Origin of the sequence: Humitalea rosea, from assembly GCF_003253705.1 — a bacterium.
GTDB lineage: Bacteria > Pseudomonadota > Alphaproteobacteria > Acetobacterales > Acetobacteraceae > Humitalea > Humitalea rosea.
In genome coordinates, this window is the sequence record NZ_QKYU01000001.1 from 282,347 (window position 1) to 457,386 (window position 175,040).

The window sequence follows — 175,040 nt, forward strand, 5'->3', positions numbered from 1 at the left end:
ACCCGCTTCTTCGCGGTCGGCGCGGTCTGCCCGATGGTCCGGGCCGGGGTCGGCGTGGTGTGCAGCCAGGCGCTGGTCAATCCGCTCTGGCGGCAGGCGGGCCTGGATGCGCTGGCGGCGGGGCAGGGGCCCGAGGCCGCCGTCGCCGCCTTGGTCGCGGCCGATGCCGGATCGCACATGCGCCAGCTTCACCTCATGGCCGCCGATGGCCGCTCGGCCCGCCATACCGGCGCTGACTGCATCGCCTCGGCCGGCCATGGCGCGGAGCCGGATGTCTCGGTCGCCGGCAACATGCTGGCCGGGCCTGCGGTGCTGGCCGCCACGCTTGCCGCCTTCCTGGCCACTGCCGGGATGCCGCTGTCCGACCGCCTGCTGGCGGCGCTGGAGGCCGGGCAGGCCGCGGGCGGCGACAAGCGCGGGCGGCAATCCGCCGCACTTCTGATCGCCAGCCGCGATGCCACCCCCGATCTGGACCTGCGCGTGGACGACCATCCCGATCCGTTGGCCGAGCTGCGCCGGCTGCACAGCGTGGCGCAGCGGCGCTTCGTGCACTTCCGCCGCCACATGGCCAGCGCGGACGGACCCGGCACGCTGGACCGCATGGTGCTGGAGGCCGAGATCGCCGCCGCCGAGGCGCTGGCATGACCCCGGCGCTCGCGGTCACCGGCCTCACCGTCAGCTTCGCCACCGACCGCGGGGTGTTCCGCGCGGTGGATGGGCTGTCCTTCTCGGTGGCGCCCGGGGAAACGCTGGCGATCGTGGGGGAGAGCGGCTGCGGCAAATCGGTCTCCTCGCTCGCCATCATGGGGCTGCTCGAGGGCAATGCCCGGGTGGGGGGCGACCTCCGCCTCGCGGGGCAGGATCTGCTGGCGATGACGCCGGAGGCGCGGCGAAAACTGCGCGGCGCCGACATGGCGATGATCTTCCAGGAGCCGATGACCAGCCTGAACCCGGCTTTTTGCGCCGGGAACCAGATTGCCGAGGTCCTCGCGCTGCATCGCGGCCTCTCCCGCCATGCCGCGTATGAGGAGGCGATTCGCGCGCTCGACCAGGTCCGCATCCCCGATGCGCGTCGCCGCGCCGCGCAATATCCGCACCAGTTGTCGGGCGGCATGCGGCAGCGGGTGATGATCGCCATGGCGCTCGCCTGCCGGCCGAAGCTGCTCATCGCCGACGAGCCGACGACCGCACTGGACGTGACGGTGCAGGCGCAGATCCTGGAGCTGCTGGATGAGTTGAAGCGGGAGACCGGCACCGCCATCGTCCTCATCACCCATGACCTCGGCGTGGTCGCCGACCATGCCGAGCAGGTCGTGGTGATGTATGCCGGCCGCGCCGTGGAAACCGCGCCGGGCGAGGCGATCTTCACCCATCCCGAGCACCCCTACACCATCGGGCTGCTGGGTGCCGCGCCGCGGCTGGACGGGCCGCGCGGGCGGCTCGCCAGCATCGAGGGCACGGTGCCCGACCCGATGCACCGCCCGCCCGGCTGCGGCTTCGCGCCCCGCTGCCCGTTTGCCGTTGCCGAGTGCACCGTCACCGACCCGGCGCTGACCATGCTCGCCCCCGGCCATGCCGCCGCCTGCCTCCTGGCGCCGCTGGAGGCCGCATGACCGCGCTTCTCGAAGCCTATGATCTGGTCAAGCATTTCCCGGTGCGGGATGCGATCGGGCGCAAGCGAGGCGCGGTGCATGCGGTCGATGGCGTCTCGCTCTCGGTCGCGGCCGGGGAGACGCTGGCGATCGTGGGCGAGAGCGGCTGCGGCAAATCCACCCTCGGCCGGCTGCTGCTCGGGCTGATCCCGCCGGATGAGGGCCAGGTGCGCTTTGGCGGCGAGGAGCTGACCCAGCTTTCGCCCGCCGCCCTGCGTGCCCGCCGGCGCGACATGCAGATGATCTTCCAGGACCCCTACGCGAGCCTGGACCCGCGCCAGACGGTGCAGGATGCCGTGGCCGAGCCGCTGCGCCTGCATCGCATCGTGCCCCGCGCCGGGGAAATCGCACGGGTTGCCTCGCTGCTCACCCGCGTTGGCCTCTCGCCGGAACATGCCCGCCGCTGGCCACATGAGTTCAGCGGCGGGCAGCGGCAGCGCGTGGCCATCGCCCGCGCGCTGGCCTCCGGCCCGCGGCTGATCCTGGGGGATGAGCCGGTCTCGGCGCTGGATGTCTCGGTGCAGGCGCAGGTGATCGAATTGCTGCGCGGGCTGATCTCGGAGATGGGGCTCGCCTTCATCCTGATCAGCCACGACCTCGGCGTGGTGCGCCAGATCGCGGACCGGGTGGCGGTGATGTACCTCGGCCGCATCGTCGAGGAAGGCCCCTCCGAGGCGCTGCTGGCCGCCCCCCGCCACCCCTATACCCGCGCGCTGCGCGCGGCGGTGCCGGGCGGCGGGCGCCGTGCGGCCCCGGTCTCGGGCGATGTGCCGAGCCCGATCAACCCGCCCTCGGGTTGCCGCTTCCACACCCGTTGCCCCCATGTCGAGGACATCTGCCGCAGCGTCGTGCCGCCGCTGGCCGATGGCGTCGCCTGCCACCTCGCCGACCGGCTGCCCCCCTTCGCCGCCGTCGTGGACCGCCAGCCCAATGCGCGGCTCGTCCGCCTGCAATCCCGCTTTCGACCCCAAGGAGATGCCGCATGATCCGTCGCATGTTGCTGGCAGCCAGCCTCGCGCTCGCCGCCGCCGCACCGGCCCTGGCTCAGGCAACCCTGCCTCAGGCCCCGGCACCCACCGGAACCCTGCGCATCGCGCTCAAGGATGATCCGGACATCATGGATCCGACCCTGGCGCGGACCTACACCGGGCGCATCGTCTTCGCCGCACTCTGCGACAAGCTGTTCGACATTGACGAGAAGCTTGAGATCGTGCCGCAGCTCGCGACCTCCTACAAATGGGAGACGCCGACCAGCCTGCTGATCACGCTGCGCGACGGCGTCACCTTCCACGACGGCGAAAAATTCGACGCGGCCGCGGTCGTCTATTCGCTGAACCGGCACATGACGATGCAGGGCAGTTTCCGGCGCGGCGAGATCTCCGACATGGACACCGCGGTGGTGGTCGATCCGCTGACCGTGCGGATCACCTTGAAGACGCCTTCGGCTGCCTTCCTGTCGCAGCTGACCGATCGCGCCGGCATGATCGTCAGCCCCAAGGCCGCCGAGGCCGCCGGGCGTGACTTCGGCCTGCACCCGGTCTGCACCGGCCCCTTCAGCTTCGTCGAGCGCGTGGCGCAGGACCGCATCGTGCTGCAACGCTACCCCGGCTACTGGGACGCCGGGCGCATCCATTTCGCCCGGGTGATCTACCGCCCGATCCCCGACAACAATGCGCGCCTTGCGAATGTGCAGACGGGGACGGTGGAGTTCGCCGAACGCATGGAACCGGATGACGTCACCACCGCCCGCGCCAATCCGCGGCTCGCCGTCGCCCAGGTGCCGCAACTCGGCTACCAGAACATCACCATCAACATCACGAACGGGCCGCGCGCCAATACGCCCATGGGCCGCGACGCGCGGGTGCGTCACGCCTTCGAACTGGCGCTGGACCGCGCCACCATCAACCAGGTGGTCTACCAGGGCGCCTATACGCCGACCGCCCAGGCGGTGCCGCCGGCCAACCCGTACCACGTCGCCTCGCTGGTGCCGGAAGCGCGCAATGTCGAACGCGCCCGCGCGCTGCTGCGCGAGGCCGGCGTCACCACGCCGCTCGCCGTGGACATGATCGTCCCCAACAACCCCGACCTGCGTCAGGTCGCCGAGGTGATCCAGTCCATGGTCGCCGAGGCCGGCTTCAACCTGAAGCTCTCGACCATGGAATTCGCCTCCTCCTTGCAGGTGACGACCCGGGGCGAGTTCGAGACCTACCTCGCCGGCTGGTCCGGCCGCACCGATCCGGACGGCAATATCTGGTCCTTCCTGCATAGCCGCGGGCCGCAGAACGACGGCCGCTACAACAACCCCGAGGTCGATCGCCTCGCCGATGCGGCGCGGGCCGAGACGGATCACGACAAGCGCCTCGCCCTCTATACCCAGCTCTGGCAGATCGCGGTGGTGCAGGATCGCGCGCGCATCTACCTCTGGCACGCCACCAACATCGTCATCTATTCCGCGCGGCTGGCGGGCTATCGCCCGATCTCGGACGGCATGATCCGGGTGCAGGACCTGCGCCTGCAATGATCGGCTGGCTGCTGCGCCGCCTCGCGCAGATCATCCCGACCCTGCTGATCCTATCGGTGATGATCTTCGGGTTGCAGCAGCTCATGCCCGGCGATCCGGCGCTGATCCTGGCCGGCGAGGAACGCGGCGATCCGGTGGTGCTGGCGCAGATCCGCGCCGAGCTGCTGCTCGACCGCCCGATCGCCGAGCAGTATTTCGTCTGGGTCAGCAAGGTGGTGCAGGGCGACTTCGGTTTTTCGTGGCGCATCCGGATGCCGGTCAGCCAGTTGATCCTCGAAAAGCTGCCGGTGACCTTCCAGCTTGCGACCATGGCCTTCGTCATCGCCATCGTGATCGGGGTGCCCTTGGGCATCCTCTCGGCGGTGAGGCGTGATACGCCCACGGATTGGCTCGCCAATGCCGTGGCGCTGGCCGGGATTTCCACGCCCAACTTCTGGCTTGGGATCATGATGATCCTGTTCTTCAGCGTGAATCTCGGCTGGCTGCCGCCCTCGGGCTATGTGCCGCTGACCGAGGATTGGCGCGCCTCGCTCGCCACCACCATCATGCCGGCCTTTGTGCTGGGCTCGGGGATCGCCGGCGTGCTGATGCGGCACACCAGGGCCGCGATGATGACGGCGATGGCGCAGGATTACGTCCGCACCGCACGGGCCAAGGGGATGGCCGAGGGCGTCGTGGTGCTGAAGCACGCCTTCCGCAACGCGCTGATCCCGGTGGTCACCCTCGGCGCCATCGAATTCGGGCGGCTGCTGGCGGGCGCGGTGCTGACCGAGCAGATCTTCACCATCCCCGGCTTCGGCAAGCTGATCGTCGATGCCGTCTTCAACCGCGATTATCCGGTGGTGCAGGGGGTGGTGCTGGCGACGGCGTTGATCTTCGTGGTGCTGAGCCTGGTGGCCGACCTGCTCTACATGGCGATCAACCCACGGCTGAGGCAGGCATGAACGCCGACAGCCCGCGCCGCCGCGCGCTGCGCCGCTTCTTCCAGCACCGCCTCGCGGTGCTGGGGCTGGTGGTGGTGGTGGTCTTCATCCTGGCGGCGGTGCTGGCGCCATGGGTCGCGCCGTATGATCCGATCCAGACCTCCTGGACCCGGCTGCGCAAGCCGCCCTCGGCGGCCTTCCTGTTCGGCACGGATGAGAACGGGCGCGACGTCTTCTCCCGCGTGCTCTGGGGCGCGCGGGCCTCGCTGATGGCCGGTGTCGTCTCGGTGCTGGCGGCGATGCTGATGGGGGTGCCGCTCGGGCTGCTCGCCGGGCTCGCGGGCAAATGGACCGATGCGCTGATCTCGCGCATCGCGGACGCCATGCTCTCGGTGCCCTTCCTGATCCTGGCGATCGCGCTCGCCGCCTTCCTCGGCCCGGCGCTGGAGAATGCGATGCTGGCGATCGCGATCTCGGCGGCACCTGTGTTCGTGCGCCTCGCGCGCGGCATGGCGCTGGAGGCGCGCTCGGCCGATTGGTTCGAGGCCGCCCGCGCGCTGGGCAACCCGCCCTGGCGCACCGCCTTGCTGCATGTGCTGCCGAATATCGTGCCACCCTTGCTGGTGCAGGGGACGCTGGCGATCGCCGAGGCCATCATCGCCGAGGCCTCGCTCTCCTTCCTCGGCCTGGGCCAGCAGCCGCCGCAGCCCTCCTGGGGCTCGATGCTGAATTCGGCGCAGCGGTTCCTGACGCAGGCGCCCTGGATGGCGATCTACCCGGGCGTTGCGATCTTCGTGGTGGTGCTTGCCTTCAACGTCTTCGGCGATGGGCTGCGGGACGCGCTGGACCCGCGCAGCCAGCGGCGCTGACGCCTCAGCGGGCGGGCCTCGCCAAGCACAGCGCCGCCCCGACCAGCAGGAACAGCGCCGCGACGGTGCCGAGCACCACCGTCCCGATCCAGTCGCCCCAGGTGCCGGCCACCTCGGCACGGGGTGGCACGGTGGCGGGGTCGGTCATCAGCCGGACCTTGTCCCCGATCGCCCAATTGTCGAAGGCGGTGGCGGTGTTGCTCCGTGCCTCATGCGTCTGCCCCGCCGCATCCGTCCAGCGGAACACCGGGAAGGCGTTCCCGGAGCGGTTGCGCCGGGTGCGGAGCGTGTCCAGCCGCACCACCTCACCCTCGGCCGGCACCGCGCGGGTGAGGAAGTCGCGGGTATCCGCGCTGAGCGACCAGGCCGCGTAGCCCAGCCCCGCGCCGACGAGGGCGAAGAGCACCCCGATGGCAAGGACCAGGCGCCGCGCCGCCATGTCAGTTCACGAGCACGATCCGCCCGTTCACCTGGCCGGCCTTCAGCCGCTGCAAGGCGCTGTTGGCATGGTCCATCGGCTCGGCGCTGATCGGGATCGGCGGCAGCTTGCCGGATTTGGCGATGGCGACCAGCGCGCGCAGCTCCTTGGGGTTGCCGACGTAGGAGCCTTGCAGGGTCAGCGCCTTCATCGGCACCAGCGGCAGCGGCACGTCCAGCCCGCCGCCGAACAGCCCGACCATCACCAGCTTGCCGCCCTTCTGGAGCGAGTCGAAGGCCGCGCGCGCGGTCGCCGACCCATTCACCAGATCCACGATCGCCATGACCGGGCCACCGCAGGCGGCGATGATCTTGGCACTGGTGTCATCGCCGGAGGCCAGCACCGTGTCGGTCGCACCCGCCGCGCGGGCGCCGGCGAGCTTCTCCTCCGAGACATCGACGGAACAGATCCGCGTATGCCCCATGGCGCGCAGCACCGCGATCGCCTGCAGCCCAAGACCACCGGCGCCGATCAGCACGATCGCCTCCCCGGGCGGCATCGGCATCAGCTTGTTGATCGCGGAGAAGACGGTGACGCCGGAACAGGCATAGGTGCTGGCCAGCGCCGGATCGAGCCCCTCGATATCCACCAGGTGGCGCGGTTCGGGCACCAGGATATGGGTCGAATAGCCGCCGTTCTGGAACACGCCGAGCGCCTTGCCCTGGATGCAGAGGTTGTCGTCCTCGGCCTTGCAGCGTTCGCATTCGCCGCAGCCGACCCAGGGGAAGACGAGCTTGGTCTGCCCCTTCACCAGCCCCGCGCCCTCGGCCTCGGGGCCCCAGGAGAGGACCTTGCCGACCGTCTCATGGCCCATCGCCAGCGGCAGCTTCAGCCCGCGGTCCTTGAGGCTCATGGAGCCGCGGCTGCCGAGGTCGTAGCCGCCTTCCCAGATGTGCAGGTCGGAGTGGCAAACCCCGGCGTGGGTGACTTCGAGCAGCACCTGCTTGCCGACCGGCACCGGCGTCGGCATGTCGATGTGCTGCAGCGGTTTTCCGGTCTCGACGACGGCCCAGGCACGCATGGCGGCTTCCTTCCTGATTTCCCTGGGGGGATTCGAGACGCCTCCGGGCCGTTGGTCAACCCAGGCAGGGCCGGATCACCCCAGGCGCTGGAACACCGCGCCCACGTCCCGCCGCGCGCCGGTGCCGTAGCGGGCGTGGCGGGCGCTGCCGGGCATGGCGGCCCATTCGCGGGCCTGGCCGCGCAGGAAGCCCGGCAGGCTCTCGAACAGCACGGCATGGGCCATGGCATCGGCCTCGATCGCCAGCATCGCGCCCTGGGTGATGTCGGTCAGGCGCAGCAGCCGCAGCCCGGCCTTGGCGCCGGCCGCGCTCAGCATCCGGCGGTAGTCCTCGATCGACCATCCGGTTCCCGCCGAGATCGAAAGCAGCCCCCCCGGCACCAGCACCCGCGTCGCCTCGGCCAGGAAGGCGGCGGCGCCGACATTGGTCAGCGTGCCGACGCTGGCCACCATGTCGAAGCTGGCATCGGCCAGGGGCAACGCCTCGCCTCGCGCCCGCAGCAGGGTGATGTCCGGCCGATGGCCGAGCCTGCGCCGCGCCGCCGCGATGGCGCTGGCGGAGGCATCGACGCCCGTCAGCCGGCATTGCGGCCAGGCCGCCGCGGCATAGGCGAGCCCGCCGCCCGCGCCGCAGCCGATGTCCAGCAGCCGCGCCGGCCTGGTCTGATGCGCCCCGGGGTGATGGCGCAGCACGAGTTCATACAGGTTCGCCTGCGACGGCGAGGCCGCCAGCTGCGGCACGGCCAGCAGCCCCGGCAGCAGCGGCCGGTAGCCGCCGTTGAAGAAGCCGGTATCGGCCACCGCGGGCAGCCGGTAGGCGATCTCATACGTCGCGCGGTTCAACCCGGCCCGCAGCCCGGCAGGCAACAGCCGGCGCAGCCGGTCAAGGGCGGTGAAGGTCATTTCGCTAAGCGCAATCCAAATTTCGCGACGCACTCATGCCGCATGGGGCATGGGCAGGCAAGCGGCCGGCGGGGCGCGCAATACCCGGGTCGACGCGCCACCGCCGGGCAGAACGTCGTGGCGTAACCGCCGGGTACGCATTACGGAATAAGGGTGACTGACGCCCCCTTCCTCACCCCCTATCCGCCCCGCTCCAAGACTCGCCTTCCGATCCATGTGCTGCTGCGGGAGGGGCGCAAATCCTTCCTCAACATGTTCCCGGAGAGCGCCTTCCGCTCGCCCTTCCTGCGCCAGCGGGTGCTGTTGCGCGACGTCTTCATCACCAACTCGCCCGAGACGGTGCAGGAGGCCTTCATCACCAAGGCGGCGGTGATCGAGCGCAAGAGCCCGCAGCAGCGCCACGCGCTGATCCCGCTGCTGGGCGATGGGCTGTTCGTCTCCGATGGGGCCACCTGGCGGGAGCGGCGGCGGGCGGTGGCGCCGGTGACCCATGTCTCGCGCCTCGCCGAGCTGACGCCGCCGATCACCGAGACCGTCGCCGAACGCGCCGAGGCCTGGGCGGGGCGGCCCGAGGGCGCGCCGATCGATGCGCTGGAGGAGATGGCCCAGCTCACCGCCGAGATCATCTGCCGCACCATCTTCGGTGGCAGGCTCGGCGCCGCGGCGGCGCATACGGTGGTGGAGGCGTTTTCCGACTACCAGGCGGCGGTCGGGCAGATGGACATCCTCTCGATGCTGGCGCTGCCCGAATGGCTGCCCCGGCCGCAGAGCGCCCGCGTCCGCCGCGCCGCCGGCCGCATCCATGGCGTGGTGGATGGGCTGATCGCCGAGGCGCGCGGGCGCCGCGAGGCCTCGCTGATCCGCAGCCTCGCCGAGGGCAGCGGTGCCGCCCTGACCCCCGATGCGCTGCGCAACGAGGCATCGGTGCTGTTCATGGCGGGGCATGAGACCACCGCCAATACCCTGGCCTGGGCCTGGTTCCTGCTGTCCCAGTCCCCGGCCGAGGAAGCCGCCGTGCAGGCCGAGGCGGATGCCGTGCTCGGCGGCCGCCCCGCGGGCTTCGCCGATTTCCCGAAGCTGATCCGCGCCCGGGCGGTGGTGGAGGAGACCCTGCGCCTCTACCCGCCGGTCCCGCTGCTGGCGCGGCAGGCGACGCGGGAGACCGAGCTTGCCGGGCGGCGGGTGCGGAAGGGATCGCTGGTGATGGCGGTGCCCTGGCTGCTGCACCGGCACCAGAATTTATGGGACCGGCCGGACCATTTCATCCCGGACCGCTTCATGCCCGGCGCGCCGCCGCCGCCCCGGCACGGCTACATCCCCTTCGCCGTCGGCCCCCGGGTCTGCACCGGCATGGCCTTTGGCCTGACCGAGGCGGTGCTCTGCCTCGCGACGCTGGCCGGGCGCTTCCGCCTCCGCCTGGAGCCGGGCGCCCAGGTCATGCCCGTCTGCCGCCTGACCTTGCGCCCGGGGGACCGTCTGCCGATGCGGCTGCATCACCGGCATGGCTGACTGGAAGGGACGAGCCAACATCGCGCTGCACGAGACGCTGCGGCGCCTGCCGACGGGTGTCGTCTCGCTGATCGGGGCCGGGCTCGGTGACCTGTCCGGCCGTGGCCGGGGCGGCGCGCGGCGGGAGCGGACGGCGACGACCCTGGCCCGCTTCGGCACCGCCAGGCATCCGGCCGCGGCGAGCCGGCGCTGGTGCCGTCAGCTCGGCCGGACCCTGGCCGAACTCGCGACCTTGGACCGGCTCTGGGCCGAGGGGCGGATCGAGGTGCTGGGGGCCGAGCATCTGGACAGCGGCGACCGGCCGCTGCTGGTTGCCGCCGTCCACACCGGCAATTGGGAGGTGGTGGGGCTGACCCTGGCCGGGCTCGGCCGGGTGCCGGCCGCCATCTACGCGCCTCCCCACAATGCCGTGGCGCATGCGCTGGTCGTCACCGCCCGGCGCCGCTACGGCGTGCGGCTGATCGCGCCCACCCCCATGGCGGCGCGCGAGGCGCTGCGCACGCTGGAGGCCCGGCTGCAGCCGCTGCTGGTCTATGTCGATGAGTGGAAGCATGGCCGCGTGCATGCCCCGGCCCTCGGCCGGCCGCTGCGGGCCGAGGGCAATATCGCGACCGTGGTGCGGCTCGCGGCCCGGACCGGCGCGCTGGTGGTCCCGGCCATCCCCGAGCGCCTGTCGGGCGCCCGGTTCCGGCTGCGCTTCCTGCCCGGGCTGGCGATGCCGCCGGAGCAGCCGCTGATGGTGGGGATCGCGCGGCTGGATGCGGCCATCGAGCCGGAGGTGCGCCGGCTGATGACCCAGTGGCTGATGGCCTATGTCTGGCCGCTGCAGGACAGAAGCTAGGCCCGCGGCGCCGTCTGCTGCGGGGCACGGGCGGCGAGCAGCGCCCGCCTGATCTCGCCCTCCGCCTTGGCCAGCTCGGCCTGGGCCGCGATGCGCTGGTTGCGGCCTTGTTCGGCCAAACGCAGGCTGTCCTCCAAGGTGCCGACCAGCGCGGCATTGGCCTGTTTCACCCGGTCGAGGTCGAAGACGCCGCGCTCGATCTGGGTCCGCGCCTCGACATTGCCGGCGCGCAGGGTCTCGGCATTGGCGACCAGCAGTTCGTTGGTCAGGTCGGTCGCCTGCCGCACGGCATCGCCGGCCTGGCGCATGCGCTGGATCGCCAGCGCCTGGGCCAGCTGGGTGCGCCAAAGCGGCACGGTATTGGCCAGCACCGACTGGATGCGGGCGGAGAGCGCCTTGTCGTTTTCCTGGATCAGCCGGATCGAGGGCAGCGCCTGCATCGCGACCTGCCGGGTCAGGCGCAGATCATGCACGCGGCGGTCGAGCTCATCCCGCGCGGTCCGCAGGTCGCGCAGTTTCTGCGGTGCCAAGCCATCGGTCGCGGCGGCGGCGGCCTCGGCCTCGGCGGCGGGGATGGTCACGGTGTCGGTGCGGGCCAGCACCGTCTCGCCGGCGGCGATGTGGTCGGCAAGCGCATGGAACCAGTCCAGCGTCGCGCTGTAGAGCCGCTCCAGCCGCTCCACATCCTCCAGCAGCCGGGTGCGGTGATTGTCGAGCCGATCGCCGATGGTCTCGATCTGGCCCTTCACGCCTTCGTATTTCTGGAGGGTGCGGGCGGCCTGGGCGCCCGCCTTGGTGAAGATGCGGGCGAAAAAACCCGGCTTTTCGCCGAGCTTGGTGACGTCGAAGCCGCGCAGCGCGCCCAGCATGTCCGACAGCGCCGCACCGGCCTGGCCGGTCGCCTCGTTGCGCGCGCCCTCCAGCATGGCGTCGGCCGCGGCCTGGGCGCGGGTCTGTGCCTCGGCGCCGAAGCGCAGGATGGAGCCGGGGTCGGCGATGTCGAGCCGCTCGGCCAGGCGCGCGACCTCGGCCGCGCGTTCCGGGGCGGGGGTGGTGGGGGACAGCGGGGTCTCGCTCATGCGTAGCCTTCTTCGCGCAGCCGGGCCGACAGGACGCGGACCTGGATATCAAGCTCCTCATCCGCCGCCCGACGCATGTCCTGCCGCAGACGATCCGCCGCGTCACGCATGTCGTCGAGCAGGCGGGGCAGGCCGGATGGTGGGGTGGCGCCGGCCGAGAGGCCAGCGGTAACCCGCTCCAGCCCCTCGAGTTGCACGGTCAGGAAGCGGCGCGCCGCCGGAAGGCGCTCGGGCCGCAGCAGCAGTTCGGCCACGACCTCACCCATCGCCTGGCTCGCGGCCAGCAGACGGCTGTCGCGCAGCCCGGCGGCGGCGGCCTCGATGCGGGCGAGTCGGGCGGTGGCGTCGCGCAGCACGGCCGGCATGGCGGGTTCGGGCGGGGCGGCGGCGGCCCGGGCCGCGGCCTCCGCCCTGGTGGCCTCGGCCCGGGCGGCTTCCACCCTGGTGGCTTCGGCCTCGGCATTGGCTTCCGACTCGGCCGCATCGACCCCGTCCAGCAGCAGCCGCGTGCCGCCCCAGGCGAGCGCCGCCAGCACCGCCGCGCCGATGGTGCCGAGCTGGGCGCCCACCAGAGCGGCCACGCCGGCCGCGACCCCCATCAGGATCGCCGCGCGCCGGGCCCCGCCTGGCCGGCCCCGGCGCAGCACGCGCCCCGCCGCCCAGGCGATGAAGCCCGCGGCGACCAGCCCGCCCAGCGCGTGGCCGCGGCCAAAGAGCAGCGCCATGAAGGCGGCGGGCAGCAGCGGCAGCGCGAACAGCGGCAGCAGGCTTGCCCGCCTGTGCCCGGCGCGCCGCCCCGCGCGGGAGACCGCCGCGGCGATGCCGGGCGGCAGATGCAGCCCCGGGCGCCGTCTCACAGGAACAGCCCCAGGATGACGCGGAAGAAGGCGACCAGCCCGGTGATGCCGAAGGCGGCCACCAACAGAAACGCCCCCCCCGCAATGGCTGCGGGAGAGGCGGCATCTGGGCGCGGAGGTTGGAAGAGATCGTTCATCGTGGCCCGCACATCGCCCCGCTGGGCCGCGGGATCAAGCATCTTCAGGGACGGTTGGTGAGGCTTTCGAGCGAGAGCGCCTCATGCGCCGTGGCATGCGGGCTGCGGGGGGCCTCGGCGACCTCCTCCATCACATTGCCATTGGCGGCGCGCAGGATCCGGCCGCCCTCGGGGCGGTTGTAGATGAAGCCGGCCACCGGGTAGCTGCTGCCGTAGCTCTCGTTGGAATGGCCAACCTGGACCCGTACCACCGACCAGTCGTTGTTCTCCGAGGCGTCGATGACCGAGACGTTGCGCATCACCGTGCCGCGGCGGATGCCGGGGCCGCCCCAGTTGCTGTGGTGGACGCGGACTTCGCGGGCGCTGACGATCCGCTCGACGACGGCGACATGGCCGAGGCGCATGCTGCCCGTGGCACGGAGGACGATGACCGAGCCGGCCTCCGGGCGGCGGCCGCGGTCATAGGCGCCGGCGGCGTTGCGCCACCAGTCGCCGGCATTGCCGGACACTGCCATGCCGGTGACGAGGCGGGCATAGGGCACGCAGGAGAGGCCGCCGGCCCGCGTCGTGTAGCGGGGCGTGTTGGCGAGGGAGACCCGCGTGACGCGGCTGCCGCGAGAGGAGACGGTGCGGGAGGTGCTGGCGCGCGCGGCGGTTGGGCGTGCGGCGGTGGGGCGGGCGGCGGTGGGGCGGGCGCGGATGGCGCGGTTGGCGGTGCGTTCGGCGGGCTTGGCGGCGGGTGTGCCGCGGCCTGCGGCGCGGGCGATGTGGCTGGCGTTGCCGCCGGTGCGAACGCCGCTGGAGCGGGCTTCACCGGGCTTTGACCGCTCTGCCGCGGCCTCCCTGACCAGGGGCGGCAATGCAAGCAGGGTGCACACGAGGCTCATGACGAACCCGATCCGGCCAGCCTTCATGCAAGAAAATCCCCCAAGCGAATAACCTCGACCGAAGCGCGAGACCGCGCCCCGAAACCCCCACGCGCTGGGTTGCTCCCAATCGCGTGAGTTGTGGCTACCAATCGAGGGGGAGGGCGAACAACCACGAACTCTGTAACCCGGCGAAATCTGGCGTGATTATCAGGATCATGCGGCTCTCGCCGGGGCTGGTCAGGAAAATATCCCCGACATTCAAGCCAACGGAAATTTGCGACACAGTGTTGCGATAATGACGCAACACTGGTCGAAGCGGCGGCGGCGGGAGTCGCCCGCCGCCAGCCGGAGGTTACGCGCAGGCGGTCACTTGCAGGCGGTGACCATGATCTCGACCAGGTGGCGGGGGTCGGCCATGTTCGCCTCGACACAGGCACGGACGGGGGCGCCGCCCTCGGGCAGCCAGGCGGACCACAGCTTGTTCATCGCATCGCGGTCGCGGATGTCCTTCAGCCAGATCTGGGCCTGCAGCAGGCGGGTGTTGTCCGTGCCGTGCAGCTCGAGCTGCGCGTCGATCTTGGCCAGCACCTGGGTGGTCTGGCCCGCGATGTCCTGCGACAGATCATCGGCGGTCAGCCCCGCGAGATAGACAAAGCCGTGGTACTCGACCGAGGACGAGAGGATCTTGTTGCTACCGTTCCGGGAAATCTTGCTCATCGCGCATGGCTCCGCTGTGTGGCGCCCCGGCCAAAACCGGGGTCGGCCGGGTGTCTAAAGGGGTTTTGGATGCCCGAACACCTGTTGCCTCAGGCAACCCGCTGCGGGCCGCCGGCGGCGGCGCTCTGCACCATCGCCTCGAACACCGCGACCCCCTGGATCGCATCCTCGACCGGCAAGGGATAGGCGGGCCCGCCGGCGACGGCGGCGGCGAAGGCGGCAAGCTCGGCGCGCTCGATATCCATGGGCGCGAAATCCCGCGCCCAGCCCTGGCCCTCGCGGGGGGTGAAGGTCAGGCGTTCATGCCCGTTCAGCTCCAGAATGCCATCGGTGCCGAAGATGGCGACCCGCCAGCAGCGCGGGGCGAAGGCGAGGGTGGCAAATGTGCCGCTTACGCCCGATTCGAAGGCAAACAGCGCCGTGGTGGTGTCATCCAACCCGTTCGTGAGGAAGCGGGCATGGCTGCGGCAATCGACCTCGGTGATCGGCCCGAGCAGGTTGATGAGCATATCCACCATATGGATGCCCATGCCGCCCATGCCGCCGAGCGGGCTTTCCTTGCGCTCCGCCCGCCACATCCCCTGGGTATAGGCATTGGCGCCGGGGCCGGAGAAATTTCCCTCCGCATGCAGCAGGGTGCCGAGGCGGCCCGCGGCCAGCATCGACTTCATCTCGGCGACGGCGGGCAGGAACCGGCGGTTGTGGCCGAGCGCCAGCACCACGCCGGCCTCGCGGCAGGCGGCGACGGCGGCCACGGCCTCGGCGCGATGCAGGGCGAAGGGCTTTTCGACGAAGACATGCTTGCCGGCGCGGGCGGCGGCGATCACCTGCTCGGCATGCTGGCCATGCGGGGTGGCCAGCACGACCGCCTGCACCCGTGGGTCGGCGAGGACGGCGGTAAAATCGGGCAGCAGGTCGATGCCCTTCTCGGCGGCATAGGCGGCGGCACGCTCGGGACGGCCGGTGCAGCCGGCGACGAAGCGCAGCCCCGCCTCATTGCTGCCCTGCACGGAATTGACCAGCACCTGGCCCCAGCGGCCCATGCCGGCGATCGCGACGTTCAACATCATCCATGCTCCCGAAGGGGCGGTGCCGGACCTTCCAGCGCCGCTGCGATTTGTTTTTGCTTGCCCAGGCCCCAGACCATCAGCCCCAGGGCCAGCAGCGAGGCCGCCAGGGTCGGAAGCCGCAGCCCGAAGGCCTCGCCGGAGGCGCCGAGCGAGAGCGCGCCAAGGGCGGGGAAGGCGCGGGTGATCAGCCCCCAGAGCGAGAGGATCCGCCCGCGCATCTCCGGCGTCGAGGCGGATTGCGCCAGCACCTGCACCGAAATCCCCTGGGTGCTGGCGCTGGCCCCGATCAGTGCCGCGCAGAGCAGGCCGAAGGGAAACCAGGAGGTCGCGACGAAGCCGGCCGTCGCCACCGCCTGCACGCCCACCGACCAGATCGCGAGCCGCGTGGTGCCCTCCAGCCGCCCGCGCCCCGCCACCACCAGCCCCGCGAGCAGCGCGCCGATGCCGAAGCAGGCGGTGAGCATGGCCAGGCTCTGCGCGCCACGGCCGAAGACGCGATCGACGAAGGGCGGCAGGATCTCCTGCACCCCGCGCAGGAACAGGCAGGTCAGCGCGGCATAGAGCAGCAGTGGCCCGAGCCCGGGATGCCGCCAGGCATAGGTCAGCCCCTCCCGCACATCGGCGAAGAGGCTCGCGGTCGCGGGATGCCCGCGGCGGGCGGCGGGGGCGACGTTCAGCAGCGGCATGGTCGCCGCGGCGATGGTGAAGGCGATGGCATTGCAGGCGATCGCCGGCACCACCCCGGCCACGGCGATGATCGGCCCGGCCAGCGCCGGCCCGATGAAGCGGGCGAGGTTGAAGCAGAGCGAATTGGCCGCCACCGCCGCCGGCAGGTCCGACAGCGGGATCAGCCCGGGCAGCAGCGATTGCCGCGTCGGCTGGGTGAAGGAGGCGACGGTGCCGGCGCAGAATTCCAGCGCGATCAGCAGCTCGATCTGCATCACCCCGGCCCAGGTCAGCGTCGCGACGATGGTGGCCTGGAGCGCGGTCAGGCTCTGGGTCAGGGTCGCGAGCCGCACCCGGTCGGCGCGGTCGGCGACCGCGCCCGCGATGGGGGAGAAGATCACCGCCGGCGCCAGATCGGCGAAGGCGACGAGCCCGACCCAAAGGGCCGAGCCGGTCAGTTCCCAGGCGAGCCAGGCGACGGCGATGCGTTGCATCCACAGCCCGGTCCAGGCGGTGAAGCTGCCGCCGAAGAAGATCCGGCTATCGCGGTGCGACAGGGCGCGTGCCAGCGCCCCGCCGCCGGCCGACCGCCCCCAGAGGGCCAGCTCAGCGCGCCCTGGGCGGCTCGGCGCGCGGCTCGGGGGCCGGGTTCAGCGCGCCGCGCTCGCATTCGGCGGCCATCCGGTCGCGGTCCCAGGCCCGGCGCAGCTCTTCGGAGTTGGACGGCGGCGGCATGCCGCCGCCGACGCCGATGCGCGCGGAGCGCTCATCCTGGCGCAGCAGATCGCCGCGGTCGCGGCGCTCGATCACCCGGTCGGCCTCGGCCCGGCAGGCGTCGGAGACCTGGCGGCGGGCGCCACCGGGCTGCGTGGCCGGCTGCGCGCAGGCGCCGAGCACCAGGGCCGCGAGCAGGAACGGGGCCGAACAAGGGCGGGACATCAGGCGACTCCGGGGTGGGGCTGTGCGCGGCGGGGTGCCGGCGATTCGAGGCGGTCGGAGAATAGGCGCTTCCAGGCCGCCGCGTCGAACCGCCCCGCCGCATCGAGCGGCTGGCGCGCGGCGGCGTCCAACAGAGCGGGATGGAATTCGGTGCCGCCGGCCGAAACCGCGAACATCGGGTCGAGGAAACGCACCCGGGCCAGCAGATCGACCAGCGCCAGCAGCCGCATCAGCAGCGCGATCCCCGCGGTCGTATCCAGCCCCGCGAGGTGGTCCACCGCCATCGCCCAGCAGCGCGCATCGGAATCCGCGATCAGCAGGTCATGCGTCGCGCCATCGGTGCCGCGGAACAGCAGCGCGCGGGGCGGGCCCTCGGCCTCGGCGGTGGCGGCGATGCGGGCGGCGTCCCAGGCCTCGCGCAGCCGGGCGGGGGCCACGACGGGCAGGGCTTCGGCCGGGAAGGGCAGGGCGTGCAGCAGCGTGCCATCGGCCGCGGCCGCGAGGCCGACGGGGGTCGGGCTCATGCTGGGAAAAACCGGGTCATGTGGCGAAAGATGGCAGCAGCGGGTCCATAAAACAAAGGGGGCGCCCGTCGCCGGGCGCCCCCTTCAAAGCGTAACGTCAGGCGCGGATCAGCGCAGGACGATCTCGACGCGACGGTTCTGCGGCTCGCGCGCGCCATCGGCGGTGGCCACCAGCGGACGGCTTTCGCCGAAGGCCTGGACCACGATCTGCTCGCGAGACACGCCCTGGCGGGTGAGTTCCGCGGCAACCGCCTCGGCGCGGCGCTGCGACAGGCGCTGGTTGTACTGCGGGGTGCCCGAACGATCGGCGTGGCCCGAGACTTCAATGCGCGTGACCTGCACGCGGCGGCTGTTCTGGGCCGCATCCGTGATGATCTGGCGGGCACGATCCGTCAGGTCAGCGCGGTCAAAGTCGAAGAACACGAGGTAGGTGCGGGCCGGGGCCGGGGCCGCGGCAGGGGCCGGGGCGACGACGACCGGCGCCGGCGGCGCGGGCTGGTTGAAGGCGTAACGCAGGCCCACGAGGAAGGAGTGGTTCAGATTCTCCACCTCAGCCTTGCCGCGGGTCGTCACACCCGAGGGGAAGCTGGTCTGGCGCACATCGAGTTCCGGCGAGAGCGTGCCGAAGAAGCGATATTCCGCCGTCAGCGACAGGCCGGGGACCGAGGTGATCGGGAAGGCGGCGCCGGCGATGCCCTGATAGGCGAACTGCCCATCGGTATCGTCGATCACGGTGCGCGTCGTCGCGGTGGAGGCGCGGACGCCGTTCCAGTTGGTCCAGGCATAGCCCACGCCAGCACCGATATAGGGGGTGAAGGGGATGCCGGTGCCGAACACGTCGCCAACATCGAAGTCGTAGAAGGCGTTGGCCATCAGACCATAGGTGTTCTGGTGGCCACCGCTGCTGGTGACGCGACCGGCGCCGCGGAAGCCGCTGATGGTGTCGATGTTGTTCTGGCGGAAGTTGCCTTCGAGCTCGGTCCGGAACCCGTTGCCGAAGCCGTAGCCGAGCGAGAGGACGCCGACATAGCCGTTGTCGAATTCAGCCTGACCGCTGCGGCTGACGCCGCCGGCCTGGAGGCGGCTGCCGAGGGGCCCCGAAACGTCGATGTCGCTGTCCTGAGCGATGTTCAGACCGCCACCGCCGCCGATGTAGATGCCGGAAATGGGCTGCGCGGCGAGCGGGCTGCTCAGCAGCGCGGCGAGGGGAAGTGCGGCGTAGAGCGCGGCGCGGGTGGAACGGGATAGGGCCATGGTGAAAACTCTCTCCTTCCGACGGCGCGATATTGGCCGTGGGCTGTGCGGGAAACGTGCGGAGGTGATGGGCGTTGCGTGCAACTTTTCCGCCTGGGCGGCTCCGAACGGATTGATGCGATAGCACAGGGGGGGAGAATGCTTTGTTACCAAAGGTATGCGTCTGTATCTTGCGGGGCTTTATCAGAAGTTTTGGCCGTCCCCCGGTCATCATCCCGTCACCGCTGTGGCGCAAAAGGCACAATTTCGCCGCCCCGCGGGGCTTCCGCCGCCCGGGCCGAGGTCACATTCTGCCGGGCATGAGCCACAACGCCCCCAACGCCGTCTCCGCCACCGCCGCCCGCGCCGCCATGGCGGCGGGCCACCTCACCGCCGTCGCTTACCTCGAGGCGTGCCTTGAGCGCATCGCGGCCTCCGAGGGCGCGGTCCGCGCCTTCGCCGCGATCGACATCCCCGCCGCCCGCCGCGCGGCCGAGGCCGCCGACCGCGCCGGCCGCCCGGGGCTGCTCGGCGGCATTCCAGTGGGGGTGAAGGATGTGATCGAAACCTCCGGGCTGATGACCGGGCATGGCTCGCCGATCTGGGCGGGCTGGCGGCCACGGGCGGATGCCTCGGCGGTGGCGCTGACCCGGGCTGCCGGCGGCTATGTGATGGGCAAGACCGTCACCACCGAATTCGCGACCCGCCACCCGGGCGCCACCGCCAACCCCTGGAACATCGGCCATACGCCGGGCGGCTCGTCGCAGGGCTCGGCCGCCGGGGTCGCGGCGGGGTTCTTCCCCGTCGCCTTCGGCACCCAGACGGCGGGCAGCATCCTGCGCCCGGCGGCCTATTGCGGCGTCACCGGCTACAAGCCGAGCTACGGCACCATCCACCGCGCGGGCATGAAGGTGATGAGCGAGAACCTCGACACCATCGGGGCGATCGGGCGGGGCCTGGCCGATTGCGCGCTGTTGGTGACGGCGGCCTCAGGCCGGGCGGAACTGCCGCCGGGGGCCGCGACCTCCGCCCCGCGCATCCGCGTCACCCCCGGCCCGGCCGAGGCGATGCTGTGCGACGCGACGCGGGCGCTGCTGGCCGAGGTGGCCGCGCGGCTTTCCGCGGCGGGCGCCCAGGTCGCCGATGCCATTTTGCCGGCAGCGGTGCTGGCCGGGGCCGAGGCGCAGCCGACCGTGATGTATGGCGAGATCGCCCAGGCCCTGGCCTGGGAGGCGGCCAATGCCTCGGCGCAGATCTCGCCCGGGCTGCGCGCGAATATCGCGACCGGCGCGGCACTGCCGCCGGGCGGGCTGGATGCGGCCCGCGCCCGCATGGTCGCGGCGCAGGCGGCCTTCCTCGACTGGATGGGCGATGCCGATCTGGTGCTGACCGCCGCCGCCCCGGGCGAGGCGCCCGAGGGCCTCGGCTGGACCGGCGACCCCGCCTGCAACGCGCTCTGGACCGCGCTGCATGGGCCCTGCGTCAGCCTGCCGGCCGGTTTCGGGCCGAAGGGCCTGCCGCTCAGCATCCAACTGGTCGGCAAGCGCGGCGCCGAGATCGCCTTCCTGGAAGCGGCGCAATGGGTGGAGGCGCGGCTGGGCTGACGCCTCAGGCCCCGGGCAGCGCCTTCATCGACTCGGTGGTGTCGAAGTCGCGCAGCACCGCGTCATCGGCCATCTCGACCTCCACCACCGCATCGGCATGCTTGCCCGCGAGATGCCGGGCGCCGACATCGCCGGTGACCTGCATCATCTCGGGGATCAGGTCGCGGGACCACAGCATGGGATTGCCCTGCTTGCCGCGGCAGGTCGGCATCGCGATGCGCCGGCCTTCCTCGGGGTCGAAGGCGGCGATCAGCCGGTCCATCATCGCCCCCGTGACCAGCGGCATGTCGCCGAGGCAGACCATCACCCCTTCCGAATCCGGCGGCACGGCCGCGAGGCCCGCGCGCAGGCTGGCCGACAGCCCCTCGGAAAAATCCTCGGCATGGGCGAAAAGCACGCCGCGGCCGGACAGCGCCTCCTCGATCCGCTCATGCTCATGCCCGGTCACCACGATCACCGGGCGGGCGTGGCTGGCCAAGGCCTGCTCCACGACGCGGACGATCATCGGCACGCCCTTCGCATCCGGCACCAGCAGCTTGTTCAGCGGCGCCATGCGGCGGGAACGGCCCGCGGCCATGACCAGCGCCGCGACCTTGCGGCCACGCCGGGGCGTCTGCGCGGGGGCGGGGGATTTCGCCGCCTGTTCACGGGGCAAAGGGCGCAGCTCGATCTCCTTCAGCAGCCCGCCCACGCCCATGCCCATGACATCGCGCGCGGTGACCGGCAGCCCGGCGAAGATCCGCTGCAATACCCAGTCGAAGCCGTTGAGCTTGGGCGAGCGGGCGCAGCCGGGCAGCACCAGCGCCGGGGTCCCCGCGATCTGGCCAAGGCAGATCAGATTGCCCGGATCGACCGGCATGCCGAAATGCTCGATGCGACCACCGGCGCGGAGGATGGCGGCGGGGCCGACGTCGCGGCGGTCCACCACCGCGCTGGCGCCGGCGATCAGCAGCAGCTCGGCCCCGGCGCGGCGCAGGCGGGAGAGCGCCTCGGCAACCGCGCCTTCCTCATGCCGGCAGGTCTCGGGCGGCAACAGCGTGCCGTAGAGGCCCTTCACTCTTTCCTCGGTCGCCTCGACGGCGCCCTGCATCACGCTGTCCTTGATCCCCGGCAGTTCGGTCAGCACCAGCCCGACCTTCAGCGGCCGGAACGGATGCAGGCGCAGCGCGCGGCCGGATCGCAGCATCGCCTCGGCCACGGCCATCACCGGGCCGGGCACGGCGAAGGGGATCACCTTGATCGTCGCCAGCATGTCGCGCGCCGCGACCGGGGTGTGGTTCGGCAGGGTCGCGATGGTCAGGCTTTCGTCGATCGCATTGATGCGGTCGATCAGCGCCGGATCGACCACCATCAGCCCCGGCGTCTCCGCGAGCAGGTTCACCCGCCCGGTGACGGCGCGGCTGCGCGCGACCAGCGGCACGGTCATCGCCTCGGCGATGCGGTGCGCGGCCTCGTTCTCGGGGACGTCGCCCGGCTCCATCCGGGCGGTCGTGACCTCGGTCCTGCCGCCGGCGATCAGCGCCTCCAGCGCGCCCTCATCCAGCACGGTGCCCTTCTTGATGACGCGGCCGGGCAGGCGGACGGTATGGACCAGCACGGCGCCGCGCGCCTCGGCAACCGGGGTGGGGCCGAAGATCATGCCGCGGCCTTGGCGGCGCGGCGCGGGCCACGCCGCACCGCGACGATCTCGGCGATGATGGAGAGCGCGATCTCGGGGGCCGTCACCGCGCCGATGTCGAGCCCGATGGGCGCGTGGATGCGCCGCGTGGCCTCGGGCCCATGGCCGAGTTCGCCCAGGCGCTCCAGCCGCTTGGCATGGGTGCGGCGGCTGCCGAGGGCGCCGATGTAGAAGGCGGGGCTGGCCAGGGCGGTATCCAATGCGGGGTCGTCGAGTTTCGGATCATGGGTGAGCGTGACGATGGCCGTGCGCGCATCCGGCGCCAGGGCCTTCATCGCATCATCCGGCCAATCATGGTTCAGCGTCACGCCCGAGGGGAAGCGCTCCTCGGAGGCAAAGGCGCCGCGAGGATCGACGATGATGACGGCAAACCCCGCCGCCGCCGCCATGGGCGCCAGCGCCTGGGCCACATGCACGGCGCCGACGATGATCAGCCGCAGCGCCGGGGCCTGGGGGTGGATGAACCAGGCCTCGCCATCGAGAGTGAGATTGGCCGCGAGGTCGTCGCGCAGCGCCGCCTCAGCGGCTTCGGCCAGGGCCGGTGCCAGTTCCTCATCCGGCCAGAGCCGCTGCGCGCCATCGGTCAGCCGGGTCAGCAAGGTGACGCCGCGGCCCTCGACGCGCGCGGCCGCGATCCGGGCGAGCATGTCGGGCGTCATGCGAGCGGCTCGACGAAGACCTTGAGCTTGCCGCCGCAGGCCAGCCCGACCTCCCAGGCGCGTTCGTCGGAAATGCCGAAATCCATCAGCCTTGGCGTGCCCGAGGCCATCACGCCCTGGGCCGCCTCGGCCACGGCACCCTCGATGCAGCCGCCGGAGACGCTGCCGGCCATCCGGCCGCTGCCACTGACCGCGAGCCGCGAGCCGGCGGGGCGGGGCGAGGAGCCCCAGGTCTCCACCACCGTCGCCAGCGCCACGGTCTCGCCGGCCTCGCGCCATTGCGCGGCGGTGGCCAGGATGTCTTCCGAATCACTCATCGGCTGCTCCTCCGTGGCGGGGGGCTGGAGAGGGAAGCCACCAGGTCCCGCAACGCGTTCAGATTATGGACGGGGCGATGCTCATGCACATGCGGCAGCAACGCCCGCGCCCCTTGCGATTTGGGCTGGAACCCCTCCCATCGCAACAGGGGATTGAGCCAGATCAGCCTGCGGCAGGAGCGTTGCAGCCTTGCGGCGGCCTCGGCCAGCCCCGCGGCACCCTGGCGATCCAGCCCATCGGTGATCAGCAGCACCACCGCCCCCTGGCCCAGCACGCGCCGGCCCCAGTCGTGGTTGAAGGTGGCGATGGACTCGCCGATCCTTGTGCCGCCGGACCAGTCGGGCACCAGATGGGAGACCATCTCGAAGGCGACCTCGGGGTCGCGGTTCTTCAACGCGCGGGTGACGTTGGAGAGGCGGGTGCCGAAGAGGAAGGTGCTGACGCGGTCACGGTCATTCTCCACCGCATGGAGAAAATGCAGCAATATCTGTGCATAGCGCGCCATGCTTCCACTGATGTCGCAGAGAACCACCAAGGGCGGCGGCCGCTTCACCCGGCGTTTCCGCGACAGGCCAAGGATTTCCCCGCCGGTCCTCATGCTGTCCCTGAGGGTGGCGCGCAGATCGACCCGCGCCCCCGCCGCATGGGGGTGGAAGCGGCGGGTCGGGCGTTCATCCAGCGGCAGATGAAGCTTGCGGATCTCCTGCTTGGCGGCGGCGATCTCCTCCGCGCCCATCGCCTCGAAATCCATCTGCATCAACCGCTCGCGGTCCGACACCGTCATCGCGACATCAAGCATCGGCGGCGGTTCGTCGGATTTTTTCGGCGCAGGCGGGCGGTCGCCCTGCAAGGCCTCGGCGACGCGGCGGGAGGCCGGCGGCGGGCGCGACTTGTCCTTGATGCCATCCATCAGCGCCATGGCGGCGGCGTGCCTGGCCGCCTCCGGATCGCGCCAGAACAAGGCGAAGGCCTGGTCGAACACCTCCTGCTGATCGTGGCGACGCACCAGGATCGCGCGCAACCCAGCCTGCACCTGGCGGCGGCTGCCGATGTCGAGCAGGGTCAGCGCCCGGGTCGCCTCGATCGCATCGGCGGTGCCGAGCCGCAGCCCCGCCCGGCGCAACAGCCGCACGAAGGCCAGCAGGTTGGAGGCGAGGGCGCCGGCCGGGGGCGGGGCCTCCGCCTGCATCACAGCATCCGCGTGGCCGCGACCTTCGCCTCGGCCACGAGCTTGGCGGTTTCCTCGCCGCGCAGCCGGGCGATGTCGTCCTGGTACTTCATCAGCGCGCCCAGCGTGTCGTCCACAAGGCCGGGTTCCAGTTCCTTGGCCTCCAGGGCGGCCAGCGCCTGGGCCCAGTCGATGGTCTCGGCGACGCCGGGCAGCTTGAAGTAATCCCCCGCCCGCAGTTTTTGGACGAAGGCCACGACCTGGGCGGAGAGCACCTCGGGCACACCCGGGGCGCGCAAACGCAGAATGGCGCGTTCCCGCACCGCGTCAGGGTAATCGACCCAGTGGTAGAGGCAGCGGCGGCGGATCGCGTCATGCACCTCCCGCGTGCGGTTGGAGGTGATGATGACGATGGGCGGCGTCTCGGCGCGGATGGTGCCGAGTTCGGGGATGGTGATCTGGAAGTCCGCCAGGATTTCCAAAAGGAAGGCCTCGAAGGGCTCGTCCGCCCGGTCCAGCTCATCGATCAGCAGCACCGCGGGCGTGCCGGTCAGCGCCGAGAGCAGCGGTCGTTCGATCAGGAAGCGCCGGTCGTAGAGATCGGCCGACAGCCGGTCGCGATCGGTGACCCCGGCGGTTTCCGCCAGCCGGATCTCCATCAGCTGCCGCGCATGATCCCATTCATAGGCCGCGGCCGCGAGGTCGAGCCCATCATAGCATTGCAGCCGCACCAGGCGCCGGCCCAGGCGTTCGGCCAGGACCTTGGCGATCTCGGTCTTGCCGGTGCCGGGCTCGCCTTCGAGGAAAAGCGGCCGGCCCATGGCCAGCGCCAGATGCACGGAGGTCGCGAGCGAGGTATCGGCGACATAGCCGCCCTCGGCCAGCAACTGCCGCGTCGCCTCCACTGTGGTCGGAAGGCTCATCGATAGACGAACAGCAGGAACAGGATGACGAGCTCGACGAAGCCGCCGATCCAGAACAGCAGCGGCAGGCCGAGGAAGTCCTTGGGGATCAGGTCGAAGACCGAGATCGCGGCATTGGGCGCGGGCGGGGCGATGACGACCGGCGCGCCGGTCGGCGCGTTGGCGGCACCGACCTGGGCCTGGAAGCGGTCGAAGAACTGGTCGGCCATCTGCTTGGCGGTGCTGTCGATCAGCCGGCCGCCGAGCTGGGCGATCTTGCCGCCGACCTGGGCCTTCACCGCATAGGTGAGGGTGGTCGTGGTCGGGCTGGTCTCGACCAGCGCCACATCGGCACCGCCCTTGGCGAAGCCCATCGCACCACCATTGCCTTCGCCGGCGATGGTGTAGCCGGCCGGCGGGTTGATGTTCTCAAGCTTCACCTTGCCCGCGAATTTCGCGGCCATCGGCCCGATCTTCAGCGCCACCTTGGCCTCGAAGGCATCCGGCGCGGTGCGGGTCACGCTCTCGCAGCCGGGGATCGAGGCCTGCAGCACCGCAGGATCGTTCAACGCGTCCCAGACCTTGGCGCGCGGGGCGGCGATCAGCCGCTCACCAGTCATTTCCATCTTCTGCACTCCACTGATGCGGCCCGCGACCGCGCTCTGGCGCAAACTAGGTCCTGGGCGGCCCGGCGGCAAAGGGGGGGTGGCGCGGCGTGCGGCGCGCGGTTAGGGGAAAGCAAGGCTTGGGGGGCTATCTGATGGGGCATGCGGGACGGCTCGGGGTATTTGCGGCGCTGCTGCCGGCGCTCCTGCCCGGGAGCGCCTGGGCCTCCGGTGCCGATGGCGCGCATATGAGCCTGCTCTGGGGCCTGCCCTTCGCCGGGGTGCTGCTGTCCATCGCGCTGATGCCGCTGCTGGCGGGCCGGCTGTGGCATCATCATTACGGGAAGATCGCGGCGGGCTGGTCGGCGCTGTTCCTGCTGCCCTTCGCGCTGGTCTATGGCGTCGGCGAGGCCTGGGGCGAGTTCACCTATGTGCTGGTGACCGAATATTCGCCCTTCATCATCCTGCTGCTCGCGCTCTACACCGCCGGCGGCGGCGTGCTGCTGAAGGGGCGGCTGGTCGGCTCGCCGCTGACCAATGTGGCCTTGCTCGCGGTCGGCACGCTGGTCGCCAGCGTGATGGGCACCACCGGCGCCTCGATGCTGCTGATCCGGCCGGTGCTGCGGGCCAATGCCTTCCGCGCGCACAAGCTGCATACCTTCGTCTTCTTCATCTTCCTGGTCGGCAACATCGGCGGCAGCCTGACCCCGCTCGGCGACCCGCCGCTGTATCTCGGCTTCCTGAAGGGCGTCTCCTTCTTCTGGCCGACGGAGCATCTCTTCGCCGAATTCCTGACCTGCGCGGTGATCCTGCTCGCGATCTACTACGTGATCGACAGCCTCGCCTGGGCCAAGGAGACCGACATCCCGGTGCATGACGGCACCCACCAGCCGCTGCGTATCGAGGGCTGGGTGAATATCGCGCTGCTCGGCGTCGTCGTGCTCGGCGTGCTGCTGCAAGGCGTGTGGCACCCGGGCGAGGTGTCTCTGCTCGGCCAGCCGATCGGCATCGAGCGGCTGGTGGCCATGGCCATCTTCCTCTGCGTCACCTTCGCCTCGGTCGCGCTGACGCCGAATGCGCTGCGGGAGGCCAATGGCTTCGCCTGGGGCGCGATCCTGGAGGTCGCCAAGCTCTTCGCCGCGATCTTCCTCTGCATGGCGCCGGTGCTGGCGATCCTGAAGGCGGGCATGGCGGGGGCCGCGGCACCTTTGGTGGCGCTGACCTCCGATGCGGCTGGGGCGCCGGTGCCTTGGGTGTATTTCTGGATGAGCGGGGTGCTGTCCTCCTTCCTCGACAATGCGCCGACCTATCTCGTCTTCTTCAACCTGGCGGGCGGTGAGGCCGGGCGGCTGATGACCGATGGCGCGCTGACCCTGGCCGCGATCTCCTGCGGCGCGGTGTTCATGGGGGCGAACTCCTATATCGGGAACGCGCCGAACTTCATGGTCAAGGCGATCGTCGAGGAGCAGGGCGTGCGGATGCCGTCCTTCTTCGGCTATGTCGGCTGGGCGGTGGTCTTCCTGATCCCGGTGTTCGTGCTGCTGACCTTCCTGTTCTTCTGAACAGAGCTTTCGCCGCCCCGCCGGCTAAAGCGGGGCGGCCGGCTGGCCCAGAAGGGGCGGCTGGTGGCAAACTCCCGCGCAACGCCACGCCGGCCCGGAGCCAAGCCATGCCCTATGTGATCGCCAACGACCTGCCCGAAGCCCCGGCCGGGGACCGTTTCCGTGCCCTGCTGGCGCGGCCCGGCATCCTGCAACTGCCCGGCGCCCATCTCGGCATCGCCGCCCTGCTGGCCAAGGAGGCCGGGTTCGACGGGCTCTACATGTCCGGGGCGGCGATGTCGGCGACCATGGGCCTGCCCGACCTCGGCATGATCACCGTCGATGACGTGTGCTTCCACATCCGCCAGGTGGCCCGCGCCGCCGGGCTGCCCACCCTGGTCGATGGCGACACCGGCTATGGCGAGGCGCTGAACGTCATGCACATGGTCCGCGCCTTCGAGGAGGCCGGCGCCGGTGCGGTGCACCTGGAAGACCAGCTGCTGCCCAAGAAATGCGGCCATCTGAACGACAAGAAGCTCGCCTCGGCCGGGGATATGGCCGCCAAGGTCGCCGCCGCCCGCCGCGCCCGGCGCCACCTCTACATCATCGCCCGCACCGATGCCGTGGCGTCGGAGGGCATGGATGCCGCCGTGGACCGCGCCAAGCGCTACCTGGAAGCCGGGGCGGATGCGATCTTCCCCGAGGCGCTGGTCACCGCCGACATGTTCCGCGAATTCGCCGCCCGCATGCCGGGGGTGAAGCTGCTCGCCAACATGACCGAATTCGGCCGCACGCCCTTCTTCACGGCGCAGGAATTCGAGGAGATGGGCTATGCCATGGTGATCTGGCCGGTGAGCCACCTGCGCGTCGCCAACAAGGCAATGGCCGATCTCTACGCCGCGATCCGCACCGATGGCGGCACCATGAAGCGGCTTGATAAGATGCAGACCCGTGCCGAACTCTACGCCACCATCGGCTATCACGCCTATGAGGCGCTGGATGCCTCGCTGGTGAAGACCGTGGTGCCCGAGGGCATGCCGCAAGGCCATTGAGGATCGCCGCCATGACCGACGCCCCCTGCATTGTTGGCTGGGCCCATAGCCCCTTCGGCAAGCTGGAGGACCATCCGGATGTGGAATCCCTGATCGCCAGCGTCGGCCGCGCGGCGATCGAGGATGCCGGGGTGGCGCCCACCGACATCGGGGGCGTCTTCGTCGGGCTGTTCAACGGCGGCTTCCAGAAACAGGATTTTCCCTCCTCGCTGCCGCTGCAATCCATCCCGGAACTGCGCTGGGCGCGCTCCTCCCGCTATGAGAACGCCTGCGCCACCGGCTCGGCCGCCATCCATGGCGCGCTGGACTGGCTGGCGGCGGGCAGGGGGCGTCTGGCCCTGGTGATCGGCGCGGAGAAGATGACCGCGGTGCCGGGCTCGGCGGTGGGCGACATCCTGCTCGGCTGCGCCTATCGCCGCGAGGAGGGCGAGATCCCCAACGGCTTCGCCGGCGTCTTCGGCCGCATTGCCGAAAGCTACTTCCAAAAACATGGCGACCAGTCCGACGCGCTGGCGGCGATCGCGGCCAAGAACCACCGCAATGGCGTGGACAACCCTTTTGCGCAGATGCGTCGCGACCTCGGTTATGAGTTTTGTCGGACCGAAAGTGCCAAGAACCCCTTCGTGGCGGGGCCGCTGAAGCGCACGGATTGCTCGCTGGTGTCGGATGGGGCGGCGGCGCTGGTGCTGGCGGATGCGGAGACGGCGGCGAGCATGGCCAAGGCCGTGGCGGTCCGCGCGGCGGCGCAGGTGAACGACTTTCTGCCGATCTCCGCCCGCGACATCACCAAATTCGAGGGCTGCACCCAGGCCTGGGCCCGCGCCCATGCGGCGGCCGGCACGACGCTGGCCGACCTCGACTTCGTCGAGACCCATGACTGCTTCACCATCGCCGAGCTGATCGAATACGAGGCCATGGGGCTGGTGCCCGAGGGCCAGGGCGCGCGCGCGATCCTGGAAGGCTGGACCACGGCCGAGGGACGGCTGCCGGTGAACCGCTCCGGCGGGCTGAAATCCAAGGGGCACCCCATCGGCGCGACCGGCGTCTCCATGCATGTGGTGGCGGCGATGCAACTGGCGGGGCAGGCGGGGGCGATGCAACTGCCCCGCGCCAATCTCGCGGGCGTGTTCAACATGGGCGGAGCCGCCGTCGCGAATTACGCCTCGATCCTGGAAAGGGTTCGCTGACGCCTTTCCCACGCCGAGCGAAACTATTGCTTCATTGGATTCGTTGATCCTTCGGTTTCAACCGGAGACCGACCGATGCTGCTGCGCATGGATCAGACCTCGCCACGCGCGCGTCCACCGCAAGCCGCGCCGAGCTTCGCGCTCGGCCCCAGCCGTTTCCGCCTGGGCTCCGCCGGGCTGATCCGGCTGATGACGCCGCCGGCGACACCCGACCACGTCACCGGCCTGCCGGGCCGGTCTTCGCTATTGGACCGGGTGTCGCGCGCCTTGGCGGCGGGGCCGGCGGCGCTGGTGGTGGTGCGGCTCGACCGGCTGTCGGAGATCAATGACACGCTGGGCCATGCCATCGGCGATTCGATGCTGGCCCTGGCGGCGGCGCGGCTGCAGGAGACGGTGCGCCGGCCCGATCTGGTCGGCACCATGGGGGGCGCGGGCTTCGCGCTGCTGGTGCCCGGCATCGCCACCACCATGGCGGCCGAGGCGCTGGCGGACCGGCTGGTGGACCGGCTGTCGCGCCCCTATGCGATCGGCGATGTCGTGGCCGCCTCCGGTGCCGCCGCGGGCTTCGCCTTGGCCCCGCGCGACGGGCTGGTGCCGGCCGATCTGCTGCGCCGCGCGGGCCTGGCGCTGGAGGTCGCGCGCCAGGGCCAGGGCCTGCCCCGCGCCGCCGGCTTCCGCCCGGCGCAGGAGGAGGACGCGCGCCGCCGCCTCGCGACCGAGTCAGCCCTGCGCCGGGCGCTGCCGCGGGAGGAGTTCGAGCTCCACTACCAACCCCAGATCGGCATGGAGAGCGGCCGCATCCTGGGCTTCGAGGCGCTGATCCGCTGGCGCCGCGATGGCGTGCTGATCCCCCCCGACGGCTTCCTGCCGACGGCGGAGTCCTCCGGGCTGATCCTGCCGATCGGCGCCTGGGCTTTGCGCGCCGCCTGCCGCACCGCCGCCGGCTGGGCCCGGCCGGTGACCATCGCGGTGAATGTCGCCGTCCATCAATTCGCCGATGGCCGGCTGCTGGCCGAGGTCGCCGGCGCCTTGGCCGCCGCCGGGCTGCCGCCGCAGCGGCTGGAACTGGAGATCACCGAAAGCGCCCTGCTGCGCCACGGCGCCCATACGCTGGAGCAGCTTCGGGCCTTGCGGGCGATGGGGGTGCGGATCGCGATGGATGATTTCGGCACGGGCTATGCCTCGCTCTCCCAGCTGCACGCCTTCCCCTTCGACCGGCTGAAGATCGACCGCAGCTTCGTCGCGGAGGTCGAGCACGGCGGCAGTGGTGCGGCCATCGTCACCGCCATCGCCGAATTGGGCGCGCAGATGGGGCTGGAGACGGTGGCCGAAGGCGTCGAAACCCCGAGCCAGTTGGAGGCGCTGCGCCGCCGGGGCTGTGCGGTGGCGCAGGGCTATCTGCTCGGCCGACCGGGGCCGGCGGATCAGCTTGCGGCGTTGCTGGCGGCCTGAGGGGGTTCGGGCAGCAGCAGCATCACCGCCGCCTGGGCCGCGATGCCCTCGCCCCGCCCGGTGAAGCCGAGCCGTTCGGTGGTGGTGGCCTTCACCGAGATCGCCGCCATATCGACCCCGAGCAGGGCGGCCAGCCGCGCCCGCATCGCGCCGGCATGGGGGGTGATCTTCGGCCGCTCGCAGATCAGCGTGACATCGGCATTCACCAGCCGCCCGCCCCGCGCCGCGATCCGCCCCGCCGCATGGGTCAGGAAGCGGGCGCTGTCGGCATCCTTCCATTCCGCCTCGGAGGGCGGGAACCAGCGGCCGATGTCGCCCTCCGCCAGCGCGCCATAGATCGCATCGCAGAGCGCGTGGAGGCCCACATCCGCATCCGAATGCCCGTCGAGGCCCTTCTCATGCGGCACGGTGATGCCGCAGAGCACCAGAGGCCGGCCCGGCACCAGCCGGTGCACGTCAAAGCCGGTGCCGACATAGGGAAGCAGGGCAGGGGCCATCATGCGCTCCATCCGGGCCAGATCCTCGGGCCAGGTGATCTTGATGTTGTCGGGATGGCCAGGCACCAGGGCCACCGCCATCCCCGCGGCCTCCAGCACCGAGGCATCATCGGTCGCGGCGGCCGAGGCGAAGCCCTGCGCCGCGCGCAGCGCCGCGAAGCGGAAGGCCTGCGGCGTCTGCGCCCGGAACAGCTTGTCCCGGGGCACGGTCGCGGCGATCAGACCGGACTCGCCCCGCTTCAGTGTCTCGGCCACCGCCAGGGCCGGAATCGCGCCCGGATGTTCGGCCAGCGCCGCGACCAGGGCGGCGATGGTGCCGGGGGGGATCAGCGGCCGGGCGCCGTCATGCACCAGCACCAGATCCGGCGGGTCGGCGGCGAGCGCCGCGAGGCCCGCGGCCACGCTGTCCTGCCGGCTGGCGCCGCCGATCACGGGGGGGCGCACCGGCAGCCCGGCCAGCAGCGCCGCGACCTGGGCCTCGGCGCCCGGGGCGCAGACGGGCTGGATGGCCTCGACCAGGCCTTCGCGCAGCAAAGCCTCGGCGGCATGGCGCAGCACCGCTTTACCGGCCAGGGGAAGGAATTGTTTGGGGGTCGCCGCCCCGAAACGCGTGCCGCCTCCGGCGGCGAGCAACAGGGCCATGATCCGCATGGCGCCTGTGTCGCCTGGGCCCCTGTCCCTGTCCAGATGTGGGCCTTGAGGGGCCCCTGGCGCACAAGCCGTCACCACCCGCCCAAGCCGAGGGCAATCCGCGCATGGACGCGGCGGGTTCGGCGCGATAGTTTGCCGCGCAAATGAGCAATTCATCGCATTCCGTGGCCGGTCCGATCCGGTCGCTCTCGCTTATCGATCTGGGATCGGGGGTTACCATCCCCGTGCCGGTGATCGTGGCGCCCATGTCGGGCGTCACCGATCTGCCGTTCCGCCGGCTCGCCCGCGCCCAGGGGGCGCCGATGGTGGTCAGCGAGATGATCGCCTCGGATGCGATGGTGCGCGAAAACAAGGTGACCCGGCGCATGGCGGAGGTGGATGGCCTCGGCGGGCCCGCCAGCCTGCAGCTTGCCGGCTGCGACCCGGTGGTGATGGCCGAGGCCGCGCGCATCGCCGTCGATGGCGGGGCGGCGATCGTCGATATCAACTTCGGCTGCCCGGTGAAGAAGGTCGCGGTCGGCCAATCCGCCGGCAGCGCGCTGATGCGCGATGAGATCGGCGCCGCCCGGCTGCTGGAGGCGGTGGTCCGCGCCGTGCCGGTGCCGGTGACGCTGAAGATGCGGATGGGCTGGGACCACAACAGCCTGAACGCGCCGAAGCTCGCGCGGATCGCCGAGGATCTCGGCATCCGCATGATCACGGTGCATGGCCGCACCCGGCAGCAATTCTACACCGGCACCGCCGACTGGGCCTTCGTCCGCCAGGTGAAGGAGGCGGTCCGCATCCCCGTCATCGTCAATGGCGACATCCTCTCGGCCGCCGATGCCCGGGCGGCGCTGGCGGCCTCGGGCGCCGATGGGGTGATGATCGGGCGTGGCTGCTATGGCCGGCCCTGGCTGCCGCGGCTGATTGCCGCGGCGCTGACCGGGGGGGAGGTGGTGGAGCCCAGCCTCGCCGAGCAATACGCGATCCTGCTGGAACACCATGCGGCGCTGGTCGCGCATTTCGGCGACCCGGCGGGCCTGCGTATCGCGCGCAAGCATATGGCCTGGTATTCCAAGGGCTTGCACGGCTCGGCCGATTTCCGGGTGAAGATCAACCAGGCCGATACCGTGGCCGAGGCCCATGCCGCGCTGGAAGGCTATTTCCTGCCGCTGATCGAGCGCGGCGCCGCGCGCCAGGACGAGGCTCGCCTCGATGGCCAGGACGAGGCCCGCCTCGACGACCAGGACGAGGCCCGCCTCGACGATCAGGCGGCGCTGGCGGCATGACCATCGCCGCCGCGCATCGCCTCGCGACCCTGCCCGACAGCGTCGCCATCCTCGGCGCGCTGCCGCTGGCGATCGTGGTGCTGGACCCCGAGGACCGCTTCCGCTTCGCCAACCCGGCGGCGGAGCAGTTCTTCCAGCTCTCCTCGGTCAGCCTCGCGCAGTTGGCGCTCTCCGACCTGATCCGCCCCGACAGCCGGCTGTTCGGCCTGCTGACCCAGGTGCGGACCCTGGACGCACCTGTTTCCGACCACGATCTGACGTTGGAAAGCCCCCGGCTGCAGCGGCATGACGTCGCGGCCTATGCCGTGCCGCTGCCGGAAATGCCGGGCTGCATCGTGCTGACGCTGCAGGATGGCAGCACCGCGCATAAGCTCGACCGCCAGCTCAATTTCCGAGGCGCCGCGCGTGGCGCCTCGGCCATGGCGGCGATGCTGGCGCATGAGGTGAAGAACCCGCTCTCCGGCATCCGGGGTGCCGCGCAGTTGCTGGAAGCCGGCGTGGCCGAGAACGACCGCGAGCTTTGCACCCTGATCCAGGAGGAGGTGGACCGCATCCGCATCCTGGTCGAGCGGATGGACATGTTCTCCGAACGCCCGATCGAGCGGGTCGCGGTGAATATCCATGAGGTGCTGGACCATGTCCGCCGCGTCGCCCAGGCGGGCTTCGCGAGCCATCTGCGCATCGTCGAGGAATACGACCCCTCGCTGCCCATGGTCTGGGCGAATCGCGACCAGCTGGTGCAGATCCTGCTGAACCTCGTGAAGAACGCCGCCGAGGCCGCGCCCACCCATGGCGGCGAGATCGTGCTCTCCACCGCCTATCGCCATGGCGTGCGGATCGCCGTGCCGGGCTCGCGGGAGCGGATGCATCTGCCGCTGGAGGTCGCCGTCGGCGACAATGGCCCCGGCATCGACGAGACGGTGAAGGCGACCCTGTTCGAGCCCTTCGTCACCACCAAGCGCGGCGGGCAGGGCCTCGGCCTCGCGCTGGTCGCCAAGCTCGTGACCGACCAGGGCGGGCTGATCGAATGCGACAGCCGCCCGGGCAAGACCGTGTTCCGCCTCTCGCTTGCCAAGCCCCCCGCCCCCGAACGCCGTCCGAGGTTGCCGCCCCTTGCCTGACACTCACCCCGATGCCGACAGGATGATGGATTCCCCCATGAGCGAAGCTCGCACGATCCTGATCGCCGACGACGACCGGGCCATCCGGACGGTGCTGTCGCAGGCCCTGGGCCGGGCGGGCTACAATGTCCGCGCCACCTCCTCCGCCGCCACCTTGTGGCGCTGGGTCGAGGAAGGGGCAGGGGATCTGGTCGTCACCGATGTGGTGATGCCGGATGAGAACGGGCTCGACCTGCTGCCGCGGATCAAGCGCATCCGCCCGGATCTGCGCGTCGTGGTGATGTCGGCGCAATCGACCTTCACCACCGCGGTGAAGGCGGCCCAGCGCGGCGCCTTCGAATATCTGCCCAAGCCCTTCGACCTGAAGGAGCTGTTGCAGGTGGTCGGCCGCGCGCTCGCCGCCCCGGCGACGCCGGCGGCCGAGGAGGAGGCGCCCGAGGAGAAGCTGCCGCTGGTCGGCCGCAGCCCGGCGATGCAGGAGATCTACCGCACCGTCGCCCGGCTCACGACCACCGACCTCACGGTGATGATCACCGGCGAGTCGGGCACCGGCAAGGAGCTGGTCGCCCGCGCGCTGCATGACTACGGGCGCCGGCGGAACGGCGCCTTCGTTGCCATCAACATGGCCGCGATCCCGCGCGAGCTGATCGAGAGCGAGCTGTTCGGCCACGAACGCGGCGCCTTCACCGGGGCCCTGGCGCGCGGTGTCGGCCGCTTCGAGCAGGCCGCCGGCGGCACGCTGTTCCTGGACGAGATCGGCGACATGCCGGCCGAGGCCCAGACCCGCCTGCTGCGCGTGCTGCAGGAGGGCGAGTTCACCACCGTCGGCGGCCGCGCCCCGATCAAGGCCAATGTCCGCATCGTCGCCGCCACCCATCGCGACCTGCGCCTGGCCATCCGCAACGGCCAGTTCCGCGAGGATCTGTTCTACCGCCTGAACGTCGTCCCCCTGCGCCTGCCGCCGCTGCGGGAACGGGCCGAGGATGTGGCACTCCTGGCCCGCCACTTCCTGGACCGCGCCAAATCCGCGGGGCTGCCGTTCAAGCAGCTCGACCAATCGGCGATCGACCGGCTGCGCGCCCATTCCTGGCCCGGCAATGCGCGCGAGCTGGAAAACCTGATGCGGCGCCTCGCCGCACTCTATCCGCAGGAGGTGATCGGCGCCGAGGCGGTCGATGCCGAACTGGCGGATGCCGGCCCCGGCATGGCGGAGGAGCCCGGCCGTGGCCCCGAGACCTTGGAACAGGCGGTCGAACGCCACATCGGTGGCTTCATGTCGGCCCAGAAGGACGGGCTGCCGGTGCGCGACCTCTATGAGCGCGTGCTGGCCGAGGTCGAGCGCCCGCTGCTGCGCCTCGCCCTCTCGGCGACGCGGGGCAACCAGATCAAGGCCGCGGCGATGCTGGGGCTGAACCGCAACACGCTGCGCAAGAAAATCCGCGAGCTGGACCTGCCCGTGGTGCGCGGCCTGACCTGACGCTGATGTCGGCCATCCCGCCCGAACGCTGGCTGCGCCGTGCCGCCGATGCGTTGCTCGGGCGGGGGGTGACGCTTGCGCTGGCCGTCGCCGCACTGGCGGCGGGGCTCGCGACCTTCGTGCTGCTGTCGGGCGGCAGCCCGCTCGGGCCGACCTCGCCGGGCCAGGTCGTGGCCATGGTGCTGGCCAATGCGGCGCTGCTGCTGCTGCTCGGCGCCTCGCTCGCGGGGCGTCTGGTGCGGGTCTGGGCCGAGCGCCGCCGGGGGGGCGCGGGCTCGCGGCTGCATGTCCGGCTGGTGCTGCTGTTCGGGGGCGTCGCGGTGGTGCCGGCGCTGCTGGTCGCGGGCTTCGCCGCGGTCTTCTTCAACCTCGGCATCCAGGCCTGGTTCAGCGACCGGGTGCGGGAGACGCTGGAAGCCTCGCTGATCGCCTCGCGCGCCTATCTCGCCGAGCATGTGAACACCGTGCGCGGCGATGCCCAAGGGATGGCCAACGACCTCAACCGCGCCGCCCAGGTCTATCTGCCGGACCAGGAGATCAACTACGCCCGCGTGGTCGCGACCCAGGCGGCGCTGCGCGGGCTGACCGAGGCGGTGGTCTTCGACCCGGCGCTCGGCCGGGTGATCGCGACCGCGGGGCTTGGCACCAATTTGCTGCTCGACCCGCCGGACCAGGAGGCGCTGGACCTCGCCCGCAGCGGCGAGATCGCGGTGCTGCCGGATGAGGGCGCGGGGCGGGTCCGGGCGCTGGTTGCCCTGGAGCTTCCGGGGGGCGCGATGTTGCAGATCGGCCGCCCGGTCGATCCCGGCGTGCTGGAGCACATGCGCCGCACCGAACTCTCCTTCGCGCAATACGACCAGCTCGACCGGCGCCGGGGCCCGTTGCAGATCACCTTCGCGCTGATCTTCGCCGTCACCGCGCTGCTGGTGCTGTTCGGCGCCGTGCTGGTCGGGCTGGTCATTGCCAACCAGATCGCGCGGCCCATCGCCCGGCTGATCCTGGCCGCCGACCGGGTGCGCGGCGGCGACCTCTCGGTCCGCGTCGCGGAGGGCACCGCGGATGACGAGGTCGCGAGCCTCTCCCGCGCCTTCAACCGCATGACCGGGCAGCTCGCGGCCCAGCGCGGCGAGTTGATGGAGGCCTATAGCCAGCTCGACGGCCGTCGCCGTTTTACCGAGAGCGTGCTGGCGGGGGTTTCGGCGGGCGTCGTCGGGCTGGATGCCGAGGCGCGGATCAACCTGCCCAACCGCAGCGCCTCGGATCTGCTCGGGAGGGACCTGGACGATGCCTATGGCCGCCCGCTCGCGGATGTGGTGCCGGAATTCGGCCCGCTGCTGGCCCAGGCCGCCGCCGACCCCTTCCGCCCCCGCACCGCCGAAATCCCGATCGGGCCGGCGGCGCGGCGCCGCACCTTGCTGGTCCGCATCGGCGCCGAGATCCAGGGGCGCCGGGTCGCGGGCTATGTGCTGACCTTCGATGACATCACCGAATTGCAATCGGCCCAGCGCACCGCCGCCTGGGCCGATGTCGCCCGCCGCATCGCGCATGAGATCAAGAATCCGCTGACCCCGATCTCGCTTTCGGCCGAGCGGCTGCGGCGGCGCTACCTCAAGCAGATCCAGGATGACCCCGAGACCTTTCGCCAGCTCACCGACACCATCGTGCGCCAGGTCGAGGACATCGGCCGCATGGTCGATGAATTCTCCGCCTTCGCCCGGATGCCGCAGCCGCAGATCGGGCCCGAGGATTTCGCCGCCATCGCCCGCGACAGCCTGGTGCTGCAACGCGGCGCGCATCCCGGGATCCGCTACACGCTGACCCTGCCGGAGGCGCCCGCCATCGGGCGCTGCGACCGGCGCCTGATCGCCCAGGCCCTGACCAACCTGCTGCAAAACGCCGCCGATGCGGTCGCGATGCGGGAGGGGGCGGGAGAAATCGGGCTTCGCCTGGAAACATCCCCGGCCGCTTGGGCGTTCGTGATCGAGGATGATGGGATCGGACTGCCGGATGGCGAGAACAGCGACCGTCTCACGGAACCGTATGTCACGCACAAGGTCAAAGGGACGGGGCTCGGGCTTGCCATCGTGAAGAAGATCATGGAGGACCACGGAGGGCGGGTAACCCTGGAGGCCCGCGCCCCCGCCCCTGGCACGCGCGCCTCTCTCATTTTCCTGGCACCCCCGACATCGGGACCGGATTTGGCTGGGTTGGAGACGGAAACGGCACGCCATGGCGCATGAGATCCTGATCGTCGACGACGAACCGGACATCCGCGCGCTCATCGAGGGGATCCTCGGGGACGAAGGATACGAGGTTCGTACCGCGCATAATTCCGACAGCGCGCTGGCCGCCTTCCGCGCCCGGCGCCCGGCGCTGGTGGTGCTGGACATCTGGCTGCAGGGCTCGCGGCTGGATGGGCTCGGCATCCTCAAGGCGCTGCTGAGCGAGGAGCCGCATGTGCCCGTGGTCATGATCTCGGGCCATGGCACCATCGAGACCGCGGTGCAGGCGATCCAGGACGGTGCCTATGACTTCGTCGAGAAGCCCTTCAAGACCGACCGCCTGCTGCTGGTGATCTCCCGCGCGCTGGAATCCGCCCGGCTGCGGCGGGAGAACAGCGAGCTGCGCCTGCGCGTGGGGGCCGAGACCGAGCTGGTCGGGGTCTCCGCCTCCGTCGCGGCACTGCGTGCGGCCATCGAGAAGGTGGCGCCGACCGGCAGCCGCGTGCTGCTGAACGGCCCCGCCGGCTCGGGCAAGGAAGTCGCGGCGCGGATGATCCACGCCCGGTCCCGCCGCGCCGATGCGCCCTTCGTCTCGCTCAACTGCGCGACCCTGGCGCCCGCCCGCTTCGAGGAAGAGCTGTTCGGCGTCGAGGCGGGCGCCGATGCCCAAGGTGCGCCCCGCCGCGCCGGCGTGCTGGAACGCGCCCATGGCGGCACGCTGCTGCTGGATGAGGTGGCGGACATGCCGCTCGAGACCCAGGGCAAGATCGTGCGTGCCTTGCAGGAGGCGGGGTTCGAGCGCGTCGGTGGCGGCACACGGGTCAAGGTCGATCTACGGGTCATCGCCACCACCAGCCGCGACCTGCCCGCCGAGATCACCGCCGGACGCTTCCGCGAGGATCTGTTCTACCGCCTTGCGGTGGTGCCGCTGCGAATCGCGCCCTTGCGCGACCGGCGGGACGACATTCCCGCTCTGGTGCACCATTTCATGTCCCGCAGCGCCGAGACCACCGGCATGCCGCCGCGCGACGTGTCGGAAGACGCGCTGGCCGCCTTGCAGGCCTATGACTGGCCGGGGAATGTCCGCCAGCTGCGGAACCTGGTGGACTGGCTGCTGATCATGGCCCCCGGTGGTCCCTCCGAGCCGATTCGCCCGGAGATGCTGCCGCCCGAGGTGGGCTCGACGGCGCCCGCCGTGCTCAAGCTCGACCGCAGCAGCGAGATCATGACCCTGCCGCTGCGCGATGCGCGGGAGCTGTTCGAGCGCCAGTATCTGGAAGCGCAGCTGCTGCGCTTCGGCGGTAACATCAGCCGCACGGCGGGTTTCGTCGGGATGGAGCGCAGCGCGCTGCACCGCAAGCTGAAGTTCCTCGGCGTGCAGTCGGAAGACCGTGCGGCCAATCTGAGTTGACCGGAGCGTAAAATTCTTCGGTGAGTTGCATCATTCCGGGAGACGTCTAGCCTCCGCGCCGTCAGCGAGGGGCATCGGCGTGAGCATCCAGAGTTTCCGGCATTTCATGGCCGATCCGGCAGGATACGTCGGGTTCCACACCGTCACCGTGGGGTCCAACAACGCGGTGGCGCAGGCGATGACGGCAGCAGCGCCTGAGAATTGTCTCGGCGCGGATCTGCGTTCTCAACTTTGGACCACGCGCACGGTGGCGCCGCCGGCGGTGGTCTATCTCGACATGGTCCATATGATCGGGGTGGCGGACAATCCGCAGGAGACGAACTGGGGCCGCTTCAAGTCGCAACTCGCGCGGCTGCCCGGCGTCGCCAAGCCGGGCCGGCAATTCGCGCTGATGCCCCGGGCGGATGATATCGGCTTCCGCTGGCTGCAATTCGTCGAGAATACCTGCACCTACATGCAAATCGACCCGGCGGCGCAGTTCATCATCACCGGCCCGTTGAGCGGCTGCACCATTGCCGCCGGCATGTCGATGACAGGCCAGCGCTGGCTGCTGCATGCCAATTGCAACCGGGTTCAGGGGGAGGGGGCGCGCACCAACCAGGAGGCGATGCTGACCCAGGTCTGCCGCACCCGGACCAATATCGCCCCGGCGGCGCGGCGCGATGCGGTTTATGGCCGCGACTACAACGGGATGGGCTTTGTTTTCGGCAAGCGTCTGGCGGGCGGCACCTGGGCGTTCTACGCCTATGGCTCAGAATCCGGGGTGCGGAAGTTCGGGGAGTTCTGACCCCGGCGGTCACCCCTGTGTCCGGGGTCGCCGCATGTCTCGCATTGCCTATGTGAATGGTTTCTACCGCCCTCAGAGCCAGGCCGCGGTGAATATCGAGGACCGCGGCTACCAGTTCGGCGACGGCATCTATGAGGTGGTGCACCTCCATGCCGGGCGCTTCGTCGATACCGATCTGCATCTGGGGCGGCTCGAACGCTCCCTGCGCGAGATCAGCCTGCCGATGCCGATGCCCCGCGCGGCGCTGGAACTGGTGCTGGCCGAGGTGGTTCGCCGCAACCGGCTGACCGAGGGGCTGGTCTATATGCAGGTGACGCGGGGCGTCGCCCATCGCGACCATGCCTTCCCGAAAAAACCGGTGCCGGTCTCACTGGTCGTGACCGCCAAGCGCATCCCGCCCTATCCGCGCAATGTGGACAACTGGACCGGGGCCGCGATCACCGCGCCCGACCTGCGCTGGGCCCGGCGCGACATCAAATCCATCAATTTGCTGCCGAATGTGCTGGCCCGCCAGGCCGCGCGCGAACAGGGCGCGATCGAGGCGATCCTGTACGACGAGGCCACCGGGGAGGTGACGGAGGGGGCAGCGACCTCCTTCTGGATCGTCGATGAGCATGGCACCATCCGGGTGCGGCAGCTCGACCATGTGATCCTGCCCGGCTGCACCCGCGCCGCGCTGATCGCGGAGCTTGCGGAGGAGGGGCTCGCCTTCGAGACCCGCGCCTTCACCCTCGATGAGATGCGGCGCGCGCGGGAAGCCTTCCTGACCTCGGCCACCTCCTTCGTGAAGCCGATCGTCAGGATCGACGGCGCCCCGGTCGGCGATGGCACCGTCGGGCCGGTGGTGCGGCGGCTGTTCGACGTCTTCGCCCGGCATGTGCTGGGCCCGGCGCATAACGCGGCGGCCTGATGCGCCCGGCCGCGATCCTGTTCGACTGGGACAATACCCTGGTCGATGGCTGGGAGGCGATCCAGAGCGGCCTCAACGTCACCTTCGCCGCCTTCGGACGTCCGCCCTGGACGCGGGAGGATGTGCTGCGCGAGGTGCGGCACTCGCTGCGCGACAGTTTCCCCTTGTTGTTCGGTCACGAATGGGAGAGGGCCAGGGATATATTCTACGCCGAGGTGCGCCGCTGCCACCTTGAGGTGCTGCGCCCGCTGCCCGGAATCGCCGCCATGCTGACCGCGGCCGGGGCGGTCGCGCCGCTCGCGGTGGTGTCCAACAAGCAGGGGCCGCTGCTGCGGGCGGAGGCGGAGCACCTCGGCTGGGCACCGCGGTTCCAAACCCTGGTCGGGGCAGGGGATGCGGCCTCCGACAAGCCTTCGGCGGCACCGCTGCTGCTGGCGCTGGAGCGGATCGGCATCCCGGCCGGGCCCTCCGTCTGGTACATCGGCGATACCGCGCTGGACATGCAGGCCGCCCGGGCGGCGGGGTGCCACGCGGTATTGTTCGGCGATGCCGCGCATGATGGCGGGATGGCAGCCACGCGGCCCGATGTTGCTTTTCGTGACGCCGATGCGTTGCGCGCGGGTCTGCTTTTGCTGGACAAAGCGTAAATCGCACGCCAATGCTGCACTGCCGCATAGACGCCTCACAGAGGGTCGCGCGGCTGCCGCGCCCGGTCGGATGCCGGGGCAAAACAGAAGAAGAAGGACCGGCCCATGGCCACCGAGAAGTCCCAGAACGTGCAGGACGTGTTCCTGAACCACGTGCGAAAAAGCAAAACTCCCGTGACCATCTTCCTGGTCAACGGCGTGAAGCTCCAGGGCATCATCACCTGGTTCGACAATTTCAGCGTTCTGCTGCGCCGTGACGGCCACACGCAACTGGTGTACAAGCACGCGATCAGCACGGTGATGCCGGGCGCCCCGATCATGCTGTTCGATGGCGCTGCTGCTGCGGGCACCGCCGCGACGGCCGGAACGGCAATTCCGGCCCCGCGCGAAGGCACCATGACTTTGCGGCGTGAGGTTGATCCTGTCGGTTCCAACGAACTCTGAGCACGACGCCGGGGATACCGGCGACACTGACGGCGGTATCGGTGAGGCGCGGGTCGCCACCATCGCGACCTCGGCCGGGCCCACCCGTGCCGCCGTCATCCTTCCCTATGAAAAGCATCCGCGCGAGGTATCGCGCGAGGCCGGTTCCGTGCGTCTGGCCGATGCCCGGCTGGCCGAGGCCGTGGGCCTCGCCGCCTCCATCGGCGTCGCCATCGTCCACACCGCCATCTACCCGCTGCGTCTGCGCCGCCCCTCGACCCTGATGGGCGAGGGCCAGGTCGAGATGGTCCGCAAGGCGATCGAGGCTCAAGGCGTCACCATCGCCGTGGTCGATGCGGCCTTGAGCCCCGTCCAGCAGCGCAATCTGGAAAAGGCCTGGGGCTGCAAGGTCATCGACCGCACCGGGCTGATCCTGGAAATCTTTGGGGAACGCGCCCGGACGCGCGAAGGGGCCCTACAGGTCGAATTGGCGCATCTGGACTACCAGCGCACCCGGCTGGTGCGGTCCTGGACCCATCTGGAGCGGCAGCGCGGCGGCTTCGGCTTCCTCGGCGGCCCTGGTGAGAGCCAGATCGAGATCGACCGCCGCCTGATCGCGGACCGCATGGTCCGCATCAAGAAGGAGTTGGAGCAGGTCCGCCGTACGCGCGGCCTCCACCGCCGCAAGCGCGAAAAAGTGCCGCATCCGGTGGTGGCCCTGGTCGGCTATACCAATGCCGGCAAATCGACCCTGTTCAACGCTTTGACCGGCGCCGATGTCTTCGCCGAGGACCAGCTGTTCGCGACGCTCGACCCGACCATGCGGGCGATCCGCCTGCCCTCGGGCAAGACCATCATTTTGTCGGACACGGTCGGCTTCATCTCCGAACTGCCGACGCAGCTGGTCGAGGCGTTCCGCGCGACGCTTGAGGAAGTGGCGGCCGCCGATGTCATCCTGCATGTGCGCGACATCGCCCATCCCGACAGTGCCGCCCAGCGCGCCGATGTGATCGGGGTGCTGACCGATATGTCCGAGGGGCCCGATGGGGCGCTGGATGCCGATTGGCAGGGACGGGTGATCGAGGTGCTGAACAAGGCCGATCTGGTCGGCGGCACCGATGAGGTCGTCCCGCGCGACGCCGATGCGATCGCGGTGAGCGCGCTGACCGGGGAGGGGCTGGACCGGTTGCGCGAGCTGCTGGACGCGCGGCTGGCCGCGGGGGTGGAGACGGCGACCTACAAGCTCGCGCCGGCGGATGGGGCCTCGCTCGCCTGGCTCTACCAGAATGGCGATGTGATCGGCCGGGAGGATGGCGAGCAGACGATCGACATCACCGTGCGGCTCTCGGCGGCGGACCGGGCCAGGTTCGAAAGCACGCATTGAGACGGACATGGGCGGGCGCTTGCGCGCGCCGGCCCGACGTGCTGCCCATGCGGCATGACCCATCCCTTCGATCTCGCCGCCGCCCAGGACCTTGATGCCATCCTGCGGGAGGCGGCGCGGGCGGAAATCCTGCCCCGCTTCCGCCGCCTGGCCCAGGGCGCCGTCCGCACCAAATCCGGCCCGCAGGATCTGGTGACCGATGCCGATGAGGCCGCCGAGCGCCAGATCACCGCCGCCCTTGAGGCGCGCTTCCCCGGCTGCCTCGTGATCGGCGAGGAAGCGGCCGAGCGCGACCCTGCGCTGCTGGACCGGCTGGAGGCGGCCGAGCTCGCCTTCGTCGTCGATCCGGTGGATGGCACCTCCAACTTCGCCGCCGGGCTGCCGTTGTTCGGGGTGATGGCCGCCGCGATCCGCCATGGCGAGATCATCGGCGCCGCGATCCACGACCCCATGGGCGATGACACGGCCTTGGCGGTGCGCGGGCAGGGCGCCTGGATCGCCGATGCCACCGGGCAGCGGACCGCCGAGCTTCGGGTGGCGGAGGCCAAGCCGGTCGCGGAGATGGCCGCCGCCATCTCCTGGCGCTACCTCGCGCCTGCGATGAAGGCGAGTGTGGTGCCGCGGATGACCGCTTTCGCCTCCGTCGTCAGCTTCCGCTGCGCCGCGCATGAATATCGCGCGGCCGCTGCGGGACACCTGGATATGCTATTCTACAACCGCCTGATGCCATGGGATCATGCCCCGGGTTGGTTGCTGCATCAGGAGGCCGGTGGGTTCTCCGCGCAGTTCGATGCCAGCCCCTACCGCCCGGCGAGCCGCAGCGGTGGCTTGATCATGGCGCCGAACCGCGCGGCCTGGGAGGCCGCGCGCGAGGCCCTTCTGGGAGGCTACGAGCCATGACGGAGACGGTCGCGCCGCTGGTCATCATCCCGCGCGCGCATGACATCGGCGGCTTCGAGGTGCGGCGCGCACTGCCCTCGGCGCAGAAGCAGATGGTCGGCCCCTTCATCTTCTTCGACGAGATGGGCCCCGGCGAGTTTTTGGGGGGGCAGAAGGGTGTGGATGTGCGGCCGCATCCGCATATCGGCCTCTCGACCGTGACCTATCTGTTCGAGGGCGCGATCCGCCATCGGGATTCCCTGGGCACCTTGCAGGATATCAAGCCTGGCGCGGTGAACTGGATGACGGCCGGGCAGGGGATCGTGCACAGCGAGCGCACCGCGCCCGAGGTAATGGCCGTGCCGCGCCGCCTGGCGGGGATCCAGTCCTGGGTGGCGCTGCCGAAATCCGCCGAGGAAACCGCCCCCGGCTTCTTCCACCACCCGGCCATGGCGCAGCCGATGGCGGTCGATGCCGGGCTGACCCTGCGGCTGATCGCGGGCGAGGGCTGGGGCATGAAGGCGCCGGTCGTCACCTCCAGCCCGCTGTTCTATGCCGATGCGATCCTGGCCCCGGGGGCCTCGGTGCCGCTGCCGGCGCAGCATGAGGAACGCGCCGCCTATGTGGTGCAGGGCGAGGTGACCGTGGCCGGCGACAGCTTCGCCGCCGGGCGGATGCTGGTGTTCCGCGCCGGGGATGCCTTGGCGCTGACCGCCGGGCCCAAGGGCGCGCGGCTGCTGCTGCTGGGGGGCGCGGTGATGGATGGGCCGCGCTACATCTTCTGGAACTTCGTCTCCAGCAGCCGCGAGCGGATCGAGCAGGCGAAGTCGGATTGGGAAGCGCAGCGCTTTGCCCGGGTGCCGGGGGATGATGCGGAGTTCATCCCGCTGCCGGCGGCGCGGGCGTAGTTAGCGGGCCTCCGCCCTCTTGGCGGCGGCCCAACCGGCCTCCATCTCATCCAGCGTGCTGTCGGCAGGCGTTTTCCCTGTTATAGCAAGAGCTTGTTCGACGTAGTTGAAGCGATTCGTGAATTTTTGGTTCGCGCCCCGCAGGCAAGCCTCCGGGTCCAGCTTGAGCTTCCGGGCGAGGTTCGCGACCACGAAGAGGATGTCCCCGACCTCATCCGCCAGTCGGAGCGGATCGGCGCCCGGCAGTTCGGCGCGGAGTTCGGCCACTTCCTCGTCCAGCTTGTCCAGCACCGCCTCGGCATCCGGCCAGTCGAAGCCGACGCGGGCGGCGCGTTTGGTCAGCTTCTCGGCGCGGACCAGGGCGGGCAGGGCGAGGGGGATGCCGGCCAGGGTGCCGGTTTCGGCGCGGGCGCCGCGCTCGGCGGCCTTCTGGGCCTCCCAGAGCGCGGGATCGGCGGCCTCGGCCTCACCGAAGACGTGAGGATGCCGCCGTACCATCTTGTCGGATATGGCGGTGGCGACGTCGGCAAAATTGAACCAGCCGCGCTCCTCGGCCATGCGGGCGTGATAGACGGTCTGCAACAGCAGGTCGCCCAACTCATCCACCAGCGCCGCGCGATCGTCACGGGCGATGGCATCGGCGACCTCATGCGCCTCCTCGATGGTATAGGGCGCGATGGAGGCGAAATCCTGGACCTGGTCCCAGGGACAGCCGTCCGGGGCGCGCAGCCGGGCCATGATGGCGAGCAACCGGAGCAAAGCGGCATCGGGCGGGGTCGGCTCAGCCATATCGGGCTCCATCAAAAGACCGCATAATGTATATTATGGAAACGTCAGAGCGTGATCCGCAGGCCGTCATGGCCCGCTTCGATGCCGGGCGGCAGGTTGTCCCGCAGCCAGGCCCAGTCCATGTCGGGGCCCATATGGGTCAGGATGGTGCGCCGTGGGCGCAGCCGCTCCACCCAGGCGGTGACGGTCGCGATATCGGCATGGACCCAATGCGGCCCGCGTTGGAAGCAGCCGACCACCCAGCACTCCAGCCCTTCAAGCTGCGCCATGCTCGCTTCCGGCAGCCGTATGACATCGGTGCTATAGGCGAAGCCGCCGATCCGCAGGCCCAGCGTCTCCATCACCTGGTGGTCCTGGCGGAACAGCCGCACCGGCAGCCCGGCCAGGGTCACCACGGTCTCCGGGGCCACTTCCCGCGCCTCCAGCGCCGGGCGGAAGAAGCCGGGCGGTGCCGCCGGGCGGAAGGCGTAGTCGAAGCGCCGGGCCACATCCTGCAAGGTCGCGGCGGTGCCATAGGCCGGGATCGCGGTGCCGAGCACCCGGTTCACCGACCGCAGCTCATCCACCCCCATGACGTGGTCGGCATGGGCATGGGTGAAGAGCAGCTCATCGATGCGCCCGACCCCATGGGTCAGGAACTGCGCCCGCAGATCCGGCCCGGCGTCCACAAGCAGGCGCTTGCCCGAGGGTCCTTCGATGATGATGGAGCTTCGGCTGCGGCGGTTGCGCGGTTCGGCCGGATCGCAGGCGCCCCAGGCGCCGAACCCATCGGTGCCGCCCACCAAAGGCACGCCACCGGAGCCGCCACAGCCAAGAAGTGTAATATTTAACAAAACTCTAGGAGGCTTTCTTGAACAAACGCAGGAAGTTCCCCGTGGTCAATTCCGCGATCTCGGCAGCACCGATCCCGCGTGCCTTGGCCAGCACCGCGGCGGTATGGGCGACATAGCCGGGCTCGCAGCGCTTGCCCCGGTGCGGCACCGGCGCGAGATACGGCGAGTCCGTTTCCACAAGAAGCCGCTCCGCCGGAAGCCGCGCGGCCAGGACGCGGAAATTCTCCGATTTCGGGAAGGTCAGGATGCCGGAGAAGGAGATATAACCCCCGATCTCCACTGCCTTTTCAGCGAGTTCCTCGCCGCTGCTGAAGCAGTGCAACAGGAAATCGAACCAGCCCCCTTCCCGCTCCTCGACCAGGATCCGCAGGATATCCTCATCCGCCTGCCTTGCGTGGATGACCAGCGGCAGCCCTGTCTCGCGGGCGGCGCGGATGTGGCGGCGAAAGCCCTCCTGCTGCACCTCGCGCGGCGCGGTGTCGTAGAAATAGTCGAGCCCGCTCTCCCCGATCCCGATCACCTTGGGATGGTCGGCGAGCGCCACGATCTCGGCGACCGTCGGCATCGGCGCCTCGCCGGCATTCTGCGGGTGCACGCCGACGGTGGCCCAGACCTGGGGGTGCGCCTCGGCCAAGGCGCGGGTCACCTGCCCCTGCGCCATGCGGACGCCGATGGTCACCATCCGCTCCACCCCGGCGGCGGCGGCGCGGGAGAGGATGTCGGGCAGTTCCTCGGCGGTGAAATGGTCCAGATGGCAATGGCTATCGGTCAGCCCGGTCATGCCGCGGTCAACTCCACCTTGCGGAAGATCGGCGTCGGCGGTGCAAGCGGGGTGCCATCCGGCAAGGGGGTCGCCAGATCGGCCAGGCCCCGCGCCGCCTCGGGCACGCCGCACTGGTCCAGCATCATGCCCATGCTGCCCGGCATGAAGGGCAGCAGCACCGTCGCAAGCCCGCGCAGCGCGGTGTGCAGATGCCGCAGCACCGCCTCGCCGCGCACCGGATCGGTCTTCTTCAGGCTCCAGGGCTTTTGGGCATCGATCCAGGAATTGCCGAGGCGCACGACCTCCCAGACCCGCTCCAGCGCCTCGTGGAAGGCTTGGCGGTCGATCGCCTCGGCCACGCGCCCGGGCAGGGCCGCCACCGGGTCCAGCAACAGATGGTCGGCTTCGGTCAGCGCCACCAAAGCGGGCAGCTTGCCCTCGGCATTGCGCTGGATCAGCGAGAGGCTGCGCTGCGCCAGATTGCCCAGATCATTGGCAAGATCGCTGTTCAGCCGCCCGCCCAGCGCGCGGCGCGAGAAATCCCCGTCTTGCCCAAATGAGACCTCGCGCAGCAGGAAATACCGCACCGGGTCCAGCCCGTAGTCCTCGATCAGCGCCAGCGGGTCGATGACATTGCCCAGCGACTTGCTGATCTTCTGGCCCTCATTGGTCCACCAGCCATGGGCGAAGATCCGCTTGGGCAGCGGCAGCTCCGCCGCCATCAGGAAGGCCGGCCAGTAGATCGCGTGGAAGCGCAGGATATCCTTGCCGACGAAATGGATATCAGCCGGCCAGAACCGGTAGTCCTGAGCGTTTTCATCCGGATAGCCGACAGCCGTAAGGTAATTTGTGAGCGCGTCCAGCCAGACATACATCACATGCGCCGGATCATTCGGCACCGGCACGCCCCAGCTGAAGGACGTCCGCGAGATCGACAGATCCTGCAGCCCCGACTTGATGAAGGCGATCACCTCGTTGCGGCGGCTGGGGGGGGCGATGAATTCCGGGTTGGCGTCGAAATGCGCCAGCAGCCGCTCGCCCCAGGCCGAAAGCCGGAAGAACCAGGATGGCTCCCGCACCCATTCCACCGGGGCGCCGGAGGGGGCGAATTTCTGCCCGTCGCGCTCCACAAGCTCGTCGGGGCCGTAATAGGCCTCGTCGCGGACGGCGTACCAGCCTTCGTAATGGCCCTCATAGATCGCGCCGGCCTCCCGCAGCCGGGTCCAGAGCGCCTGGCAGGCGGCGTAATGCCGCGGTTCCGTGGTGCGGATGAAGCCGTCGTTGGAGAAGCCCATCGCCAGCGCCAGATCGCGGAAGGTCTGGCTGACGCGATCCACGAAAGCCTGGGGCTCCTCGCCCGCATCCTGCGCCGCCTTCTCGACCTTCTGGCCATGCTCATCGGTGCCGGTCAGGAAGAAGACGTCAAAGCCCTGCATCCGCTTCCACCGCGCCAGCACATCAGCCGCGAGGCTGGTGTAGGCATGGCCGATGTGCGGCTTGTCGTTGACGTAATAGATCGGGGTCGTGATGTAGAAAGGGCGCATACCGGGCTTCTACGCCGCAGGTCAGCGCCCCGCCAGCCAGCCCAGCATCGCAAGGCTCGACTGCTTGCGATCCAGTGCCAAAGCCTCGGTCCGTTTCGCCTGGGCGCCGACCCGGGACCAGGCTTCCGACCACTCCGCGAGCGGCCGCCCGGCGAGCCAGGGCTCGGCCTGCCCCTGCGCCGCCGCGGCCAAAGCGGCGGCCAGCCGCGCCCGCAGCAGCGCCCAGAACAGCACGAAGGCGCTGCCATCGCGCACCGCCGCCAGCCGGTCGGCCAGCGCGAACCAGGCGCGTTCATCCGGCCGCGACAAAGCGGCGAGGATGCGGCTCGCCTCGGCCGCGAGGGACAGCCCCTCCCCCTCGGCCAGCGACAGCGCCCGGCCCGGCGAGCCCGCCGCGACCTCGGCCAGCCGGGCGCGGTCGGCCTGCGGCATCTCCGGCAGCCAGCGGGCGAGCAGCCCCTGCATCGCGGGCTCGGGCAGCGGCGACAGCTCCAGCCGCCGCATCCGGCTGCGCAGGGTCGGCAGCAGCGAGGCCGCGACATGGGAGACGACGAGCAGCACCGTGCTTTTTGACGGCTCCTCGATGGTCTTCAGCAGCGCATTGGCCGCACCAGGATGCATCGTCTCCGCCTCGTCCAGCAGCACGATGCGAAACCCGCCCTCGGCCGGGGTCAGCGAGAGGAAGCGCGGCACCTTCCGCGCTTCATCCACCGGGATCTGGCGGCGGACCTTGCCGGCGCCGACCTCGGGCGCCAGCACCATCAGATCGGCATGGCCGCCGGCGATGATGCGGCGGAACACCGGGTCGCTCTCCGGCACATGCAGCGGCGGCTTGCCGGCCACATCCGGCGGCATCCCCGCCAGCAGCCAGCGGGCGAACCGGAAGGCGAGCGTCGCCTTGCCGATCCCGGCGGGGCCGGCGAGCAGCCAGGCGTGGTGCAGCTTGCCCGAGCGCGCCGCCTCGGCCAGCCGCGCGGCGGCGGCATCATGCCCGACCAGATCGGGGTTGGCCCGCGGTTCAGGCGGCAGGCTCATCCGAGGCGCCCGGCGATCGCGGCATCGATGGCGGCGGCGACAGCGGATTCGGCCTGGCTGGCATCGAGCACGGCGCAGCGGTCCGGCTCAGCGGCGGCAATCGCCAGGAAGGCGGCCCGGATCGCGGCGTGGAAGCCAGCCCCCAGCCGTTCGTAGCGGTTGAGCGGGCCCCGCGCGCCGGCGCGCGCCATGCCCGCCTCGGGCGGCACATCCAGCACCAGGGTCAGCTCCGGCACCACCGGCCCCAGGGCCAGCGCCGACAAGGCCAGGAAATCGGCGCGCGCAAGGCCCTGGCTGCCCTGATAGGCCCAGGTGCTATCGGCAAAGCGGTCGCAGACCACCCAGATCCCGGCGGCCAGGGCGGGGCCGATCAGCCGTGCGACATGCTCGCGCCGCGCGGCGAAATGCAGCATGGCCTCGGCCAGCGGGTCCCAGCCGTGGTCGCCGCCGAGCAGCAGCCCCCGGATCGCCTCGGCCCCCGGCGGACCACCAGGCTCGCGCGTGAGCAGCACCGGATGCCCGGCCTCGGCCAGACGCCGCGCCAGGGCACGCGCCTGGGTGGATTTGCCCGCGCCCTCGCCGCCCTCCAGCGTGATGAACCGCCCCCTCAAGCGCCCAGCCATCTCCCGATCACGGCCGGGATGCGCGGCAGCAGCCCGAGCCGCGCCACATCCGCGCCCGCGATCAGCGGCACCACCATGGGCGGCACGCCGGCACCGCCGACCTCCAGCCGCCCGATCTCCTGCCCGCGCAGCACCGGCGCGGGGATCGGGGCGTCGTAGCGCACCTTCACATCCAGCCGGTTGCGCCAGGCCCGCGGCAGGGTGATCACGAGGTCCCTGCCCCCCACCAGCGGCACCGTCGGCCGCTCGCCCAGATAGACCGGGGCTTCCTCCACCGTATCGGCGGCGCGGAACAGCACGACATTGTCGAACTCGCGGAAGCCCCATTCCATCAGCCGCTCGCTCTCATCCTGGCGCGCGCGCATGGAGAGCAGGCCGTTCAGCACCAGGATCAGCCGGCGTTCGCCGCGCTTGGCGGTGCCGGTCAGGCCATAGCCCGCATCCTCGGTATGTCCGGTCTTCATCCCATCCGCCCCGGCGACGCGGCCGAGCAGCGGGTTGCGGTTCTCCTGGGTGATGTCGCTCCAGCGGAAGGATCGCTCGCTGTACAGGCGGAAATGGTCGGGGAAGTCGTTGATGATCCGCCGGGTGAGGATGGCGAGGTCGCGGCAGGTCATGCGGTGCTCGGGGTCGGGCCAGCCGGTGACGTTGCGGAAGTGGCTGTTGCGCAGGCCGATGCGCCGCCCCGTCTCGTTCATCATATCGACGAACTGCTGCTCGCTGCCGGCGATGCCCTCGGCCAGCACGATGCAGGCGTCATTGCCCGATTGCACGATCACGCCGCGGGCGAGGTTCTCCAGGCTGATGTCCGAGCCCAGTTCGACGAACATCTTCGACCCGCCCATCCGCCAGGCGCGCTCGGAGACGGTGAAGGTCTGGTCGGGGCGCAGGCGGCCCTGCTTCAGCAGGTCGAAGACGACATACATCGTCATCAGCTTGGACATCGAGGACGGCGGCATCCGCTCATCCGCGTTCTTTTCCAGCAGCACCGCGCCGGTATCGGCATCCAGGATCAGCGCCTGGCGGGCGATGGTGTCGAAGGGGCCGAGCGGCGTGCTGCCGGGCGATCCCACCGGGGCCGGGGCGGCCCGGGGGGCGGCGCGGGCGGCGGGCTGGCGCGCCTGGGCCAGGGCGAGACCCGGGGCCAGGGCAACACCCAGGGCGACACTGGGCACCAGGGCCGCGCCAGCGAGGAGCAGGACCCGGCGCGAGGCCGGGCGCGAAAGGATGGGGGCGGGAGCTTCGGTCACGCCGCGTCTATAGCACCGGCCGAGGCGCCGGGGGATCAGTCCACGATAATTCGGGCACCGGAAATCCCGGTGCCGAGCACGCGCTCCAGCGCCGCATCGGCCTCCGCCGCCGAATGCAGCGGCCCGAGCCGGACCCGGTATTCCGCCGCCCGCCCGCTGCCGAAGCGCTCGACCCGGGCGCCGCCGATTCGCGCCGCCTGACGGGCCGCGGCGTCGCGGCCGGTGAAGCGTCCGGCCTCGACCAGGATCTGGCCGGGGTTGGCCGGAACGCTCCGGGCCTGCTGCGGCAAGGATATGTTCACCGGCGCCGCCGCGATCGGGGCGGCCACCACCGCGGCGGCGGGGCGGCCCTGGCGCAGCCGGTCGGATTGGCGGGCCCCCGGTGTCAGCGCGAGGGCCTCGCGCTCCACCGTGCCGGAGGGGGCGGCGGCGATGGCGAGCGGCACCGCCTCGGGCGCCGGCAGCCCGGTCGCGATGGCGCGGGAGGCCTCGGCCTCGACTGCGATCCTGAGGCGGGTGCCCTGCCCCGCCTGCAACAGGCTGGCGGCGCGGGGCGAGAGGCTGAGCACGCGGCCGGGGTTCACCGGGCCGCGGTCATTGACCCGCACCAGCAGTTCCAGCCCGGCGTCGAGGTTGGTGACGCGCAGGATCGCCGGCATCTGCAAGGTGCGGTGCGCGGCCATCAGGGCTGCGGGATCGTAGCGCTCGCCATTGGCGGTCAGCCGGCCGGCCCGGGGATCGGGGATGATGCTGGCGAGGCCGGTCTCGACGAGGGAGAAATTCTCGGCCGGGTAGGACCAGACCCCGCCCGCGCTATAGGGCGCGCCGATCAGGTAGCGCGCGGAGGGGGCCGGCGGCGCGGGGCGGCGGGCGCAGCCGGACAGCAGCACAACGGCGGCAAGCGCCGCCCCGATACCAAGCCTCACGCCACGCGGTCCGACAGCAGCCCGACGCCGAGCGCGTAGAAGGTGGAGGGGTTGTAGCGGCGGATGGCGCTGAAGTTCGGATAGACGATGAAAGCCTGCCCGCCGCCATCGGCCCCGCCCGGCACCAGGATGCTGCAGTCCACATCGACGTTCGGCAGCGGCGTGCCATCGCTTTGCACCACCCCGGCCGCGGCCCATTCGGGCAGCTTGCGGCGGTTGTCGAGCCGCGCCTCGGCGATGTCGAAGCCGCGGGGCAGCAGCACCTCCCGCCCCCAGCGGAACTCCTCCCGCCAGCCGCTGCGGGCCAGGTAATTGGCGATGGAGCCCAGCGCGTCGCCGCGATCATCCCAGATATCGCGGCGGCCATCGCCGTTGAAATCCACCGCCAGCCGCTCGAAGGAGGTCGGCATGAACTGCGGCTGGCCCATCGCCCCGGCCCAGGAGCCGCGCATCCGCTCCGGCGTCACATGCCCGGCCTCCAGGATGCGCAGGGCGGCCATCAACTCGCCGCGGAAGAAGCTGGCGCGGCGGCCCTCCCAGGCCAGGGTCGCGAGGGATTCCACCACGTTGAAATTGCCGGTGTAGGTGCCGTAATTGGTCTCCATCCCCCAGATGGCGACGACCACCCGCGGGTTGACGCTGTAGCGCGCGCCGATCGCTTCCAGCAACGCGCGGTTGTCCGCGAAGACCTGGCGGCCGCGGTCGATGCGCGAGGAGGTGATCTGGCGGTCGCGGTACTGCACCCAGGTCATGGTGAATTCGGGCTGGCGCCGGTCCAGCTCCAGCACCCGCGCATTCGGCCGCAGCCCGGACAGCGCCAGGGTCAGCATGGCCTGGGACAGGCCGGCGCGGCGGGCCTCGACCCGCACGCCTTCCAGGAATTGCGTGAAATTGGGCTGAGTCTGGGCCGAGCTTGAGGTGGCCACGAGCACCGGAAGCAAGCCCGCGACTCGGCGGAGAACGAGACGTCGCGCGATCATGGATCGATGCGTGCCACGGTCTGCCCCCCGGCTGCAACCGCCGCGTCGCAACCCGGGCGTGCAGTTGGCGCGCCTCCCGAGGGTGTGACAATCTGGCGGCCAAGATCGGATTGTTTTGGGAGAACGCCGCCATGGCCGCCGTTACCGCTGACCTCGCCGCCTTCAGTGCCGCCCTGCGTTGGGACGCCCTGCCCGCCGCCGTCCAGGAGCGCACGCGGCTGCTGGTGCTGGACCTCGTGGGCAATATGCTGCGCGGCCGGCGCGAGGCCGAAAGCACCCCGCCGCTGATCGCCGCGATGACCGCCCTCGGCCTGACCCAGGGCAATGCCACGGTGTTCGGGGACCGCGCGCGGATGGCCCCGGCGGGTGCCGCGCTGCTGAACGGCACCAACGCCCATAGCCTGGATTTCGACGACACCCATGCCGCCGGCAGCCTGCATCCGGGCGCGCCGGTGATCCCGGCCGCCCTTGCCGCCGCGGAGATGACCGGCGCCGATGGCGCGACCACCCTGGCCGCCATCGTCGCGGGCTATGAGGTGACGAACCGCCTGGCGGTCGCCCTGCCCGCCGGGGCGCATTACGACCGCGGCTACCATCCGACCGCGACCTGCGGCGTCTTCGGCGCGGCGGCGGCGGTGGGGCGGATCATGGGGCTGGATGCGGCCGGCATCGCCTCGGCCTTCGGCATCGCGCTGTCGCAATCGGCGGGTTCGCTGCAATTCCTCAACAATGGCGCCTGGACCAAGCGCTTCCAGGTCGGCTGGGCCTGCATGGGCGGGCTCGCCGCCGGCACCCTGGCGGCCCAGGGCTTTCGTGGCGCCGGCGAGGCGCTGGAAGGCAAGGCCGGTTTTTTGCGCGCCTATGCGCCCGATCCGGTGCCGGAACGCGCGCTGCGCGGGCTCGGCCAGGAATGGGAGCTGATGCAGACCGCCGTGAAGCCCTACCCCTCCTGCCGCTACGGCCATGCCGGGGTGGATGCGGCGCTGGCGCTGCGGGCCGAGCTTGGGCTGAAGGCGGAGGAGATCGAGGCGGTGACCCTCGGCCTGCCGGCGGCGGGGATGCTGCTGGTGGGCGCGCCGCTGGAGCGCAAGCAGGACCCGCGCAATGTGGTGGACGGGCAGTTCAGCGGCCCCTTCGTCATCGCCTGCGCCCTGGCGCGCGGCCATTTCGGCTGGGAGTCCTACGAGTGGTTACAGGCGCCCGATCTGCGCCGGCTGATGAGCAAGATCACCTGTGAGCAGGACCCCGAGATCCAGGCGCATTTCCCGCAGCAGATGTCGGGCAAGGTGACGCTGCGCGCCCGGGGCGAGGTCTTCTCCCGCACCGTGGTGATCCCCAAGGGCGAGCCGGACAATTTCCTCACCGAGGCGGAGATCGAAGCCAAGTTCCATGCCCTGGCCGATGCGGTGCTCGGGGCCTCGCAGGCCGGGCGGCTGGCCGAGGCGGTGCTGTGCCTGGACCGCGCCCCGGGGGTCGCCCCCCTGCTGGCGTTGGCCCAGCCCGCCGGTCAGCCGTTGACGCAGGCGGCGCCGGGGCGCGCCGCCTGATCCTGCGTCAGAAGCGGGCGGAGACGCTGAGGCTGCCGAATTGCTGCAGCCCCTGCTCCCGCCCGATGCCATTGCCGCGGCTGCCCTGGCCGTAGAACTCCTCGGTGCGGAAGACCTGGGTATAGGCGATGCGGACGCCATGCCAGATGAAGGCGACGCCCACCTGCATGTCGCCCACCAGGGGCCGCGCCGTCACACCGGGGCTGTCGCGCCAGGTATTGCCTTCGAGCAGCAGGTCGCGGGCGACGGCCCGGCCCTCGGCCCCGGCGAAGACGTACCAGCCGAACTCATCGGTCTTCGGCTGGAAGAAGGCCGAGCCCGCCAGGGAGGGACGCACGCGCGGCGGCCCGAAATCGGCATCCAGCCCCTGGCCGATGCGGAACATGCCGCCCGCGGCGGCGAAGGTGGTGAGGTTGCCGAGCGCCAGGGTCATCGAGGGGATGAGGTCCATCTCCATCCCCAGGACCCCCGGCAGCTCCCGCCGCCATTTGCGGTCGAGCACCAGATCGACCACCGGCTCGTCATGCAGCTGGTAGGCCCAGCCATTGGCCGGCGCGTCGTCGATCAGGCGATGGAAGTCGTTCTGCACCTGGCGCCCGAGGGCCGAGGGGCCGACCAGCCCCGCCTGCAGCTCCACCACCGACAGCGTATCGGCCGTGGCCCGGGTCAGCGAGACCGAGCCCAGCAGCAGCCCGGCATAGGGCCGGTCGCGCGGGTCGGCGGTGTAGGTGTTGGTATCCCCCGGCGTGTAGATCGAATGCGACACCGAGGCCCCCCAGCGCAGCGCGCCCGGGCCCTGGAGGAAGTCGAGCTGCCGGTCCAGCCAGGCCAAGGGCGAGGGCAGGTCCGCCGAGGGCGAACGGTACATCAGCTGCACGCCATTGGTGTAGTAGCGGTCGGTGCCGCCCAGGGTGTCGTTCTCGATCGAGACCGAGACGGTCCCATAGGGGTCGGGGGCCGGGGGCGTGGTCGGTGTGGTGATCAGGGGCGTCTGGGCCGCCGCGGCGCCCGCGCTGAAGATCCAGGCGGCGGCCGCGAGCCGTCGGATGGTCGGGGGGTTGATCATGGGCTCTCCAGGAGGGTATCGCGCGTTGCGGGGTCTCTTGCGCGGAACCGGCTTTTACGCAACGCATTCCGCGCAATGCGGGTTGCCCGCGGCGCGGCGTCAGGACGGGTGGCCGAGTGGTCTATGGCAGCGGTCTTGAAAACCGCCGGGGGGGCAACTCCTCCGTGGGTTCGAATCCCACCCCGTCCGCCATTGATCCCATAAATTTCAATATGTCAGACGGGTTTATTGTAACCGGGGCAAAAGTCCGCCCGGCTGAAGGGTTTGAAGGGCCGGCCGGACATCCGCCCGAGCGGGATGGAGCCGGGCGACAGTGCGCCGGCCGGCCCGTCATCCGGGCCTCGCCGCGGCGGCGGCAACAAGACGGCGCGGCGGACTATCCACGAGGATCGGGTGATCCAGGCCACGGTGCCGGCGGGTTCGCGCTTCAAGGGCTACCAGAGCTTCGTGGTGCAGGAGCTGGTGCTGCGGGCGCATGTGCTGCGGCTGCGGCGGGAACGCTGGCTGACGCCGGAGGGGCAGAGCATCACCGCGCCGCTGCCGGCGGGCGTGGTAGGCCATTTCGGGCCGGAACTGCGGCGCTTCGTGCTGGCGCAGTACCACCAGGGCCAGGTGACGGTGGCGCGGCTGCTGATCGCCGGCCAGGACGGCTTCATCACCGAGGCCCGCGACGTGCTATGGGCCGGGCTGGAGACGGCGCCCTGGATCTCGGTCGACGACACCGGGGCGCGCCACGCCGGGGCGAACGGGGTCTGCACCCAGATCGGCAATCAGGACTTTACCTGGTTCGGCACCACTACGAGCAAGAGCCGGCTGAACTTCCTCGGGCTGCTGCGCGCGGGGCATCCGGGCAGCCTGTCTGCGCCCCATCTTTGGCGATGCGTTTCTCTACCGCACGTCATGGACGCTGTCGGACACGCCGGCACACATTCCCGGGAATGCACCGCTCCTCGGCGCGGACCACGCCTATGTCTTCGGCAAGATCCTCGGCCTGGATAGCGCGGAGATCGGCAGGCTGGCGGCCGAGGGCGTGATCGCATGACGCCGCCCAGCCCCATGGCAACGGAAGGCATCACTCCGCCTGGATATGGGCGCGCTGGATGACGTCGCGCCACTCGGCGATGTCGCGCTGCAGCACGGCCTGGAACTCTGCCGGGGTGGAGCCATGCACGACCAGGCCGAGCTGCAGCAGACGCTCGCGCACCGTCGGTTCGGCCAGGGCCTCCCGCACCGCATCCGCCATGCGCGTGCGGATCGCCTCCGGCAGCCCCGCCGGCCCCAGCAGGCCCAGCCAGAATTCGGTGGCGAAATCGGGCAACCCGCTCTCCCCGATGGTGGGCACATCCGGCAGCAGCGGCGCGCGCTCCGCCCCGGTCACCGCCAGCGCCCGCAACCGGCCATCCTCGACCAGGCCGCGGGAGCCCGGGATGGTGTCGAAGATGAATTGGATCTCGTTCTGGATCAGCGCGTTGATCGAAGGCCCGGCACCGCGATAGGGGATATGCACCATCTGCGCCCCCGCCCGCAGCGCGAAGCGCTCACCCATCAGATGCCCCGAGGAGCCGACGCCGGCGGAGCCGAAATTCACCTTGCCGGGATTGGCACGGGTGAAGGCGATCAGCTCGGCGACGCTGTGGATCGGCAAGCTTGGATTGACCACCAGCAGATAGGGACCCGTCGCGACCAGCGAGATCGGCACCAGATCCTTCTGCACATCGTAGGGTAGGCCGGTCTTGAAGCTTGGCTCGGTCGCCAGGACCGAGGTGTGGAACAGGAATGTCGCGCCATCCGGCGCGGCATGGGCCACGGCTTCGGTGCCGATCGAGCCCGCGGCCCCTGCCCGGTTCTCGACGATGACCGGCTGGCCCAGCCGCGTCAGCAGATCCTGCGCAAGCAGCCGGGCGACCGGATCCGTGGATCCGCCGGGCGGATAGGGCACGACAAAGCGTATCGGCCGGTCCGGCCAGGCCCTGGTCTGCGCGCGGGCGGGCGCCGGGATGGCCGCAGCGGCAAATCCGCAGGCAACAAGCTGAATGGCTCCTCTACGACCCGGCATGTCCATCGCATTCCTCCCAACCGCCCGTGCGGAACCGTCCGCCAGGCATTTTGAGAAAACCTATGGGCTGCATTGGGTGATGGGAATGCCGGTCCCAGACACGGCATCCTTACGTCAAACGAAACATCATCCGCGCGGTGGCGGATCAATTGGCCCCAGCCGGGTGCGAAACGCCTCTGCCAGAAAATCAAGGAAGACCCGAAGCTTCGTCGGCATGCGCCGGCTGTCGAGATAGACGGCATAGACGCCGTTCTCGAATTCCATGTGGCTGGCGCGGTGTTCGGGGAACAGGCGTATCAGGCGGCCCTCGCGCAATTCATCCAGGACCGACCAGTCCGGAAGCAGTGCCAGCCCAAGTCCGGACACGGCCGCGGCGACCAGGGCAGGGCCGCTGTCCGACTGCATGTTTCCGGTGACCGAAACCTCGGTCAGCGCCCCCGCGGCATCGAGGAAGCGCCAGACCGGGCGCCCGAGGTTGAGGCGATAGGTCAGGCAGTTGTGCCGCGCCAGATCGGCCGGACCCACCGGTGCGGCATGGCGCGCGAGATAGGCGGGGGCGGCGCAGACGATGCGTTCGGAGCTGGCGAGCTTGCGCGCGATGAGGCTGGAATCCGCCAGCTGCCCGATGCGTATGTCCACATCGACATGCCGATCCACGAGATCCACGGCGAAATTCGACATCAGCAGATCGACGCTCACCTCCGGATTGGCCGCAAGGAAGTGCGGTAGCGCTGGCACGATGAAGCGCATGCCGACCAGCACCCGCGTATGTACCCGCAGCATGCCGCGCGGCACGGTCTGGAGGTTGGCGACCGAGGCCCGGGCGTCCTCGATCTGCTGCAGCACCTGCTCGACCTGGCGATGGTACAGCTCCCCTGCCTCGGTCAGCGCCAGCCGGCGGCTGGTGCGGTTGAACAGCCGCGCGCCGAGATCTTCTTCCAGTGCCTGGATCTGCCGCGTCACCGATGGTGCAGACAGGCCAAGCTGACGGCCGGCGGAGGACAGGCTCCCGCTCTGCACCACCGTCTGGAACACACGCATCGCCCGCAGCGTATCCACCGCTTCCCCTCCCCGACCGCGCATGAAGCGGCAGGAGGCGGGTTGTGACAAGCGCATCCTTTCACTGGGCGCAAGGTTGCTGGTCGCGCGCCGGATGTTCTCCGCCCCTCGTGGCGCTGGTAGCCGGGATGTGGGACGGCGGCGCCGATCCCCAAGGATGGGAGAGATACGCATCATGCCGGTTCCACGCCGATCCCTGCTCGCCGCCGGCGTCACGGCGGCCTTTGTCCCCGCCGCCGTCAGGGCGCAGCCGGCCTGGCCCAGCCGGCCGATCCGCTTTGTCGTGCCTTTCTCCCCGGGCGGCGGTTCGGACATCGTCGCGCGGCTGCTCGCCGATGAGCTGACGCAGCGCCTCGGCCAGCCGCTGATCATCGAGAACCGGCCCGGCCAGGCCGCCTCGATCGGCGCCGCCTATACCGCGCAGCAGCCGCCGGACGGCTATACCATCCTGATCTGCACGCCGGGGGTGCAGATGACCAACCCCTACCTCTACCCGAGCCTGCCCTATGATCCCGAGCACGGCTTCACGCCGATCGTGCATATCGCGCAACTGCCGAACATCCTGGTCGTGCATCCCTCGCTGCCGGTCACCAATGTCGCCGAGTTCATCGCCTATGCGCGGGCCAATCCGGACAAGCTGAGTTTCTCCTCCACCGGCTCCGGCTCCTCCAGCCACCTCGCCGCCGAGCTGTTCATGAACATGAGCGGCACGCATATGGTGCATGTGCCCTATCGCAGCTCCGGCCAGGCGCTGATCGACCTCACCGCAGGGCGCGTCGAGGTCACGCTCGACAGCTTTGCCGTGATGATGCCGGCGGTACGGGCGGGGCAGTTGCGGCTGCTCGGCATCTCGACCGCGCAGCGGATGGAGGATTACCCCGAAATCCCGGCGATCGCCGAAACCCTGCCGGGGTATGAGGGCACGACCTTGCTCTACATGGTGGGACCCGCCGGGCTGCCCGCGCCGATCGTCCAGACATTCAACGCCGCCTTCAACGAGGTGCTGCGCCTGCCGCGCATCCGCCAGCGCTTCCGCGAGATGGGCATGGCCGCCTCCGGTGGCACACCGGAGGAGCTGGCCAAGATCATCGATGACGGCCGGGTCAAATGGCGCCGCGTCATCGAGATCGCCGGCGTGAAGGTGGATTGAGCGGCGATGGATCTCACCAGTCTTCGCTTTGACCTCGCCGAGGGCATTGCCGTCATCACCCTCGACCGGCCGCCGGTGAATGCGCAGAATCGCCGGCTGCGGGAGGAGCTGACCTGGCTGCTGGACAGCTGCAGCGACCGCAAGGACGTGCGCTGCATCGTGCTGACGGGGTCCGGGGCCACCTTCTCCGCCGGTGCCGACATCAAGGAACGCATCGGGCTGGCACAGGACGCCGGCGACTACATCCGCCACAACCGGCTGACGCGGGAATTCTTCTACGCGCCGATGGATTGCCTGAAGCCGGTGATCTGCGCCGCCAATGGCCCGGCAATCGGCGCCGGCTTCGCGCTGATGATGTCCTGCGACATCCTGCTCGCGACCGAGGGCAGTTTTGTGCAGATGCCGGAGCTGGATGTCGGCCTGGCCGGCGGCGCCAAGTTCCTGTCGGAGCACTTCAGCCGGTCGCGGTCCCGGCTGATGTTCTTCACCGGCCGCCGCATCCCGGCCGAGGAGCTGTATCGGCTGGGCATGGTCGAGGCGGTGGTCCCGCGCGAGGCCTTGCTGCCCACGGCCATGCAGATCGCCCGCGAGATCGCGGCCAAGAGCCCGGTGGCGATGCGCCAGGCCAAGCGCTCCTTCAACGTCGTGGACAGCATGCCCTATCGCGACGCCTACCGCTTCGAGCAGACGATCAGCGAGGAGCTGTCCCATACCGAGGATGCGCGGGAAGCCCAGCGCGCCTTCGTCGAGAAACGCAAACCCGTCTTCAAGGAGGACTGAGCATGGCCACCGGACGCTACACCAGCGACCTGGAACAGGGCGAAATTCTCGGCCCGGTCGAGGTCGTCATCAGCCCCTTCATGGTGCGGGAATACTGCCACGCGACCGAGCTGCACCAGCCTTGCTTCCAGGATGATCCGCAGCCGATCGTCCCGCCGAGCATGGTGCACCTGGAGAAGCTGCGCCTCTACACGCTGTACTGCCCGGAGGGCTGCGGCCCCAATGCGCGGGTGCACTACTGCTTTGACGCGCGGTGGCACGCACCGGTGCGGGCGGGCCAGACGCTGCTGGTCCAAGGCCTGGTCAGCCGCCGCTACCTGAAGCGGGAGCGCGAGTACATGGACATGGACATCACCTTGCGGACCAAGGCCGAGGGCCGTCTTTTGGTCGAATACCGTGACACCATCTGCCTTTCCTACCGTGAAGCCGCCAAGGACGCTGCCTGAGATGGACCTGCTCCCCGGCCAGGAAATCCGCTCCGCCCCCCGCATCATGACGCGCGAGCGCATGCGCTGGTATGTCGATGCCCTGCCGACGGTGGAGGCCAATGACGGCCGCATCCATCGCGGCGGCCCGACCATCCACGACGATGACGACTACGCGCTGGGGCAGGGCCTGCCCGGCATCATCGCCGATGGCATGGTCTCGACCAATTGGATCCTCGATCTGATGCTGCGCGCCTTCGGCCCCGCGGTGCTGGAGGATCCCGGCGCGCTGACCACCAAGTTCATCGCCCCCGTCTATGAAGATGTGCCGGTGACGACGGTGCTGCGCGTCGAGGCGGTCGCCGAACTGCCCGAGGCGCGCCGCCGCCTGACCCTGAAGGTCTGGGCCGAGGATGATGCCGGCAAGGTGCTGACCTTCGGCAGCGCCGCCGTCACCTTGCCGCGGGGCTGAGCCGGCCATGGCGGGGGTGCTCGATGGTCTGCGGGTGGTGGATTTCAGCCGGGTCTTTGCCGGGCCGGCGGCAACGCAGGTGCTGGGCGACCTCGGCGCCGAGGTGATCAAGATCGAGGAACCCGGCCGCGGCGACGAGGCCCGCGGCTTCGGCGCCAATGCCGAGACCCTGGCGCGGTTCGGCGCGAGCCCTTCCTTCCTGGCCCTCAACCGCAACAAGCGTAGCATCGCTCTGGATCTGAAATCACCGGCGGGGCTTGCAATGGCGCGGCGCCTCGCGCTTTCGGCCGATGTTCTGGTACATAATTTCCGGCCCGGCACGATGGAGAAATGGGGCCTCGGCTGGGAGGATCTGCGCGCCCAAAACCCGCGGCTGATCCATTGCGGCTTCTCCGCCTATGGCGAGACCGGGCCGATGCGCGATTTCGGCGCCAATGACGTGGCCTTGCAGGCGCATAGCGGGCTGATGGAACTGACGGGGGAGCCCGACCGGCCACCGGTGCGGGTCGGCACCGCGGGGATCGACCTGCATGGCAGCCTCGGCATGGTCTGCGCGATCCTGGCAGCACTGCTGCACCGCGCGCAGAGCGGGGAGGGCCAGAAAGTCACCTCCTCGCTGCTGCAATCCTCGGCGCATCTGATGAGCTATTTCTACACCGACTGGTGGCTGGCCGGCACGCGGCACCAGCGGATGGGGACGGCCAATCACCTCAGCGTGCCCAACCAGGTGTTTCCGGCGGCCGATGGCGATGTCGTCATCATCGCGCCGAGCGACGACATGTGGCGCCGCCTTGCCCAGGCGTTGGACCCGGCGCGGCTGGACCTGCCGGAATTTGCGGGGGCGCTGGACCGCCGCATCCACCGGGGAAAACTGGTGGCGGTGCTGAGCGAGGTGACCCGCGGGCTGGCGGCTGAGGAGATCGTGCGCCGCCTCGGCGCCGCGCGCGTGAATGTCGCCAAGGTGAACAGCGTGGCGGAGGCCGCCGACCATCCACAGCTCGAAGCCATCGGCGGCGTGCTGGAATTCGAGCGGCAGGGTGCGACGATGCGCAGCGTGGCGCCGCCCTTCACCCTGACCGCGACACCCGCCAGTGTACGCCGCCGCCCGCCCGAGGTCGGCGAGCATGGCGAGGAGATCCTGCACGAACTCGGCCTGTCCGAGGCCGAGATCTTCGCAGCCCGACAGGCCGGCGCCTTCGGCCCCGCGGCTATTCGATCCTTATGTCAGCCTGCTGGATGATGCCGCGGAAGGTCGCGATATCGGCGGCGATCTGGGTCGCGAAATCATCCGGGGAATTGGCGATGATCGCATAGGCGAAGTCATCCAGGGCCTTCGGTGCGATGGCTGCGAGCGCCATTTCCCTGCCCCCTCACGCTGGAAGCTTGATGTCCCGCAAGGACATCGGCCGCGACGAAGAAGTAGCCTACCTTGATGCGGCACCTCCCGGCTGCCGCGCAAGGATCATGATGTGCATCATGCAGGGCCTGCGGGCCTATCGCGCGGTTCTTGGCCTTCTGGTCATTGCCGCCTTTCTGACAGGCGAATTGGGCACGATCCACACAGTGCTCGGCTACGCGATCGCGGGCATCATCGGAGGCCGGCTCGTCGCTGCTCTCTCAGGCCTTCGGCAACTGGGCCTGTCACGGTTCTGCCCGCAGTTCGACGGGCTGACGCTCGGCAACGCCTTGACCCACCCAGCCATCAGCAAGACGCTGTTGGCCGGCATTGCCGCCTGCCTGATCCTGGCCACGGCCACTGGATCGCCATGGATCGCGGCGGAACGCTCGGTATGGTAACCAGCGTCGCCGCGACCGAGGCGCAGGCGCGGGATGACAGCCGTGAACGCAGCCGAGACGCAGAAGCCCGAGGTGGAGAGCGGGAGGACGGCATCGTCGGCGAATTGCATGAGGGACTGTCGAACTTCCTCATGATGATCGTCGGGCTTCATGTCGCCTACCTGTTTCTGTTCAAGCGCCCGCTGGCGCGCTTCATGCTGTTCATCGCGGCGCCCAAACCCCGTGGAGTTGCGCCGGATCGTGCATCCTGATGCCGAAAGACGCGCGAAGCGGCACCTCCCATTCTCCACCGGCGATGCCGTTGTTAAGAGGAAAGTCCCATGCCACGCCCACACCTGCACCCTGAACGTCATCTCGTCTCGCGCATCGGCTGGCTGCGGGCGGCGGTGCTGGGGGCGAATGATGGCATCGTCTCAACCGCCAGCCTGATCGTCGGCGTCGCGGCCGCTGCGGCGACGCCGAGCGACATCCTGATCGCCGGGGTGGCCGGGCTGGTCGCAGGTGCGATGTCGATGGCGGCTGGCGAGTATGTCTCGGTCAGCTCCCAATCCGACACAGAACAGGCCGACCTCGCCCGGGAAGCCCAGGAGCTGCGGGACAACCCCGCCTTCGAGCAGGAGGAACTGGCCGATATCTATGTCCGCCGCGGCGTCGAGCGCGGGTTGGCCCTTCAGGTCGCCGAACAACTGATGGCCAAGGATGCGCTGGGGGCCCATGCGCAGGATGAACTCGGGATGTCCGAGATCACCACCGCGCGGCCAATCCAGGCGGCACTGACGTCTGCCGCGACCTTCGCGGTCGGCGCGGCCATGCCCCTGCTGATGGTTGTCGTCGCGCCGGCCGATCTGCTCGTCTGGGTCGTCTCCGGCGCCTCGCTCGCCTTTCTGGCGTTGCTGGGTGCCATTGGCGCCCAGGCGGGCGGCGCCAATGTGCCGCGCGCCACGGCGCGCGTGACATTCTGGGGGGCGCTGGCGATGGCATTGACGGCCGGCATCGGTGCGCTGTTCGGCACGGTGGTTTAACGGCGCGGCCACCGCCGAGAATGGATCAGATCGTGGATCTGACCGTCCCGTCGTTGAACACGAAGATCGTGCCCATCCCGGATGCGGCCGCGAGCTTGCTGGCCGCTTCCACACCCAGCACCATGAACGCCGTCGCCCAGGCATCGGCCGCCATGCATTCGGCCGCCAGCACGGAGACGGAAGCGATCCCATTGTCGATCGGTTCTCTCGTCGCTGGATCCATGGTGTGCGACAGCAGCTTGCCTTCCACTTCCACCCAATGGCGGTAGTTGCCGGAGGTCGCGACGGCCATGTCGGTCAGCTCGATCACACCCATCGCCTCGCGGCTGTGCCGATCCGGACGCTCATGCGCCACCGCCCAGGGCGCGCCATCCGGCTTCAGGCCCCGCGCGCGCATCTCGCCATCGATGCCGACCAGCCAGGAGCCAATACCGAACGCGTCCATCACCCGTGCCATCTCGTCGACGCCGAAGCCCTTGGCGATGCCCGACAGGTCCAGGCACAGCGGCGCCATCTTCCGGACGCGATCCCCCCCAACATCCAGTCGCAAAGCCTCCGTGGTGGCAGCGCGCGGCAGTGCGGATGAGGCCGCGATGAGGCTTTGGTCCGGCTGCCGGCCGCCTGGCCCAAAGCCCCAGGCCGCCACCAGCGCCCCCACACCGATATCGAAGGCGCCGCCGGTGGCCCGGCCGATCTTCAACGCCTCAGCCAGCACACGCATCAACTCGCCCGGGATCGTCACCCAGTCACCGACCGGCGCCGCGTTCAGGCGGTTGAGATCGGACTCCGGCTTCCATGTGGACATCTGCCGATCCACGCGATCGACGGCTTCGAACAGCGAAGCGGCCAGCGCATCGGTCGCCATGCCTTCCGGCGCGAAGAACACAGCGGCATAGCGTGTTCCCATGGTCGGGCCGTTCAGCGCGTGCCGCACGACCGGCGCGGCGTCAGTAGATGTCTTCACGGTAGCGGCCCTCCGATTTCAGCGTTGCAAGGTCGAGGCCCAACGGCTGCAGGATCGTCGCGAAAGCCCGGGCCACCCCGCCCGCCATGTCGCGCCCGCCGCAGACCATCACCTGTGCGCCGTGCTGGACCAGGTCGCGCAGCGCCGCCGCATCCGCCGCCAGCCGATCCTGCACGTAGCCGCCGCCAGGCACGCGGGAGAAGGCGGTGTTCAGCCGCGTCAGGCGCCCATCGGCCGCGTATTGAGACAACTGGGGCCCATAGAGAAAGTCCGAGCTGGGATGCCGGCCACCCCAGTAGAGGTGCATCGGCCGGTGCCTGGCATTGTGGCGAATGAAGCCCGCCAGCGGGCCGATCCCGGTGCCGGCACCGATCAGGATCACCGGCGCCTTGCCGCGACCAGGCCGAAAGCTCGGGTTCGGGCGGATGAAGGCCTCGATCCGCCCTCCTGGCTGCAACTCGTGCAGGAAGCCCGAGCACACGCCGCCCGGCTGCTTGCGGACGCAGATCTCCAACACGCCATCGGTCGAGGCGGAGGCGAGCGAGTAGAAGCGCGGCAGGTCAGCGCCGGGTGCAAGGATGCCGACAAGGTCGCCGGCCTCGAAGCGCGGCAGGGTGCGACGCTGCCAGAAACCGCCGGCGGCAGGCAGCACAAAGCTCAGAATGGCGGTGGGCGTCTGCGATTCCGCGCCGTACTCCACGCGCCCGGACAGTTCCAGCGCGGTGGTCCTGGGGCGCGCAGCGACATGGGCCAATGCCAGGCTGGTGCCGATCGCATTGCCGAGCGCATCACCCCAGGCGGCAAAATCCTGCGCCGATTGCCGGTCGACCAGCCATGTGTCGAGCAGCATGGGCCAGCCCTTGGCGCGGAGCGCTGCCGCGACCTCCTCGGCAAAGCCGCAGAACTGCGGAAAGCTGCGGTCACCAAAGCCGAGCACCGCGACGGGCATCACGGTACCGCTCCGCTCCAGTCGCTGCTGGAACAGCCGGGCGGAGGCCGGTGCGTCACCATCACCATAGGTCGCGGTCAGGATCAGCAGGCGCTCCGCCTTGGCATAGCGCGGCGCCAGGCTGTTCATCGGCGCGGCATGCACGCGATGCCCGGCCTTGGTCAGCGCCGCGTGCAGCGTGACGGCGAAGCCCCAGGTGCTGTTGCCCTCGCTGCCGACAAGGATGATCGTGTCGGCGGATTGCGCGCCAACGTTCTGGCGGATCTTCGGCAGCGCGGCGCGGCGGCGCCACCAGATCACGCCACCAGCGCCAGCCAGGACCGGCGCGGTCAGCGCGGCCAGCCCGAGCAGCAGTGCCAGCGGCCACACGCCGCGCCCGGTGTGCAGCATGATGATCGTCTCGTGCACCTGCCGCGCCAGATCGTTTGGCGTGAAGTCGAGCATCTGCCCGGTCGCGGCATCGATATGGCCGAGACCCTGAGCCGTGGTCAGTGTGTAGCCATCGGCCAGGTCGCTGCCGTAGGGAAAGGTGAGTTCGCGCAGCTCCGACAGATCGACCGCCTGCAAGGCCGCCAACTGCCCCGGCGGAAGCCGGGCACCGCCGCTCGGCTGCACGAGCGCAGCGGCATCGACCGCCGTGCCATCGGGGAGCACGCCAAAGGTTGCCAGACACATCCAGCATCCGGTCAGGGCCGACAGCGTGAGGCCGATCAGCGCGAAGCGGCCGAGCTCGCAATGCAGGCGTTGGGAGAGCGTGCCGCGGCTGGGCCGCAGGATCGCCCCCCAACCGCCGAGCCGCGCCATCAGCAACATGGCGCCTGAGATGCACAGCACCAGCATCGCCGCCGCCCCCAGCCCTGCCGCCACATGTCCCGCGTCGCCCATCAGGAAGGAGCGATGCAGGTTGGTGATGGTGCGGGTCAGGTTCGAAGGCTGATGCGGCCCCAGGGCCTGGCCGGTGAGCGGATCGACCCGTTCGGCGCCCGGCAGGTCCGCCTCGAAGTAGGTGGCGATGACCGAGCCGGAGGCCGTCCTGACAATCCGCTCCACCTCCGGATGCCGCAGTTGCACGGCCTCGGCGAGGGCGGCCACGGTGACCTGACCCGTCGCGGGAACCGTGGCGCCGCTGCGCTCGATGATCGAGTCAAACGCAAGGAAGGCACCCGTCACCGCGAGAGCCGCAATCAGCAGCGCGGCGAAAAGGCCCGGCAGGGAATGGAGGCGGCGGAGCATGTCAGCGATCCGGGCTCGTCGTCACATGTCGAACTTGAAGGACGCGACATAGCCGCGTCCGGACACGGCGCGGCCGCTGGCGGCGCTGGCGGCGCTGGTCAGCGGCGCGGTGATCTCGCCCGGGTTGTCCCGCCCATCCTCGACCGCGGTATCGACCTTGATCTGATACCCCGCATCGATCAGCGCATCGGCGATGTCGACCGTGACGCGAAGCGTCTGGCCGCTGCCGACGCTGGCGCCGGTGATGCCATCGATGCGCGCGGTTTCCGTGGCACGGCCACGCGCCCAGTCGCGCAGGTGGGTGTGGTATTTGGCCTTGCCCCCCGCGACACGCAGCGTGGAGTGGAAGCGGCCCTGCGCATCGACCAGATAGATCGCGAGATACGCGCCGTTGCCGCCATAGGGACGAAGCTGCGTGGTCAGCGTGACGCTGCGTGCCTCGGCTGCTGGTGCGAAGGCCAGGGCCGGGAAAGCGAGGGTGGCCGCGAGGCCGAGTGTGGCGACGATCTTGTTCATCGGGTTTCTCCCGCAGGGGCTGCGATGCGGGAGAGATGGACGCCCAGGCTGACGCTGGCCTGAACCTGAACGGCCTATCCGTTCATCTGCGGTTCAGCGTGACGCGAAGATCCGGGGAAGCCGCACGCGTGCCTCGAAACCCGATGATCGACCTGGCACGGGTGATGACAGCTCCAGGCTCGTGCCTGCTCCAGCCGCGATCGCCTCGGCGATCGCCAGCCCGAGGCCGGAGCCGGTCGCCCGGGTGGCCCCCCGCTCGAAGGGGCGCTTGAGGCGGGCCATCGCCTCCGCCTCGATCACGGCGCCGCTGTTGGAAACCCGCAGGAGGCCGTCTTCGCTCAACCCGACCGATACCGGCTGATCGGCGGCGCCATGCTTCAGCGCATTCTCGATGAGGTTGCGTGCCAGGATGGCGAAGGCATCGGCGTCCATGCCTGACAGCAGAACGCCGGTCGCCGGCAGCGACGTGGTGACGCGGGCAGAAAAACCCGGATCATCCCTGAACTCGTCCAGGACAAAGCCCAGGACCTGCGCCAGATCCTGTGGTGCCTCGGCCAGCAGCCCGGCGCCTTCGGCCTTGGCCAGTTGCAGCAGTTTCTCCGACAAGCGCGCCAATTGCCGCAGCGCGGCCTCCACGGTCCGGGCGCGTTCGCGCGGAGCGCCCTCTGGCACTTCGGCAATCAGCCGCTGGGTCTGCGCCAGAGCCGCCGCGACGGGTGTCCGCAGTTCATGGGCGCTGCTGGCGGTGAAGCCGCGCTCTGCCTCGAGCGCGCGCTGCAGCCGCGCGATCAGCCGATTGACGGAGGCCGCGACGGGAGCCAGTTCTGCAGGCAGGGCGGTCGCATTCACTGGCGACAGGTCGCCACGGCCGCGCGCCTCGATCTCATCCCGGAAGGCCAGGACCGGTCGCAGGGTGAAGCGGACCAGCGCCCAGACGCCGAGTTGGCTCAACGGCAGCAGCAGCGCCAGTGGCCACAGCAGCATGCCGACCGCTTCGATGACAGCCTGGCGTCGATGGCTGATCGGCTCCGCGGCGGTGACGAACAGCGTGCCCCGCACCGCAGCCTCGGTGTACAGGCGCAGGTCGCGCACGTCCTGGAACCCTGGTGTCATCAGCGTCGGAAATGCCGCGGGGTCGGCGTCGTGGGATTGCAGCAGGACGCGGCCGTCGCCGTCGCGCACGATGTAGGTGATCTGCTCCTGATGCGGCAGCACCGATGGCAATCGTTGGATAGGGCTCTCGCCTTCCGCCGGCGGTTCGCTGTTCAGGATCTCGCTATAGGCCAAGGGCAGGATGCGCTGTACGACCTCCTGCAACGCGCTGTCGAAGACCTCATCGATCTCGCCGCGCAGGATCAGGCCGGCCGCGAGGCTGCCCGTGAGCCATAGCAGGATCATCCCCAGCGCGAGGCCGAGGCCAAGACGGCGCTGCAGGCTCTGGGGCCGCGATACCACTATGGGGCCGCGCGCTTCGGCTGGCCGAGCCGGTAGCCCATGCCGCGGATCGTCTCGATGATGTCGTGGCCGAGCTTCTTTCGGATCCGGCCGATATAGACCTCGATGGTGTTGCTCTCGACCTCGGCATCGAAGGAATAGAGCCGTTCCTCCATCTGTGCCTTGGACAGCAGCGCCCGCGGGCGTTGCACGAAGGCCTCGAACAGCACCCATTCGCGCGCCGTCAGCGCGATCGGTTGCCCAGCCCGCTGGATCATGCGTTGCGCCAGGTCGATGGTGAGGTCGCCGATCTCGACCTGCGGATTGGGGTTGCCCGCATACCGCCGTGCCACGGCGCCGATGCGGGCCGACAGCTCGGCCAGATCGAAAGGCTTGACGAGGTAGTCGTCCGCCCCGGTATTCAGCCCGGCGATGCGATCGGAAATCTGGTCGCGTGCCGTCAGGATGATCACTGGCGTGGCGTCACGCGCGGCTCGGCGCGCCTTGAGGAAGTCCAGCCCACGGCCATCCGGAAGCATCAGGTCGAGCAGAATGAGCTCGTAGGTCACCGTGCTGACGCAGTCGCGGGCGGTATCGAGCCGCATCGCCCAGTCCACCGTATGACCGTCCGCCGCGATCTGGTCGCGCACCGCGGCACCCAGGATGGGGTCGTCCTCGATCAATAGAACACGCATCTCTTGGTCCTTCGCGTCGCCGGCCGCAGCGGGCCATAGCGCCGGCGGCTGACAGCAAGCTGAACCTCCAGCCTGCCGCATTCAGGCTGCTGTCAGGTCGGCATGGCTTTGTCATCCTACCGTGCAACTGACAGGATGCGATGCCATGACCCGACGACTTCCAGCGATCGCGCTCGCATTCTGTGCCCTTGGCACCGGGGCGGCCATGGCCGAGCAGCGTTGCAACGTGCCGCTGGCAGAGTGGCAGCCGCGCGCCGCGTTACAGCAGCAGGTCGAGGCCCAAGGGTGGCGGGTGACCCGTATCAGGACCAGGGATGGCTGCTACCGGGTGCATGGGACGAACGACCGAGGCGAACGCTACGAGGGCACGTTCCACCCTGGCACGCTGCGGGTCCTGAAGGTAGAGATTGAATACGATTGAGCGTGAAGCGCCCCCCGGGGGGCAGCGACGGCTTGTATCCGGTCGCACCTCCTCCGCCAGCTCGCAGTTTTCGCTGCAGCACGCGGCGTTTCGCTCCGGCACTCGCAACCGCCGTCAACACCATCGCGGTAGCATCGGATAACCTGCACGCGGATAGGAATGTTCTCTTTTTGTTCTTGATTTTCTGATCGGGCGATGCTACCCACGCACCTCTGAAAAGGGAGAGATGTCGTGGCCGCCTTGTCCCCGTCCGCCGTTCCCAGCCGCGAAGCCCTCAGAGCCTTTGCGATGGCCACTGCAAGCCGCGCTGATGCTGGTTCGCACCGGAGCGAGGTGAACGCTCAGCGACTTGGACAGAAGGACGGCAACGGCGGCGACGTGGTGCACGTCAGCAGCTATGTCCGGATAGTCGACGGAAAATCTGTGCATGTATCGGCACATACACGCGCTGATCCCCCTGGTGGCGATCCAGCAGCATCTGGCGTGACCGCAGTGGTTGGGAGGCCCCCAAACACCGAGGGGCCTTGGCCAGAGTTGGTGGCCCGCCGTGAGACATGCGAGGTTCAGAGACTTCGTGACGATACCATTTGTCGGTCACCACTGGTCGCACCAACAGCCAAACGGTCCTGCTGGGCGAGCGTCTCCGAGCGGTACGCCCAATGTCTTCGTGGTGGCTACATTCCGCCGCTTTGGACTGGGAGGTAAGCCATTATGTCGAATTTCGGTGATCACCCCGCCTTCGAAGTCATTGCGACACGGACTCTCGATGTGAACGGCGAACCTGCCTTTCATTTGCGCATCGGGCGGCCAGTACTCGAGGCGGACGGCGAGACATGGCGTTGCGACTATTCGGTGGAAGGCCCCAGCACCAATCATCGAAGCAGTTTTTGCGGCGTCGATGCGGTTCAGGCGCTTCTGAACGTCATTTACGTCATGTCGGTCGAGGCGGAAATGTCGGAGGAGAACCTCAGTGGACGCCTGACATGGGGTGGACAGCGCGGACACTTTGGCTTGCCGGCACCTGAGGCCGACCCCGAAAGGAAGCAATCTGCACACGACCGAACGTGATTCGGCGAGCAGATGGCTTACTGAGGCAGTTCGTCTGTGATCGGTTTTTCAAAGAGCACCCGTCTTATCTGGCCAGAGACCATTGGCGCCCTGGCTTGTACGCTCCGCCAGAACCGATCAGGCCCAACCACGCCCCCCCCCCCTCCCGGACCCCCCGCCATGGGCACCCCCCCCACCCAGCCCTCGGCCGCCCTCGCCGCCCTGCGCACCGGCTTCGCCTCCGGCGCCACCTGGCCCATCCCCGCGCGCCTCGCCCTCCTGCGCCACCTCGACGCCGCCCTGACCGCCGCCGAGGGCGCGCTGATCCAGGCCCTGCACGACGACCTCGGCAAGCCGGAGTTCGAGGCCTACACCAGCGAAATCCTCCCCGTCCGGCAGGAGATCCGCCACGCCCTGCGCCACCTCAAATCCTGGGCCGCGCCCCGGCGCGTCGCCACCGGCTGGTTCCACTGGCCGGCCCGCGCCGCCTTGGCCATGGAGCCGCGCGGCGCCGTGCTGGTGCTCAGCCCCTGGAACTACCCGGTGCAGCTCAGCCTGGTGCCGCTGGTCCATGCCATCGCCGCGGGCAATACCGTGCTGCTGAAGCCCTCCGAGCTTGCCCCCGCGACCGCGGCCGCGATGCAGCGCATGCTGGCGGATTTCGACCCGGAGCAGGTCCAGGTGCTGCCCGGCGATGCCGCCCTGGCCGAGGCGCTGACCGCCCTGCCCTGGGACCACATCTTCTTCACCGGCTCCGGCCGCGTCGGGCGGGCGGTGGCGATGGCGGCGGCGCGCAATCTGGTGAGCTGCACCCTGGAGCTTGGCGGCTGCAACCCCTGCATCGTCGATGCCTCGGCCGATCCGGTGGTGACGGCGCGGCGCATCGCCTGGGGCAAGTTCCTCAATGCCGGGCAGACCTGCCTCGCCCCCAACCATGTGCTGGTGCATGAAAGCCTGCTGCCGGCGCTGCTCGCGGCGCTGAAGACCACGCTGGATGCGTTCTACGGCGCGGATGGGCGCGGGCTGCAACGCCTGGCCCATGCAAGGCAGTTCGAGCGTGCCCTGGGCTTCCTCCGCCAGGGCAGCGTCGCGCATGGCGGCGGGCATGATGCGGCCTCCCTGCATATGCAGCCGACCCTGCTGCTCGATGTCCCAGACGAGGCGCCCGCGCTGCGGGAGGAGATCTTCGGCCCGGTGCTGCCCCTGCTCCCCTGGAGCGACGAGGCCGATCTGCTGCGCCGGCTGGCCGCGATGCCGGAGCCGCTCGCGGTCTATCTGCACAGCCGCGAGCAGCCCTTCATCGACGCCGTGCGGCGCGGCACGCGCTCCGGCGCCCTGGTCGTCAACGACCATCTGGTGCAGGCGACCGTCGCGGAGCTGCCCTTCGGCGGCGTGGGGCCGAGCGGCCAGGGCCGGTCGCATGGCCGCGCGGGGTTCGAGGCCTTCAGCAATCCGCGCAGCCTGTTCCGGCAGAGCCCGCGCCTCGATGTGCCGCTGCGCTATCCGCCCTATGGCAACAAGCTGGCCTGGGTGAAACGGCTGATGGGGTAGGCGGGGATGGGCAAGGCGCAGCGTGGCACGATCCGGGTCGGCATCGGCGGATGGACCTATGAGCCCTGGCGCGGCGCCTTCTACCCCGAAGGCCATCCGCGAAAGCATGAGCTGGACTACGCGAGCCGGCGGCTCACCTCGATCGAGATCAACGGCACCTACTACGGCGCCCAGAAACCCGCGACCTTCGCCAAATGGCATGATGAGACGCCGGAGGACTTCGTCTTCTCCGTGAAGGCGCCACGCTACGCGACCAACCGCAAGGTGCTCGCCGAGGCCGGGGAGACGATCACGCGCTTCTTCGCCGGCGGCGTGACGGAGCTGAAACACAAGATCGGCCCGGTGAACTGGCAGTTCATGCCGACCAAGCCCTTCGACCCCGTCGATTTCGAGGCCTTCCTCAAGCTCCTGCCCAAGGAGGCCGGCGGCCTGCCGCTGCGGCATGTGGTCGAGGTCCGGCATGAGAGCTTCCGCGTGCCGGCGTTCGTCGCCCTGGCGCGAAGCCACGGCGTCGCCATCGCGATAGCGGGGGATTCGAACCACCCGCTGATCGCCGACATCACCGCGCCCTTCGTCTATGCCCGGCTGATGGGCACGCAGGAGGGCGAGGCGCTCGGCTATTCTGCGGAGGCCCTCGACCTATGGGCCGGCCGGGCACGCGATTGGGCCGCCGGCAAAGCCGCGAAAGGGCTGGCGCCGCTCGCACCGGCCAAGGGGCCGCGCGACGTCTATCTCTATGTCATCAGCGGCAACAAGGTCGCCAACCCCACCGCCGCGATGGCGCTCATCAAGCGCCTCGGCTGAGCATTACGCCCCGCGGCGAAAACAGCCGGCGGCATGGTCGTTGACGATGCCGACGGCCTGCAACCAGGCATAGACGATGGTCGGGCCGACGAATTTGAAGCCGCGGCGCTTCATCTCCTTGGAGACCCGTTCCGAGAGCGGGCTTTGCGTCAGCCCGCTGCCGCCGGCATCGATGACCTTGCCATCGGTGAAGCCCCAGCAGAAATCGCTGAAGCTCTCGCCCCGCGCCGCCATCGCGTTGTAGATCCGCGCGCCCTCGATCGTCGCCAGGATCTTGGCGCGGGCGCGGATGATGCCGGGGTCGGCCATCAGCCGGGCGATATCCGCCTCGTCGAAACGGGCCACCGCCTCGGGGTCGAACTCCGCGAAACCGGCGCGGAAGGCCTCGCGCTTGCGCAGCACGGTGATCCAGGCGAGGCCGGCCTGGAACCCCTCCAGCATCAGCATCTCCCACAGCATGCGGGGGTCGCGCTGCGGCACGCCCCATTCCTCGTCGTGATAGGCCTGCATCAGCGGGCTGCCCTCGGCCCAGGCGCAGCGGTGGTGTGGCTCGGTCATGCGCGCCCGATAGCATGAAGCGGCGAGCGCGGGGGGAGCCATCACGGCGGCGGCATCTGTCACAGCACCGAAACGCCACGGTCATCGTCGCGTCCCGGCCCGAGGCTACACGCGCCCCACACCCGCCTGGGCCCGTGCCCCTGGAGACCCCGCCATGACCCGTTTCACCCGCCGCACCGCCTTCACGGCCGGCGCCGCTCTGCTCGCCGCCCCCCGCCTCGGCCGCGCGCAGAGTGTGCGCGAACTGACCTTCTATTACCCGATCGCCGTCGGCGGCCCGATCCCGCGCGTGATCGACGGCTATTGCGCGGCCTTCCAGGAGCAGACCGGCATCAAGGTGAACCCGGTCTATGCCGGCACCTATGGCGAGACGCTGACCAAGGCCGTCACCGCCATCCGCGGCGGCAGCGGCCCGCATTTCGCCGTGCTGCTGGCGGCCGAGCTGCACAGCCTGCGCGACATGGACATCCTGGCCCCGGTCGAGGACAGCGACACGGCAGCCGGCACCGGCGCCGGCACCGGCGCCTGGCTCGATGGCTTCTTCCCCGCCTTCATGGCGAACAGCCGCGCCGCCGGCAAAACCTGGTCGGTGCCGTTCCAGCGCTCGACCGCGATCTACTACTACAACAAGGAGGCCTATCGGGACGCCGGGCTGGACCCGGAAGCCCCGCCCAAGACCTGGGCCGAGGCGGTCACCATCGGCCAGAAGCTGACCCGGCGCGAAGGCAGCGCCCGTTGGGGCGTGAAGCTCGCCAATGACGCCGGCAATGGCCAATGGACCTTCGGCGCGCTGACCAACCAGCTCGGCCACAAGCTGATGAACGATGCCGGCACCGAGACCTATTTCACCCATCCGCTCGCCATCGAGGCCGCGACCTTCTGGCGTGACATGGCCTTCACCCACCACATTACCCCGCAGGGGCAGACCGCCTGGGCGACGCTCGCGCCCGATTTCCTGAACGGCACCGCGGCGGCGATCTGGTCCACCACCGGCAACCTGACCAACATGCGGACCAATGCCCGCTTCGCCTTCGGCGTCGCCGGGCTGCCGGGCAAGGAAAGCCCGCATACCGTGGTCGGCGGCGGCAACATGTATGTCTTCAAGAACGCGAGCCCGGCCGAGCGCGCCGCGGCGATGCGCTTCGCCCGCTTCGTATCCGCGCCGGAGCTGGCCGCCGACTGGTGCATCCGCACCGGCTACCTCGCGACCCGCCCGGAGGCCTGGGAGACCGAGGCCCTGCGCCGCCACACCGCGGAATTCCCCGCGGCCCTGGTCGCCAAGGCGCAGCTTCCGGTCGCGACCGGCGAGCTTTCGACCTTCGAGAACCAGCGCGTCTACAAGTCGCTGAACGACAATCTCCAGGCGATGATGGCCGGCACCAAGACGCCGCAGCAGGCGATGGCCGATACCCAGGCCGATGCCGAGCGGGTGCTGCGCCCCTTCCGCCAGGGCTGATCGCGCCCACCCCCCCTCCGCCGCGCGCCCCGAGCCATGCCCGGAGCGCGCGGCACCTCGGGCTCGACCCCGCTGCCGTTTCTGCTGGCCTCGGCGCTGGCCCTCGTGGTCCCGGGCCGGCTGCCGCAAGAGTAGTTCGACCTGCCTTGGCCGTTCCGGTGAAGCGAAGGTTCGGCTGAGGGTCCAAAAACTGGATCGATGCATACCACCCGATCTACCCGCGCGATTCCCTTCCAAAAAGTCGCGGGGAGTCGAATCAATCGTTTCGTACGCGGATTTTTGTGGTGCTAAAACCCGGACTGTGGCGCGAGAGACTGGTACACCGCTGACACAGCCCTTCTGGTGCGAGCGGGAGGCCGAAGTATAGTGCGGCTCTCCGCCTAACGACCTCTCCCTTACCAAGGGAGTGCTCTACCAATGGGCGCCCGAGGCCATCCGAGTGCTGGAGGTGCTCGGCGGGATGCCAAAATGATCCCGGCGGGTCCGCTGTGGGTCCGCACGCGCTGGTGGCGCAGGCAATACGCGCCCAAAAGGCATCTAAGGTCTTGAAATGTCTGGTGCCGACGCCCGGGATTGAACCGGGGACCTACTGATTACGAATCAGTTGCTCTACCGCTGAGCTACGTCGGCGCACCACACGGCAGGCGGCGCATTAGCCCATGCTCCGCGCCGCCGCAACCTCCGGGGCGCGGCTAACCGCGCGTCCCTTCCCACTCCAGCCGGCCGACGGTGCCGCAGGCCGAGCACTCCGGCGCCCATTCGTCATGCCGCGTGCCGCAATGGGCGCAGCGCCAGCGGGGCGCCGCGGGGGCCGTGGCGGCGGCGCGGAGCCATTTGGCCTCGGCCGCCCGCGCGGTGGCGCTCTCGCCATGCTCCAGCTGCTCCAGATCGACCATCAGCAGATAGGCCCGCCGATCCACCGTCCCCTTGGCCAGCAACGCATCCAACTGCGCCCGCGCCCGGCCGGTCAGCCCGGCCTCCAGCGCGCTGCGCGCCAGCAGCAACCGGGCCTCGGTGCCCTCGGCATCGGCATGCGTCAGATGCTCGGTCGCCTTCACCCGGCCCAGCGGATCGGCCTCATCCTCCAGATATAGCGCCGCCACATCCGGATGCGGCGTCTTCTGCCAGGCACGTTCCAGCATGGCGCGGGCACGCCGGGGCTCGCCCGCCTCACGCAGGCGCCGCGCCTGGGCCAGTACCGCGGGGACGAAGCCTGGATCGGCGGTGACGGCCTCGGCCTCCAGCGCCGCGGCACGGGCCGGGTCGGGCTCGACCGCGGCGGCGGCCAGGGCCAGCGAGGCACGCGGCGTCTCCGGCGGGGCCAAGGCCAGCGCCTCGGCCCAATCCTTGGTCCGCAGCGCGAGATCCGCCCGCTCGGCGCGCAGCCAGGCCGCACCGGGCATGGCCTGCTCGGCCTCACGCGCCAGGCGCTGCGCCTCAGGCCAGTCGCCCCGCGCCATCGCCTGCCGCAACAGCCCGCGCAGGCCGAGGAAGCGCGCATCGCCGCGTTCCGACAGGGCGCGGAAGGCCAGCGTCGCCTCCCCATCCTGCCCATCCAGCCGTGCGGCCTCGGCGGCCAGCAGCAGCGTCTGCGGCGTGTCGCCGAGTGCCAGCCGCGCCCGGCGTGCCTCCGCGCGGGCCACATCGCCGGTGCCGGCGGCCAGCGCCAGCAGGGTGCGGGTCACCGCGATATCGCCGCGATCCCGCGCCGCCAGCGCGAGCCGGGCACGCCGGCGCGCCGGCCAGGCGCGCAGCGCCGCCACCAGCCGCAGCATCCCGTGCAGCACCAGGAACAGCACGACCAGCCCCACCAGCAGGATCGGCAGGCTGATGCCGATCCAGACATCGCCGACGCGAACCTCTACGGAACCGCCGAGCCGGGCCAGCACCCAGGCGAGGCCAAGGGCGACGGCAATGATCAGCAGCAGGCCCAGGGCGCGGCGCATGCGCTCAGCCCCCGGCCAAAGTGGCGAGGGCGGCACGGGCCGCGCGCAGCGCCTCGACCTCGGTGACCCAGGGCGCCATCGCGGTGCGCGCCGGGGCCGGCAGGGCGGCGACGCGGGCCAGCGCCTCGGTCAGGTCGCCGCTGGCCAGGGCCACGCGGGCGCGTTCCAGCTCGGCCGCGCTGTCATCGCCCCAGACGACCTGCTCGCCGCGGCGGATGGTGATGAGGCCGGCCAGACGGCTCGTCGCCGCCTCCAGCGGGCTGGTGGACTGCGCGGGCGCATCGGCCGCCGCCCGGGCGGCGCGGGCCGCGTCCTCAAAGCGCTGGCGCAGCGCCGCCTCGGTCGGCGGCGGGGTGGTCGCGTACTGCTGGAGTGCCGCGGGCGGTGACTCGAGCCCAGCCAGCGCCGGTTGCAGCGCCCGCCCCTCGTTCAGCGCCAGACGCAGCCCATCGACCTGCGCGAGGCGCGCAACCCGCGCCTCCAGCCGCGCCGTCGCGGCACCGGCCTCCCCGAGCTTGCCGGTGAGCCGCTGCTCCAGCGCCGCCAGACGCTGCCGCGCCTGAGCCTCGGCCTCGGTCGCGCGGCTTGATGTGGTGCCCTCGACGGCGCCGATCCGGGCGCCGAGGGTGTTTTCCAGCGCCGTGGCGCGGCTGCCGATCTGCGCCTCCACCGCGGAGATGCGGCCGGGCACGGAGGTCTCCAGCGCCGTCAGCCGCTGGTCGAGCGCCCCGATCCGGGCGATCGCGCGTTCCGCCTCGGCGATGCGGTCGGCGATCTGGCCGATGCGGGCGCCGGCAGCGCCGTCGGCGGCCTCAAGCCCTTGCAGGCGATTGGTCGCGGCGGTGAGGCGCTCCACCATCGCGGCGGCGGCGGCGGGGTCGCCGGCGGGGCGGGCCGCGGTGCTGCGCGCCAGGGTCTCGATGCTCGAAAGCCGCTCGTTCAGCGCGGCAACCGCATCGCCCGCGCCGGAATCGGCGGGGCGGGCACTGGTCGATTGGGCGGCGGCCTCGGCGGCCGCGACGCGGGTGGAAAGCGCCGCCAGCGCCGCGGGGTCGGCCGCAAGCCGGGTCTCGGCGGCGGCGACGCGCTGCTCCAGCGCCACCATCCGGTCGGTGACGGGGTTCATGGGCTCGGACCGGGGCGAGAACATCAGCCAGCCGATCGCCGCCGCCAGCACCGCGGCCGCGGCCAGGATCGGCAGGATGGCGGGGTCCCAGGCCCGGGCCGGGGGGGCGGGGGCGCCGGCGGGCGGGGGCGCGGGGTCGGCCATCGGTGTCTCTCCGTCTTTCCCGTCGATTGTCGTCACCAGCGTTTCCTTATTGACCGGCGTCATTCGCGGAAGCCGACCCGGTGGGCGGTGGCCCAAGGGCTGACAGCAACGACGCCTCGGTGGGAAGGGTTGCCACACGCACACCCCGCCAGGCTACCCCGGAGAGGGACAGGGCGACGCGGGGGCTGATCGCGACGGCCTCGATCCTGGAGAGGGCGGGGCCATACCCGCCCTGGCGCAGCAACCCCAGGATCGCCTCCGCGCCACGCGGGGAGGTGAACAAGGCCGCCCTCACCTCGCCGGCCGCCAGGGCCTGTCGCGCGGGCTCGGGCAGGCTGCGGGCCGTGGTGGCAGCGTAAACGACGCGGCGCAGCACGGCAAACCCGGCGGCACGCAGCGTTTGCGCCAGATCAAGCCCATAGCCGCGCCCGACCGCGAGCCAGAGCGGCCCCGCCTTGGGGTCCAGCACCGCCACCACCTGGCACGCCAGCGCCTCGGCATCGCCACCCGCCGCCATCACCTCGGAAAACCCGGCGGCGCGGGCGGCGGCGGCCGTCGCCTCCCCCACCGCATGGACCGGCAGGCCGCGCGGAACCTCCGCCCCCAGCGCCCGCACCGCGGCGGCCGAGGTCACCAGCAGCGCCTGCGCGGCGCGCGGCCAGGGGGTGGGCGGCAGCGGTGCCAGCTCCAGCGCGGGGGCGGCGATGGCGCGCCAGCCCAGGGCCTCGACGGCGCGGGCGGAGGCGGCATCGCCCGGCGCGGGGCGGGTCACCAGCACGGCGGGCGGGATGGGCATGGCGGCGATGTGCCGCCGGCCCGGCGATGCCGTCAATCCACGCCGGGCAGCGTCAATGCCGAGAGGGACGCGGCGCGCATGGACAGGAGGGCGGCAAGAGTCCTAGGACAAGGGATGACCCAATTCACCGCGATCACCGAAGGCGTTCGGGTGACCGTCCAGGCCTTCTACCTTGAGGACCGCTCCGAGCCTGACGAAGGCCAGTGGGTCTGGGCCTATCAGGTGGAGATCGAGAACCTCTCCTCCCGCACGCTCCAGCTTCGCCGTCGCAGCTGGCTCATCACCGATGGGCGCGGCCGCACGCTGAAGGTGGATGGCGAGGGCGTGGTCGGCGAACAGCCGGTGCTGCCGCCCGGCGCGCGCTTCGAATACACCTCCGGCACGCCCTTGCAGACGCCCTCGGGCTTCATGCGCGGCAGCTACCAGATGCGGGATGTGGAGACAGGCGCGGCCTTCGATGCCGAGGTGCCGCCCTTCAGCCTGGACAGCCCCTCGGGCGACAGCCGGCTCCACTGAGGGCGCCGCCGGCTTACGGTTCCTTGTAGCGGTACCCGATCCCGTAGAGCGTCTCGATCTGCGCGAAGTCGTCCGCCACGGCGCGGAACTTCTTGCGCACGCGCTTCACATGGCTGTCGATGGTGCGGTCATCGACATACATGTTCTCGCCATAGGCGGCGTCGATCAGCTGGTCGCGGTTCTTGACCATGCCCGGCCGCATCGCCAGCGCCTTGACCAGCAGGAATTCGGTGACGGTGAGCTGCACCTGCGCGCCCTTCCAGGTGCAGGTGTGCTTGGTCTCGTCCAGCACCAGCTCGCCCCGCACCAGCACGCCGCCGGCGGGCGCGCCATTGGCCTCGGCCCGGCCCGCCTCGTTCCGGCGCAGCAGGGCGCGGATGCGTTCCAGCAGCAGCCGCTGGCTGAAGGGCTTGGTGATGTAGTCGTCCGCGCCGAGGCGCAGGCCCATCAGCTCGTCCAGCTCGTCATCCTTGCTGGTCAGGAAGATGACCGGCAGCGCGCTGCGCTGGCGCAGGCGTTGCAGCACCTCCATCCCATCCATGCGCGGCATCTTGATGTCCAGCACCGCCAGATCGGCCGGACGCGCGAGCAACCCCTGCAACGCGCTTTCGCCATCGGTGTAGGTGCGGACGATGAACCCCTCCTGCTCCAGCGTCATGGAGACGCTGGTCAGGATGTTGCGGTCGTCATCGACGAGGGCGATCGTATGGGCCAAGGGGCAGATCTCCGCGGCCGAAACGCGGCCGTCGCTCTCATATGGGTCCCGATTGTGGCGTAACAGCGGGCACTCACTGTCAAATCCGTATCACATGCCGGACGATGCCCACATGCCGAACCCTCCCCGCCCCGATCCCATCGCTGCCGGCGCCGAGGCGCGGCGGCTGCTGCGGGGGGCGGCAAGCGCGACACTGGCCACCCAATCCGACGGCCAGCCCTTCGCAAGCCTGGTCACGCCCGCGATGGCGCCCGACCTCGGCGCGCTGCTGCTGCTCTCGACCCTGTCCGAACACACCCGCCATCTGCTGCGCGAGCCCCGCTGCGCGCTGCTGGTGGTCGGCACCGCCGAGGACGCCAATCCGCAGACCGCACCCCGGGTGACGCTGACGGGGCTGGCCGAACAGGTCTCCGCGGCGGAGGTGCCGGCGCTGAAGGCGCGCTGGCTGGCGCGCCACCCCTATGCCGCGCTCTACGCCGGTTTCGGGGATTTCAGCCTGTGGCGGCTGCGACCCGGCGGGGCCTTGCTGGTCGGTGGCTTCGCCCGCGCCATCCGGCTGCCGCTGGCCGCGCTGCTGCCCGACCCCGCGGCCCTGGCGGCCGTCGCGGCAGCGGCCGCCGATATCCTCGACCATATGAACGCGGAGCACGCCGATGCCCTGGCGGCAATTGCGACGCGACGGCTCGGCGGCCCGGAGGGCGCCTGGCGAATGACCGGGGTCGATGTCGATGGCATCGACCTCGCCGGCCCCGATGAGGCGGTCAGGCGGTTCAATTTCGCCGCCCCGGCCGGCAATTCCGGAGAGGTACGGCAGGCCCTCGTGGCGGCGACCCGGGCGGCAAGGGCGGCAAATGGATGACTGCTCACAATGCCGTGTGCTGCGGCGCGATGGACGGCGACGCTTACCTGCCCTAATCTCGCCGCACGGGACAGTCAGACCCCGGACAACGTTTCTTCGGCCTTGCGGGCGGGGAAATGCCCCTTCATTTCCTCGTGGAGTTCGCCCCATATGGCAAAGACCGAAACCCTCCTTTCCGGCACAGGGGTCCATGCGACGGGACACGTCCGTGCGAACCTGACCGCCGCGCCGTTGACGGCGCTGGCCCTGCAGCGCGGGGAGGGCAGGCTTTCGGCCGATGGCGCCTTCATCGGGGTGACCGGCATCCATACCGGCCGCAGCGTCGCCGACAAGTTCGTGGCACAGGACCCGTCGGTGATGGCCGATGTCGCCTGGGGCAAGATCAACCAGCCGATGTCCCGCCCGCATTTCGAGACCTTCACCGCCCGGGTCCGCAGCTACCTCGCCGGCCGCGACATGCTCTTCACCCAGGATCTGTATGCCGGCGCCGATCCCGCGCACCGCATCCGCGTGCGCCTCGTGACCACCAATGCCTGGCACGCGCTCTTCGCCCGCAACATGTTCATCCGCCCCGCCGAGTCCGAGCTGGCCGGCTTCACCCCCGACTACGTCATCCTGCATGCGCCGGAGCTGGATGCGGTGCCGGCCGAGGATGGCTGCAAATCCACCACCTGCATCGCGCTGTCCTTCGCCGACAGGATCATCGCCATCGCCGGCACCTCCTATGCCGGCGAGATCAAGAAAAGCATCTTCACCGTCATGAACTGGCTGCTGCCGGCGCGCGGCGTGCTGCCGATGCATTGCTCGGCCAATGTCGGCGAGGCCGGGGATGCGGCGCTGTTCTTCGGGCTCTCGGGCACCGGCAAGACCACCTTGTCCTCCGACCCGCATCGCCAGCTGATCGGCGATGACGAGCATGGCTGGTCGGATACCGGCATCTTCAACTTCGAGGGCGGCTGCTACGCCAAGGTCATCAACCTCTCGAAGGAAGCCGAGCCGCAGATCTGGAACGCCTCGCACCGCTTCGGCGCGGTGCTGGAGAATGTGGTCGCCGACGCGCATGGCAACCTCGACCTCGACGACGGCACGCTCACGCAGAACACCCGCTCCTGCTATCCGATCGAGTTCATCCCCAACACGGTCACGGCCGGCCAGGCCGGGCTGCCGAAGAATGTGGTGATGCTGACGGCCGATGCCTTCGGCGTGCTGCCGCCGATCGCCAAGCTGACGCCGGCGCAGGCGATGTACCACTTCCTCTCGGGCTATACCGCCCGCGTGGCGGGAACCGAAAAGGGCCTGGGCAAGGAGCCGCAGGCGACCTTCTCCACCTGCTTCGGCGCCCCCTTCCTGCCGCGCCCGCCGCAGATCTATGGCCAGATGCTGTCCGATCTGATGGCCAAATACGGCACCAACTGCTGGCTGGTGAACACCGGCTGGTCGGGCGGCGCCTATGGCACCGGCAGCCGGATGAGCATCAAGATCACCCGCGCCCTGCTGCGCGCCGCACTCGACGGCACGCTGGCGGATGCGGAGTTCACCCGCGATCCGTTCTTCGGGCTGATGATCCCGACCGCGGTCCCGGGCATCCCCTCGCATGTGCTGAACCCGCGCGAGGCCTGGACCGACAAGGCGGCCTATGACCGCACGGCGGCGACGCTGGTCGGGCTGTTCCAGAAGAACTTCACCGCCTTCGAAGGCGGCGTCGGCGAGGATGTGCGGGCCGTGGCGATCAAGGCCGCCGCCTGACCCTGACCCGGCCGGGGCATCTCGCGCCCCGGCCGGGTCCTATGCTGCGGCCCTATGCTGCGGCCCTAGGCTGCGGGTCAGTCCGCCCGCAGCCCGTTGCCGAACACATTCACGACAGCGGCGCGGCAGACGTTCACGTTCCGCAGTTCGGCGCCCCGGCCATTGGCCCAGACCACCCGGAAATCATAGTTGCCGGCATGGTTGGCACGGAAGCGCATGGTGTCGCCCGGCCCGAGGACGCGCTCGCCCAGCTGGTCCCGGCCCCAATCATTCAACGCCGACTGGCTGAAATACAGCTCCCGCACCGTTTGATTGGTCCGGTTCGCAACCTCGAAGCTGGTGTCGCAGCCAGGACCGCGGTTGCCGGAGAACTGCTGCTGCTGCGGCATCGGGCCGCAGCCGGCGAGCAACAGGGCAGAACCAAGCCCGGCCGCGAGAAATGAACGGCGCATAAGATTCCTCCATTTTTTCGTTCGACGCGATACAAGCTGCAACAGGGTTATTCCCCTGTCGAGCACCCGGCCTCCGAGGCATGACCTGCGCTGTTCAGGCTTTGACTGTGGCCTTGCGGCCACGAAGCTGTGTCTTTTCAGTCGCCACCATGGCGCTTGCCACAGCATCGCCCTAATCTCATCAAGCAATGCCGCACCTATCCTCCCCGCGCCGCCTCACCCTTGTTGCCCTCGCACTCCTGGCCGGCTGCGCCGCCAGCGGGTCGGAGGGGGCACCCAGCCTCGCCGCAGCACCGCCGCTGCCGACGGGGGCCTTTGGCCCCTATCTGGCCGGGCGCTTCGCGGTGACCGAAACCGACACGCGGATCGCGGCGGATGAATTGCTGCGCGCATTGCAGGCGGAGCCGCAGCAGGACGCCATCCTGACCACCGCCTTCCTCGCCACGGTGATGGATGGCCGGCCGGACGCGAACCGCCTTGCCCGCCGCCTGCCCGACAACCAGATCGCCGCCTTGCTGCTGGTGGGCGCGGATGCCCAGGCCGGGCGGTGGGACCGGGCGGAAAACCGGCTGCGGCAATTGCCGCGCCAGGGTGTGGCCGGGCTGCTGCATCCGCTGCTGACCGCCTGGGTGCAGCAGGGGCGCGGCGCCACGGACCAGGCGCTGGCGACCCTGCGGCCACTGATCGAAAGCGGACGTCTGCGCGGCACCCATGCGCTGCATGCCGCCATCATCGCTGATATCGCGAACCGGCCGCGGGAGGCCGAGCGCTTCATCCGCACCGCCTTGGCCGAGACGCCGGACGCCAATCTGCGGCTGATCTCGATCGCCGCCGGCATTCTTGCCCGCGCGGGGCGGGAAGCCGAGGGCCAGCGCCTGCTGGACCTCGCCTCGGCCGGCAGCGACGAGCTGGCGCTGGCCTTCAGCCCCGCTTCCCGCCGGCAGATCCTCGGCACCCGCACCGTGGCGACAGCGGTCGAGGGCATGGCCGAGGCACAGCTCGCCCTGGCGGCGGCGCTGCGCGGCCAGGGGGCCGGCGAATTCGGCTTGGTGCTGGCCAGGTTGTCGCTTCGGCTGCGGCCGGAGTTCGCCCCGGCGCTGATGCTGATCTCCGACGTGCTGGCCGAGGAGCGGCATCCCGACACCGCCCTGGCGGCGCTGGACGCCATTGCCGCGACCGACCCGCTCGCCCCCGTGGCCGCGCTGCGCCGCGCCGCCTTGCTCGACCGGCTGGACCGCACCGCCGATGCCGAGCGCGTGCTGACCGAGCTTGCCGCCGCCGAGCCCGCGAGCCCGCAGCCGCTGGCCCGACTCGGCGATATTTTCCGCGCCCGCAACCGCTATCCCGATGCGGTGCTCGCCTATGACGGCGCGCTGGCGCGCATCCCCAATCCCGGGCCCGCCGAATGGCCGCTGTTCTATGCCCGCGGCATCTCCGAGGAACGCGCCGGGCACTGGACCCGCGCCGAGAGGGATTTCACCCGCGCCCTGGAACTCGCCCCGGAACAGCCGAATGTGCTGAACTACCTCGGCTATACCTGGGTCGAGCGCGGCGCCAACCTCGCCGAGGCGCGGCGGATGCTGGAACGCGCGGCGGCGCTGCGGCCGCAGGACGGCAATATCGCCGACAGCCTGGGCTGGGCGCTGTACAAGATCGGTGATCTGCCGAACGCCGTGACCTGGCTGGAAAAGGCCGCCGAGCTGGAATCCCGCAGCAGCGTGATCAACGATCATCTGGGTGATGCGTTCTGGGCGTCGGGCCGGCAGGCGGAGGCGCGTTTCCAATGGCGCCGCGCCCTGATCACCGATCCCGAGCCCGGTGATGTGGCGCGAATCGATGCCAAGCTGCGCGAGGGACTGCCCCCCACCAGCACCCCCACCGCCCAGCGCGAGGTGCCCCGGCCCGCCGTCCCGTGATCGAGGCCGCGCCGGCCAAGGTCAATCTGTTCCTGCATGTCATCGGCAAGCGGGACGATGGGCTGCATCTGCTGGACAGCCTCGTGGTCTTCGCCGGCATCGGCGACAGCCTCGCCCTGGCGCCGGGCGCGGGGCTGCTGGTCGTGGGGCCGGAGGCGGCGGGCCTCGCGGCCGAGCCCGACAATCTGGTGCTGCGCGCCACCCGCGCCTTGGCCGAGGCCGCCGGCCGCCCCCCCGGGCCAGGGCTGACCCTGACCAAGCGGCTGCCGGTCGCCTCCGGCATCGGGGGCGGTTCGGCCGATGCGGCGGCGGCCTTGCGGCTGCTGGCCCGCGCCTGGGGGGTCGCGGTGCCGCCGGGGCTCGCGGCGCGGCTCGGCGCCGATGTGACCGCCTGTCTTATCAGCCAGCCGCTGCGATTCGGCGGCATCGGGGAGGCGATCGCCCCGGCGCCGGCCCTGCCGGAATTCGGGCTGCTGCTCTGCAATCCGCGCATTCCACTCGGCACCGCGGCGGTGTTTTCCGCCCGGGCGCCGGGGTTTTCCGCGCCCGCCCCCCTGCCCGCGGCTTGGGCGGATGCGACGGCGATGGCGCGGGATCTGGGGGCGGCCACGCGAAACGACCTGCAAGCGGCGGCAATCGGCCTTTGTCCGCCCATCGCCGGGGTGCTGGCGGCGCTGGGCGCCCTGCCCGGCTGCCTGCTGGCGCGGATGTCGGGCTCGGGGGCGACCTGCTTCGGCCTCTTCCCGACGCCCGCGATGGCGCGGGCGGGAGCCGGCCTGTTGCCCGACGGGTGGTGGTCCTGGGGGGGCGGGCTTCACCCCGGCGTACGGGCAGGCTAGAGACGGCTCGCGGCTGGGGCGTCGCCAAGCGGTAAGGCAGCGGCTTTTGATGCCGCCATTCCCAGGTTCGAATCCTGGCGCCCCAACCAGCCTCTCTCAATCCACCTGGATGCCCGCGCGCGCGATCACCTCACGCCACTTCGCGACCTCCGTCCGGGTCATCTCCGCCAGCCTGTCCGGCGAGCCGCCGATCGGCTCCATCCCCTGCCGTTGCAGATTGGCCTGCGCGTCCGAATCGGCCAGGAAGGCATTGGCCGCATCCGCGAGGCGCCGCACGCTGCTCGCCGCGGTGCCGGCGGGGGCGTAGAGGCCCCACCAGCCATCGACCACGAAATCGGCGAGCCCGCCCTCGGTCACCGTCGGCACATCCGGCAGCATCGAGGCGCGCCGCGCCGAGGTGACGGCGATGGCGCGCAGCGTGCCCTCGCGGAAATGCGGCGCCAAGGCGAGGTAGTGGTAGAACATCGCATCCACCGTCCCCGAGAGCATGTCGCCGATCGCCTGGGCGCCGTTGCGATAGGGGACATGGACCGTCTCGATCCCGGCGCGCTGGTTCAGCAGCGCCTGCGACAGATGCCCCGTGGTGCCATTGCCCGCCGAGGCGAAGGTCAGCGACTGCTTCTTCGCAAGCTCGATCAGCCCTGCCAGGTCCCGCGCCGGCAGGCCCGCCCGCACCGCCAGCACCGCGGTGGTGGTGGCGATCGGCGCGATTGCGGCGAAATCGGCCACCGGATCGTAGCCGAGCGTCTTGTAGAGGCTGGCATTGACGCCGTTGGTGCCATTGGTGCCGAACAGCAGCGTGTAGCCATCGGCCGGCGCATTGGCGACCAGCCCGGCGCCGATATTGCCGCCGGCGCCGCTGCGGTTGTCCACCACCACCGTCTGGCCGAGGCTGCGCGAGAGCGAGGTCGCCAGCAGCCGCGCCAGGATGTCGGTCGTGGTGCCCGCCGAGAAGGGCACCACCAGACGGATCGGGCGGGACGGCCAGTCCTCGGCCCGCGCCTCCAGGGGCAAGGCAAGCGGCGGCAGGGCAAGCGCCGCCAGGGCTGCGATACGCAATACGCCGCGTCGGTCCGGGTTCTTCATGGTGATGTCCTCCTCATCCGTTTCTTACCCGAGCGGACGGGTCTGGCCAGCGGGCGGGCCCGCGGGGCCCGCACACCTCCCCGCCCGTCAGCGCCGCGCCAAGGCCGGCAGCAACAGCGCCGGATCGATCGCGCTGGCCATCGCGACATAGCCCGCGCGGTTCGGATGCAGCTTGTCCCCCGGCCCGCCCGTGGTGCTCTCCGGCACGAACTCGGGCTTCAACTGCCCCGTCGAGGTGTCGAGCACCGCCTGGTCGAACTCGACGACGGCATCGAAGACGCCGCCATTGCGGATGAAGTCGTTCAGCGCGCGCCGTTTCTCATCCTGCTCGGCGAAGCCATGCGCGGCGCTGCTGCTGCCAAGCGCCGTCACCACCGTGGCACCGAGGACGCGCACCCCGGGCAGCCGCTCGCGCAGCATCGCGACGCCCCGGCGCATGCCGCCGGTCACCGCCTCGACGCTCGCATTGCCGTTGCGCGAGAAGTCGTTGATCCCCTCCAGCCAGACGAAGGAGCTGACCCCCGAGAGGCTCGCGACATCCCGCTCCAGCCGCTGCAGCGAGGCCGGGCCGCCGGCGAAGGGGCGGTCGGGCGCGTATTCGGCCGGGCCCGCGACCTGGTTGCCGCCGATGCCGGCATTGACGACCGCGACCCGGTTGGGGAAGGCGGCATGCAGCCGGCGTTGCAGCACGTCGGGCCAGCGGTCATCCCCGTTCATCGTGCTGGCGGTGCCATCGGTGATGGAATCGCCGAAGCAGACCACCGCCGGGGTGCCGGCGGGCATCATCATGTCCACCGCATCGAGGAAGAACCACGAGGCGGTCGGATGCGGAAAGGCGGCCTCGGCTTCCTCGGCGCCGCGTGCCCCGGCCCCGGGCGGGGTGGCATAGGAGGTTTGCAGCGCCTTGGCATGCCAGGTCATCGGCCCGCTCTCACCGGCGACATGCAGCGATACGGCGAGCTTGCGGCCCGCCAGCAGCGGCGAGGCCGGCTCCGCGGCGAAGGGCAGTGCCACCGCATCGCTCCAGGCATCGCGGCCCGGGGGGATGGTGACCGCGCCGGCGCCGCCGAAGCGCACCGCCTGGTTGGTGCCCGGCATCACCGCGGCCCCGCCGTGCTGCAGACCGACATGGACGCCATCCAGCGTGAGCGGCTTCGTGCCGAAGGCGTTGGAGAAGCGCAGCCGCGCCTGGCGGCCCCAGACCGTGGGGCGGATGATGAGGCGCAGCGACTGGTCCTTCGCCCCATCCGGGGCCGAGGGAAAGGCAAAGCTCTGGTTCGGTTGCGCGGAGGGATTGCCGATGGGGTAAGGCCCCTGCGCCGAAGCGGCCCAGGTGGTTGCCCAGCCCTCGGCAGGCTGAGCCTCGGCGGCGCGGGGCGCCGCGGCCGCGGCGGCAAGCAGAACGCCCATCGCACGACGCGACAGATGAACATCCGACATATCGCATCCTCCAGCCGGCCCCTTGTTCGCTGAGCCTGGCGACTGACGGTTGCATATGGCACCCACGACCGCAACGATACCGTGTGGCGGCCCGTCACCCCGGGCGGTGCAGCACCGGCACTTGGCGGGTGACGGTGCGCCGCCCGTGCTTGAAGGCCGCGAGCACCGGCGCGATGACCCGCAGCGCCTGCACCGCATCCGGCGCATCGACCACCACGAGATCGGCCGGCGCCCCCACCGCCAGCCCGTAATCCTGCCGCAGGAGGCGCGCCGAACCCGCGGTGATCATGCCCCAGACCGCCGTCATCTCGGCATCCGAGCCGCGCTGCACGATGTTGGCGTAGAGGTTCGCCTGCCGGATCAGCTGCCCATCGCCGAAGGGGGTGAAGGGGTTGAGGATGTTGTTGGAGGAGAGCGAACAGGTCACCCCGGCCTCGACCAGCCGGTTGGCATCGACCACGCTGCGCGGCACGGCCCGGTCACGATGCCGCCCGCCGAGGTAGAGGTCGGTCGCCGGCAGCACCGTCAGCGCCACCCCGGCATCGGCAAGCCGCCGCGCGATCGGATCGACCTCCTCCGGCGACAGGGCGCAGAGCTTGGTGACATGGCCGATCGCGACCCGCCCGCCCCAGCCATATTGTTCGGTCAGGTCGCAGACCAGCAGCGTGTCCAGATCCTCGGCGCTGCTGCCGCTGTCCAGATGCATGTCGATGTCCACGTCGAACTCGCGCGCCATCTCGAAGACGCGGCGGATCTGTGCCGCGCGGTCGCTGTCGTAGTTGGGGGCGGCGCCGACGACGCGGGCGCCTGCGCGCAGCGCCGCGACCATCAGCTCATCGGTGCCCGGATTGTTGGTGAGGCCCTCCTGCGGCATCACGCAGATCTCGACATCGATGGCCCAGGCATAGGCATCGATCAGCGCCTTCACGCCCTCGAAGCCGCGCAGGCCCACGCGCGGGTCCACCTCCACATGGGTCCGCATCCGGGTGCAGCCGTGCAGGATGCATCGCTCCAGCGTGCCGCCGGCGCGGGCGGTCACATCCTCGACCGTGAAGCTCGGCTTGACCGCCGAAACCCTTTCCATGGCGAGGTGCGGGAACCGCTGGGTCTCGCAGGCGCAACGGCCAAGGATGCAGGATTTGTCGAGATGGATATGCGTCTCGACGAAGCCGGCGCAGACGAGGCGATTGCCGAAATCGATATCCTCGGCTGCCTCCGCCGCGAGCTTCGGCGCGATGGCGGCGATCCTGCCGTCCTTCACGCCGATATCCATCGGCGGGTCGCCCGCCGCCGCGCCATCCAGGCGGAGGTTGCGCAGAATCAGGTCCATGGGGGGCTCCATTATCGTCCACCGACCGAACCACGGAAGCCCCTTCCAGTCTACGGCACCGATCTTGCTGATGCGGCGGCAGAACTTGATCGGATTTCGTATGACCATCCCCACACGCCGGCAGCTCATGGCCGCCACCGCATTGCTCGCGGCGCCGGGCATCGCCCGCGCCCAGCCCGCCTGGCCCGACCGGCCGATCCGCTGGATCGTCAACTTCCCGCCCGGCGGCGCCGCCGATATCCTCTCGCGCAGCCTCGGCGAATGGTTCGGCGGCCGGCTCGGCCAGCCGATCGTGATCGAGAACCGGCCCGGCGCCGGCGGGCTGCTCGGGGCGGACCTGCTGGCCAAGGCGCGCGGCGACACGCATATGGTGATGATGTCGAGTGCGGCCTCGCATGGCATCGGGCCGGTGCTCTACGCCAATATCCCCTATGACCCGCTGGCCGATTTCACCCATCTGCATCTGGTCGGCACCTTTCCCTCGGTGCTCGCGGTGGGGCCCGCCTTCAAGGGCGCGACGCTGGCCGACTACATCGCCGAGGCGAAGGCGCGGCCGGGCGAGATGACCTACGGCTCCGGTGGCAATGGCACGCTGAACCATCTGATCGGCCAGGTGCTGGCGCGGGCGGCGGATGTGCAGCTCACCCACGTGCCCTATCGCGGCTCGGCCCCGGCCATGACCGACACCATGGGCGGGCAGATCCAGTCGCTGATGGAAAGCCTGCCGACCGCACTCGGCAACCTGCGGTCCGGCCGGCTGCGGCCGCTGGCGGTCAGCGAGGCCGAACGCAGCCCGATCCTGCCCGATGTGCCCACCTTCGCCGAGGCCGGGCTGCCGGGGGTGGTCGCCACCAACTGGTTCGGCTTCTCCGCGACCGCCGGCATCCCCGCCTCGATCGCCGAGCGCTGGCGGGAGGAGATGGCCGCGGCCCTCGGCTCGACCGTGGTGCGCGAGCGCTTCGCCGCGATCGGCGTGCGCCCCGGCACGCTTGGCCCGGATGGCTATACCGCGCTGGTGCGGGATGAGCTGGACCGCTGGCGGGACGTGATCCGGGTCGGCAACATCCGGGTGGACTGACGGCGGGCGCGCGGCCGACAAGTTAATCTTGTCCCGCTCGACATGCATTTCGTGTTTGAACCGGCATCCCGGCTGACGGACGCTTCGGTGCGTGACACCCTTACCGAAGCAGCCGATCATCCGCCGGAGACAGGCCCCGATGCATGGCGCGTCGGGCCGCGCTCCGGGCTGCCCTGCCGCGATCGGGTCAGTCCGGACCCGCGGCGACGACCCCATGGTGACGCAACAGGCACAGGAGAGACATGCATGACCATCTCGCGCAGGCACCTCACACAGGGGACCCTTGGCGGCCTGCTCGCCATGCCCTTCATCCGCCCGGCCTTCGCGCAGGAACGGACGATCACGCTCGCGGCCTATGGCGGCATCTTCCAGGAAAATTACCAGGCGGTCGTCGTCGATCCCTTCATGCGGGCGCATCCCGGCATCAAGGTGACCTATTTCGCCATGCCGAATTCGGCCCAGACGCTCGGCACGATCCGCGCGCAGAAGGCCGCCCCGCAGCTCGACGTCGCGATGTTCGACATCACCATCGGCAAGGCCGCGACGGATGAGGGGCTGCTCGACCCCCTCACCCCCGCCGAATTCCCGGTGCTGGCCGATCTCGCGCCCAGCGCCTTCGCCCCCGGCGTCAACTCGGTCGGCGTGACCTTCGACAGCCTGTCGCTGCTCTATTCGCCCGAGACGGTGAAGCCCGCGCCGACCTCCTGGCGCGTGCTGTGGGACCCCGCCTATAGCGGCAAGATCGCGATCACCGCCGCGCCGGACATCGTCGGCATCGGCATGACCCTGGTCGCCAACCGGCTGTTCGGCGGCACCGACTACAAGGATTTTTCTCGCGGCGTGCAGGCGCTGGCCGACCTCTCCCCGCATGTGCTGAGCTGGGACCCCAAGCCCGACGCCTATACCTTCATCACCAATGGCACGGCCCAGCTCGGCGTGGGCTGGAACGCCCGTGGCCAGCTCTACAGCCGCCAGTCGGCCGGCAAGCTCGGCGCGGCGCTGCCGGAGGAAGGCTCGCTGTTCCAGATCAACACCCTGGGCCTGGTGAAGGGCGCGCCGCAGTCCGAGGCCGCCAAGGCCTTCATCGCCTATGCGCTCTCCCCCGTGGCCCAGGCCGCCTTCGCCGAGCGCATGTTCTACGCGCCGGTGAACACCAAGGCGCAGGTCTCGGCCGAGGCGCTCTCGGCCACCGCCGCCTCCCCCGAGCGGATGGGCAAGATGCTGGCCGTCGATTGGCTGGAGGTCGCGAAGTTCCGCAACCAGCTCAACGAGCAGTGGCGCCGCCGCATCCTGACGCGCAGCTGATTGGTGGGCATGGCTGCTGAGGCGGCGCCGCCGCACCTCGAATTGCACGGGCTGGAAAAGCGCTTCGGCGCCACCCGGGCCGTGCAGGCGCTGTCGCTGTCGGTGGGAAAGGGGGAGCTGATCGGGCTGCTCGGCCCCTCCGGCTGCGGCAAGACCACGACCTTGCGGATGATCGGCGGGCTGATGCCCGCGACCGATGGGCGCATCATCGTCGCCGGGCGCGACGTCACCGCCTTGCCGCCGCACAGGCGGGACATGGGCATCGTCTTCCAGAACTACGCGCTGTTCCCGCATATGGATGTCGCGCAGAACCTGTCCTTCGGGCTGGAGATGCGGAAGATCCCCGCCGACGAACGGCAGCAGCGGGTCCAGCGGGCGCTGGCGATGGTGCGGCTGGAGGCGTTTGCCGCGCGCAAGCCGCGCGAATTGTCGGGCGGGCAGCAGCAACGCGTGGCCCTGGCCCGCGCGCTGGTGATCGAGCCCTCGATCCTGTTGCTGGACGAGCCGCTGTCCAACCTCGACGCCAATCTCCGCGAGGAGATGCGCAACGAGATCCGCGACATCCAGCAGCGCCTCGGCATCACGGCTGTCTTCGTCACCCACGACCAGGCCGAGGCGCTGGCGATCTGCGACCGCATCGCGGTGATGCGCGCCGGCGTGCTGGAACAGCTCGGCACGCCCTTCGAGATCTATGAGCGCCCGGCCAATGAATTCGTCGCGGGCTTCGTCGGCCGGGTGAATCGCGCGGCGGGGCACCGCGGCGCGGATGGGCGGCTGCTGCTTGGCGACGTGGTCTTGCAGGGCACCGGCCACGCCGGCGCCGGCCCCGTCACCATCATGATCCGCCCGCACCGCATCCGCCTGACCGATACCCCGCCCGAGGGCATCGGCTGGAACAGCGCGACCGGCACGGTGACCCGGCGCACCTTCGTCGGCGACCTGCTCTCGATCGAGGTCGCGCTCGGCCCCGCGAGCCTGCTGGTCGAACAGCACACCTTCGCCGGCGCCGTGGTCGCGGGCCCGGGCGATGCGGTGCGCCTCGCCTGGCGGGCGGAGGACACGCTTGTGTTTCCGGCTTCGCCGGCTGGGGTGTTTCCGGCTCCGCCGGCTGGGGTGTTCCCGGCGTGATGGGCCGCTTCGGCCTGCTGCCGCTGCTGGTGCTGCCGGCGGTGGCGGTGAACCTGCTGACCTTCCTGTGGCCGATGCTGAACCTCGCCGGCCTCTCCTTCCGCGAGGGCATGCCGGGCGGCGGGATCGGCACAGACTTCACCATGGCCACCTGGCGCGACCTGCTGGCCGATGAGTTCTACCTCGAAATCCTGCTGCGTTCGGTCGGCGTGTCGCTGACCATCACCGGCTTCGCGCTGCTCGCGGGCTATCCGCTGGCCTTCTTCGTCCATCGCAGCGATGCGCGCTGGCGCAACCTGCTGGTGGTGGCCTGCATCTCGCCGCTGCTGATCTCGGCGGTGGTGCGGACCTATGGCTGGCTCGTGATCCTCGGCGATCGCGGCTTCGCGCCGAGCCTGCTGCGCGGCATCGGCATCGACCCGCCGCGGCTCGTCTTCAACATGACCGGGGTGATCATCGGGCTCGTGGAGATCCTGATGCCCTATATGATCCTCTCGCTGCTCGCGGGCTTCGGCAAGCTGAACCAGACCTTGGAGGAAGCCGCCGCCAGCCTCGGCGCGCCGCCGCTCACGGTGTTCTGGCGCATCGTGCTGCCGCTGACCCTGCCGGGGATATTGCTCGGCTGCCTGCTGACCTTCGTGCTGACGATATCCAGCTTCATCACGCCGAAGCTGCTCGGCGGCGGGCGGGTGCTGCTGTTGGCGACCGAGATCTACGACAATGCCATCGTCACCCTGAACTGGCCGCTGGCGGCGGCCCTTTCGCTGATCGCGCTCGGCGTCTTCGGGGCGGCGATGGTGGTCTATGGCCGCATCGCGCGTGCCGCCGAAAGGGCGATCGCATGATCCGCTCCGGCCCCGGGCGCTACCTGTTCCTCGCATTGGTCGCGCTGCTGTTCCTGTTCCTGCTGGGGCCGGTGCTGCTGGTCTTCCCGATCTCCTTCTCGGCGGATTCCTTCATCGCCTGGCCACCTTCCGGCTGGTCGATGAAATGGTACGCGGCGATGCTGGAACAGCCGACGCTGGGCGTCGCGCTGCGCAACAGCCTGATCCTCGGCAGCATCGTCACCGTGCTGGCGCTGGCGATCGCGCTGCCGGCCGCCGTGGCGCTGTCGCGCGGCACCTTCCCGGGGCGGGATGCGATCATGGCGGGGTTGACCGCGCCGCTGCTGCTGCCGACCATCGTGCTCGGCTTGGCACTGCTCATCATCTTCGTGGGCCAAGGGCTGATCGGCTCCTGGCCGGGGCTGATCCTGGCGCATCTGCTGATCACCGTGCCCTATGCGCTGCGGGTGCTGGTGACGACGCTCGGCACCCTGCCGGCCTCGGTCGAGGAAGCCGCCTCCAGCCTCGGCGCGCCGGCGCTGCAGGTGTTCTTCCGCATCACGCTGCCGCTGATGACGCCGGGGCTGATCGCGGCGGCGGCCATCGTCTTCCTGGTCTCCTTCGATGAGGTGGTGATCACGCTGTTCATCGTCGGGCCGCATCTGACGACCCTGCCGGTGGCGCTGTTCCGCTACGTCGAATCCCGCACCGACCCGCTGGTGGCGGCGGTGTCGGTGATGATGGTGCTGTTCACGCTCACCTTGGTCGTGGTGCTGGAACGCGCGGTCGGGCTGCGGCGGGCGATCGGCGGCAAGGCGGGCTGACGCGGCCCAGACTTTGCGGGGCCCAGGCCTTGCCGGCCCAGACCTTGCATGGGCGGGCCGGACCTTGGACTGTCCGGCATGAACCTCCGCTTTCTCGAAACCTTCCTCTGGGTCGCCCGGCTGAACAGCTTCAGCGCCACGGCGGAGCGGCTGCACACCACCCAGGCCGCCGTCTCCAACCGCATCGCGGCGCTGGAGCGGGAGCTCGGCATCCGCCTGTTCGACCGCGACCTGCGCTCCGTCCGGCTGACGCCAGAGGGCCGCGCCTGCCTGGCCCGCGCCGAGGAGATCGTCCGCCTCGCGCAGGAATTCCAGGGCTCGGTCAGCGCCCGGCACGCGCTGCGCGGCCGGCTCGCGATCGGGGCCATCGATTCCGTCGTGCACACCTGGCTGCCCGCGCTGATCCGCCGCATCCACCAGACCTACCCCTGCGTCGAGCTGGAGCTGACGGTGGACAGCAGCCTGACCATCGCGGGGCAGCTGCATCGCAACGAGATCGACCTCGCGCTGATCATGGGCCCGGTCATCGCGCCGGAGGTGGAAAGCCTCACCCTCTGCCGCCTACCCTGTTCCTGGTATGCGGCGCCCGCGATGGACCTGCCGCCAGGTCCGCTCCGCGTCGCGGCGCTGGCCGCCTATCCCATCTTCGCCTTCACCCGGGGGTCCAAGCCGCACCAGGATGTGCTGCGGCACTTCGCCGATGCGGGGGTGAAGGCGGACACCGTCTCCAACTTCAACTCCATCGCGACCATGATGATCCTGGCGGCGGATGGGTTGGGGCTGACCGTGCTGCCGGATGCGGCGGCGGCGGCGGCCGTGGCGGCGGGGCGGTTGCGGCGGCTGGAGGTGTCACCCCCCTGCCCGGCCATCGAGGTCCATGCCGCCTACAGCAACCAGCCGCGCAATGTCATCGCCGCCACGGTGGCGGCGATGGCGCTGGAGGAGGCCCGCCTTCAAGCCGTGGCATAGCCCAGCAGCCGCGCATGCAGCGCCGCCGGGATGGTGATGCCCTGCGCCGCGGTGCGGGCGCGGGCAGCGATGCGCCGGCTGCCCGGCAGGCGGGCGCCGTCCTGCTCCTCGATGGCGCCGAACAGATGCGCCAGCCGTTCCGCCGCCTCGGGCCCGGCCAGCGGCCCCGGGTCGATCGCGACGAAGCACTGGCCCGTGCGCGGCGAGCCACCCTTGTTGTCGGCGAAGGAGGAAGCGTCGAGCGACAGGCTCGCGCCCGTCAGCCAGGCCGCCATCATCTCCACGATCAAGGCCTGCCCCGCGCCCTTGTAGCCGCCCGAGGGCAGCATGCTGCCGGCCAGCCCCGCCGTCGCATCGGTGGTCGGCTGCCCATCGCGATCCACCGCCCAGCCGAGCGGGATCGGCTCACCGCGCTGCTGATGCTGCAACAGCTCGCTCTTGGCGATGACGCTGGCCGACTGGTCCAGCACCAGCGGCGGGCCGTCGGCTCTCGGCGCGGCGAAGGCCATGGGGTTGGTGCCGAACACCGGCACGCGGCCACCCGCCGGCGCCATCGAGGCCGGCGCGTTCACAAAGCCCAAGGCCAGCAGCCCGGCCGCGGCGATGCGCTCGACATGGTGGCCGACGACGCCGCAATTGTAGGAATTGGTCACCGCCAGCGCCGCGATCCCCTGCGACCGCGCCGCCGCGATCAGCGCCGGCAGCCCGAGCTCGATGGCCGGATGCGCGAAGCCGTCGCGGGCATCGACGCGGATGAGGCCCGGGCGCGGCTGCTCCAGCACCGGCGTCGCGCGGCCGTCGATCTTGCCGCAGAGCGCGTGCTCGCAATAGGTCGGCAGCCGGGCGAGGCCATGGCTCTGGATGCCATCCGCCTCCGCCGCCACCACCGAGGCGACCAGCGGGCCGAGGTTGGCCGCCGAGACGCCGCTGGCGGCCAGCGCCTCGCGGGTGAGGCTTTCGACCTCGGCCAGGGTCAATGCGATGCCGGTCATGCGTCCGCCTCCATCGAGAACCCATAGTCGCGCGCGGCCCCTTCCGCGGTCACGAAGCCCAGCGCCAGATCCGCGCGCACCGCCGCACGCGGCCGCGCCGCCGGGTCGCCATGGCCACCGCCGCCCGAGGTCTCGATGCTCACCACATCGCCCTGCCACAGCGGCACGCCCGAGACCTTCGAGGGCAGGCTTTCGACCGTGCCATCGGCGCGGCGCAGAGTGGTGCGGCTGAGCGAGCCGGGCTTGCCGCCTTCCAGCCCATAGGGCGGGATGCGAAACCGCTCGAAGCTGGTGCTGAAACTCCCCTTCGGCGCATCCAGCCGCCATTCGCGCACGAGGCCGAGCCCGCCCCGCCGCGCCCCCGGCCCGCCGCTGTCCGGCAACAGCCGGTAGCGCAGGAAGGTGACGGGGTAGCGCGCCTCGACCATCTCGATCGGCGCATTGGTGTTGTTGTGCAGGCCGCAGGACAATGCGCTCGCGCCATCGCCCCGCGCATGGCCGCCCCAGCCGCCCACCTCGATGTCGAAATAGACCTGCCGCCTGCCATCCGGCTTCACGGTGGAGAGCGCATAGACATAGGAGATGGCGTAATAGGCCGCGGGGATTCGCTCCGGCATCATCCTGGCCAGCGCGCCGAACACCGCCGTGGCGATGCGATGGTTCACCACCATCCGGCTCGCGACGGGTGCGGGGAAGCGCGCATCCACCACGCTGCCCGGCGGCAGGGTCAGGGTCACCGCGCGGTAGCAGCCGGAATTGGCTGGGATGTCGCCGCCCAAGGCCGCCAGCAGCGCGTAATAGGCGGCCGAGGCGGTCATCGCCCGCGTATTGTTCACCGGCCCCGAAACCTGCGGGCTGGAGCCGGAGAAATCCAAGGTGATGCCGTCGCCGCGCTTGACCACATGCACGCGGATGCGGATCGGCGTCTCGGATTGCCCGTCGTCATCGACGAACTCCTCGAAGCTGCTTTCGCCATCGGGCAGCGCCAGCAGCGCCGCGCGCACCATGCGTTCGGACCCTTCCTGGATCTGCGCCATCGCCGCCGCCAGATTGTCCGACCCGTATTTCGCGGCGATGCGGGAGACGGCGCGTTCGCCGATGCCGAGTGCGGCGATCTGCGCCTTGAGGTCGCCGCGCGTCTCATCCGGCTGGCGCACATTGTGCAGCAGCATCTCGAACACGCCTTCGTTCAACTCGCCGCGCCGGGCCAGGAACAGCGGCGGGATGCGGATGCCTTCCTGGAACACCTCGATGGCGGTGGCGAGGTAGCTGCCCGCCGCCCCCCCGCCGATATCGACGTGATGGCAGAGCGTGCCGACGATGCCGATCCGCCGCCCATCGACGAAGACGGCGCGGAAGGTCTGGATGTCGTGCAAATGCTGCCCGCCGCTGTACGGGTCGTTGGTGACGATGACATCGCCATCCTCCCAACGTTCCAGCGGGATCGCGTGATCGAGGATCCAACGCAGGCAATCGGACATCGAGTTCAGATGCACCGGGATGCGCGCCGATTGCGCGACATTGTGGCCCTCTGCATCGAAGACGGCGGTGGAGTAGTCCAGGATCTCCCGCACCACCGTCGAGCGCGCGGTGCGCCAGATGGTCAGGCTCATCTCCTCGGCGGCGGTGACCAGCGCGTTGCGGATGACCTCCTCGCGGACGGGATCGATGCGGGTCATGCGCCGGGCTCCGCGATGAGGGCGCCGCCGGGATGGGCCGAGACCCTCCAGCCGGGCGGGATGTAGGTGGAGGTATAGGCTTCCTCGATCACCGCGGGCCCCGCCAGCGGCGTGGCGGTCACGGCGTTGCGGGTGCAGATGGTCGCCGCCTGCCAGGCGCCATCGACCAGCACCGGGCGGGAGGTGGGCGGCACCGGCTCGGCGCGGGCCGTGCTGGCCTCGGTGCCGGGCTTGGCGAGCAGCCCGCGCGCGGTCAGGCGCAGGGTCACGATTTCGACGGGCACGCCGCGATCATCATGCGCGAAACGCTGGCGGTGGACGCGATGAAACCCCTCGGCGATGGCGGCGAGACCCTCGGGCGAAAACGCCGCTTCCGCCATCGCAACCGAAAGTTCGAAGGCCTGGCCGGCATAGCGGCAATCGGCCGACCATTCCAACGCGCGCTGCGCCTCCGGCACGCCATCCTCGGCGAGCAGGGACGCGGCCTCCCGCCGCAGCCGCGCCGCGGCCTCGGCCAGGGCCGGCCCGGCCTCGGCGAGCAGCGCGATCTGCGTCGCCGCCAGATCATGCGCGATGTCGGACCACAGGATGCCCCAGGCCGAGAGCGTGCTGGCATGGGGCGGGAAGATGACGCGGCGGATACCGAGTTCCTCGGCGACCTCGCAGGCATGCACGCCGCCGGCGCCGCCGAAGGAGAGCAGCGCGAAATCCTCGGGGTCCAGCCCCTTCTCGAACAGGCTCAGCCGGATCGCGCCGGCCAGCGAGGCGTTGGTGATGGTGATCACACCTGCCGCCGCCGCCTCGGTGCCGAGCCCGAGCGGCGCCGCGATCCCCTGCGCCGCCGCCTCGGCCGCCGCCTGGTCCAGCCGCATGGCGCCGCCGAGAAAACCCGCGCCATCCAGCCGCCCCAGCAGCAGATTCGCATCCGTCACCGTGAGCGTCTCGCCGCCACGCCCGTAGCAGGCCGGCCCGGGATCGGCGCCGGCGCTCTGCGGGCCGATGCGCAAGCGCCCGCCCTCATCCACCCAGGCGATGGAGCCGCCGCCGGCGCCGATGGTGCGCATCTCGACCATCGGCAGCCGCACCGGCAGCCCGTCGATCTCGCCCTCGGTGACCATGGCGACCTGGCCCTGATGCACGACGGAGACATCGAAGGAGGTGCCGCCCATGTCCATGGCGACAAGGTTCGGCTCGCCAAGCGAGGCCGCGAGGCGCCTGGCCGCCGCCGCCCCTCCGCTCGGCCCCGAAAGCAGCAGCCGCGCCGGCTCGCGCCCCGCCTTGGCGGTGCCGCTGACGCCGCCATTGGATTGCACCAGATAGACGCGGGCACCGAAGCGCGCCTCGGCCAGCCGCTGCTCCAGCTTGCCCATGTAGCCGGCGACGATCGGCACCAGCAGCGCGTTGAGCAAGGTCGTCGACAGCCGCTCATATTCGCGCAGCTCCGGGCTGATCTCGCAGGAGAGCGAGACCGCGACATCCGGCAGCAATTCGGCGAGCAATTCGCCCACGCGTTTCTCATGCGCCGGATTGGCATAGGCATGCAGCAGGCAGACGGCGATGGCGCGCACGCCCGCGGCGCGCAGGGTCTCGGCGGCTTCATGCACGCTCGCCTCATCCAGCGGCGTCGCCACACCGCCATCGGCGCGCATGCGTTCCCGCAGGCCAAGACACAGGTTGCGCGGCACCAGCGGCGGGGGCGGGTTCGCGGTCAGCGCATAAACGTCGCGGCGGCCGTGGCGGCCGATCTGCAACAGATCCTCGAAGCCCTCGGTCGTCAGCACGGCACCGGGTGGGAGCTTGCGTTCCAGCACCGCATTGGTCGCGATGGTGGTGCCATGCAGCACCTGGCGAATATCCTCCAGAGCGAAATCGAACCGCGCGGCGGCCTGCCGCAGCCCGTTCAGCAGCCCGATGGAGGGGTCGGCGGGCGTGCTCGGGGCCTTGTGCTGATACACGGCCCGGGTTGCGGAATCGAAGATCTCCAGATCGGTGAAGGTGCCCCCGATATCGACGGCCACGCGGATGTCCCGGCCGGTCGAAGGTTGCTGCATCAGAAAGGCTCCCAGTTCTGTGCCATCAAACTCAGCGCTCCGGGGATGCGCGACAAACGAGAAAAATGCTTCGGCCCGGATCACGAAAACCTATGCCAATGCCCCACTGGCGCCTCCGGTGGGGCGCGGCTAGCCTTCCCGCCTGAGCCCGCCGCAGAGCGCGCCAGCCACCAAGGGAAGGAACGTCACCGATGCTCGGACGTCGTCACCTGCTCGGCACCACCGCCGGCGCCATCGCCACCACCTCGCTCCTCGACCGAACCCGCGCCTGGGCGCAGCAGCAGCCCTTCCAACCCGAACCCGGCGCCACGCTGCGCTTCCTGCGCTGGAGCCGCTTCCTGGAAGCCGAGGACCGCGCCACCACCGAGAACATCCGCGCCTTCAGCGAGGCGACCGGCGTGCCGGTGCGGATCGACAGCGTCTGGCAGGATGACGTGCTGCCGCAGCTCAGCGTCGCCGCCGGCATCGGCAACGGCCCGGACCTCGCCTGGACCCTGCATTCGACGCCGCATCTCTTCGCCGACAAGGTGCTCGATCTCACCGATGTCGCCGACTACATCGGCGGGAAATACGGCGGCTGGTATCCGCTGATCGAGCAATACGGCAAGCGCGACGGGCGCTGGATCGGCATCTCCAACCTCGTGATCGGCGTGCTGCCGGTCTATCGCGTCTCCGCCGCCAGGGAGGCCGGATTCGACAGCTTCCCGACCGACAGCGACGGCTTCCTGCGGCTCTGCGCCGGGCTGAAGCGCATCGGCAAGCCGGCCGGCTTCGCCTTCGGCCGCGCGCCGAGCGACGGCAATTCCTTCTGCCACTGGCTGCTGTGGTCGCAGGGCGGCAGGCTCGTGGACGAGAACAATGCCGTCGCCCTCAACAGCCCCGAGACTCTGCGCGCGGTGGAATACGCGCGCGAACTGGCCTCGCATTTCATCCCCGGCACGATCGCCTGGAACGATGCCTCCAACAACTCGGCCTTCCTCGCCGGGCAGGTGTCGCTGACCAACAACGCGGTCTCGATCTATGGCAAGGCGCGGGCCGATGGCATGGCGATGGCCGATGACATCGCCTATGCGAACTGGCCGGTCGGGCCCGTCGGCGTGCCGACCGAGCTGCACCTCGTCTATCCCTTCATCGGCTTCCGCTACAGCCGCTACCCCAATGCCACCAAGGCGCTGCTGACCTTCATGCTGGAGGGGCCGCAATACGAGCGCGTGCTGCAAAGCTCCGCGGGCTATGTCAGCCAGGCGCTGCATGCCTATGACGACAGCCCGGTCTGGCGCAGCGACCCGCATATCACCGTGTTCCGCGATGTGGCGGCGCGCGGGCGGCCGCTGTCCTATGCGGGCGCGCTCGGCACCCAGGCGGCGACCGCCTTCTCCGAAGGCATCGTCGCCGACATGTTCGCCGAGGCGATCGGCGGCCAGGTTTCTCCGCGCGAGGCGGTGGCCCGCGCCGAGCGCCGCGCCCTGCGCATCTACCGGAGCTGAGGCGGCATGAGCAGGATCGCCTTCATCGGCCTTGGCACCATGGGCCGGCACATGGCCGCGCGCCTCCTCGCGGCCGGGCATGCGGTGCAGGCCCATGACACGCGGCCCGAGGCGGTGGCGGAGCTTGCGGCGCAGGGGGCGGTCCCGGCCGCCTCCGTCGCCGAGGCCGTCGCCGGCGCCGATGCCGCCATACTGATGCTGCCCGACACGCCGCAGGTGGAGGAGGTCGTGCTCGGCCCCGGCGGCCTGGCCGCGACGCCGCCCGCGGGCAAGCTCGTGATCGACATGAGCACCATCGCCGCCGGCGCCGCCCGGCGCTTTGCCGAGGTGCTGGCGGCGCAGGGGGTCGAGATGGTCGATGCCCCGGTCAGCGGCGGGCCGCAGGGGGCGGAGAGCGGCGGCCTCTCCATCATGGCCGGCGGCACGGCGGCGGGATTCGCCGCGGCGGCACCGCTGCTGGCGGTCATGGGGACCACCATCCGCCACCTCGGCCCGGCCGGGGCGGGGCAGACGGTGAAGGCCTGCAACCAGCTGGTCTGTGCGATGAATTTGCAGGCGATCTGCGAGGCGCTGGCGCTTGGCCGGGCCGCGGGGCTCGACCTCGACCTGCTGCGCGAGGCCCTGCTTGGCGGTTCGGCCGGGTCGTGGATGTTGCAGAACCTGGGGCCGAAGATGATCGCGGGGGATGCCTCGGCGGGGTTCCGCATCGGCCTCAAGCTCAAGGATCTGCGGCTGGCGGGGGAACTCGCCTTCGGCCTCGGCGTGCCGCTGCCGGGCCTCGCCCTCGCGACCAGCCTGTATCTGGAGGCCCGCGCCCATGGCGAGGACGGCAACGGCAACCAGGGGCTGTTCCGCGTCTATGACCGGATGACCAACCAGCGACAGGACAACGCCTGATGCCCGCACCGCGTATTGGCTTCCCAAGGATCGGCTTCCCAAGGATCGGCTTCATCGGCATCGGCATCATGGGCGAGGCGATGGTGCGCCGCCTGCTCGATCGCGGCCATGGCCCCATCACCGTCTGGAACCTGGAGCCGGAGCGGCTCCAGACCGTGGTGCCGCATGGCGCCGTCGCGGCCCCGACCCCGGCGGCGGTGGCGGCGGCGAGCGACATCATCTGCCTCTGCGTGCTGCATACCGAGGCGGTGTCGGGCGTGGTCTTCGGCCCGGAGGGTGTCGCGAGCCTCGGCGCGCAGCCGGGCAAGCTGCTGCTGGACCTCTCCACCGCCGACCCCGCCGCGACCCGGGAGATGGCCGCGCGGCTGGGCCAGGAGACGGGGATGGCTTGGGTGGATTGCCCGGTCTCCGGCGGGCCGCATGCCGCCCGCGCCGGCACGCTGACCGCCATGGCGGGCGGCGAGCCCAATGATTTCGAGCAGGCCCGGGCGGTGCTCGGCGACCTTGCGACCAACCTCACCCTGATGGGGCCGGTGGGTGCGGGGCAGACCACCAAGGTCATCAACCAGGCGATCGTCGGCACCGGCTTCGTGCTGATGGCCGAGGCGCTGGCGCTGGCCGAGGCGGCGGGTATCGATGCCGCCGCCTTGCCCCGGGGCCTGGCCGGCGGCTTCGCCGACAGCGAGTTGCTGCGCCGCATCTACGTGCAGATGCAGCAGCGCGCCTTCGAGCCGCCGAGCAGCTACGCGCGGCAATTGCTGAAGGACATGAAGGCGGTGAAGGCCTTCGCGCATGAGCTCGGCGCCGAGCTGCCCTTGGTCGAGACCGCGGTCGCGCGCTACGCCGAATTCGTGGCCCGAGGCAATGAGATGAAGGACAGCGCCTCGATCCTGCGGCTGTACCGGGCCGATTCCTGATCGCGGCCCTGATCGCGAGCTAGATCGCGGCCCAGATCGCGGCCATGTGTAAAGGGAATTGACGCGGGCGGGGGCTTCGCATCTCACTATGCCGCCGCCCGCCACCCTTTGGAGCCCCGAGACGATGCCAAACGCCGCCGGGGATCGCGTCACCGCCCTGGTCGTCACCTACAACAGCGTCGGCGTCATCGCGGGCTGCCTGGACTCGCTCGCCGGCTGCGGCAGGATCATCGTCATCGACAATGCCAGCGGCGATGGCACCCCCGCCCTCATCGCCACCCGGTGCCCCAGGGTCGAGATCCTGGCCAACCCCTGCAACCAGGGCTTCGGCCGCGCCCACAACCGCGGCTATGGGAGCGCCGCCACCGAATTCGTGCTGTTCATGAACCCCGATGCGCGGCTGCGGCACGGGGCGCTGGCAGCACTGGTCGAGACCGCCGACCGCCACCCCGATGCCGCCCTCATCGCCCCGCGCATCGAGAATGACGGCGGCGATCCGGTGGTCAGCCATGATGTGGAGCTGTGGCGGCGGTCCGGCCTGCCGCGCGGCGGGCCGGCGCTGCCGGAGGGCGAGATCTGCGCCGAGTTCCTCTCGGGTGCCGTGCTGCTGCTGCGCCGGTCGGCGCTGGGCGCCGCCCTGCCCTTCGATCCCGCCATTTTCCTGTTCTACGAGGATGACGACCTCTGCCTGCGGCTGCGCCGCCTGGGCTGGAGCCTGGTGCAGACCCCGGCCGCGATCGCGAGCCACACCGGCGGTGGCGCCAGCGCGCCCTGCCCGCGCGTCACCTCGGTCAAATCCTGGCACATCGCCTGGTCGCGGCTGTATTTCGAGGCCAAGCACCGCGGCGCGCGCAGCGCCTGGCGCTTCGGCCGCGTGCAGGCGCTGCGCTTCGCGGCCAAGGCGCTGGCGCATGGGGTGACGCTGAACCGCGCCAAGGCGCTGCGCGACCGGGCGCGGCTCCGCGGCACGCTGGCCTACCTCGCGGGGCGCGGCGCCGCGCCGCCGGCGGAGGGCTGAGGGAAACCCACGGGCGCGCGCCGGCGTTGTGCCGCTGTCCCAGAGCCGGTCCCGCGCCCTTGTCCAATAGCACCACCCACCTTGCCCCCCGCGGCGCGCCTCCGGTCGGCGGGATCCTGATCGCGGGCATGGTGCTGGTGGCCCTGTACATCGGGCGCTCCGTCTTCGTGCCGGTGGCGCTGGCGCTGCTGTTCAGCGTCGCCCTCGTGCCCGTCACCAACCGGCTGCAGCGGATCGGCTTCCCGCGCCTGCTCGCGGTCGCGCTGGTGCTGATGGTCGCGGTGGGCGCGATCATGAGCTTCATGGTCTTCCTGGCGGGCCAGGTGCTGAAGCTGGTCGCCGACCTGCCGCGGCACGAGGCGACCCTGCGCGACAAGATCGTGATGCTCAGCGATGGCTCGGGCGTGTTCGACCGCGCCATGCAGACGCTGCACCGGCTGGGCCAGGCCCTCAACATCGGCCCGCGCGGCGAGGCCCCCAGGATCGTCGCGGAGGTGCCGCAGCAGTCAGGCGGCCTCTCCTCGCTGCTGGATGTGCTGGGGATGGTGCTCTCCCCGATCGCCTCGGTGGCGATCGCGCTGCTGCTGGTCGCCTATCTGCTGATCCAGCGGGAGGATGTGCGCGACCGCTTCCTGCATCTCGCCGGCACGCATGACCTGCACCGCTCGACCCGGGCCATGACCGATGCGACCGACCGGGTGGGGCGCTATCTGCTGATGCAGGTCGGGGTGAACGGCGCCTATGGGCTGCTGATGGGCGCGGGGCTGTCGGTGATCGGGGTGCCGAATGCGGCGCTCTGGGGCGTGCTGTGCTTCCTGCTGCGCTTCGTGCCCTTCATCGGCGGGGCCGTGGCGATCCTGTTTCCGCTCACCCTCGCCTTCGCCACCACCCCGGGCTGGACCGCCCCGGTGGAGGTTTTACTGCTCTATGTGCTGGTCGGCAGCTTCTGCACCTATGTGATCGAGCCGCTGCTCTACAGCAGCAGCACCGGCATCTCGCCGCTGGCGCTGCTGCTGTCCTCGGCCATCTGGACGGTGCTCTGGGGCCCTGTCGGGCTGATCCTGGCCCCGCCCATCACCACCTGCATCGTCATCCTCGGCCGTCTGGTGCCGGCCTTCGGCTTCCTCGAAGTGCTGCTCGGCGACCGCCAGCCGCTACCGCCCTCGGTCCGCTTCTACCAGCGCTATCTGGCCGAGGACCCTTTCGGCGCCGAGCAGATCGCCGATGGCTACATGCGGGAGAAGGGCATGGCCGCGCTGTTGCGCGACCTCGTGCTGCCCATGCTGGAAACCCTGCGCCACGACCGCCGTGGCGGGTTGCTGCGGGCCGATGCCCTGCCGCGCATCACCGATGGGCTGACCGCCCTGCTGGATGATCTGCAGGAGAGCACCGAGGTCGAGCCCGAAACCCCGCGCATCGCGGTGCTGCCGGTCGCGGGGGCGCTGGACCGCGCCGCGGCCGCGACGGTGGCCGCCGCCCTGCGGGACGGCGGGCGTGCCCTGGCACTCGGCGAGGCGACGGAGCCGGTGGCGGCGACGGTGCTGTGCATGGTCGATGTGCCCTCGGTCGCGCGGCTGCGGCGGCTCGTGCTCCAGGCGCGGCGGAACAGCGGGACGGTGGTGGCGATGATCCTCGGCGACGTCACCCAGGCCCAGTTGGCGCCGCTCGCCGTGCTGGAGGTGCCGCTGGTGCGCCGGCTGGATGATCTGCGCGGCCCGCTCGACGCCGCGGTCAAGCTCCGGCCGCGGACGATCGCCGCCTGAACAGGGCCGCCTGAACGGGGCCACCTGAACGGGGCCACCTGGTTGGCCTCAGGCCGGTTCGTAGACGATGCTGCTGCCATCCTCGCCGGTGGTGGTGAAGCCGGTCCAGGCGCCATCCGGGCCCGAATAGACCGCCTCGCCGCCCGGATTGCCCTCCACCGCCCAGCGCCGCCCCTCGCCCGGCAGGCGCCGCGCGGGCTTGGGCAGGCTCTCCGCGGTCACCGCATCGAACAGCGGATGCGGCATCGAGGCCTCCCGCCACCAGGAGAGCGGGGCGGCATTGGCCTCCAGCCGCTGGCCGTTCGCGGTCACCAGCCCCCCGGCCTCCGCGCGCAGCGAGAGTTCGGTGACGGTGCCCTGGCGTTCGGCACGCGCCCGCATCGACACCAGGCGGTCCCCCCGCCACTCCTCCTCGCCCCGGTGGCTGTAGCTGTAGACGGTGAAGCCGAGCAGCTTGACCACGATCTCCAGTTGCGTCGTCGCCCGCACCCCGTCGGGCAGCGGCGTCACCGTCACCCGGTGGAAGCCGACCGGCCGCCCCTCGCGCATCACCCGGAAGGCCACGCTCGCGGGCATCGCGCCGGCCGCGCGCGGCAGGAGCAGGGTTGGGGCCAGGAGCAGGGCGGTGCGGCGGGGCATGGGCATGGATGGACAGATCGGCCCTTGTCGCCCCCGGCTCAAGCCCCCATCCGCACCCCCCGCGACAGACCGGCGCGGCTGTGCCAGGATGGGGAATGCGCCAATTGCTGTTGCTGCGGCATGCCAAATCGTCCTGGGACGACCCGCGGCTTTCGGATCACGCGCGCCCGCTCAATGCGCGCGGGCGACGCGCCGCATCGGCGATGGCGCGGGTGATGCGCGAGCTGGATCTGACGCCCGAGATCGTCCTCGTCTCCTCCGCCCGCCGCACCTTGCAGACGCTGGAGGCGCTGGCCCCGCTCGAGGGCCCGCCGATGGTGGTGCCGACCGACGACCTGTACCTCGCACCCTGGACGCGGCTGCTTGAGGAGCTACGCCGCGTACGGGAAACCGCACGCAGCGTGCTCGTCATCGCCCATAACCCTGGGCTGCACGAGCTGGCGCTGGCGCTGGCCGGCACCGCCTCGATGGCCGCCGGCGGCGATGCGCTGCGCCTGGCCGAGGAATACCCGACCGGGGCGCTGGCCGAATTCGCCTTGGCCGCCCCCTGGAGCCGCATCGGACCGGGCAGCGGACGGCTGATCCGCTTCGTGGTGCCCCGAGACCTGCCGGAGATGGCCACATGACCACGACACCGGCGGAGGAGCACCCACCCGCCGAGCCTGAGCCTCCCCCCCCCGGCTTCGCGCTTGAGCTGGAGCTGCCCTTCGAGTTCGCCGCCCGGCTGCCGCGCCACCCCGCCTTGGCCGCGGGCAAGGCCCGCGCCCGCACCACGGCCGAGCGGCTGATCTGGCTCGACACCGCCGAGGGCGATCTGGCCCGCGACGGGCTGCTGCTGGAGGAGCCGGCCCGTGGACCGCGCCGGCTGGTCCGCGCCTGGGACACCGCGGCCCCCCCCGGCCAGCCCCCGCAGGTGGTGGAGGACACCCCGCCCGAGGCGGCGGTGGTGGCCCTCGCCGCCTTCGAGGGGCGGCAGACCCTGCGCCCGCTCGACACCGCCGAGGGCCCGGTCCTGGCCACCCTGCACTTTGGCCGCCTGCGCAGCGTCGCGGCGGAGGCGGAGGTCGCCCGGCTGCTGCTGGAAGGCCCCGCCGATGCGGTGATGACGGTGGCGCGGGCGCTCTGCGCCAGCCTGCCGCTGTTGCCCGCCAGTTCCAGCCTGCCCGAGGTCGCCCGTGCCCTGGCCCGCGGCGAGGCCCCCCGCGCCCGCCGTCGCGGCCCCGCCGTGCCCGCGCCCGGCGCCAGTATGGGCGAAGCCCTGGCCGGGGCGATCGGCCATCTGACCGAGGTGCTGCTGGCCCAGGCGCCCGCCGCCCATGCCGGCACCGGCGTGGAGGGCGTGCACCAGATGCGCGTCGCCGCCCGCCGGCTGCGCAGCGTGCTGAAGCTGTTCCGGCCGCAGCCGGGCTTTGGCGGCATCGACGCGCCCGCGCTGCGGGCGCTGGACAAGGGCCTCGGCGAGGTCGCCGACCGGCTTGGCCCGGCGCGGGACTGGGATGTGTTCCTGGACGGAATCGGCGCGGCACTCGGCGAGGCGGCGGGGGCGGAGAAGCGCGTCACTGCCTTGCTGCGCGCCGCCGGGGCCGAGCGGGATGCCGCCTATACGGCGCTGAGGGAGGTGCTGGAGGGCGCGCCCTGGCGGCTGCTGATGCTGGATGCGGTCGCCGCCGCAAGGGTGCAGGGCTGGCGCGCCGAGGTCGGCGATGCCGCCTATGACGCACCGCTGGCCCCTTTCGCGGCCGAGGTGATGCGGCGGCGCTGGAAGCGGTTGCGCCATGCGGCGCGGGACATCGAAACCCTGTCGATGGAGGCGCTGCACGCGCTGCGGCTGGATTCGAAGCGGGTACGCTATGCCGCCGAGGTTTTCACCCCGCTCTGGCCGGGCCGGGAGTCCCGCAAATTCGGCCAGCGGCTGGCTGCGGTGCAGGAAGCGCTGGGCATTGCCAATGATGGGGCCGTCGCGCGCGATCTCGCGGGGCGGCTGGCGGCGGGGGGGGTTGCGGGCCGTTCGGTGTCGCCCTGGGCCATCGGCCTGCTCGAAGGTTACGCCCTGGCGCGCACCGCCGGGGCGCGGAATGCGGCCATCACAGCGTGGAAAGAGGCCAAGAAAGCCCCGGAATTCTGGAAAATCCCGCCAGAACAATAGGCTGCCAGATAATTTCAAGCTGACACATCACGTCAACTCGGGCATGGACTCACGATCCCGTGCCGGGTTAGGGATCGGGGGTGCTGAACCGCCGTCGCATCTTCCGCCCCGCTCAGTCACCCCGCCGTTGGCGGGGGGCAGCGACCCTCCTTTTTGTCGGCGTCCTGGGCGCCGCGTTGACCGGTCTTGGGCTGCCCTCGGCGCTCATGGGCTCGGCGCCGCGGGAGCAGGACTGGGCCGCACCGGGTGGTGAGGTGCGGGTGGTCGATGGCGACACCCTGCGCCTGCGCGACCGCACCGTGCGCCTTGCCGGGTTGCTGGCGCCTGAACGCGGCACCCGTTGCACCGATGCCGCCGGGCGTGGCTTCGACTGCGGCGTGGCGGCGGCCGAGATGCTGTCGCGGCTGCTGCGGGACCGTGACGTGGCCTGCCGCGTGCGCGGGCGGGACCGCTTCGGCCGTGGCCTCGGCCATTGCGTGGCGGCCGAGACCGATCTCAACCTGGGGTTGATCGGCGCGGGCTTCGCCCTGGCCGATACCGATGCCCCCGTCACCCTCGGCACCGCCGAGGCCCTGGCCCGGCAGCGGGGGCAGGGGCTCTGGGCCCCCGGCTTCACCACCCCCGAAAGCTGGCACCGCCGCCCCTGACGGGCGGGCCCGGGCCAGGGTCGGTTTTCCCGTTCATCCCCCCCGGATGGACAGCGCCGCGCTGCGGCGCAATGTAGTGCAATGCAACACGGAGGCGGGGCGGCGATCGCCTGAGAGCGATCCCGGCCCGCCAAGATCAAGGATGCGCCAATGCCCACGACCCCCAAGGGTTCCCTGACCGTCACGCTCGATGGCACCAACCGCACGACCACCCTGCCGCTGCTCGGGGGCACCATCGGGCCGGAAGTGGCCGATATCCGGCGGCTGTATTCGGACCTCGGGGTCTTCACCTACGACATCGGCTATGGCGGCACCGCGGCCACCGAAAGCCGCATCACCTACATCGACGGCGATGAGGGGATCCTGCTCTACCGCGGCTATCCGATCGAGCAGCTGGCCGAAAACAGCAACTTCCTCGAAGTCTCCTACCTGCTGCTGTACGGCGAATTGCCGAATGCGGCGCAGATGGCCGAGTTCACCCATGGCGTGACCAACCACACCATGCTGCATGAGCAGATCCGGCGCTTCTTCGAGGGGTTTCGGCGCGACGCGCATCCGATGGCGGTCATGTGCGGCGTCGTCGGCGCGCTCTCGGCCTTCTACCACGAGAACCTGGACACCTCCGATCCGCGCCAGCGCGAGATCGCGGCGTTCCGGCTGATCGCCAAGGTGCCGACCATCGCCGCCTGGGCCTACAAGTACCGCGTCGGCCAGCCGCTGATGTATCCGCGCAACGACCTCGGCTATGCCGAGAACTTCCTCTACATGCTGAACGCGGTGCCGACCGAGCCGTGGAAGAGCAACCCCGTGCTCTCCAAGGCGATGGATCTGATCATGATCCTGCACGCCGACCATGAGCAGAATGCCAGCACCAGCACCGTGCGCCTGATCGGCTCCACCGGCGCGAACCCCTATGCGGCGGTCGCGGGCGGCATTGCCGCACTCTGGGGCCCCGCGCATGGCGGCGCCAATGAGGCGGTGCTGAAGATGCTGGCCGAGATCGGCACCCCGGAGAACATCCCGGACTTCATCGCCCAGGTGAAGGACAAGGGCAGCCACACCAAGCTCATGGGCTTCGGCCACCGGGTCTACAAGAACTTCGACCCGCGGGCGAAGATCATGAAGGAGACCTGCCACGCCGTCCTCGCCGAGCTTGGCATCAAGAACGACCCGACCCTGGCGATGGCCATGGAGATGGAGCGGATCGCCTTGGAGGACGACTATTTCGTCAGCCGCAAGCTCTACCCGAACGTCGATTTCTATTCGGGCATCATCCTCAAGGCGATGGGCATCCCGACCGAGATGTTCACCGTGCTCTTCGCCGTGGCCCGCACCGTGGGCTGGGTGAGCCAGTGGAAGGAAATGATCGAGGATCCGGCGCAGCGCATCGGCCGTCCCCGCCAGATCTACACCGGCGAGGCCCCTCGCGATTACGCTCCGCTCGATACGCGGGGCTGATACGCGGGGGCTGGCACGGGGGGGCTGACACGCGGGAAGGTGGAGATACCGGGCGCCGCACAACCGGATGCCGCGCCCGGCATTCATCCAATTCATCGCCAAGCGTTAACAATTCATTGATTTTGCTCCGCCGTGCCCGATGGGTGCGGCGGTTTTTTTACGTGCCGCAAGCCCTTCCCCATTCATCCCGGGAGGGCAGACCGGCGCCCAACAACCTGACCGAGCATAAATCTATCGCTTTGCGACCGAATTTCCCTTGATAACATTTTCGTGAGGTAGTTTCCTCTGCGTCAAATGGTTGCAGAGGCCCTCACCCATGCGCGTCAATAGCGAGTTTGTTTTCGTTGCGCCGCCTCGACGTTCCGTGGACAGCCAGGTCCGGGCCAGCCTGGGCACCTGGCCCCAGCGGCCCCCCGGCTCCGTCGCCTCCCCCAAGCAACCCGGCACCTGGCTGCGCGGCCGGCCCGACCCCGAGCCGGTGCTGCAGCCCTTCCTGAAATATCCGGGCGCGGCCCGGATGCGGACCTTGCCGGACGGGCTGTGGCTGCATTTTGGCAATGACCCGGCCGAGCCCTATTGCGACATCCTCTGCATCGAGGCCTGCTGCTCGCTCACCAACCTGCTGGACAAGCGCTCACGCTTCGCCCCCAGCACCTCCTCGCTGCTGGCGGTCTGCCCGCTGCCCTGGCTGCTGGCCCCGGCGCAGAAGGGCGAGACCCTGCCGCGCTGGCGCCAGATCCCGCTGATCCAGGCCGAGCCAACCCGGCATCTCTCCTTGCCGGTGCGGGACATCCGGGTGCTCTACGGCCTCAAGAAGAGCCATTACAATGGCTTCGCCGCCCATGCGATGCCGCATCCGCACGAGTATTTCTGCCCCATGGACGCGCTGACCGATGTGCGCGGCGCCGAGAACCCGGCGATGCGGGCGCTGATCGAACGGGCCAGCGCGACCTCCAGCTTCATGGTCCTCTGACCACGCGTCACTGAAACGTCACCCCACCCCCCTGCCGGGTCACGGCTGAGGGCGCTAGAGGGTTTGGGTTCCAGCCCCGAGACACCCCCGAATGCCCCCCATCCTCCGACGCATTCTCCTGGCCGCGCTGCTGCTGCCGGCCGCCGAGGCCGCGGCCCAGCCGGCGCCGGTGTCCGGCCCGCTGGTGCTCTATACCTCGCAGCTCGAACCCGATGCCGCCCAGACCGCCGAGGCGTTCCGCCGCCGCCACCCCGCCGTGCAGGTCGAGTGGATCCGTGGCGGCACCAACCAGATCATGCCGCGGCTGCGCGCCGAGATCGCCGCGGGCAGCCCCCGCCCCGATGTGCTGCTGCTGGCCGACAGCCTGACCTTCGAGACGCTGAAGGCCGATGGCCGCCTGCGCGCCTCGCCCGAGGTCGATCGCGCCGGCACCCCCGCCGACCGGCATGACCCGGACGGCACCTATTTCGGCACCAAGCTGATCACCACCGGCATCGTCGCCAATCTGCGTGCGCCCTTCTTCCCCCGCGTCTGGGCCGATCTGCTCGACCCAAGGGCGCGGAACATGACGGCGATGCCCTCCCCCGCCGTCTCGGGTGCTGCCGCGATCCATGTGCTGTCGCTGGTCCAGGCGCCGGGGCTTGGCTGGGAGTATCTGACCAAGCTCGCCCAGACCGGGTTGCAGCCGCGCGGCGGCAATGGCGCGGTGATGCAGGCGGTGGCCTCGGGCGAGCGCGCCTTCGGCATCATCATCGACTACCTGCCGATCCGCGAGGCGGCGCGCGGCGCCCCCGTCCGCTTCATCTTCCCCGAGGATGGCGTCTCGGCCATCACCGAGCCGGCGGCGATCCTCGCCACCGCGCACAACCCGCGCGCGGCGATCGCCTTCCTCTCCTTCCTGCTGTCGCGCGAGGGGCAGGAACTCGCCTCCCGCCAAGGCTTCCTGCCCGCCGATCCCACGGTCGCGCCGCCCGAGGGCTTCCCCGATCCCGCGACCATCCGCATCCTGCCGCTCGATGCCCGACGCGCGCTGGCCGAAAGCGAGGAGACGCTGCGCCGCTTCGGGGCGCTTGTCGGCCAGTAAGGGCCAGGCCGCGGCCCTTGGCTGGCTGCTGCTGATCGGCGCATTGCCGCTGGCGCGGCTGCTGGCCGAGCTGTTTCGTGGCGCCGGGCTGCCGGACGACCCCGCCATCTGGCGCGCCGCCGGCCGCAGCCTGGCGCTGGCGGCGGGAACCACGGCGGTGGCGCTCGCCCTCGGCGTGACCCTGGCGGCGGTGCTGCTGCTGCGCCGCATCCCCGGGCGGCGGGTGCTGCTGTTCGGCGCCATCCTGCCGCTGCTGGTGCCACCGCAGGTGATGGCGCTGGCCGTCAGCCAGGCGGCCGGGCCGGCCTCGCCGCTGCTGCTGGCGCTCGGCCTCGCGCCGCCGCTGGGGGCTGCGAACCTCGCCTATACGCCGGCGGCGATGATGCTGGTGCTGGGGGTGCAATCCGCCCCGCTGGTGCTGCTGGCGATCGCTGCCCTCTGCCGCCGCCTGCCGGATGAGGCGATGATGGCGGCTCGCTCGCTCGGCTGCACGCCGGGGGCGGCGCTGCGGCGCGTGGCCTGGCCGCTGCTGCTGCCGGGGGTGCTGGCGGGCGCGGGGCTCGCCTGGATCGCGGCCCTGGGCAATTTCGGCGTCGCGGCCAGCCTCGGCATCCCCGCGCGCTGGCCGGTGCTGACGGTGCTGCTGTGGCAGCGGCTGGGCACGGGGGGGCCGCAGGCGCTGTCGCAGGCGGCGTCCCTGGCCGTGGTGCTGGCCGGGCTGGCGCTGCCGGGGCTGGCCGCGCAGGTGTTCGCCGCCCGTAGGCGCCCGCTGCCGGAGGGCCGGCCCTTCGCCCCCCTGCCGCTGCGCGGCGGCGGCGGCGTGGCGCTGGTGGTCGCGGCCTATCTGCTGCTGGTGCTGGGCCTGCCGCTGCTGGCGCTGGCGGCGACGGCGCTGGTCCCGGCGCTCGGCATGGCGCTGGGGCTGGAGACGCTGACCGCGCGGCACTTCGCCGCAGCCTTGGCGCCGGGCGCGCAGACGGCCCGCGCGGTGGCGGTATCGCTGGGGCTCTCGGCGGGGGCCGCCTGCGTGCTGGCGCTGGCCGCGCTGCCCGTCGCGCTGGCGCTGCGGGCGCGGCCGGTGCGGATCGCCGCGGCCATCGCCGATCTGCCGCAGGCGCTGCCCGGGGCGGTGACGGCGGTCGCGGCGATCCTGGTGGTGCTGCCCTGGGGCGGGGCGCTCTATGGCTCCACCTGGCTGATCGGCCTCGCCTACCTCACCCGGTTCCAGGCGCTGGCGCTGCGGCCGGTGGCGGCGGCGGCGGCGCGGCTGGACCCGCGGCTGGATTTTGCCGCGCGGGGGATGGCGGCGGGGCTGTACTGGCGGGCGCGGGCGGTCTGGCTGCCGCCGCTGGCCCCCGCGCTTGCGGCGGGCGGGCTGGTCGTGACCTTGCTCGCGGTGAATGAGGTGACCGTCTCGGCATTATTGGTCGGCCCCGGGGCGGTCACCCTCGGGACGCTGGTGTTCAACCTGCAGGATGCGGGGCAGGCGCCGCTGGCGGCGGCGACCTCGCTGCTGGCGCTCGGGCTGGTCGCGGCGCTGATGGCGGCCGCGACCCTGGCCGGGCGGGGATTGCCGGCCGGCACGCTGCCCTGGCGGCCCTAATCAGGTCACCAGCGTATAGATCATCCGCGTCGCCGTGATCGCGAGGAAGATCGCGAAGGCCCGCTTCAGCGCCAGCGGCGGGATGGTATGGGCCAGATGCACGCCCCAGGGCGTCGCCAGCATCGAGCTCGGCACGATCAGCGCGAAGCCGATCAGGTTCACATAGCCGAAGCTGAACGGCGGCAGCAGCGGATTGCCGAGCCCGGCATAGATCAGCCCGATGCTCGCCGGGATCGAGATGATGATCCCGAAGACCGAGGCGGTGGCCACGGCCGCACGGATCGGCGCGCCGAACATCGACAGGATCGGCACGCCAACGGTGCCGCCGCCGATGCCCATCATCGCGCTGACCGTGCCGATCAACCCGCCGATGAGCGAGCGCAGCGGCTCGGCCGGGAAGCGGTCCCGCAGCCGGAAGTCCACGCCGGAAAAGCCCATGTTCGCCGCGACCAGCAGCGAGACCACGGCGAAGACCGCCGTCAGCACCGGCCCGCGCACGAAGATCGCGGCCAGCGTGCCGACCGCGACGCCGACCAGGATGCTCGGCCAGAGCTGGCGCAGCAGGACCACATCCATCGTCCCCTTGGCCCGGTGCTTGCGCGCCGACTGGATCGATGTCGGGATGATGGTGGCAAGCGAGGTGCCGACCGCGAGCTTCATCTGGATCGCTTCCGGCACGCTGAACAGCGGGAAGACGAGAAACAGCACCGGCACGATGACAATGCCGCCGCCAACGCCGAGGAGACCCGCCAGCGTGCCGGACAGCAGGCCCGTCAGCGCCATGGCCGCCGCGAGACCGGCAAGCCAAACCGGGTCGTTCATATGCTCCATAAATCGGGGGTCCCTGTATCTGGAGAAGGGGGATCTGGAGAAGGGGGGTCTGGAGGAGGAGACGCGGCACGGGTTTCGCTAGCCCGTGCCAGGAGGTGCCGCTGCCCGAAGGCCAGCCGGCGGCCAGCCAGCACGACGTGCCGTAGCCAGCACAACGTGCCGTAGCCAGCACAACATGCCGTAGCAAGAACCCCGCCTACACGCGCCCCCGCCCGGCGTCACCCGAGGCAGACGCGCGGGCGCCATGCGCGGCCCGCCCCATGGACAGGGCGCATCATGAGGATAAGACCGCCACCGTGCTGATCACCGACCCCCTGTTCTATCTGCTCGCCATCCCCGCCTTCCTGCTGACCGGGATCAGCAAGGGCGGGTTCGCCTCGGGCGGCGGCAACCTCACCGTGCCGCTGCTCTCGCTCGTGGTGCCCGCGCCGCAGGCGGCCGGCATCGCGCTGCCCATGCTCTGTGCGATGGACCTGTCCGGGCTGCGCGCGCTCTGGGGCAAATGGAGCGCACGGGAGATGCGGGCCTTGATGCCCGGAGCACTTCTCGGCATCGCGCTCGGCGGCTTTGCCTTCGGGGTGATGCCGGAGCGCGCGGTGAAAGGCGTGATCGGGGGGATAAGCCTGATCTTCCTGGCCCGGACGCTGTGGCAGAAGACCCGGCGGACGCCGCCGCCCAAGGCCGAGCCCTCCAATCTGCGGGGCGGGTTCTGGGGGCTGTGCTCGGGCTTCACCAGCACCATCGCCCATGCCGGCGGGCCGCCGGTCGCGGTCTACCTCTACCCGCTGGGGCTGGAGCGGCAGCAACTGGCGGCCACCACCGTCGTCTTCTTCGGCCTGGTCAATTACGTGAAGCTGATCCCCTATTGGTTTCTGGGGGAGCTGAACGCCGAAAACCTGCTGACGGCGCTGGTGCTGCTGCCGCTGGCGCCGATCGGGGTGAACCTCGGCATCTGGCTGGCGACGCGGGTGAATGAGAAACTCTACTACCGCCTGCTCTACGCCTTGCTGCTGATCACTGGGGTCAAGCTCACATGGGATGCGATAATCGGATGATCATCAGATGATTCTGGGCGTGCTCGGCGGCATGGGGCCGCTGGCCGGGGCGCAGTTCTGCGCGCGGCTGACCCTGCTGACCCCCGCGGCGCGGGACCAGGATCATATCCCCTTCCTGCTCTGGTCCGACCCGAGCGTGCCGGACCGGACGGCGGCGCGACTGGGCACGGGGCCCGACCCCCTGCCCGCGCTGCTGCGCGGGCTGCGCGGGCTGGAGGCCGCGGGCGCGCGGGCCATCGTCATCCCCTGCAACACCGCCCATGGCTGGTTCGATGCGATGCAGGCCGCCTGCCCGCTGCCGATCCTGCATATCGTGGATGCGGCCGCGGTGGACCTCGCGCGGCAGGGCGTGCGCCCCGGCCGCATCGGGCTGCTGGCGACCGAGGGCACGCTGGCGATGCGCCTCTACCAGGAGCGGCTGCAAGCGGCGGGGTGGGAGGTGCTGGTCCCGCCACCGGGGGTCATGACCGGCTGCGTCACCCCGGCGATCGAGGCGGTGAAGGCCGGCCGGCCCGAGGCTTCGACGGCGCGCCTGGCCGAGGCCGCGGCGGGGCTGGTTGCGGCGGGGGCGACGGCTGTGGTGCTGGGCTGCACCGAGATCCCGCTCGGCCTGCCCGAAGGGGCGGCGCGGGCAGCGGTGGGGGTGCCGGTGGTGGATACCATCGATGCGCTGGCGCGGGCCGCGATCGGCTGGGCGCGCCCCGCAGTCTAGACTGCGCAGTCTAGACCCCGCAGTCTAGACTGCGGGGCGGGTCTTAATCGCAGGCGCAGCCGTCAGTGGGGCCGATATCCTCGCGGATGACGTGATGGTCGATCCATTCGCTGACCAGCCGCCGCGCCTCGGTCACCGAGGCTTCGGGATGATGGACGCGATACAGCGTCGTGCAGGCCCGGAAGGACGAGAAATCATCGTTGCCCACCTCCCGCAGCTCGCGGTAGGCAGTGACCACGGCGCGCTCGCAGCGACGGGAAATGTGACTGAAGTCGTGACCCATGGGGTCCTCCGTGAGAGTTGCGAGCAGGATGCGAATCCCTCGCAACAACCAAGGTCAACCTAACCCGCTGCTTCGCCCTGTTCAAGGGCGGAGGTGACACGATGCCGCAATGCAGCAGCGTGATGCCGATTTGCCGCGGCGGACGGGCCATCTTGCTAACGCCGGCGTAACAGAGGGAGGATGCGCCCCAGGCCCGCTGAAGATGGGTCGAGGAGACAACCCCATGAACCGTCGAAGCCTCCTGAAAGCCACGGCCGCCACGCCGCTGCTGTTGGCCGCCCCCACCGTGGCGCGGGCCCAGGATTTCACCCAGACCATCCGCATCATCGTGCCGAACGCCCCGGGCGGCACCAGCGACATCCTGGCGCGGCTGATCGCGACGCCGCTTGGCCGCGCCCTTGGCCAGTCGGTGGTGATCGAGAACCGCGCCGGCGCGGGCGGCAACATCGGCGCCGATTACGTCGCCAAGAGCCGGCCGGATGGGCACACCATGCTGCTGCTCGACATTTCGGTGCTGGCGACCGACCCGTTCCTGTTCCCCACCCTGCCCTTCAACATCGAGCGCGACCTCGCCCCGGTGCAGATGGTGATCTACGCACCCTATATCCTGGCGGTGAACAATGCCCTGCCGGTGCAGAACGCGGCGGAACTCGCCGCCTATGCCAAGCAGGTCCCGGGCGGGCTGAACGCGGCCAATTCCGGCACCGGCACGCTGAGCCACCTCGTCACCTTGTCGCTGGCCAGCGCCTGGGGCGCGGAGATGACCGCGGTGCCCTATCGCGGCGGCGCGCCCTCGTTGATGGCCCTCGTGTCGAACGAGGCGAATCTGACGGTCGCCGGTGCCACCCAGTCCCAGGCCTTCGTGGTGAATGGGCAGATGCGCGGCATCGCCGTCACCGGCCCGCATCGCCTGGCCGCCGTGCCCGATCTGCCGACCTTCCGCGAACTCGGCTGGCCGGAGCCGGATTCGGGCACCTGGCAGGGGCTGTTGGTGCAGGGCGCGACCCCGCCCGCGGTCATCGCGCGGCTGGAGCGGGAGATCCGCACGGTGCTGAACGAGCCGGCGATCAAGGCGCGCATCACCGAGCTTGGCGGCGAGGTCCAGGCCGATGGCGCCGAGTCCTTCCGCACCCGGCTCGTGGCGCAGACCGAATCCTATGGCCGCATCATCCGCGCCAACAACATCCGGATCGAGTGATGGTGGACCAGGGCCGCCCGGTGCGGGTGCATGTCGCGGCCAATCCGGCCTCGCAGCTCGCGTCCGAATTCACCGAGGCGCGCATCCGCGCCTCGGCCCCACCGGGGGTGGCGCTGAGCTTCGGCGCCTCGCCCGCGGATCTGGCCGAGGCGGAGGTGCTGCTGCTGACCGGCCAGATGCCGCTCGATGATCTGGATCGCCGGGCGCCGAAGCTGCGCTGGATCAGCTACACCAGCGCGGGCGTCGAATGGCTGCTGAAGCTGGCCCTGCCACCGCGGATCACCCTGACCAATGCCAGCGGCACCCATGCCCCCAAGGCGGCGGAATTCACGCTGACCGCGGTGCTGATGCTGAACACTCATCTGCCCTATCTGCTGACGCAGGCGCGCGCCCATCGCTGGGCGCCGCGCGCCGGCGGCACCGTCGCGGGCAAGACGGTGCTGATCCTGGGCATGGGGGCGCTGGGCGGTGCTGCGGCGACCGCGCTGGCGCGGCAAGGGATGCGGGTGATCGGCAACAGCCATTCCGGCCGGCCGCATTCCGCGGTCTCCGTGATGACGCTCGGCGACGGCTTCCGTGCCTTCCTGCCCGAGGCCGATTTCCTGGTCATCGCCCTGCCGCTCACACAGGAGACGGCGGGGCTGATCGGGCGGGCGGAGCTGGACCTGCTGCCGCCCCATGCCGGGGTGGTGAATATCGGCCGGGGCGAGATCCTGGATGCGGGGGCGCTGGCGGCCAAGCTCACCGAGGGCAGCCTGGCCGGGGCGGTGCTGGATGCGCTGCCGCAGGAACCGCTGCCGCCGGACTCCCCCCTCTGGGACACGCCCAACCTCGTGATCACGCCCCATTGCGGGCTGTATGACCCGACCGCCTATGGCCAGCGCTGCCTGGAGCAGTTCTTCGCCAACCTGCATCGCTTCCGCAACGGCGCGGCGCTGGAGCAGGTGGTGGAACCGGCCCGCGGTTATTGATCAGATGCGTTCGCTGGCCCTGATCGCGATCCGGCAGCCGACCTTGATCGCGGCCGAAAGCAGCTTGTAGCCCGGTGTCAGCTCGGCCTCATTGGCCAGGCCGATGTCGCGGTGCTCCTGCTCCTCGGCACGGAATTTCTCGATATGGGCGCGCAGCGGCGCCTCATCCGGGCCGAGGCGGTCAAGCTGGGCGCCGTAATGGTCGTCGATCGATTCCTCGACCGCGACGGTGCAGGCCATGGCGGCGCGCTCGCCCATCATCGCCGTCACCGCGCCGAGGGCGAAGCCCGCGACATGCCAGAACGGCAGCAGCACGGTCGGCCGCACCCGGCGTTCGGCGATCAGCCGGCTGAAGGTGTCCAGATGCTCCTGCTCCTGCGCCTGCATGTGGCGCAGAATGGGGCCGTGGCGGCCGTCCTTCAGCACCGAAAGCTGGCCGGCATAGATGCGCTGGGCGCCGTATTCGCCGGCATGGTCCACGCGGATGGTGCGGGCGACCTCCTCGGCGGGGGTGGGCAGCGGGCTCGGGCTGGTCTCGGTCATGCGGGCCTCCGTCGCAGGCAGATGAGGGTGAAGCCGCCCAGTGCCAAGGCGTAGATCAGGTTCATCGCGGCGAAGGACAGCGGCAGGTACGGAATCGGGTAGGCCGCCGCATCGCAGGGCTTGTCCGGCCGCACCGCCATGCTGGCGAGCAAATCATCGATCGTGCCGCCACCGGTCGAGACCGGTGCTGTGCAGGAGGCGAGCGGCGAGGGCCACCAGCCCTGTTCCACCCCCACATGCAGCGCCGCGATCGCGCCCGAGGCCAGCACCGCGATTCCCGCCAGCGCCAGCAGCCCGCGCCGCCCCCGCGGCCAGGCGGCGGCGAGCAGCGCCAGGACCATCGCCACCCAATAGGGCCAGCGCTGCCACAGGCAGAGGGTGCAGGGCGCGAAGCCCAGCACGCGCTCGGACACCATGGCCATGACCGGGGCCAGGGCCGCGAGCACGGCGAGGAGAAGCGGGATCGGAAGCGGTATCATGGCAGACACCCTATCCTGCCGCGACGCGGCGGCGGCAAGCCGGCTGGACCATCCACCGGGCCGCATTTAGCCTGCCGCGAAACACGGAGGTATCACGTCCCATGCTGACCATCCTCGGCCGCAAGACCAGCAGCAATGTCATGAAGCTGCTGTGGCTCTGCGAGGAACTCGGCATCGCCTATGAGCGCGAGGATATCGGCGGCCCCTTCGGCGGCAATACGGAGCCCGCGTATCTGGCCCGAAACCCCAATGGGCTGGTGCCGACCATCGTCGAGGCGGATGGGTTCACGCTCTACGAGAGCAATGCGATCCTGCGCTACCTCGCCGCGACCCATGGCGGGGAGCGGCTCTACCCCGCCGATCCGCGCCGCCGGGCCAAGGTGGAGCAGTGGCTGGACTGGCAACTCGGCATGAACAACCGGCCGATGACGGTGATGTTCATCACCCTGATCCGCGTGGCCGAGGCCGAGCGCAACATGGCCGCCGTCGCCCGCGCGCGGGATGAGGCGGAGGCGCTGTGGCGCATCGTCGAGGCGGAGCTGGAAGGCCGGCCCTATCTCTGCGGCGAGGCGCTGACGCTCGCCGATATCGCGCTCGGCATCTACGTGCATCGCTGGTTCGTGCTGCCGATCGCGCGGCCGGAGCTGCCGCAGCTCGCGGCCTGGTACGCCCGGCTGAAGACCCATAAGGGCTATGCCGACAACTGCCTGGCGCCGCTGGTATGAGCGGGACCCCCACAATCGGGACCCCCGCAATCGGGACCCCCGCAATCGGGACCACCGTCAGCCGCGCCGAGGGCGCCGTCTATGACGAGGGGCTGCGCGCCTTCTTCGCCTATCGCGACCTCGGCGTGCGGGCGGCGACGGGCGGGGCCTTCGCCGCCCATGTCATCCGCGCCATCCCCGGCCGCCATGCGGTGCCGCAGTGGCACACGCATGATCTCGGCTTCCAGTTCGTCTTTGTGCTGCGCGGCTGGGTGCGGTTCGAATACGAGGATATCGGCGAGGTCACCTTCAACCCCGGCGACACGGTGTTGCAGCCGCCCATGGTGAAGCATCGGGAACTCGCGCATTCGGAGGATCTGGAACTGCTGGAGATCGTCAGCCCCGGGCTGTTCGAAACGGCGATGGCCAGCGGCTGATCACGGGCCGGGGGCGCGCAGCGCCTTCAGGCTGGCTTCGAGCGTGGCGATCTCGGCGCGGACCTGATCGGCGTAGCGGTCGCGCTCGGCGATTTCGGCCGCGGTCTTCACCTTCCAGGTATAGGCGGTGGAGAGGTCCTTCTTCTTGCGGATGATCTCCTGGCGGAGGTCCATCCGCTCACGCTCGTAGCGGTCGGTTTCGCGGGGCGGCTCGATGTCCTCCGCCGGCAGGTCGCGCGGCGGCGGGTCAGGCAACTCGCCCAGCGCCGAGAGGTCCGCCAGCGGGCCATGGGTGGGCCCGCCCGGGCCGCACAGCAGCTCGAACAGCAGGACCAGCCGCGACCAGCGCAGGGCGGGCTCGGCCTCGAAGCCCGCGGCCCGCAGCAGGGCGCTGCCGCGCGGGCCGCATTCCATGGCGATGAAGTGCTCAAGGTCGTGGGGCCGGGGCCGGTGCGGCAGGGTTCGGGCCCAGCCCCGCCAGGCGCGCATCATCTCCAGCGCGCCGAGGCTGGCGAGCAGCCGCGCCTCGGCCGCGCGGCTGAAGGCCTCGGCCAGCCAGTTGTAGCCGATCCGCAGATGGTAGCGCAGCCAGAAGGCAGGCCCGCGCGACAGCCGCAGCAGCAGGCCGGTGCCCTGCCCCAGCCGCCGGATCGCCCAGGGCAGCAGCAGCCCGGCGAGGATCAGGGGGGCCGGCGGCTGCTCCGCCAGTTCCAGCGCCAGCCGGCCCTGCGCCAGCGCCCAGCCCAGCGGCAGCACGAGCAGCACGGTGAGCCCATCCAGCACCACCGGCCCGATCACCGTGAGCTTGCCGCCAAGCCTGCGGAGCATCTGCGCCGGTGGCCGCGCCGAGGCCGCCAGATGCAGCCGCGAGGCGGTCAGCAGGGCATCGATATCCGGGCTGGTCTCGGCCAGGCCCGACTCCTCCAGCCGGGCGACCAGGCGCCGCAACTCGATGGTGACCTGGTCCTGGTGCGACGGCATGGCCCCTCTGCCGGGGCCGATGGCTGGCTGCACCCCGGGAAGACAGGCTGCCCCACGGCATGTGAGGGAAGGGTTAAGCCCCTGCCCCCTTTCCTTCCCCGCCCGGCGCGGCTAGATGCGGGTGGTACGCGGGCGTGGTGGAACTGGTAGACGCGCCGGACTCAAAATCCGGTTCCGCAAGGAGTGTCGGTTCGATTCCGACCGCCCGCACCACCTTTTCTCCTCACGCCGCCGCCCGCGCATCCCGCAGCCCCAGCACCGCCGCCGAGGCCACCAGGCACAGCGACCCCGCGATGAAAAAGGCCGGCAAATAGCTCTCATAGGCCGTGCGGCTGAACCCCGCGCCATAGGCCGCCGTCGCCGCCCCCAGCTGGTGCCCGGCAAAGATCCAGCCGAAGACCAGGTTCGCCTTGTCCCCGAACCGGTCCGCCGCGAGCTTGATGGTCGGCGGCACCGTCGCCACCCAGTCCAGCCCATAGAACACCGCGAACAGCGACAGGCCGTAGAAGGTGAAGTCGGTGAACGGCAAATAAAGCAGCGAGAGCCCGCGCAGCCCGTAATACCAGAACAGCAGCCAGCGGCTGTCGAAGCGGTCCGACAGCCAGCCCGAGCCGACCGTGCCGGCGAAGTCGAAGACGCCGATCATCGCGAGCACCCCCGCCGCCGTCACCGCCGCCATGCCGTAATCGCCGCAGAGCGCCACGAAATGGGTCTGCACCAGCCCATTCGTGCTGGCGCCGCAGACGAAGAAGGTGCCGAACAGCACCCAGAAGGTCCGCGTCCCCGCCGCCTCCCGCAGCGCCACCAGCGGCGAGGCCAGCATGGCCGGCAGGCTCAGCCGCTCCGGCGCCGGGACGATGGCAGAGCCGCCGAAGGGGGCGAGGCCGAGATCCGCCGGCCGGTCCCGCATCAGCACCAGCACCGCGACCGCCGCCAGGATCAGCATGGCCAGCACGAAGGTCAGCGCCCCGCGCCAGCCGATGTGATCGGTCAGGCTCGCGAGCAGCGGCAGGAACACGAGCTGCCCGGTCGCGGTGCTGGCGGTCAGCAGCCCCACCACCAGCCCCCGCCGCGCCGAGAACCAGCGTGTCGCGACGGTGGCGCCCAGCACCAGCGCGGTGAGCCCGGTGCCGGTCCCCACCACGACGCCCCAGAGCAGCAGGAGCTGCCAAAGCTCCGTCATCGCGAAGGAGCCGAGCACCCCGGCCGCGATCAGCAGCAGGGCGAAGCTCGCGACCCGGCGCAGGCCGAAGCGGTTCATGAAGGCCGCGGCGAAGGGGCCGAGCAGCCCGAACAGCAGCAGCCGCACCGCGAAGGCGGCCGAGATATCGGCGGTTTCCCAGCCGAACTCGGCCCGCAGCGGCCCGATCATCACCCCCGGCGCGCCCACGGCCCCCGCCGTCACCAGCATGGTGAGGAAGGTGGTGGCGGCCACCACCCAGCCGTAATGCACCCCCCGCCGGGCGAAGGCCGCCACCAGCGGCGATGATCGGGCGAGCGCCACAGTCGAATGCGTCATGGTCCAGCCTCCGTTTGCGGGCAGCTACCCGCATTGACCCAAACTCAAAGGCTGCCGAGGATCTCGCGCAGCGCCGCCGCCTTGCCCTCACCCAACTCCGCGGCGATCCTGTGCTGCACCGCATCCCAGAGCGGCAGGCCTGCCGTTATCACCTCCCGCCCCGCCTCGGTGAGCGACACCATCGCCTCGCGCTGGTCGGTGCCACGGCCGAGCGCCACCAGGCCCATCCGCTCCAGCACGCGGCTGTTGCGCCCGATCGTCGAGCGATCGAGCTCCAATCGCCGGCCAAGCTCGGTCAGCGCCACGGGCTCCGTGCGGGCCACCGCGCGCAGCAGCGCGAATTGGGCGATGTTGACCCCCACCGGCGCCAGGGCGGCGTCATAGGTCGCGGCGACCCGGCGGGCGGCGGTGCGGAGCAGGACGCAGAAGCAAGGGGAGCTCATGACGCGGGTATATGCCCGTATAAACCTTGCAATCAAGGGCCCCCTCGCCTCACCCCCCGATGGCGCAGGCGAGGAGGGCGCGCGCGAGCTTGCTCTCCTGGTCCCGCGGCGTCGCCACGAAGACCGCGGTGGTCGCGTCATCGGCATCCAGCCGGCGGCTGACGACATCGCCGGCCCGTATCCGCAACAGCGATTCCGGCACCACCGCGATCCCGAGCCCGGTCGCGACCAGCCCCAGAAGGGTCGAATTCTCCCGCACCTCCTGCGTCACCTTCGGCGCGAAGCCATGGCGGCGGCACAGCGCCGCAAGCTGCTCATGCAGCGAGGTGCCGACGGCGCGGGAGAAGAAGATCATATCCTCCCCGGCCAGCAGCGGCAGCGGCAGCGCCCCGCGCTTCTTCGCCAGGGGATGGTCGCGGTGCATCGCCACCATCAGCGGTTCGCGGAACAGCTCCACCGCCGCGATATCGGGCGGCAGGTCGACGGTGGCCTGGCAGCGCAGGAAGCCCGCATCCAACTCCCGCCGTTGCAGCGCATCGACCTGCCAGAAGGTCGGCCCCTCCCGCAACGACAGATGCACATCCGGCAACCTCCGGCGGAAGGCGAGAATGCTGCGCGCGAAGGCCGGCAGCAGCGGCGCCGAGGCGAAGAGGCCGACCCGCAACTCGCCGATCTCGCCGCGCCCGGCACGGCGCGCCACCATCTCGGCCCGTGCCGCCTGGGCCAGGGTGGCGCGGGCCTCGGCCAGGAACATGCGCCCGGCCTCGGTCAAGGCGACACGGCGCTGGCTGCGTTCGAACAGCGGCGTCGCAAGCTCCGCCTCCATCTGCTGGATCTGCTGGCTCAGCGGCGGCTGCGAGATGCCGAGGCGTTTCGCCGCGCGCGTAAAGTGCAGCTCCTCGGCCAGGGCCACGAAGTAACGGAAGTGTCTCAGCTCCATGACATCATTCGCCAGACCTATCACAGCATCGGTGATTGATATTGGACGCTGCTGGACCGCCTGCCCAACACTTTCGTCATCAAACGCCGGAAGGACCTGCCTTGGACGCCTTCGATCCCATCACGCTGGAAGTCTACTGGAGCCGGATGATCTCGATCGCCGACGAGGCGGCGACCGGTCTGCTCCGCACCGCCTTCTCCACCATCGTGCGCGAGTCCAACGACTTCGCGACCGTGCTGATGGACCGCAACGGCGATTCCCTCTCCGAGAACACCGGCGGCATCGCCTCCTTCTCCTGCATCCTGCCGCAAACCACCAAGAGCTTCCTCAAGCGCTTCCCGATCGAGACCTGGCAGCCGGGCGATTGCGTGATCACCAACGACCCCTGGCTCGCGACCGGGCATCTGCCCGACTTCACCGCCGTGTCGCCGATCTTCTTCAAGGATCAGATCGTCGGCTTCGCCGGCTGCATCGCGCATTCGCCCGATGTCGGCGGCGCGCTCTGGTCCGCCGATTGCCGCGAGCTGTTCGAGGAAGGCATCCGCATCCCGCCCATGCGGCTGTACCGCGCCGGCGAGATCAATGCCGAGCTGGTCGATATCCTCACCTCCAACGTCCGCGTGCCCGGGCCGGTGATGGGCGACCTGCAGGCGCAGGTCGTCTCCAACGAGGTCGCCGTGCGCCGCGTGGTGGAGTTCCTGGAGGATACGGGCCTTGCGAATCTCCAGCCGCTGTCGGAGGCCTTGCAGGCCCGCGCCGATCTTGCGATGCGCCGCGCGCTGGCGGCGGTGCCCGACGGCACCTATCGCGCCAGCATCGATGCCGATGGCTTCGACGAGCAGACCACGCATATCGAGGTCGCCGTCACGGTTGCGGGCGAGACCATGCACATCGATTTCGCCGGCACCTCGCCGCAGATCGATCGCGGCATCAACTGCGTGCTAAACTACACCCATGCCTATGCGGTCTATCCGGTGAAATGCGCGCTGGACCCGTTCACGCCGCGCAACGAGGGCTCCTATCGCGCCATCACCGTGGCCGCCCCCGAGGGCAGCATCCTCAACCCGCGCTTCCCCGCGCCTTGCAGCGCCCGGCAATTGACCGGGCATCTGCTCGCGGGGGCGATCTACAAGGCGCTGGCCGATGTGCTGCCCGAAAGCGTGATCGCCGAATGCGGTGGCGCTCCGACCATGCGCGCGCTGTTCAGCGGCATGGATCATGCGGGGGATCGTTTCTCCCAGGTGCTCTTCGCCAGTGGCGGCATGGGCGCCAGCCCGCATCGCGACGGGCTGCCGACCACGGCCTTCCCGACCAATGTCGGCGCGGGCTCGATCGAGGCCTATGAGAGCGTCGCCCCTTTGCTGGTCTGGAAGAAGCAGCTTCGCCCGGATTCCGGCGGCGCCGGGCGCTTCCGCGGCGGGCTCGGCCAGATCGCGGAGATCGAGGTCCGCACCCCCGCCCCGGTGCGGCTCTCGCTGCTCTCCGACCGGCGCGACCATCCGGCGCAGGGCCTGCTCGGCGGTGGGCCCGGGGCACCCGCGGTCATCAGCATCGACGACGGCACGCGGCCGCATCCGAAGTCGCGCAGCACCGTCGCACCGGGCCGGCGCGTCACTTTGCTCTATCCGGGCGGCGGCGGCTTCGGCGACCCGGCGCAGCGCGAGCCTTCCGCGATCCTGGCCGATCTGCGCGATGGCTACATCACCGCCGATGCGGCACGCAAAGACTACGGAGTGGTTTGAGACCATGACCATCACACGCACCGCCCGTATCGGCGTCGATGTCGGCGGCACCTTCACCGATTTCGTGCTGCATGATTCCGCCCGCGCCCTGGTCGCGACCGGCAAGCGCCTGACCACGCCCGACGATCCGAGCGAGGCGATCATCGCCGGCGTCAAGCGCCTGCTGGAGGAAACCGGCCTTGCCGCCGGCGATCTGCACAGCATCGTGCATGGCACCACGCTGGTCACCAACACCATCATCGAGCGCACCGGTGCCAAGGTCGGGCTGCTGACCACGCAAGGCTTCCGCGACGTCATCGAGATCGGCCGAGAAACCCGTTACGACCTCTACGACCTGTTCATCGAGGCACCGCCGACGCTGGTGCCGCGCCACCGCCGGCTGGAAGTGCCGGAACGCATCGACGTCTCCGGCGAGATCCTGCTGCCGCTCGACGAGGAGGCCGTGCGCCTGGCGGTGACGCAGCTGGTCGAGGCGGAGGGCATCGAGGCGCTGGCCATCGCCTTCCTGCATTCCTATCGCGACGACCGGCACGAGGCCCGCGCCGGTGAGATCGTGCGCGCGCTCTATCCCGATCTGCCCCTTTCCCTCTCCTGCCGCGTGGCGCCGGAGATCCGCGAGTTCGAGCGCACCAGCACCGCCTGCGCCAATGCCTATGTGCAGCCGCTGATGCGCCGCTATTTGGACAAGCTGGAGACGGATCTCGCGGCACTCGGCTTTGCCGGGCAGCTGCATGTCATGCTCTCGGGCGGCGGCATCGCCGCGGTGCGCGATGCCAAGGATTTCCCGATCAGGCTGATCGAATCCGGCCCGGCGGCGGGGGCCATGGCGGCCTCCTTCCTCGCGCGGTTGACGGGGATGGATCACGTCGTCTCCTTCGACATGGGCGGCACCACCGCCAAGATGTGCCTGGTCGAGAATGCCGCCCCCGACCGCAAGTTCGACTTCGAGGCCGGGCGCGTGCGCCGCTTCCAGAAAGGTTCGGGCCTGCCGCTGAAGGTCTCGGTGGTGGACATGATCGAGATCGGCGCCGGTGGCGGCAGCATCGCCCGTGTCGATCCCGGTTCGGGGCTGATGAAGGTCGGCCCGCGCAGCGCCGGCGCCAAGCCCGGGCCGATCTGCTACGGCCGCGGCGGCACCGAGCCGACGGTGACCGATTCCGACCTCGTGCTCGGCAGACTCGATCCCGCCTACTTCCTGGGCGGCGAGATGTCCCTCGATGTCGATGCCGTGCAGAAGATCATCGAGACGGGGATTGCCAAGGGTCTCGATGTCGAGCGCGACACCGCCTCGCTCGGCATCCGCCGCATCGTCGATGAGACGATGGCCGCGGCGACCCGGATGCACCTCGCCGAGAAGGGGCGCGATCCGCGCCGCTACACGCTGATCGCCTTCGGCGGCGCCGGGCCGGTGCATGCCTATGACCTGGCGCGGCTGCTGAAGATGAAGCGGATGCTGGTGCCGCTCGGCGCGGGCGTCGCCTCCGCACTCGGCTTCCTGGTGGCGCCGCCGGCGACCGATCTCGTCCGCAGCCATGTGGCGCGGCTGGAGCGGGTGGACTGGGACCACGTCAACGGTCTGCTGGCGCAGATGGTCGAGGAGGGCCGCGCCCTGTTGCTGGAGGCCGGCGCCGCGCCGGACGACATCATCGCGCATGCCGCGGCGGATATGCGCCACGTCGGCCAGGGCTTCGAGATTCCCGTGCCGCTGCCGTCGATGTCGCTTTCGAGCGCCAATCTCCCCGCGATCCGAGAGGCCTTCTTCGCCACCTATCGCGAGCGCTTCGGCCGCGTGATGGAAGAGCTGCCGATCGAGGCGCTGTCCTGGCGCGTCGCCTGCGTCGCACCCGGCCGCGACATCCAGATGGCCACGGTCGCCGCCACCGCGACGGAGAGCTTCACCGATGCTTGCCGCGCCGCGCGCGGCAAGCGTGATGTGCTGTTCGAAGGCTTCGGTTGGCGCGACTGCATCGTCTACGACCGCTACGCGCTGGCGCCGGGGGCAAGCTTCACCGGACCCGCGCTGGTGGAGGAACGTGAATCCACCTGCGTCATCGGCCCGGATGCGGCCGTCAGCGTGGACAGGTTCCGCAACCTTGTGATCGAGTTGCCCTGATCGGCCAAGCCGGCTGGGCAAGTGAGGACCGGGAAGCCGCGCCAGAAAATGAGCGCGGCAGTCCGGGGGATGCTGAGGCACGGTGTGAGACAACCGCCGCAGGGCGCGGCGACAAGCGAGGTGTACCATGACCAAAGTAACACGGCGTTCTTTGGCGGCGGCCGGTTTGGCCGCCGTTCCGGCGCTGGCCGGGCTGGGATCGCGCCCCTCCGCGGCGCAGGAGGTATTTCCCGCACGCACGCTGACCCTGGTGGTTCCCTGGACCGCGGGCGGCTCCACCGACACGCTGGGCCGCGTGCTCGCGCAGACGATGAGCATGAACCTCCACCAACCCATCGTGGTGGAGAACCGCAGCGGCGCCTCGGGCACGGTCGGCCATGGCTTTGTCGCGCGCTCCAAGCCGGACGGCTACACCTTCCTGCTTGCCACCAACAGCACCTATGCGATGGCGCCGCATCTGATGACGCTGCCATACGAGAACCGCGCCGCCTTCACCGGCCTCAGCCTCGTCGCCCGCAGCGCGCAGGCGTTGTGCGTGCATCCCTCGATGCCGGTGAACACCGTCGCGGAGTTCCTTGCCTATGTCCGGGCACGGCCGGGCGATGTGACCTTCTCCTCCGCCGGGATCGGCGCCAGCAGCCATCTCGCCACCGAGCTGCTGATGGCCAAGACCCGGACGCAGATGCTGCATGTTCCCTATCGCGGTGGCGCGCCCTCGGTGCAGGGCTTGCTGGCGGGTGAGGTGAAGGTCTCCTTCGTCGATCTGGTCACGGCCTTGCCATTTCGCCAGGACGGGCGGCTCAAGGTCCTCGGCGTCAGCACGACGGCGCGGTCGGACCTCGCGCGCGATGTGCCGACCTTGGCCGAATCCGGTGTCGCCGGCTTCGAATCCTCCACCGACTTCGCCTTCCTGCTGCCCGCCGGCACGCCGGCGCCGATCGTGCAGAAGCTCTCCACATCGCTGCGAAGCGCCTTGCAGGACCCCGAGACCAAGGCGCGGATCATAGCCTTGGGTATCGAGCCGGTCGGCAGCACCGCTGCTGAGCTCGACGCCTATTGGACGCGCGAACTCGACAAATGGGGCGAGATCATCCGCGTCCAGCACATCACCTTGGGCTGAATTGCACACTGGCGCGGGCCGGCCTCGGCCTGCCCGCCCACCATTTCCGAGAGGTCACGACCCCATGAGCGAAGCCACCGCCATCGCCGCCAGGCTGAATCGCATCTCCCCCTCCCAGACCACGGCGATGCGCCAGCGGGCCCAGGCGCTGAAGGCGGAGGGCCGCGATGTGCTGGCGATCTCCTCGGGCGAGCCGGATTTCGAAACCCCGCGCCACATCAAGGACGCCGCGATCGCGGCGATCGAGGCGGGCGAGACGCGCTACACCGATATCTCCGGCACCCTGGCGCTGCGCCGCGCCGTCGCGCAGAAATTCAAACGCGACAACGGCATCATTTATGCGCCCGATGAGATCATCGTCGCGACCGGCGGCAAGCAGGTGATCTACGACGCGCTGACCGCGACCCTCGATCCCGGCGATGAGGTGATCATCCCGACCCCCTGCTGGGTCTCCTACCCCGATATCGTGCGTCTGGCGGATGGCGAGCCGGTGCTGCTGCCCTGCGGCCCCAACCAGGGCTTTCGCCTGACGCCGGAGCAGCTGGAGGCGGCGATCACCCCGCGCACCAAATGGCTGATCATCAACAACCCGGGCAACCCGACCGGGGCCGCCTATGACGCGGCGGAGCTTGCGGCCCTGGCCGAGGTGCTGCTGCGCCACCCGCAGGTGATGATCCTCACCGACGACATCTACGAGAAGCTGCTCTACGACGGCCGCGTCTTCGCGACCTTCGCCCAGGTCGAGCCGCGACTGCGCGACCGCACCGTGACCATGAACGGCTGCTCCAAGGCCTATGCCATGACCGGCTGGCGCATCGGTTTCGCCGGCGCGCCGCGCTTCCTCATCAAGGCCATGGACAAGCTGCAGGGGCAAAGCACCTCCAACACCTGCTCCATCGCCCAGGCCGCGGCCATCGCCGCGCTGACCGGGCCGCAGGAGGCGACAGAGGAGATGCGCCTCGCCTATCTGCGCCGGCGCGACATGGTGGTGGGGATGCTGAACGCGACACCGGGGCTGCATTGCCATGTCCCGGAGGGCGCCTTCTACGCCTTCCCGGACATGACGGCCTGCATCGGCCGCACCACGGCCGGCGGCACGTTGCTTGAGAATGACTGGGATTTCGTCTTCGCGCTGCTGTCGGAGAATGGCGTCGCCACGGTGCATGGCAGCGCCTTCCTGTTCCCCGGACATTTCCGCATCAGCTTCGCGGCGGATGATGCGGCGCTGGCGGAGGCCTGCCGCCGCATCGCGACCTTCTGCGCAGCGCTACGCTGAGCCCGGCGCGACACTCTCGAACAGCAGCATCTCCTGCCCCTGATGCTGGTAGGTGAGCACCTGCCGCATCCCCAGATCGGTGAGCACGCCGACGCTCGCGGCATTGTCCCGGCGCGCGACGGCGATGATGCGCGGCAGGCCCGCAGCATGGCCGAAGGCCAGCGCCGCCCGCGCCGCCTCCCGCGCGAAGCCCTTGCCGCGACACTCCGGCCAGAGCGCGTAACGCAAGGCGACACCCCGCCCGTCAGGACGTTCCATCAGCCCCGCGATGCCGAGGAAATCACCGGTCGCGCGTTCGAACACGCTCCAGATGCCATAGCCGCGCACGGTCCAGAACTCGATGTCGTCCTGCAATTCCTCCCGCGTGCGCTCGGGCGTGCGGACGCCATGCAGCATCACGCCGAAGACGCGCGGATCGGCCTTCAGCCGGATGATGTCGTCCAGATGCTCCGGCCCGGGCGGCAACAGCGACAGGCGCGCGGTGGTGATGCCGCGCGCCACATGCAGTTGCATGCCGCGCTTAGCGAGCCAGGGGCCGGTACTTGATCCGGTGCGGCTCGTCAGCCGCAACACCAAGTCGACGTCGCTTATCCGCTTCGTAGGCCTGGAAGTTGCCCTCGAACCACTCGACGTGGCTGTCGCCCTCGAAGGCCAGGATATGCGTCGCCAGGCGGTCGAGGAACCAGCGATCATGGCTGATGATCACGGCGCAGCCGGCGAATTCCATCAGCGCCTCCTCCAGCGCACGGAGCGTGTCCACGTCGAGATCATTGGTCGGCTCGTCGAGCAGCAGGACATTGCTCTCCCGCTTCAGCATCTTGGCCAGATGCACGCGGTTGCGCTCACCACCCGAGAGCACGCCGACCTTCTTCTGCTGGTCGGTGCCCTTGAAGTTGAAGGCGGCGACATAGGCGCGAGAAGGAACCTGCCGCTTGCCGAGCGTGATCATGTCCATGCCGTCGCTGATCTCGGCCCAGACGTTCTTCTCCGGGTCGAGGCTGTCGCGCGACTGATCGACGTAGCCGAGCTTCACGCTCTCGCCCACGATCAGCGTGCCGCCGTCGGGCTCCTCGCCGCCGGTGATCATGCGGAACAGCGTCGTCTTGCCCGCGCCATTCGGCCCGATCACGCCCACGATGCCGCCGGGCGGCAGCTTGAAGGAGAGATCGTCGATCAGCAGGCGGTTGCCATAACCCTTGCGCAGGTTCTCGGCGACGATGACGACATTGCCGAGGCGCGGCCCCGGCTGGATGACGATATCGACCTCGCCGGTGCCCTTCTCCTGGCTCTTGGCCAGCAGATCCTCATAGGCGGAGATGCGCGCCTTGCTCTTGGCCATACGGCCGGCCGGGGTGCGGCCGATCCATTCCTGCTCGGCCGCGAGGCTGCGCTGGCGGGCGCTCTCCTCGCGCTCCTCCTGCTGCAGCCGCTTGCGCTTCTGCTCCAGGTAGTTGGAGTAGTTGCCCTGGTAGGGAAACGCCCGGCCGCGATCGACTTCCATGATCCAGTTGGTCACGTTGTCGAGGAAGTAGCGGTCATGGGTCACGACCAGCACCGCGCCCTGCCATTCGCGCAGGGTCTTTTCCAGCCAGGCCACGCTTTCCGCGTCCAGATGGTTGGTCGGCTCGTCGAGCAGCAGCAGGTCGGGCTTCTCCAGCAGCAGCTTGCACAGCGCCACGCGCCGCTTCTCACCGCCCGAGAGATTGTCGATGCGCGCATCGGCCGGCGGGCAGCGCAGCGCGTCCAGCGCGACCTCCACCTTGCGGTCGATCTCCCAGCCATCGGCGGCGTCGATCGCATCCTGCAACTCGGCCTGTTCGGCCAGCAGCGCGTTCATCTTCTCCTCGGACATCTCCTCGCCGAAGGCCATGGAGATCTCATTGAAGCGCGCCATCTGCGCGTTGAGCACCGTGAACGCCTCCATGACGTTCTCGCCGACGGTCTTGGTTGGGTCGAGCTGCGGCTCCTGCTCCAGATAGCCGACCTTGGCGCCCTCGGCCGCCCAGGCCTCGCCGCCGTATTCCTTGTCGCGGCCGGCCATGATCTTCATCAGCGTGGACTTGCCGGCGCCGTTGGGGCCGAGCACGCCAATCTTGGCATCCGCCAGGAATGAAAGAGTGATACCTTTGAAGACTTCCCGGCCGCCCGGATAGTTCTTCGTCAGGTCTTTCATTACATAAATATACTGCCAAGCGGCCATGGGGCGTGCAACCTGTATGTGTCGGGGGTTGGCAGGGTTCTACAGGTCCCCCCGCCCAGCGCCAAGCGCGGAGGGGTGAGGGCTGTGCTGCAAGCGGCATGGGCCCGGCAGGACTCGAACCCGCAACCAAGCCGTTATGAGCGGCCCGCTCTAACCATTGAGCTACAGGCCCATGCGCCCCGGTGATACGGGCGCCGCGCCCGTCCGTGCAAGCGGCCACGCCAGTTTTTGCCGCCCCGGACCGGGCTTGGTAGCCTCCCCCTGCCACCGACCCGGCGTCGCGAAACGGAGCCCCATGCGAACCCTTCTCGGCCCCTTGGGCAAAGCGCTGCGCTGGCTGCTGCTGCTGGTCCTGTTGCTGGCGCTCGGCCTCGGCGGGCTGATCTGGGCCACGATCCCCGGCCAGCCGGACCGGCTCGCCTTGCCGGGCATGACGGCCCCGGTGGCGCTGGCCTTCGACCGCCACGGCATCCCCCGCGTGATGGCGCAGACCGAGGCGGATGCCGCCATGGCGATGGGCTGGCTGCATGCCCGCGACCGGCTGTTCCAGATGGAGCTGATGCGGCGCGGCGCCTCCGGCCGCCTTTCGGAACTCGTCGGCCCCGGCGCGCTGCGGCTGGACCGGCTGACCCGCACCCTGGGCCTCGCGCAGCGGGCGGAGGCGGATCTGGACACGCTGCCGCCTGAAACCCGCCGCCTGCTCGATGCCTATGCCGCCGGGGTGAATGCCTGGATCTCGGCGCGCGGACGGCTCGCGGCGCCCGAGTTCCTGCTCTCCGGCGCCCCCGATCCCTGGCGGCCGGCGGAGTCCCTGCTCTGGGGCAAGGTGATGGGGCTCTGGCTCTCCGGCGATTGGCGGTCGGACATCCTGCGCGCGCGCCTGGCGGAGATGCTGCCGCCCGAGGCGCTGGCCGACCTCTGGCCGCCCGATGGCGGCGCCGGCATGCCCGACCTTGCCGCCGCCCCCCGGCTGGCGCCCGGGCGCCTCGCCGCCTTGCTGCGGGCGCTGCCGGATGACCGGCTGCCGGCCGCGCCCTTGCCCTCCTCGGCCTCCAACGCCTGGGCCGTGGGCGCCGATCGCAGCGTGAACCGCGCGCCGCTGCTGGCGTCGGACCCGCATCTGGGCTTCCAGGCGCCGATCCTGTGGTATCTGGCCCGCATCGAGCTGCCGGGCGGGCGGGTGTTGCAGGGCGCCACGGCGCCCGGCGTGCCCTTCGTGGTGATCGGGCGGAACGAGCATCTCGCCTGGGGCTTCACCACCACCCATGGCGATGTGCAGGACGTCTTCGTCGAGCGCCTGGTGGGCGCCGGCGCCTATCAGACCCCGGACGGCCCCCGCCCCTTCGATACGCGGGAGGAGGTGATCCACATCCGCGGCCAGCCGCCGGAAATCCTGCTGGTGCGCGAAAGCCGGCATGGGCCGGTGATCAGCGACCTCGATGCGCAGCCGGGGCAGGACACCGTGCTGGCGGTCGCCATGGCCAACCTCGCCCCCGGCGATACCGCCGCGGCCGGGCTGCACCGGCTGAACCAGGCGCGCGACATCGCGGGGGCGCGGGCCGCGGCGGGGCTGATCAGCAGCCCGCCGCAGAGCCTCGTGGTCGCCGATACCACGGGCGGCCTCGCGATGTTCCTGACCGGGCGCTACCCGATCCGCCGTGGTGGCGATGGGCGCCTGCCGGCGGATGGCGCATCGGGGAGCGGGGATTGGCTCGGCTGGATCGCCTTCGATGCGCTGCCGCATGTGCAGCGCCCGAACAGCGACCAGATCGTCGCGGCGAACGACCGGCCCTCCCCGCCCGGACATCCCGCCTTCCTCGGCGCGGATTGGTTCGGCGGCTGGCGCGCGGCGCGTATCCGCGCGCTGCTGGCCGAGCGGGGGCTGCATGCGCCCCTGGATTTCGCGGCGATGCAGACCGATGCGGTCAGCGGGCTGGCGCAGGAGGCAACGGCGCTGCTGGTCTCCCTGCCCCGCCCGGAGGGGCGGGCGGGCGTCGCGCGGGATCTGCTGATCGGCTGGGATGGCACCGCGGCGGTGGACCGGGCGCAGCCGCTGATCGTCAACGCCTTCTGGCAGCGCTTCGGCGCGGCGGCGCTGGCCACGCGGGGGCTGGGCCCGGACGTGCTGTCACCCAGCCCGGAATTCGTGCGGCTGCTGCTGCGCGCCGATGGCCACGCCGGGCGCTGGTGCGGCCCGGCGGGCTGCGACGCCCTGGCAACGGCGAGTTTCGAGGCGACGATTGCCGACCTCGCCGCCGCCCATGGCCCCGATCCCGCCGCCTGGCGCTGGGGCAGCGTCCATCGCGCGCGGTTCGAGCATCCCATCCTGCGGCTGGTGCCGTGGCTCGGCGCCTTGGCGCGGGTCGAGGTCGAGACCCCCGGCGATGGGCAGTCGATCAATCGCGGCGGCTATGGCGCCGGCTTCGCGCATGTGCATGGCGCTGGGCTGCGTTTTGTCGCCGATCTCTCCACCCCGGATGGCGCCTGGGCGGTGATCGCCACCGGGCAATCCGGGCATCCGCTGTCCGGCTATTGGTCGGACCGCACCGCCGAATGGGTGGCGGGGCGGCTCGATACCATCGGGAAGTGACGCGGGGTCAGCGGCAGACCCGGCGCTGGACGATGCGGTGCCTGATGCGGCCGTAGCGGTCGCGGAAGGCGACGCGGCGCTGCTCGGTCCAGCAGCGCCGGCGGCCGCGCGGCGGCGGCGGGCGGTACTGGGCGGGCTCGGCCTGCAACGGCTCGGCCCGCAACGGCTCGGGCGGCAGGGTGTCGGCGCGCAGCGGCTCCGGTGCCGGATGGGCTGACAATGTCAGCGCCTCAGCCGCCGGGGCGACCGCGAAGGCGGCCGCGAGGACGCCCGCGAGGCCGGTGAAGAGCAAACGACGACGATCCACTGCGCGATTCCTTTGTGGGAGGGAGAACGCAGCAGAGGCGCCTTTTCCGGCAAGAATAGGGTAACGTGTGGGCGAGAATGGCCGGGCTGCCTTATTGTTCCGGATACGCCTCCCGGCTGTCGGCAGGGGCTTCGGCGCGATCCTCAAGCCCGTAGTCCCGCGAAACGGTGGCGATGCGTAGCCGGTACTCCGCGAAGACGCCGCCCCGACCCAAGGCCTGGGTGGCGCGATGCGCGGGCAGGTTCCGCCAGGCGCGCACCGACGCCTCATCCCGCCAGAAGGACAGCGACAGCATTTTGCCCGGATCGGTGAGGCTCTCGAAGCGTTCGACCGAGAGGAAGCCGTCGATCTCCGCAAGCTCGGAGCGCAGCGCCGCCGCGAGCGCGAGGTAGCGTTGCCGCTGGCCCTCGGCGGGGCGGACCTCGAAGATAACGGCGATCATGGCGCGGTCGTGGACTGGCGGCGGTTCGGCATGGTCGGGCTCCTGGCACTGTCGGGCGGCAGGGTAACGTCCCGGCCGGGCGGATGCCTCGGCCGCGGCCGAAGCGGGGATCAGCTTCGCTGCTGGCGCCGTAGCGCGATCTCGGGTGCGAGCAGGGCCAGCACCTCGCCGGGTGCCACCACGGCCCCCGGCGCGGCGCGGACCCAGGACAGGTTGGGCCCCGACGGCGCCGCCGACCCCGGCGCCAGCACCGCGAGGCAGCGCAGCCCCGACCGCGCGGCCAGCGCCAGCGCCAGCCCGCCATCGCCGACGACCAGATCCGCCTGGCTGAGGAGGGCGGCGAGCGCGCCGGCCGCCTGCTCCGGCGCGGGGCGCATCAGCCAGACGCCCGGCACGGCCTTGAGCCCCGTCGCCAGCTCGGCCCAGGCCTCGGCCGGCCAGCCGGCATAGGGCAGCAGCGCCACCACCACCGCACCCGCGTCGCCCGCGGCCCGGGCGGCCTCGTAGCCCGGCCGTGCCTCGCGCGGCGCGGCCAGGTGCAGCGGCGGCGGGCTGGCGGCCAGGGACAGGGCGGCACAGCCCTCGACCAGCAGCGACCAGGCGCCGAGCACGGCCGGCACCGCCGGCGCCCCGCCATCCGTGGCGGGTTGGCCGCGCAGCTCCACCCCCTCGATCACCAGCGCCGAGGCGGGCGGGCCGTCGAGCGCCAATTCCAGCATCGCCTCCGGCGCCTCCGGCAGCGCCATATCCAGCTCCAGCACCCCGGCCGCGGCGATGTCGAGCGGCCAGTCCAGGCTGGCGAGCGACTGGCGGCCCACCGGCGGCCGCAGGCTCAGCCGCAGCATCCGCCCCGCGATCGGCCCCGCCGCCCGCAGCCGCAGCCGCAGCCGCCCGCCGCCTTCCGGCAGCCGCAGCGGCCCGGCCGAGAGCCCCAGGACCGGCATGGGCGGCGGCAGGGTGATCAGGGCCTCGAATTCGGATTGGGCCAGGGTCGCGCGCACCGGGACCGGCGCGGCGCCCGTCGCGCGCAGCACGCCCATGCCCTCGGGGGCCGCGGCATGCACGAAGCCGCGCAGCCGCAGCCGCACCTCGAAGGGGCCGACCGCCGCGGGGGGCAGCGGCAGGCGCAATACCCCCAGCGCCGCGCCGGACCAGGTGCCCCAGGGCTCGATCGGGTACCAGCCGGGGCCGAGCAGCCCGCCCACGGCCTCGGCCTCCCAGGCCAGCGCATCGGTTTCGGGGGCGCCGAGGTCGGTCAGGCTGACGCCCAGCAGGCCGAAGCCCAGCGCGCGGTCATCATCGCCGCGCCCGGCCGAGACCGGGCTATGCGGCGCCTCGGCCTCCAGGCTCAGCTCCAGCCCGGCCGGGGTGCTGCCCAGGGCCTCCCCGGCCAGCGCCGGCAGGCCGCAGCGCGTGGACGGCAATGGGCTGGTGCCGGGATAGGGCACGGCCACCGCCAGATGCGGTCCCTCACCGATGCCCGCGATCACATGGGCATCCGGCAGATCGGCGGGATCGCCGGGGGTGACGCGCAGGTCGATCAGCAGGTCGAAGGGATCGAGCGCCGCATCCGGCCAAGTGGGGGTGGTATCGGCGAGCCCGAGCAGCCGCGCCATCGCCGCCGTTCCGGCCGCCGCCAGCACCGCGATCCGGGCCTCGGGGAACAGGCGCCGCAGCCGGGTCAGCGCGGGTTCCGCGGCGAGGGCCGCCTCCGGCCCGCCCGGCAGGATCACGCCGATGCGGCCGGGGCGCAGCGGCGGGCGGGGGCTGCCATCCGCCGCGACCCATTCGCCCGGCAGGGAGAACAGGCTGGACGGCGGGGCAGCGGTCACGCCGGCTCCAGGACCCAGCCGCGCAAGGCGAGGCCGAGCCGGCGGGTATCCTCCAGCCCCATCTCGGTGCCGGGCACCGCGGTCGCGCAATGCAGGGCGATGCGGCAGACGCGGCCGCGCAGCGCCTCGACCGGCACCGGGAAGGTGACGCTGCCGGAGGCCGGAACCTCGCGGAAGCCGAGGCGCAGCCCGTTGAGGAAGACCTCGACGGTCTGCGCGACGCGGTCCGGCTGGAAGGGCACGAGGTCGAGCCGCAGGCGCAGCGGCCGGTCGGGCAGGCGCAGCAGGAAGACCAGCTCGGCCTCCCGCCCATCCATCCAGGCGAAATCGACTTCAGGCGGGTGCCAGCCAGTCCCGAAATAGGGCACCGGGGTGGCATCGTCGCGACAGGCGACCTCCAAACCGGCCACATAGACTGAGAGGCCGGATTCCCCGGATGACGTCTGGCTCATGTCCTGGCGCTAGCAGCGGGATGCCCGCCGGGTCAACGGCGGTCGCGGTCACGTCCTGGCGACACCCGCGCGCCAATTTTCCGCATTTGGGCAAAGTGGGGCCGAGCGGAGCCTTGATCCCCGGGCCCGGCACCGCGACACTAGGGTACGATGTTGCCTCGCACGCCCCGCCGCCCGCAGTTCTTCTATACGACCGCGCCCCTGCCCTGCCCGTATCTGGCCGGACGGACGGAGCGGAAAATCGTGACCGAACTGGCCGGCCCGGATGGCGAGGCGCTGCACGACCGCCTCTCCCGCGCCGGCTTCCGCCGCAGCCACAACATCGCCTATGCCCCGGTCTGCCCCGGCTGCCAGGCCTGCGTGCCGATCCGCATCCCCGCCGAGCGCTTCCGGCCGAGCCGCACCCAGCGCCGCATCGCCACCGCGAACCAGGATCTGGTCGCCGAGGAACGCCCGGCGCGGGCCACGGCCGAGCAATTCGCCCTGTTCCAGCGCTACCAGCAGGCGCGGCACGAGGATGGCGACATGGCGGCCATGGGGTTCTACGACTACCGCGCCATGGTCGAGGACACGCCCATCACCACCGGCGTGGTGGAATTCCGCGACGGCTCCGGCCGGTTGATGATGGCCTGCCTGACCGACTGGCTCTCGGATGGGCTGTCGGCGGTCTATTCCTTCTTCGAGCCCGCCGAGGCCCGCCGCTCGCTGGGCACCCAGGCGATCCTGTGGCTGGTGGAGCGCGCGCGGACGGCGCGGCTGCCTTACGTCTATCTCGGCTATTGGGTGCCGCAGAGCCGGAAGATGGCCTACAAGGCCGGTTTCCACCCCGCCGAGGTGCTGATCGCCGGCGAATGGCGGCTCTACCGGCCGCCCGCCGAGGCTGGCGCCAGCCTGGCCGAGGAGGCCCTGCGCCGGCTGACCCCGCTGACCTCCGTGCCGGGCGGGTGAGCCGGACGCTCCCATGGCCACTGCTGTAACGGGTTTGCGGGACTGGGCCCTGGCCTCCGCGACGCGGGGGCTGTCGGTGGTGGATCGCGCGCTGAACGAGGAGGATATCCGCCTCGCCATCACCGGGCTGTCGGGCGCGGGCAAGACGGTGTTCCTCACCTCGCTGATCGCCAACCTGCTGGCCATGGCGCAGGGCCGCGCGACCCTGCCGGCGTTGCAGGCGGTGCTGGACCGGCATGGCGGGGGACGCCTGCGCGGGGTGCGGCTGGTGCCACCGGGCGCGGGGGCGACGCCGCCCTTCGACATCGCCGCCAAGCTCGCGGATCTGGCCGGGGACAGCCCGCACTGGCCCGCCCGCACCGACCATCTGGCCGAGATCGCGCTGGAGCTGGAGATCGGCCCGCGCGGCGGCATGCTCGGCCAGATGCGTGGCTTCGTCGGCGTGCGGCGGCTGCGGCTGCGGCTGCTCGACTACCCCGGCGAATGGCTGCTGGACCTGCCGATGCTCGGCCAGGGTTTTTCGGCGTGGTCGCGCGAGACCCTCGCTTTGCTGCGCCAGTCGCCACGGGCGGAGGCGGCGCGGCCGTTCCTCGACTACCTCGGCCAGATCGACGGGCGCCGGCAGGCGGAGGAGGCGCTGGTCCGCCGCGGCCACCGCCTCTACCGCGAGGCGCTGGCCCGCGCCCAGGCCGAGCACGGGCTGCGCTGGCTGCAACCTGGGCGGTTCCTCGCCCCCGGGCCGGGGGTGGAGCAGCCCTTCCTGTGGTTCTTCCCGATCGAGGGCGCGGGTGGCCCAGGCTCCATGATCGCGCTGATGAGCCGGCGCTTCGAGGCCTATCGCGCCGACATGCGCTCCCGGCTTGAGGCCTTGCGCGGCTTCGACCGCCGCATCGTGCTGGTCGATGTGCTGGGGGCGCTCGCCGCCGGCCGCGCCGCCTTCGAGGACACCGAGCGCGCCATCGCCGCCATCGGCGCTGCGCTCGGCGGCGGGCGCTGGTTCGGGCGGGCGGCGCAAGTCGCCTTCGTCGCGACCAAGGCCGACCACGTGCCGGAATTGGAACGCGCCAATCTGCGCGAATTGCTGAAGAGCATGGCGGAGTCGGGGGCCGGATCGGGGGCCGGGCCGGTGGCGGGGGCGAGCTTCCATGTCGCGGCCGCCATCGTCTCCACCACCGATGGCTGGGCCGACCGGCCGGATGGGCAGCGCGAGGATGTGGTCTGGGGCCGGGTGCTGGGCGAGGCCGCCCCGCGCGCCTATCGCGTCGGCAGCGTGCCGATCCGCCAGCCGCCCGCCGGCTTCTGGTCCGGCCGCAGTTTTCGGCTGCCGATCTTCACCCCACCCTCGATCGACCCGAGCGGGGCGACAGGGGTGCCGCATCTGGGGCTCGACACGCTGCTCGCCGATGTGATCGGGGACCGGCTGTGAGCGGCTTCCGCCCCGGTTTTTCCGATGAGCCGCCGCCACCGCAGCGCGAGCCGGTGCTGGAGCCGGGCTTTGTCGAGACCACGACGCCCGCCCCCGCCGCGCCGGACTGGAGCCCCGCGAGCACCGCACCGCCCGCGACCGGGGTCGGCGCGCTGGGCTGGATCGCGGGCGGGCTGTGCCTGCTGCTCGGCGGCAGCCTGGTGATGTCGATGATCGGCTTCGCCATGGACCAGATGGCGCGCTCGCCCACGCTCGGCTTCGTCACCTTGGGCGTGCAGGCGGCGGCGGTGCTGGCCCTCGGCGCCGGGGCGGGGATGGAGCTGCGGGCATGGCGCCGGCTGCGGCTGGTCGATGGGCTGCGCCTCGCGCTGACCGATCCCGCGATGCCGCTGGAGACCGCGCGGGCGGCGGCGATCGACTGGCTGGATCTGCTCGGGGCCCGGCTGCCAGAGGTGGCGATCACCCGCCAGGCGCTGCTGGACTGCACCAGCATCGCGGAGCTGCGCGCCATGCTCGACCACCGCGCCATCGCGCCGCTGCAAGAGCAGTCCAGGCGCGCCGGCGAACGGGCCGGGTTGCAGGGCGCGGCGCTGGTCGCCATCGCGCCCTCCCCGGCGCTGGACGGGCTGGTCGCGGGGGTGCGGGGGCTGGTGCTGCTGCGCGAGGTCGCGGCGATCCACGGGCTGCGGCCGGGGCTCAGCGTCACCATCGGGCTGTTGCGGCGGGTCGCGCATACCGCCCTCGGGGTCGCGGCGGTGGATGTGGCGGCGGCTTCGGCGGCGGATTACGCGCTCGGCGCCATGCCCGGGGTGAAGCATATCGCGGCGGCCGTGCCGGGCGCCGGGCTGACCGCGCGCAGGCTGTACCGGCTGGCGCTGGCGGTGGCCGAGGCCTGTTCGCCGCGGGGCGATTTCACCCGGTGAGGCCGATTACGTAACGTATATTACGATCTAAGTCCTCACGCTCGGCGGCAGCGAGCTGGCGTGCTCTACCGCCTCTCGGATGACGAGTTGCTTGCCCTCGCCCATTTCCTATCGCGGCAGCACTAGGGGGGTCTGGGGCCTCAGGCCCCAGCGGGGTTCCAGGGGCTGGCCCCTGGCTTTTCTTTACCCCCCGAACTTCCCACTCTTCGGGAACCCGCTCGGCGGCATCCGCCCCGCGCTGCCGCGCGCGCCCAGCCAGTTGGTCAGATCCCGTTCCACCCGCAGCTTTTCCCCGAGCTTCCAGGACAGCCCATCGGCGAGGCGGAAGGCCTTGGCATCCGCCATCCCGCCATCCTTGTAGGCCTGCAACCGCACCCCCGCGCCGCGCTGCATCCGCGGCACCTGCTCCAGCGGGAAGGCGAGCATCTTGCGGTTCTCGCCGATCACCGCGAGGTGGTCGGCATCGCCAAGCCGCAGGCAGAGCGACGCCTCCACCCCGGGATCGACATTCAGCAGCGTCTTGCCGGTGCGCTTCTCGGCCAGCAAATCCTCGGAGCCGGTGAGGAAGCCGCGCCCGTCCTGCCGCGCCAGCAGGAAGGTCTCGCCTGGCTTCCAGACGAAGAACGTGACCACCGAATCCTCCTGCGCGAGGTCCAGCAGCAGCCGCACCGGCTGCCCGTCGCCGCGCCCGCGCGGGATGGTATCGGCCTTGATGGTATAGGCGCGGCCGTTGGTGGCGAAGAGGGTGAGGCGGTCCGTGGTCTCGCAGGGCACCAGGATCTGCACCCGGTCGCCGTCCTTGACCTTCACCTCCGCATCCGGCGCCAGCGTGCCCTTCTGGGCGCGGATCCAGCCCTTCTCGGAGAGGATGACGGTGATCGCCTCGCGCTCGATGAAGGCGCCCTCGTCCAGCACGACCGGATCGGGCAGGTCGCCGATGTCGGTGCGGCGGCGGCCGATCTCGGTGGTCTCGCCGAAGGCTTTGCGCGTCGCCTCGATCTCGCGGCCGATCTTCTGCCACTGCTTCTTCGGGTCTTCGAGCAGGGACCGCAGCGCCGCCCCCTCGGTCGAGAGCTTCTCGTGCTCCTTCTTGATCTCCATCTCCTCCAGCTTGCGCAGGGAGCGCAGCCGCATGTTCAGGATGGCTTCGGCCTGGATGTCGGAGAGGGAGAAGGTGCGCATCAACTGCGCCTTGGGCTCGTCCTCCTCGCGGATGATGCGGATCACCTCATCGAGGTTGAGATAGGCGATGAGCATGCCGGCCAGGATCTCCAGCCGCCGCTCGATCGCCGAGAGCCGGTACTGGCTGCGCCGGACCAGCACGACCTGGCGATGGTCGAGCCAGGCGCGCAGCACCTCCTTCAGCCCCATGACGCGCGGGATGCGGCTGGCATCCAGCACGTTCATGTTCAGCGACAGCCGGCTTTCCAGCGCGGTCGCGCGGAACAGGCTTTCCATCAGATGCGCGGGCTCGATGGTGCGGGAGCGGGGCTCGAACACCAGCCGCACCTTGTCGGTGCTCTCGTCGCGCAGATCGGCGAGCAGCGGGAGCTTCTTCTCCTCCAGCAGCGCCGCGATCTGCTCGACCAGCCGCGACTTTTGCACCTGGTAGGGGATCTCGGTGACGACGATGGACCACAACCCGTTCTTGCCGCGCTCCACCGCCCAGCGCGCGCGCAGCCGGAAGCCGCCGCGGCCGGTGGCATAGGCCTCGCGCATCGACTCCTTGGATTCCACCAGCAGCCCGCCGGTCGGGAAATCGGGGCCTTGGATGTGCTCCAGCAGCGCGTCGAGCGGGGCATCGGGGGTCTTCACCAGCACCAGCGCCGCGGCCAGAAGCTCGCCGGCGTTGTGTGGCGGGATGGAGGTCGCCATGCCGACCGCGATGCCGTTCGAGCCATTGGCCAGCAGGTTCGGAAAACCCGAGGGCAGGACCAGCGGTTCCTGTTCCTCGCCATCATAGGTGGCGCGGAAATCCACCGCATCCTGGTCGATGCCGTCGAGCATCGCGGCCGCGACCTCGGTCAGCCGCGCCTCGGTGTAGCGCATGGCCGCGGGGTTATCGCCGTCGATATTGCCGAAGTTGCCCTGGCCCTCGACCAGCATGTAGCGGGCGGCGAAATCCTGGGCGAGGCGGACCATGGCATCGTAGATCGAGCTGTCGCCATGCGGATGGTATTTGCCCATCACGTCGCCGACGATGCGGGCGCATTTCTTGAAGCCGGTGTTGGGGTCGAGCTTGAGCTGATGCATCGCCCAGAGCAGCCGCCGATGCACGGGCTTCAGCCCGTCGCGCACATCCGGCAGCGAGCGCGCGGTGATGGTGGAGAGGGCATAGGCGAGGTAGCGCTCGCTCAGTGCCTCGGCGAGCGGAGTCTCGCGAATGCCGTCGGTGCGGGGGATCAGGTCATCGGGCATATGATGTTCGCGCTTCGTTCACGGATTCATTCTCGGCCCCGGCTTACACCACCAGGGGGCGCATGGCGACCGGGGCGAGCAGCGCCAGCATCTCCGCCGCCGTCGCGCCGGTGACGGGGTGGCGCCAGTCGGGCGCGACCTCGGCCAGGGGCACCAGGACGAAGCGGCGCAGATGCGCGCGGGGATGCGGCAGGATCGGGTCGGGCGCTGCGCGGAGCAGATCGCCGATCGCGATCAGATCCAGGTCCAGCGTCCGGGGCGCGTTGAGCCAGGGGCGGATTCGGCCGGCCGCCGCCTCGATCGCCTGGGTGGCGGCCAAGAGGGCCACGGGCTCCACCTCCCCCGCCAGGCGGAGGACGGCATTCACGTAATCCGGGCTGCCGGGCGGCTCGGAGGGGGTTTGCCAGAAGCGGGAGAGGGTGACGCGGCGCAGGCCGGGCAGCGCCTCCAGCGCCGCGACGGCGCGGGTGAGGGTGACGGCGGGGGGCGCGCCATCCGGCCCGGGGAGGTTGGCGCCGAGGGCCACCAGGATCATGTCGCTTCGCATGGCCAGCCCCTCTTGATGCTGCGCTTATGCCCGATGCTCCGATCCGCGACTGCCCCCTCTGCACCCGCCTTTCATGCCGCGAACAAACTCGCGCGGCTCGGTGGGAGGGCGTCGCCCTCCCACCCCCTCCCACCAGGAAACTGAGAGTTTCCTGGACCTTCCACGGGAGCAGCGCCTTGTGTCCGGGAACGGAATGGATAGCGTCATGCCACTGCGAAGGGTGACGGCGGGTCAGGCGGAACTGCGGGCGAAGTGGTGGGAGGACTGGTGGGAGGACTGGTGGGAGGACTGGTGGGAAGCGGGTTGGTCCTGGGACGGGCTGGCCAGCAAGCCGGTTGGGGAGTCGGGCAACACGATCCTTGCTGGGCGGCGTGGCGAGCAAACCCTTCGAGACTACTGGCTACGTGACGCCACAACAGGTGATCCGAAGGATGAGGAGGCGCTGGCACGAGACGGCGAACTGATCGAGGGGCCGGACGGCAAGCGATGGCACCTCGCACATGTCCCCTTGCTCACCACGTTCGAATCTGTCCTTGCCCTCACGACGATCTTCCTTGCCGGCCTCGCCATCCGCCGTCGTTTCCAGATCACATGAATCGGGGGAGGTGCAGGAACATCAGGTTCCTGCCGGGGGGTTCGGGGGGCAGCGCCCTCCGATCTTTTCACCCCGCCCGGAAGGTAATCGCCTTGTTCCCGTCCCACAGCACCGACCGCCCGATCTTCGCCAGCCGGTCCAGCCCCTCGGTGATGGTCAGGAAGTGGTTCCCCGCAAGCTGCCCGGCCTTGCTGGAAAAGCAGCAGGGGCCATAGGCGATCAGGATCTCCGTCTCCGACACGCCGCCCGGATAGACGATGACCTGGCCCGGCGCCGGATGGCTCGTGGCGTTCTCGAAGCCGAGGCCGAGGTCGCGTTCGCCCATCGGGATCCAGCAGGCCTCGCCGCTCCAGCGGACATGGATGATGCGGTCGCTGAAGGGCAGCAATTCGCGAAAGCGCGCGCAGGTCTTGGGCGCGTCGGCCTCCTGGAAGGTGGCGTTGAAAAGCTCGCCGGCAATGTCGATCACGATGTCAGCCACGCTGTCTGTCCCCCAGGGCAGGAAAGTGGTGGGGGTTAGACGAAGGCGGGCGGTCAGGCCAGTACGCGATTGCGTGCCCATGGCCCCGGGGCAGTGGTTTTGCCCTCGGCGCATTTTCTCTTTCCCCAGGTTTCACGCGCCGTTGCGCCCGACTGGGCAAAATGTTGTTCTGCGCGCCCGCGGCCGCGGGCGCGCCGCCAGGGAGAAGATTTGTTGGCTACCACGGATCTGATCTTCAGCCTTGGTCCGAACTGCCGCAATGCATGGAATTTGCGGCACCAGTTCAAGGTTGATCGTGCCTATCCCTTCGACTGGTGGATCACACCGGCAAAGTCGATGCTGAGCCTGCTCGACCGTGACCGCAGCTTCGGGGTCAGCCGCGAGGATCTCGTCATCTCCGTCCCCGGGCCCACCGGGAATACCGTCTACAACCGGCGGCTGAACCTGCTCCACCACCATGATTTCGCCCGGGTGAACAATATTGTCGAGGTCGTGACGGACGCGGAGATCGAGCAGATCAATGCCAAATACACCGCCCTGTTCGCGCGCTTCTGGGAAGATCTGGACCGGGCCGAGCATCCCGTCGCGGTGCTGAACGGGATCGCGCGTGGCTGGCCCTCCGGCTACCTCCCGGGCGAGGCGGATCCCGCGTTGAATGGGCACATCGAACCGCAGGCGCTTGTGGACGCCCTGCGCGCGCGACTGGGGGCGAAGCTGCGCGTCGTCATCATCGATCTGGGCGAGGAAAGCCACCAGCGCCTCGACGGCGGCGATGTCGTCCGCCTGCCCGATCTCGGCACGCGCGACGAGCTTCCGGAGTATCTCAACTGGGTCGAGCCCGTTCATGTGTTCCGCGAAGCCTATCAGCGGCTTGGCTTCGCACCCGCGCTGCCGCCGGTGAGCTGAGCCTTTTCAAGGCGGGTGGCGGCCAGCGCCTGCAACCCCTCCTATTGCGGCGTGTAGCTGCAGTAGGAGGCGGTGTTCACCACCAGCACCGGGCCCCGCCCGCGCCAGGCGGCGAGCGGCAGGGCGCCGCCTTCCAGCGCCGGCAGGGAGAAGTCGTAGAGGCTCGGGGTGCCCGCCCCCGCCGACCCGCCGCTCAGGAAGACCAGCGCCGCGCGAACTCAGGCATAGCGCTCTTCCGCCCAAGGATCGCCGCGGTGGTGGTAGCCGCGGACTTCCCAGAAGCCGGGCTGATCCTCGGCGACCAGGGTGATCCGCTTCAGCCATTTCGGCGATTTCCACAGGTACAGATGCGGCAGCACCAGCCGCAGCGGGCCGCCATGCTGGCGCTCCAGCGGCTTGCCCTCCCAGGTGAAGGCGATCAGCACATCCGGGCGGTCGAGGTCGGCCAGCGGCAGGTTGGTGGTGTAGCCGTCGTGCGATTCCATGGTGACGAAGCGCGCCTCGGGCTTCGGCCGCGCCAGCGCCAGAAGCTCCGGCATCGCGACCCCGGTCCAGCGGTTGTCGTAACGCGACCACTGCGTGACGCAGTGGATGTCGTTCAGCCATTCGCCCTGCGGCATCGCCTGCAACGCGGCCCAGTCGAAGCTCTGCGGCGCTTCCACCAGCCCATCGATCATGAGGCCGGCCGCGGCCTCCGGCACCGTCGGCTGCACGCCGAGGTCGAGCACCGGCCAATCCTTCACCAGCGTCTGGCCCGGCGGCAGGCGGTCGTGCTCGGGGTCGCCGTGTTCGCCGGTCAGCAACCGGCCGTCACGGGCCCAGGCCTGCTTGGTCGCCACCAGCTTCGCCTTGACCTTGCCGGTCAGGCTGACGTCGTCCGCCATCTCTTGCGCTCCTTCAACCCGGATTACGTGCGACGTGGGCGCGCGGATGCAAGCCTCAACCTGCGTTACAGCAGCTTCAGCGCCGCGATGCCGCCGACCACCAGCACCACCGCGACGGTGGTCACCAGGGTCAGCCGCTTCTCGATGAAATGCCGGATCGGCGGCCCATAGGCCCGCAGCAGCCCGGCGAGCAGGAAGAAGCGCGCGCCGCGCGTCGCGATGCTGGCGGCCAGGAAGACCCAGATATCGAAATGCGCCGCACCCGAGGCGATGGTCACGAGCTTGAAGGGGATGGGCGTAAAACCCTTGATCAGGATGACCCAGACGCCCCAGCGCTCGTACCAGCCCTGGAAGCTCGACAGCGCATCGGAGTGGCCATAGGCGGCCAGCACCGGCCGGGCCAGCGCATCGAACAGCCAGAAGCCGATGGCATAGCCAAGCAGCCCGCCGAGCACCGAGGTGACGGTGCAGATCAGCGCGAAGCGCCAGGCCCGGTCCGGCCGCGCGAGGCACATCGGCAGCAGCATGGTGTCCGGCGGGATCGGGAAGAAGCTGCTCTCGCAGAAGGAGATGATGCCGAGCCACAGCCCCGCCCGCCGGTCGGAAGCGAGCATGAGGATGCGGTCGTAAAGGCGTCTGAGCATGGGCGGCACATCTCACATTGGCTCGGCGGCGGCAAACGAACGCCATGCATGGGATGCATGGCGCCACGGCAAGGTCTTCGCCTCCGCGCGCTTTCCTCCGCCCGCCCGATGCCGGAGACTGGCGCGAATCGCTGGCAGGACAGAAAAGCCCCCCATGGAAACGTCCGCCCCCCGGAACTGGACCCTGCTGATCACCTGCGCGGTGCTGGTCGCGGCACTTGCCATGGGATTGCGGCAATCCTTTGGCCTGTTCCTGGCGCCGATGACGGCGGAATACGGCTGGCCGGCCTCGGGCTTCGCGCTGGCCATCGCCTTGCAGGTGCTGCTGAACGGCATCGCCCAGCCCTTCTGCGGCCAGATCGCCGACCGGCTCGGCGGGCGCGTGGTGATCTGGGGCGGCGCTGTGCTCTACGCGCTCGGCATCCTCGGGATGGCGCTGTCGGAGGACCTCGGCCCCTTCACCGCCTTCGCGGGCGTGATGATGGGTGTGGCGGTCTCGGCCGCGGGGATGCCGGTGATCGTCGCCAGCCTGACCCGGCTGCTGCCCGAGGAGAAGCGCGGCCGCGCCGTCGGGCTCGGCACCGCGGGCTCCTCCTTCGGTCAGTTCCTGGTGGTGCCCTTGTCCGGGGCCGGGATCGCCGCCTTCGGCTGGCAGGGCGCGCTGTATGCCATGGCCGCCGCCGCCCTGCTGATGGTGCCGCTGGCGCTGCCGCTGCGTGAGGCGGCCAAGCCCCGCGCCACCAGCGCCCAGCCCGAACAGACCGCGACCGAGGCGTTGCGCGATGCCGGCCGCAGCCCGACCTTCTGGTATCTGTTCTTCGGCTTCTTCGTCTGCGGCGTGCATGTCTCCTTCCTCTCGGTGCATCTGCCGGGGTTCGTCGCGACCTGCCATCTGCCGCTCTGGGTCGGCGTCGGGGCGATCTCGCTGATCGGGCTGTTCAATGTGGTAGGCAGCCTTGCCTCCGGCGAATTGGCGCAGCGGTGGAAGCGGCGGGAGCTGCTGATCTGCATCTATGCCGCCCGGGCGGTGCTGATGACCGTCTTCCTGCTGCTGCCCAAGACGACGACGACGGTGCTCGGCTTCTCCGCCATCATGGGCGTGCTGTGGCTGTCCACGGTGCCGCCGACGGTCGGGCTGGTCGCGCGCAATTTCGGCACGCGCTGGTTGGCGACGCTGTTCGGGATCGTGTTCCTCGGGCACCAGCTTGGCGGCTTCACCGGCGCCTTCCTGGGCGGCATCGTGTTCGACCGGACCGGCTCCTACGACCTGATGTGGGTCTTCGGCATACTGATGGCGGTCTTCGCGGCGCTGATCCACATCCCGGTCAAGGATGGCGGCGCGGTGCCGCCGCGCCGGGCGGCGCATCCCGGCCCGGGGCTGGACCCCCTGCCCGGCCGCGCCTGACCTGGCCCGGCCCAGCTTGACCCGTGGGGGGGTTTGGCCAAGCGGGTCCGGCGCGGTAGAAGGGCCAGGTCGATGTCACGGAGGTTTCCCCGAATGCTCGCCTGGTTCCTCCGCGCCTCCGTCTTGCTCGTTCTGGTCGCGTTGCCGCCGGTGCCGGGCGAGGCGCAGCGCGCCGCCCCCGCCCCCGCCCCCGCCCCTGCCGCCCCTGCCCCTGCCGCCCCCGCCGAGCCGGCCGCCCCGCCGCATGCCTGGCTGTTCGGCAGTTGGACCGGCGGCTTCTACCCGCCCGGCGATACCTCCAGCCCCAGCTGCACCGCGCAGCCCAGCGTCATCTTCACCCGCGATGTGGTGATGCGGTCGAGCCCGCTCGACATCGCCTATCGCCAGCGCCTGATCGAGACGGTGGCGGCGCAGCCCACGGGCGTGGAGTTCCGCTTCGCCCCCGCCGCGCCGACCATCAGCGCCTTCGGCGCCCAGGCCCCGGGGCGCGATTCCGCCTTCGGCTGCGCCAATGTGAATTCCCTGACGGTGGAGCGCCGTGGTCCCGATGAGATCGTGTTTCCGAATTGCAGCGAGTTCCCAGCCCCCCTCCACCGCTGCCAGTAAGCCCCCCATGCCCCGCATCGCGCTGATCCACGCCCTGCGCCATTCCCCGGCGCCGATCGAGGCCGCCATGGCGCGGCTCTGGCCCGAGGCCACGGTGATGAGCCTGCTCGACACCTCGCTCTCGGCCGATCTGGCCGCGGCGGGGCGGCTGACGCCGCGCATGACGGAGCGTTTTCTTGGCCTCGCGCGTTACGCATTGGGGACTGGGGCGGAGGGCATCCTGTTCACCTGCTCCGCCTTCGGCCCCTGCATCGAGGCGGTGGCCGCGGCCTTCGCCCCGATCCCGGTGCTGAAGCCGAATGAGGCGATGATCGAGGATGCCGCCGGCTGCCGCCGCATCGGGCTGGTCGCCAGCTTCCAGCCGACGCTGGACTCCATGCCGGCCGAATTCCCCCCGGGCGTCGAGGTCGTGACCATCCTGGCCGAGGGCGCCATGGCCGCCCTGGATGCCGGCGATTTCGCGACGCATGACCGGCTGACCGCCGAGGCCGCACGGCAGCTTTCGGGGTGCGACGCCATCGCGCTGGCGCAGTTCAGCATGGCCCGCGCCGCCCCCGCCGTCGCCGCCGAGACCGGGCTGCCGGTGCTGACGACGCCGGATAGCGCGGTGCGCAAGCTGATGCGGCTGCTGGGGCGGTAGGGTTCCCGCATTCGCGCGGCTGCGGGGCCTCGACGAGGCGGCGCGGCCATGGGCGCGACCTCCGCGCCCATCCGCGGATTTGCGCGCGCCAAGGGCGTGCCGAGCAGTGCTGCGCCCTTCACGCTGAGAGCGCCTCGAAGGCAGCGATCCCCTCGATCCACCGCCGTGCAAGCGGGCCGTCCGCATCCTGGCCAGCCCGTTCCGCCAATCGGCGTAACCCCGCGCGTTGCATGGCTTCGGCCTGCGGTTGGCTTATATGCCCAGCCGCCAAGGCTCTTTGAACCTTGGCGCCATCCTGGCTCTGTACCAGCGAGTCTCATCTCCTACTGTTGATTCTCGGGCCAGCAAGTTGCAACGAGTTTGCGTGATCAGCCGCTCTCACCGGAAAGGTCGGCCAGCAGGACAGCCAGGTCCTGCGATGCATGCACGACCCGCAGAATGCGCGGCGGGTTCTGATCCGGCTCATAGACAATCAGATACGGAAAGCGCCGCAGCACGAAAAAATGGAATCGCTCGGGCGCGAATTCAGTACGGAAAGGTCCGATCATCGGATGCTCGCCGATGGCCTTCGCCGCCTGGTTCGCGGCGATGCGCAGTCGCTCTGCTGCGGTGGGGTCCTCGCGGGCAATCCAGCCGACCGCCTGTCGGAGGTCAGCCAGCGCCTCGCGCGTGAAGCGTGCTGCGGCGGGCCTTCGGGCGGGACTCAAGCGCGACGCTTGGCCGTGGCGATCACCGCCTTCAGTTCAGCATCCACATCTTCGGCAGAAAGCGTGCCTTCCCGGTCCGCCCGTTCGCTGACGTCGCACAGCATGGCGACGAACCGCTCACGACGGTCCTCCGCCTCCTGCATCAGGCGCAGCGCATGACGCATGACCTCGCTGGCGCTGGAAAACCGGCCCGAGGCCACGCGGGTGTCGATGAAGCTCTGCTGCTCCGGCGTGAGGCTGACATTTGGCACGAAACACTCTCCCTCGGCCGTATGGCCAACTTGGCCATCGGCAGCCGCGGGGTCAAGACCCACCACACAGGGGGATCTCCGAATGCTCGCCCTCGACCTTCCCACCGTCCCATCCGGCCAGCCGGCCGCACCGCTGGCCATGAGGGCATGCCGCCGGTTCATGGTCTTCCCCCATCGGGCGCCGGCGGGAGTCCAGCAGGATGCTCGGCAAAGCGCCGCGCGGCGCGGGAGCGCCATCCCGTCATCAATTTCACCATCTCCACCACCAGGACCGGCGTCAGCGCGCCCATCGCCACCAGCCCCCAATCGGCGGGCGACAGCGCCACCGTGCGCAGCACCTCGCGCAGCAGCGGCACCTCCACCGCGGCGATCTGCAAGGCCAGGCAAATGCCGGTGGCGCCCCAGAGCCAGGCATTCGTGAACAGGCGCGACGTCAGCGCCGAGCGGCTGCGGGAGCGCGCGCTGAAGGCGTGAAGCATCTGCGCCATCGCCAGCGTCATGAAGGCGATCGTGACGGCATGGCGCAACCCTTCGCCTTCCAGCCCATACCAGCGCATCCCCACGGCAAAGGCCGCAAGCGTGCAGCCGGACAGCAAGGCGCCCTGCCAGACGATCAGCCAGCCGAAGGCCACGGTCATCAAGGGTTCGGCCGGATCGCGCGGCGGGCGCCGCATCACATCCGGCGCGGAGGGTTCCAGCGCCAATGCCATCGCCGGGAAGATATCCGTGACGAGGTTCAGCCAAAGGATCTGCATGACGCCGAGCGGCAGCGGCCAGCCGAGCATGATGGCGCCGCCGACGGTGACGATCTCGGCAAAATTGCAGGAAAACAGGTAGTGGATGAAGCGCAGGATGTTGTGGACGATGACGCGGCCCTGCTCGACGGCGGCGACGATGGTGGCGAAGTTGTCGTCGGTGATGACCATGTCCGCGGCCCCCTTGGCGACCTCGGTGCCCCGGATGCCCATGGCGATGCCGATATCCGCCTGGCGCAGCGCCGGCGCGTCATTCACCCCGTCGCCCGTCATCGCGACAACCTGGCCGCTGTGCTGCAACGCCTCGACGATCTTCAGCTTGTGCTCGGGCGAGACGCGGGCGAAGACCGAGGCCCCGCTCGCAACCCTGATCCAGCCGGCGTCATCCAGATCGGCCAGCGCGCTGCCGTGCACGGCCTGCAATGGCCTGCCCTGCTGGTCGGTGTCGAGCCCGAGCTGGCGCGCGATCTCGGCGGCCGTGGCCTGCTGGTCGCCGGTGATCATGACCACGCGGATGCCCGCCTGGTGGCAGCGGGCGACGGTGGCCTTCACCTCGTCCCGCAGCGGGTCGATCATGCCGACGAAGCCCACGAACGTCAGCCCGCGGGTCAGATCCGCATGCGCGAAGTCGTCGGGCAGGTCGCGACAGGCCAGGCCCAGGACGCGCAAGGCGCCAGCCGCCAGCGCCTCATTCGCGGCGCGCGCCTGCCGCATCGCCTCGGCGGTCATGGGTGTCTCGCCATCGGCGCCGAGCACCGCGACGCAGGCCGCCAGCACCATGCCCGGCGCGCCCTTCGCATAGGCGACAGTGCCACCGCCGGGCGTGGTGTGCGCTGTGACCATCAACCTGGTTTCGCTGCTGAAGGGCAGCTCCCGGATGCGCGGATAGGCGGCATGGAGGGCGTTGTGTTCCAGCCCCGCCTTGCCGGCCGCGATGATCAGCGCGGCTTCGGTGGGATCACCGAGGATGCTGACGGCATCGCCGGTTCGGTCCACCCTCGCGTCGTTGCACAAGGCGCCGATGCGCAAGGCGAGACCCAGCGGCGCCGGGTCGATGTCGCGCCCGTCGATCTGGAAATGGCCTTGCGCCACATAGCCGGTTCCGGTGACATCCACGCGCAGCGCGCCCAGCGTGTAGGCGCGCACCGTCATCTCGTTGCGGGTCAGTGTCCCGGTCTTGTCGGTGCAGATCACCGTGGTGGAGCCCAGCGCCTCGACCGCCGGCAGCCGGCGGACCAGCGCGCCCATGCCGGCCATGCGTTGCATGCCCACCGCCAAGGTCATGGTGGTGACCGCGAGCAGCCCCTCGGGCACGGCCGCGATCGCCAGCGAAATGCCGACCTCCACCATGAACAGCAGCGCATTGCCGCGCAGCCAGCCGAACAGGACGATCACCGCGCAGAGCACCAGCACGATGACGAGCAAGGCGCGGCTCAATTCCGCAAGCTTGGCTTCCAGCGGCGTGCCGTGCTCCGCGACCCCTTCGATCAGCGCGCCGATCCGGCCCATCTCGGTCTGCGCGCCCGTGGCGGTGACGATGCAGCAGCCACGCCCCTCGGTGACGGCCGTGCCCATATGGACCATGTTGCCACGGTCGCCGAGCGGCGCCTGTGCATCGACCAGGATCGCCGCGGATTTCGTGACGGGCAGGGATTCGCCGGTCAGCGCCGCCTCATCCAATTGCAATTGCACGTCCTGGATTACGCGGCCATCGGCCGGCACGCGGTCGCCGGCGGCCAACACCACCACATCGCCGGGCACCAGGTCCTGCGCGGCAATCACATGCGCCGCGCCGTCGCGCAGGACATGCGCGGTGGCGACCGCTTGACCCTGCAGGGCGGCCAGGGCGCTCGCCGCCTTCCACTCCGTCGCGAAGCCGATCGCGGCATTCAGCAGGATGACGACAAGGATGGCGAGCGCTTCGACCACATCGCCCAGCGCCAGCGCGACACCCCCGGCCACCACCAGCAGGCCGACCATGAGGCTGCGGAACTGCCGTGCGATGAGCGCCAGGGTAGAGCCTTGCCTGGCCCGCGGCAACGCATTGGGCCCGTGGCGCACGAGCCGTTCGGCGGCCTCGGCGCTGTCCAGCCCGTGCAGGGCATCGGTGCGCAGCGCGGCGGCCACCTCCTCCCCAGACTGCGTGTGCCAGATGGGCGCGGTCATGGTTCACGACCCGAACGCAGCGGATCGACCATCTGGCGGCGAAACCCAGGCGAACAGGGAAGACGGGTTTTCGGCATCGGCAGCACCTCTGGCAAAGCTTCAGGGTGTCCACGGAAGCGGGTCAATCCCACAGGCAGGTCAGGTAGCACATCCGCCGGCCGGCTTGGTGCGCCCAGACAGTTTCAGCGAGATGGTATCTCCTGGGCTACATCTTCCCCGGTCCGATAGTGGACGATGCAAACCTGGCGGACGATGCCTCCGGGCACATTTTTCGGCTGGTAGATCCGAGGACCGATACCTTTGTGCTCCTGGGCAAGAAGCATCCGTTCGGCGCGATGAAACGCGAAGCGCGACGTATCGTCGAGACCGCCAAGTCGCTTCCTTAAGGTCTGCTGTGATCAGCGCATCAGCCGCCGCAGCCCCTCCGCGACCTTGGCCGCATCGGCCAGCGCCGCCTCGTTCAGCGGGCGGGAGACCACGGGCGCCGCGCGGCTGCCGGAGACGCGCTGGATTTCCGCATCCAGCCAATCGAAGCAGCGCGACTGGATCTCATCCACCCAGCGCGCGCCATGGGCGGTGCCATGCGCGGTCTGCTCGGCGATCAGCACGCGGTTGGTGCGCTTGATGCTGGCCTCGATCGCGGGCCAGTCCATGCCCGCGATGTCGAGGCTGCGCAGGTCGAGGATCTCGGCATCGATCCCGGTCGCCGCCACCGCGCGCTCGCATTCGCCGACCATCACGCCATAGGTCAGCACGGTGCAGTCCCTGCCCGGCCGCGCCAGCCGCGCCTTGCCGAAGGGGATGATGTAGTCGAGGTCGAGCGGCACCGGCCCCGTGGTCTGGAACAGCCCCTGGTGCTCGATCATCAGCACCGGATCGTCGCAGGCCAGCGCGGCATTCATCAGCCCAAGGTAATCATGCGGCGTGGAGGGATGCAGGATGCGCCAGCCCGGATAGGCCGCGAACAGCCCCGACGGGTCCATGGAATGCTGCGAGCCATAGCCCGCCGCCGGCGAGACCCGCGCCCGCACCACCAGCGGGATGGGGAAGCCGCCGCCGAACATATGCGCGAACTTGCCGATGCCGTTGAACATCTGGTCGGCGGCGACGATGGTGAAATCGCCGAACATGATGTCCACCACCGGCCGCAGCCCGCAGAGCGCGGCCCCCAGCGCCATGCCGGTGAAGCCGTTCTCGCAGATGGGCGTTGGGAAGACGCGTTCGGGGAATGTCTCCATCACCCCCTTGGCGGAGCCGGAGACGCCGCCGCGCAGCCGGTGCACATCCTCCCCGATCAGGATGATGCGCGGATCGCGTTCCATGTTGTGCAGCAGGCTGGCGGCGATGGCGTCGATGTATTTTATCTCCCGCCGCGCCGCCGCGGGCACCTCGGGCGCCTCGCGCCGTGTCAGCCCGCGCAACTCGGAGAGGTCGCCGCGGATGCCCTGCTCGATGTCCTCGACGCGCGGCAACAGCCCGGGGCGCAGCCGGGGCGCATTGGCGCCGGGGGGCGTTTTGGTCAGCGCGGCGGCGGCCTCCTCCACCACCTCCCGCGCGCGGGCATCCAGTGCGGCGAAGCCCTTGGCATCCAGCACGCCCATGCGTTCCAGCCGTGCAGGCAGGGTCGCGATCGGGTCGCGCGCACGCCAGCTTTCTTCTTCTTCCTTGCTGCGATAGCCGAACTGGCTGCCGAGCATCGGCCCGGACTGGTGCAGGAAGCGGTAGCAGATCGCTTCGATGAAGACGGGGCCTCCGGTTTCCTCGATCGTGGCCCGCGCCCATTGCATCGCCCGCCGCACCGCCAGCAGATCCATCCCGTCGCATTCGACCGAGGGCACGCGGAACATGGCGCCCCGCGTGGTCAGCCGCGTCTCCCGCGTCTGCTCGTCGAGATGCGTCGCCACGGCGTAGAAGTTGTTCTCCAGGAAGAACACCACCGGAAGCTGGAACAGGGCGGCGAGGTTGATCGCCTCCAGCGTCTGCCCCGCCATCAGCGTGCCGTCACCGAAGAAGGCGACCGAGATGTTCTGCCGCCCCAGCACCTTGTCGGCCAGGCCATAGCCCACCGCATGCGGCACATTGCCGCCGATGATGGCCGAGGAGCCGACCACCCCGGCCTCCGCGATCCGCATGTGCATGGAGCCGCCACGGCCACCGTTGAAGCCCTGCGCCAGGCCCATGATCTCGGCCATGGTGCGGCGGAGCATGCCGCGCGCCTCGGCCCCGATCGCATCGCGGCGCGGGTCGTAGCCCTCGGCCGTGGTCGCGTTCAGCAGCTTGGCCAGAATCTGGTGATGCGCGCGATGGGTGCCGTTCATCTTGTCGGCGGTGCCGAGCACGGAAAGCGCGCCGACCGCCCCCGCCTCCTGCCCGATCGAGGCATGGGCCGGGCCGTGGATCAGCCCCTCGCCATGCAGGGCGAGGATCTTCTCCTCGAAGCGGCGGATGAGCAGCAGTTGCTCCATCCAGCGGGCGAGGGCGGCGGGGTCTTCCTCGGCCCAGTCGGCCTCCTCGATCTCCAGGCGGAACCAGGGCGTCTGGGTCGATAGCGGCTGGCGTTTCACGGGTTCATCCCTTTTATTCCTGACGCGTCTTCCAGGCTGGCGAGGTAGCGCAGCAGCCCCTCCCCGCCCTCCACCATATCGGCCTGCACGGCGATGCGCGTGGCCGCCGGGTCATGCGCCCGCAGCCCGTCGAGGATGTCGAGGTGGCGGTGCCGGCCGGGATAGGTCGGGCGGGCATGCGGATAGAGGTGGTTCAGCATCGGCCCGTTGCGCAGCCAGATGCCCTCGATCACCGCCAGCAGCTCCGGCATCCCGGCGGCGCGATACAGCCCGTGGTGGAAGCGCCAGTTGGCGCGGATCGCGGGGGCCGCCTCGCCCGCCGCCTCGGCGCGGACCAGCTCGGCATGGGCGCGGTCCAGGGCGCGGATCTCGGCCATGGTGATGCGCCTGGCGGCGGCCTCGGCGGCCAGCCCCTCCAGTGCGGTGCGGACCTGGCGCAGCTCGCGATACTGCGCCAGCGTCAGCCCGGCGACGGTGATGGCCTTGGCCTGCTCCATCCGCAGCGCGCGTTCGCGGACAAGCTGCATCACCGCCTCCCGCACCGGGGTTTCGGAAACGCCGAGCTGCTGCGCCAGCTCCCGGATCTTCAGCCGTTGGCCGGGGTACATGCGCCCCTCCATCAGCGCCCCGCGCAGCTCGCCATAGACGCGGCCGGTCAGGTTCTCGCGCCCTACCGGGGTGAGGAAGCCGAGGCCCATATCCTCCGCGGCGGGCAGGGTCGAGGACGGCTGCTGGGGGGGGATCGTCATAGGGCTTTATCGTATTTGATATATCGACGCCGGTGCAATGCCGTGGCCAGACTGCGTGACGCATCACAGAGGGAAACGCCACGCATGCCGCCAAGCCCCGGTCCCGAGGCGCTCCGCGCCGCCCTGCCGACCCTGGATGGCCGCCTGTCCCTGCCGGGGCTGGCCGCCCCGGTCACGGTGATGCGGGACCGTTGGGGCATCCCGCATATCCGTGCGGCGGGCGACATGCGGGACGGCTTCCGGGCCCAGGGCTTCGTGCATGCGCAGGACCGGCTGTTCCAGATGGAGCTGAACCGCCGCCGCGCGCTCGGCCGCGCCGCGGAATGGCTGGGGGCTGCGGCGGCGGAGGGCGACATCCTCGCCCGCCGCCTGGGCGTCGAGGCCGCGAGCCGGCGCGATTTCGCCGCCCTCGGCCCGCAGGCGCGGATGATGCTGGATGCCTATGCCGCCGGGGTGAACGCCTTCCTCGATTCGGGGGCGCCGCTTGCGGTGGAATACACGCTGCTGGCGGCCGAGCCGGAGCCCTGGGAGGGCTGGCATTGCATCGCGGTGATGCGGCGCCTGGGGCTGCTGATGGGGTCGGTCTGGTTCAAGCTGTGGCGGGCGGCGGCGCTGCCGCTGGTCGGCGCGGCGGTGGTGGGCAAGCTGCGCTACGACGACGGCGGGCAGGATCTGCTGCTGGTCCCGCCGGGGGCAGAGGCCAAGCGCCTGGCCGCCGATCTGGAGGCGCTGCGCCCCGCGATCCTGGCCCTGCCCGGCACCGAGGAGGTCGATGCGACCGGCGGCGGCAGCAACAACTGGGCGGTGGCGCCGGCGCAGAGCGCCACCGGCCGCCCCGTGGTCGCGGGCGATCCGCACCGGGTCTTCGAGATCCCCAACATGTATGCGCAAGGCCACCTCGCCTGCGCCGACTTCGACGTGGTCGGGCTGACCGTGCCGGGCGTGCCGGGCTTCCCGCATTTCGCCCATAACGGCCGGGTCGCCTACTGCGTCACCCATGCCTTCGTCGATATCCACGACCTGTATGTCGAGCGCTTCGACGCCACGGCGGAGAATACCCAAGGCCCCGATGGCTGGCGCCCCGTGACGCGCCGGCAGGACAGCATCGCCATCCGCGGCGCCGCCCCGCGCGGCTTCGAGGTGGTGGAGACCATCCACGGCCCCATCATCGCCGGCGATCCGGCCTCGGGCACGGCACTCGCGCTGCGCTCGGTGCAATTCGCCGAGACCGACCTCTCCTTCGACTGCCTGCCGCGCATGCTGGTCGCACCGGATGTCGAGGCCCTGTTCGAGGCGACGCGGGGCTGGGGGCTGATCGACCACAACCTCGTCGCCGGCGACACCGCCGGGCACATCGGCCACCAGATCCGCGCGATGGTCCCGCGCCGGCCGCGCAGCAACGGCTGGCTGCCGGTGCCGGGCTGGACCGGGGCGCATGACTGGCAGGGCTGGATCGGCCATGAGGAGATGCCCCGGGTCATGGACCCCGTCGGCGGGCTGATCGTGACCGCGAACAACCGGGTCACGGCGGATGACGGGCCGGACTACCTCTGCACCGATTGCCACCCGCCCTATCGCGCCCAACGCGTGCTGGCCCGGCTGCGCGGGGCGGCCGAGGCCCGCGGCGTCGAGGGCGCGGCGAGCATCCATGCCGACACGCTCTCCCTGAACGCGCTGCTGTTCCGCGACCGTCTGGCCGCCCTGCCCGCGCCCGCCGATCCGGCCGCCGAGGCGCTGCGGCAGCGGCTACTCGACTGGGACGCGCGGATGGAGGCCGGCGCCAGCGCGCCCGGCGCCTATGTCGCGTTTCGTCGCGCGCTGACCGCGATCCTGGTGGAGCGCAGCGGGTTGGGTGCACTGGCGGGCACGCCGCTGCTCGCCGTGCCGCCCGGGGTGCCGCCGGCGAACCAGCTATGGTGGACGTTGCCGACCTTGCTGCGCGATGACGACACCTGCCTGCTGGCGGGCGCCACCTGGGCCGAGGCGATGACCGAGGCCCTGCTCCGCGCCGCCCCCGAGGCCGCGAGCCTCCGCCCCTGGGGCGAGTTGCACCGGCCGAAGCTGAGCCACCCGCTCTCGGCCCTCTTCCCCGATTGGGCGGGGCTGCTGGACCCGGTTGCGCTGCCGATCGGGGGCGACATGGATACGGTGCTGGCCACCGGCTTCATGGCGGCGACGCCGAATGCCGCGAGCTATGGCGCCCTCGCGCGCTACGCCTTCGATGTCGGGGATTGGGAGAACAGCCGCTGGTCGGTGTTCCACGGCACCTCCGGCCATCCGGGCAGCCCGCATTACGCGGACCAGCATCCGGTCTGGGCCGGCACGGCGATGGTGCCGATGCTTTATGGGTGGGAGGGGATTTCGGCGGGGGCGTGCTGGGTGCAGGAGTTGGCGCCGGCGTAAGGCAGGAGGGCTTTGCCCTCCCGCACCCACCCACCAGGAAACTGAGTTTCCTGGACCTTCCCCTCAGGCCTTCGCCGCCGCGCGCAGCTGCGTGATCGTCGCGCGGTTGGTGATCTGCTCCGGATCGACCCGGATCTCGATGATCGAGGGCTTCCGGCTGGCCAGCGCCCGCAGCACCGCCGGGGCAAGCTGCGCCGTCTCCTCGACCAACTCGCCATAGCCGCCGAAGGCCTCGATGAACTTCACGAAGTCCGGGTTGGTCAGCCTGGTCGCGGAGATGCGCTCGGGATAGGCGCGCTCCTGATACATGCGGATGGTGCCGTACATGTTGTTGTTGAACACCAGCACCACCACCGGCGCGTCATGATGGAAGGCGGTGGCAAGCTCCTGCCCCGTCATCATGAAGCCGCCGTCGCCGGCGAAGCAGATCACCGCCCGGCCGGGATGGGTGATCTTGGCGCCGATCGCCGCCGGCACGCCGTAGCCCATGGCGCCATTGGTCGGCCCGATGAAATCCTGGGCCTCGCCGACATGGGTGAAGCGGTTCGGCCAGGTCGCGAAATTCCCGGCATCCGAGGCGAAGATGGTATCGGCGGGCAGCACCGCCATCATCTCCTGCAAGGCGACCGCGAGGTTCAGCGGCCCCGGATACTCCGGCGCCTTGGCCGAGGCGAGGCGGGAGGCGCGCAGCTCCTTGGTCCAGCCGGCCCAGGCCGGGTTGGCGACCGGGGTCGTGGCCTTGGCGACGGCGGCGAAGGCGTTGAGGTCGCTGGTGATCCCGAGCGCCGGGCGGAACACCCGACCGATCTCCGCGGCATCGGGCAACACATGCACGATCGGCGTGGCGCCGGCGAGGTCGAACAGCGTGTAGCCCTGCGACACCGCCTCCCCCAACCGGCTGCCGATGGCGAGGATCAGGTCGGATTTCTTCGCCGCCGCGACCAGCGCCGGATCGGCGCCGACGCCCATGTCGCCCACGAAATTGTCGAGGGTGCCGTCGAACAGCCCCTGGCGGCGGAAGCCGACCGCGACTGGCAGCGTATTGGCGACGCAGAAGTCGCGGATATTGGCGCGGCCCTCGACCGTCCAGCAGGAGCCGCCGAGGATGACCAGCGGCCGCTGCGCATGGGCCAGCATCGCCATCAGCCGCGGCATCGCATCCGGCGCCGGATGCGGGGCCAGCACCGGGGCGCGGGCCGCGTCGCGGACGACGGCCAGTTCCTTCTGCATATCCTCGGAGATGCTGACCACCACCGGGCCCGGACGGCCGGAGACGGCGACATCGAAGGCATGGGCGATCTGCTCGGGGATGCGCGCGGCATCGTCGATCTGCGTGACCCATTTGCACAGCGGGCCGAACATCCGGCGGTAATCGACTTCCTGGAAGGAATCGCGATCCGTCTCATCCGAAGGGATCTGGCCGACCAGCAGCACCAGCGGCGTGCTGTCCTGCATCGCGACATGGATGCCGATGGCGGCATGGCAGGCGCCGGGGCCACGGGTGACGGCGGCCACACCCGGCTTGCCGGTCAGCTTGCCATAGGCCTCGGCCATATGGACGGCGCCGGCCTCGAAGCGGCAGGTGATCGTCGCGATGCGGTTGCGCTGGGCGTAGAGCCCGTCGAGGAAATCGAGGTAGGATTCCCCAGGGACGCAGAACAGATGCTCGACGCCCTGCGCCACCAGCGCATCGGCCAAGAGTTGCCCGCCGGTCCGGCCCGTTTCACTCATGCTGATCCCCCCAACCACGTCATCATACGTGCGGGGGAGACTAGCCTCCGGCGGCGGCGGCGTCACTCCGCCGGGGCGTGTTGTTCTCCGCGTTCCAGTTGCCGCAGCCGCGCGGCGATGGCGCCGATCGGCTGGGTGAAGGGGGCGAGCAGCAGATACAGCGCCGGCACCGCGAAGAGGGTGACGAAGGTCGAGACCGTCACCCCGCCGACGATCACCACGCCGAGCGCCTGGCGGCTTTCCGCCCCCGCCCCGGTCGCCATCGCCAGCGGCATCGCGCCGAGCGCGGTCGCGATCGAGGTCATCAGGATCGGCCGCAGCCGCACCACCGAGGCCTCCAGCACCGCGTCATGCACGCTGCGGCCGCGGTCCCGAAGCTGGTTGGCGAATTCCACCACCAGGATGCCGTTCTTGGCCATCAGCCCGACCAGCAGGATCAGCCCGATCTGGCTGAACACATTCAGGCTCTGCCCGGTCAGGAACAGCGCCAGCAGCCCGCCCGTCACCGCGAGCGGGGTGGAGAGCAGGATGACGATGGGGTGGATGAAGCTCTCGAACTGCGCCGCCAGCACCAGGAACACCACGAGGATGGCCAGCGCGAAGGTGACGTAGAGCGCGCTGCCGCTCTCGCGGAACTCCAGGCTCTGGCCGCGATAGGAGATGCGGGCCTCGGGCGGCAGCACCTCGCGCGCCACATCATCCATGAAGCCCAGCGCCTCACCCAGCGAATAGCCGGTGGCGAGGCTGGCGGAGATGGTGATGGCCCGCACCCTATCCTCGCGGGCCAGCGATTGCGGCCGCGCCCGTTCGGCCAGGGTCACGAGGTTGGACAGCGGCACCAGCCCGCCACCGGAGGTGCGGACAAAGATGTTCTGCACATCGGTGGGGTTGGTGCGGTCGGCGTCCTGGGCCTGGAGCAGCACCTTGTATTCCTCGCCGCCGACGGCGTAGGTGCCGACCTCGCGCGAGCCCAGCATGGTCTCGATGGTGCGGCCCAGCGCCTGGATCGAGACGCCGAGATCGGCCGCCTTGCGCCGGTCCACCTGCACGCGGATTTCGGGCTTGGTCTCGCGGTAGTTGCTGTCGAGATTCAGCAGCCGCGGATTTTCCCGCGCGCGAGCCAGAAACACGTCGCGCCAGCGCACCAGGGTTTCGTAGTCGCTGCCGCCGATGACGAATTGCACCGGCGGCTGGAAGCCGCGCTGGCCGAGGCTCGGCGGGTTCAGCGCGAAGGCGCGCACGCCGGTCACGCCGAGCAGCCCGGGCATCAGCTCGGCGGCCAGCGCCTGCTGCTTGGTGGTGCGGCTTTCCCAGGGCGAGAGCCGCATGAACATGTTCGCGGTATTGCCCTGCGGCGGGCGCAGGAAGCCGCCGATGGTGGCGAAGACCACCGTCGCATCGCCACGCTCGACCAGCGGGCGGGCCACCGCCTCCAGCCGCAGCACCTGCTCGCGGGTATAGGCGAAGGAGGCGCCCTCGGGCGCCGTCACCGGGATGATGATGATCCCCCGATCCTCGATCGGGGTGAATTCCTTGGGGATGATGGTGAAGAGGATGGCGGCGAAGCCCGTCATCACCGCGACCGCGCCCATCACCAGCAAGGGCACCTTCAGCGCGTGGCGCAGCGACCAGCGCAGGGCGTGGTTCAGCCCGACGAAGACCGGTTCGGTCTTGCGGATCAGCCAGCTCTCGCCCTCATGCGATTTCAACAGCTTGCTGCACATCATCGGCGTCAGGGTCAGCGCGATCAGCCCGGAGAAGACCACCGAGGCCGCGAGCGCGAAGCCGAACTCCGTGAACAGCCGCCCGGTGTTGCCGCCCAGGAAACTCAGCGGCAGGAACACCGCGACCAGCACCAGCGTCGTCGCGATCACCGCGAAGGCGATTTCCCGCGCGCCGCGAAGGGAGGCGAGCAGCGGCGGCTCGCCTTCCTCGATGCGGCGATGGATGTTCTCCAGCACCACGATGGCGTCATCGACCACAAGCCCGATCGCCAGCACCAGCCCGAGCAGGGTCAGCACATTGATCGAGAAGCCCATCGCCGACATCGCCGTGAAGGAGGCGATGATCGAGACCGGGATCGCGACCGCGGGGATGATGGTGGCGCGCCAGGAGCGCAGGAAGAGGAAGATGACGCCCACGACCAGCGCCAAGGCGATCATCAGCGCATGCTCCACCTCGAAGATGGATTGCGCGATGAAGACGCTCTCATCGTAGCCGACCGTCGCCTCCAGCCCCGGTGGCAGGGTCGGCAGGATGCGGGCGACCTCGGCCTTCACCCCATCGGCGACGGCCAGCGTATTGGCGGTGGATTGCCGCTGGATGCCGAGGCCGATGCCGGGGCGGCCGTTGATGCGGTATTCGCCGCGATTGTCCTCCGGCCCCACCTCGACCCGCGCGACATCGCCGAGCAGCACCTGCGCGCCGCCGCCGCGCGACAGCACCATCTCGCGGAACTGCTCGGGGCGGGCCATGCGGGTGTCGGTCCGCACCGTCAACTCGCGCTGCGTGCTCTCGATGCGGCCGCCGGGGAGTTCGACATTCTCGCGCCGGATCGCGTCCTCGACGTCCTGCACCGTCAGACCCCGCGCGGCCAGCGCCTGGCGATCCAGCCAGATCCGCATGGAATAGCGCCGCTCGCCCGAGATGATGACCTGGGCCACGCCCTCGACGATGGCGAGGTTGTCGGCGAAGCGGCGCTTGGCGATGTCGGTGAGTTCGAGCCCGGTCAGCCGGTCGGAGGTCAGCGCGATCCAGAGGATCGGGCGGCTGTCGCCATCGACCTTGGCCACCACCGGCGTATCGGCCTGGGTCGGCAGCCGGGCGAGCGCGCGCGCCACCCGGTCGCGCACGTCATTGGCGGCGGCATCGACGTTGCGGGTCAGGCGGAATTCGATGGTGACGTTGCTGCGCTCGTCGCGCGAGGTGGAGGTGATGGTCTTCACCCCCTCGATCCCCGCCGCCGCGGCCTCGATGATCTCGGTGATCTGGGTGTCCACCACCGCGGCCGAGGCGCCCGGATAGGTCGTGGTGATGGAGACGACCGGCGGATCGATCGCGGGGTATTCGCGGATCGGCAGCCGCAGCAGGCTGGCGATGCCCAGCGTGATCAGCAGCAGCGACACGACCATCGCGAAGACCGGCCGCTTGATCGAGATGTCGGAGAGGATCATCGGCGGGGCCTCAGGAGACCGGGGGGGCGAGCGTCTCGGTGATGCGCACGGGGGCGTCGTGGCGGAGGCGCTGGATGCCGCGCACCACGATCTGCTCCCCGGCGGTGACGCCGCGCGTCACCTCGACCTCCCCCGGCAGCCGGGCGCCGAGGGCGACCTCGACACGCTTCGCCCGCCCGTCGCGCACGACATAGAGGTAGGCGCGGTCCCCGACCGGGTCGATCGCTTCCTCGGCCACCAGCACCGCATCCGCCCGCCGGTGCAGTTCCAGCTCGACCGAGAGGAACAGGCCGGGCTTCAGCGCCTCATCCGGATTGTCGAATTCGCTGATCAGCCGGATCGAGCGGGTCGCGGGATCGATGCGGGTATCGACCACCAGCACCCGGCCGACGAAGCGCCGGTCGCCATAGGCCGCGGTGCGCGCGGTGACGGTGGCGCCGATGCGCGCGGAGGCGAGGAAGACCTCGGGCATCGAGAACTCGACCCGGACGGTGGTGATGTCATCCAGCGTGGTGATCGCCGTCCCCGGCTGGATCAGCGCGCCGAGGGAAACCTGGCGCAAGCCCACCCGGCCGGAGAAGGGGGCGGTGATCCGCATCTCCTCCAGCTTTGCCTGGGCCTGGCGCATCCGGCCCTCGGCCTGGCGGGAGAGGGATTCCAGCGTGTCGAGCCGGCTTGCCGCGATGGTCTGGCCGGGCTGGAGCTGCTGCGCCCGGCGGAGCTGCATCCGCGCGTCATCCATCAGCGCGCGGGCCTGGTCCATCTCCGCCCGCAGCGCGGCGGCATCGAGGTTCACCAGCTCGTCGCCCTGCTTGACCATCTGGCCTTCCTGGAAGCCGATGGTGGTGACGATGCCGGAGACCTTGGTGCTGATGGTCACCGCCTCGCGGGCGCGGACGGTGCCGACGCTCTCGGCGCGCTCCACGACGAGGCCGATGCGGGCCGGCTGCACCACCACCCCCACCGCGCCGCCGCCACCGCGCGTGGCCTGGGCGGGGGCCGGGGCTTCGAGCCCGAGCAAGGCAAGCGGACGCGGCAAGCCATAGGACTCGCCATACAGATGCCAGGCCACCCCTGCCCCGGCCAGCATGGCGATGATCGCCAGTTGGAGACTGCTACGCATCCATGTGTCCCAAAATCGCAACTTGCGACGTATAGATTGAGGCCAAGCTCCATGATCTGTCCGCATGGAGAAGAGGTTTCCCTCTATTCATTACCATGATTTCATGCGCCGCGCCACGGCCCCTTCCCCGGCGTTCCCGCCGGCGGCATGGTGCGGCGGCTTTTGGGATGACGGCGATGCGCGCGATTTTTGTGATGATCAAATGCGAGATGGGCCAGGCTTACCGCGTCGCGCGCGAGATGGCCGATGCGGTGGAGGAGTTGAGCGAGATGCACTCCACCTCCGGCCAATACGACCTGATGGGGAAGTTCTACCTGGAGCCGGAGGCCGATATCGGCCTGTTCGTGGTCGAGAAGCTGCAGACCGTGGCTGGCGTGAAGGACACCTACACCATCCAGACCTTCAACGCCTTTTCGGCCACGCGCGGCTAACTACCAGGGCCGGATCACCAAGGCCGGATCACCAGGGGCGGGGCCCCGTCAGCGACACCAGCGTCGTGCGCGGCGGCAGCGCCGGGTCGAACTGCGGCCAGCGCGTGCCCGGATGCGCCCAGGTGGCGCCCGGCCCGGCCCCCGGCGTGCGCGCGATGGTCAGCAGCGCGCCGCGATCCGCGGTGACCGCGGCCCCCCCGGCCGAGCCGCCACGCGGCACCGTATAGACCGGCCGCGCCGCGCCCTCGGCCGAGACGGCGAAGAGCGCATCCGCCTGCCCGCCCCGCCCCTGCCGATCCGTGCCGACCCAGAGCCCGCCGTCGGGGCCGGCGGTGACGGTATCCGGCGTGACCAGCGCGCCCTGCCCGGCCAGCAGCACCCGCGCCGGCATGCCCTCGCTGGCCCAGTCGCCACCGGAGGCGATCTCGACCAGATGGCCATCGCCGGTCCGGGGGTTCAGCGCATCCGGCGTCCCGGTGCCGCCCCGGCAGGCCAGCACCAGCCGCGCGCCCGCGAGCGCCAAGCCGGAGGGCGTGTCGAAGCCGATCGCCGCCGCGGCGCTGGCCGCCGCCTGGGGCTGCAACAGCGCCTCGGGGCCACCGGGCAGCGGCACCCAGCGGATGCCGGTCTCGGATCGGGTCGCGACCGCGAGCGTGCCCGCATCCAGCGCATCCGCCGCCGTGGCGGGGCCGGAGGAGACGAAGCGGTAGAGCGACCCGCCCGGCCGCCGGTCGGTCAGGAACACCACGGCCCGCCCATCGGCGGACAGGGCCGCCGCCGCATCGCCATGGGCGAAACGCGCGAGGGCGGTGCGCTTGACCGGCAGCGAGGCGGGGTCCTGCGGGTCCAGCTCTACCACCCAGCCGAAGCGCCGCGGTTCGGCGAAGCGGGGGCCGAGGTCGCGCAGGCGGAGCATCCAATCGGCGGGGTCGTCCTCGGTCAGCAACAGGCTGCCCCAGGGGGTGGCGCAGCCGCCGGACACGCCGAGCACGCCCTGCACCGCCTCGCCCAGCCCCGTGACCGGCCCCGTGACCGGCCCCGAGATCCGGCACAGGCTGCCCGCGTCCAGCCGGCGCGACTGGTAGCCGCCATCGACCACCACCCAGCGCGTGCCCTGGCGTTCCAGGTTCAGCAGGCTCGCCCCCTGCATCGCCGCGGCGACCGCCGGGCGGTCCTGCGGGCCGGGCCAGGCCATCGCCGGATCGACGGTCGGATGCGCCACGGCCAGCACCGCGCGCGGCACCCCATCGGCCGCGAGCGGCGGCGTCACCAGCGCGCAGATCCGCCCGTCCCAGCCGAATTGGGCGGCCGCGGCCTCGGGGGCCGGATGGGCGGGGTCGAAGGGGGGCGCGTCATAGGCGACGCGGTCGCCCCAGCGGATCAGCACCTCCCGCGTGAGCCCCGGGGCGGGGCTGTCCTCCGCGGAGGCCGCCGCCGCCCGGGCGGCGGCGGGGGCCAGGAGGGCGGCGAGCAGAAGCGGGCGGCGCGGGATCATATCGGCAAATATCCTCGGTTGCGCCGGGATGTCAGTGGGCGCGTTCGACCGCGAAGGTGACGGTATCGGCCAGCGCCCGCCGCAGCTCCCCATCCGGGAAGCGGTCGAGCGTCGCGACCGCGACCGCGCCATAGTCGCGGGCGCGGGCGATGGTGCGGCCCACCGCATCATGCCGTGCCAGCAGATGCTGCGCCTCGGCCATGTCGCCGTCGGTCTGTTCGCGGCGTTCCAGGGTGCGGGCCCAGAAGGCGCGCTCCGGGCCATTGGCATCGGCCAGGGCCAGCAGCACCGGCAAGGTGATCTTGCCCTCCCGGAAGTCATCGCCGACGGTCTTGCCCAGCACCGCCTGCTCGGCGGAGTAATCCAGCGCGTCATCCACAAGCTGGAAGGCGACGCCCAGCGAGCGGCCGTATTCGCGCAAGGCGGCCTGATCCTCGGCGGGGCGGGCGGCGACGACGGCGCCGACCTCGGCCGCCGCGGCGAAGAGGGCGGCGGTCTTGCCCTCGACCACTTGCAGATACTGCGCCTCGGTGGTGCCGAGGTCATTCTGGGTGACGAGTTGCAGCACCTCGCCCTCGGCGATGGTGGCGGCGGCACCGGAGAGGATGCGCAGCACATCGAGGTTGCCGTCCTCGACCATCAGCTGGAAGGCGCGGGCGAAGAGGAAATCGCCGACCAGCACCGAGGGCTGGTTGCCGAACATGGCATTGGCCGAGGGGCGGCCGCGGCGCAGCGCGCTCTCATCCACCACATCATCATGCAGCAAGGTCGCGGTGTGGATGAACTCGACGCAGGCGGCGAGCGCCACGTGGCGCACCCCCTCATGCCCGCAGAGCCGGGCCGCGGCCAGGGTCAGCAACGGCCGCAGCCGCTTGCCGCCCGCCGCCACCAGATGGGCGGCAAGCTGCGGGATCAGCGCGACCGGGCTGTCCATGCGCGCGACGATGAGGTGGTTGGTCGCGGCCATATCCTCGGCGACGAGGGCGGTAAGACGCGCAAGCGCATCCTGCGCGCCGGCGGGCGCGGCCGGTCTGGACGCGGCGTGCGGAATTGTATCCAAAGACAGTTGAGCCCCGAGTGCTGACACGCCAACATAGGGCCGCCCCGGCAGGCCAGCAAGGCCAAGCGGATCAATGGCTTGCATGCAGGAAGCTCTCAACGATGCGTATTCTGGCGGCCATGACCGATATCGTGCGGCTTTCTTTTCTCACCGCGCTGCTGCGCGATGCGGGCATTGAGGCGATCGTGCTGGACCAGCACATCGCCGCGGTGGAGGGCGGCATCGGCGCCTTTCCGCGCCGGCTGGCCGTGATCGACGATGAGTACGAGGCGGCGCTGCGGGTGTTGCGGGAGGCCGGCGAGGCGCTGTGACCGAGGACCGCCTGCTCGGCGGCCGCATCCGTCTGGTCCAGCCGCAATCCGGGCTCAAGGCCGGGCTGGATGCGGTGATGCTGGCGGCGGCCATCCCGGCCAAGCCCGGCGAGACCGTGCTGGATGCGGGCTGCGGCGCGGGGGCGGTGTTCCTCTGCCTGATGGCGCGCGTGCCCGGGCTGCGGGTGATCGCGCTGGAGCGCGACCCGGAGCTGGCGGCGCTGGCGCGGGAGAATGCGGCGCTGAACGGCTTCGCCGACCAGGTGCAGGTGATCGAGGGCGATGTCGCCGACGCCACCCTGCCGCCGGTGCAGCATAGCTGCGCCAACCCGCCCTTCTGGCCCGATGGCACGGCGCCGCCGGCGGTGCTGCGCGCGGGGGCGACCCATGCGGGGGCGACCGGGCTGCTGGTCTGGGTGCGGGCGCTGGCCAATCCGTTGCGCGCCGGGGGAAGTGCGACGCTGGTGCTGCCGGCGACCCGTTTCTCCGAGGCCGCATCCGCCTTGCGGCTGACCGGCTTCGGCGATGTCGGGCTCTATCCGCTCTGGCCGCGCGCCGGCGTCGCCGCGCGGCGTGTGCTGCTGACCGCGCGGCGCGGCGGGCGGGGGCCGGACCGGGTCACCTCCGGCCTCATTCTGCATGATGGCGCGGGATGGTCGGCCGCGGCCGAGGCGGTGCTGCGCGATGCCCAAGCCCTGCCGGGCTAGCAGTCTGTCGGATTCACTTTGCCTTCCTGATTTGTCAAACTGCGGTTATGGCGACCTTCGTATCCTACAATCGCGACCAGGCATTCCTGTTGCCTCCGGACCTCAAGGCGTGGCTGCCCGA

Annotated in this window: 166 protein-coding genes and 5 tRNA genes (1 of these 171 cut by a window edge); 89 read left to right on the forward strand and 82 right to left on the reverse strand. The window is 70.5% G+C overall.

The genetic code is table 11. The annotated features are described in order from the left end of the window. The 6 genes in view from C8P66_RS01200 to C8P66_RS01225 are tightly spaced (each overlapping or abutting the next) and all read left to right on the forward strand, a layout consistent with a single transcriptional unit that may run on beyond the window. On the forward strand, positions 1 to 645 hold the 3' portion of the coding sequence (locus C8P66_RS01200) for a DUF1028 domain-containing protein (protein ID WP_111396304.1). The gene continues 60 nt to the left of window position 1, outside the view; 645 of the gene's 705 nt are visible here — the last part of the coding sequence; the start codon falls outside the window, past its left edge; the stop codon is at positions 643 to 645. After that, positions 642 to 1,613 carry an ABC transporter ATP-binding protein gene (locus C8P66_RS01205; protein WP_111396305.1) on the forward strand — a complete coding sequence of 324 codons (972 nt, stop codon included), beginning with the start codon at positions 642 to 644 and terminating at the stop codon, positions 1,611 to 1,613. Before C8P66_RS01200 ends, C8P66_RS01205 begins: the two co-directional genes overlap by 4 nt. Further along, complete coding sequence (locus C8P66_RS01210) at positions 1,610 to 2,638, forward strand: ABC transporter ATP-binding protein (RefSeq protein ID WP_111396306.1); 1,029 nt, start codon at positions 1,610 to 1,612, stop codon at positions 2,636 to 2,638. The genes C8P66_RS01205 and C8P66_RS01210 overlap by 4 nt, the downstream gene beginning before the upstream one ends. Further along, positions 2,635 to 4,173, forward strand: coding sequence for an ABC transporter substrate-binding protein (locus C8P66_RS01215; protein WP_170141538.1), 1,539 nt, complete (start codon positions 2,635 to 2,637; stop codon positions 4,171 to 4,173). The genes C8P66_RS01210 and C8P66_RS01215 overlap by 4 nt, the downstream gene beginning before the upstream one ends. Next, positions 4,170 to 5,117, forward strand: a complete 948-nt coding sequence (locus C8P66_RS01220) for an ABC transporter permease (RefSeq protein ID WP_111396307.1) — start codon at positions 4,170 to 4,172, stop codon at positions 5,115 to 5,117. Before C8P66_RS01215 ends, C8P66_RS01220 begins: the two co-directional genes overlap by 4 nt. Beyond that, positions 5,114 to 5,965 carry an ABC transporter permease gene (locus tag C8P66_RS01225; RefSeq protein ID WP_111396308.1) on the forward strand — a complete coding sequence of 284 codons (852 nt, stop codon included), beginning with the start codon at positions 5,114 to 5,116 and terminating at the stop codon, positions 5,963 to 5,965. The genes C8P66_RS01220 and C8P66_RS01225 overlap by 4 nt, the downstream gene beginning before the upstream one ends. Before the next feature lie 4 nt (positions 5,966 to 5,969). On the opposite strand, the gene C8P66_RS01230 is transcribed toward C8P66_RS01225, so the two are convergent. The 3 genes from C8P66_RS01230 to C8P66_RS01240 all read right to left on the reverse strand — a co-directional run bounded on the left by C8P66_RS01230 (position 5,970) and on the right by C8P66_RS01240 (position 8,367). Continuing rightward, positions 5,970 to 6,404 carry a DUF3592 domain-containing protein gene (locus C8P66_RS01230; protein WP_111396309.1) on the reverse strand — a complete coding sequence of 145 codons (435 nt, stop codon included), beginning with the start codon at positions 6,402 to 6,404 and terminating at the stop codon, positions 5,970 to 5,972. A 1-nt stretch (position 6,405) separates the two neighbouring features. Next, positions 6,406 to 7,464 carry an alcohol dehydrogenase gene (locus C8P66_RS01235; RefSeq protein ID WP_111396310.1) on the reverse strand — a complete coding sequence of 353 codons (1,059 nt, stop codon included), beginning with the start codon at positions 7,462 to 7,464 and terminating at the stop codon, positions 6,406 to 6,408. 75 nt (positions 7,465 to 7,539) lie between these two features. Next, entirely contained in the window at positions 7,540 to 8,367 is an 828-nt protein-coding gene (locus C8P66_RS01240) for a class I SAM-dependent methyltransferase (RefSeq protein ID WP_111396311.1), read from the reverse strand. A gap of 153 nt (positions 8,368 to 8,520) precedes the next feature. On the opposite strand from C8P66_RS01240, the gene C8P66_RS01245 reads away from it, so the two are divergent. Both C8P66_RS01245 and C8P66_RS01250 read left to right on the forward strand, forming a co-directional pair. Continuing rightward, the gene (locus C8P66_RS01245) at positions 8,521 to 9,876 is read left to right on the forward strand and encodes a cytochrome P450 (RefSeq protein WP_245903142.1); all 1,356 of its coding nucleotides are present in this window, start codon (positions 8,521 to 8,523) and stop codon (positions 9,874 to 9,876) included. Continuing rightward, positions 9,869 to 10,717: a lysophospholipid acyltransferase family protein gene (locus tag C8P66_RS01250; RefSeq protein WP_111396312.1), complete on the forward strand. Its 849-nt coding sequence runs from the start codon at positions 9,869 to 9,871 to the stop codon at positions 10,715 to 10,717. Before C8P66_RS01245 ends, C8P66_RS01250 begins: the two co-directional genes overlap by 8 nt. On the opposite strand, the gene C8P66_RS01255 is transcribed toward C8P66_RS01250, so the two are convergent. From C8P66_RS01255 to C8P66_RS01300, 10 genes are all read right to left on the reverse strand, one after another. Beyond that, positions 10,714 to 11,796, reverse strand: a complete 1,083-nt coding sequence (locus C8P66_RS01255) for a toxic anion resistance protein (RefSeq protein ID WP_111396313.1) — start codon at positions 11,794 to 11,796, stop codon at positions 10,714 to 10,716. The genes C8P66_RS01250 and C8P66_RS01255 overlap by 4 nt on opposite strands. Further along, positions 11,793 to 12,653 (reverse strand): hypothetical protein, encoded by an 861-nt coding sequence (locus tag C8P66_RS01260; RefSeq protein ID WP_111396314.1) that lies wholly within the window; start codon positions 12,651 to 12,653, stop codon positions 11,793 to 11,795. Before C8P66_RS01260 ends, C8P66_RS01255 begins: the two co-directional genes overlap by 4 nt. Continuing rightward, complete coding sequence (locus C8P66_RS01265) at positions 12,650 to 12,790, reverse strand: hypothetical protein (protein WP_158537055.1); 141 nt, start codon at positions 12,788 to 12,790, stop codon at positions 12,650 to 12,652. The genes C8P66_RS01260 and C8P66_RS01265 overlap by 4 nt, the downstream gene beginning before the upstream one ends. 44 nt (positions 12,791 to 12,834) lie before the next feature. Further along, positions 12,835 to 13,677 (reverse strand): CHAP domain-containing protein, encoded by an 843-nt coding sequence (locus tag C8P66_RS01270; protein ID WP_111396472.1) that lies wholly within the window; start codon positions 13,675 to 13,677, stop codon positions 12,835 to 12,837. 348 nt (positions 13,678 to 14,025) lie between these two features. Next, entirely contained in the window at positions 14,026 to 14,376 is a 351-nt protein-coding gene (locus tag C8P66_RS01275) for a RidA family protein (RefSeq protein WP_111396316.1), read from the reverse strand. A gap of 89 nt (positions 14,377 to 14,465) precedes the next feature. Beyond that, a complete protein-coding gene (locus C8P66_RS01280; RefSeq protein ID WP_111396317.1) occupies positions 14,466 to 15,446 on the reverse strand; it encodes a Gfo/Idh/MocA family protein in 981 nt (326 codons plus the stop codon). Continuing rightward, positions 15,443 to 16,717 (reverse strand): MFS transporter, encoded by a 1,275-nt coding sequence (locus C8P66_RS01285; protein WP_342767996.1) that lies wholly within the window; start codon positions 16,715 to 16,717, stop codon positions 15,443 to 15,445. Before C8P66_RS01285 ends, C8P66_RS01280 begins: the two co-directional genes overlap by 4 nt. A gap of 1 nt (position 16,718) precedes the next feature. Continuing rightward, the gene (locus C8P66_RS01290) at positions 16,719 to 17,051 is read right to left on the reverse strand and encodes a hypothetical protein (protein ID WP_146422644.1); all 333 of its coding nucleotides are present in this window, start codon (positions 17,049 to 17,051) and stop codon (positions 16,719 to 16,721) included. Then, positions 17,051 to 17,575, reverse strand: coding sequence for a hypothetical protein (locus tag C8P66_RS01295; RefSeq protein ID WP_245903143.1), 525 nt, complete (start codon positions 17,573 to 17,575; stop codon positions 17,051 to 17,053). The genes C8P66_RS01290 and C8P66_RS01295 overlap by 1 nt, the downstream gene beginning before the upstream one ends. A 108-nt stretch (positions 17,576 to 17,683) precedes the next feature. After that, positions 17,684 to 18,829, reverse strand: coding sequence for an OmpA family protein (locus tag C8P66_RS01300; RefSeq protein WP_111396320.1), 1,146 nt, complete (start codon positions 18,827 to 18,829; stop codon positions 17,684 to 17,686). 299 nt (positions 18,830 to 19,128) lie between these two features. Here C8P66_RS01300 and C8P66_RS01305 point away from each other — a divergent pair, with 299 nt between their 5' ends. Continuing rightward, a complete protein-coding gene (locus C8P66_RS01305) occupies positions 19,129 to 20,412 on the forward strand; it encodes an amidase (RefSeq protein WP_111396321.1) in 1,284 nt (427 codons plus the stop codon). A 4-nt stretch (positions 20,413 to 20,416) separates the two neighbouring features. Here C8P66_RS01305 and C8P66_RS01310 read toward each other — a convergent pair whose 3' ends face one another. Genes C8P66_RS01310 through C8P66_RS01335 form a run of 6 tightly spaced genes read right to left on the reverse strand, consistent with a single transcriptional unit; the run spans position 20,417 to position 25,763 of the window. Further along, positions 20,417 to 22,051: an NTP transferase domain-containing protein gene (locus tag C8P66_RS01310; protein ID WP_111396322.1), complete on the reverse strand. Its 1,635-nt coding sequence runs from the start codon at positions 22,049 to 22,051 to the stop codon at positions 20,417 to 20,419. Beyond that, on the reverse strand, positions 22,048 to 22,749 hold the full coding sequence (locus tag C8P66_RS01315; RefSeq protein ID WP_111396323.1) for an XdhC family protein: 702 nt from the start codon (positions 22,747 to 22,749) through the stop codon (positions 22,048 to 22,050). The genes C8P66_RS01310 and C8P66_RS01315 overlap by 4 nt, the downstream gene beginning before the upstream one ends. Further along, positions 22,746 to 23,066 (reverse strand): XdhC family protein, encoded by a 321-nt coding sequence (locus C8P66_RS01320; protein ID WP_111396324.1) that lies wholly within the window; start codon positions 23,064 to 23,066, stop codon positions 22,746 to 22,748. The genes C8P66_RS01315 and C8P66_RS01320 overlap by 4 nt, the downstream gene beginning before the upstream one ends. Then, positions 23,063 to 24,256, reverse strand: a complete 1,194-nt coding sequence (locus C8P66_RS01325; RefSeq protein ID WP_111396325.1) for a vWA domain-containing protein — start codon at positions 24,254 to 24,256, stop codon at positions 23,063 to 23,065. The genes C8P66_RS01320 and C8P66_RS01325 overlap by 4 nt, the downstream gene beginning before the upstream one ends. Beyond that, complete coding sequence (locus C8P66_RS01330; protein ID WP_111396326.1) at positions 24,256 to 25,158, reverse strand: AAA family ATPase; 903 nt, start codon at positions 25,156 to 25,158, stop codon at positions 24,256 to 24,258. The genes C8P66_RS01325 and C8P66_RS01330 overlap by 1 nt, the downstream gene beginning before the upstream one ends. Beyond that, the gene (locus C8P66_RS01335) at positions 25,155 to 25,763 is read right to left on the reverse strand and encodes an SRPBCC family protein (protein WP_111396327.1); all 609 of its coding nucleotides are present in this window, start codon (positions 25,761 to 25,763) and stop codon (positions 25,155 to 25,157) included. Before C8P66_RS01335 ends, C8P66_RS01330 begins: the two co-directional genes overlap by 4 nt. 119 nt (positions 25,764 to 25,882) lie before the next feature. On the opposite strand from C8P66_RS01335, the gene C8P66_RS01340 reads away from it, so the two are divergent. From C8P66_RS01340 to C8P66_RS01355, 4 genes are all read left to right on the forward strand, one after another. Next, positions 25,883 to 27,304, forward strand: coding sequence for a sodium:proton antiporter (locus C8P66_RS01340; protein WP_245903144.1), 1,422 nt, complete (start codon positions 25,883 to 25,885; stop codon positions 27,302 to 27,304). A gap of 107 nt (positions 27,305 to 27,411) precedes the next feature. Then, positions 27,412 to 28,335, forward strand: coding sequence for a methylisocitrate lyase (gene prpB / locus C8P66_RS01345; protein ID WP_111396329.1), 924 nt, complete (start codon positions 27,412 to 27,414; stop codon positions 28,333 to 28,335). 11 nt (positions 28,336 to 28,346) lie between these two features. After that, on the forward strand, positions 28,347 to 29,522 hold the full coding sequence (locus C8P66_RS01350; protein WP_111396330.1) for an acetyl-CoA acetyltransferase: 1,176 nt from the start codon (positions 28,347 to 28,349) through the stop codon (positions 29,520 to 29,522). A gap of 75 nt (positions 29,523 to 29,597) precedes the next feature. Beyond that, positions 29,598 to 30,974 carry a putative bifunctional diguanylate cyclase/phosphodiesterase gene (locus C8P66_RS01355; RefSeq protein ID WP_111396331.1) on the forward strand — a complete coding sequence of 459 codons (1,377 nt, stop codon included), beginning with the start codon at positions 29,598 to 29,600 and terminating at the stop codon, positions 30,972 to 30,974. Here C8P66_RS01355 and C8P66_RS01360 read toward each other — a convergent pair. Next, positions 30,947 to 32,122, reverse strand: a complete 1,176-nt coding sequence (locus C8P66_RS01360; RefSeq protein ID WP_111396332.1) for a bifunctional 2-C-methyl-D-erythritol 4-phosphate cytidylyltransferase/2-C-methyl-D-erythritol 2,4-cyclodiphosphate synthase — start codon at positions 32,120 to 32,122, stop codon at positions 30,947 to 30,949. The two genes, C8P66_RS01355 and C8P66_RS01360, sit on opposite strands and share 28 nt — an antisense overlap. A gap of 143 nt (positions 32,123 to 32,265) precedes the next feature. Here C8P66_RS01360 and dusB point away from each other — a divergent pair, with 143 nt between their 5' ends. The 12 genes from dusB (at position 32,266) to C8P66_RS01420 (ending at position 45,562) form a co-directional block, all read left to right on the forward strand. Beyond that, the gene (gene dusB / locus C8P66_RS01365) at positions 32,266 to 33,393 is read left to right on the forward strand and encodes a tRNA dihydrouridine synthase DusB (protein WP_111396333.1); all 1,128 of its coding nucleotides are present in this window, start codon (positions 32,266 to 32,268) and stop codon (positions 33,391 to 33,393) included. Continuing rightward, entirely contained in the window at positions 33,390 to 34,514 is a 1,125-nt protein-coding gene (locus C8P66_RS01370; RefSeq protein WP_111396334.1) for a two-component system sensor histidine kinase NtrB, read from the forward strand. The genes dusB and C8P66_RS01370 overlap by 4 nt, the downstream gene beginning before the upstream one ends. A gap of 37 nt (positions 34,515 to 34,551) precedes the next feature. Further along, positions 34,552 to 35,991, forward strand: a complete 1,440-nt coding sequence (ntrC, locus tag C8P66_RS01375) for a nitrogen regulation protein NR(I) (protein ID WP_111396335.1) — start codon at positions 34,552 to 34,554, stop codon at positions 35,989 to 35,991. 5 nt (positions 35,992 to 35,996) lie between these two features. Then, positions 35,997 to 38,231: a sensor histidine kinase NtrY-like gene (locus tag C8P66_RS01380; protein WP_111396336.1), complete on the forward strand. Its 2,235-nt coding sequence runs from the start codon at positions 35,997 to 35,999 to the stop codon at positions 38,229 to 38,231. Beyond that, the gene (ntrX, locus tag C8P66_RS01385; RefSeq protein WP_111396337.1) at positions 38,221 to 39,624 is read left to right on the forward strand and encodes a nitrogen assimilation response regulator NtrX; all 1,404 of its coding nucleotides are present in this window, start codon (positions 38,221 to 38,223) and stop codon (positions 39,622 to 39,624) included. The genes C8P66_RS01380 and ntrX overlap by 11 nt, the downstream gene beginning before the upstream one ends. 79 nt (positions 39,625 to 39,703) lie before the next feature. After that, entirely contained in the window at positions 39,704 to 40,411 is a 708-nt protein-coding gene (locus C8P66_RS01390; protein WP_146422646.1) for a hypothetical protein, read from the forward strand. A 34-nt stretch (positions 40,412 to 40,445) separates the two neighbouring features. Continuing rightward, positions 40,446 to 41,321: a D-amino-acid transaminase gene (locus C8P66_RS01395; RefSeq protein ID WP_111396339.1), complete on the forward strand. Its 876-nt coding sequence runs from the start codon at positions 40,446 to 40,448 to the stop codon at positions 41,319 to 41,321. Then, positions 41,321 to 41,968, forward strand: coding sequence for an HAD family hydrolase (locus C8P66_RS01400; RefSeq protein WP_111396340.1), 648 nt, complete (start codon positions 41,321 to 41,323; stop codon positions 41,966 to 41,968). Before C8P66_RS01395 ends, C8P66_RS01400 begins: the two co-directional genes overlap by 1 nt. A 105-nt stretch (positions 41,969 to 42,073) precedes the next feature. Beyond that, positions 42,074 to 42,412, forward strand: a complete 339-nt coding sequence (gene hfq / locus C8P66_RS01405; RefSeq protein ID WP_111396341.1) for an RNA chaperone Hfq — start codon at positions 42,074 to 42,076, stop codon at positions 42,410 to 42,412. A 37-nt stretch (positions 42,413 to 42,449) separates the two neighbouring features. After that, positions 42,450 to 43,775 carry a GTPase HflX gene (gene hflX / locus C8P66_RS01410; RefSeq protein WP_111396474.1) on the forward strand — a complete coding sequence of 442 codons (1,326 nt, stop codon included), beginning with the start codon at positions 42,450 to 42,452 and terminating at the stop codon, positions 43,773 to 43,775. 54 nt (positions 43,776 to 43,829) lie between these two features. After that, positions 43,830 to 44,675: an inositol monophosphatase family protein gene (locus tag C8P66_RS01415; protein ID WP_111396342.1), complete on the forward strand. Its 846-nt coding sequence runs from the start codon at positions 43,830 to 43,832 to the stop codon at positions 44,673 to 44,675. Continuing rightward, positions 44,672 to 45,562: a pirin family protein gene (locus C8P66_RS01420; RefSeq protein ID WP_111396343.1), complete on the forward strand. Its 891-nt coding sequence runs from the start codon at positions 44,672 to 44,674 to the stop codon at positions 45,560 to 45,562. Before C8P66_RS01415 ends, C8P66_RS01420 begins: the two co-directional genes overlap by 4 nt. On the opposite strand, the gene mazG is transcribed toward C8P66_RS01420, so the two are convergent. Genes mazG through C8P66_RS01465 form a run of 9 tightly spaced genes read right to left on the reverse strand, consistent with a single transcriptional unit; the run spans position 45,563 to position 54,257 of the window. Next, positions 45,563 to 46,351, reverse strand: coding sequence for a nucleoside triphosphate pyrophosphohydrolase (gene mazG / locus C8P66_RS01425; RefSeq protein ID WP_111396475.1), 789 nt, complete (start codon positions 46,349 to 46,351; stop codon positions 45,563 to 45,565). Positions 46,352 to 46,395: 44 nt separating this feature from the next. After that, the gene (locus C8P66_RS01430; protein WP_111396344.1) at positions 46,396 to 47,142 is read right to left on the reverse strand and encodes an MBL fold metallo-hydrolase; all 747 of its coding nucleotides are present in this window, start codon (positions 47,140 to 47,142) and stop codon (positions 46,396 to 46,398) included. Positions 47,143 to 47,188: 46 nt separating this feature from the next. Further along, positions 47,189 to 47,965 carry a TatD family hydrolase gene (locus tag C8P66_RS01435; protein WP_111396345.1) on the reverse strand — a complete coding sequence of 259 codons (777 nt, stop codon included), beginning with the start codon at positions 47,963 to 47,965 and terminating at the stop codon, positions 47,189 to 47,191. Beyond that, complete coding sequence (gene metG, locus C8P66_RS01440; RefSeq protein ID WP_111396346.1) at positions 47,962 to 49,491, reverse strand: methionine--tRNA ligase; 1,530 nt, start codon at positions 49,489 to 49,491, stop codon at positions 47,962 to 47,964. The genes C8P66_RS01435 and metG overlap by 4 nt, the downstream gene beginning before the upstream one ends. A 21-nt stretch (positions 49,492 to 49,512) precedes the next feature. Further along, positions 49,513 to 50,526 (reverse strand): DNA polymerase III subunit delta', encoded by a 1,014-nt coding sequence (locus tag C8P66_RS01445; RefSeq protein ID WP_111396347.1) that lies wholly within the window; start codon positions 50,524 to 50,526, stop codon positions 49,513 to 49,515. After that, a complete protein-coding gene (tmk, locus tag C8P66_RS01450) occupies positions 50,523 to 51,137 on the reverse strand; it encodes a dTMP kinase (RefSeq protein WP_342767995.1) in 615 nt (204 codons plus the stop codon). Before tmk ends, C8P66_RS01445 begins: the two co-directional genes overlap by 4 nt. Then, complete coding sequence (locus C8P66_RS01455; protein WP_111396349.1) at positions 51,134 to 52,399, reverse strand: D-alanyl-D-alanine carboxypeptidase family protein; 1,266 nt, start codon at positions 52,397 to 52,399, stop codon at positions 51,134 to 51,136. The genes tmk and C8P66_RS01455 overlap by 4 nt, the downstream gene beginning before the upstream one ends. A gap of 35 nt (positions 52,400 to 52,434) precedes the next feature. Continuing rightward, positions 52,435 to 53,325 (reverse strand): septal ring lytic transglycosylase RlpA family protein, encoded by an 891-nt coding sequence (locus tag C8P66_RS01460; RefSeq protein WP_111396350.1) that lies wholly within the window; start codon positions 53,323 to 53,325, stop codon positions 52,435 to 52,437. Then, positions 53,322 to 54,257: a lytic murein transglycosylase gene (locus C8P66_RS01465; RefSeq protein WP_245903157.1), complete on the reverse strand. Its 936-nt coding sequence runs from the start codon at positions 54,255 to 54,257 to the stop codon at positions 53,322 to 53,324. The genes C8P66_RS01460 and C8P66_RS01465 overlap by 4 nt, the downstream gene beginning before the upstream one ends. A gap of 179 nt (positions 54,258 to 54,436) precedes the next feature. Here C8P66_RS01465 and C8P66_RS01470 point away from each other — a divergent pair, with 179 nt between their 5' ends. Next, entirely contained in the window at positions 54,437 to 55,852 is a 1,416-nt protein-coding gene (locus C8P66_RS01470) for an MmgE/PrpD family protein (protein WP_111396352.1), read from the forward strand. A gap of 7 nt (positions 55,853 to 55,859) precedes the next feature. Here C8P66_RS01470 and C8P66_RS01475 read toward each other — a convergent pair whose 3' ends face one another. Next, the gene (locus tag C8P66_RS01475; RefSeq protein WP_111396353.1) at positions 55,860 to 56,918 is read right to left on the reverse strand and encodes a lipid A deacylase LpxR family protein; all 1,059 of its coding nucleotides are present in this window, start codon (positions 56,916 to 56,918) and stop codon (positions 55,860 to 55,862) included. A 102-nt stretch (positions 56,919 to 57,020) separates the two neighbouring features. On the opposite strand from C8P66_RS01475, the gene C8P66_RS01480 reads away from it, so the two are divergent. After that, positions 57,021 to 57,110: transfer RNA gene (locus C8P66_RS01480), tRNA-Ser, on the forward strand. 201 nt (positions 57,111 to 57,311) lie between these two features. Beyond that, entirely contained in the window at positions 57,312 to 57,917 is a 606-nt protein-coding gene (locus C8P66_RS01485; protein ID WP_146422648.1) for a hypothetical protein, read from the forward strand. 73 nt (positions 57,918 to 57,990) lie between these two features. Here C8P66_RS01485 and C8P66_RS01490 read toward each other — a convergent pair whose 3' ends face one another. Beyond that, entirely contained in the window at positions 57,991 to 58,974 is a 984-nt protein-coding gene (locus tag C8P66_RS01490) for a Bug family tripartite tricarboxylate transporter substrate binding protein (RefSeq protein ID WP_158537056.1), read from the reverse strand. Positions 58,975 to 59,100: 126 nt separating this feature from the next. After that, a complete protein-coding gene (locus C8P66_RS01495; RefSeq protein WP_245903145.1) occupies positions 59,101 to 60,033 on the reverse strand; it encodes a LysR family transcriptional regulator in 933 nt (310 codons plus the stop codon). Positions 60,034 to 60,208: 175 nt separating this feature from the next. On the opposite strand from C8P66_RS01495, the gene C8P66_RS01500 reads away from it, so the two are divergent. From C8P66_RS01500 to C8P66_RS01520, 5 genes are read left to right on the forward strand one after another with little or no spacing between them, the layout of a single operon-like run. Then, positions 60,209 to 61,183 (forward strand): Bug family tripartite tricarboxylate transporter substrate binding protein, encoded by a 975-nt coding sequence (locus C8P66_RS01500; protein WP_158537057.1) that lies wholly within the window; start codon positions 60,209 to 60,211, stop codon positions 61,181 to 61,183. Positions 61,184 to 61,189: 6 nt separating this feature from the next. Continuing rightward, positions 61,190 to 61,963: an enoyl-CoA hydratase/isomerase family protein gene (locus C8P66_RS01505; protein WP_111396358.1), complete on the forward strand. Its 774-nt coding sequence runs from the start codon at positions 61,190 to 61,192 to the stop codon at positions 61,961 to 61,963. A gap of 2 nt (positions 61,964 to 61,965) precedes the next feature. After that, positions 61,966 to 62,409 (forward strand): hypothetical protein, encoded by a 444-nt coding sequence (locus C8P66_RS01510; RefSeq protein ID WP_111396359.1) that lies wholly within the window; start codon positions 61,966 to 61,968, stop codon positions 62,407 to 62,409. Between the two features lies 1 nt (position 62,410). Continuing rightward, a complete protein-coding gene (locus C8P66_RS01515) occupies positions 62,411 to 62,860 on the forward strand; it encodes a MaoC family dehydratase (RefSeq protein WP_245903146.1) in 450 nt (149 codons plus the stop codon). Between the two features lie 7 nt (positions 62,861 to 62,867). Continuing rightward, on the forward strand, positions 62,868 to 64,100 hold the full coding sequence (locus C8P66_RS01520) for a CaiB/BaiF CoA transferase family protein (RefSeq protein ID WP_111396360.1): 1,233 nt from the start codon (positions 62,868 to 62,870) through the stop codon (positions 64,098 to 64,100). On the opposite strand, the gene C8P66_RS23720 is transcribed toward C8P66_RS01520, so the two are convergent. Beyond that, entirely contained in the window at positions 64,069 to 64,218 is a 150-nt protein-coding gene (locus tag C8P66_RS23720; RefSeq protein ID WP_158537058.1) for a hypothetical protein, read from the reverse strand. The genes C8P66_RS01520 and C8P66_RS23720 overlap by 32 nt on opposite strands. A 28-nt stretch (positions 64,219 to 64,246) precedes the next feature. Here C8P66_RS23720 and C8P66_RS01525 point away from each other — a divergent pair, with 28 nt between their 5' ends. The 3 genes from C8P66_RS01525 to C8P66_RS01530 all read left to right on the forward strand — a co-directional run bounded on the left by C8P66_RS01525 (position 64,247) and on the right by C8P66_RS01530 (position 65,679). After that, positions 64,247 to 64,657: a hypothetical protein gene (locus C8P66_RS01525; RefSeq protein ID WP_146422650.1), complete on the forward strand. Its 411-nt coding sequence runs from the start codon at positions 64,247 to 64,249 to the stop codon at positions 64,655 to 64,657. Beyond that, the gene (locus C8P66_RS23440) at positions 64,651 to 64,908 is read left to right on the forward strand and encodes a hypothetical protein (RefSeq protein WP_146422652.1); all 258 of its coding nucleotides are present in this window, start codon (positions 64,651 to 64,653) and stop codon (positions 64,906 to 64,908) included. Before C8P66_RS01525 ends, C8P66_RS23440 begins: the two co-directional genes overlap by 7 nt. A gap of 69 nt (positions 64,909 to 64,977) precedes the next feature. Next, positions 64,978 to 65,679 (forward strand): VIT1/CCC1 transporter family protein, encoded by a 702-nt coding sequence (locus C8P66_RS01530; RefSeq protein WP_111396362.1) that lies wholly within the window; start codon positions 64,978 to 64,980, stop codon positions 65,677 to 65,679. A gap of 25 nt (positions 65,680 to 65,704) precedes the next feature. On the opposite strand, the gene C8P66_RS01535 is transcribed toward C8P66_RS01530, so the two are convergent. The 5 genes from C8P66_RS01535 to C8P66_RS01555 all read right to left on the reverse strand — a co-directional run bounded on the left by C8P66_RS01535 (position 65,705) and on the right by C8P66_RS01555 (position 71,470). After that, on the reverse strand, positions 65,705 to 66,613 hold the full coding sequence (locus tag C8P66_RS01535) for an FAD:protein FMN transferase (RefSeq protein WP_211313991.1): 909 nt from the start codon (positions 66,611 to 66,613) through the stop codon (positions 65,705 to 65,707). Positions 66,614 to 66,626: 13 nt separating this feature from the next. Beyond that, entirely contained in the window at positions 66,627 to 68,825 is a 2,199-nt protein-coding gene (locus C8P66_RS01540) for a PepSY domain-containing protein (RefSeq protein ID WP_111396363.1), read from the reverse strand. A 21-nt stretch (positions 68,826 to 68,846) separates the two neighbouring features. Further along, positions 68,847 to 69,341, reverse strand: coding sequence for a DUF2271 domain-containing protein (locus tag C8P66_RS01545; protein ID WP_111396364.1), 495 nt, complete (start codon positions 69,339 to 69,341; stop codon positions 68,847 to 68,849). Between the two features lie 93 nt (positions 69,342 to 69,434). Continuing rightward, on the reverse strand, positions 69,435 to 70,739 hold the full coding sequence (locus C8P66_RS01550; RefSeq protein ID WP_111396365.1) for a sensor histidine kinase: 1,305 nt from the start codon (positions 70,737 to 70,739) through the stop codon (positions 69,435 to 69,437). A gap of 56 nt (positions 70,740 to 70,795) precedes the next feature. Beyond that, the gene (locus C8P66_RS01555; protein ID WP_111396366.1) at positions 70,796 to 71,470 is read right to left on the reverse strand and encodes a response regulator transcription factor; all 675 of its coding nucleotides are present in this window, start codon (positions 71,468 to 71,470) and stop codon (positions 70,796 to 70,798) included. A gap of 145 nt (positions 71,471 to 71,615) precedes the next feature. On the opposite strand from C8P66_RS01555, the gene C8P66_RS01560 reads away from it, so the two are divergent. From C8P66_RS01560 to C8P66_RS01570, 4 genes are all read left to right on the forward strand, one after another. Continuing rightward, positions 71,616 to 71,891: a PepSY domain-containing protein gene (locus C8P66_RS01560; RefSeq protein WP_111396367.1), complete on the forward strand. Its 276-nt coding sequence runs from the start codon at positions 71,616 to 71,618 to the stop codon at positions 71,889 to 71,891. Positions 71,892 to 72,602: 711 nt separating this feature from the next. Continuing rightward, positions 72,603 to 72,959 carry a DUF6968 family protein gene (locus C8P66_RS23445; protein WP_146422654.1) on the forward strand — a complete coding sequence of 119 codons (357 nt, stop codon included), beginning with the start codon at positions 72,603 to 72,605 and terminating at the stop codon, positions 72,957 to 72,959. Positions 72,960 to 73,118: 159 nt separating this feature from the next. Next, on the forward strand, positions 73,119 to 74,489 hold the full coding sequence (locus tag C8P66_RS01565; RefSeq protein ID WP_111396368.1) for an aldehyde dehydrogenase family protein: 1,371 nt from the start codon (positions 73,119 to 73,121) through the stop codon (positions 74,487 to 74,489). A gap of 6 nt (positions 74,490 to 74,495) precedes the next feature. Continuing rightward, entirely contained in the window at positions 74,496 to 75,293 is a 798-nt protein-coding gene (locus tag C8P66_RS01570) for a DUF72 domain-containing protein (protein WP_111396369.1), read from the forward strand. A 3-nt stretch (positions 75,294 to 75,296) separates the two neighbouring features. On the opposite strand, the gene C8P66_RS01575 is transcribed toward C8P66_RS01570, so the two are convergent. Continuing rightward, the gene (locus C8P66_RS01575) at positions 75,297 to 75,851 is read right to left on the reverse strand and encodes a DNA-3-methyladenine glycosylase I (RefSeq protein ID WP_111396370.1); all 555 of its coding nucleotides are present in this window, start codon (positions 75,849 to 75,851) and stop codon (positions 75,297 to 75,299) included. 154 nt (positions 75,852 to 76,005) lie between these two features. Here C8P66_RS01575 and C8P66_RS01580 point away from each other — a divergent pair, with 154 nt between their 5' ends. Continuing rightward, positions 76,006 to 77,307 (forward strand): ABC transporter substrate-binding protein, encoded by a 1,302-nt coding sequence (locus C8P66_RS01580; RefSeq protein ID WP_111396371.1) that lies wholly within the window; start codon positions 76,006 to 76,008, stop codon positions 77,305 to 77,307. A 555-nt stretch (positions 77,308 to 77,862) separates the two neighbouring features. Here the strand turns inward: C8P66_RS01580 and C8P66_RS01585 are convergent. The 4 genes from C8P66_RS01585 to C8P66_RS01600 all read right to left on the reverse strand — a co-directional run bounded on the left by C8P66_RS01585 (position 77,863) and on the right by C8P66_RS01600 (position 81,319). Further along, a tRNA-Thr gene (locus C8P66_RS01585) sits at positions 77,863 to 77,937 on the reverse strand. Between the two features lie 62 nt (positions 77,938 to 77,999). Next, positions 78,000 to 79,253: a heme biosynthesis HemY N-terminal domain-containing protein gene (locus C8P66_RS01590; protein WP_111396372.1), complete on the reverse strand. Its 1,254-nt coding sequence runs from the start codon at positions 79,251 to 79,253 to the stop codon at positions 78,000 to 78,002. A 4-nt stretch (positions 79,254 to 79,257) separates the two neighbouring features. Beyond that, positions 79,258 to 80,523, reverse strand: coding sequence for a hypothetical protein (locus C8P66_RS23450; RefSeq protein WP_146422656.1), 1,266 nt, complete (start codon positions 80,521 to 80,523; stop codon positions 79,258 to 79,260). Positions 80,524 to 80,569: 46 nt separating this feature from the next. Further along, positions 80,570 to 81,319 carry a uroporphyrinogen-III synthase gene (locus tag C8P66_RS01600; RefSeq protein WP_111396373.1) on the reverse strand — a complete coding sequence of 250 codons (750 nt, stop codon included), beginning with the start codon at positions 81,317 to 81,319 and terminating at the stop codon, positions 80,570 to 80,572. 114 nt (positions 81,320 to 81,433) lie between these two features. Here C8P66_RS01600 and apaG point away from each other — a divergent pair, with 114 nt between their 5' ends. Further along, positions 81,434 to 81,835: a Co2+/Mg2+ efflux protein ApaG gene (gene apaG, locus C8P66_RS01605; protein ID WP_111396374.1), complete on the forward strand. Its 402-nt coding sequence runs from the start codon at positions 81,434 to 81,436 to the stop codon at positions 81,833 to 81,835. Between the two features lie 13 nt (positions 81,836 to 81,848). Here apaG and C8P66_RS01610 read toward each other — a convergent pair whose 3' ends face one another. Beyond that, positions 81,849 to 82,550, reverse strand: a complete 702-nt coding sequence (locus C8P66_RS01610) for a response regulator transcription factor (protein ID WP_111396375.1) — start codon at positions 82,548 to 82,550, stop codon at positions 81,849 to 81,851. A 112-nt stretch (positions 82,551 to 82,662) separates the two neighbouring features. Here C8P66_RS01610 and C8P66_RS01615 point away from each other — a divergent pair, with 112 nt between their 5' ends. Together C8P66_RS01615 and pckA are read left to right on the forward strand one after the other, a co-directional pair. Continuing rightward, positions 82,663 to 83,409 (forward strand): HugZ family pyridoxamine 5'-phosphate oxidase, encoded by a 747-nt coding sequence (locus C8P66_RS01615; RefSeq protein WP_111396376.1) that lies wholly within the window; start codon positions 82,663 to 82,665, stop codon positions 83,407 to 83,409. A gap of 150 nt (positions 83,410 to 83,559) precedes the next feature. After that, positions 83,560 to 85,155: a phosphoenolpyruvate carboxykinase (ATP) gene (pckA, locus tag C8P66_RS01620; RefSeq protein WP_111396377.1), complete on the forward strand. Its 1,596-nt coding sequence runs from the start codon at positions 83,560 to 83,562 to the stop codon at positions 85,153 to 85,155. A 77-nt stretch (positions 85,156 to 85,232) separates the two neighbouring features. On the opposite strand, the gene C8P66_RS01625 is transcribed toward pckA, so the two are convergent. Continuing rightward, on the reverse strand, positions 85,233 to 85,607 hold the full coding sequence (locus C8P66_RS01625; protein WP_146422658.1) for a hypothetical protein: 375 nt from the start codon (positions 85,605 to 85,607) through the stop codon (positions 85,233 to 85,235). A gap of 188 nt (positions 85,608 to 85,795) precedes the next feature. Here C8P66_RS01625 and C8P66_RS01630 point away from each other — a divergent pair, with 188 nt between their 5' ends. The 3 genes from C8P66_RS01630 (at position 85,796) to C8P66_RS01640 (ending at position 88,451) form a co-directional block, all read left to right on the forward strand. Beyond that, a complete protein-coding gene (locus C8P66_RS01630) occupies positions 85,796 to 87,523 on the forward strand; it encodes a tetratricopeptide repeat protein (RefSeq protein WP_111396379.1) in 1,728 nt (575 codons plus the stop codon). Continuing rightward, on the forward strand, positions 87,520 to 88,362 hold the full coding sequence (locus C8P66_RS01635; RefSeq protein WP_111396380.1) for a 4-(cytidine 5'-diphospho)-2-C-methyl-D-erythritol kinase: 843 nt from the start codon (positions 87,520 to 87,522) through the stop codon (positions 88,360 to 88,362). The genes C8P66_RS01630 and C8P66_RS01635 overlap by 4 nt, the downstream gene beginning before the upstream one ends. A gap of 14 nt (positions 88,363 to 88,376) precedes the next feature. After that, positions 88,377 to 88,451, forward strand: a tRNA-Gln gene (locus C8P66_RS01640). Between the two features lie 7 nt (positions 88,452 to 88,458). Here the strand turns inward: C8P66_RS01640 and C8P66_RS01645 are convergent. From C8P66_RS01645 to C8P66_RS01655, 3 genes are all read right to left on the reverse strand, one after another. Next, positions 88,459 to 89,448 carry a Bug family tripartite tricarboxylate transporter substrate binding protein gene (locus C8P66_RS01645; RefSeq protein ID WP_111396381.1) on the reverse strand — a complete coding sequence of 330 codons (990 nt, stop codon included), beginning with the start codon at positions 89,446 to 89,448 and terminating at the stop codon, positions 88,459 to 88,461. 87 nt (positions 89,449 to 89,535) lie between these two features. After that, a complete protein-coding gene (locus C8P66_RS01650; protein ID WP_111396382.1) occupies positions 89,536 to 90,888 on the reverse strand; it encodes a GDSL-type esterase/lipase family protein in 1,353 nt (450 codons plus the stop codon). A gap of 94 nt (positions 90,889 to 90,982) precedes the next feature. After that, a complete protein-coding gene (locus C8P66_RS01655) occupies positions 90,983 to 92,218 on the reverse strand; it encodes an amidohydrolase family protein (protein ID WP_111396383.1) in 1,236 nt (411 codons plus the stop codon). 100 nt (positions 92,219 to 92,318) lie between these two features. Between C8P66_RS01655 and C8P66_RS01660 the strand changes: the two genes are divergently transcribed. The 6 genes from C8P66_RS01660 (at position 92,319) to C8P66_RS01685 (ending at position 98,346) form a co-directional block, all read left to right on the forward strand. Beyond that, on the forward strand, positions 92,319 to 93,296 hold the full coding sequence (locus C8P66_RS01660; RefSeq protein WP_111396384.1) for a Bug family tripartite tricarboxylate transporter substrate binding protein: 978 nt from the start codon (positions 92,319 to 92,321) through the stop codon (positions 93,294 to 93,296). Between the two features lie 246 nt (positions 93,297 to 93,542). Continuing rightward, on the forward strand, positions 93,543 to 94,601 hold the full coding sequence (locus C8P66_RS01665; protein WP_211313992.1) for an ABC transporter substrate-binding protein: 1,059 nt from the start codon (positions 93,543 to 93,545) through the stop codon (positions 94,599 to 94,601). A 9-nt stretch (positions 94,602 to 94,610) separates the two neighbouring features. Then, complete coding sequence (locus tag C8P66_RS01670) at positions 94,611 to 95,729, forward strand: ABC transporter ATP-binding protein (protein ID WP_111396479.1); 1,119 nt, start codon at positions 94,611 to 94,613, stop codon at positions 95,727 to 95,729. Beyond that, positions 95,729 to 96,574: an ABC transporter permease gene (locus tag C8P66_RS01675; protein ID WP_111396385.1), complete on the forward strand. Its 846-nt coding sequence runs from the start codon at positions 95,729 to 95,731 to the stop codon at positions 96,572 to 96,574. Before C8P66_RS01670 ends, C8P66_RS01675 begins: the two co-directional genes overlap by 1 nt. Further along, positions 96,571 to 97,377 carry an ABC transporter permease gene (locus C8P66_RS01680; RefSeq protein WP_111396386.1) on the forward strand — a complete coding sequence of 269 codons (807 nt, stop codon included), beginning with the start codon at positions 96,571 to 96,573 and terminating at the stop codon, positions 97,375 to 97,377. Before C8P66_RS01675 ends, C8P66_RS01680 begins: the two co-directional genes overlap by 4 nt. Before the next feature lie 78 nt (positions 97,378 to 97,455). Further along, positions 97,456 to 98,346 (forward strand): LysR family transcriptional regulator, encoded by an 891-nt coding sequence (locus C8P66_RS01685; RefSeq protein WP_111396480.1) that lies wholly within the window; start codon positions 97,456 to 97,458, stop codon positions 98,344 to 98,346. On the opposite strand, the gene C8P66_RS01690 is transcribed toward C8P66_RS01685, so the two are convergent. The 3 genes from C8P66_RS01690 to C8P66_RS01700 are packed head-to-tail and all read right to left on the reverse strand — an operon-like array spanning position 98,331 to position 103,068. Further along, entirely contained in the window at positions 98,331 to 99,338 is a 1,008-nt protein-coding gene (locus C8P66_RS01690) for an Ldh family oxidoreductase (RefSeq protein ID WP_111396387.1), read from the reverse strand. The genes C8P66_RS01685 and C8P66_RS01690 overlap by 16 nt on opposite strands. Beyond that, positions 99,335 to 101,017 (reverse strand): hydantoinase B/oxoprolinase family protein, encoded by a 1,683-nt coding sequence (locus C8P66_RS01695; RefSeq protein WP_111396388.1) that lies wholly within the window; start codon positions 101,015 to 101,017, stop codon positions 99,335 to 99,337. The genes C8P66_RS01690 and C8P66_RS01695 overlap by 4 nt, the downstream gene beginning before the upstream one ends. After that, positions 101,014 to 103,068, reverse strand: a complete 2,055-nt coding sequence (locus C8P66_RS01700; protein ID WP_111396389.1) for a hydantoinase/oxoprolinase family protein — start codon at positions 103,066 to 103,068, stop codon at positions 101,014 to 101,016. The genes C8P66_RS01695 and C8P66_RS01700 overlap by 4 nt, the downstream gene beginning before the upstream one ends. A gap of 191 nt (positions 103,069 to 103,259) precedes the next feature. Here C8P66_RS01700 and C8P66_RS01705 point away from each other — a divergent pair, with 191 nt between their 5' ends. The 5 genes from C8P66_RS01705 to C8P66_RS01725 all read left to right on the forward strand — a co-directional run bounded on the left by C8P66_RS01705 (position 103,260) and on the right by C8P66_RS01725 (position 109,150). Beyond that, complete coding sequence (locus C8P66_RS01705) at positions 103,260 to 104,555, forward strand: ABC transporter substrate-binding protein (RefSeq protein ID WP_111396390.1); 1,296 nt, start codon at positions 103,260 to 103,262, stop codon at positions 104,553 to 104,555. A gap of 6 nt (positions 104,556 to 104,561) precedes the next feature. Further along, complete coding sequence (locus C8P66_RS01710; RefSeq protein WP_111396391.1) at positions 104,562 to 105,452, forward strand: NAD(P)-dependent oxidoreductase; 891 nt, start codon at positions 104,562 to 104,564, stop codon at positions 105,450 to 105,452. After that, the gene (locus C8P66_RS01715; protein WP_111396392.1) at positions 105,452 to 106,369 is read left to right on the forward strand and encodes an NAD(P)-dependent oxidoreductase; all 918 of its coding nucleotides are present in this window, start codon (positions 105,452 to 105,454) and stop codon (positions 106,367 to 106,369) included. Before C8P66_RS01710 ends, C8P66_RS01715 begins: the two co-directional genes overlap by 1 nt. A 124-nt stretch (positions 106,370 to 106,493) precedes the next feature. Beyond that, positions 106,494 to 107,387 (forward strand): glycosyltransferase family 2 protein, encoded by an 894-nt coding sequence (locus C8P66_RS01720; RefSeq protein ID WP_158537059.1) that lies wholly within the window; start codon positions 106,494 to 106,496, stop codon positions 107,385 to 107,387. A gap of 59 nt (positions 107,388 to 107,446) precedes the next feature. Further along, positions 107,447 to 109,150: an AI-2E family transporter gene (locus tag C8P66_RS01725; protein WP_111396394.1), complete on the forward strand. Its 1,704-nt coding sequence runs from the start codon at positions 107,447 to 107,449 to the stop codon at positions 109,148 to 109,150. 48 nt (positions 109,151 to 109,198) lie between these two features. On the opposite strand, the gene C8P66_RS01730 is transcribed toward C8P66_RS01725, so the two are convergent. Then, positions 109,199 to 109,795, reverse strand: coding sequence for a DUF6134 family protein (locus C8P66_RS01730; protein WP_146422660.1), 597 nt, complete (start codon positions 109,793 to 109,795; stop codon positions 109,199 to 109,201). An 89-nt stretch (positions 109,796 to 109,884) separates the two neighbouring features. Between C8P66_RS01730 and C8P66_RS01735 the strand changes: the two genes are divergently transcribed. The 7 genes from C8P66_RS01735 to C8P66_RS01765 all read left to right on the forward strand — a co-directional run bounded on the left by C8P66_RS01735 (position 109,885) and on the right by C8P66_RS01765 (position 117,700). After that, a complete protein-coding gene (locus tag C8P66_RS01735) occupies positions 109,885 to 110,415 on the forward strand; it encodes a SixA phosphatase family protein (RefSeq protein WP_111396396.1) in 531 nt (176 codons plus the stop codon). Continuing rightward, positions 110,412 to 111,935: a CYTH and CHAD domain-containing protein gene (locus C8P66_RS01740; protein ID WP_111396397.1), complete on the forward strand. Its 1,524-nt coding sequence runs from the start codon at positions 110,412 to 110,414 to the stop codon at positions 111,933 to 111,935. The genes C8P66_RS01735 and C8P66_RS01740 overlap by 4 nt, the downstream gene beginning before the upstream one ends. A gap of 176 nt (positions 111,936 to 112,111) precedes the next feature. Next, positions 112,112 to 112,582, forward strand: a complete 471-nt coding sequence (locus C8P66_RS01745; protein WP_146422662.1) for a thermonuclease family protein — start codon at positions 112,112 to 112,114, stop codon at positions 112,580 to 112,582. Between the two features lie 150 nt (positions 112,583 to 112,732). Beyond that, positions 112,733 to 114,040, forward strand: a complete 1,308-nt coding sequence (gene gltA, locus C8P66_RS01750; RefSeq protein WP_111396399.1) for a citrate synthase — start codon at positions 112,733 to 112,735, stop codon at positions 114,038 to 114,040. A 364-nt stretch (positions 114,041 to 114,404) separates the two neighbouring features. Then, complete coding sequence (locus C8P66_RS01755) at positions 114,405 to 115,013, forward strand: hypothetical protein (RefSeq protein WP_245903147.1); 609 nt, start codon at positions 114,405 to 114,407, stop codon at positions 115,011 to 115,013. A gap of 91 nt (positions 115,014 to 115,104) precedes the next feature. Next, on the forward strand, positions 115,105 to 116,097 hold the full coding sequence (locus tag C8P66_RS01760) for an ABC transporter substrate-binding protein (RefSeq protein ID WP_111396401.1): 993 nt from the start codon (positions 115,105 to 115,107) through the stop codon (positions 116,095 to 116,097). Then, positions 116,084 to 117,700, forward strand: coding sequence for an ABC transporter permease (locus C8P66_RS01765; protein WP_245903148.1), 1,617 nt, complete (start codon positions 116,084 to 116,086; stop codon positions 117,698 to 117,700). The genes C8P66_RS01760 and C8P66_RS01765 overlap by 14 nt, the downstream gene beginning before the upstream one ends. Here the strand turns inward: C8P66_RS01765 and C8P66_RS01770 are convergent, their stop codons facing one another. Continuing rightward, entirely contained in the window at positions 117,701 to 118,522 is an 822-nt protein-coding gene (locus C8P66_RS01770; RefSeq protein WP_245903149.1) for a sulfite exporter TauE/SafE family protein, read from the reverse strand. It lies immediately after the preceding gene. A 269-nt stretch (positions 118,523 to 118,791) separates the two neighbouring features. Between C8P66_RS01770 and C8P66_RS01775 the strand changes: the two genes are divergently transcribed. Together C8P66_RS01775 and cuyB are read left to right on the forward strand one after the other, a co-directional pair. After that, entirely contained in the window at positions 118,792 to 119,586 is a 795-nt protein-coding gene (locus C8P66_RS01775) for a sulfite exporter TauE/SafE family protein (RefSeq protein ID WP_111396404.1), read from the forward strand. 7 nt (positions 119,587 to 119,593) lie between these two features. Further along, entirely contained in the window at positions 119,594 to 120,298 is a 705-nt protein-coding gene (cuyB, locus tag C8P66_RS01780; RefSeq protein WP_111396405.1) for a cysteate racemase, read from the forward strand. 43 nt (positions 120,299 to 120,341) lie between these two features. Here the strand turns inward: cuyB and C8P66_RS01785 are convergent, their stop codons facing one another. Beyond that, positions 120,342 to 120,581 (reverse strand): hypothetical protein, encoded by a 240-nt coding sequence (locus tag C8P66_RS01785; RefSeq protein ID WP_111396406.1) that lies wholly within the window; start codon positions 120,579 to 120,581, stop codon positions 120,342 to 120,344. A gap of 223 nt (positions 120,582 to 120,804) precedes the next feature. On the opposite strand from C8P66_RS01785, the gene C8P66_RS01790 reads away from it, so the two are divergent. After that, positions 120,805 to 121,779 (forward strand): Bug family tripartite tricarboxylate transporter substrate binding protein, encoded by a 975-nt coding sequence (locus tag C8P66_RS01790; RefSeq protein ID WP_111396407.1) that lies wholly within the window; start codon positions 120,805 to 120,807, stop codon positions 121,777 to 121,779. Continuing rightward, positions 121,779 to 122,750: a D-2-hydroxyacid dehydrogenase gene (locus C8P66_RS01795; protein WP_111396408.1), complete on the forward strand. Its 972-nt coding sequence runs from the start codon at positions 121,779 to 121,781 to the stop codon at positions 122,748 to 122,750. Before C8P66_RS01790 ends, C8P66_RS01795 begins: the two co-directional genes overlap by 1 nt. Here the strand turns inward: C8P66_RS01795 and C8P66_RS01800 are convergent, their stop codons facing one another. Both C8P66_RS01800 and C8P66_RS01805 read right to left on the reverse strand, forming a co-directional pair. Then, positions 122,751 to 123,293: a demethoxyubiquinone hydroxylase family protein gene (locus C8P66_RS01800; RefSeq protein WP_111396409.1), complete on the reverse strand. Its 543-nt coding sequence runs from the start codon at positions 123,291 to 123,293 to the stop codon at positions 122,751 to 122,753. After that, entirely contained in the window at positions 123,290 to 123,772 is a 483-nt protein-coding gene (locus C8P66_RS01805; RefSeq protein ID WP_111396410.1) for a disulfide bond formation protein B, read from the reverse strand. Before C8P66_RS01805 ends, C8P66_RS01800 begins: the two co-directional genes overlap by 4 nt. Positions 123,773 to 123,873: 101 nt before the next feature. Between C8P66_RS01805 and C8P66_RS01810 the strand changes: the two genes are divergently transcribed. Both C8P66_RS01810 and C8P66_RS01815 read left to right on the forward strand, forming a co-directional pair. Continuing rightward, positions 123,874 to 124,497, forward strand: coding sequence for a glutathione S-transferase family protein (locus C8P66_RS01810; RefSeq protein ID WP_111396411.1), 624 nt, complete (start codon positions 123,874 to 123,876; stop codon positions 124,495 to 124,497). Further along, positions 124,494 to 124,913, forward strand: a complete 420-nt coding sequence (locus C8P66_RS01815; protein WP_111396412.1) for a cupin domain-containing protein — start codon at positions 124,494 to 124,496, stop codon at positions 124,911 to 124,913. Before C8P66_RS01810 ends, C8P66_RS01815 begins: the two co-directional genes overlap by 4 nt. On the opposite strand, the gene C8P66_RS01820 is transcribed toward C8P66_RS01815, so the two are convergent. Next, a complete protein-coding gene (locus tag C8P66_RS01820) occupies positions 124,914 to 125,894 on the reverse strand; it encodes a hypothetical protein (RefSeq protein WP_111396413.1) in 981 nt (326 codons plus the stop codon). Positions 125,895 to 126,022: 128 nt separating this feature from the next. Here C8P66_RS01820 and C8P66_RS01825 point away from each other — a divergent pair. Then, positions 126,023 to 126,107: transfer RNA gene (locus tag C8P66_RS01825), tRNA-Leu, on the forward strand. Between the two features lie 10 nt (positions 126,108 to 126,117). Here the strand turns inward: C8P66_RS01825 and C8P66_RS01830 are convergent. Genes C8P66_RS01830 through C8P66_RS01840 form a run of 3 tightly spaced genes read right to left on the reverse strand, consistent with a single transcriptional unit; the run spans position 126,118 to position 128,796 of the window. Beyond that, positions 126,118 to 127,413 carry an MFS transporter gene (locus tag C8P66_RS01830; protein WP_111396414.1) on the reverse strand — a complete coding sequence of 432 codons (1,296 nt, stop codon included), beginning with the start codon at positions 127,411 to 127,413 and terminating at the stop codon, positions 126,118 to 126,120. Between the two features lie 44 nt (positions 127,414 to 127,457). Next, positions 127,458 to 127,856, reverse strand: a complete 399-nt coding sequence (locus C8P66_RS01835) for a MarR family winged helix-turn-helix transcriptional regulator (protein ID WP_111396415.1) — start codon at positions 127,854 to 127,856, stop codon at positions 127,458 to 127,460. Positions 127,857 to 127,905: 49 nt separating this feature from the next. Then, complete coding sequence (locus C8P66_RS01840; RefSeq protein ID WP_111396416.1) at positions 127,906 to 128,796, reverse strand: LysR substrate-binding domain-containing protein; 891 nt, start codon at positions 128,794 to 128,796, stop codon at positions 127,906 to 127,908. Positions 128,797 to 128,897: 101 nt separating this feature from the next. Between C8P66_RS01840 and C8P66_RS01845 the strand changes: the two genes are divergently transcribed. The 4 genes from C8P66_RS01845 (at position 128,898) to C8P66_RS01860 (ending at position 135,047) form a co-directional block, all read left to right on the forward strand. Continuing rightward, the gene (locus tag C8P66_RS01845) at positions 128,898 to 130,538 is read left to right on the forward strand and encodes a hydantoinase B/oxoprolinase family protein (protein WP_211313993.1); all 1,641 of its coding nucleotides are present in this window, start codon (positions 128,898 to 128,900) and stop codon (positions 130,536 to 130,538) included. A gap of 4 nt (positions 130,539 to 130,542) precedes the next feature. Next, on the forward strand, positions 130,543 to 132,651 hold the full coding sequence (locus tag C8P66_RS01850; RefSeq protein ID WP_111396417.1) for a hydantoinase/oxoprolinase family protein: 2,109 nt from the start codon (positions 130,543 to 130,545) through the stop codon (positions 132,649 to 132,651). Between the two features lie 166 nt (positions 132,652 to 132,817). Continuing rightward, positions 132,818 to 133,771, forward strand: a complete 954-nt coding sequence (locus tag C8P66_RS01855; protein WP_158537060.1) for a Bug family tripartite tricarboxylate transporter substrate binding protein — start codon at positions 132,818 to 132,820, stop codon at positions 133,769 to 133,771. 64 nt (positions 133,772 to 133,835) lie between these two features. Continuing rightward, positions 133,836 to 135,047, forward strand: coding sequence for a pyridoxal phosphate-dependent aminotransferase (locus C8P66_RS01860; RefSeq protein WP_111396419.1), 1,212 nt, complete (start codon positions 133,836 to 133,838; stop codon positions 135,045 to 135,047). Here C8P66_RS01860 and C8P66_RS01865 read toward each other — a convergent pair. From C8P66_RS01865 to C8P66_RS01875, 3 genes are all read right to left on the reverse strand, one after another. Further along, the gene (locus C8P66_RS01865; protein ID WP_111396420.1) at positions 135,039 to 135,560 is read right to left on the reverse strand and encodes a GNAT family N-acetyltransferase; all 522 of its coding nucleotides are present in this window, start codon (positions 135,558 to 135,560) and stop codon (positions 135,039 to 135,041) included. The two genes, C8P66_RS01860 and C8P66_RS01865, sit on opposite strands and share 9 nt — an antisense overlap. A gap of 7 nt (positions 135,561 to 135,567) precedes the next feature. Next, positions 135,568 to 137,247: an energy-dependent translational throttle protein EttA gene (gene ettA / locus C8P66_RS01870; RefSeq protein ID WP_111396421.1), complete on the reverse strand. Its 1,680-nt coding sequence runs from the start codon at positions 137,245 to 137,247 to the stop codon at positions 135,568 to 135,570. Between the two features lie 99 nt (positions 137,248 to 137,346). Beyond that, positions 137,347 to 137,419, reverse strand: a tRNA-Ile gene (locus C8P66_RS01875). A gap of 123 nt (positions 137,420 to 137,542) precedes the next feature. On the opposite strand from C8P66_RS01875, the gene C8P66_RS01880 reads away from it, so the two are divergent. Next, the gene (locus tag C8P66_RS01880; RefSeq protein WP_111396422.1) at positions 137,543 to 139,837 is read left to right on the forward strand and encodes a penicillin acylase family protein; all 2,295 of its coding nucleotides are present in this window, start codon (positions 137,543 to 137,545) and stop codon (positions 139,835 to 139,837) included. A gap of 7 nt (positions 139,838 to 139,844) precedes the next feature. Here C8P66_RS01880 and C8P66_RS01885 read toward each other — a convergent pair whose 3' ends face one another. The 4 genes from C8P66_RS01885 to C8P66_RS01900 form a co-directional block, all read right to left on the reverse strand. Further along, positions 139,845 to 140,144 carry a hypothetical protein gene (locus C8P66_RS01885; RefSeq protein WP_146422664.1) on the reverse strand — a complete coding sequence of 100 codons (300 nt, stop codon included), beginning with the start codon at positions 140,142 to 140,144 and terminating at the stop codon, positions 139,845 to 139,847. Between the two features lie 91 nt (positions 140,145 to 140,235). Next, complete coding sequence (locus C8P66_RS01890; RefSeq protein ID WP_111396424.1) at positions 140,236 to 140,586, reverse strand: antibiotic biosynthesis monooxygenase family protein; 351 nt, start codon at positions 140,584 to 140,586, stop codon at positions 140,236 to 140,238. 110 nt (positions 140,587 to 140,696) lie between these two features. After that, positions 140,697 to 142,418 (reverse strand): hypothetical protein, encoded by a 1,722-nt coding sequence (locus C8P66_RS01895; RefSeq protein WP_111396425.1) that lies wholly within the window; start codon positions 142,416 to 142,418, stop codon positions 140,697 to 140,699. After that, positions 142,415 to 142,870, reverse strand: coding sequence for a hypothetical protein (locus C8P66_RS01900; RefSeq protein WP_111396426.1), 456 nt, complete (start codon positions 142,868 to 142,870; stop codon positions 142,415 to 142,417). The genes C8P66_RS01895 and C8P66_RS01900 overlap by 4 nt, the downstream gene beginning before the upstream one ends. 150 nt (positions 142,871 to 143,020) lie before the next feature. Between C8P66_RS01900 and C8P66_RS01905 the strand changes: the two genes are divergently transcribed. From C8P66_RS01905 to C8P66_RS01915, 3 genes are read left to right on the forward strand one after another with little or no spacing between them, the layout of a single operon-like run. Continuing rightward, a complete protein-coding gene (locus C8P66_RS01905) occupies positions 143,021 to 143,818 on the forward strand; it encodes an arginyltransferase (RefSeq protein ID WP_111396427.1) in 798 nt (265 codons plus the stop codon). 13 nt (positions 143,819 to 143,831) lie between these two features. Next, positions 143,832 to 145,244 carry a YcjX family protein gene (locus C8P66_RS01910; protein WP_111396428.1) on the forward strand — a complete coding sequence of 471 codons (1,413 nt, stop codon included), beginning with the start codon at positions 143,832 to 143,834 and terminating at the stop codon, positions 145,242 to 145,244. Beyond that, positions 145,241 to 146,167: a DUF697 domain-containing protein gene (locus C8P66_RS01915; protein WP_111396429.1), complete on the forward strand. Its 927-nt coding sequence runs from the start codon at positions 145,241 to 145,243 to the stop codon at positions 146,165 to 146,167. The genes C8P66_RS01910 and C8P66_RS01915 overlap by 4 nt, the downstream gene beginning before the upstream one ends. A gap of 183 nt (positions 146,168 to 146,350) precedes the next feature. Here the strand turns inward: C8P66_RS01915 and parC are convergent, their stop codons facing one another. Together parC and folK are read right to left on the reverse strand one after the other, a co-directional pair. Beyond that, positions 146,351 to 148,585, reverse strand: coding sequence for a DNA topoisomerase IV subunit A (gene parC, locus C8P66_RS01920; protein ID WP_111396430.1), 2,235 nt, complete (start codon positions 148,583 to 148,585; stop codon positions 146,351 to 146,353). A gap of 43 nt (positions 148,586 to 148,628) precedes the next feature. Then, positions 148,629 to 149,132 (reverse strand): 2-amino-4-hydroxy-6-hydroxymethyldihydropteridine diphosphokinase, encoded by a 504-nt coding sequence (folK, locus tag C8P66_RS01925; RefSeq protein ID WP_245903150.1) that lies wholly within the window; start codon positions 149,130 to 149,132, stop codon positions 148,629 to 148,631. Between the two features lie 193 nt (positions 149,133 to 149,325). On the opposite strand from folK, the gene C8P66_RS01930 reads away from it, so the two are divergent. Next, a complete protein-coding gene (locus C8P66_RS01930) occupies positions 149,326 to 149,727 on the forward strand; it encodes a hypothetical protein (protein WP_111396431.1) in 402 nt (133 codons plus the stop codon). A gap of 67 nt (positions 149,728 to 149,794) precedes the next feature. Here the strand turns inward: C8P66_RS01930 and C8P66_RS01935 are convergent, their stop codons facing one another. After that, positions 149,795 to 150,208: a DUF3830 family protein gene (locus tag C8P66_RS01935; RefSeq protein WP_211313994.1), complete on the reverse strand. Its 414-nt coding sequence runs from the start codon at positions 150,206 to 150,208 to the stop codon at positions 149,795 to 149,797. Positions 150,209 to 150,301: 93 nt separating this feature from the next. Between C8P66_RS01935 and C8P66_RS01940 the strand changes: the two genes are divergently transcribed. Further along, positions 150,302 to 151,114: a DUF1796 family putative cysteine peptidase gene (locus C8P66_RS01940; protein ID WP_158537061.1), complete on the forward strand. Its 813-nt coding sequence runs from the start codon at positions 150,302 to 150,304 to the stop codon at positions 151,112 to 151,114. A gap of 218 nt (positions 151,115 to 151,332) precedes the next feature. On the opposite strand, the gene C8P66_RS01945 is transcribed toward C8P66_RS01940, so the two are convergent. Both C8P66_RS01945 and C8P66_RS01950 read right to left on the reverse strand, forming a co-directional pair. Beyond that, the gene (locus C8P66_RS01945; protein ID WP_111396434.1) at positions 151,333 to 151,998 is read right to left on the reverse strand and encodes a sulfite oxidase-like oxidoreductase; all 666 of its coding nucleotides are present in this window, start codon (positions 151,996 to 151,998) and stop codon (positions 151,333 to 151,335) included. Positions 151,999 to 152,063: 65 nt separating this feature from the next. Next, positions 152,064 to 152,642, reverse strand: a complete 579-nt coding sequence (locus C8P66_RS01950) for a YqaA family protein (protein WP_111396435.1) — start codon at positions 152,640 to 152,642, stop codon at positions 152,064 to 152,066. A 154-nt stretch (positions 152,643 to 152,796) separates the two neighbouring features. Between C8P66_RS01950 and C8P66_RS01955 the strand changes: the two genes are divergently transcribed. The 3 genes from C8P66_RS01955 to C8P66_RS01965 all read left to right on the forward strand — a co-directional run bounded on the left by C8P66_RS01955 (position 152,797) and on the right by C8P66_RS01965 (position 155,293). Further along, a complete protein-coding gene (locus tag C8P66_RS01955; protein ID WP_111396436.1) occupies positions 152,797 to 154,047 on the forward strand; it encodes an MFS transporter in 1,251 nt (416 codons plus the stop codon). A 93-nt stretch (positions 154,048 to 154,140) separates the two neighbouring features. Further along, positions 154,141 to 154,653: a hypothetical protein gene (locus tag C8P66_RS01960; RefSeq protein WP_111396437.1), complete on the forward strand. Its 513-nt coding sequence runs from the start codon at positions 154,141 to 154,143 to the stop codon at positions 154,651 to 154,653. Positions 154,654 to 154,660: 7 nt separating this feature from the next. After that, a complete protein-coding gene (locus C8P66_RS01965; RefSeq protein ID WP_111396438.1) occupies positions 154,661 to 155,293 on the forward strand; it encodes an aspartate/glutamate racemase family protein in 633 nt (210 codons plus the stop codon). 368 nt (positions 155,294 to 155,661) lie between these two features. Here the strand turns inward: C8P66_RS01965 and C8P66_RS01970 are convergent, their stop codons facing one another. From C8P66_RS01970 to C8P66_RS01990, 5 genes are all read right to left on the reverse strand, one after another. After that, the gene (locus C8P66_RS01970) at positions 155,662 to 156,000 is read right to left on the reverse strand and encodes a type II toxin-antitoxin system RelE/ParE family toxin (protein ID WP_111396439.1); all 339 of its coding nucleotides are present in this window, start codon (positions 155,998 to 156,000) and stop codon (positions 155,662 to 155,664) included. Then, positions 155,997 to 156,251, reverse strand: coding sequence for a type II toxin-antitoxin system ParD family antitoxin (locus C8P66_RS24265; RefSeq protein ID WP_245903151.1), 255 nt, complete (start codon positions 156,249 to 156,251; stop codon positions 155,997 to 155,999). Before C8P66_RS24265 ends, C8P66_RS01970 begins: the two co-directional genes overlap by 4 nt. Before the next feature lie 158 nt (positions 156,252 to 156,409). After that, a complete protein-coding gene (locus C8P66_RS01980; protein ID WP_111396441.1) occupies positions 156,410 to 159,172 on the reverse strand; it encodes a cation-translocating P-type ATPase in 2,763 nt (920 codons plus the stop codon). Positions 159,173 to 159,570: 398 nt separating this feature from the next. Beyond that, positions 159,571 to 161,736: an alpha-ketoacid dehydrogenase subunit alpha/beta gene (locus C8P66_RS01985; RefSeq protein ID WP_111396442.1), complete on the reverse strand. Its 2,166-nt coding sequence runs from the start codon at positions 161,734 to 161,736 to the stop codon at positions 159,571 to 159,573. After that, positions 161,733 to 162,485: a GntR family transcriptional regulator gene (locus C8P66_RS01990; protein ID WP_111396443.1), complete on the reverse strand. Its 753-nt coding sequence runs from the start codon at positions 162,483 to 162,485 to the stop codon at positions 161,733 to 161,735. Before C8P66_RS01990 ends, C8P66_RS01985 begins: the two co-directional genes overlap by 4 nt. An 84-nt stretch (positions 162,486 to 162,569) precedes the next feature. Here C8P66_RS01990 and C8P66_RS01995 point away from each other — a divergent pair, with 84 nt between their 5' ends. Further along, entirely contained in the window at positions 162,570 to 164,888 is a 2,319-nt protein-coding gene (locus C8P66_RS01995; RefSeq protein ID WP_111396444.1) for a penicillin acylase family protein, read from the forward strand. Positions 164,889 to 164,951: 63 nt separating this feature from the next. On the opposite strand, the gene C8P66_RS02000 is transcribed toward C8P66_RS01995, so the two are convergent. From C8P66_RS02000 to C8P66_RS02010, 3 genes are all read right to left on the reverse strand, one after another. Then, positions 164,952 to 166,619 carry a thiamine pyrophosphate-dependent enzyme gene (locus tag C8P66_RS02000; protein ID WP_111396445.1) on the reverse strand — a complete coding sequence of 556 codons (1,668 nt, stop codon included), beginning with the start codon at positions 166,617 to 166,619 and terminating at the stop codon, positions 164,952 to 164,954. Positions 166,620 to 166,681: 62 nt separating this feature from the next. After that, positions 166,682 to 169,792 carry an efflux RND transporter permease subunit gene (locus tag C8P66_RS02005; protein ID WP_111396446.1) on the reverse strand — a complete coding sequence of 1,037 codons (3,111 nt, stop codon included), beginning with the start codon at positions 169,790 to 169,792 and terminating at the stop codon, positions 166,682 to 166,684. 10 nt (positions 169,793 to 169,802) lie between these two features. Then, on the reverse strand, positions 169,803 to 170,915 hold the full coding sequence (locus C8P66_RS02010) for an efflux RND transporter periplasmic adaptor subunit (protein WP_158537062.1): 1,113 nt from the start codon (positions 170,913 to 170,915) through the stop codon (positions 169,803 to 169,805). Positions 170,916 to 171,091: 176 nt separating this feature from the next. Between C8P66_RS02010 and C8P66_RS02015 the strand changes: the two genes are divergently transcribed. Next, on the forward strand, positions 171,092 to 171,346 hold the full coding sequence (locus C8P66_RS02015) for an Lrp/AsnC ligand binding domain-containing protein (protein ID WP_111396483.1): 255 nt from the start codon (positions 171,092 to 171,094) through the stop codon (positions 171,344 to 171,346). Between the two features lie 28 nt (positions 171,347 to 171,374). Here C8P66_RS02015 and C8P66_RS02020 read toward each other — a convergent pair whose 3' ends face one another. Next, on the reverse strand, positions 171,375 to 172,841 hold the full coding sequence (locus C8P66_RS02020; protein WP_158537063.1) for a PhoX family protein: 1,467 nt from the start codon (positions 172,839 to 172,841) through the stop codon (positions 171,375 to 171,377). Positions 172,842 to 172,872: 31 nt separating this feature from the next. After that, the gene (locus C8P66_RS02025) at positions 172,873 to 173,808 is read right to left on the reverse strand and encodes a polyprenyl synthetase family protein (protein ID WP_245903152.1); all 936 of its coding nucleotides are present in this window, start codon (positions 173,806 to 173,808) and stop codon (positions 172,873 to 172,875) included. Positions 173,809 to 174,002: 194 nt separating this feature from the next. On the opposite strand from C8P66_RS02025, the gene C8P66_RS02030 reads away from it, so the two are divergent. Together C8P66_RS02030 and C8P66_RS02035 are read left to right on the forward strand one after the other, a co-directional pair. Continuing rightward, positions 174,003 to 174,212: a putative signal transducing protein gene (locus C8P66_RS02030; protein WP_111396450.1), complete on the forward strand. Its 210-nt coding sequence runs from the start codon at positions 174,003 to 174,005 to the stop codon at positions 174,210 to 174,212. Beyond that, positions 174,209 to 174,919: a tRNA1(Val) (adenine(37)-N6)-methyltransferase gene (locus tag C8P66_RS02035; protein ID WP_245903153.1), complete on the forward strand. Its 711-nt coding sequence runs from the start codon at positions 174,209 to 174,211 to the stop codon at positions 174,917 to 174,919. The genes C8P66_RS02030 and C8P66_RS02035 overlap by 4 nt, the downstream gene beginning before the upstream one ends. Positions 174,920 to 175,040 lie beyond the last annotated feature (121 nt).

Coding starts and splice junctions, on each gene's coding strand:
- C8P66_RS01665 (WP_211313992.1), top strand. CDS start 93,543: ATGACCATCTCGCGCAGGCACCTCACACAGGGGACCCTTGGCGGCCTG.
- C8P66_RS01910 (WP_111396428.1), top strand. CDS start 143,832: ATGGCCACTGCTGTAACGGGTTTGCGGGACTGGGCCCTGGCCTCCGCG.
- C8P66_RS02010 (WP_158537062.1), bottom strand. CDS start 170,915: ATGCGTAGCAGTCTCCAACTGGCGATCATCGCCATGCTGGCCGGGGCA.
- C8P66_RS01820 (WP_111396413.1), bottom strand. CDS start 125,894: ATGCCGTCGCACCAGGACCAGGTCACCATCGAGTTGCGGCGCCTGGTC.
- C8P66_RS01505 (WP_111396358.1), top strand. CDS start 61,190: ATGGATCTCACCAGTCTTCGCTTTGACCTCGCCGAGGGCATTGCCGTC.
- C8P66_RS01805 (WP_111396410.1), bottom strand. CDS start 123,772: ATGATACCGCTTCCGATCCCGCTTCTCCTCGCCGTGCTCGCGGCCCTG.
- C8P66_RS01215 (WP_170141538.1), top strand. CDS start 2,635: ATGATCCGTCGCATGTTGCTGGCAGCCAGCCTCGCGCTCGCCGCCGCC.
- C8P66_RS01590 (WP_111396372.1), bottom strand. CDS start 79,253: ATGCGCCGCGCCCTGGGCCTGCTGCTGATCATTGCCGTCGCCCTTGGC.
- C8P66_RS01220 (WP_111396307.1), top strand. CDS start 4,170: ATGATCGGCTGGCTGCTGCGCCGCCTCGCGCAGATCATCCCGACCCTG.
- C8P66_RS01270 (WP_111396472.1), bottom strand. CDS start 13,677: ATGAGCCTCGTGTGCACCCTGCTTGCATTGCCGCCCCTGGTCAGGGAG.
- C8P66_RS01280 (WP_111396317.1), bottom strand. CDS start 15,446: ATGATGTTGAACGTCGCGATCGCCGGCATGGGCCGCTGGGGCCAGGTG.
- C8P66_RS01330 (WP_111396326.1), bottom strand. CDS start 25,158: ATGAGCCTTCCGACCACAGTGGAGGCGACGCGGCAGTTGCTGGCCGAG.
- C8P66_RS01305 (WP_111396321.1), top strand. CDS start 19,129: ATGAGCCACAACGCCCCCAACGCCGTCTCCGCCACCGCCGCCCGCGCC.
- C8P66_RS01630 (WP_111396379.1), top strand. CDS start 85,796: ATGCCGCACCTATCCTCCCCGCGCCGCCTCACCCTTGTTGCCCTCGCA.
- C8P66_RS01445 (WP_111396347.1), bottom strand. CDS start 50,526: ATGAGCCTGCCGCCTGAACCGCGGGCCAACCCCGATCTGGTCGGGCAT.
- C8P66_RS01295 (WP_245903143.1), bottom strand. CDS start 17,575: ATGAGCCCGACCCCCGTCGGCCTCGCGGCCGCGGCCGATGGCACGCTG.
- C8P66_RS01500 (WP_158537057.1), top strand. CDS start 60,209: ATGCCGGTTCCACGCCGATCCCTGCTCGCCGCCGGCGTCACGGCGGCC.
- C8P66_RS01565 (WP_111396368.1), top strand. CDS start 73,119: ATGGGCACCCCCCCCACCCAGCCCTCGGCCGCCCTCGCCGCCCTGCGC.
- C8P66_RS23450 (WP_146422656.1), bottom strand. CDS start 80,523: ATGGCCGACCCCGCGCCCCCGCCCGCCGGCGCCCCCGCCCCCCCGGCC.
- C8P66_RS01570 (WP_111396369.1), top strand. CDS start 74,496: ATGGGCAAGGCGCAGCGTGGCACGATCCGGGTCGGCATCGGCGGATGG.
- C8P66_RS01890 (WP_111396424.1), bottom strand. CDS start 140,586: ATGATCGCCGTTATCTTCGAGGTCCGCCCCGCCGAGGGCCAGCGGCAA.
- C8P66_RS01800 (WP_111396409.1), bottom strand. CDS start 123,293: ATGACCGAGACCAGCCCGAGCCCGCTGCCCACCCCCGCCGAGGAGGTC.
- cuyB (WP_111396405.1), top strand. CDS start 119,594: ATGATTCTGGGCGTGCTCGGCGGCATGGGGCCGCTGGCCGGGGCGCAG.
- C8P66_RS01860 (WP_111396419.1), top strand. CDS start 133,836: ATGAGCGAAGCCACCGCCATCGCCGCCAGGCTGAATCGCATCTCCCCC.
- C8P66_RS01355 (WP_111396331.1), top strand. CDS start 29,598: ATGCTGCTGCGCATGGATCAGACCTCGCCACGCGCGCGTCCACCGCAA.
- parC (WP_111396430.1), bottom strand. CDS start 148,585: ATGCCCGATGACCTGATCCCCCGCACCGACGGCATTCGCGAGACTCCG.
- C8P66_RS01980 (WP_111396441.1), bottom strand. CDS start 159,172: ATGACCGCGCCCATCTGGCACACGCAGTCTGGGGAGGAGGTGGCCGCC.
- C8P66_RS01715 (WP_111396392.1), top strand. CDS start 105,452: ATGCCCGCACCGCGTATTGGCTTCCCAAGGATCGGCTTCCCAAGGATC.
- hfq (WP_111396341.1), top strand. CDS start 42,074: ATGGCCACCGAGAAGTCCCAGAACGTGCAGGACGTGTTCCTGAACCAC.
- C8P66_RS01625 (WP_146422658.1), bottom strand. CDS start 85,607: ATGCGCCGTTCATTTCTCGCGGCCGGGCTTGGTTCTGCCCTGTTGCTC.
- C8P66_RS02015 (WP_111396483.1), top strand. CDS start 171,092: ATGCGCGCGATTTTTGTGATGATCAAATGCGAGATGGGCCAGGCTTAC.
- pckA (WP_111396377.1), top strand. CDS start 83,560: ATGGCAAAGACCGAAACCCTCCTTTCCGGCACAGGGGTCCATGCGACG.
- C8P66_RS01735 (WP_111396396.1), top strand. CDS start 109,885: ATGCGCCAATTGCTGTTGCTGCGGCATGCCAAATCGTCCTGGGACGAC.
- C8P66_RS01255 (WP_111396313.1), bottom strand. CDS start 11,796: ATGAGCGAGACCCCGCTGTCCCCCACCACCCCCGCCCCGGAACGCGCG.
- C8P66_RS01515 (WP_245903146.1), top strand. CDS start 62,411: ATGGACCTGCTCCCCGGCCAGGAAATCCGCTCCGCCCCCCGCATCATG.
- C8P66_RS01265 (WP_158537055.1), bottom strand. CDS start 12,790: ATGAACGATCTCTTCCAACCTCCGCGCCCAGATGCCGCCTCTCCCGCA.
- C8P66_RS01690 (WP_111396387.1), bottom strand. CDS start 99,338: ATGACCGGCATCGCATTGACCCTGGCCGAGGTCGAAAGCCTCACCCGC.
- C8P66_RS01905 (WP_111396427.1), top strand. CDS start 143,021: ATGTTGCCTCGCACGCCCCGCCGCCCGCAGTTCTTCTATACGACCGCG.
- C8P66_RS01995 (WP_111396444.1), top strand. CDS start 162,570: ATGCCGCCAAGCCCCGGTCCCGAGGCGCTCCGCGCCGCCCTGCCGACC.
- C8P66_RS01950 (WP_111396435.1), bottom strand. CDS start 152,642: ATGCTCAGACGCCTTTACGACCGCATCCTCATGCTCGCTTCCGACCGG.
- C8P66_RS01790 (WP_111396407.1), top strand. CDS start 120,805: ATGAACCGTCGAAGCCTCCTGAAAGCCACGGCCGCCACGCCGCTGCTG.
- C8P66_RS23440 (WP_146422652.1), top strand. CDS start 64,651: ATGGTAACCAGCGTCGCCGCGACCGAGGCGCAGGCGCGGGATGACAGC.
- C8P66_RS01685 (WP_111396480.1), top strand. CDS start 97,456: ATGAACCTCCGCTTTCTCGAAACCTTCCTCTGGGTCGCCCGGCTGAAC.
- C8P66_RS01525 (WP_146422650.1), top strand. CDS start 64,247: ATGTCCCGCAAGGACATCGGCCGCGACGAAGAAGTAGCCTACCTTGAT.
- C8P66_RS01235 (WP_111396310.1), bottom strand. CDS start 7,464: ATGCGTGCCTGGGCCGTCGTCGAGACCGGAAAACCGCTGCAGCACATC.
- C8P66_RS01850 (WP_111396417.1), top strand. CDS start 130,543: ATGACCATCACACGCACCGCCCGTATCGGCGTCGATGTCGGCGGCACC.
- C8P66_RS01395 (WP_111396339.1), top strand. CDS start 40,446: ATGTCTCGCATTGCCTATGTGAATGGTTTCTACCGCCCTCAGAGCCAG.
- C8P66_RS01575 (WP_111396370.1), bottom strand. CDS start 75,851: ATGACCGAGCCACACCACCGCTGCGCCTGGGCCGAGGGCAGCCCGCTG.
- C8P66_RS01600 (WP_111396373.1), bottom strand. CDS start 81,319: ATGCCCATCCCGCCCGCCGTGCTGGTGACCCGCCCCGCGCCGGGCGAT.
- C8P66_RS01415 (WP_111396342.1), top strand. CDS start 43,830: ATGACCCATCCCTTCGATCTCGCCGCCGCCCAGGACCTTGATGCCATC.
- C8P66_RS01300 (WP_111396320.1), bottom strand. CDS start 18,829: ATGGCCCTATCCCGTTCCACCCGCGCCGCGCTCTACGCCGCACTTCCC.
- C8P66_RS01370 (WP_111396334.1), top strand. CDS start 33,390: ATGACCATCGCCGCCGCGCATCGCCTCGCGACCCTGCCCGACAGCGTC.
- C8P66_RS01225 (WP_111396308.1), top strand. CDS start 5,114: ATGAACGCCGACAGCCCGCGCCGCCGCGCGCTGCGCCGCTTCTTCCAG.
- C8P66_RS01475 (WP_111396353.1), bottom strand. CDS start 56,918: ATGATCAACCCCCCGACCATCCGACGGCTCGCGGCCGCCGCCTGGATC.
- C8P66_RS01720 (WP_158537059.1), top strand. CDS start 106,494: ATGCCAAACGCCGCCGGGGATCGCGTCACCGCCCTGGTCGTCACCTAC.
- C8P66_RS01380 (WP_111396336.1), top strand. CDS start 35,997: ATGTCGGCCATCCCGCCCGAACGCTGGCTGCGCCGTGCCGCCGATGCG.
- C8P66_RS01740 (WP_111396397.1), top strand. CDS start 110,412: ATGACCACGACACCGGCGGAGGAGCACCCACCCGCCGAGCCTGAGCCT.
- C8P66_RS01705 (WP_111396390.1), top strand. CDS start 103,260: ATGCTCGGACGTCGTCACCTGCTCGGCACCACCGCCGGCGCCATCGCC.
- C8P66_RS01555 (WP_111396366.1), bottom strand. CDS start 71,470: ATGCGTGTTCTATTGATCGAGGACGACCCCATCCTGGGTGCCGCGGTG.
- C8P66_RS01650 (WP_111396382.1), bottom strand. CDS start 90,888: ATGTCGGATGTTCATCTGTCGCGTCGTGCGATGGGCGTTCTGCTTGCC.
- C8P66_RS01240 (WP_111396311.1), bottom strand. CDS start 8,367: ATGACCTTCACCGCCCTTGACCGGCTGCGCCGGCTGTTGCCTGCCGGG.
- C8P66_RS01945 (WP_111396434.1), bottom strand. CDS start 151,998: ATGGCGGACGACGTCAGCCTGACCGGCAAGGTCAAGGCGAAGCTGGTG.
- C8P66_RS01310 (WP_111396322.1), bottom strand. CDS start 22,051: ATGATCTTCGGCCCCACCCCGGTTGCCGAGGCGCGCGGCGCCGTGCTG.
- C8P66_RS23445 (WP_146422654.1), top strand. CDS start 72,603: ATGTCGAATTTCGGTGATCACCCCGCCTTCGAAGTCATTGCGACACGG.
- C8P66_RS01580 (WP_111396371.1), top strand. CDS start 76,006: ATGACCCGTTTCACCCGCCGCACCGCCTTCACGGCCGGCGCCGCTCTG.
- C8P66_RS01320 (WP_111396324.1), bottom strand. CDS start 23,066: ATGAGTGATTCGGAAGACATCCTGGCCACCGCCGCGCAATGGCGCGAG.
- C8P66_RS01700 (WP_111396389.1), bottom strand. CDS start 103,068: ATGCAGCAACCTTCGACCGGCCGGGACATCCGCGTGGCCGTCGATATC.
- C8P66_RS01550 (WP_111396365.1), bottom strand. CDS start 70,739: ATGATCCTGCTATGGCTCACGGGCAGCCTCGCGGCCGGCCTGATCCTG.
- C8P66_RS01785 (WP_111396406.1), bottom strand. CDS start 120,581: ATGGGTCACGACTTCAGTCACATTTCCCGTCGCTGCGAGCGCGCCGTG.
- C8P66_RS02025 (WP_245903152.1), bottom strand. CDS start 173,808: ATGGCCGCGACCAACCACCTCATCGTCGCGCGCATGGACAGCCCGGTC.
- C8P66_RS01835 (WP_111396415.1), bottom strand. CDS start 127,856: ATGAGCTCCCCTTGCTTCTGCGTCCTGCTCCGCACCGCCGCCCGCCGG.
- folK (WP_245903150.1), bottom strand. CDS start 149,132: ATGCGAAGCGACATGATCCTGGTGGCCCTCGGCGCCAACCTCCCCGGG.
- C8P66_RS01490 (WP_158537056.1), bottom strand. CDS start 58,974: ATGCCGGGTCGTAGAGGAGCCATTCAGCTTGTTGCCTGCGGATTTGCC.
- C8P66_RS01290 (WP_146422644.1), bottom strand. CDS start 17,051: ATGTCCCGCCCTTGTTCGGCCCCGTTCCTGCTCGCGGCCCTGGTGCTC.
- C8P66_RS01655 (WP_111396383.1), bottom strand. CDS start 92,218: ATGGACCTGATTCTGCGCAACCTCCGCCTGGATGGCGCGGCGGCGGGC.
- ettA (WP_111396421.1), bottom strand. CDS start 137,247: ATGGCCGCTTGGCAGTATATTTATGTAATGAAAGACCTGACGAAGAAC.
- C8P66_RS01470 (WP_111396352.1), top strand. CDS start 54,437: ATGGCCGCCGTTACCGCTGACCTCGCCGCCTTCAGTGCCGCCCTGCGT.
- C8P66_RS01660 (WP_111396384.1), top strand. CDS start 92,319: ATGACCATCCCCACACGCCGGCAGCTCATGGCCGCCACCGCATTGCTC.
- C8P66_RS01965 (WP_111396438.1), top strand. CDS start 154,661: ATGCCCCGCATCGCGCTGATCCACGCCCTGCGCCATTCCCCGGCGCCG.
- C8P66_RS01315 (WP_111396323.1), bottom strand. CDS start 22,749: ATGACGCCCGACATGCTCGCCCGGATCGCGGCCGCGCGCGTCGAGGGC.
- C8P66_RS01205 (WP_111396305.1), top strand. CDS start 642: ATGACCCCGGCGCTCGCGGTCACCGGCCTCACCGTCAGCTTCGCCACC.
- C8P66_RS01680 (WP_111396386.1), top strand. CDS start 96,571: ATGATCCGCTCCGGCCCCGGGCGCTACCTGTTCCTCGCATTGGTCGCG.
- C8P66_RS01990 (WP_111396443.1), bottom strand. CDS start 162,485: ATGACGATCCCCCCCCAGCAGCCGTCCTCGACCCTGCCCGCCGCGGAG.
- C8P66_RS01325 (WP_111396325.1), bottom strand. CDS start 24,256: ATGCAGGCGGAGGCCCCGCCCCCGGCCGGCGCCCTCGCCTCCAACCTG.
- C8P66_RS01645 (WP_111396381.1), bottom strand. CDS start 89,448: ATGAAGAACCCGGACCGACGCGGCGTATTGCGTATCGCAGCCCTGGCG.
- C8P66_RS01695 (WP_111396388.1), bottom strand. CDS start 101,017: ATGACCCGCATCGATCCCGTCCGCGAGGAGGTCATCCGCAACGCGCTG.
- prpB (WP_111396329.1), top strand. CDS start 27,412: ATGCCCTATGTGATCGCCAACGACCTGCCCGAAGCCCCGGCCGGGGAC.
- C8P66_RS01670 (WP_111396479.1), top strand. CDS start 94,611: ATGGCTGCTGAGGCGGCGCCGCCGCACCTCGAATTGCACGGGCTGGAA.
- C8P66_RS01955 (WP_111396436.1), top strand. CDS start 152,797: ATGGAAACGTCCGCCCCCCGGAACTGGACCCTGCTGATCACCTGCGCG.
- C8P66_RS01730 (WP_146422660.1), bottom strand. CDS start 109,795: ATGCCCATGCCCCGCCGCACCGCCCTGCTCCTGGCCCCAACCCTGCTC.
- C8P66_RS02030 (WP_111396450.1), top strand. CDS start 174,003: ATGCGTATTCTGGCGGCCATGACCGATATCGTGCGGCTTTCTTTTCTC.
- C8P66_RS01865 (WP_111396420.1), bottom strand. CDS start 135,560: ATGCAACTGCATGTGGCGCGCGGCATCACCACCGCGCGCCTGTCGCTG.
- metG (WP_111396346.1), bottom strand. CDS start 49,491: ATGCGCCCTTTCTACATCACGACCCCGATCTATTACGTCAACGACAAG.
- C8P66_RS01815 (WP_111396412.1), top strand. CDS start 124,494: ATGAGCGGGACCCCCACAATCGGGACCCCCGCAATCGGGACCCCCGCA.
- C8P66_RS01250 (WP_111396312.1), top strand. CDS start 9,869: ATGGCTGACTGGAAGGGACGAGCCAACATCGCGCTGCACGAGACGCTG.
- C8P66_RS01360 (WP_111396332.1), bottom strand. CDS start 32,122: ATGCGGATCATGGCCCTGTTGCTCGCCGCCGGAGGCGGCACGCGTTTC.
- C8P66_RS01810 (WP_111396411.1), top strand. CDS start 123,874: ATGCTGACCATCCTCGGCCGCAAGACCAGCAGCAATGTCATGAAGCTG.
- C8P66_RS01675 (WP_111396385.1), top strand. CDS start 95,729: ATGGGCCGCTTCGGCCTGCTGCCGCTGCTGGTGCTGCCGGCGGTGGCG.
- gltA (WP_111396399.1), top strand. CDS start 112,733: ATGCCCACGACCCCCAAGGGTTCCCTGACCGTCACGCTCGATGGCACC.
- C8P66_RS01615 (WP_111396376.1), top strand. CDS start 82,663: ATGCCGAACCCTCCCCGCCCCGATCCCATCGCTGCCGGCGCCGAGGCG.
- C8P66_RS01710 (WP_111396391.1), top strand. CDS start 104,562: ATGAGCAGGATCGCCTTCATCGGCCTTGGCACCATGGGCCGGCACATG.
- C8P66_RS01350 (WP_111396330.1), top strand. CDS start 28,347: ATGACCGACGCCCCCTGCATTGTTGGCTGGGCCCATAGCCCCTTCGGC.
- C8P66_RS01880 (WP_111396422.1), top strand. CDS start 137,543: ATGCGAACCCTTCTCGGCCCCTTGGGCAAAGCGCTGCGCTGGCTGCTG.
- C8P66_RS01760 (WP_111396401.1), top strand. CDS start 115,105: ATGCCCCCCATCCTCCGACGCATTCTCCTGGCCGCGCTGCTGCTGCCG.
- C8P66_RS01520 (WP_111396360.1), top strand. CDS start 62,868: ATGGCGGGGGTGCTCGATGGTCTGCGGGTGGTGGATTTCAGCCGGGTC.
- dusB (WP_111396333.1), top strand. CDS start 32,266: ATGAGCAATTCATCGCATTCCGTGGCCGGTCCGATCCGGTCGCTCTCG.
- ntrX (WP_111396337.1), top strand. CDS start 38,221: ATGGCGCATGAGATCCTGATCGTCGACGACGAACCGGACATCCGCGCG.
- C8P66_RS01230 (WP_111396309.1), bottom strand. CDS start 6,404: ATGGCGGCGCGGCGCCTGGTCCTTGCCATCGGGGTGCTCTTCGCCCTC.
- C8P66_RS01545 (WP_111396364.1), bottom strand. CDS start 69,341: ATGAACAAGATCGTCGCCACACTCGGCCTCGCGGCCACCCTCGCTTTC.
- C8P66_RS01770 (WP_245903149.1), bottom strand. CDS start 118,522: ATGAACGACCCGGTTTGGCTTGCCGGTCTCGCGGCGGCCATGGCGCTG.
- C8P66_RS01510 (WP_111396359.1), top strand. CDS start 61,966: ATGGCCACCGGACGCTACACCAGCGACCTGGAACAGGGCGAAATTCTC.
- C8P66_RS02020 (WP_158537063.1), bottom strand. CDS start 172,841: ATGATCCCGCGCCGCCCGCTTCTGCTCGCCGCCCTCCTGGCCCCCGCC.
- apaG (WP_111396374.1), top strand. CDS start 81,434: ATGACCCAATTCACCGCGATCACCGAAGGCGTTCGGGTGACCGTCCAG.
- C8P66_RS01830 (WP_111396414.1), bottom strand. CDS start 127,413: ATGACGCATTCGACTGTGGCGCTCGCCCGATCATCGCCGCTGGTGGCG.
- C8P66_RS01420 (WP_111396343.1), top strand. CDS start 44,672: ATGACGGAGACGGTCGCGCCGCTGGTCATCATCCCGCGCGCGCATGAC.
- C8P66_RS01900 (WP_111396426.1), bottom strand. CDS start 142,870: ATGAGCCAGACGTCATCCGGGGAATCCGGCCTCTCAGTCTATGTGGCC.
- C8P66_RS01540 (WP_111396363.1), bottom strand. CDS start 68,825: ATGCTCCGCCGCCTCCATTCCCTGCCGGGCCTTTTCGCCGCGCTGCTG.
- C8P66_RS01840 (WP_111396416.1), bottom strand. CDS start 128,796: ATGGAGCTGAGACACTTCCGTTACTTCGTGGCCCTGGCCGAGGAGCTG.
- C8P66_RS02000 (WP_111396445.1), bottom strand. CDS start 166,619: ATGAGTGAAACGGGCCGGACCGGCGGGCAACTCTTGGCCGATGCGCTG.
- C8P66_RS01560 (WP_111396367.1), top strand. CDS start 71,616: ATGACCCGACGACTTCCAGCGATCGCGCTCGCATTCTGTGCCCTTGGC.
- C8P66_RS01795 (WP_111396408.1), top strand. CDS start 121,779: ATGGTGGACCAGGGCCGCCCGGTGCGGGTGCATGTCGCGGCCAATCCG.
- C8P66_RS01275 (WP_111396316.1), bottom strand. CDS start 14,376: ATGAGCAAGATTTCCCGGAACGGTAGCAACAAGATCCTCTCGTCCTCG.
- ntrC (WP_111396335.1), top strand. CDS start 34,552: ATGAGCGAAGCTCGCACGATCCTGATCGCCGACGACGACCGGGCCATC.
- C8P66_RS02005 (WP_111396446.1), bottom strand. CDS start 169,792: ATGATCCTCTCCGACATCTCGATCAAGCGGCCGGTCTTCGCGATGGTC.
- C8P66_RS01960 (WP_111396437.1), top strand. CDS start 154,141: ATGCTCGCCTGGTTCCTCCGCGCCTCCGTCTTGCTCGTTCTGGTCGCG.
- C8P66_RS01435 (WP_111396345.1), bottom strand. CDS start 47,965: ATGACCGGGCTGACCGATAGCCATTGCCATCTGGACCATTTCACCGCC.
- C8P66_RS01775 (WP_111396404.1), top strand. CDS start 118,792: ATGGACAGGGCGCATCATGAGGATAAGACCGCCACCGTGCTGATCACC.
- C8P66_RS01335 (WP_111396327.1), bottom strand. CDS start 25,763: ATGGAAATGACTGGTGAGCGGCTGATCGCCGCCCCGCGCGCCAAGGTC.
- C8P66_RS01210 (WP_111396306.1), top strand. CDS start 1,610: ATGACCGCGCTTCTCGAAGCCTATGATCTGGTCAAGCATTTCCCGGTG.
- C8P66_RS01930 (WP_111396431.1), top strand. CDS start 149,326: ATGGATAGCGTCATGCCACTGCGAAGGGTGACGGCGGGTCAGGCGGAA.
- C8P66_RS01400 (WP_111396340.1), top strand. CDS start 41,321: ATGCGCCCGGCCGCGATCCTGTTCGACTGGGACAATACCCTGGTCGAT.
- C8P66_RS23720 (WP_158537058.1), bottom strand. CDS start 64,218: ATGGCGCTCGCAGCCATCGCACCGAAGGCCCTGGATGACTTCGCCTAT.
- mazG (WP_111396475.1), bottom strand. CDS start 46,351: ATGGCTGAGCCGACCCCGCCCGATGCCGCTTTGCTCCGGTTGCTCGCC.
- C8P66_RS01530 (WP_111396362.1), top strand. CDS start 64,978: ATGCCACGCCCACACCTGCACCCTGAACGTCATCTCGTCTCGCGCATC.